The organism is Atopobium deltae, from assembly GCF_001552785.1.
Taxonomy (GTDB): Bacteria; Actinomycetota; Coriobacteriia; order Coriobacteriales; family Atopobiaceae; genus Atopobium; species Atopobium deltae.
In genome coordinates, this window is sequence record NZ_KQ959487.1 from 1 (window position 1) to 186,474 (window position 186,474).

At 52.6% G+C, this 186,474-nt stretch carries 139 protein-coding genes and 2 pseudogenes; 44 read left to right on the plus strand and 97 right to left on the minus strand.

Annotation, left to right across the window (positions count from 1 at the left end):
• Window positions 1-119: 119 nt before the first annotated feature.
• The 15 genes from HMPREF3192_RS01825 to HMPREF3192_RS07110 all read right to left on the minus strand — a co-directional run bounded on the left by HMPREF3192_RS01825 (window position 120) and on the right by HMPREF3192_RS07110 (window position 22,254).
• Complete coding sequence (locus HMPREF3192_RS01825; RefSeq protein WP_066304846.1) at window positions 120-323, minus strand: cold-shock protein; 204 nt, start codon at window positions 321-323, stop codon at window positions 120-122.
• Window positions 324-548: 225 nt separating this feature from the next.
• Window positions 549-959: a hypothetical protein gene (locus HMPREF3192_RS01830; protein ID WP_066304848.1), complete on the minus strand. Its 411-nt coding sequence runs from the start codon at window positions 957-959 to the stop codon at window positions 549-551.
• A gap of 166 nt (window positions 960-1,125) precedes the next feature.
• On the minus strand, window positions 1,126-2,184 hold the full coding sequence (gene ruvB, locus HMPREF3192_RS01835) for a Holliday junction branch migration DNA helicase RuvB (protein WP_066304851.1): 1,059 nt from the start codon (window positions 2,182-2,184) through the stop codon (window positions 1,126-1,128).
• The gene (ruvA, locus tag HMPREF3192_RS01840) at window positions 2,184-2,816 is read right to left on the minus strand and encodes a Holliday junction branch migration protein RuvA (protein ID WP_066304852.1); all 633 of its coding nucleotides are present in this window, start codon (window positions 2,814-2,816) and stop codon (window positions 2,184-2,186) included. Before ruvA ends, ruvB begins: the two co-directional genes overlap by 1 nt.
• Window positions 2,813-3,319 carry a crossover junction endodeoxyribonuclease RuvC gene (gene ruvC, locus HMPREF3192_RS01845; RefSeq protein WP_066304853.1) on the minus strand — a complete coding sequence of 169 codons (507 nt, stop codon included), beginning with the start codon at window positions 3,317-3,319 and terminating at the stop codon, window positions 2,813-2,815. The genes ruvA and ruvC overlap by 4 nt, the downstream gene beginning before the upstream one ends.
• A gap of 151 nt (window positions 3,320-3,470) precedes the next feature.
• Window positions 3,471-5,276 carry a hypothetical protein gene (locus HMPREF3192_RS01850; protein ID WP_066304854.1) on the minus strand — a complete coding sequence of 602 codons (1,806 nt, stop codon included), beginning with the start codon at window positions 5,274-5,276 and terminating at the stop codon, window positions 3,471-3,473.
• Between the two features lie 126 nt (window positions 5,277-5,402).
• Complete coding sequence (locus HMPREF3192_RS01855) at window positions 5,403-6,368, minus strand: DMT family transporter (protein WP_066304857.1); 966 nt, start codon at window positions 6,366-6,368, stop codon at window positions 5,403-5,405.
• Between the two features lie 79 nt (window positions 6,369-6,447).
• The gene (locus HMPREF3192_RS01860) at window positions 6,448-8,307 is read right to left on the minus strand and encodes a phosphotransferase (protein ID WP_066304859.1); all 1,860 of its coding nucleotides are present in this window, start codon (window positions 8,305-8,307) and stop codon (window positions 6,448-6,450) included.
• Between the two features lie 166 nt (window positions 8,308-8,473).
• On the minus strand, window positions 8,474-8,908 hold the full coding sequence (locus tag HMPREF3192_RS01865) for an FKBP-type peptidyl-prolyl cis-trans isomerase (RefSeq protein ID WP_066304860.1): 435 nt from the start codon (window positions 8,906-8,908) through the stop codon (window positions 8,474-8,476).
• Between the two features lie 97 nt (window positions 8,909-9,005).
• On the minus strand, window positions 9,006-12,899 hold the full coding sequence (dnaE, locus tag HMPREF3192_RS01870) for a DNA polymerase III subunit alpha (RefSeq protein ID WP_066304861.1): 3,894 nt from the start codon (window positions 12,897-12,899) through the stop codon (window positions 9,006-9,008).
• Between the two features lie 120 nt (window positions 12,900-13,019).
• Complete coding sequence (locus tag HMPREF3192_RS01875; protein WP_066304862.1) at window positions 13,020-16,763, minus strand: UvrD-helicase domain-containing protein; 3,744 nt, start codon at window positions 16,761-16,763, stop codon at window positions 13,020-13,022.
• A complete protein-coding gene (locus tag HMPREF3192_RS01880; RefSeq protein ID WP_197414538.1) occupies window positions 16,763-19,897 on the minus strand; it encodes a PD-(D/E)XK nuclease family protein in 3,135 nt (1,044 codons plus the stop codon). The genes HMPREF3192_RS01875 and HMPREF3192_RS01880 overlap by 1 nt, the downstream gene beginning before the upstream one ends.
• 88 nt (window positions 19,898-19,985) lie before the next feature.
• Window positions 19,986-20,198, minus strand: a complete 213-nt coding sequence (locus tag HMPREF3192_RS01885) for a type II toxin-antitoxin system RelB/DinJ family antitoxin (RefSeq protein ID WP_066304866.1) — start codon at window positions 20,196-20,198, stop codon at window positions 19,986-19,988.
• 202 nt (window positions 20,199-20,400) lie between these two features.
• Window positions 20,401-21,804 carry an asparagine--tRNA ligase gene (asnS, locus tag HMPREF3192_RS01890; protein ID WP_066304867.1) on the minus strand — a complete coding sequence of 468 codons (1,404 nt, stop codon included), beginning with the start codon at window positions 21,802-21,804 and terminating at the stop codon, window positions 20,401-20,403.
• 81 nt (window positions 21,805-21,885) lie between these two features.
• A complete protein-coding gene (locus tag HMPREF3192_RS07110) occupies window positions 21,886-22,254 on the minus strand; it encodes a histidine phosphatase family protein (protein ID WP_082715555.1) in 369 nt (122 codons plus the stop codon).
• Between the two features lie 95 nt (window positions 22,255-22,349).
• Here HMPREF3192_RS07110 and sufC point away from each other — a divergent pair, with 95 nt between their 5' ends.
• The 6 genes from sufC to HMPREF3192_RS01920 are packed head-to-tail and all read left to right on the plus strand — an operon-like array spanning window position 22,350 to window position 28,088.
• Window positions 22,350-23,132 carry a Fe-S cluster assembly ATPase SufC gene (sufC, locus tag HMPREF3192_RS01895; protein ID WP_066304868.1) on the plus strand — a complete coding sequence of 261 codons (783 nt, stop codon included), beginning with the start codon at window positions 22,350-22,352 and terminating at the stop codon, window positions 23,130-23,132.
• A complete protein-coding gene (gene sufB / locus HMPREF3192_RS01900) occupies window positions 23,132-24,535 on the plus strand; it encodes a Fe-S cluster assembly protein SufB (RefSeq protein WP_066304869.1) in 1,404 nt (467 codons plus the stop codon). Before sufC ends, sufB begins: the two co-directional genes overlap by 1 nt.
• A complete protein-coding gene (locus HMPREF3192_RS01905) occupies window positions 24,535-25,797 on the plus strand; it encodes a SufB/SufD family protein (RefSeq protein WP_066304870.1) in 1,263 nt (420 codons plus the stop codon). The genes sufB and HMPREF3192_RS01905 overlap by 1 nt, the downstream gene beginning before the upstream one ends.
• A gap of 38 nt (window positions 25,798-25,835) precedes the next feature.
• On the plus strand, window positions 25,836-27,098 hold the full coding sequence (locus HMPREF3192_RS01910) for an aminotransferase class V-fold PLP-dependent enzyme (RefSeq protein WP_082715556.1): 1,263 nt from the start codon (window positions 25,836-25,838) through the stop codon (window positions 27,096-27,098).
• Between the two features lie 40 nt (window positions 27,099-27,138).
• Window positions 27,139-27,633, plus strand: a complete 495-nt coding sequence (gene sufU / locus HMPREF3192_RS01915; protein ID WP_066305120.1) for a Fe-S cluster assembly sulfur transfer protein SufU — start codon at window positions 27,139-27,141, stop codon at window positions 27,631-27,633.
• Between the two features lie 5 nt (window positions 27,634-27,638).
• Entirely contained in the window at window positions 27,639-28,088 is a 450-nt protein-coding gene (locus HMPREF3192_RS01920; protein ID WP_066305121.1) for an RrF2 family transcriptional regulator, read from the plus strand.
• 149 nt (window positions 28,089-28,237) lie between these two features.
• Here HMPREF3192_RS01920 and HMPREF3192_RS01925 read toward each other — a convergent pair whose 3' ends face one another.
• Together HMPREF3192_RS01925 and fba are read right to left on the minus strand one after the other, a co-directional pair.
• Window positions 28,238-29,362 (minus strand): C40 family peptidase, encoded by a 1,125-nt coding sequence (locus tag HMPREF3192_RS01925; protein WP_066304873.1) that lies wholly within the window; start codon window positions 29,360-29,362, stop codon window positions 28,238-28,240.
• Window positions 29,363-29,640: 278 nt separating this feature from the next.
• Entirely contained in the window at window positions 29,641-30,513 is an 873-nt protein-coding gene (fba, locus tag HMPREF3192_RS01930; RefSeq protein ID WP_066304874.1) for a class II fructose-1,6-bisphosphate aldolase, read from the minus strand.
• A 438-nt stretch (window positions 30,514-30,951) separates the two neighbouring features.
• On the opposite strand from fba, the gene HMPREF3192_RS01935 reads away from it, so the two are divergent.
• A complete protein-coding gene (locus HMPREF3192_RS01935; protein WP_066304877.1) occupies window positions 30,952-34,779 on the plus strand; it encodes a phosphoribosylformylglycinamidine synthase in 3,828 nt (1,275 codons plus the stop codon).
• Here HMPREF3192_RS01935 and HMPREF3192_RS01940 read toward each other — a convergent pair.
• Window positions 34,776-37,505, minus strand: coding sequence for a phosphoenolpyruvate carboxylase (locus HMPREF3192_RS01940; RefSeq protein ID WP_082715586.1), 2,730 nt, complete (start codon window positions 37,503-37,505; stop codon window positions 34,776-34,778). The two genes, HMPREF3192_RS01935 and HMPREF3192_RS01940, sit on opposite strands and share 4 nt — an antisense overlap.
• Before the next feature lie 368 nt (window positions 37,506-37,873).
• Here HMPREF3192_RS01940 and HMPREF3192_RS01945 point away from each other — a divergent pair, with 368 nt between their 5' ends.
• Window positions 37,874-38,815, plus strand: coding sequence for a YaaA family protein (locus HMPREF3192_RS01945; protein ID WP_066304879.1), 942 nt, complete (start codon window positions 37,874-37,876; stop codon window positions 38,813-38,815).
• Window positions 38,816-38,865: 50 nt separating this feature from the next.
• Window positions 38,866-39,213: a NifB/NifX family molybdenum-iron cluster-binding protein gene (locus HMPREF3192_RS01950; RefSeq protein WP_066304880.1), complete on the plus strand. Its 348-nt coding sequence runs from the start codon at window positions 38,866-38,868 to the stop codon at window positions 39,211-39,213.
• 96 nt (window positions 39,214-39,309) lie between these two features.
• Here the strand turns inward: HMPREF3192_RS01950 and HMPREF3192_RS01955 are convergent, their stop codons facing one another.
• The gene (locus tag HMPREF3192_RS01955; protein WP_066304882.1) at window positions 39,310-39,564 is read right to left on the minus strand and encodes a helix-turn-helix domain-containing protein; all 255 of its coding nucleotides are present in this window, start codon (window positions 39,562-39,564) and stop codon (window positions 39,310-39,312) included.
• Between the two features lie 194 nt (window positions 39,565-39,758).
• Here HMPREF3192_RS01955 and HMPREF3192_RS01960 point away from each other — a divergent pair, with 194 nt between their 5' ends.
• Window positions 39,759-40,673: a LysR family transcriptional regulator gene (locus HMPREF3192_RS01960; RefSeq protein WP_066304883.1), complete on the plus strand. Its 915-nt coding sequence runs from the start codon at window positions 39,759-39,761 to the stop codon at window positions 40,671-40,673.
• 86 nt (window positions 40,674-40,759) lie between these two features.
• Here HMPREF3192_RS01960 and HMPREF3192_RS01965 read toward each other — a convergent pair whose 3' ends face one another.
• Both HMPREF3192_RS01965 and HMPREF3192_RS01970 read right to left on the minus strand, forming a co-directional pair.
• Window positions 40,760-41,620: a DegV family protein gene (locus HMPREF3192_RS01965; RefSeq protein WP_066304885.1), complete on the minus strand. Its 861-nt coding sequence runs from the start codon at window positions 41,618-41,620 to the stop codon at window positions 40,760-40,762.
• Between the two features lie 134 nt (window positions 41,621-41,754).
• The gene (locus tag HMPREF3192_RS01970; protein ID WP_082715559.1) at window positions 41,755-42,258 is read right to left on the minus strand and encodes a MarR family winged helix-turn-helix transcriptional regulator; all 504 of its coding nucleotides are present in this window, start codon (window positions 42,256-42,258) and stop codon (window positions 41,755-41,757) included.
• Between the two features lie 327 nt (window positions 42,259-42,585).
• Between HMPREF3192_RS01970 and HMPREF3192_RS01975 the strand changes: the two genes are divergently transcribed.
• Entirely contained in the window at window positions 42,586-43,548 is a 963-nt protein-coding gene (locus HMPREF3192_RS01975; protein WP_066305127.1) for a 3'-5' exonuclease family protein, read from the plus strand.
• A gap of 183 nt (window positions 43,549-43,731) precedes the next feature.
• Window positions 43,732-44,247 carry a nitroreductase family protein gene (locus HMPREF3192_RS01980; protein ID WP_066304888.1) on the plus strand — a complete coding sequence of 172 codons (516 nt, stop codon included), beginning with the start codon at window positions 43,732-43,734 and terminating at the stop codon, window positions 44,245-44,247.
• A gap of 7 nt (window positions 44,248-44,254) precedes the next feature.
• On the opposite strand, the gene pepI is transcribed toward HMPREF3192_RS01980, so the two are convergent.
• From pepI to nagA, 20 genes are all read right to left on the minus strand, one after another.
• On the minus strand, window positions 44,255-45,160 hold the full coding sequence (gene pepI / locus HMPREF3192_RS01985) for a proline iminopeptidase (protein ID WP_066304890.1): 906 nt from the start codon (window positions 45,158-45,160) through the stop codon (window positions 44,255-44,257).
• A gap of 65 nt (window positions 45,161-45,225) precedes the next feature.
• Window positions 45,226-47,424 (minus strand): NAD-dependent DNA ligase LigA, encoded by a 2,199-nt coding sequence (gene ligA / locus HMPREF3192_RS01990; protein ID WP_066304892.1) that lies wholly within the window; start codon window positions 47,422-47,424, stop codon window positions 45,226-45,228.
• A gap of 319 nt (window positions 47,425-47,743) precedes the next feature.
• Window positions 47,744-49,222 (minus strand): S1C family serine protease, encoded by a 1,479-nt coding sequence (locus HMPREF3192_RS01995; RefSeq protein ID WP_066304894.1) that lies wholly within the window; start codon window positions 49,220-49,222, stop codon window positions 47,744-47,746.
• A gap of 288 nt (window positions 49,223-49,510) precedes the next feature.
• A complete protein-coding gene (locus HMPREF3192_RS02000) occupies window positions 49,511-50,185 on the minus strand; it encodes a winged helix-turn-helix transcriptional regulator (protein ID WP_066304895.1) in 675 nt (224 codons plus the stop codon).
• A 94-nt stretch (window positions 50,186-50,279) separates the two neighbouring features.
• The gene (locus HMPREF3192_RS02005; RefSeq protein ID WP_066304897.1) at window positions 50,280-51,620 is read right to left on the minus strand and encodes a glutamine synthetase family protein; all 1,341 of its coding nucleotides are present in this window, start codon (window positions 51,618-51,620) and stop codon (window positions 50,280-50,282) included.
• 318 nt (window positions 51,621-51,938) lie between these two features.
• Window positions 51,939-52,163, minus strand: coding sequence for a hypothetical protein (locus HMPREF3192_RS02010; RefSeq protein WP_066304902.1), 225 nt, complete (start codon window positions 52,161-52,163; stop codon window positions 51,939-51,941).
• 214 nt (window positions 52,164-52,377) lie between these two features.
• Window positions 52,378-52,959, minus strand: coding sequence for a hypothetical protein (locus HMPREF3192_RS06745; RefSeq protein ID WP_156422829.1), 582 nt, complete (start codon window positions 52,957-52,959; stop codon window positions 52,378-52,380).
• A 130-nt stretch (window positions 52,960-53,089) separates the two neighbouring features.
• Window positions 53,090-53,617, minus strand: coding sequence for a TadE/TadG family type IV pilus assembly protein (locus tag HMPREF3192_RS02020; RefSeq protein ID WP_082715560.1), 528 nt, complete (start codon window positions 53,615-53,617; stop codon window positions 53,090-53,092).
• Window positions 53,614-55,815 carry a pilus assembly protein TadG-related protein gene (locus HMPREF3192_RS02025; RefSeq protein WP_331696486.1) on the minus strand — a complete coding sequence of 734 codons (2,202 nt, stop codon included), beginning with the start codon at window positions 55,813-55,815 and terminating at the stop codon, window positions 53,614-53,616. Before HMPREF3192_RS02025 ends, HMPREF3192_RS02020 begins: the two co-directional genes overlap by 4 nt.
• Complete coding sequence (locus tag HMPREF3192_RS02030) at window positions 55,709-56,239, minus strand: pilus assembly protein (protein WP_331696487.1); 531 nt, start codon at window positions 56,237-56,239, stop codon at window positions 55,709-55,711. Before HMPREF3192_RS02030 ends, HMPREF3192_RS02025 begins: the two co-directional genes overlap by 107 nt.
• A gap of 185 nt (window positions 56,240-56,424) precedes the next feature.
• Window positions 56,425-56,805, minus strand: coding sequence for a hypothetical protein (locus tag HMPREF3192_RS02035; RefSeq protein ID WP_156422831.1), 381 nt, complete (start codon window positions 56,803-56,805; stop codon window positions 56,425-56,427).
• A 155-nt stretch (window positions 56,806-56,960) separates the two neighbouring features.
• Entirely contained in the window at window positions 56,961-57,200 is a 240-nt protein-coding gene (locus HMPREF3192_RS02040; protein ID WP_066304911.1) for a class III signal peptide-containing protein, read from the minus strand.
• Between the two features lie 67 nt (window positions 57,201-57,267).
• Window positions 57,268-57,981 (minus strand): type II secretion system F family protein, encoded by a 714-nt coding sequence (locus HMPREF3192_RS06590; RefSeq protein ID WP_082715561.1) that lies wholly within the window; start codon window positions 57,979-57,981, stop codon window positions 57,268-57,270.
• The gene (locus HMPREF3192_RS02050; protein ID WP_197414539.1) at window positions 57,978-58,697 is read right to left on the minus strand and encodes a type II secretion system F family protein; all 720 of its coding nucleotides are present in this window, start codon (window positions 58,695-58,697) and stop codon (window positions 57,978-57,980) included. The genes HMPREF3192_RS06590 and HMPREF3192_RS02050 overlap by 4 nt, the downstream gene beginning before the upstream one ends.
• Before the next feature lie 203 nt (window positions 58,698-58,900).
• The gene (locus HMPREF3192_RS02055; RefSeq protein ID WP_082715563.1) at window positions 58,901-60,316 is read right to left on the minus strand and encodes a CpaF family protein; all 1,416 of its coding nucleotides are present in this window, start codon (window positions 60,314-60,316) and stop codon (window positions 58,901-58,903) included.
• Window positions 60,316-61,641, minus strand: a complete 1,326-nt coding sequence (locus HMPREF3192_RS02060; protein ID WP_066304914.1) for an AAA family ATPase — start codon at window positions 61,639-61,641, stop codon at window positions 60,316-60,318. The genes HMPREF3192_RS02055 and HMPREF3192_RS02060 overlap by 1 nt, the downstream gene beginning before the upstream one ends.
• Window positions 61,642-61,650: 9 nt before the next feature.
• A complete protein-coding gene (cpaB, locus tag HMPREF3192_RS02065; RefSeq protein WP_082715564.1) occupies window positions 61,651-62,490 on the minus strand; it encodes a Flp pilus assembly protein CpaB in 840 nt (279 codons plus the stop codon).
• 183 nt (window positions 62,491-62,673) lie between these two features.
• The gene (gene rsgA, locus HMPREF3192_RS02070) at window positions 62,674-64,077 is read right to left on the minus strand and encodes a ribosome small subunit-dependent GTPase A (protein WP_066304919.1); all 1,404 of its coding nucleotides are present in this window, start codon (window positions 64,075-64,077) and stop codon (window positions 62,674-62,676) included.
• Window positions 64,078-64,085: 8 nt separating this feature from the next.
• On the minus strand, window positions 64,086-66,806 hold the full coding sequence (locus HMPREF3192_RS02075) for a cation-translocating P-type ATPase (protein WP_066304920.1): 2,721 nt from the start codon (window positions 66,804-66,806) through the stop codon (window positions 64,086-64,088).
• Window positions 66,807-67,085: 279 nt separating this feature from the next.
• Entirely contained in the window at window positions 67,086-68,321 is a 1,236-nt protein-coding gene (gene nagA, locus HMPREF3192_RS02080) for an N-acetylglucosamine-6-phosphate deacetylase (protein WP_066304921.1), read from the minus strand.
• Between the two features lie 181 nt (window positions 68,322-68,502).
• Here nagA and HMPREF3192_RS02085 point away from each other — a divergent pair, with 181 nt between their 5' ends.
• Both HMPREF3192_RS02085 and pyk read left to right on the plus strand, forming a co-directional pair.
• The gene (locus HMPREF3192_RS02085) at window positions 68,503-69,507 is read left to right on the plus strand and encodes a 2-hydroxyacid dehydrogenase (RefSeq protein ID WP_066304925.1); all 1,005 of its coding nucleotides are present in this window, start codon (window positions 68,503-68,505) and stop codon (window positions 69,505-69,507) included.
• Window positions 69,508-69,625: 118 nt separating this feature from the next.
• On the plus strand, window positions 69,626-71,074 hold the full coding sequence (pyk, locus tag HMPREF3192_RS02090) for a pyruvate kinase (protein WP_231723329.1): 1,449 nt from the start codon (window positions 69,626-69,628) through the stop codon (window positions 71,072-71,074).
• Window positions 71,075-71,258: 184 nt separating this feature from the next.
• Here the strand turns inward: pyk and HMPREF3192_RS02095 are convergent, their stop codons facing one another.
• The 6 genes from HMPREF3192_RS02095 to HMPREF3192_RS02120 form a co-directional block, all read right to left on the minus strand.
• Window positions 71,259-71,606, minus strand: a complete 348-nt coding sequence (locus tag HMPREF3192_RS02095; protein ID WP_066304926.1) for a hypothetical protein — start codon at window positions 71,604-71,606, stop codon at window positions 71,259-71,261.
• Window positions 71,607-71,983: 377 nt separating this feature from the next.
• Window positions 71,984-72,298 (minus strand): PTS sugar transporter subunit IIB, encoded by a 315-nt coding sequence (locus tag HMPREF3192_RS02100; protein WP_066304927.1) that lies wholly within the window; start codon window positions 72,296-72,298, stop codon window positions 71,984-71,986.
• 61 nt (window positions 72,299-72,359) lie between these two features.
• Window positions 72,360-73,106, minus strand: coding sequence for a GntR family transcriptional regulator (locus HMPREF3192_RS02105; protein ID WP_066304929.1), 747 nt, complete (start codon window positions 73,104-73,106; stop codon window positions 72,360-72,362).
• 180 nt (window positions 73,107-73,286) lie between these two features.
• Window positions 73,287-75,758, minus strand: a complete 2,472-nt coding sequence (gene pheT, locus HMPREF3192_RS02110) for a phenylalanine--tRNA ligase subunit beta (protein ID WP_066304930.1) — start codon at window positions 75,756-75,758, stop codon at window positions 73,287-73,289.
• Window positions 75,759-75,798: 40 nt separating this feature from the next.
• Window positions 75,799-76,905, minus strand: a complete 1,107-nt coding sequence (gene pheS, locus HMPREF3192_RS02115; protein ID WP_066304933.1) for a phenylalanine--tRNA ligase subunit alpha — start codon at window positions 76,903-76,905, stop codon at window positions 75,799-75,801.
• Window positions 76,906-77,351: 446 nt separating this feature from the next.
• On the minus strand, window positions 77,352-78,263 hold the full coding sequence (locus tag HMPREF3192_RS02120) for an HAD-IIB family hydrolase (RefSeq protein WP_197414540.1): 912 nt from the start codon (window positions 78,261-78,263) through the stop codon (window positions 77,352-77,354).
• A 41-nt stretch (window positions 78,264-78,304) separates the two neighbouring features.
• On the opposite strand from HMPREF3192_RS02120, the gene HMPREF3192_RS02125 reads away from it, so the two are divergent.
• Window positions 78,305-79,855: a carboxypeptidase M32 gene (locus HMPREF3192_RS02125; protein WP_066304937.1), complete on the plus strand. Its 1,551-nt coding sequence runs from the start codon at window positions 78,305-78,307 to the stop codon at window positions 79,853-79,855.
• Between the two features lie 27 nt (window positions 79,856-79,882).
• Window positions 79,883-80,335, plus strand: coding sequence for a D-aminoacyl-tRNA deacylase (gene dtd, locus HMPREF3192_RS02130; RefSeq protein ID WP_066304938.1), 453 nt, complete (start codon window positions 79,883-79,885; stop codon window positions 80,333-80,335).
• A 146-nt stretch (window positions 80,336-80,481) separates the two neighbouring features.
• Here the strand turns inward: dtd and HMPREF3192_RS06595 are convergent, their stop codons facing one another.
• The 9 genes from HMPREF3192_RS06595 to HMPREF3192_RS02175 all read right to left on the minus strand — a co-directional run bounded on the left by HMPREF3192_RS06595 (window position 80,482) and on the right by HMPREF3192_RS02175 (window position 90,851).
• The gene (locus HMPREF3192_RS06595) at window positions 80,482-81,972 is read right to left on the minus strand and encodes a PSP1 domain-containing protein (protein WP_082715565.1); all 1,491 of its coding nucleotides are present in this window, start codon (window positions 81,970-81,972) and stop codon (window positions 80,482-80,484) included.
• Window positions 81,972-83,204 (minus strand): DNA polymerase III subunit, encoded by a 1,233-nt coding sequence (locus tag HMPREF3192_RS02140; RefSeq protein WP_082715566.1) that lies wholly within the window; start codon window positions 83,202-83,204, stop codon window positions 81,972-81,974. The genes HMPREF3192_RS06595 and HMPREF3192_RS02140 overlap by 1 nt, the downstream gene beginning before the upstream one ends.
• Window positions 83,197-83,829, minus strand: coding sequence for a dTMP kinase (gene tmk / locus HMPREF3192_RS02145; protein ID WP_066304940.1), 633 nt, complete (start codon window positions 83,827-83,829; stop codon window positions 83,197-83,199). Before tmk ends, HMPREF3192_RS02140 begins: the two co-directional genes overlap by 8 nt.
• Window positions 83,830-83,844: 15 nt before the next feature.
• Window positions 83,845-86,511 (minus strand): DNA topoisomerase I, encoded by a 2,667-nt coding sequence (locus tag HMPREF3192_RS02150; RefSeq protein WP_066304941.1) that lies wholly within the window; start codon window positions 86,509-86,511, stop codon window positions 83,845-83,847.
• Window positions 86,512-86,589: 78 nt separating this feature from the next.
• Entirely contained in the window at window positions 86,590-87,378 is a 789-nt protein-coding gene (gene tatC, locus HMPREF3192_RS02155) for a twin-arginine translocase subunit TatC (protein WP_066305135.1), read from the minus strand.
• Window positions 87,379-87,408: 30 nt separating this feature from the next.
• Window positions 87,409-88,161 carry a twin-arginine translocase TatA/TatE family subunit gene (locus tag HMPREF3192_RS02160; protein WP_066304943.1) on the minus strand — a complete coding sequence of 251 codons (753 nt, stop codon included), beginning with the start codon at window positions 88,159-88,161 and terminating at the stop codon, window positions 87,409-87,411.
• A gap of 9 nt (window positions 88,162-88,170) precedes the next feature.
• On the minus strand, window positions 88,171-88,491 hold the full coding sequence (locus HMPREF3192_RS02165) for an STAS domain-containing protein (protein WP_066304946.1): 321 nt from the start codon (window positions 88,489-88,491) through the stop codon (window positions 88,171-88,173).
• Between the two features lie 114 nt (window positions 88,492-88,605).
• Window positions 88,606-89,331: a tetratricopeptide repeat protein gene (locus HMPREF3192_RS02170; protein ID WP_066304947.1), complete on the minus strand. Its 726-nt coding sequence runs from the start codon at window positions 89,329-89,331 to the stop codon at window positions 88,606-88,608.
• Window positions 89,332-89,525: 194 nt separating this feature from the next.
• Window positions 89,526-90,851 (minus strand): aspartate aminotransferase type Ic, encoded by a 1,326-nt coding sequence (locus tag HMPREF3192_RS02175; protein WP_082715567.1) that lies wholly within the window; start codon window positions 90,849-90,851, stop codon window positions 89,526-89,528.
• 88 nt (window positions 90,852-90,939) lie between these two features.
• Here HMPREF3192_RS02175 and HMPREF3192_RS07065 point away from each other — a divergent pair, with 88 nt between their 5' ends.
• Entirely contained in the window at window positions 90,940-91,287 is a 348-nt protein-coding gene (locus HMPREF3192_RS07065; RefSeq protein WP_331696489.1) for a hypothetical protein, read from the plus strand.
• On the opposite strand, the gene nhaA is transcribed toward HMPREF3192_RS07065, so the two are convergent.
• Complete coding sequence (nhaA, locus tag HMPREF3192_RS02185) at window positions 91,244-92,662, minus strand: Na+/H+ antiporter NhaA (RefSeq protein WP_197414541.1); 1,419 nt, start codon at window positions 92,660-92,662, stop codon at window positions 91,244-91,246. The two genes, HMPREF3192_RS07065 and nhaA, sit on opposite strands and share 44 nt — an antisense overlap.
• 241 nt (window positions 92,663-92,903) lie before the next feature.
• On the opposite strand from nhaA, the gene HMPREF3192_RS02190 reads away from it, so the two are divergent.
• Window positions 92,904-93,770: a DegV family protein gene (locus HMPREF3192_RS02190; RefSeq protein WP_066304951.1), complete on the plus strand. Its 867-nt coding sequence runs from the start codon at window positions 92,904-92,906 to the stop codon at window positions 93,768-93,770.
• 30 nt (window positions 93,771-93,800) lie between these two features.
• Here the strand turns inward: HMPREF3192_RS02190 and HMPREF3192_RS02195 are convergent, their stop codons facing one another.
• Together HMPREF3192_RS02195 and HMPREF3192_RS02200 are read right to left on the minus strand one after the other, a co-directional pair.
• Window positions 93,801-94,517, minus strand: a complete 717-nt coding sequence (locus HMPREF3192_RS02195; RefSeq protein ID WP_066304953.1) for a 5'-methylthioadenosine/adenosylhomocysteine nucleosidase — start codon at window positions 94,515-94,517, stop codon at window positions 93,801-93,803.
• A 1-nt stretch (window position 94,518) separates the two neighbouring features.
• Window positions 94,519-96,990 (minus strand): ATP-dependent helicase, encoded by a 2,472-nt coding sequence (locus HMPREF3192_RS02200; protein ID WP_066304955.1) that lies wholly within the window; start codon window positions 96,988-96,990, stop codon window positions 94,519-94,521.
• Between the two features lie 256 nt (window positions 96,991-97,246).
• Here HMPREF3192_RS02200 and HMPREF3192_RS02205 point away from each other — a divergent pair, with 256 nt between their 5' ends.
• Window positions 97,247-98,479 (plus strand): cation diffusion facilitator family transporter, encoded by a 1,233-nt coding sequence (locus HMPREF3192_RS02205; protein ID WP_231723330.1) that lies wholly within the window; start codon window positions 97,247-97,249, stop codon window positions 98,477-98,479.
• Window positions 98,480-98,489: 10 nt separating this feature from the next.
• Window positions 98,490-100,310, plus strand: a complete 1,821-nt coding sequence (locus tag HMPREF3192_RS02210; protein ID WP_066304956.1) for an ABC transporter ATP-binding protein — start codon at window positions 98,490-98,492, stop codon at window positions 100,308-100,310.
• A gap of 31 nt (window positions 100,311-100,341) precedes the next feature.
• Here HMPREF3192_RS02210 and HMPREF3192_RS02215 read toward each other — a convergent pair whose 3' ends face one another.
• Complete coding sequence (locus HMPREF3192_RS02215; protein WP_066304957.1) at window positions 100,342-100,827, minus strand: deoxycytidylate deaminase; 486 nt, start codon at window positions 100,825-100,827, stop codon at window positions 100,342-100,344.
• 145 nt (window positions 100,828-100,972) lie between these two features.
• Here HMPREF3192_RS02215 and HMPREF3192_RS02220 point away from each other — a divergent pair, with 145 nt between their 5' ends.
• Window positions 100,973-101,440: a Fur family transcriptional regulator gene (locus HMPREF3192_RS02220; RefSeq protein ID WP_082715568.1), complete on the plus strand. Its 468-nt coding sequence runs from the start codon at window positions 100,973-100,975 to the stop codon at window positions 101,438-101,440.
• Window positions 101,441-101,448: 8 nt separating this feature from the next.
• Here HMPREF3192_RS02220 and HMPREF3192_RS02225 read toward each other — a convergent pair whose 3' ends face one another.
• From HMPREF3192_RS02225 to HMPREF3192_RS06890, 3 genes are all read right to left on the minus strand, one after another.
• A complete protein-coding gene (locus HMPREF3192_RS02225) occupies window positions 101,449-101,661 on the minus strand; it encodes a heavy-metal-associated domain-containing protein (RefSeq protein WP_066304959.1) in 213 nt (70 codons plus the stop codon).
• Window positions 101,662-102,064: 403 nt separating this feature from the next.
• The gene (locus HMPREF3192_RS02230) at window positions 102,065-104,575 is read right to left on the minus strand and encodes a heavy metal translocating P-type ATPase (protein WP_156422832.1); all 2,511 of its coding nucleotides are present in this window, start codon (window positions 104,573-104,575) and stop codon (window positions 102,065-102,067) included.
• A gap of 366 nt (window positions 104,576-104,941) precedes the next feature.
• The gene (locus HMPREF3192_RS06890) at window positions 104,942-105,121 is read right to left on the minus strand and encodes a hypothetical protein (protein WP_331696494.1); all 180 of its coding nucleotides are present in this window, start codon (window positions 105,119-105,121) and stop codon (window positions 104,942-104,944) included.
• On the opposite strand from HMPREF3192_RS06890, the gene HMPREF3192_RS06895 reads away from it, so the two are divergent.
• A complete protein-coding gene (locus HMPREF3192_RS06895; protein WP_197414552.1) occupies window positions 105,120-105,314 on the plus strand; it encodes a DeoR/GlpR family DNA-binding transcription regulator in 195 nt (64 codons plus the stop codon). The two genes, HMPREF3192_RS06890 and HMPREF3192_RS06895, sit on opposite strands and share 2 nt — an antisense overlap.
• Window positions 105,315-105,371: 57 nt before the next feature.
• On the opposite strand, the gene HMPREF3192_RS02240 is transcribed toward HMPREF3192_RS06895, so the two are convergent.
• A complete protein-coding gene (locus tag HMPREF3192_RS02240) occupies window positions 105,372-106,433 on the minus strand; it encodes an NAD(P)-dependent alcohol dehydrogenase (protein WP_066304965.1) in 1,062 nt (353 codons plus the stop codon).
• Window positions 106,434-106,762: 329 nt separating this feature from the next.
• On the opposite strand from HMPREF3192_RS02240, the gene HMPREF3192_RS02245 reads away from it, so the two are divergent.
• From HMPREF3192_RS02245 to HMPREF3192_RS02260, 4 genes are read left to right on the plus strand one after another with little or no spacing between them, the layout of a single operon-like run.
• A complete protein-coding gene (locus tag HMPREF3192_RS02245) occupies window positions 106,763-107,806 on the plus strand; it encodes a metal ABC transporter solute-binding protein, Zn/Mn family (protein ID WP_231723331.1) in 1,044 nt (347 codons plus the stop codon).
• Between the two features lie 41 nt (window positions 107,807-107,847).
• The gene (locus tag HMPREF3192_RS02250; protein WP_066304967.1) at window positions 107,848-108,534 is read left to right on the plus strand and encodes a metal ABC transporter ATP-binding protein; all 687 of its coding nucleotides are present in this window, start codon (window positions 107,848-107,850) and stop codon (window positions 108,532-108,534) included.
• Entirely contained in the window at window positions 108,534-109,340 is an 807-nt protein-coding gene (locus tag HMPREF3192_RS02255) for a metal ABC transporter permease (protein ID WP_066304971.1), read from the plus strand. The genes HMPREF3192_RS02250 and HMPREF3192_RS02255 overlap by 1 nt, the downstream gene beginning before the upstream one ends.
• Before the next feature lie 43 nt (window positions 109,341-109,383).
• On the plus strand, window positions 109,384-111,162 hold the full coding sequence (locus HMPREF3192_RS02260) for a hypothetical protein (protein ID WP_066304973.1): 1,779 nt from the start codon (window positions 109,384-109,386) through the stop codon (window positions 111,160-111,162).
• 210 nt (window positions 111,163-111,372) lie between these two features.
• On the opposite strand, the gene HMPREF3192_RS02265 is transcribed toward HMPREF3192_RS02260, so the two are convergent.
• The 4 genes from HMPREF3192_RS02265 to HMPREF3192_RS02280 form a co-directional block, all read right to left on the minus strand.
• Window positions 111,373-111,723 carry an arsenate reductase family protein gene (locus HMPREF3192_RS02265; protein ID WP_066304975.1) on the minus strand — a complete coding sequence of 117 codons (351 nt, stop codon included), beginning with the start codon at window positions 111,721-111,723 and terminating at the stop codon, window positions 111,373-111,375.
• A 173-nt stretch (window positions 111,724-111,896) separates the two neighbouring features.
• The gene (locus tag HMPREF3192_RS02270) at window positions 111,897-112,484 is read right to left on the minus strand and encodes a TetR/AcrR family transcriptional regulator (RefSeq protein ID WP_066304977.1); all 588 of its coding nucleotides are present in this window, start codon (window positions 112,482-112,484) and stop codon (window positions 111,897-111,899) included.
• A 113-nt stretch (window positions 112,485-112,597) separates the two neighbouring features.
• Window positions 112,598-114,385: an ABC transporter ATP-binding protein gene (locus HMPREF3192_RS02275; protein ID WP_066304979.1), complete on the minus strand. Its 1,788-nt coding sequence runs from the start codon at window positions 114,383-114,385 to the stop codon at window positions 112,598-112,600.
• 1 nt (window position 114,386) lies between these two features.
• The gene (locus HMPREF3192_RS02280) at window positions 114,387-116,273 is read right to left on the minus strand and encodes an ABC transporter ATP-binding protein (protein ID WP_082715569.1); all 1,887 of its coding nucleotides are present in this window, start codon (window positions 116,271-116,273) and stop codon (window positions 114,387-114,389) included.
• A gap of 595 nt (window positions 116,274-116,868) precedes the next feature.
• Here HMPREF3192_RS02280 and HMPREF3192_RS02285 point away from each other — a divergent pair.
• Window positions 116,869-117,975, plus strand: a complete 1,107-nt coding sequence (locus HMPREF3192_RS02285) for an aminoacetone oxidase family FAD-binding enzyme (RefSeq protein ID WP_231723339.1) — start codon at window positions 116,869-116,871, stop codon at window positions 117,973-117,975.
• Between the two features lie 68 nt (window positions 117,976-118,043).
• On the opposite strand, the gene HMPREF3192_RS02290 is transcribed toward HMPREF3192_RS02285, so the two are convergent.
• The 7 genes from HMPREF3192_RS02290 to HMPREF3192_RS02325 all read right to left on the minus strand — a co-directional run bounded on the left by HMPREF3192_RS02290 (window position 118,044) and on the right by HMPREF3192_RS02325 (window position 124,433).
• On the minus strand, window positions 118,044-118,589 hold the full coding sequence (locus tag HMPREF3192_RS02290; protein WP_066304981.1) for a hypothetical protein: 546 nt from the start codon (window positions 118,587-118,589) through the stop codon (window positions 118,044-118,046).
• A 110-nt stretch (window positions 118,590-118,699) separates the two neighbouring features.
• Window positions 118,700-119,137, minus strand: coding sequence for a LytTR family DNA-binding domain-containing protein (locus tag HMPREF3192_RS02295; RefSeq protein WP_066304983.1), 438 nt, complete (start codon window positions 119,135-119,137; stop codon window positions 118,700-118,702).
• 150 nt (window positions 119,138-119,287) lie between these two features.
• Window positions 119,288-120,112, minus strand: coding sequence for a metal ABC transporter permease (locus HMPREF3192_RS02300; RefSeq protein WP_231723332.1), 825 nt, complete (start codon window positions 120,110-120,112; stop codon window positions 119,288-119,290).
• Window positions 120,105-120,776 carry a metal ABC transporter ATP-binding protein gene (locus HMPREF3192_RS02305; protein WP_066304984.1) on the minus strand — a complete coding sequence of 224 codons (672 nt, stop codon included), beginning with the start codon at window positions 120,774-120,776 and terminating at the stop codon, window positions 120,105-120,107. The genes HMPREF3192_RS02300 and HMPREF3192_RS02305 overlap by 8 nt, the downstream gene beginning before the upstream one ends.
• 11 nt (window positions 120,777-120,787) lie before the next feature.
• Complete coding sequence (locus HMPREF3192_RS02310; RefSeq protein ID WP_066304985.1) at window positions 120,788-122,125, minus strand: metal ABC transporter solute-binding protein, Zn/Mn family; 1,338 nt, start codon at window positions 122,123-122,125, stop codon at window positions 120,788-120,790.
• Between the two features lie 204 nt (window positions 122,126-122,329).
• Window positions 122,330-122,971 (minus strand): ZinT/AdcA family metal-binding protein, encoded by a 642-nt coding sequence (locus tag HMPREF3192_RS02315; protein ID WP_066304988.1) that lies wholly within the window; start codon window positions 122,969-122,971, stop codon window positions 122,330-122,332.
• Window positions 122,972-124,232: 1,261 nt separating this feature from the next.
• Complete coding sequence (locus tag HMPREF3192_RS02325) at window positions 124,233-124,433, minus strand: hypothetical protein (RefSeq protein ID WP_156422834.1); 201 nt, start codon at window positions 124,431-124,433, stop codon at window positions 124,233-124,235.
• Window positions 124,434-124,530: 97 nt separating this feature from the next.
• Between HMPREF3192_RS02325 and HMPREF3192_RS02330 the strand changes: the two genes are divergently transcribed.
• A complete protein-coding gene (locus tag HMPREF3192_RS02330) occupies window positions 124,531-125,298 on the plus strand; it encodes a class I SAM-dependent methyltransferase (RefSeq protein WP_066304994.1) in 768 nt (255 codons plus the stop codon).
• 152 nt (window positions 125,299-125,450) lie between these two features.
• On the opposite strand, the gene HMPREF3192_RS02335 is transcribed toward HMPREF3192_RS02330, so the two are convergent.
• Together HMPREF3192_RS02335 and HMPREF3192_RS02340 are read right to left on the minus strand one after the other, a co-directional pair.
• Window positions 125,451-129,533: an InlB B-repeat-containing protein gene (locus HMPREF3192_RS02335; RefSeq protein WP_066304995.1), complete on the minus strand. Its 4,083-nt coding sequence runs from the start codon at window positions 129,531-129,533 to the stop codon at window positions 125,451-125,453.
• Between the two features lie 182 nt (window positions 129,534-129,715).
• Entirely contained in the window at window positions 129,716-133,492 is a 3,777-nt protein-coding gene (locus HMPREF3192_RS02340) for a Cna B-type domain-containing protein (RefSeq protein WP_066304997.1), read from the minus strand.
• A 681-nt stretch (window positions 133,493-134,173) separates the two neighbouring features.
• On the opposite strand from HMPREF3192_RS02340, the gene HMPREF3192_RS02345 reads away from it, so the two are divergent.
• Together HMPREF3192_RS02345 and HMPREF3192_RS02350 are read left to right on the plus strand one after the other, a co-directional pair.
• A complete protein-coding gene (locus tag HMPREF3192_RS02345; protein WP_066304998.1) occupies window positions 134,174-134,872 on the plus strand; it encodes a hypothetical protein in 699 nt (232 codons plus the stop codon).
• A gap of 81 nt (window positions 134,873-134,953) precedes the next feature.
• On the plus strand, window positions 134,954-135,703 hold the full coding sequence (locus HMPREF3192_RS02350) for a hypothetical protein (RefSeq protein WP_066304999.1): 750 nt from the start codon (window positions 134,954-134,956) through the stop codon (window positions 135,701-135,703).
• Between the two features lie 448 nt (window positions 135,704-136,151).
• On the opposite strand, the gene HMPREF3192_RS02355 is transcribed toward HMPREF3192_RS02350, so the two are convergent.
• From HMPREF3192_RS02355 to HMPREF3192_RS02375, 5 genes are all read right to left on the minus strand, one after another.
• A complete protein-coding gene (locus HMPREF3192_RS02355) occupies window positions 136,152-137,987 on the minus strand; it encodes an ABC transporter ATP-binding protein (protein WP_066305003.1) in 1,836 nt (611 codons plus the stop codon).
• 1 nt (window position 137,988) lies between these two features.
• Window positions 137,989-140,001: an ABC transporter ATP-binding protein gene (locus tag HMPREF3192_RS02360; protein ID WP_197414542.1), complete on the minus strand. Its 2,013-nt coding sequence runs from the start codon at window positions 139,999-140,001 to the stop codon at window positions 137,989-137,991.
• A 56-nt stretch (window positions 140,002-140,057) separates the two neighbouring features.
• Complete coding sequence (locus HMPREF3192_RS02365; RefSeq protein ID WP_066305004.1) at window positions 140,058-142,430, minus strand: ATP-binding cassette domain-containing protein; 2,373 nt, start codon at window positions 142,428-142,430, stop codon at window positions 140,058-140,060.
• Window positions 142,431-142,437: 7 nt separating this feature from the next.
• Complete coding sequence (locus tag HMPREF3192_RS02370) at window positions 142,438-142,947, minus strand: ECF transporter S component (RefSeq protein WP_082715572.1); 510 nt, start codon at window positions 142,945-142,947, stop codon at window positions 142,438-142,440.
• Window positions 142,948-143,247: 300 nt separating this feature from the next.
• Complete coding sequence (locus HMPREF3192_RS02375) at window positions 143,248-143,796, minus strand: helix-turn-helix transcriptional regulator (protein WP_066305005.1); 549 nt, start codon at window positions 143,794-143,796, stop codon at window positions 143,248-143,250.
• Between the two features lie 1,384 nt (window positions 143,797-145,180).
• On the opposite strand from HMPREF3192_RS02375, the gene HMPREF3192_RS02380 reads away from it, so the two are divergent.
• The 3 genes from HMPREF3192_RS02380 to HMPREF3192_RS02390 are packed head-to-tail and all read left to right on the plus strand — an operon-like array spanning window position 145,181 to window position 149,538.
• Complete coding sequence (locus tag HMPREF3192_RS02380) at window positions 145,181-146,422, plus strand: aldose epimerase family protein (RefSeq protein ID WP_066305006.1); 1,242 nt, start codon at window positions 145,181-145,183, stop codon at window positions 146,420-146,422.
• Window positions 146,423-146,464: 42 nt separating this feature from the next.
• Window positions 146,465-147,727 (plus strand): galactokinase, encoded by a 1,263-nt coding sequence (locus HMPREF3192_RS02385; protein WP_082715573.1) that lies wholly within the window; start codon window positions 146,465-146,467, stop codon window positions 147,725-147,727.
• Complete coding sequence (locus HMPREF3192_RS02390; RefSeq protein ID WP_066305008.1) at window positions 147,718-149,538, plus strand: UDP-glucose--hexose-1-phosphate uridylyltransferase; 1,821 nt, start codon at window positions 147,718-147,720, stop codon at window positions 149,536-149,538. The genes HMPREF3192_RS02385 and HMPREF3192_RS02390 overlap by 10 nt, the downstream gene beginning before the upstream one ends.
• Before the next feature lie 184 nt (window positions 149,539-149,722).
• On the opposite strand, the gene HMPREF3192_RS02395 is transcribed toward HMPREF3192_RS02390, so the two are convergent.
• The 13 genes and pseudogenes from HMPREF3192_RS02395 to HMPREF3192_RS02450 form a co-directional block, all read right to left on the minus strand.
• Window positions 149,723-152,266, minus strand: a complete 2,544-nt coding sequence (locus HMPREF3192_RS02395) for a M1 family metallopeptidase (RefSeq protein WP_066305009.1) — start codon at window positions 152,264-152,266, stop codon at window positions 149,723-149,725.
• 144 nt (window positions 152,267-152,410) lie between these two features.
• The gene (locus HMPREF3192_RS02400; protein WP_066305011.1) at window positions 152,411-154,069 is read right to left on the minus strand and encodes a galactose/methyl galactoside ABC transporter permease MglC; all 1,659 of its coding nucleotides are present in this window, start codon (window positions 154,067-154,069) and stop codon (window positions 152,411-152,413) included.
• 13 nt (window positions 154,070-154,082) lie between these two features.
• Window positions 154,083-155,591 carry a sugar ABC transporter ATP-binding protein gene (locus tag HMPREF3192_RS02405; protein WP_066305014.1) on the minus strand — a complete coding sequence of 503 codons (1,509 nt, stop codon included), beginning with the start codon at window positions 155,589-155,591 and terminating at the stop codon, window positions 154,083-154,085.
• 213 nt (window positions 155,592-155,804) lie between these two features.
• Window positions 155,805-157,082 (minus strand): substrate-binding domain-containing protein, encoded by a 1,278-nt coding sequence (locus tag HMPREF3192_RS02410; RefSeq protein ID WP_066305016.1) that lies wholly within the window; start codon window positions 157,080-157,082, stop codon window positions 155,805-155,807.
• Between the two features lie 415 nt (window positions 157,083-157,497).
• Complete coding sequence (locus HMPREF3192_RS02415; RefSeq protein WP_066305017.1) at window positions 157,498-158,949, minus strand: CpXC domain-containing protein; 1,452 nt, start codon at window positions 158,947-158,949, stop codon at window positions 157,498-157,500.
• A gap of 277 nt (window positions 158,950-159,226) precedes the next feature.
• Window positions 159,227-161,044, minus strand: coding sequence for a vWA domain-containing protein (locus HMPREF3192_RS02420; RefSeq protein WP_082715575.1), 1,818 nt, complete (start codon window positions 161,042-161,044; stop codon window positions 159,227-159,229).
• Between the two features lie 562 nt (window positions 161,045-161,606).
• On the minus strand, window positions 161,607-163,664 hold the full coding sequence (locus HMPREF3192_RS02425) for a prealbumin-like fold domain-containing protein (protein WP_066305023.1): 2,058 nt from the start codon (window positions 163,662-163,664) through the stop codon (window positions 161,607-161,609).
• Window positions 163,665-163,759: 95 nt separating this feature from the next.
• Window positions 163,760-166,771: a hypothetical protein gene (locus HMPREF3192_RS02430; RefSeq protein ID WP_066305024.1), complete on the minus strand. Its 3,012-nt coding sequence runs from the start codon at window positions 166,769-166,771 to the stop codon at window positions 163,760-163,762.
• 644 nt (window positions 166,772-167,415) lie between these two features.
• Window positions 167,416-167,769, minus strand: a pseudogene (locus HMPREF3192_RS06900) (DUF4230 domain-containing protein); the annotation flags it as partial.
• A 12-nt stretch (window positions 167,770-167,781) separates the two neighbouring features.
• Entirely contained in the window at window positions 167,782-168,000 is a 219-nt protein-coding gene (locus HMPREF3192_RS06905) for a hypothetical protein (RefSeq protein ID WP_197414543.1), read from the minus strand.
• Window positions 167,993-168,559: a DUF4230 domain-containing protein gene (locus tag HMPREF3192_RS02440; RefSeq protein ID WP_231723333.1), complete on the minus strand. Its 567-nt coding sequence runs from the start codon at window positions 168,557-168,559 to the stop codon at window positions 167,993-167,995. The genes HMPREF3192_RS06905 and HMPREF3192_RS02440 overlap by 8 nt, the downstream gene beginning before the upstream one ends.
• Window positions 168,547-168,933, minus strand: a complete 387-nt coding sequence (locus HMPREF3192_RS02445) for a ParA family protein (protein ID WP_269447681.1) — start codon at window positions 168,931-168,933, stop codon at window positions 168,547-168,549. Before HMPREF3192_RS02445 ends, HMPREF3192_RS02440 begins: the two co-directional genes overlap by 13 nt.
• 206 nt (window positions 168,934-169,139) lie before the next feature.
• A complete protein-coding gene (locus HMPREF3192_RS02450) occupies window positions 169,140-169,511 on the minus strand; it encodes a YraN family protein (RefSeq protein ID WP_066305025.1) in 372 nt (123 codons plus the stop codon).
• A 547-nt stretch (window positions 169,512-170,058) separates the two neighbouring features.
• On the opposite strand from HMPREF3192_RS02450, the gene HMPREF3192_RS02455 reads away from it, so the two are divergent.
• The 10 genes from HMPREF3192_RS02455 (at window position 170,059) to HMPREF3192_RS02500 (ending at window position 184,713) form a co-directional block, all read left to right on the plus strand.
• Entirely contained in the window at window positions 170,059-170,334 is a 276-nt protein-coding gene (locus tag HMPREF3192_RS02455) for a hypothetical protein (RefSeq protein WP_066305027.1), read from the plus strand.
• Between the two features lie 157 nt (window positions 170,335-170,491).
• A complete protein-coding gene (locus tag HMPREF3192_RS02460; protein ID WP_227561562.1) occupies window positions 170,492-170,704 on the plus strand; it encodes a YlcI/YnfO family protein in 213 nt (70 codons plus the stop codon).
• Between the two features lie 4 nt (window positions 170,705-170,708).
• Window positions 170,709-173,954 (plus strand): helicase-related protein, encoded by a 3,246-nt coding sequence (locus HMPREF3192_RS02465; RefSeq protein WP_066305029.1) that lies wholly within the window; start codon window positions 170,709-170,711, stop codon window positions 173,952-173,954.
• Entirely contained in the window at window positions 173,951-174,739 is a 789-nt protein-coding gene (locus HMPREF3192_RS02470) for a DUF4391 domain-containing protein (RefSeq protein ID WP_066305151.1), read from the plus strand. Before HMPREF3192_RS02465 ends, HMPREF3192_RS02470 begins: the two co-directional genes overlap by 4 nt.
• Complete coding sequence (locus HMPREF3192_RS02475) at window positions 174,732-175,526, plus strand: hypothetical protein (RefSeq protein ID WP_066305030.1); 795 nt, start codon at window positions 174,732-174,734, stop codon at window positions 175,524-175,526. Before HMPREF3192_RS02470 ends, HMPREF3192_RS02475 begins: the two co-directional genes overlap by 8 nt.
• 11 nt (window positions 175,527-175,537) lie before the next feature.
• Entirely contained in the window at window positions 175,538-177,538 is a 2,001-nt protein-coding gene (locus tag HMPREF3192_RS02480; RefSeq protein ID WP_066305033.1) for a site-specific DNA-methyltransferase, read from the plus strand.
• Window position 177,539: 1 nt separating this feature from the next.
• Window positions 177,540-180,602 (plus strand): restriction endonuclease, encoded by a 3,063-nt coding sequence (locus HMPREF3192_RS02485; RefSeq protein ID WP_066305034.1) that lies wholly within the window; start codon window positions 177,540-177,542, stop codon window positions 180,600-180,602.
• A gap of 1 nt (window position 180,603) precedes the next feature.
• Window positions 180,604-181,527: a DUF4238 domain-containing protein gene (locus tag HMPREF3192_RS02490; RefSeq protein WP_066305035.1), complete on the plus strand. Its 924-nt coding sequence runs from the start codon at window positions 180,604-180,606 to the stop codon at window positions 181,525-181,527.
• A 1-nt stretch (window position 181,528) separates the two neighbouring features.
• Complete coding sequence (locus HMPREF3192_RS02495; RefSeq protein ID WP_066305037.1) at window positions 181,529-183,253, plus strand: ATP-dependent nuclease; 1,725 nt, start codon at window positions 181,529-181,531, stop codon at window positions 183,251-183,253.
• Window positions 183,253-184,713: a UvrD-helicase domain-containing protein gene (locus tag HMPREF3192_RS02500; RefSeq protein ID WP_066305039.1), complete on the plus strand. Its 1,461-nt coding sequence runs from the start codon at window positions 183,253-183,255 to the stop codon at window positions 184,711-184,713. The genes HMPREF3192_RS02495 and HMPREF3192_RS02500 overlap by 1 nt, the downstream gene beginning before the upstream one ends.
• Before the next feature lie 145 nt (window positions 184,714-184,858).
• On the opposite strand, the gene HMPREF3192_RS02505 is transcribed toward HMPREF3192_RS02500, so the two are convergent.
• On the minus strand, window positions 184,859-185,284 hold the full coding sequence (locus HMPREF3192_RS02505; protein ID WP_066305040.1) for a plasmid mobilization protein: 426 nt from the start codon (window positions 185,282-185,284) through the stop codon (window positions 184,859-184,861).
• A gap of 5 nt (window positions 185,285-185,289) precedes the next feature.
• Window positions 185,290-185,757: pseudogene (locus HMPREF3192_RS02510) on the minus strand (site-specific integrase); the annotation flags it as partial.
• Between HMPREF3192_RS02510 and HMPREF3192_RS02515 the strand changes: the two are divergent.
• Window positions 185,668-186,012: an XRE family transcriptional regulator gene (locus tag HMPREF3192_RS02515; RefSeq protein ID WP_066305041.1), complete on the plus strand. Its 345-nt coding sequence runs from the start codon at window positions 185,668-185,670 to the stop codon at window positions 186,010-186,012. The pseudogene HMPREF3192_RS02510 and the gene HMPREF3192_RS02515 sit on opposite strands and share 90 nt — an antisense overlap.
• Window positions 186,013-186,474: the final 462 nt, after the last annotated feature.

The following is a 186,474-nucleotide window of genomic DNA, read 5'->3' on the forward strand; positions in this document are numbered from 1 at the left end:
AATTTGATCTAAATTCATATTTCAAACACATACAGAGAACCCTCAGACAAAAAAGAGAGCTATAGGACAAAAAAGAGCCCCTTGCGGGGCTCTTGGCATTGGTTTATGTATACCGTGCCTTATGCTTTGCGGACGTTAGAAGCCTGCAGCTTACCATTTTGACCAGTAGTGATGTCGAATTCGACAGCCTGGCCCTCATCAAGAGTTTTAAAACCATCCATATGAATCTCGGAGAAGTGTACGAACAAATCATCGCCATCTTCGCGAGAGATGAAACCATAACCCTTGTCTGGATTGAACCATTTAACCGTACCTTGAGCCATGACGTGCCTTTCTTTCTTTGCTCCTACGAGCATAACGGAGCGCTTGGTGCGCAATACAAAATAGTCATATGACTACTCGTCCTAGTGACTACCCATCATAGTTTACGCTATAGCGCTTAAAAAAAAGTATAAAAGCGCTCAACGGTCAAATGCATCGTTAAACGGAGTCTTATATTCGCTTAAAGAAGACTGTTAGATTCTCAAACGGCGATGTGCGCAAGGATGTTAGACTTCATCATCTACGGGTTTAAGGTCGCTGTCGAGAAGTTCAAGCCCCTGCGGAACATCCGAAGGACGCCAGTTAAAAGCAACACCAACGGCACGCGCTTGATCGTAACGAATCTTTGCAAGTTCAGGATTTTTCATGCGACAATACGAGTCACCTAGCTTATTAAGGGCATAGCACACATATCCAGCGGTAGCATCACCAATGCCCGAAAGCTGCATCATCGTTACCAGCGAGGCTGGCGATAAGAACAACGCCGAACGCACGTCCATTTCCATAAGCTCAGCTATAGCTTCTTCCGTTTGCTTCGCCTCGCTCACGCTGTGGCGTAAATAAGCCCCACGCAAGGTAAAAGATACCGTATCGATAAAATTACGAACAATCTCAACGATATAGTCGTGCTCAAGCATGTGTTCCTCGTATTCTCAAAAGCACCCGCACTATGCACGCCCGTATGGCGTGTCTGCATAGCATGCCCGTATACATCGTATATGTTATATCACGTTTATAGAGCGCAGGCGATCTGCTTTGGATGAGCGGCATCGAAGAGGGGTCTGGAACTAGCTTTTAAACGAGCTAGACCTCCCGCGGAGCTTGCAAGGACAGATGTTCAAAGGCAGCAAGGGTTGCCTTACGCCCCTGTGGAGTGCGCACTAATAATCCTCGTTGTAAGAGATACGGCTCATATACATCTTCAATGGTTGCAGCATCTTCCCCGACGGCGCTTGCAATGGCCGAAAGACCAACAGCACGACCTCTAAAGGTCTCGCAGAGCACGCTCAGGATTTTAAGATCCATCCAGTCAAGACCAAGTTCATCAATCTCGAAGAAACTCAAGGCCTGTGCAGCAACATCCCAGGTAATCGTCCCATTAGCACGTACTTGTGCATAATCGCGCACACGCTTCAAAAGGCGGTTTGCCAAACGTGGAGTACCTCGGCTGCGGCTTGCAATTTCCAAAGCAGCCTGCTCATCAATATCGACATCCAAAATTCCTGCCGAACGTCCCACAATATCAGCCAGCTCAGGCACCGTGTAGTAATCCAAGCGAAAACCAATGCCAAAGCGATCACGCAACGGACCTGTTAAAAGACCGGCGCGCGTGGTGGCACCTACAAGCGTAAATTTTGGAATCTCCAAGCGAATAGAACGAGCAGCGGGACCTTTCCCAATCACAATGTCGAGGAAAAAATCCTCCATGGCGGGATACAACACTTCCTCGACCATATGATTCAAACGATGAATCTCATCAATAAAGAGGACATCGTTTGCTTCTAAATTCGTTAAAATCGCAGCTAGATCACCTGTACGCTCGATGGCAGGGCCACTAGTTGTATGCAATTTTGAATTCATCTCATTCGCAAGAATGGTGGCCAAAGTTGTTTTACCTAAGCCTGGGGGTCCCGAGAAAAGTACGTGATCCAGAGGTTCTTCTCGAGATTTTGCTGCTTCAATTAAAACACGCAAATTATCACGCACGCGCTGCTGACCTACATATTGGTCAAGGGTTTTTGGGCGTAGAGTTCGATCTACCTCAAGATCTTCCTCGTGAAGCGTGCCCGAGACATTTCGAGAAGAGGTATGATTTTGCTCAGAGTCGGCAAAAATATCACCCAAGGCATCTGCTTCCCACATTAGGCTTTACCTCCCAAACGATGCAACGCATAGGACAACATATGCTCTGGCGTCGAAGACTCGTCTTGCGTATAACCCTCAAGGGCAAGACGGATTTCTTCGGAAGTAAATCCCATCGACAGAAGCGCCGTTTTGACATCATTTTGCATATCAGACACCTGGACAGGTCCCGCCTGAGCACCAGAAGAAGCATCAAGCGTGCCCACAAGACTACGAAGCTGTGTATCGGACGAGAAAACACTTTGCATCTCGACAAGTATACGATTAGCGGTCTTTTTACCAACACCTGGTACTGTTGCCATTCTTGGTGCATCTTGTGCTTGCACTACTGAGGCAAAAGCCTCGGGTGTAAAGGTCGATAAGATCGACAGTGCGACCGCAGGCCCAATGCCCGAAATAGCGATAAGGCGATCAAACAACGCACGTTCTGAACGAGAAGCAAAACCAAAAAGCGACAGAGCGGTTTCGCGAACACACATCCGAGTATAAATGCTTACTTTTGCAGCGTCCTTTTGTGAAAGTGCGGCACAAGTTATGGATGAGCAGCGCATTTCATATCCAACGCCGCCAACATCAAGCACCACAACACCAGGCTGTAAATCTATGATTGATCCAGTGAGTTGAACTATCACGAAATCGCCTCCTTACGCTTCGTACGCTGCATCGTGTGTACTGTGTGTACATGACAAATTGCAGCTGCAAGCGCATCTGCACAGTGATCAGGCTTGGGATCATGATCGAGCTTCAAAACATGACGGACCATATAGGTCACCTGGTTTTTATCGGCAGAACCCGTACCCACAACCGCTTGCTTAATTTGCATGGGGGTGTATTCACCCACAAAAATACCTGCGTAAGCGCATGCTGCAATGGCGGCCCCTCTTGCATGAGCAGTCCAAATAGCAGCACTGGTATTGACACCAAAATAAATAGACTCAATGGAGACGGCTTCGGGATTAAATTCGCGAATTGCAAAACCGATGCGATTAAAGATAAGACCCAGTCGATGATCCAGGCTATCCTTTGCGTCAGTGTGAATGCAGTCGTAGGCGCGAGCACGTATGAGCGAGCCTCGTGTTTCCACGATTGCCCACCCCGTATTCGCCAAACCAGGGTCAATGCCCAAAACAATCATCCACAAGCTCCTTACATCAGAACGTGTGTTCTAGTTTAGCACATTGCGGGTGGACGTGTACGAGAAGTTTGACTTGCTCGAGAAATTTTGGCTCACGCAAGAAGTTTAGGCGCGGCGAGAAGGTCATACGTGATGCTTGTACGTAAGAACGCTAATTGTTCGAGAAGAATCCTGAGGCCCAGTGTTTGTGCTCATCCAACTCTTCTGGAGCAGCACTCATCATGTCACGCAAAAGCTCAAATGCTTCGTTGATATTCTCGTCAGATGCTTTCTCGAGAGAAAGCTGCGAAAGCTTCGCGCTTACCTGCTGATAAAAGCGCTCGACCGCTTGGATATCTGCCACACTGCGCGGGCGATCTTCCCAAGCACTATCGATGGGGCGAGAAAATTCGCTCAGGCTGCACGACGAAATAACTGGGTAGGACGGCAACGCGCGACGGGCAATTTCGCCTTGCGCTAAACGGCCGATGAGCGCCTTGATGAGGTGGTAATCCTGTACGTTGCTGACGAGCTCGCCGATGGGCATGTCTTGCTCGATGTAGGAGTACAAAAAGTGGTCGATTTGCGTGAGTTGCGCCTGAGTCGGCTTTTGCGAAGACAGGCCGCCGAAGCCCGCAACGCGCATGTTCGAGAGCTCAAAGCGTGTGAGCACCGAGGCAGGCAACGATGACGATATGCTTGCGCGATAGCGGCCCAACCCCATTAACTGACTGCGATACACGTCTCCAAACGGCATCATGGAAGCCATGGATGCGGTCATGCGTCCCGTTTGCGGTAACTCAAGTGCGAGCGCGGTCTTATCGACAGGCGAAAGCACGAGTCCTCCGTGTTCAGAGGCCAAATTTTGCAGACGGATACCCACAAGCGCATCGATCACGTTGGTATCGTTCGCATCGAGCTGCAGGGCACGGGTGGCCATACGAACCTGTCGCCCGCTGAGCACGTCAGCCTTTAGATGCAGGTTGCGAGCCAGCTTTTTGGCATCACGAAACGCAGCAGCATCGCCCTTATCGACGATAAGAGCACGTGTGCGCGCGGGGCCAACCGCATCAATGGTCAGCGCCGCAAGGACGCTTGTTGCCATCGTGCCATCAAGGTTGAGCACCGCATCGTGCATGCGACCATCGAATTGCAAAAAATTGCGCGTTGCCATCACGAGGGCATCCCACATGAGCTGGGGCTCTACGTAGTCAGGCGGTTGTTGTGGATTCGCGACGGGGCCTTCGAAGGCGGGGTCTACCTCGACAATGCGAAAATCTTCCTCAAAGTTGGGAAACACTTCCGTGAGCTCGCCCCAAGGGGTCATCACAAAACTGCCTCCGGCATGTACCACGTCATCGTAGCCACCGACTCCGCCAATACCCACCAGCCAAGCGTTGAGCTCGGAAGCCTCTTTGGTAAAGAAACCGCGCGAGATGGCGGGCGCGAGCGTCGTTGATTCGTCGTGCGTCGTAAAGCGACCATTTTGCAAATACAGCACGACGTCGGCGTCGACCTGCGCTTTTGTGGCAGCTTTGAGCTGGTCTTGCGTGCAGACGACCATAAAATTGATGTCATCAAAGCAAAAACCAATGTTTTCGTGAGTAGCTGTCGTTATCCATGTGCGTGGATCTTGCTGCGCAAGCATCGACTGAAATGTATAACGTAGGGGTATTAATTCTTTATTTTTAATAAAGACAACCTCTTGAAAACTGCCAAACGGTGCGGGGAGCAGCAGCGGCACAAGGGCTGGAAGCGCGAGTTTTTGCGTCAGGCTTGCCTGCGCAAGCACAATATCAACGCCAAAGGAATCGGTTTTACCAATGCCGCCAAGGTCAGGACCCGTCAGCGCAGGAAAAGGGAAAATGATCAGCTCGGCACCCTGATCGCGAGCAAGCTGCGATTGCGCCACCATACGCGCAATGGTCGCCTCGTAATTGGCCGAACGTGTACACATTTGCGAAATAGCAAGCTTCATACCCTACTCCCGAACGTATGGCATTCGTGCGACGGTCACATGAGCAGACCACTTACGGCCGCAGGCACCAACGTAGACACCAACCGTGTCATAACGAATACCGCGCTTCGAATGCCGTGCTTGCTTCTATAATAACCGTTGTTGCTCGCCGCTATTCGTGCTGTGATGAGGCTTCGTAAAATCTAGCTCGCTCCAGTCGGGCGATGCCGAGAAGGTCGTGCCAACGATGATAAGCACACAGCACAGCAAAGCCCAAGGCGACGGCACCGCACGCATCACCAGTGCCGAGATAAGCACAGCCCAGGCAGCATACGAAATGTTGAGTGCCATACCGCGAGCAGCACCAATGCAATTAATGGCCTTGTAGTACGCCAAATACGAAGCTACACCCGCAAGCGCCGCGAGCGCCACCACGCCATTCTCGGGCGTAAACGCAATACGGATGCATGATGCCACCGAGCCCGTCAGAGGCACAACAATAAGCGCATACGTCAACGCTGATGTCGTCTCGCGGATCTGCAGGGCAATGTCGGGGTCGACGTCGGTGCCCTTCATGCCCCACGCGAGCAGTACAGCTTCCGATCCCCAGCCAACCACGCACAGACTTGCACACGCAATGCCGATGAGTGGGTTTCCCGAGGTGTCGAACGAGGTCGTAAGCCAGCCCATAAACACAATGGCAAACAGGGCCACAAGCAGCATCACTACCTGCTTTGGCTTCATTTTTTCTTTGAGAATCACGACCGCTAAAAACGCGCCCACCGCAGGATAAAAGGCCGAAATTGCCGCCGTATATCCCGCGCCAATATGCTCGATGGCTGCCAAGTAACCACTCATGCCAATCGGCCCACCGAGAAGGGCGCCGAGCATGACCATCTTGCCGTTAGGCGTTTTAATCGCACCCACGGTTTGCGCAAGGCGTCCACGCGCGGACATATATACGAGCAGAATAAGCGCCGCAAACACATCATGAAAGGTTGCCGAAACAAGCGCGGCATGCACATTGGTGGCATAGATACCCATCGACAAAGCAACACCCAAAATGACGGTATCGATGGCCCACAAAATGCCGCTCATCAAACCATATTTCATTGCTCTGGCCTCGCTTTAACTTTAGGATTCACGGAAACCGCTTCGGATAGCGTATACATCATGCTTTATCCTTTATGCACTATTTTGTTTCAGCCTGATCGTACCAACCCAAGACTTTATCGATATAGTCGACCGCATAGCGATAGTAAATAAAGAGCCACTCACCGACGCTAGCGCCTTCAGCCTCCTTAACCAGCGACCAGATGTACCAGCACCAACCAGCCATAACAACCAGGCCCCAGAAGTGACGGTGCTCTTCGGAGGTGGCGTGACGATCAAAATAAAAGTCCAGTGCCTTGTTGCCCTGTGCCTCATCATATTGTGAGCATACGACAAAGGTACCGAAGTCGTTTGCTACATCCGACATACCCGCATATTCCCAGTCGATAAGATCCATGTGGTGCTGCGCATCAACGAGGAAATTCAACGCGAAAAAGTCGTTGTGCGACACCACCTTGGGATAACCATCTTCGACAAGCAGCGCGTTGAGACGGAAAATTTTGTTACGCAATTCGTAGTACTGGGGCACTTCAATGGGGCCGTGCTCAAGCAAGAGCTTCTCGTAAAAAAGACCCATGTCGTAAAAATTAAAGTCGTACGTCAGTGTTGCCTTTGATTCGTGCAGCTTACGGCACATGCTCATAGCCTGCTTGACCTGCTCGTCATTGTTGATGTCGAGCGGATGCACATTGGGAACAAAGCGAGAGATTTTCCAACCGAACTGCGGATCAGCATAGATAAAGGTAGAATCAAGCCCAATCTTGGAAGCAAGTTGCATAGCGTTAAGCTCGCTCGCGCGATTGATCATTTTTTCGGTGCCGATGCCAGGGTGACGATACACATATTCCTTTGTGCCGTCGGCGTTCGTGACCGAAAAGTGGCACGAAAGATTCGTTAAGCCTTTCTTCAAAGGCCAGAACCCATGAATCTCTGACTTTTTACAATGCAAAATGGTAACAATGTTATCCAAAATCTTGGAGTCAACGTTTTCTATAAAGTACTGATCGAAGTTGCGCAGCTCATCAAGGGAGTCAAACTCATTAATGACGCCCTTCTCGTAAGGGCGAGCAACCATGGAAAGCTCATCAAGGTGGTCGATATAGATCGATTCCCAGAGCTTATCGACCGTCTCGTCGAGGTCATACTCCGCTTCCAGAATGTGCACAAAGCGCTCAGAGAAGGTCTTATCGAAATAAACATGTCCCAGCATAATAAGCGAATCTTGACCGCCCACCGTCACGTCAATAATGCGATTATTGGCACCCGTGGTAATGCACCACTCGTTTGTCGGGCCGTCGAACTTCTCGCACGCGTAATAGGCTTCATACACATGCGACTCAAAAGGATTGCTCGTAAAATAGTTGTCCGACGAGCAGATGTAGGTATTCGAAAGCCTGTCACGCACGCGCCACAGGGTGCCATTGTTGTTTCGGGTGGCGTACTCGATATTCACCACGATATCGACGCCATACTTTTCGCGCAGGTAGAAAAAGAGCTCCTTTTTGTAGCCAACCACCAGCGTGATGTTGGTAATGCCTACTTGATGTAACTGCTCTATTTGGCGCTCGATAAGCACTTCCCCACGAACGCAAAGCAGGCCCTTGGGACGCTCATACGAAATTGGCGCAAAACGAGAAGACAGACCTGCTGCCATAATAACGGCATTTGCAACTTTATAGGGTTCAAGCGCCTGAATTGCCTGGCGCGTAAGCTGCCCGTTTGCAAGATAGCCCTGTGTTTCGCAACTTTTGACGGTCTGGTTCACGGTGCCGAGTGCCAGCCCACAGCGCTTAGACAGGGCGCGCTGGCTGAGCGTTTTTGGTGCTTCCGAGGCGGGTTGTGCCTCTGCTGCGGATTGCGCTCCTGAGGCGGATTGCGCCTCATGCTGCACTTTGTAGAGTTCATACAATACCGAAAACTCGTTGCGAGTCAATGCCATGATGTCTCCTCATGTTCATTTTTATGAGTAAAGGTATTATAAATGAACATTATTCCGTTCACTTACAATACCTTTTTCTGCATAAGAACAACATATTGACGCGCAAACATAAAAACACAACATTCGAACAGAACTGCACCAAGAGGAACGAAACCCCAAGAAAAACTTACTGCGCGTCTTCGACTCCCATGAGCTCAATATCAAAAATAAGGTTTTTACCAGCAAGTTCGTGGTTCGCGTCAACTTGGATGGTCGTATCGCTTAGCTCGGTTACCTGCGCGGGAATGGGCATACCCTGTGCAGTCGAAAGCTGTACATGATCGCCGAGCTGTAATTTTTCGGCCCCTGGTACAAGCGAACGGTCAAACGAGAAGACCAATGCTTCGTTGCGCTCACCGTAGGCCTCATGCGGCTGCAAAATAACGCGTTTTTTCTCGTTAATTTGCATATCTTCGACGGCTTTATCGAAGCCCGAAATCATTTGTCCCGCACCGCAGACAAACGAAAGTGGCTCGTCGCGGTCGTAGGAACTATCAAACTGAGTACCATCTTCAAGCGTTCCGCGATAGTGAACCGAAAGTTTTTTACCTTTGTTGGACATACTGCTCCTTTTTGTAAGGGGTGACGAGCTATATGGCTTTGTTAGCGAGGTCTGCTACTAAAACCTTGCGCTGATAGCCTGTCAGGACTTCTTGATGTTACCCAATAACGACTTTGCCATACCCGTAGAGTAAGTCATTGAGTTCGGCTTGTAGTACTACGTTGTTTGCATCGACAAGCGTCGGTAGCTCGATGCGCATCATGTCACCCGAAGCAAGTTCCATGCGCATCTCGACCCGATCCATCCCCTCGTAGTTCGCCAAGGTTGCATTGAGGCGCTCCATAAACGCGCGAGAAAAAACGTCGCTACTCAATACAAGTTCGATGACCTGCGGTTTGTTGGCATCGCCCTGCAGATCGAGTGCTTCGAACTCCTGTGCAATAAGTTGCATGCCACGGTCGCTGCGCTCAAGTTTGCCCTTAATGCGCACAAACGCCTCACCCGAGGTTTGTCCTGTCACGGGATCAACCCGCGGCGCGAGCGCAGCGCCTGACTTTTTATAGAGCTTCGGGAAAACCACAACGCTGACTTCCCCGCCCATGTCCTCAACCGTGACTACGGCCATGGGGTCGCCCTTTTTCGTCGCTTTTCTCTGCACACTGGAGACCATGCCCGCAATCCAAATGGTGGCACCATCGGCAATTTGATACTGCGTCACCGTTGCGCCACTGATGGGATCAACCTCGTCAGTCGACTCTTCAAGTGCGTCCAAAGTGCAGGTACGGGCCTTTGCAAGCGCGTACTCGTACGGCGTCAAGGGATGGTCCGAAACGTAAATGCCCAGCACGTCCTTCTCGAGCGCAAGCTTCATCAGACGGTCCCACTCAATGCCCGTTGGCGCGGGCACTTCGCTCTTAAAGCCATCCATGTTGGAAAACATGTCAAACATGGAGATTTGCCCCGTCGCACGCTCCTTTTGGTGGCGCACGGCAGCGTCGACGATATTCTCGGGATTATTTTTATCGATAAATGACATGCACTGCATGCGTGTATAGCCCGTCGAATCATAAGCACCTGCTTTGACCAGCGCTTCAATAACGCGGCGGTTAGCTTGACTCGCATCAACGCGGTCGACAAAGTCGTGGATATTCTTAAAGGGGCCGCCCTGCGCGCGCTCGGCAATGATGCAGTCAGCTGCACCCTCACCCACGCCACGGATGCCCGCAAAGCCAAAGCGAATACCACCCTCGACAGCAGTAAACTCGCGACCCGACTCGTTGATGTCAGGCGGCAGTACCTGGATGCCCTCGCGGCGGCAGGCGTTAACATAGTGGACGATCTTATCGGTCTTACCTACGTGAGAGCTCAACACACTGGCCATGTATTCTTTGGGGAAATAGGCTTTTATCCAGGCTGTTTGCATAACCAGAATAGCGTAGCCCGCCGAGTGCGACTTGTTAAACGCGTAGGACGCAAACTCCAGAACGTCTTCCCAAATTTTTTGTGCGGTCTCTTTTTTGTAGCCATTCTCGATAGCACCGTTCATCCAGTGCTCGTAGGTGGTCTCTTCTTTACCGTTATCCCAGCGGAAACGCGTGGAAGTCAGCAGCTTGATCTTCTTTTTTGCCACTGGCTTACGAATGCGCGAGTCCGATTCGCCCGCCGAGAAGTTACTCATCTTAACGGAGATTTGCATAACCTGCTCTTGATACACAATCGTGCCATAGGTCTCATTGAGGATGTCGCCCAAGCGATCGTCGTAAAACACGATGGGTTCGCGGCCGTTCATACGGTTAATGTAGCTGGTAACCATGCCTGCACCGAGCGGACCTGGGCGGTACAAGGCGATAAGAGCGACGATTTGGCTATATTTTTTGGGCTGCATGTTTTTGATCGTCGCGGTCATGCCCGCCGACTCGACCTGAAATACGCCCGCCGTATGGCCCGAGCCGAGAAGTTCGTAAATCTTGGGATCCGAAAAATCAATCGCATCGACGTCGATTGCAACGCTTGTTGCCCCAGGTTTTAAGGCTTTTTTGACGCCAGCAGGCATACGGTCGATATCCTGCGGGTTTGGATAGGCTGCCTCGATATTGCGCAATGCTTTGTTGATAACAGTCAGCGTGCGCAGACCCAAAAAGTCCATCTTCAACAGGCCCATGTCGGCGACAGAGTGGCCTTCGTACTGGGTAATAGTGACGTTTCCCTTGGTATCGACCTTGGTGGGAACGTGATCGGTGACGGGTGTCGGCGTAATCAGGGTTGCGCAGGCATGCACGCCCTCACCACGTGTTAAGCCCTCGATCGAAAGCGCAGCGTCGATAATAGCGCGCGAGGTTTCGTCTTCTTTGTAGACCTTCTCGAAATCGGGCGAATACTGCTCGGGATGCTTGTCGTTGCGATGCAAGGCATACTCAAGCTGCAGTTTTGGATCTGCCGATAACATCTTCGAGAGGCGCTGACCCATAAACACAGGCTGTCCAAGAACGCGTGCAGCGTCGTTAATGGCTTGCTTTGCCTTAATGGTTGAGTAAGTAATGACCTTGCAGACGTGATCTTCTCCGTAGACTTTGCGAACGTGCGCCAATACGTCTTGGAGATGCTCATCCTCGAAGTCCATATCGATATCGGGCATCTCGGAGCGCTGTGGGGACAGAAAACGCTCGAACATAAGGCCATTCTCGAGTGGATCGAAGGTGGTAATGTTCATAGCGTAGGCGACAATAGCGCCTGCTGCCGAACCACGACCAGGGCCCACACCGATGCCATTATCTTTTGCCCACTGCACATAGTCCTGTACAATCAAAAAGTAGTTAGCAAAGCCCTTATCGCAAATAATTTTGTACTCGTACTCAAAGCGTTCCTGCACGTTAATGCCATTAATAACACGCGTGCGCCAATCGGCACCGTAACGCTTGGCCAGGCCTTTTTCGCACTCCTCACGGAAGCGCTCCTCGGCGCTTTCGCCCTCGCGCAGACCTGGGTACTGTGGCAAGTAAATATGGGACCAGTCGAGTTCGAAGTCGCATTTTTGCGCCACCTCGAGGGTATTCTCGATAGCTTCGGGGCACCAATCGAAGAGCTCGCGCATCTCAGCTTCGCTCTTAAAATAAAATTCCGAACCCTCGAGCTTCTTGCGGTTCGTATCATCGAGGTGGGCGCCACTACCGATGCAACTTAAGATGTCCTGTACCTGTGCATCGTCGCGGGTGAGGTAGTGCACGTCATTGGTTGCAACCACCTTAATGTCACAGCGCGCGGCAAGTTTGACCAGCTGTTCTGACAGCGTGCGATCGCTAAAACCATTCCAGTCGGCGGGCTGCAGACCGTGGTCTTCAATCTCGATGTAAAAGTCGTCGCCAAAAAGCTCCTTAAATTGGAGTGCCCACTGCTGTGCCTCGTCAAAGTTACCATTGCGAATGTGCCACGGGATAATACCTTGCGCGCAAGCGCTCAGGCAGATAAGACCTTCGTGGTAGGTCTTCAACATCTCCCAGGTAATGCGCGGTTTGTAATACATCATGGTGTGGCCTGCGGCAATGGACATGCATTTGAGCAGGTTAGCATAGCCAGTCGCATTTTTTGCAAGCAGTATGAGATGGAAGCGCAGCTGTTTGGCACCACGCTCGATGCAATCGTCTTTGATGAAGTAACCTTCGCAGCCAAAAATGGGCCTGATACGCACGGGTGGTTTATTTTGTTTTACCGCGTCAAGCGAGCCTGTTTGTTGCCATGACGCAAGATCGGCTTCCCACTGCGCATGGGCATGAGCATAGGCGGGCTCTGCGGGATTATCGGCAGGAGGCTCTTCGGGAAGTTCGTTATTTTTGAAGCAGTCAATGTTGTGCAGATGCTGCTTAGCTGCAGGAGTCTGGCTATTGTATTTGCGGCACTCCAGGTCGAAGGTAGGAATACCAAACAGATAGCCACGGTCGGTTAGGGCAACAGCGGGCATCTGGTCGTCAACCGCAGTTTTTACCAGATCGGCAATACGCGTTGAAGCGTCCAGAATCGAAAAATCGGAATGGTTATGTAAATGCACAAACGCCATTACGTTAACTCCCCTCGTTGGCTTTTTGGACCGTGCCTTGCGGTGGTGGCGTACTCGGTGGCGTGCGTCCTGCAGCCACATACGCAGCTTGTTGTAATCGCGTACCTTGAGCCGTACTCTTTAAGAAAAAGTATACTGTACTACGATCGGTTGACCCTGACCGTCGTCGCGTTCGACACAAACAAACGCACACTCAACGGATGTGAATCCTTGGCGCAACAAGACGTCAGCATAGAGCTTGGCCTGCAGTTCATGTGTGTCGTAGAGCTGCTGTGGCGTTTTTTGTGCATCACCCGTTTTATAGTCGATGACCAGCGCTTCTTTTTTGTTGTGTTCGTTACGTGAGGTGCACAGCAGGTCGATGGCACCCTCGATGTAACGACCAAAATCACTGAGACGCTCGCAGAAAAATGGTGCTTCAGCAATGACTCGATCGTACGAAAGCGCACGACGGCGAATGTCCGAGTTTGTCCAACGCTGCAGCGCTTCCTTCAGGCGCAGCGTTTGGCGCTTGGTACAATCCCAACTGCGAGCCAGACGCTCAATGGTTGGGTCGTCCACGGGTTTGCCTGTCTGAATCATCATTTGTGCAAGCTCGTGGAAGGCTGAACCTAGATTGGTAGCACACGGGTTTTCGTCATCGAGATCGTCATCATGGGTGGGTGTCACTTCCTCGCAAAACAGCGCATCGTCAGGCTTTGTTTGCATGTAGCTGTACTCATAGGTTTCTGGAATCTTGCCAGCGGGTGTCTTTTTGCGTGCCGATGCTTTGTTATGCGAGCTCGATCGCGAGTCTTCAGATGCGCCCTCACCTTGCGCGTCCAAGAGCGCATGCATGGATGAATAGCTGTAAATTCCCTGGTGAAGCCCATAAGGGAGTTGCGTGGGTTCGGGTGTACTTACAGGCTCGTAATGTGTAAAGTCAAAAGCTGCGCTGCGAGTTTGCGCTTGGTCATCTTGCGTTGCAGTGACTGGCTCTGGCGCGCGCGGGGGCGCAGTCGTGTCCTCTTGCCCGTCATCCGAAAGTGAATCAACCGGCAACAATGGCTGCAAAGCCTCCTCGACACCACAGTTTGCAGGATCGTCGATAAGGACGTTTACCAGTTTGTTATTCTTTTTTTCGCCCGCTAGCGCCACCGAACGAAGCACCACTGGTACCGAACCAAGCTCGAGTCTTATAGTGGGCATTCCTACCAGTTCCATCGGTGTGGGGTCCACGATGCGTGCGACCTTCTGGGCAAACTCGGGCGAAATGCCATCCTTTTTAATTTTAAAGGCGACCTGCAAGATAAGGGCTTCCTGAGCACGGGTAAGCGCGACATACAGCAAGCGGATTTTTTCTTCCATTTCTTGTTGATAATCCCGTTGCTCTATAAACGCTCGATACTCAGCAAGGCTTTTGCAGTCCTCAAACGCTTCGGGCGCCTCAAAACTGCCGGACGGTCTTGTACTTGATGGACGGAGAGCAGCGTATAAGTTGCCGGCTTCGTACATCGTCTTGATGCCTTGTTCTGCTGCTGTGTTGTGAGGATCAAGCACCGAATCGGCTACCGCGACCACAGGGAATTGCAGGCCTTTTGAAGCATGAATGGTCATGACCGATACGGCATTGAGTTTTTGTCCAATGAGCATGGCGGGCGGTGTTTTTGCCTGCGAAAGCCAGGTTTCGAACGCGGGAGCAATTTGGCTGATGCCCAGTTTTTGCTCGTCGGCAATCTCGCGAATATAGCGCACACAGGCCAAAAGATTGGCAGCTACAACCTCATTTGCAGCGGTTGTATGCTCGAGGCGCGCGAGCCATCCCGATTGATGAAATACCTGTTGTACCACACGATACACGGGTTCACGCACCATGTCTTGCCAGGCGCGGCGCAACACACGAAGCGCGTTTTGCAGGCGAGCCGACGGCATAAAGGAATCGTCGCCCGAGACGGCAGGGTTCTCGTTAAAGGCATCGTCCAGAAGGCCCATATGAATCGGATAGCGACACCACGCCTGCGTCTGCGGATCGCGCATGGTGCCGAGGAGCAACAAATCGTCAGCATCGAGCGCAAACAAATCGCTGGTCAAGACGTTAAACAGCCGTGTTGAATCGTGGGGGTTTGCGAGCACGCACAAAAGATCAGAGACGATACGAACCTCGAGCGCCTGTGCAAAACCCGAGCCTCCCGTGATCACGCTTTCGATGTGGCGTTTTTGCAAGGCATCAACAAAGAGCTGGCTATTCGTGAGCCGCCCCATGAGCAGGCAAATATCTGCAGGCGCGACGCCCTTCTTATGCACAAACCACGCAATGCGATCCGCAAGTTGCTCCGCGGCGGCGTGCTGCACCATGGAGTTGGTGACCGCATAATTATGTTTTACCAGTTCAACATATACGCGAGGCGATCCGTCCGCTTTAAAGGGATGCTCAGCGCGGATTTTTTCTTCGTCGCGGCTGGCGATAAGATCCATGAAGTTGTCGATCATACCGTCGGCACCGCAGACAGCCTTCACGAAGCGCAAGATGTCATCGTGACTGCGGAAATTATCGAACAAGACGGGCTTATGCTCGTCCGAAAGCTCCTGCTGACGGCGACGGAACACATCCACGTCAGCGCCTCTAAAACGATAGATCGATTGCTGCGCGTCGCCCACTGTCGTTAAGTGGCAAGCATCCTTACCTGCGAGCAACTTGATCATTTGTACCTGTTGCTCTGAGGTATCCTGAAACTCGTCGACCATCACAAGCTTGAACTTATCGGTATAACAGCGTGCAATTTCGGGATGCGTCTTGAGCGCATCGTAGGCCATCGTGAGCAAGTCATCGTTATCCAAGCAGCTCAAACGTGCCTTTTTGGCAGCATACACCTGCTGAATGCGCTGGGCAATCTCGACCAGCAAGGGGCTGAGTGAATGCTCTTGCGCCAAGGCGGCATCAAATGCAGCATCTTCGAGTGCGTGCTGCAACTCGCGGCACAAATCGCGGCAGGCCGCACCCGCCCACCTCGTGCCATTGGGACGCACAAGCGTCGATAAGAGCTCCAACAGCGCCTCGGGTGTTTGCTCGTGTGGCGCATGTTGCAAAGGCCACCGCGTCAGCGCCTCGATGCTCGGGGTGAGTTCGTCGATAAGATCGACGGGTTTATCGGCAGTTCTACCTGCCTCGGCAAGCTGGACATACGCGTTTAACAGCTCCTGACACCAGCCACTCGGATCCTTGCCCGCACGGCCAGGAAACAACAACTTATCAAACCCAACGGGCGAATTTGTGATGGCAACCAGCAAATCGCGCGCCATACCCGCCACCGACTGACCTGAATCATCTCGCACGGCCTGGCGAGAAGATCCCGCAACACCAGGCATCGCTCCAAACGATTGCTTGTCGCGCGCAGGATGGGCGGCAAACAGGGGGGCGAAATACTCTTTTTGCTGTTCGTCGGTCTCGATCGCTTTGAGGACTTCTTCGATGGCGGCGTCACGCAGCTGTACCTGCGGCAAATCGCCCAACATCGTAAAATCAGGATCAAGGCCCAGGGTCAACGCGTGGGTACGCAAAATACGAGCACACATGCCATGAATGGTCGAAATCCATGCACTGTCAACCGCATACGACGCCTGCACAAGGCCGTAGTTTGCAAGGGTGGAACGAACGCGCTCCTTAATTTCGGCAGCGGCGGCATTCGTAAAGGTTATGATAAGCACCTGGTCAAGCGAGTCCAAAAATGGCTTGCCATCCTTGCCCGAGCCCTCCATCAAAGCCCAGGCCACCCGCTGGGTAAGCGTAAAGGTTTTGCCCGAACCCGCGCCAGCAGCGACAAACAGGGTTTTATCCAAGGTGGTAATCGTCTGCTTTTGGCCTGGTTTAAATTTCGAGAAGTCCATTATGCGCGCCTTTCTCCACAAGCCAACGATTCACAAAATGCGCAGGAGGTATCGCCTGAGGCATGCGTATGGATGTCTCCCGCTTTGAGTGCCTCAATGCGCTCGGCGATGAGCTGCTCGCAAGTATCCAAGTACGCATAGAAGTCCTCAATGGTTTTACCTGCGGTAACGGCGCCAGGCGTACGCAGGGTGTGCGCACCCCATACACGATCGCACATCGAAGCGGGCACCGCGCCCGACAATTCGCATTCACGGCGAATGCCGAAGTAGACGGCTCCCGCCGCAACAAGATTTTGCTGTTCAAGATATTTACGCACCACTTGCGCATAAATCAGTGACTGCACGTGACGGGGCAAAACATGTAAATCAACCTGTTTTCCGCGCTCCGCAAGTTTGTATTCGCTAAAGAGATGGCTCTTGAGTTTATAGTCGATGATAAGTGCATGACCGGCCTCGTCCACATCTATGCGGTCAATGCTTCCCACAAAATTCACGCCCGCGTACTTCACAGGAATACCTGTCGACCCGCCAAAACGTAGCTCAAAAAAGCGCGGTTCAAAGCCCTCAAAGAGGTCCTTCTCGTACTCCAGAGCAGCAAAAACATCCTGCTTGAGCTGCTCAAGTTGCACGCGTTCGGAGGCCATGTGGGCGATAAGTGCCTGATCGCGGAAATTCTCGGCACGCTGCAATTGATGCGTATAATGCGCATCAAATTCGATCAGAGCCTGCTGCTGAACATACTCAAGATTTTCATCCGTGACGCGCGAGAGACGCAGGCGCGTTCGCGGATCGAGACCATCAAGCTCATGCTTGTCACCAAATGGATCAAGCCCTGCGGCTTCGCGCAGCAGTGCGCGGTGTACCACTTCAAGAACGCGGTGGGCAAAGCTGCCCTTCTCGAGATTCGAAAAACCAGCATCGATGCTTGACAATCCAAGACGGCGCTGCGTAAACCACTTGTAGGGGCACTCGAGGTACGTCTCGATTTGCGAGGCCGAAAGCGTGATGTCATCATCTGGTTTATGCCCTGGTCCACCTGCGCAAACAAGGGGCAAAAGTTCGTGGCTTACGGCTCCTACAGGTTTGAGCGTTTCGTGCGCGGCGGGCTTATCGGCCTGGCTTGTGGACGAAAGATTTTGCGTGACATCCTGCTCCCCGTGCGTGTAGGTCTTTTGGGGAAACTTTGGAACGGGCTGTGTTTGTTGTTCCTGCAAAAATTCATTCAGCAGTAACGCCGGGAAGCTTTCCTTTGCAGTCTCGTTATAGAGCACGCGCTGCAGACCAACCACCTGCCGCGTTGCCATAAGCGCTGCTACAAATTGGTGGCGCATGTGCTCAAGCGAAGTGCGGGGCTTGTAGATTCCCAGCTTTGTTTCGAGCGCGGCAAGTGCGCCATCATCGACGGGCACCGCCATCTGCTCGTTAGTCATATCCATGTAGATAAGACCGTCGATGCTGGCAGGTTCAAGCTGAGATGCTTGCTGCGCTGACATGATGTATACGACGGGTGTAGTCTTGTCGAGTCTGAAGGCTTTTTCGCGAGCGGCGACCTTCTCGACAGCGTTGGGTTTCTCGTTCTCAGTGGGCTTCTCGAGCTCGGCGACCTTCTCGACAGACGTGACGTGCACTCGCCCATTTGAGGCTTGTACCTGTAGCTGGATAGCAACGTTTTGCACCAGCGTATGCAAAATGCGCAGCGTCCTGATCAGTTTGTCGGAAACCTTTTGCCTTGAAAGCGCCCCTTCGATGGTGCGGGTAATCTGCACGAAGCGCTGCAACAAGCTCAGGCGTTTCTCGTACTCAAGAATATTTTCGTTGGTAGGCTTTTTGCGGGCGTAGGCCTTGGCAAACAAGTCAAACGCAAGCGACAGTTTTTGAGAACGCATGGCTCGAACGGCAGAAGCAACAGGCGTTGACGTCAGCGAGGCACGCGTGAGGTCGCGCAGCACTTTTTCGGGCGTTAAAATGCGATTCCCGCGCCATTTGCGATCCAGCCTCCAAGCTGCATCCACTTTGACGCCTGAGACGTCGCAGAGTAAAAAGTCGATAAGACCGCGCGGTGGCCACCACGCCATGGACCCGAGCTGAGGAGCTTCTCCCCATCGTGTTTCTTGCGGGGCAGGCCAAGTTTTTTCCAGTTGTATAAGGCGGATGACGTCTTCGCAAAACGTCATAAGGCTTACTAAAAGCGAATCGGAATCAAGCGAGGTGGTGACGTAGGCGCGCACCGCAAACTGCGAGCTTACGAGCTTGGGCATAAGCTCTTGCCACGCCTGGTAGCTATCAGATGTACACACCGCAAGCGCGTGCAATTTTTTATCTTCTACCTGCGCTTGTATATACTTTTGCACCAGTTCCCACTGCGCCAGGGGCCCGGCGGCCTGAAGCAAATCGTAGCTCGTTTGCGGAAGAAGCGCTTGCCCCGATGGAGGAAGCTCGTACTGAACGAGCACAGGTGAGATACGTGCTTGCAAAGCCTCAAGAAGCACATCGTCGGTTCGCGATGTCTGAGAAAACCCAACAAAACAGATCGTCTGTTCCAACACAGATTCGGGAAGACGAGCTATGATCTGCTGCAAGACATCGCAGTATTCAATATACCCCTGCTCAGAGATGAGCTCTTTATAGCGTCGCAAAATAGTAAGAGCTTCGTGCTCTCCAGCGCTGATGTCAGTTTTAGCACATGTAAGCTCGGCAAGCTGCTCGGAGCACACGACATCAAGGCCGTCTTTGGCAAGTTGTGCAAGAAGTTGCAGGGTTCCATCATTGGCGCGCAGCACCGATGCCTGCGGCGATGTTGGTTGCGCTTTCGGCGCGTCTTCTTTAAACGCTGCAGGATAGCAGAGCTCAAAGGCCTGATACAAAAAGGTCATGCGGGAAACCACGTCGATGATCTTTTGGCCTGTGCCGTACAGACGCCACAAATCACCAACCCATCCAGCAGGCGTCGCAACACTAACTCCCAGGCCAAGACCAATGTGGGAAGCGAGCTTTTTTTGGCAGGCAATTTGCTGCTCATAACTTGGCACGAGTATCGTCGCTGTGCCACAACGTTCAACGGAGGCCTGGCAAGCCTGCGCCACAGAGGTTGGAAGTATTTGATATGACGTACAAAGTGTTTGTATTACAGACATATTGATCCTGTCAGACTCACGATACCACTCACGCATAAAGCGCCCACGCAACCATCGCGCTTCCAAGCGCTTCTACAAAAAGCTATCTCTATGGTAACCGCTTGGCCTGACAGTTCTTATCCACAACTTGGCGGCTGGATACACCAATTTCAAAAGGAAAGGTCCCCGCTTTATTAAAAGCCGAGATAAACATACGAATTGCATTAGAGGGAGTAGTGCCAATTTGTTCGGTCGCTTCAAAAAATCTGTCTTTTTCAGAAGGCAAAATTTTAGCTACCACAGGTGTCATTTTTTCTTGCATGTGCGTCTCTACTTTGTTTTTTGTATTACTTAGTATGATTAAAGTATCCCTCTAGACACAAATAATAACACGGCTGGCGAGAAGACCAACCGTGTTTTTCAAATTCTTATAACGATTCGGTGAGCGGATAATCGGCAGGTAAACAGCAGCGAGCGGACGATTTTCTCGGCAGTCTGCAGTCAACTAGACACCAAGCGCTCATTTAAAAGTCGGCGTTACCCACTGTACGTGGATGCGGCAAGACATCGCGAATGTTATCGATACCCGTCAAATACATGACCAGGCGCTCGAAGCCAAGACCAAAGCCAGCATGGCGGCAGGTTCCGTAACGGCGCAGATCACAGTAGTAGCGATACTCCTCGGGATCCATGCTCAATTCTTTAATGCGCTTCTCGAGAAGCTCAAGGCGCTCTTCACGCTGCGAACCACCAATGATTTCACCGATGCCAGGGACGAGGCAGTCCGTTGCAGCAACCGTTTTTTTATCGTCGTTGAGACGCATGTAAAAGGCTTTGATCTCGACGGGATAATCGTACACGAAGGTTGGGCGCGCAAAATGCTGCTCGCAGAGGTAACGCTCGTGCTCCGTCTGCAGGTCAACGCCCCAACTCACGGGGTACTCAAAGCTGTGGCCAGCCTTGACAGCATCTTCCAAAATCTGGATGGCGTCGGTATAACTCACGCGTGCAAAATCGGAAGCAACCACGTGCTCGAGGCGCGCTTTGAGACCCTTATCGACAAAGCTGTTAAGCATGGCAAGCTCGTCAGGACATTTTTTCATAACCTGATCGATAGTATATTTAAGCATGGCCTCCGAACACTCCATGACATTGCCAAGGTCGGCAAAGGCCATCTCGGGCTCAAGCATCCAAAACTCCGCCGCGTGGCGACGCGTGTTGGAGTTCTCGGCACGAAACGTGGGACCAAAGGTGTACACATCACCAAAGCTCATCGCAAAGTTTTCGGCCTGCAACTGGCCCGAAACAGTCAGATTGGTAGGCTTGCCAAAAAAGTCCTGCGACCAGTCGATACTTCCGTCCTTCAGGCGTGGCGGATCTTGCAGGTCAAGCGTGGTGACGCGAAACATCTCGCCTGCGCCCTCGGCATCCGAGGCGGTAATAATGGGTGTGTTGACATAAACAAACCCGCGCTGCTGGAAAAACTCATGCAATGCAAAGGCAGCGACCGAGCGCACGCGAAAGACGGCGCGGAACAAGTTCGTGCGGCTGCGCAGGTGCTGCTGCGTACGGAGGAATTCGCGAGAAGCTCGTTTCTTTTGCATGGGATAGTCGGGTGACGACTCACCTTCCACCACAATTGAGGTTGCTTGCAGCTCAAAGGGCTGCGGGCGCTCGGGAGTAAGCACAAGCGTACCCGTGATGATAAGGGCGGCACCAACGCTTTGCGCAACAATATCGTCATAGCACGCAAGCGCATCGCGGTTCATAACAACCTGCAGATCCTTGAAGCAGCTGCCGTCATTGAGCATGACAAAACCAAAGTTTTTCATGTCACGCACCGAACGAATCCAGCCTGCTACCGCTACCTGTTGGTCACCGTAGTGCTGAGGGTCTTTATAAAGCGAAGCAATAGTTGTACGATCCACGCAAGCCTCCTGTCATTAAGCGTATGGGCGTCTTTAGGTAGCAGGCGTCCTTAAGCCGCGGGCGCGCCAGCGTCCTAGCGCCTAACGTAGCAGATAGTATATATCATCAAAGTTTTCTTCGAGAATTTCCGTCGCGCAAAAAACAGCACCATTGTACTCGTAATGAATAATCGATGCATTTGACGGCCACTCGTTGCGTGAGACATTCGCAGCTTCTGCATGTTGTGCCGACTCATAAAAAAGCATGCTTATCGCGCCATGACTGATGGCAAGCACCGTGTGGTGGTCGGGTTTTTGCATGATCTGTGTAAGGCAACTGCAAATGCGCTGTTGAGCGTCGCGGTCACGCTCTCCACCAAATGCAACGAGCGTATCACCAACAGACGCATATCGACTGTATAAGAGCTTCGAACTTAGGAATAATAATCCTAGTAGATTACTAGGTTTTATAGAATTTTTTCATCTACACCGCCTGGCTCAACTCGCTCTCTATAATACCTAAGTACTTAGAGCAAGTGCGAATCGGCGGGCGTGAGGAGTTTAGTATGGCACAGCCCTTATTACAAGTAAGAAACCTCGATGCAGGCACCGAGGAGAAGACCATCCTGCATAACATCGATCTTGATATATCCGCTGGACAAACCCATGTGTTGATGGGTCATAACGGCGCTGGTAAATCAACCCTTGGTCACGTGTTGATGGGCGATCCTGTGTACGAAGTGCAAGGCGGCTCCATCGTATTTGACGGCGAAGACATCACCGAGATGCCAACAGACAAGCGCTCGCTTGCGGGTATGTTCTTGTCGTTTCAGGCTCCCGTCGAAATCGAAGGTGTTCCTCTGAAGAGCTACTTGCGCACGATTGTCGATAAGCGCCCCGAGCTGCATATGAAAGCCAAAGAGTTCCGTGGACGCGTGGCTGAGCTTGCGAAGCAGCTCGACATGGATCTTTCCTACCTCGATCGTGAGCTCAACGTTGGTTTTTCGGGTGGCGAAAAGAAAAAGGTCGAAATGCTCCAGCTTTTGTTGCTTAGACCAAAGCTTGCTATTCTCGACGAAACTGACTCAGGCCTTGACGTTGACGCGCTGGGCGTTGTTTCGCGAGGTATTGAGGCTTATCGCGAGCAGTGCAATGGTGCGCTTTTGGTCATTACGCACAACACGCGTATTCTGGAGCGCTTGGATGTCGATACCACGCATGTCATGATTCGCGGTCACATGGTTGCTGAAGGCGACGCAAGTCTTATCGATAAGATCGATCATGAAGGCTTCGAGCAATTTGAGAAATATTTTGAGGAGCACGGTATCGACACGAAGGCAGCTAAATAATGGCAGAACAGGTTAACGACATCGATCGTAGCCTTTATGACTTTGTGAAATCTGAGGAAGGCTACGAGCGCTACGAAGATGGCTTAACGCCCGAAATTGTTGAGTCCATCTCAAAAAAGAAGAATGAACCCGCGTGGATGCTCGACTTGCGCTTAAAGTCACTGGAGCTATACCACCAGCTGGATATGCCCACTAACTGGGGTCCGTCGATTGATGGTTTGGATATGGATCACATTTCAACCTACGTGGCGCCAAAGACAAAGCAGGCAAGGACCTGGGAAGATGTGCCAGAAGAGGTGCGTGACACCTTCGAGCGCCTAGGTATTCCACAGGCAGAGCGCTCGTATCTTGCGGGCGTTGGTGCGCAATATGACTCTGAGCTGGTGTACCACAACATGCAAACGAGCGCTGCTCGCATGGGTGTTGTGTACTCGGGCATTGAAGAGGCGTTGCATGGCGAGTACGCCGATCTTATCCGTGAAAAATTTATGTCCCTCATACCCCCCAACGACCACAAGTTTGCAGCGTTACATGCTGCCGTTTGGTCGGGCGGGTCGTTTGTCTACGTTCCCGAAAATGTGGAAGTGCAATTTCCTTTGCAGAGCTACTTCCGCTTGAATGCAGCGGGTGCGGGACAATTTGAGCACACGCTTATTATTGTTGAGCCAGGCGCAAAGCTCCACTTCATTGAGGGCTGCTCCGCGCCGAAGTATAACGTGGCAAACCTGCACGCTGGTGCCGTTGAGCTCTTTGTTGGTAAGGGTGCCTCGCTGCGCTATTCGACCATCGAAAACTGGTCCAAAAACATGTACAACCTCAACACCAAGCGCGCGCTGGTTGAAGAAGACGCCAATATGGAATGGATCTCGGGTAGTTTTGGAAGCCACGTCGGCTTTTTGTACCCGACCACGATTCTTAAGGGTGACCGTTCAACCTGCGAATTTACAGGTATTTCCTTTGCGGGTGCGACGCAGGATCTCGACACGGGCTGCAAGGTCATTATGGCGGGATCTGACACCAACGCCTCGCTGACGACCAAATCGCTTTCGAAGGGTGGCGGCATTAACACCTTCCGCTCTTCCATTGAAGTAAAACCCAAAGCAGAGCGCGCAAAAGCTACCGTGAGCTGCGCCTCTCTGATGCTTGATGACATCAGCAGGTCCGACACCATCCCCGCGATGGATGTCCGTTGCGAAAGCGCCTCGGTTGGTCACGAAGCGACCATCGGACGCATTTCGGATGACACTATCATGTACTTGATGAGCCGCGGCATTGGCGAGGAAGAAGCGCGCACGATGGTGGTTAACGGCTTTGCCAATCCCATTTCGAAGGAGCTTCCTTTGGAGTATGCCGTCGAGATGAATAACCTCATTAAACTCGAGATGGAAGGAGCTATTGGATAATGAAAGCAACTTCCAAACAGCGTCTTGTGAAAGCAGACGCCAGCCACGTGGACGGTGGCGTTCACACGCTTCACGACGTCAATGTTCCTCCTTCACCAACGTGGAACTATTTGAATATCAACGGCTTGACGATCCAGATACAGGCGCCAGAGGACGCAATGACTGCTACGTCGGGCACGACCACCGAGACATCGCCCGCGGTGTTGGCGCAAGCTCGCGCACACGGACACATGTCTCCCGGTATGGTCGAGGCATTTAAGGGTGTCGAGCTTGGCTGCGGCGAAGATACCAGCAACTGGATTGACGCTCATGCAGACGCATACAAATTTATACATATCGATAAGGGTGCCACACAGACGCTTACCCTTGCCATTGATGACGAGAATCTCGTGGCGACGAGTAACGTTTACGTGGACGAGAGCGCAACTCTCGATCTATGCATCATCGAGTCGGTCGGCTTTAATGCCCAGGCACTGACAAACGCTGCGGTAGAGCCCACGGCTGGCCAAGCGACTGAGCCCACGAGGGCGTCCACCACTTTGGACAGCAAAAAATCCGCAGGTCACAACCTGCGCCTCATCATCGGCGCCGACGCAAAAGTAACACTTCGCGCCTTTATCACAGGAACTTCTCGCACGTATTTGCACAACACAGGCATCAAGCTGCTGGATGGCGCTAAACTTGAAGCGCACACCTACTTGTTATCGGGAGACATGACCTGCGTTGGCTGCGTTCCCGATTTGTATGGCACGCACTCCCAAGCAGAGCTCACAGCGCGCTATTTGGTCGGCGACAAGGAGCATCTCGACATGAACTATGTTGCTCGCATGCGCGGTCATAATTCGCAGTGCGACATGAGCTTCTCGGGCGTTTTGCAAGACGGTGGTGAGAAGACCTTGCGCGATACCATCGATTTGATCCACGGTGCTAAAGGTGCCGCGGGCATCGAGGACGAAACCGTTGTTCTTGCAGGAAAAAACCTGATTAACCGCAGCATGCCCGTCGTGTTGTGTAACGAAGATGACGTTGCTGGCAACCATGGCTCCACTATTGGTGCTATTTCGCCCGAACAGCTTGTCTACCTCACCACGCGCGGCCTGACCGAGGCTGACGCTATTGAGCTTGTCTCCCGTGCGGTCTGCGACGACGCATATCTGCATGCCAATCGCGAGCTTGCGCAGGAACAAGTATTGGCAACCACGCGCCGCGTTTTTGGCGAGAAGGCCGTCAATGACCTACTGCTGGACACCGCTGACGAATAGCTCATTACGAAGAGCAGCTAATCACGTAAGGTACTTTTATGACTCAGAGCACGACATCTTTAATGGAGCTTCTTACAGAAGACATTAGTCGCAACCCCTACAAGCAGGATTTTCCACTTCTTGCGAACAATCCGCAGTTGGCATTTTTGGACAGCGCCGCAACCGAGCAGCGCCCTGCCGCTGTCATTGAGGCTCAGAAACGTTTTTACGAAACGCTTAACGCCAATCCCCTACGTGGCTTGTATCGTCTGTCGGTGCAAGCAACACAGGCTATCGAGAAGGCCCGCGAGCACGTCGCTCGCTACATAGGAGCTGCGCGACCCGAAGAAATTATCTTCACGCGTAACGCCTCCGAATCCCTCAATTTGGTGGCCAAAACACTGGGCGAACAAGTGGTAGAAGCGGGTGACCAGGTGGTTGTTTCCATCATGGAGCACCACTCCAACATCATTCCGTGGCAGCAAGTATGCGCGCACAAAGGCGCCGAACTTATTTACCTGCGTCCTGATAAGGACGGTACGATCACCGACGAGCAAATAAAGGCTGCAATTGGCCCCAAGGCAAAAATCGTTTCGATCACACAGGTATCCAACGTTTTGGGCGTACAAACTCCCACAAAAAATATTGTCGAGCACGCGCACAAGATGGGCGCCTACACCATTGTTGACGGTGCACAAAGCGTGCCGCATGTGGCCGTTGATGTGCAGGATCTTGGTTGCGACTTGTTGGCCTTCTCGGCACACAAACTTGGCGGTCCCATGGGCATTGGCGTGCTGTGGGGTAAGTTCGATATCCTCAACGATATGCCCGTCTTTTTAACGGGCGGCGAGATGATCGATTCCGTCAGTGAGACAGGTGCCAAATGGGCGCCGCTGCCGTACAAATTTGAAGCTGGCACCCAAGATGCCGCCGGTATGTATGCCTTTGATGCGGCGCTGACCTATTTGGAAGGCGTGGGCATCAAGACGCTCGAAACTCGTGAACAAGCGTTGGCGAGCTATTTGTGCGAGCAGTTGCAGACGCTTGATTTTATCGATCTGTACGGACCCGCTGAGCCAAGCCGTCACGTAGGTGTGGCCTCCTTTAACGTGCATGGCGTGCACCCTCACGACGTGTCATCGGTACTCGATATGTCAAATGTCGCCATTCGCGCTGGTCATCACTGCGCGCAGCCGCTACTCACCTGGCTTGGTATTGATAGCTGCTGCCGCGCATCAATCGCTTTCTACAATGACAAACACGATATCGACGAACTTATCGCCGCGCTACAACAAGTAAGGACGCTTTTTAATGCTTCATAATGCCATGCCCCACGGTAGCGCGTCGTCCCAAGGTGGCGCCATGCCCCAAGGCAATATTTATTCGGAAGCGCTCATGGAGCATGTTACGCACCCCGACTACAACTATGTGCTCGACGATGCGACCTGCACTCACGAGGGCATTAACCCTTCCTGTGGCGATGATTTGACCTTACATGTACGTCTAGCTGCCGATAAGACCATCGATGAGACAAGCTGGACTGGTTCGGGCTGTGCAATTAGCCAAGCAAGTGCGGACATCATGAGCGAAGTTCTGGAAGGAAAAACCATTGCGGAGGCCCGTGATGCCTGTGCGCTGTTCGTGCGTATGATTCGCGGCGAAGAAACCGACACGGCTGCCTTGTCGCAGCTCGAAGATGCCAGCTGCTTTCAGAGCATCTCGTACATGCCCGCACGTGTGAAATGTGCTGAACTTGCCTGGCGAACCCTCGATGAAATGCTCAAACAACAACTTGCCGATAATAGCGCTGCTAAGAAGATCGACGAGGCTGCTGCTAACAGCCCCGCAGGTAGATGACGCACATGCACGGAATGTTTTCGACCAAAGGCCGCTATGCGCTGCGTGTTATGGCAGACTTGGCTACTCATGATGGTTGGGTTTCGTTGGGTGACGTATCCAAGCGTCAGGGCATTTCTCGCAAGTACTTAGAGCAGGTCACTGCCGTATTGGTAAAAGGTGATCTCGTCGAGAGCCAGCGCGGCAAAGGCGGCGGCTATAAGCTCAACCGCGATCCGCACAACTACACCTTAGGAGAAATTCTTCGCGTGGCAGAAGGTGGCAGCCTCGCTCCCGTGAACTGCCTTGATTGTAAAAAGGGCACGGTCTGCTCTCACATTAAGACCTGCACCACGCTGCCGATTTGGCGTGAATTAGGTATGATTACCAGCCAATTTTTGGATAGCAAGCACTTGAGTGATCTTATCGTTTCCAAAAATCCTGAGGCTGATATTGAAGCGCTCGCGTCAATTTAGAGCACTGTGATGATGCAAGGCGTCACCCTGCAAGGAGCATCTCGCGTAACGCGAGAAAAGCAATACAGATACAAATCAAAAAACAGACGCCCCACGCTCTGCGAGACGTCTGTTTTCATAATCCCTTGTAATAAACTACAGCTCAAGCTTTAAATAGGTGAACCTGCGCGAACGAAGCTGCTCAACGAACCATAGGTAATTCCCCTCGACGGATTCATGGCTTCAATCGTCGCACCATTGCCAATGTACAAACCAACATGACCAGGGCGCCACAAAATGTCGCCAGGAACAGCCTGCGATGCTGGCTTCGTACAGAACGATGCCTGCGACCACGAACTGTGAGGAATGTTTACCCCGATGGTACGGTACACATGCTGCGTCAAACCAGAACAGTCATAGGCACCTGGTCCCTCTGCACCCCATACGTAGGGCAAACCAATGCATCTGGTGGCTTCCGCAATAACGGCATTACGCCAGTTCGAAGGAGTCTTACCTGGCGCTGGCGGATTTACCGCAGGATCAGACGGACGCGAGGGTGTGTGGTTGCCGTTGTTGCCGGGACGATAGTAATTACCGTTGTTGCGCGCAGCCGCACGACGTGCAGCTTCTGCACGAGCGCGAGCGGCGGCCTCAGCAGCGCGACGCTCCTCTTCCATCTTATCTTTAACCTGCTGGTCAAGATTCTTGACGTAATCTTCCGCTTTTTTGGATTCATCGGCAAGCTTGGCCTGCTGATCTTTTTGCTGCGCCAAGAGCTGCTCTTGCTGTTGCTTTTTCTCGGTGAGGTGCGCATGCTTGGCATTTAAGTCAGCCTGCGCGCTTTTGACATCATGAATGGCCTTCTCGTCAGATTTACTGACTTTTTGCGCATAGTAGATGTTGTTTGCAAGCTCTTCAAAGTTGGAGGAGCTCAAAATAATCTCGAGTATGGAAGTTGAGCCACTCTTATAATTAGCGGCAACACGACCCGAAAGCACTTTTTGAGCTTTTGCAAGCTCTTGTTTCTTGGTGCCGATGTCCTTTTTTGTTTGCTCCATGTCGTTTTTGGTATTGGTGAGCTGTACCTCGGTCTCGTTAAGACGCTCGCCAATTTGCTCAGCCTTTGCATACAGCTGATTGAGCTCTTGCTTTGCGGTATCTAATTTTGCCTTGAGTTGCGCAGAAGTTGGGTCTGCCAGTGCTGGAGAAGGAGGGAGAATCAAACCAACCGTAGCAACTGACAACGACGTCGTCAAAACTGCAGCTACTACTTTTTGAGCTATCTTTCGCGTCATAATGGCCCTTCCTATTAGGGTACAGATATGCAGCGAGCCTATCGCCAAAAGAATACATACATCATACCCAGCACAAGCTTCCGTTACCACTCTTTTTTGATGCGTACATATCCGCAGGTAGATGGCAACAAAATTATGAAGTTCGCCCACAAGGCTAGGTCTAGACTTACTTGAGCTTCAGGGTTACTTTAAACAACGAAGACCTGCAGCTTACGGTCGCAGGTCTTCGTTTTGTATCGGCTATGTCTCGTGTAGGACGCGCCTACCAAAAAGATCGTCTAGTTCCAGCCCTTGCCGTCAGAACCGAATTGCTCGATCAGTTCCTTGGTGCGTGCCACAATAGCCTCGCGACCAGGCTTCAACAGTTTACGAGGATCGTAACCCTTGCCCTGCTGATCAAGGCCTGCCTCGATGTACTTACGAACAGCAGCAGCAAAAGCAACCTGCAAGTCGGTGTTCACGTTAATCTTCGAGATACCCATCTTGATGGCCTTTTGTACCTGCTCAACAGGAACACCCGTACCGCCGTGCAAAACCAAAGGCAGAGGACCAACCTCGGCCTTAATAGCGCTCAGCTGCTCGAAGGACAAGCTCTTCCAGTCCTTTGGATACAAACCATGAATGTTACCAATGCCGCAAGCCAAGAAGTCAACACCAATCTCGGCCATTTCCTTGCACTGCTTTGGATCAGCAAGCTCACCGTCGGAGGTTACGCCATCCTCGGTGCCGCCAATGCCACCGACCTCAGCCTCAACCGAAATACCCTTTTTGTGCGCAAGCTTTACAATCTCTTCGGTTCGCTTCAAATTGAGCTCATAGTTATTTTCCTGAGAACCGTCGTACATAACGGAAGTAAAACCGAGCTTAAGGCACTCAAGCGCCTGCTCGTAGGTGCCGTGGTCAAGGTGCAGTGCCACGGGAACTGTGATGTTCTTATCCTCCATAAGCTGATGAACCATCAGCGAAACAAGCTTGAAGCTTGTCTGCCACTTAGCTGCACCACCCGTGCATTGAATAATCATCGGCGATTGCGTTTGCTCTGCAGCATCCAAAATTGATGACGCCCACTCGAGGTTATTGGTGTTAAAGGCACCAATTCCATAGTGACCGCGCTCTGCACTTTGAAGCATTGCTTTTGCACTAACAAGCATGAAAGCCTCCATCTAAATAAGAGAAAAACCGACTCGTATAAATAGTACTGTAGTTGCGTTGAAATAGTACGCAAAAATATACATTCTATTGCAATTCTGTCGCATTTCTCGTCAGTTTTTGAGCATAAAAATAGAAATGACTTATATACTGAGCACTCAGCTGGCGAGAAGATCGTCCGTTTGCCGCCATCTGCCAACACGCTACCGAAAAAGAGCCTCCACAAAGCCGCCATCTCATGAATAACTCTTGAAAAACGCTCAGAAATCATTTATGCAGCTTTTAGATTAGCTCGTAGGCGTATGATAGATGTGGCGGAAAACCCCAAGCAAGCGGCTTAAAAGCAACCCCGAGGCGCGGCTGAGAAAAAGCCATACAGGCGGTCTCACGCAAGCCTTGCCACAGCTTACAAGCGGCTCAACCTCAGAAGGGCACTGAAGATGGTCTTACGTGTTTTTGTGGAAAAGCGTCCCGAATTTGCTGGAAAAGCCCATGCGCTCCTCGGCGAATTACAAACCATTCTTGGTATACACCAGCTCAAGGATCTACGCATCATTAATCGTTACGATGTCGAGGGCATTTCTCAAGAACTCTTTGAGCGCTGTATCCCGCTTGTCTTTAGTGAACCTCAGGTTGACGTAGCGACAACGGCGCTGCCCGCCACCGCACACGAAGCCGATGCCAGCTTTGTCGTCGAGTTTTTACCTGGTCAATTTGACCAACGTGCAGAGTCGGCCAGCGAGTGTATTCAGCTCATTAGCCAAGGTGAGCGCCCGTCCGTGCGCTCGGCAAAACTGTATTTACTCTTTGGCGACCTCACGGGCGAAGACATTCGCGCGATCAAACATTATGTCATTAACCCCGTTGAAGCACGCGAAGCTCCGCAACAGCTACCACACACACTACAAATGCAGGTCAAGCAGCCCCAACCGATCAAAGTGCTCGACGACTTTTGCGACCTCAACGCATCGCAGCTCGCCGATTTTCTCGACAGGCATGGACTTGCAATGGACCTAGCCGATCTCGAGTTTTGTCAAGCCTATTTCAAAGAAGAGCATCGAGCGCCGACCATCACCGAGATCAAGGTTATCGATACCTATTGGTCCGATCACTGCCGACACACCACTTTTAACACCCAGCTTGACGAGGTTGCCTGTGACGATCCGCGCGTGGAGGCGGCTTTCAAAAAGTATTTGGAGCTGCGCCGTGAGCTGGGGCGCGACAAAAAGCCCGTATCGCTCATGGACATGGGAACCATTGGCGCCAAGTATTTAAAACACACAGGGCAACTTCGCGGCCTCGACGAATCTGACGAGATCAACGCCTGTACCGTGAAGGTTCGCGTGGATGTGAACGGCCACGACGAGGACTGGCTTTTTCTCTTCAAAAACGAAACCCACAATCATCCGACCGAAATCGAGCCTTTTGGAGGCGCGGCGACCTGCATCGGAGGCGCCATTCGTGATCCATTGAGCGGGCGTAGCTACGTCTATCAGGCTATGCGCATCACAGGCGCGGGCGATCCCTTCACTCCTGTCGAGAAGACCTTGCCGGGCAAGCTTCCCCAACGAAAAATTGTCACCACTGCGGCGGCGGGCTACTCCTCCTACGGCAATCAAATCGGCCTTGCCACAGGAGAAGTGCATGAGCTGTATCACCCAGGGTATGTGGCCAAACACATGGAGCTCGGTGCAGTCGTAGGAGCCACACCCCAAGATCATGTTCGTCGAGAAGAGCCCGCGCCAGACGACTGCATCATTTTACTGGGCGGTCGCACGGGTCGCGACGGGATTGGCGGCGCGACGGGTTCCTCGAAGGCGCACACCCACGAGTCCTTGGAGGATTGTGGCGCTGAAGTGCAAAAGGGCAACGCTCCGATCGAACGCAAGCTACAGCGTCTATTTAGGCGCAAAGATGCCTGTCAGCTCATCAAGCGCTGCAACGACTTTGGCGCGGGCGGCGTAAGCGTAGCCATAGGCGAGCTGGCCTGTGGCCTTCTCGTCAACCTTGACGCCATCCCGAAAAAGTACGAGGGTCTCGATGGCACGGAGCTCGCTATCAGCGAGTCGCAGGAGCGCATGGCCGTGGCGCTGGATCCGCGCGACATCGACGAGTTTATGCACTATGCCCACGAAGAGAACCTCGAAGCCACCGTGGTGGCCAAGGTCACGCAGGAAAAACGCCTTGTCATGCAGTGGGCTGGCGAGAAGATCGTCGACATTAGCCGCGCCTTCTTGAACAGCAACGGTGCTCCCAAGCATCAAAACGTGCACGTGGCAGCGCAAAAAGCATATCGTCCAGCGTGGAGCGGTGCTGCAGACGCTGGCGAGGATACGTCCACCACTGGCAAGCGCTGCTTTGCTGAGCGCATGGAGGCACTCGTGCAGGATCTTAACGTGGCTTGCAACAAAGGCCTGGCGGAGCGCTTCGACTCCACCATTGGCGCCGCAACGGTCCTTATGCCTTATGGTGGCTCGCAGCAACTCACACCCGCCCTTGCCATGGTGGCAAAGCTGCCTGTCGACGGAATCACCAACAGCTGCTCGGGCATGAGCTGGGGCTTTAACCCGTATCTTTCTGAGGCTGATCAATATGCAGGCGCCTATTGTGCGGTTGCTGAATCGCTAAGCAAGCTTGTTGCCTCAGGTTTTAAGCGCGAGAACGCCTACTTGACCTTCCAGGAATACTTCGAGCGACTTGGCGAAGATCCTGCGCGCTGGGGCAAGCCTACGGCATCGGTACTTGGTGCGCTGATGGCGCAGCTCGATCTTGGTGTTGGTTCGATCGGCGGCAAGGACTCCATGTCGGGATCCTTCGAGGACCTCGACGTCCCTGCTACCCTTGTGTCGTTTGCGGTTGCGACGGGCAAGGTTGACCACGTCACCTCCCCCGAGTTTAAAGCTGCGGGACACCACGTCATCGCTGTTGTCCCCTCCTATCAGGCTGATGGCATTACTCCCGAAGGATCATCGCTGGTACAGGCACTTGACTTTGTGCAAAAACTTATCGAGAAGGGCGTGGCACGCAGCGTCTCGACCCCAGGCTATGGCGGTGTTGCAGAAGCGCTCTTCAAGATGTGCGTCGGCAATCGTGTGGGCATGAGCGTTGACGAGCACTACAGTGCGAACGCGTTACTGCATGCTGCCTACGGAAGCTTTTTGGTTGAACTCAGCGATGAAGCGATGGGCGCAGCTGGAGATGAAGTGGCGAGCACAGATGGACATGAGCTGAAACTTCCCGAAGCTGGCGAGAAGATCACAATCGCCAAGCTTGGTATGACGACGCAAAGCTATTGCCTTAAGGCCGCGGGCTCGAGCATCGACTTGGCACACCTGCAAGAACTGTGGGAAGGCGCGCTCGAGAATGTGTATCCGTACCGCAGCCAGACCCAAACGACCAAAATCATACGCTATAAAGCCGCAGCCACACCCAAAGCGGCACCCACACTCGCGCTTGGTGCCTTCACAAAACCGCGCGTCATTATTCCTGTTTTTCCAGGTACCAACTGCGAATATGACTCGGCACAAGCCTTTATACGTGCGGGAGCTGCCCCGCAGACCTTTGTGATTAATAACCTCACTCCGCAGGCGGTAGCCGCATCAAGCAAAGCCCTCGCACAACACATTCGTGAATCACAGATCATCATGCTTCCCGGTGGTTTTTCGGGCGGCGATGAACCCGACGGATCAGCAAAATTCATCACGGCCTTTTTCCGCGCACCCGAGGTGACCGAAGCCGTGCGCGAACTCTTGCAAAAGCGTGACGGTCTTATCCTCGGCATTTGCAACGGCTTCCAGGCGCTTATCAAACTCGGCTTGGTCCCGTATGGCGACATTATCGACATCACTAACGACTGCCCCACGCTGACCAATAACGTGATTGGTCGTCACCAATCGAGGCTGGTACACACGCGTATTTGTTCCACCAAATCCGTCTGGCTTTCGCGCTGTGCGCTTGATGAGGTGCACACCATTGCCATAAGTCACGGTGAGGGTCGCTTTGTTGCTTCAGATGAACTCGTGGCGCGCCTTGAATCCGCGGGGCAAATCGCAACACAGTATTGTGACGAGAAAGGCACTCCAGGCATGGGCCTTGACGTTAATCCCAACGGATCGGTCTTTGCTATTGAGGGCATTACCAGCCCTGATGGACGCATCTTGGGCAAGATGGGCCACAGCGAGCGCGCTGGTAAGGTCCTGTATAAAAATGTAACGGGTAATCGCTATCAACCACTGTTTGAGGGTGGCGTGAGTTACTTCAGCGATTAGCCCGTGTTTTGCAGACCCGCTGCGACACCCGACACGGTGCACAAAATCAAATAAATGAAGCGCTCGCGCTCCTCGGGCGTCAAGTGATCGGTCTTCTCGCGAAGTGCCTTTAAGGCATGTACCTGCGTAAGCGACAGCGCGTTCACGTATGGCAGACGCGTGCGAATGACAGGGCCCAAAACGCGACGATGCTGAAGCGGCCACGCATTGCCCGTAATGGCAAGCACCCACTTGCGTGTCAGGGCCATCTCGTTGAGAACGAGCTCGTTGAGGTCACTCCGGTCACCAAGATGTAAATACATGGTGGCAATGCTTTGGTCGGTCTTCGAGAGGCTCATCTCGATATTATCGATAAAGGTGGTAAAGACGGGCCACTCGGCATACGCGCGCTTGAACAGTACAAGGTCACCGATGCGCTGGCAGGCAGAGCCTAGGCCATACCATGCGGCCAGATTAATGCGCGCCTGCGACCACGAGAAGATCCACGGAATAGTGCGCAGGTCATCGAGGGATTTTGCACCAAGGCCGCGCTTTGCTGGACGCGAACCAATGGGCATCAGACCAATCTCGGTCAACGGCGTGACGCACGAGAACCACTCGGCAAAATCTTTTGTGTTGAGCAATGCGCAGTAGTGCTCGCGAGAATACTGATCGAGCTTGGAGGCCAAATCGGTGTAAAGCTGCGTGGTGGATGTGTTGATCTCTTCGATGGAAGGCGCTGACTGCAGCAGTGTTGCGCCAGCAACGGACTCAATGTGGCGGCGCGTAAGTGTAGGATCGCCGTAGCGTGCAAAAATAACTTCGCCCTGTTCGGTCAGCTTAAAGTGGCAGTTAACCGAGCCTTTTGGCTGTGCCAATACTGCACGGTTTGCAGGACCGCCGCCGCGACCAACAGCGCCACCGCGTCCGTGCATCAACACGAGGTCGAGGCGATTTTTTTCCGCCCACTGCGCAATGGCTTGCTGTGCCTGATGAAGCACCAAGGTTGCCGAGGTAGGGCCTGCATCTTTAGACGAGTCGGAGTAGCCGAGCATAACTTCAAGACGGCGATTTGTTTGCTGCAGACGGCGCTGGACCTCGGGAAGCGTGATCATCTTATCCAGAATAGGCACGGCATTGTTAAGGTCCTCTACCTGCTCAAATAGCGGAATGACATCCAGAACAGGAATATCTGATTCATGCGCAAAGGCCATGCGTGCAAGTTCGTACACGTCGGCCACATTTTGCGCACTCTGCGAAAACGAAATAATATAGCGGCGAGCAGCATTAATGCCATTGCGCCGCTGAATGCTGCCGATGGCGCGGAAAGTATCGAGCACTTCGCGTGTCATGGGCGCCAAGGCGCCGCGCTCTCCACGACGACCGTGCTCGTGAATATCGGCAAGCGCACGTGAATGCACGAGCGAGTGCTGACGAAATTCCATCTCGACCAAATTGAAACCAAAGGATTCAACCTGCCAAATTAACTTTTGGACGGGACCATAGGCTTCACGCACTGCACCAGCTTGTGCTAAGGATTCCTGCACAAGACGCAGTTCCGCCAAAAATTGCTCGGCTGAGGTATACATGTAGTCGGCCGTGCGATCAATCGTTGATTGCAAGCGATACGACATAACGATCATGACGGCGCGATGCAGCTCAGAAGCGCTTATTGTTTCGGCGCGAGCGGTCATCGCTTCGCTCATCTCAACCTGGTGATTCCACAGGTTTACCAGCGCCGCAGATGGCTTGGTATACTTCGCATCCAGCGTCAGGTTGCGACCCACATAATAGGTGCGCTGCTTTACGGCAGCCAACACGTGCACTCGGAACTTCTCGGCCACCTCACGGCTGACCTTCGCGGTCACATTAGGATTGCCATCGCGGTCGGAGCCGATCCACGAGCCGGGATGGAAAAATGCGGGACAGACGGGTGGCACGCAGCCGGCCTTCTCGCCCAGTTGCCAATCGTCGAAGCGGCGATACACCTCGGGCACCATGTCAAAGAGGGTGTTATCAAAAATATCAATAATAGTGTCGGCTTCCTCCACCGGCGTCGGCTTTTTGAGCGCGATGGGCGAAGTGCGGAACATCGCGTCGATTTCTTGCAGCATACGACGCTCATTTTCGAGTAGTGATGACCCTCCGAGCGAGGGGCGCTGCTTTAGGAGCTCGGCAATGCGCCTGATTTTGCCCTCGATACCGCGGCGACGTGCTTCGGTGGGGTGCGCGGTAAACACGGGATGAAATTCCAGTCGCGCCAGAAGACTTTGCGCCTTGGCTTGCCCGCACTCGTCCACCAAGCAATGGTAAGCACGGGTCAGGTCATTCGTGGGGTCAAAGCTTGCGCCAGGGGTGACCGATTGCTCGCGCTTGCGCAGCGCATGGACGCGGTAATTCTCTTCGCAAATGTTCGCAAGATGAAAATATGTGGTGAAGCCTCGCATCAAAAGGGTGGCTTGCTCCACAGGAAGGCTGGCGATAAGTTCGACGGCGGCGTCGAAGCTTTCGTGGGTGAAAAGGGCAGCGGGGGTTGCATCGGCTGCGTCGGTTACGTCGAGGTTGGTGGTCTTCTCGACAGCTTCATCGGGGTTCTCGTCGGTAACCTTGTCCGACTCGACGCTGCTTGGTGTTGTCGTTTGCTTTGCGTGCGCTAGGGTGTATGCCAGCAAATCATCGAAAGTTTGACACAGCTGCACATCGTATTCCGAAATGACCTTACGCACGAGGCGCAAAAAAAGCGCCATATTGCCGCGCAGCTCATCGGGGATGCCTGCTTTCGCAAAAAGCGCTTCATCCGCAGGAGATTCGTTGGTAATTGTGTTGTGTGCCGTCAATGAGCTCACGATGCCTCCTTTGGCAAGTCTATCTTTGGCAAATCTATACCACGCACGTAAATGCCGTATAAATCCACTCTCTACTTTAGTAGGATAAAACTTTTTTTGAGGGGCTCTGACTATTCACCACTTTTGCAGATATACGAAATACAATATCAACAATATCCGTATGCCAGCGCTTTTGTATCCTTCGCGGTGTCGCGATTGGGTGCTTCAGCAATCGTCGTGTGACGCGTCAGTCGTACGCCGCGGCACCCGTCGCATGTTAGGAGTTGTTTGTGAACCTTCGCTTTATTATTTCCCCTGCTAAAAAGATGCAGATTACCGATGATATTCCTCATGCAACTTCAGTGCCCGTTTATCTCGAGCGGGCGCTCGCGATGGCGAAAATTCTTAATGCGTGCGACACGAGCCAACTCAAAACGCTTTGGAAATGCTCTGACGCTCTCGCTCAGCAGAATGTTCAAAATTTACCTGCGCTGGTAGACAGTCTGCAAAAACTTGCTACGCAACTCGCCGAGAAGGGCACGGCTGCTGACGGGCAAATATCGCAGCGCGAGCTGCTTACCACCTGCGGCCTTAGCGTACAAAGCGCTGCTATTATCAGCTATAACGGCATTCAATACCAGCATATCGCCGCAAGTGTTATGCAAGCGCATGAGCTTGCGTGGCTGCAAGAACATCTGCGCATTTTATCGGGTTTGTATGGCATACTTCGGCCACTTGATACCGTGTTTCCGTATCGCCTTGAAATGCGGGCGCAATTTGGTCCAGCCCACATTTCGGTAACACGAGAGGCTACGATTGGACGAGAAGACAAACTGCTTCGTGAGCAACAAGCACGCGATCAAGGTCTGCAAGGGCAACAGCTGCGCGATGTCTACGAAGGGTGGGGCACTACCCTAGCCCAAGCGCTCACGAACGAAGCTAAAGACGTGCATATCATGAACCTCGCCTCGCAAGAATATGCAAAAGCGATCACGCCCTATGTAGCAGCCGAAGCAGTAACCACCTGCCTGTTTATGACTCACGATGCGCGGACGGGTCGTCTGGTGCAACGCTCGCCCGAAATTAAGGCTGCACGCGGGAGTTTTATCCGTTGGTGTGCAGAACAGGGCGTCAGCACGACTGAAGATTGTAAACATTTTGCCGACAGACAGTACTTTTTTGATAAGGTCTTATCGGACGAGAAAACCATGGTGTTTGTAAAGCGCGCGTAATGCACGACGCAGTGCGTTATGTCTTACAAACGCCTCAAGAAAGGATTCCTATGCTTCTTGCTATTCCTTACGAAAACAATGAACTCTACCAGCACTTTGGCAATACTCCAGAATTTAAGCTCTACCATATTGAAGATAAACAGATTACGAGTACGGAGCTTTTGCCGACCAATGGTCAAAGCCATGTGCAGCTTATTGGAATTTTGCTCGATGCGCATATTACTGCCTTAGCAGCAGGAGAAATTGGAAGTTTAGCGATTTGCCTGTTGAATGATCAAGATGTCAACGTCTACACGGGCCTTCACGGGAACCCCGATGACATTGCACAAACTATTGCAAAAGGTGAGTTGCAGCCCAACAATGAGCCAACACATCAGTGTGGCTGCCAGCACGCATAAGGTACAGCGGGTAGGGCGCAGCATGCGGCACAACGCACTACTGACGCGCGGCAAACGTAACGCGCAACCGACGTGGCGCGCTACCGACGTGGCGCGCTACTCGTCGTGATGCAGCGGCTTGCCTTTCACATCTTTGGATATAAGCGACACGAGTTTCTCGCCAGACATGCCCAGCGCATCAGCATACCAGTACACTTCGTACACGCGAAGCGCACGCTCTCCTATTTCGACCTTGCTCACAAAGGACTGCGGCGTATCGAGCCGCTGCGCGAGTTCGATCTGCGTAATGCCCTGCGCGAGTCTGATCGTCTTGAGATTCTTACCGATAACCTGATTGAGTCGTATATCCATAGAAAAATTGTTGACTATGTCTTGCTTTAACCCAAAACAGGATATAAGCTACTAGTACTTCCGATATGGAAGAACAACGTAAGTAATGGTCGCCTCGTGCGGCCATTACTTTTTTTGTTTGATGGGGCGCTGGGAGCAGCTACAATGAGTACAGCGAGTCGTATCCTAAAACTATAAAGGAAATTTGTACTCTTATGAATCTTCAACAACTCCGCTATGTTATCGCCATTGCCGAAAGCGGCTCCATGAACTCAGTTGCCAAAACGCGTTTCATATCGCAATCAAGCGTGTCGGTAGCGGTCAAAGAGCTCGAGCAGGAGCTGGGTATCACGATTTTTAAGCGCTCCCCCAAAGGCATTGGCGTCACGCGTGAGGGTGTTGAGTTTTTGGGCTACGCCAGACAGGTCATCGAGCAGGCCGATCTTCTCGCCGGCCGCTATACGGACCCAAAAAATGCCCATCAGCAGGGCTTATCGATAAGTTCGCAGCACTATGCCTTTGTCGTAAGGGCATTCACGAATTTTGTACGCACGCAGCACAACGAGTTTTTTAATTTTACCCTGCGCGAGACGCGCACCAATGACATTATTCAGGACGTTGCGCACTTCAGGGCCGATATTGGAATTTTGTTTACAAGCGCATACAACGAGCGGGCGCTACGGAGCCGCTTTGACGATAATAACCTCAAGTTTACCTCTCTGCATAAGGCAACGCCGCATGTGTTTGTACACAAGGATCATCCGCTCGCGAGCTTTAAGAGTATCAAAATTTCGCAGCTGCAAAATTGGCCGCGCTACACCTTTGAGCAAGGCACGCAGAGCTCGCTGTACTTGTCGGAAGAGCCCTTTGCCTACATTGCACACCCGCAAAATGTCGTCGTCAGTGACCGCGGCACGATGACGAGTTTGCTCGCCAACTATAATGGCTTTTTGATTTCGTCGGGTATTTTATCGGACGAGATGTCTACGTTGATAAAATCGATCCCGCTGCAAACCGATGAGCTCATGAACATTGGTTATATTACGCATGCGCAGCGCAAGCTTTCTGATGCAGCGCAGCTGTTTATCGAGAAGCTCAAGGAGCTGATCACGGAAGCTGAGCTAGCGTAGTTGTGCGCGCAGTGTAGCAAGACGCAACAAAACGGGCGAGCTGGCGTACGGAACGGTGCGCGGATCAGCGTTGTGCGCGCAGCGCCCTAGCCTTCCGAAGGATCCTTTGCAAAGAAACCGATAGCGATAGTACCAGGTCCCGCATGGGTTCCGATGGTTGGCCCCATTGAATGAAACACCACATCTTGCGTAGCCTGAGCATACAGATCGCGGCTCTCGTCCATATATTTTGTCGTAATGCTCATATCGAGACCCGTATAGCCAAGCGCAAAAGGCAGACTAAAGTCGATGCCGCCGCGCTTCTCGATCATTTGATTAAACACTTTGTTGGCATTTTTGGAGCCTCGTGCCTTGCCAATCAAACTCACGGCACCATTTTTTGCCGTGATGACTGGCTTAATCGAGAGCAAAGTACCCACCATAGCTGCGGCTTTAAGCAGACGACCGCCGCGCTTTAAAAATTCCAGAGTATCCAGTACCGCTACCACGCGCAGCTGCGATACGCGCTCGCGCAAAGCGGCAGCGACCTCGTCAAACAACATGCCCTTATCGATAAGCTGCAGACCATACTCAACCAAGACACGAATGCCGAGTGAAGCATTGAGGCTGTCGATAATAGCGATGTCGCTGTCATAGGGCTGCGCGGCGCTTATCGCGCTTTCGTACGTGCCCGACAGACGCGAAGAAATCGTAATAACGATGAGCTGCTCGCCAGCTTCGGTGGCCTGTTTGAACACCTGGTCAAACTGATAGGGCGTGACCTGCCCCGTCTTTGGCACAGCATTGGGATCGGTAAGCATCTCGAAGAAGCGCTTGTGATCAATCTGTATACCATCGTCAAGGTACACGTCATTACCAAATATAACCGATAAGGGCACCACGCTCAGTGCCTTGTGCTCAAGGTCGGCTACATCTGCTCCCGAATCACACACAATGCGAATTGCCATAGAGAACTCCTTTAGAAGCGTATAATACAAACATAATAATACAGCGCGGACTTTGGCGCTAGTTACAACGCTATTTGCGCCGCTCATCGCTGGTTGAAACGCCGCTTGCGCCGCCGTCCCGTCCACAACGCCAGCTACAGCGCTGTCAGATTTTCAAGAATTTGTGTAAGCACACGATACATTACTGCCACATCATCTTGTGCAAGATCACGATCTACCTTGTTTACCATCTTGGCGATAATACCATTCACTTGCGTCGCAAGTGCCTTGCCCTTCTCGGTAAGAAAGACGGGACGGCGGTAGGTACCTGTATCTTCGCGCTCGTCGCTTGCCACAAGCCCTGACGTGCGCAGGCTGTGAATCGAACGTGAGACAAGCGCGCGGTCAACCGAAATGGAGCGCGCAATATCTGCCGCAGGGATGCCCTCGGGATGTTTGCGCAGGCACACCAGACACATCACATCTGTGCCACGCAGGTCAAATTGCGCCATATGTTGCGCTTTGAGGCGCTGTATTTCTTTGTTGATCTGGGCGATAAGACCGACGAAGCGTTCGAATCTGCCGGATTGCTGCAGAGCGCGCTGATCGCGCGGCGCTGCTGCTTCGTTGTGTGACGTGGCGTCTTTGTTGTGTGGCATGGTCGCTTTCACCTCCTCGGTCTTCTCGACAGAAAACAACTCAAAGCTAGAAACTTGAAGTCACTACTATTCGATCTCGAGCTGCTGGACTCAAACCCAAACCTGTTGACCAAACAACAAGTTGTTGAGAAGTCATCATTTTACAAAAACCCGTACGAAAAGCAATGCTCACCCAACGCGCGACCCCGCGAACACCATAATCTTCATGATTTATGGACGCTGTCATGAGTTGTGTCTGCCTTGTTTGCTAGGCTATAGCTAATCTCTTGTGAGGAACTTTTGGAATCACAGCGAACAATCGCAACCGCAACCATCGAAGGTGTGCCCATGACTCTTACTGAAGCACTTGAACATGCGAATTCCCTCGCATTACCTGGATTTTTTGTTGATGACGCGACCCTGACGGCCGACCGAAATGCGCACGAAGATGCCCTCACGCAGCTGCTGAATGCCTGGAAGGGTGCTATAAAACAGGAGGATCCCTTCCCGTTTGAATGCGTGCGCCTACTTGCGGATCGCAATCGTGCAACCTGTGACAGCTTTGGCATCGAGCGCCTGCAGCGCTTAAGGACCGTAACCTTAGCTTCTAGGCTTTCGGATCAGGATTTGATTCGCGGTGTTGCAGCGTTGCAGCATCGTCGTCCAAACGTTGTCGCGAAAGAGGCTGGCCTCGACCTTTCGGAACTTGGTATTGCCTACTTAGCCGCCCCCGTTTCGGGCATGATCGTTGGCATCGATATCGAGACTACCACGCGCGATCCAGCGCGCGGCTATATCGTGAATGTCGGTCTTGAGTTTATGCAGCTCACCGCTGATGCTGTCCCACAAAATCCCTATGTTGCATATTGCGGCCTTCCCGATATGTATCGCACAAAAGGGGTTCCTCTGGCCGAAATTCACCACATTAGCTGGAGTGATATTGACGGTAAAACGCCCTTCCGTGCCGATAAGAACTTGCAAAAGGTGCTTCTCGAAACGCTCATGCGCTTCCCCTACATGGCTCACAATGCCGCGTTTGAAGATTCGTGGTTTATGCTGCATATTGATGGCTACGCCGAGGCGCGCAAAGCGGGAAAAATCATCCCCATTGATACCCGCGATATTTGTAGGCGTTGTGACCCCGAGACAAAAACCTTGCCACATGAGCAGCGTCCCGCAGCACTCGAAAGCTGGGCGCGTCGCCGTGGAACTCTGCTTGCGGGCGAAAAGGAAAAGCACCTCGGTCTTGAGGACGTTGATCTGATGTTTAAGACCGTACAGGCAGAATTTGCCCTCCGCAACATGTTCTAAACATGTTCTAACTATGCTCTCAGTGGTATCTTGTAGGTACGCAATTTTCGCGCTGCAGCACGAAGGGTTGTTGATGGCAACGCGGCGGAGGTTTTGGCGGTTTGTTGATGCCCGCGGCATCAGTGCGTTACTGCGATACGTGCCGTAAAAGCCCTGATGTTCCACCCGTGATAAGGAGGAACCATGTCTGAATTTCAAAAGCTTGCTCTCGAACGTTTTTCTTGTCGTAAGTTTTCTGATGCATCCGTCGATAATGCCCTTATCGAGAAGGTCCTCAAGATTGCACTTGCCGCGCCAACTGCCGTTAACAAGCAGCCCTTCCGCATTTGGGTGCTTTCTGGCGACGTAGCACAGCGTTTTGCTGAGCACAATCCCTACCATTTTGGTGTAAAAACGTTCATTTTGGTGGGCACGTCCGCAGAAGAAGCGTGGGTACGTCGCTACGATCAACAGAACTTTGCCAATGTCGACGGCGCCATTATCGCCACGCACATTATGCTTGCGCTTACCGATTGTGGTTTAAAAACCTGTTGGGTGGCCTCATTTGATGCGCCAGCCGTGCATGAAGCTCTGCCCGAAACCGCAGCGTATAACCTCATCGCCGCATTTCCCGTGGCATGGCCTGCCGAGGATGCACAGCCCAGCGCATCTCATACAAAGTCTCGTTCGTACGACGAGCTCGTACACCACTTGAGCTAAACGGCGTCTAGCTGTCGTGACGAGCCAGCCAATCGCTGACCAAGGCAAGGTAGCGGGGGTTATCGTCAGCAAAACACATGTGACGGCAGTTCGCGAAGAGCTCCCAGCGCGCGTTGGGAAGCGCGTCAAACATGGTTTTTGCGATAAGCGGCGTACACAAATCGTCGGTGCCACTGATGATCAACGACGGCGTCGCTATGTCAGGCAGCGCGTCAATATAATTCCACTGCTTCAGCGTGCCCTGCGGCATAAGCTCATTGGGGCCCCATGCCGTCTCGTATACCTCGTCGCCAAATTTCTTCTCGCGACGAAGGCACTCGGGGGCAGACTCGTCGTAGGTCACATCGCCGCAATGCAGCTCCATAAAGTGATCCACTGCCTGCAAATATGCTTCTGACGAGAAGCTCTGCGTTCTTTCGGCCTCTTTCAGTGCTTCCCACTCGTTGGCAGGAAGCATGCGTGCCATGCGGTGGCATTCGTCTCCCCACAAATACGACGCGGGCAAAGTGCTCGACAACACAAGCGAGCGCAAGCCGGCTGGCTTGTAGTCGGCTGCAAAATTAATCGCCAGCATACCGCCCCAGGATTGGCCCAGCAGATGATAATTCGAAATGCTCAAGTGCGAAAGCAATGCTTGTAGCTCTTCAAGCCAGGTTTGTGCCACCCACAACTCAGGGTGATTACCGACATAGGACTTACCGCAGCCCAGTTGGTCGTAGCTGATGACGCTGCGTTTATCGGCAGCTAAATCGTCCAATAGTTCCATATAATTGTGCGTGGAGCCTGGGCCTCCGTGCAGCAAGATCACGGGTGCCTTGTCATGCTGGTCGACCAAATACTGTGGATTGACAATGCGGTAGTACGTCTTATATTCCTTAAAAGGCATGTAGCCTTCGATGATTGAATCTTGCATAATATATCCTTTCTCGCTGCGCATTACGCGCTACGCATCACGCGTCACGCCTCTCGGCCTCGCACCTACTCGGGCAACTGCCCCGTTTGTAAAATGGTTTGTAACGCTTGCTCGTCCAACACGCGCACGCCAAGTTGTTGCGCTTTGGCAAGCTTCGAACCAGCGGCTGCACCCGCAACCACAAAGCCCGTTTTTTTCGAAACCGAACCTGCCACCCTTGCACCACGCGCGAGCAACGCTGCTTTTGCCTCGTCACGAGTCATGGTTTGCAAGGTTCCCGTCAGCACAAAGCTTACCCCCGTCAGCGTCTGCGCAAGGCTTGCTTGCTCGACGGTAGCTTGCGGCTGCTCAAGAAGCACACCCGCAGCTTGTAAACGATCAACGACCTGCATATTTTCGGCTACCGAGAAGAACTGCTTAACCGAGCTCGCGAGTTTCTCGCCAATGCCTTCAACCTGCATAATCTCGTCTTTTGACGCCGCACGCAGTGCCTGCAAAGAGCCAAACTCTTCCGTCAAGCTGCGCGCTGCTTGCTCGCCCACGAAGCGAATTCCCAGGCCAAACAGCACCCGCGCAAGACCGCGAGTCTTCGATTGCTCGAGCTGCTCCATGATTTTGGTCGCAATGGTATAACCCAGCACGATCGGGTCGCCCTTGTGATAGGCGCCAGCAGAATCATCCGATTTATAGCTGCGGCCCGTATCGAGCTTCGCAAGAATGTCCAGGGTCAGCGTGTCGTAAAAGTCTGCAACGTCATGCAGGGTTTGCTGCTCTACCAAGCGGGTGATAATCTCGGTGCCCAAACCGTCGACGTCAAGGGCTTTTCGGCTTGCCCAGTGAATGAGGCGCTCGGTTGCCTGCGCGGGACAATCGATCGAAATGCAACGATAGGCGACTTCCTCGTCCTCACGTATAACCGTACTCCCGCAGCTCGGGCACGCAGAAGGCATCTGCCAGATGGGGCGTCTGTGGTGAGACTCCAAAAAATCGCCCGCAAGCACGGGCCCCACGACCTCAGGAATCACGTCGCCCGCCTTATGCACCACAATGGTGTCGCCAATGCGAACATCTTTGCGGCGAATTTCGTCAAGATTATGTAAGGTGGCGCGCGCGATGGACGAACCCGCCACATTGACGGGGTCAAACTCTGCCACTGGCGTTAGCACACCCGTGCGGCCCACCTGCACACGAATATCACGCAACACAGTGGTTTTTTGCTCGGGCGGGAACTTAAACGCAATGGCCCAGCGCGGCGCACGTGCCGTAAAGCCGAGCTGATTTTGCAAAGCAAACTCATCAACTTTTACCACCACGCCATCGATATCGTAATCAAGCTCGTCGCGCATCTTGAGTGCATGAGCGCAATACTCATGCACCTCGTGGGCATTCTCGAGACGTCGCGCATTCGGGTTAACCGAAAAACCGCAGGATCTAAGCCACTGCAAAAACGCATGCTGAGAAGACACATCAAGCTGCGCATCGTCGGCGATGGCATAAATAAAGGTCTCCAGATCGCGTTTGGCGGTTATCTTCGGGTTTTTTTGTCGCAGGGAGCCAGCGGCAGCATTGCGCGGGTTTGCAAAAGGTGCGCAACCAGCCTCGTCATTTTGTTCATTGAGCTTGGCAAAACTGTGACGCGGCATGTACACTTCGCCACGCAACTCGACACTCGTGCCAAAACCATTGTGAGTAAGCTGTGCTAGGCCCTGCTTGTCTAAAGCTGCAGGTATATCGTGTATCGTTTTGGCATTGGCGCTGACGTCTTCGCCCGTTGTGCCATCACCGCGTGTCGCCGCTCGCACAAACTGCCCATCCTGATACGTCAGGGCAATGCCCAGGCCATCAATTTTAAGCTCGCAGGTATAGGCCACCTTACCTGGCATGTTGAGCGCCTGCTCCGTGCGCGCAAGCCACTCATCGAGCTCCTCCAGATTCATCGCATCGTCGATGGAGTACATGCGCTGCGCATGCTTCACAGGTTCGAATTGTTGCGACACGTAGCCACCGATGCGCTGCGTATAGCTTTCGGGGGTTACGAGCTCGGGATAGCGTGCCTCCAGCTGTTGTAATTCGACGAGAAGTTCGTCGAAGGCTGCGTCGGTCATCTCGGGTGCATCAAGTGCATAGTACTGATACGCAGCACGGCGCAAGAGATCATTGAGTTGCTGTGCGCGGGCGCGAGCCGTAGCAAGGTCAGTTACACCTACCTCGGCTGCTGCACCAACATCAGGTACTGCATCGAAGTTCGTTGTGGAATCTGTCATGTATGCTTCCTTATTTTACTGCTGGCTTAGCTACAGGTTTTAACTGCATTTTTCATACTCGTTCTTCTGATGCCGAGTTTTAATGTCATTCGTTTTCTATGCTCATGATACCCGCTTCAGCTTCACAAAAAGATGGAGGAACCTTATATCGCATGAGATACATAAATGATGTAATCCTAGAGACTTTCTAGCCTCAAGACACCGAACAATAAAGAAAGTGGCCGTTGACCTGCGTCAACAGCCACTTGTATACACACTTTTTGTCTTATAACGCTACAGTAGCATCGCTAAACTCCGTTGGGACTGTAACCACGCCTTACTATCTTCGACGAGGCATATCATCCGACTGATCGGGAATCTGATCGGACGGCTTACCTGTCGACTGTGCCTTTTGCAGCACCTCATCAGAACCGAGTGTCACTTCAACGGTCTTCTCGGCATCGCCACGTTGTACAGTAACTTTGATCTTATCGCCCACTTCGCGGCTGCGAATCGCCAAAATAAGCGCGTCGGCGGAAGAAATTGCCTCATCGTTAATCTTTGTTATGACATCGCCCTGCTTAATGCCGGCCTTATCGGCAGGACTACCTGGGGTGACCTTGGCAACGTAAGCGCCCTGGTTGACAGCAAGCTGGCTGTGCGCCGAATTTTCGGGCGTGACCGTTTGGAGCGCCAGGCCAATGTAGGCATGCAGCACAGGCTTGCCCGAAATGATGGTCTGGGCGACGCGTACCGCATAATTGGACGGAATGGCAAAACCAATACCAGCGTTTGCGCCCGACTTCGACTCGATAATGGAGTTGATGCCCACGAGCTTGCCCTGCGCATTGACCAAGGCGCCGCCCGAGTTGCCAGGGTTGATAGCGGCATCGGTTTGGATAAGATTTGCGTAAATGGTATTGCCCGCGGCAGAAGGAAGCATGGTCGAACGGTACAGCGACGACACGATGCCCGAAGAAACGGACTGGTCAAGGCCATAGGGGCTGCCAATGCTCATGACCCAATCGCCAACAACCAGCGAACTGGAGTCAGCAATCTCCATGGGCGTGAGGTCTTTTTCCTGCGCTTTAATCTTAATAACAGCCAGGTCGCTCGAAGGGTCGGAGCCCACGACTTTTGCCTCGTAACGCTTCTTGCCCAGGGTAACGCTTATCGACTGAGCGCGAGCGACCACGTGGTAGTTGGTCAGGATGTGGCCCTGCTTGTCCAGAAGCACGCCAGAGCCAACGTATCTGCCGTTGGCAGCGGTCACGTTAAGCGACGCAACCGAGGGCAAGCACTTCTTTGCGACGGCCTGTGCCACGTCTGCCTTGGTATTCCCCGCGTTGATGGTGATCGTTTTGCCAGCAGAGCTAAAGTTTGGCAATAGTGGTACGTCGAGAATACCAGCGAACTTGAGCGACAACACCACCAGTAAAGCGCCAATGGTAGCTCCCACAACGCTGCCAAGTATAACGAGCGTGTAGCGGGGTCGGTGTGCTGCTGGCTTTTTTGTTTTGGAGTCGGGCGAGTTGATTGTTCCCTCGGATGCGGCGGCTTCGGGCGCGGCATCACTGCTAGCTGGAATTGGTTCAACTGCTGCGGGCGGGGTTGGACCCGCAGCGTGCGCGGGAGCGGGATTGGCGGGCGCAGCGGGGCTTGTAGGCACAGCAGAGTTCGAAGTGCCCGGCTCGAGATAAGCTGCCTCGTTTTCTTGATGCTGCAGCTGATACTCCTGCTGCTCCTGATGATTTTCGGCAGGCACGGTCTTCTCGGTATCGGGGATGTTATTCTCGAAATCGTTCGTACAATCTGACATGAAACACCTTTTCTATGTGCTACGTCATATGGCGCGTTGTAGTGCTTTTTCACACGTCTGTGTCATCGCCAGCGCCACGCGCGTAGAAGCTTTCTCTTTGTATTGTGCACAAATAGAACTCATGTCAAACACTAACATACCGATTTTGCTAGGTGAACAGACAAGAAACATGCTTACAAAGCTAAGACTGCATGAAGGCTTTTAGAAAAAAGTTTGAAATTGTGGAATGCGTTGGCCGACAAGCTGGCGCACGAACAGCGAATAGGCAACGTGTTGCTGCGGCTTACATTAGAGCTTAAACAAGTAGCCAATGCCGCGGACGGTAACAATGTGCGCCGCAATTTGGGGGCCCACTTTTGAACGCACACGACGAATGTGCACATCAACGGTGCGAGTGCCGCCACAGTACTCAAAGCCCCATACACGGTGCAGCAAAATATCGCGCGAATAGGCACGCGATGGATGCGTTGCCAAAAACGAAAGTAGCGAGTATTCCATAAGCGTCAAATCGACGGGTTTATCGTCAACATATACTTGATACGTTGCCAGGTTAATGGTCATATTGTCGATACTCACGATGTCCGAAGCGGTGCTCTCTTCCCCAGACCACAGCATCTGAGAAATGCGAACTTCCATCTCGGCCTCGGAGCAATTCGAGACGAGAAAATCGGTCTTGAACTGCGTGGGCAGGTGAAGCTCGCCCAACGCCGACTGATCGACAATAAAAATAATAGGCATGGTGCCATTGGAAGAAAGGTATGCTTCGACAGAGCCGAGAAATTCCTTTGTGATTGCCGCTAAATCGAGGATAACCAAATCAAAATCATGATCGGAAGCGATGGCCTGCGTAAAGGTGTCGGGGGAAGCAATAAGCGCAGAGGCATCAATGGAGCGCGTGAGCGCCCTTAAGTGATCCCGGTGACGAGCTGTTTTTGATATGTATAAAATATTTCTGTGATGCACTGCTTCCACCTCTAGCCGGATGTGGGAAAATAATGCCTGGAGTTGAGGATACCACAGCACCAGGCATTATAGACGCTCAATAGGCGCTCACATATTAAAAGCCAGCATAGTAGCGCTTTTGTTCCCAATCGGTTACCGCAAGACGGTACTCTTCCCATTCACGTTTTTTCTCGTTGAGCAAGTAGGTAAAGATATGCTCGCCCAAGGCCTCACGCATAAGCGTGCTCTTCTCGAACCGCGCAAGTGCTTCGCCCAAGTCGCGAGGCAATGGATTGAAGCGCTTTGCGCGAAGTTGCTCCTCGCTCAACTTGATGTCCTCAATGGTTGCTTCATCGGGAAGCTCAAGGCCATTTTTGATGCCCCGCATACCCGCAGCTAACGTAACCGCAAACGCAAGATAAGGATTGCAGGTGGGGTCGGGACTTCTGAGTTCAATGCGCGTGGCCGAAGGTTTGTTGGGCTTATGTATGGGAATGCGCACCAAGGCTGCGCGGTTTTTGCGGCCCCAAGTGGTATAACAGGGTACCTCTCCGTGGGGAACCAGGCGCTTATAAGAGTTGACCGATGGATTCGTAATAAGCGAAAACTCGGGCGCATACTTCAAGATGCCTGCAATATAGTGCTTTGCCAAATCCGATAAGCCCACACCATTCGCGGAATTCTCTTCATAGAACAAGTTGTTGCCCTCATGATCCATCAGTGACTGATTCACGAAGAGCGCCGAGCCAGGGATGTCGGTAAAAGGCTTCGGCATAAATGACGCGTAATGCCCCTGATAATGCGCTGCTTCTTTGATAAGAAGACGAGCGGTCAAGATATTATCTGCACAGGTACAGGCCTCTGCATAACGCAACTGAATGCCATTTTGAGAAGGAGCCAGCGAGTGGAACGAATACTCCACGGGGATTGACATTTTCTCAAGTGCCAAGGTGGTGCTGCGTCGCAAGTCCTGTGCATAATCGAACGGCGTCAAATCAAAGTAACCAGCATGGTCAAGAAGCTGAGGAACGACGTTGTCCTTCAAATAAAAGTATTCGATACCAGCGCCGACATTGAGGATATAGCCGAGCTTCTCGGCATCGCGAAAGACCTTATCGAGACGCGAGCGAGAATCCCCTGCAAAGGGCTCGCCCGACGGCGTCTTAATGTCGCAAAACATGCGCGCCACGCTGCTTTCGTCCGCGCGCCACGGGAGGAGCTGGAAGGTTTCGGGATCGGGAAACGCAAGCATGTCAGACTCTTGCAATGGCACAAAGCCATCGACAGCAGAGCCGTCAAAACCAATGCCTTCCTCAAAGGCCTCTTCCAGATCTTCGGGAGAAATGGCAAGTGATTTAAGATTTCCGAGCACGTCGGTAAACCAAAGGCGAATAAAACGAATATCGCGCTCTTCTACCGTACGAAGGACAAAATCAATATTTTGTTCGTAGGACATGGTTCCTCCTGGCGGATAGCAAAACTGACCATGGTAAGATCTTATTTTCTTACTACATCATAAGCCTGACACAGTGTTGTTTCACCAGTATTTCGTAACTCTAAGAAAAAAGTGAACCGTCGTAAAAAAATCTGGCAGCGGTAGTGCGCTACGGTGCTTGATGACTATCGGCGCACTGCTCGATGCTTGACGACTATCGTCGCGCAATGCCCAGTGCTTGATGACTATCACGAGCAATGCTCGGTGCTTATTGCGGACTGCTTAATGCCTACTTGATGTCTACTTATCTAAAGAGCCTCTTGTTTGTATGAGAAACTCTTATTTATGTGAAGAAACCGCTTGCTTATGCGAGGGGAATTTTGCTTCCATACCTGCAACAACCGTTTGTGCAATGGGACACGAACACTCGGTGTCACCAGTTACACAACAATTGGAAGCGCTGGCGCACCCGCTACAATCACCTTTGGAATGTCTAAGTCGATAAATCGCACCAATAACTGCAGCAACCACGATCGCAGTAACGGCGACGTCCACGAAGGACATGTAAAGACCTCCTTGAGCCCAACAAATGTTATACATGTATAACTATACCCGTTTTTTGAAAAGATGACCCCCATAAACATACTTTAGCTGTATATAAAGCCATTCTTTTAATAAGGTCCTCTGTATCAAATCCTTCTAGCATTTGCTTGAGTGGGAATATTTATACACTATGGGCTTTGCTCATGAGCGCGGGTGATTGATTTTTGAAGCATCTTCACGAAATGAGAAAAGAAACTCCTCCCCACGAGACTTTTGTTCCCCGCGAAAGCTGGATGTCTGCTTCTTGCGCTATGGACGGACGCAGACCCAAAAGCGCTATACCCTGTGGCGTGCAGCGCAGCATAAGACTCCCCGCTTTTGTTTGTATCGTCAATTTTGGAGCCTGGACAGAAGTTCGCGGGTTGCATACTTGCGGCTCAGGCTCTTGCAGATAAGAGCTTTGCGGCGATGGCGGTGGCGGTTCTAATGTTTGTGCTCCAGAAACCTCCAACTCAGAAACTTGCAGCTCACGATCGTCCTTGTGTTCAAATGAAACTGAATCATACACATCAACGGGCACTTCTCCTACCAAAGCGTCTTCCACAACTCCCTTTGAAATTCCTTCTAAGATTCCTTCTAAAACTCCTTCTGAAACTTCCGCTGAGCAAAGCTGGTTTTGCGGAACTTTTTCTGATGAAAAATCATAGAGGCAGCCGTAACAAATATCCATATCGGCAAAAAGCGTTGCTCCGCAACAGGGGCATGTTTTGATTTCCGATTCTGGACTTACTGGTGGCTCTAAGCTCGGTATATGCATGTAACTCATCCTTTCGTAGTTCGCACGGTGTTCCCCATGCTATTGCTCACATTGTTGTTTTTGCTGTATTGCAACAGCAACTACGACTACCTTTGCTGTCGCTAGTTTTTGTGCTGTTCTGTTTGCTTTATCACAGCACCACCCCACAGCGATAAGGATCTACGACAAGTCGATACTCAAATCGTAAAAAAGCAGGTGGACTCAACGAAACTCCCGCTATGGCAAAATTTGATGGCCACGGACGTATTTGCATGGTGCATATGAACTCATCAAATTTTGGAAGCATGCTGAAGATGGCTTGCACTGCTGGCTGTGATGCCTCAAGTCTGTCAAGCTGCTGTATTTTCACGTCAACCGTGCCCTTATCGCCCAAATGCATAATTTCGCTCACCTGCTCTTGAACGGCATGCGTGCGCTCATGCGCATTTTGTTCATCAGAAGCAGTAATGCCAAGATTGACAATGGTGTGCGAGCAAGCCATAGAAAACTTCATCGCAAGACTTATATAACGTGCAAGATTAAAAACAAGCAGAATAACGATAAGCACCACGGGTAGCACCACCGCAAGCTCCACACTCATTTGACCAGCTTTTTCGTTATGTAAGCCTCGAAACACATCAAGCAAGGCCTTCCGGAACTGTGTTTTGCAAAGCATCATATGAGCCTCACTAATTTACGAATATCGATCGTCAGGGGGATGGTGACATCCGTTCCCGGTATGGGTAATGACGCGATCGTAAAGTTTGATTCTGGCAGGCTGTCGACAAGAACAGACCCAAACGCTTTAGCTATATCTGTTGGGGTAGGTTGTTCTGGTAGACCCTCTATTTTTTGTCTTACGCTGTCGGTATTTTGATAACCAGCTTTTGTAAGTATCTTTTGCGTATTGACCAGAACAGGCTTTTTAGCTCGTAAGTCAACAGGCGCAAATCCAGCCTCTTCTACTATCTTTACAAGTGCATCTTTAAGCATATGGGCAATGTGACTTCCCCCTATTTGATCAAAGCCATCAAAAAAACGAGAGCTTGCCTGACCAATCGATTCATAGGCTGTGTTATATGACATCAACAGCCTTCCCCATACTTGGCAAATTTGTTGAGGAATACCTGTAAGGAGACCCTGCTGACCCTGGCTTAACCCATCAAAAAGATGCGAGAGCACGTTGCTTTGTGCGTCGGCTTTGTCAAGTGCTAAAACTGCTCCCGAAACAGCGCAGCCCCCTGGCAGCGTTGGTTGTGCCAAACCAAAGGAAGTAGCCCCCGCCACCTGCGGTTCTGATTGATTTCTGAGGACAACGCCAATGCAACCCCAAGCTCCTGGAGGGCAAAGTTTTGGGCGATCAACCCTGAGCGCTTCCAATGCCCTTGCAAACACATCCTTCGAAGCATCAGCTGATGACTTCACGGCCTTCTCGGCTTCAATCAATTGGTTCTGGTATGTCTCGTATCGTGAGGCACAGTCCACAATTTTTGCCCACCAGTGTTCAAAGCCATTTTCAATCGACGTGGACGCTGCGGGAACTTTGCCAACGCTGCTCGTTTTAAAGCGACAGATAGGACATTCTTCAACACGCCCCGCATCTAAATCTGCAAGCGAGGCAAAGCCTTGTGCCTGCCCCTGCACATGGGGGCAAACCGGCGAGCAATGCAAAATCTTTTTATTTCCCTGCATAGTCATAGGCCATAAGGCTTGCGTATATAGCGAGGTCGTTTTAAGTTCCTCGGTATTCATTGGAAGCTTTGGAAGATCTACCCGCACGGTCTTATCGGCATTGACCTGCACACTTCCGCGACTCAGCGTCTCGTATGCATACTGATAAAACGCTTTGCGCGCAGCTGAATTGCAAAGTTCTTCTACCCCCTCATGAGCTGGCTTTTCTTGCGCAAGACGCCTTGCATAATAGGTTTGTGCACGGCGCAGAGGCACTTCAAAATTCCAGCCCTGCGCTGTATCAAACGCAGGATTGTCCTGCTCGGAAATATCCGACAACGTTTTGGCTCGCTGCCACAAACAATAGGGTCGAGCGCCGCAATCGAAAAACCAAGCTTCTTCAAGTGCTTTTTGAGCCTCTTGCTTTGCCTCATGGGCCTTATCGGATTGTTTACCAAGCGTAGTTGCACTCTCTTGAAGATCAGTTGTGTCGGGTAGTGTCTCATCCAGCGCAAATTTGCTTTGCGATTGTAGCGGGAAAGGTATGGTTGTGCCTGCATGCAATACCTGCTTTTGAGAGGCCTGACTTGCATTTTTCTTGATGGTGCTTGTGCCATTATGCGCAATGAGCACAGGGAGCGCTTGCTCAAATTTTGCCAAACCCTTATTTGCCGTTTTTGCAAACTTTGCACGCGCATCAAAAATTTTGTGTGCCGCATTAACCGTCTCGAGCCCTTGTGCAGAAAGACCAGGCACTATCGATAAGACCAATCCGACGCCGCCGACGAGAGCGCCTGTTATCCCCATGCTCAAAACGCACGAGTCTAGGGTTTGTGCTACTGTTGTGTATCCAGCAACAACATTTGCGCCTGCAAGCGCCGCTGCATCAGCCACGGTTTGTGTCTTATTTGAGTGCTGCACATACCACCCAACCAAACTCATACCAAAAAGCAGGCTCACGCTCACAACAAGAGAACACGCCACTGCAATTGAGGTATAACCTCCTGTTTCAGCCAGAAATAACCAGAGCGGCCCTTTTGAGCCTTTTGATGCCTTCGGATACTGCAGATGCTGCGATCTTCTTTTTGGTTTTGAAGAGCTATTGTTCCCACAGAGAAACCCATGTCTCATAATCACCCTCCAACCATTGCGGTCGAACCTTTGATGATGCTTTTTCTTTAAGCACGATGCCCTGCTCATCAGCATCTACAAACAAACGAAGAGCTCCATAAAACAGCGGCAGTGGCTTTGCATGTCCGCGAATCGTTATTTGGCACACATCAGCCTCTGGCTTTGCGCAATCCACAACCCAGTCTTGCGCTCCCCCATTATGGAAAAGACTCACCTCGGGGACCATCGCTAAACGGCGTTTTACAAATGCCTGCACCGCATTAATATCAGTAGTGGTTTGCAGCGCGCGGATGGCCTGCTGAGAAGTTGAGTACATAATCGCCTTGGTATAAAACAAGCACAGCGTTTGTAATAGGCACAGGAGGAGCACCGCACAGACAGGAATAATAAAAGCAGCTTCAACACTTGATTGAGCTTGTTTCTCAAAAAAGAAGTGCATCTTGCCACGCACCAATATGCTCGTGCCCCTGAAACGTATGCGTGCACCATGTGATGACATGTGCCAAAAAACTACCCTTTGTCATGGCATGCAGCAGAGCAATAAGACAGAGCATCAGTCCCGTGCATATCCCTAAGACAAGCGCATATTCCACCGTAGACTGCGCTAGGGCCTCTGATACAAAACCGCTGCAGACAGACAAGGCACACGTCTTCTTAGCATGCGTATTCTTAACACGCGTCTTCTTAGCCCTGATACGCCTTACGAACTGCATCTTTTGTAAGTCGCACCGTACTAATGCGACTTGTTTGCTTGCTATGACGTGATACAAAAACAATGCTTACTCCCTCCTTCGTTTGAAACGTGCAGCTCCATACATTTCCTTGTAAATCGAGATATCCGTAACGGACTACTATGCTGTCATTGAGGCGCTGGTAGTGCTTGAGCACTTGGGTAGCAGCCTGTGTAAGATCCCCAGAAACCTCTTTTGTTTCCTGCGAGAAGATCTGGCGAGCATTTTGTTTTTTCGGGCTTGCTGCATTGGTTTGCGCTTCTGCTTCTAGAGATACGCGCTTAGAAGATAACGATGCCTGCTGCGCTGATCTTCGTTGTGAATACGCCAACATAAAGGCTAGGGCAACTCCCAGTATGAGGACCAATGCAAGCAGACTGACCACACGAGTCATCCAGTGCGTCCTGCGCATGCGTTTTAAACGCCATAACCATCCGCGACGCTTGCACTCCGTACGTCTACCTGCTCTTTGCTGCGCTGCTCGAAAACTCATAAAGAATTAATGCCTTGCGCAATGGTGTCCCATAACTCACTTACCTTGTCCTTAAAGGAAATGATGGCCACAATGGCAATCACCACTAAGACGCCAACTAAAATCGCGTACTCCGTGGTACCTTGCGCGCGCTTCTCATCTTTGAGAAGTCTCAACAACTGCCTCAATTGTCTTTGAACTATGTTGCAACAGCGTTTTGCGTGGGTTGTTACAACATGAAGCGGAATAATATCCATAGCTGCCCTTTCTAACGTGGTCATTTGATAACGTGGTTGTTTGATTACTCATATAAAACAGCACCTACTACGAGAATTGCATTGCGGAGCTCAAAAGCGGGCCCAAAATAGCAAGAAGCATAGCGGGAACAATAAGTGTTCCGAGCGGTATAAGCATTTTGATAGGAACTTTTTCTATCTGCTGCTCAAGCAAGCTGTGCTGTTCAGCACGAATGGAGGCTGCCTGCACCGAAAGTGCTTGTGCAAGCGGCGTTCCAAAGAGGAGTGCTTCGTCCACCGCATGCGCAAAACAACGAAACGGCTGCTGTTGCAATTGTTCTGCCAGATCATACAATGCTTCATTTCGAGAGGTCACACCTATTTCCCAGCTCAATAAAGCAGCAGCAAGCTTTCGTGATAAGGCGTTATCGAAGCGTTCGCAATAGAGACGAAGCGATGCATCAAATGACATATTTGCCGAGAGACCCAAATTGAGAATGTCCAAAAACACGGGAAGTTCTCGCAAGCACTCCTGCTGCTCTTGTTTACGCTTCTTTTTCCCAGCAAAAAGTTTTGCTTCAAGCCCTTGAATACAAAGCTTTACAAGCAGGTTTTGCACAAGCTTGCCGCTCGAAGCTGCATGAACGAAGACGCTTCGCTCAAGCGTTTGTCTTTGCTTTTTTGTTGCCGAGAGGACCTTTGGTGATACTGATTTTGACGATGCTGATGCACTTATCACGAAGGCCCAAATAAATACCAAGCTACTAAGCAGGGCTCCATGAACGACAAACGCAATGTTCATAGCTTTATCACCGCCATCATGTGCCGAATGACCAGCAAGGCACAGCCATCAAGCATAAGCGCTATCCCCACGCACAGCATCCCTGGAAACGAACACACTGCCTGCCTAAAATCAAGAGAAAGCCCACTGAGCAGAAGTAGCATTATCACAGGTAAAGAGCAGACAATTTTTACCGACAGCCGCGCTTGCGCCGTTTTTGTGCGCAAACTTCGTACGAGCTGCTCGCGCTCTTCCAGCATGCGTGAAGAGGTTGCCAACATATCGCTTAAAGAACCACCTGTACGCTGGGAAATCTCCAAAGCCATACCCAACAACTCTGAGCCTGGCACGGCAAGCGTCTTATCGAGCGTACGCAATACTTCAGAAAGCCCCATACCGCAACGCAACGACAGTGCCGCGGTCAAAAATGTTGGAGCCAAACTATTGCTCGCATCGTTACCGATGTATTCAAACGCCTGAAAGAGCGTTTTGCCAGAACTCAAGGCTGTCGATAAGGAGCGCAAAATTTGTGGCATCTCCCGAATGTGCTGCTGAACTCTACGCGTACACGCTGCACGGCGAGCGGCACTTACCAGCGCCACACTTACTATCGAAGCAGCTATGAAACCCAGGCTAGGACCAAAAAGCAACACGCTCATGCCGCTGAAAGCAGTCCAGCAAACTACCACAAAGCCGCAGGCTTCCTGCGTGTTTACAACGACACCACGGTCTGCCAATATGCGAGCACTGGCGGCATATACGGTATTGAGGGAACTGCACTTTGCAAGCCATCGAATCCCACGCAAAGATGCCAAACTTCGTAGCAGAGCTTTTAGACCTCCCACCTGTGCTCCAAGGTTTTTATGTATCACCGCAGAGCTTTGTTTGTGCGCATTACCAGGTCCAACGAACACAAAAACAGCCCCGCCTGCGAAAAGCATTATGAGTATGAAAAAGTAGATTTCCATTGCTGCACCTCAGCTTGCGTAACAATTCCCTCATACAGAGCTCGATTCATAAAAGGTGGTGTACAACGCAGCCTCCAACGTCTTCCGCTCATATCGAAGGAGACCAATTCCTCAAGTTTTACCTGGCCATTGGTGGCTTGTTGCACGAGCGACGTTGTGGTAATTACCCTTGAACCGTCGGGCATACGCGCCGACATGACGATAAGATCGAGTGCTGTAGCAACTTGTTCTTCAATGACATCAACAGGCAAATTCATCCCAAAGCGAGCCATAAGCACGAGTCGTAAAATTGCCTCTCGTGCGCTACCCGCATGTAGGGTTGTCAACGAGCCGTCATGCCCCGTATTCATTGCCTGCAGCATGTCAATGCACTCTTCTCCACGAACTTCGCCGACAATAATACGATTCGGACGCATGCGCAAAGCATTTTTCATCAGGTCGCGAATACTGACTTCGCCTGTACCCTCGATCGACGACTCGCGCATTTCAAGGCGAACGACATGCGGGTGCGTATCAAAACGCAGCTCAGCAGAATCTTCGATGGTAATAATGCGTTCTTGAGGCGAGATTTCTGATGACAGCGCATTTAACAACGTCGTTTTACCTGATCCCGTACCTCCTGCTACCGCAATGTCTTCTCGGCATTTAACGGCCCACGACAATAATTGTGCATACCATGCTGGTAATGATTTGAGCTGCACTAATTGTGCAAGCGAAGCAATGCGGTCCGAAAACTTTCGAATCGTCAGAATGGGGCCATCAAGCGCTACGGGCGCATTAACCACATTAACGCGATAGCCGTTTGGCAGACGCGCATTCACAAGCGGATGCTGTTCATCAAGGCGTCGACCCAAGGGTGCTAAGATGCGATCCACCACCATAAGAATCTGCTCTTTTGACTCAAAAATACGGCTGCTCTGACACATCTTTCCAGCGCGCTCAAAAAAGAGTGACGATGTCCCGTTGACCATGATTTCGGTAACACTTGCATCATCAAGCAAAGGTTGCAAAGGTCCAAAACCCAATACTTCATCCAAAACCTCTTTGATGAGTTCGGGATGGTTTGCCTCGGAAAGGCCCTCGTAATGCGAGGTATTAAGGATAGTTTGGCAACTCACCGAAAGCTCATCGTACGCATTATGCAACGTGGCACTGTGGGCAATTCGTGCGATGGTATCAAGACCAAGTTCCTTTACTAAATCATGTTTCAAGCGAGAAGTATGCTGGTCATGCAAGCTTTGAACTTCATGGTTAAGCGGCTCGAACACTGCTGCATCACCAGAAGACCCTTGATCAGAAAAATCCCGCGCGGCAAGCGCCTGTGCAGAAAAGCCCTGCGCGTCCATACTTGCCTTTTGAACGCTTTTAACACGAGCGAGTAAACTCATCAGCTTACCTCTCTCATACGTGCAAAGAAGCCTTTTTGCTTCGTGGGAAATTTAGTATCAAGTGCTTTTTGCGCCTCGGGATGATCTGGCAAACACCCAAGTTCTGAAAGTATCTTTGCAATACAAATCTTTGTACTTGTCGAAAATGGATTATCCAACTCGATAAGTTCCTGTAGATGCCCCGAGTGTAGAAGCTCTCGCAGTTCAGCCCCACCATCAGCAGCACGCAACAAGCGCGCAGCTTCAAGACCCACGTCCGCGCGGTACACATATGCCTCATGAGGCTTTGCAACGTCATACTTGTTTGTTACACGAATGATCCTTGTACGTGCCACACCAAGACGCACTGCCAAAGCGGCGCAACGCGACAACGAGCCCACCTCAGCCGAAACATCATCCGCAACAAGGACCAAACGATCGCAGAGCTGCGCTGCAAGAGCAACCGACTCACTCCAAAAAGTAGAAGTATCAACAAGAACGAGATCATAGCCATTGGATAGGCTTATAAGCAGATCATTTGCCATCGGTGTAACCGTCTCGGCAAACTCGGGCTTCTCGCAAGGACCCCATAGCTGTATCTGATCAGAAATTTTAGTTGCTGCTTGCAGCACCGTCTCATCAAATGGCTGTTGAGAAAATCGAGCGAGGTCGCCACTTTTTACGCCAAATAAAGACGCGAGATTGCCTGTTCCTAAATCTAAATCCACAAGCGCGACGCGCATTCCCCATAACGAAGCATGGGTTGCCATTGCAGCTGTGAGAGAAGTTTTTCCAACACCACCACGTCCTGACGCCACCACAATAATAGGTGCACAATCTTTTTTACGAGTCACATGCATGGCGTTTTTAGACAGGTTCTCTAAGCTTGGTAATCCCTCCACTTTTGCCAACCCATCTGAGCTGGGTAATTCCCCTGGCCTAGACAATCCTTCTGGTTCGTCGAGATCCCCCAACTTGAGAGCAGATGACTTTTGAGCTGCACCCTGCGCAAAAGCCGTAAATGCTTCAAGAGTATGCACCCGAGAAATGCGCGCCCGCGCAGCTCTTGAACGCAGCGAACCCGAAGGGTTTGCAAGCACTAGCACCACTTCATCGGCATATCCATCCTGCACTAATGCAGAAGCAGCGTTAATAGGAGTCACTTCATCAAGTGAAGGGCCAATCAACACTGATGCACGATGTGGCTCATGCTCTTTAAGACAACTACGCACGCGCCCCGCATCAGGTTCTAAAATAAAAGTGGCTTCAGGATGTATCCCGCGCATGGAACGCACAAGCGCTTCACTATACTGCACATCTGAGCATATGTACCAAATATTAGCCATCGTATTCCCTCACTCTGTTGGGCTTGCATTGCTCGGTTGTATGTCATCAAAATTTTTAAGAGCCTTTTCGCTGGTATCGGCTCCTCTCGTCGGGCTTGCGTTATTGTTTTTTGACTTATTCGACTGCGGCGAGGTAGGCGTTACGCTGGACAGTGCATCAGGTTTTGTACTAGACGCCGCGCCAGGCTTACTTGCTGCATCAGACGATGTACCAGAATTGCGTGGTAAAGCCTCAGCGGGAACCACAAAACGCAATTCTCCTCGCGAACTCACCGCTAAAATCTTTTCAACCTCTGTTTCGGGAACGGCAAGCGTCAACATGCCATTGGCGAGTGTCTGTCCATCCGAAATGGCCAACACTAAAATCTCTGAGGTAATACGCTGTGTGGAATCGGCATTGCTTACATAAGCAGCCAGTTTTGTTCCCGCCTGCACATGGGGCGATAAGCCTAATTTCTCGCTCAAAGGAATGCTGATCGCGACCATCCCTTGCGGTACCGAAAGGCTCTGCCCTGCTTCACGAAAATTAAATTTCGAAAGTGGCGCGCCTGCACAAACAGGAACACTTACTGATTTGCCGATAATATCGTCAATACGCGTAATTGCCTGTTGCGGCGCGAGTTCGCTCACCCAATCGCGCAGCACAACATCAGCAGCCTCAATGGGTTTGCCTGCTTCAATCGTATGCGTTGCCACAGCGACGCGCACAATGTCACCGCCATATTTTGCAAGTAATTCCGAGCGCTGAGCCGCAAAACGAGCCTGCACTGATTGCGTATAGGATAAAAACACTACCCCCACCGCCAGCGCACACGCGCACGAAAAAATGATTCTGAACTTCCGTGACATCACCACTCCGTACCACGAACTTATCGGTACGTTTATTGTGAAAGGTACACAAGCGGGTAAGGGTCACAATATGAAGTTTTCGATTTTGAACTGTCAGCTTTCTAACAAAAATCTAACAGGTTTCTCTGCACATATGGTCTTCTCGACAGCAAGGACAAAAAGGCGCAGCAAGGACACATGAAGTTAGGGCAACATCGCGGGATCAATATCGGGCGCAAGCGAACGAGCGGCGCTTTCCATTTCCTGAGCAAGCGCTGCATACGCCGCAAGACGTTCAGGAGCAATGTGTTCGCTGCATATAGCTTGCATAACCTGGCAGCCTGGCTCGTGTGCGTGAGTGCAATCTCTAAATTTGCAGTCCTGCGCGGCATCAACAATGTCAGAAAAGACAAGCGAAAGCCCCTGCTCATGACCCATAAGCGCTAAATTGCGCAAGCCTGGGGCGTCGATAATAACGCCTCCGTGAGGAATTTTAACCATGCGGCGGGCGACGGTGGTATGTCTTCCCGCATCGTCGGATGCGCGTACCTCAGCGGTTTGCAGGGCCTCGTGACCCAATAAAGCGTTAAGCAAGCTTGATTTACCTGCGCCAGACTCACCGAGCACAAGAGTGCAGGTCTTCTCGACAGCATAGCTGCGCAGGGCTTCAAGGCCCCACTGCGCAAGGTCGGGCACTTCGGTTTGAGGCTTCGCTGAGAAGGGCGCGGAGGCCAACGGCGACACTTGCGTGGATGGCTGCCAGGTGGGAGAAGAGCTCGTAACTACGACGGGGATATCGGTACCGACAACGCGACGTAAAAGCAAAATTTGCTCGATGAGCTGGTCATGTTGGGTAATTCTGTCGGCCTTCGTAAGGACAATAACAGGGCGAGCGGAGCAGTCTCGCGCGATGACGAGTGAGCGTATAATACGATTAATATCCAGTGCTGGAGCCGAATTCTGCGCTGCGGGCAAATTCGTCGCCACCGAAGCAGCCGCATCCAACAGTGGCTGCGCAATAAAAACCACGTCAACATTAGCAGCCAACACCTGCTGAGTGCCTCGGCGAGAACCCCGCCAGCGAGCGAGTTGATTTTTTCGCTTGATCACGGCTTCTATAACACCCATATCATGCGCATGCGGACGACGCACAACAACCCAATCGCCCACCGCCACGCCTTCGTAGGCATCTTCTGCTCGAGAAGCGCACGCAGGAACTTTTTTCCCACTAGAGGGCTGACGAGAAGTTCGTAGCGCAGCATCGCGAGAAGCCCTAGCGGCACTTCGAGAAGATTTGTCAGAATCGCGAGCGACCTGCGCTGCATCGCGAGAAAACACAGGCGCATACTGCGCTCGAAGCGTGGCGTCCGCGCAACAAACCGCAGGAAATCCGCGGTCAAGACGCACAACACACCCGAGGTGATACTGTTGTGCGTCTACTCCTGTTTTTTTTGAAAGACGCTTGGTGAGCTGCTCATACTCACGATATTGCTCATCGCTTACAGCCAGCTGATCAAAGCGAGGTGCGGCGAGCAGTGCCGCACCCGCGGGCTGTGCGTCGAGCAACGTCGCATCTGTTAGAGCCGTATCCTCAGCACGAGCGTCCACAGCAATGCCTAGTTTTTATCGAGTGAGCGCATAAGCGCTTTTTCGGCCTCGACCAGCGGGATAATGAGCGCGGCCAAGAGCATCGCAATACCGTACTCCACCACATCAATCTCGGCAAAGCCAAATGCAGCGGACAGCGGTGTTTCGATAACCACAAAGGTCAGGATCAGTGCCATACCAAAGGCAGCCCAGATCCAGATGTTTTGCTTCTTCAGCACGAACAAGGACTGACGGCGGCTACGCATGTTGAGCGAATGGAACATCTCGACCATCGAAAGCGTCAGGAAGGCCATGGTCATGCCATCTTTACCAGCGGTCGGATCGATGAGCACCTGCGAAATGTCAAAGGTACCAAATTCGTACCAGTGTCCAATAAAGTAGCTAACCAGCGTCAACGCTGCGATAAGTACACCTTGCACGATGGTGTCAATGCTTAAGCCACCCGAAAAAATACCATCTTTTGCATCGCGCGGTCTTCTCGTCATGATATTGGGCTCAGCAGGCTCGGTTGCCATCGCAAGTGCAGGTAGCGAGTCGGTAATCAAATTGATCCACAACAGATGTGTAGGTTCCAAAATGGTAAAACCAACAAGCGACGCCACAAAGACCGAGATAACCTCAGCCAAGTTGGACGACAGCAAGAACTGAATGCACTTACGAATGTTGTCGTAAATGCGGCGTCCTTCTTCGACAGCACCAATGATCGTCGCAAAGTTGTCGTCGGCCAGCACCATATCGGCAACGTTTTTGGTGACGTCGGTTCCCGTGATGCCCATGCCAATACCAATGTCAGCGCGCTTGATAGAGGGCGCATCGTTCACGCCATCGCCAGTCATGCCCACGATTTTGTTTTGCTTTTGCCAAGCGTCAACAATACGAACCTTGTGCTCGGGTTGCACACGCGCATAGACGCCATAATCGGCGATGTGTGCGGCAAGCTCTTCATCCGAAAGTTTGTCGAGCTGGGTGCCCGAAATCGCCTGTGTGCGATCCTGAATAATGTCGAGTTCTTTTGCGATGGCTACAGCGGTATCGATGTGGTCACCTGTAATCATAACAACGCGAATACCAGCAGATTTTGCCTGAGCAACGGCCATTTTAACCTCGGGACGCACGGGGTCGATCATGCCCGAAAGGCCCACAAAGGTAAGGTCGTGCTCGAGCTCTGAAGGGGCAAAGCTTGCTGGTTGCGTGAGCCCCCAGCTGCGAGAGGCCGAAGCCATCACGCGCAGGGCCTTATCGGCAAGCTCTTTATTTTGTTGCATAATCGTGGCACGGATTTCGTCCGTCATGTCGATAACACCGTCGGCGGACAAATACTTTGTGCAGCGCGCAAGGACCACGTCGGGGCCACCCTTCGTGTACTGCATAAAGCCTTCCTGCGTGCGAACCACAACCGACATCATCTTACGGCCCGAATCAAAGGGCGCTTCGCCGACACGCGGATACTGCGTGCGCAACGCACTTGTGACAAAACCTTTCTTTGCAGCATCAGCTACTAGGGCTGCCTCTGTAGGCTCACCCACCGCCTCGTTTGCCTGATCATCCCAGACGGCGTCCGAGGCCAAAGCCATAGCACGAACGTGCTCATCAATGTCATTTGTAGCACACTCGACAACGGTCATTTTATTTTGTGTCAACGTGCCGGTCTTATCGGAACAAATAATTTGCGTGCTGCCAAGGGTTTCGACCGCCGAAAGCTTGCGGATAATAGCGCGCTGCTGGCTCATCTTCGTAACGCCCAGCGACAACACAATGGTCACAACTGCAACCAGTCCCTCAGGAATGGCAGCAACGGCCAGCGATACCGCAATCATAAAGGTATCGAGCACGTGATCGAAATTCGAAAGGAAGGCCAGGCCATACTTCAAAAAGCCTGTTAAGAAAATCGCAACCGAAATGCCCACGACCAAAATTGTCAGTACGTGGGAGAGCTCGGACAATTTGCGCTGCAGAGGGGTTTGTCCATCTTCTGCCTGCGTCAGAGCGTCGGCAATCTTACCCATTTCGGTATCCATGCCCGTGGCAACAACGACCGCACGACCGCGGCCAAAAACCACGGTTGAGCCCATATAACACATATTTTTACGATCGCCAAGCGGGATGTCGCTGGACGGCGCTCCAGAGGATTGCGCGTCTTGACCTTGCTCCGCTTGAGCTGTCTGCCCCAAATTAAGGGTGTCGACAAACTTGCTGACAGGCACCGACTCTCCCGTGAGCGCCGCTTCTTCAATCTTGAGCGAGGCACTCTCTAAAATACGACAGTCCGCAGGAACAGCGTCACCTGCCTCAAGCAGCACAATGTCGCCGACTACGAGCTCCGCCGAAGGCACCTGCAGCTGCTTGCCATCGCGAATAACTTTGCTAGCAGCAGCCGTCATTTCTTGCAGGGCAGCCAACGCCTCTTCGGCTTTTGCCTCCTGCACAACGCCAAGGACGGAATTCAGAATGACGACGAACATGATGATAATAACGTCGGCAAAGTCAGCAGACCCCTTATACAAACCCTCGATAGCAGAAATACACGCCGCAATAATCAGCATAATAATCATGGGGTCAGCCATCTGTGCAAAAAAGCGCTTGTACAGCGGGTCCTTCTCGGCTTGTTTTAATTTGTTGGGTCCATGCTCGGTGAGCCTTTGCTGAGCATCGGTCGATGTCAAGCCTTCTTGCGTAGAAGAATTAAGGCCATCCACAACGTCTTGTGCATCAGTCAAGTACTCTTTCATACACTCCTCCTTGAAACGATCGGGCTTCTGAGCAGCCTTTTTGTGCTTATGTGCAAGTCATAAAGGCCTACACGCGCCACATTGATGCCCGATCATAATTCCCCGCGCGAGCGCGGAGCAAGGGCTCACCAACGCTGGTGGCTTGTGTGTAAAAACGCAGCTGTAGTGCGCGCGGCTGACACGTTTAGCAACGCGCAGCTGGTACGTTCAGTACTATACCCTATTTCGCACGTTCTTTTATCTAGCGCAGCTATTTCACATGCGCTTTTATCTGTGTTTCTAGCACGCCTCGTTCGTAACCTTTTGTCCCCCAATATAGGTTGCCGCAAGGGTCAAGTCCTGCTTCAACACATTAAAATCTGCCTGGCGCCCAGGAAGTATAAAGCCGCAGGTCTTCTCGATACCCGCCGACACAGCCGCGACTTCGGTCGCCATACGAATAGCCTTATCGAATGTCACGACCTGCCACTTCACCAAATTGCGCACAGCCTGCTCGAGCGTGAGCACCGAACCCGCGATGCTCCCAAGCGTGCCCTCTGCAAGAATAAGGTGCGCGAGGTTGTCCTTCATACGAATGGGGAAATCGCCGAGCATGTAATCGCCCTCGGGCATGCCGCCGCAGCGCAGGCAATCCGTCACCAGGCAAATCCACTCCCAGCCACGCGTGGCCACAAGCGCTTTTATTGCCTCGGGAAGTACGTGCATGCCATCGCAGATAAGTTCGGGGTAGGTCTGCGAGGTTGTCATAGCGCAACCGACCAAGCCCGCATTTCGATGATTGAGACCGCTCATGCCGTTGTAGGTGTGGACAAAGGAGGTCGCGCCCGCAGCCACCGCTGCCATACCCTGCTCATAAGTCGCATCCGAATGGCCCAAGACGCTCACGACACCCATCTCGCGCAATGCGCTGCAATATGCAACCGAGCCGTCGCGTTCGGGCGCAAGCGCGCTTTTGCGAATGAGGCCATGCGCAGCTTTTTGCCAACGTTTTAGCAGTTCAACATCGGGATCGCACATAAACTCGGGGTTTTGCGCACCCTTGTGCCTCTCGGTAAAGAATGGTCCCTCAAGATAAATGCCTTCAATACGCGCGCCGAGAAAATCGTCCCCTCGCATCGCTTTTGCCTCATAGACGCTAGCGCATGCGCGTTCAATTTCGGAAGCACGCTGCGTGAGTGTGGTGGGAACCCACGAGGTAGTACCGTGTGTTGCCAAAGCGCGGCTCGCAAGGTTAACGCCCTCGGGGTCACAGTCCATAACATCGTGTCCCACAAAACCGTGAATATGCGTGTCAACGTAGCCTGGCGCCACAATGCAGCCGCTGTAATCCAACACTGGAGCGTCAGCGGTGTCGGCTGCATCGCCATACGGCAGATCAGGCGTCACATTACCAAAACACCCATTGTTGACCTGCAAAAATCCTGTCCCCAGCACTCCTCCTGGAAGCACAAAAGTGTCAGCTTTTACAAAATAGGTATCGGCGCCAAGCGACGCGTCGTTCACTGCATTACTCACGGTATTCTTTTCCTCTCAACGCTTATGCATGCACGTGTATAGAATTATAAGGCATGCTATAACCATACTACTCTTTTAAACCGTTAAATTTAAGCGTAAGTTCTTGACAAACTACCGCGACACGCTCCGTGTACGTCCTATAATGAACAGGTACTACCAGCACGAAACGAAAGGTTTGTTTATGCGTATATTGGTTTACGGAGCGAAGAGTTACGACGTCGACTCGTTTAAAGCAGAACAAACACACTATCCCTCACTGGAACTCGAATTTACCGAGACGGGACTCAATCCTTTTACCGCCTGTCTTGCTAATGGATACGACGCCGTATGCGCGTTTGTGAATGATAATCTTTCGGCCATGACCCTCGACATTCTTGCTGGTTGTGACATCAAACTCGTCCTCATGCGCTGCGCTGGGTATGACGCAGTCAACGTTGAGTATGCAAAAACGCTCGGCATAACCGTTCTGCGCGTCCCCGCCTATTCGCCCGAGGCAATCGCCGAGCATGCCATGGGCCTCGCGCTGTGCGCCAATCGCCGCATTCATCGCGGGTACAACCGCGTTCGCGATAATGACTACTCGCTGGTCGGTCTTGTTGGTGAGACCCTCCATGACAAAACCGCTGGTATTATCGGCACGGGCCGTATTGGTGCAGCGCTGTGCCGCATTTGCAAGGGCTTTGGCATGACGGTGTTGGGAGCCGACCCCTACCCCAATCAAAAGTTGGTGGACGAAGAGCACGTCGTCGACGCCTATGTTTCTAACGAGGAGCTTTACCAGCGCAGTGACCTCATTTCGCTGCACGCATTTCTCGACGATAAGAGCTACCACATGATTAACGATAAGACCATCCGTGCCATGAAGGATGGCGTTATTTTTGTTAATACGAGCCGCGGTGGCTTGGTTGATACACCAGCACTCGTACGCGGCATTTTGTCGGGCAAAATTGGTGCCGCGGGCCTCGACGTGTATGAGGAAGAGAACCCCAACGTGTATCGCGACCGTACCGACGAAATTTTTGACCCCCCCACTGCGCAGCTGTGCGCATTTCCAAACGTGGTTGTTACCAGTCACCAGGCATTCTTTACCCGAGAAGCCCTCGCACAGATTGCTCATACGACCATGACGAATGCGCAAGCTTTTGCGGATAATCAACCGTTTATTAAGCAAAGTGTTGTATGCTAACGATACAGCAAAATGCAACACGATTTGGAATGCCGCACACCGTTACTGCAGCACAATTTATATGCCGCACATCGTCAATGCAGCACAATTTGCAAACTTTGCAAAGAAAGGAAGCGCTGTGAGCAATAAGAAGACAAAAATTGTTTGTACTATGGGCCCCTCGACCGAGGATGAAAACGTCCTGCGCGAACTCATTCGCAATGGCATGAACGTTGCCCGTTTTAACTTCTCGCATGGATCGCATGAGTATCACCGTGCTGGCATCGAGCGCGTGCGCAGAATTGCTGCAGAACTTGGTGTTCCCGTTGCCATTATGCTTGACACCAAGGGTCCCGAGGTCCGCACTGGTGAGCTCAAAGATCACAAAAAAGTGACCCTGACCACGGGTGACGACGTTGTGATTACCACTGACGATAATGTCATCGGTGATGCACATCGCTTCTCGCTCGACTACAAAAACCTCCCCAACGAAGCCGTACCTGGATCCATCATTCTTATTGACGACGGGCTTATCGGTCTGGAGGTCACCAAGGTCGAGGGTACCAACATGTATTGCCACGTTAACAACGGTGGTGAGCTGGGCGAGAAGAAAGGCGTCAACCTGCCCAACATCAACATCGGACTTCCCGCTGTTACCGAGCAGGATCGCAAGGACATCATCTTTGGCTGTGAGCTGGGCATCGACGCTATTGCTGCTTCGTTTATTCGCGATGCCGCAGGCGTTCACGAGATTCGTAAGATTTGCGCAGAGCATGGCGCCGAGCGCGTATCGGTCTACCCCAAGATCGAGAGCGCCCAGGGTGTTGCCAACTTTGACGAGATCCTTGAGGCCTCCTCGGGCATCATGGTTGCCCGTGGTGACTTGGGCGTAGAGGTGCCTGCCGCCAAGGTTCCCCACATTCAAAAGACCATCATCAAGAAGTGCAATGCGGCGTATAAGCCCGTCATTACCGCAACACAAATGCTCGACTCCATGATTCGCAACCCCCGTCCGACGCGCGCCGAAGTCAACGACGTTGCAAACGCCATTTACGACGGCACCGACTGCGTTATGCTTTCGGGCGAGACTGCCGCTGGTAAATACCCTGTTGAGGCTGTTAAAACCATGGCTGCCATTGCCGAAGAGACCGAAGGCTATCTCAACGAGCGCGGCACTTACTTTGATCGCGGCGGCGTTAAGAATGTAAACGGCGCTATCGGTTTTGCGGCTGTTACTACCGCCAACCGCGTGGGCGCAAAATGCATTTTGGCTCCCACTTCGTCGGGTCGTACTGCACGCCTTATTTCGAACTTCCGTCCGAAGCTTCCCTTGTATGCCTTCACCTATTCCGAGAAGACCTATCGTAAGTGCTGCTTCTACTGGGGCGTCACCTGCTTCTTGGCACCCGAGAACGACAGCTTCCATGACACCATCCGCGGTGCGCTTGATGCTGCACAGCAACGTGATCTTGTCGAGAAGGACGATCTTGTGGTCGTTACCGCTGGTGATCCCAAAACCTCGCCTGTACAGGGTGACTACTCAACTTCGACCAACATGATTATGGTGTGCCAGGTTAACGACAAATAGTGGTTTGTTACACTGACCGCAATTGTAACGCTAAGCGCCAGCTGTAGCATTCGTCTGTAACGTTCGTTACAGTGCTGACATCGTAAACGAAACGAGCGGGACCGAAATGTTCGGCCCCGCTCTGCTATTAGGGCACACTGTTACGTAATGCTCTTTAGCGCAATTTACATCTCAAAGCCATCGTCTAGTGTCCTGGAAAAAGCACTGGACGAATAAAGAAGTGTCCCAGCAAAACAACTACGAGCATAGCTGCTATAAAAATTCCCAGCCATATAAGTGAACTACGCAGCTCTTTTTTGGTAAATCCAGGATGGGGCAAGGAGGTTAAAAGGACAAGCATCATTATTGCGGCAGAATAAACTTGATTGCTGGTAAAATATGCTGGCAGAGGAAAGCCTGTATATTTACATATGCTTCCGAGGAAAAATACCGCTAATCCCGCTATAAGCACCTTTGCTGCATACCATACATATTTATAGGTAGCACTCATGCCCCACGCTACACGCTCATCAAGACCTGTGTTTGCGTTCATATTAGTACCTCGTAACCTCAAGTAGCTGATCTGTCCTCATTTTAATAGACTTACCCCAACGCTTATAAGTCGTGGTTCTTTCTTTACATTTCAACTTAAAGCCGAGATTTGGATCATCGGGGATTGTGCCTCCTAAGAGATCTATGATACCCCCGATAGCGCCAGCAACGCCACCAACCGCTTATAAAAAGATTTTATAGCGCTCTATGCAATGGTCAAAATAGTGAAAGCGCAAAAGAAATCATGGGTCTTATAAAGAGTGTATAGTAAACCCGTCTTACTAGAGTATACGTTAGGAAAGCGGGCAGTTACAGAAATTCTGCCACAAACCCCTCACACCCATTGTTAAGGCGTGTTTATGCAGGCTCGCGCCTGAACTAATGCCTAAAACGCAACGAATAACGCCTGTTCACTTCGTCAATCACGGCGACAAGTTTTTTAAATTCTGCATCTTGCCCGATGCCCGTTAAAAAAGCCAGTCCGTTAAAGACGGGAACATGCCAATCGACATCTTCTTTTACGGTGGAGATGTAAATATCGGCGGTACGAATTTCTTGGCGAAGGTGCTTCATTTCTACCGCTTCGCATTCTGCGTCAATATTTTTTGCAGAAAGCAACCTTTGCACCTTAGAAGCAACCGTTTGCGATGTTGCCACGCCAGATCCACATGCAACAATAATACGAGCAGTCAAAGGTTCCTCCCTCACACGCCTTTATTACTCTCACCATAGCAGTTTATACCAAGCACGGTACCTACAATTGCCGTACACGATCTATTTCTGAACTTATCACACAACGGTTTGCAGGGAGCCAAACACTGCCCCACTCAACAGGTACCCCATTATCAAGACGCACAAGCTGATCGAGATCAAGCACAGGCGCATGCTCGTCACAACGCAGCCATTGAGCACGCTTTTTTCCTGCAGTGCGCGCGCTATAAATCATTTCTGACTTACCAATCTGATGCCCACTGAGGCGTTCAACCGCTTCAAAAAGTCCCTCTTCAGAAAAATCTGCTTTATCGAGGCCGGGCACCGCCGAAAGATTGAGGTGGCTTTCGATAAACATGACGGGCTCACCGAACACTTCTCGAACGCGCGCAAGATATAAATAGGATTCGCCACGACCGATGCCAAGGGCATCGGCACAAGCTTTGCCAGCAAGTTCAACGCGCTTCTCAACAACCGTTGTTTGATACGGAATACCTTGCTCGTTCATCGATTCGGCGAAGGAGAGTAACGAGTTGGATGAGGGGCGCGCCATAACAGGCTGCGTAACATAGGTGCCACGACCCCGCTGCTGCACCAAAAGCCCCTCGTCAACAAGGGTTTTAATGCCTTTTTGAACGGTGCCGCGCGAAAGGTCGAGCATCTGCATGAGCTCATGCTCCGAAGGAATGCGATCGTCTACTCCCCACTGCTTTGAGTAGATCTTTTCGCGTACAAAATCCGAAACCTGTACATATAACAGTTCATCTGCTGATTTTTCGAACTTTGTCATATCATCCCCTCGTCACGAGCCTCTTTGTTTATTCTAGCGTATTCCAATCGTCTTGTATGCGAACCCGTTTTTGGTTTGCTGGGCGGTAGGACGCTGTGGCGCTGGAGCGCAACCGACGCGCACGGCACCATTCGCGCAAGTGAGGCAGACTGCTTACGTGCGACGCAAGCATGACATACCTTACGCACGAAGCTGCGCGCCCAAACCCTTTTCGAGCTTCGCAAGCATCTTGTGGTGGATCTTCTCGACCTCCTCGGATGTCAAGCTTCGATCAGACGCACGATAGAGCAGCGATACAGCCATGGACTTTTTGTTCGCGCGCTTCAGATCATCGTCGCGGTAGACATCAAACAGCGTTGCCTTTGTCAGCAGCGGGCCAGCAGCAGAATGTATGCGTTGCATGAGCACCTGTGCGCTCACCGATTCATTGACGATAAGAGCGATGTCCATCTGCACTGCGGGATGCGTCGGAATTGCTTGATAAGGCAACTCGCGGACGGCGTGCTTGAGCAGCACGTCTTGTGCGAGCTCAAAGGCGATGACGGGAACGTCAATATCAAAGTTGTGCAAGGCTTGCGGGTGCAGAGCGCCGACCCAGCCGAGCTTCTCGCCAGCCACTTGGATAGTTGCCGCTTGCCCTGGTGCAAGCCAGTCATAAGCTTCGGGATCGGCAACCTCGAAGCGCGCCTTTTGGATACGCAGGGCTTTGAGCAGCGTCTCGATCGCACCCTTCGCATCGAAGAAGTTGTAGCTTGCAGGCTTATGATTCCACGCAGCCTCACCAGCTGCTCCGCACAGGACAGCCGACACAAAGCTGGGCTCGTCAGGCTGAGCTGCGTCTGCGCTTCCAAAGAAGCAACGACCCTGTTCGTACAGCGCAATATCGTCAACGCCGTGCGCAAGGTTGTACGCAACACAGCGCAAAAGACCCGGAATGATGCTGCGGCGCATCTCGGATTGATCGGAAACCAAGGGGTCAAGCAGCTCTACGGGAAGACCGCGTCCATCCTCCGACATCTGCAAACGCGCAAGATCGCTGTGATCAGCAAAGCAATAGGTCGTCGTTTGGTGCAGGCCACAGCTGCGCAGCGTTTGCCCGATGATGCGCACACGATTCTGATCCAGCGTAAGGCCACCAACATGGTTTTTTGCAGCTGGCAACGTCGGCGTGACGCGATCCATGCCCCAGAGGCGCAAAATTTCCTCAATCATGTCAGCTTCGCGCGTCAGATCGGGACGATTCGCAGGCGCTACAACCTTCCAGGGCAACTCTGTGCAGTCAAGCTTGCAGCCCAAACGACGCAAAAAGCGCTGCATATCAGCATCGGCAATATCGGCACCACAGAGCTGGCGAACGCGCCCGGGACGCAACGACATATGCGCATGCTCGTACGAGCGCGCCACGCAATCAATAGCACCCTGCGCTACCTGCGCACCGCAAATTTGTTCAAACAAGGCCGCCGCAATCGAAGCCGCGCGGTCGCATTGCGTGGGATCGACCTGGCGCTCGTAGCGAATCGACGCTTCACTCATCAGATCAAGATTGCGACTCGTGCGCGAAATATGTCCTGCCGAGAAGACCGCGCTCTCGAGCAAAATATCGGTGGTATCATCGTCGATTTCGGAGTTTTGCCCGCCCATAACGCCAGCAAGCGCGACGGGCTTCTCGCCATTATCGCTGATAAGAGCCATGTCGGGCGTGAGGGTGCGCGTTTGTCCATCGAGGGTAACAAGCTGCTCGCCTTCATGCGCGGCACGCACGACGATGTGGTACTTGCCGTCGTCAGCACGCATGAGTTTGTGCAGGTCAAAGGCATGCAAAGGCTGGCCCGTCAGATACATCACGTAGTTGGTAATATCTACGACATTGTTGACACTGCGTGTACCTGCGGCGTTAACGCGACGAGCAAGCCACTCGGGACTGGGACCAATTTTTACTCCATGCATTACGCGTGCGACGTAACGGCAGCAGAGCTCTGGATCATCGATACACACCTCAAGCTGATCTTTTGTTGCAGGGGTATGTTCGTTTTGAATCGTAGGGGTAATCGTGGGATCGTCGAGATGCACATCGGTATCGTAAATGGCGCCTACTTCGGTCGCAATACCGTACATCGACAAGCAGTCGGGACGATTAGGCGTAATTTCGGCATCGATGATGGTGTCAGCCAAGCCTACATACTGGGCAAATGATACGCCCACGGGAGCATCAGGCGGCAAAATCATAATGCCCACCGAATCTGGCGCCAGTCCCAACTCGCGCTCCGAGCAATTCATGCCGTACGACTCAACGCCGCGCAGCTTCGATTTTTTAATGGTGATGCCGCCTGGCAAATGAGCGCCGATAAGGGCGGTGACCACGTGATCGCCCTCGTTAAAGTTTTGAGCGCCGCAGACAATTTGTAGTGGTGCTGGATTGCCCTGCTCGTCGGTGCTAAACGAACCGACATCAATCTTGGTTACCCACAGGTGATCAGAATCGGGGTGCGCGGTCTTCTCGACCACTTTACCAGTGACGATATGGTCAAACGCTTCGCCAGTATTCTCGACAGTCTCGACCTCTGTGCCCGTACGAACAAATTCGCGACACAGATCCTGTGGGTCATCGGGGAGCTCGACCATAGTTTTGAGCCATTCATATGAGATACGCATAGGAAATGCCTTTCAGTTATCAATTAGAGTCGATTGTCGATTAGAATTGTTGCAAAAAGCGCATATCGCCTGTTATAAGCATGCGCAGGTCGGGCAGGTCATAACGAAGCGCCGCGACACGTTCGGCGCCGATACCAAACGCAAAGCCAGAGTACTTCTCGGGATCAATGTCAACATAACCAAAGACGTTGGGATCGACCATACCGCAGCCCAAAATCTCGAGCCAGCCCGTGTTCTTGCAAAAACGGCAACCGCTGCCGTGGCAAATGTTGCACGAAACGTCGACTTCGCAACTCGGCTCCGTAAAGGGGAAAAAGTGCGGTCGATAGCGCGTGGCACGGTCGGCACCAAACATGGCACGACAAAAATGGTCAAGGGTTCCCTTGAGGTCGCCAAAGGTAATGCCTTCGTCAACAACCAGGCCTTCGATCTGTGTAAATTGCGGCAGGTGGTTGGCATCAGCTGTATCGGGGCGAAAAACGGTGCCTGGGCAAATCATATAAATAGGTGGCTTTTGTTCCTCCATCGTGTGGATTTGCACGCCCGAAGTTTGGGTGCGCAACAATATGTCCGACTCGCCCTGGACGCGCGCGGGGTAGTTGCCGGCACTTGCGGGGCCAGCGGTGTCAGCGGCAGCGGTGCCTTGCGTACGATCGCGCAGATAAAAGGTATCGCGCGGCGAACGAGACGGATGATCTTCGGGAGCATTAAGCGCGGTGAAATTGTAATAGGTCGTCTCGACATAGGGGCCATCTTGTACGCTATAGCCCAGACCCACAAAAAATTCTTCGATCTCTTCCACAATCTGAGAAATGAGATGTTGCGTACCAAGCGTATGCGGGGTACCTGGCAAGGTTACGTCAACAGCCTCGGCCTTCATGCGCGCCTGCAGCGCTTGCTGCTGCAAATCCGCTTTGCGCTGGCCGAGGAGGGCCTCGAACTCGGTGCGCACTTCATTCGCCTTTTTTCCCACCAGGGGACGCTCGGCGGGATCTACCGTTCCCATCGAACGCAAAACAGCTGCAAGCGTGCCTTTTTTGCCCATCACGACGACACGGATGTGCTCAAGCTCGTCCAAGGTCGTAGCTGAAGCAAGCTCAGCTGTTGCCTGCTGTGCAATGCTTGTAAGCTTATCGATAAGCGACATCGAGTTTCCTTTCTCAAATGTTCCATAAAAAACGCCCTCAAGCTTCGTAAAGCTCAAGGGCGAAAATTTTTCCGCGGTACCACCTTGATTAATGTTTGCTGTTCGCGTACACGAGCGTGCGCAACGCTGTGCATGTGCGCGGGTTCGCGCGAATGCAAACGGGCAAACATCCCCTTATTGATTCTCGTATCGTGAGAAAAACGGATCACCTACTGATTGGAACACTCACGGCTGGCGCCTTACGTACCTCGCACGCGCGGTGGTCGCCTTACGAACTCTATGCGGCGAGCCCAATGCACCTCGCACCACTTATTCCAACGTTCAGGTCACGGCTGCTAGAGTGAACGCCCTTCTCGAATTGCATAGGTATTTCTCAACCTCGAATACCTTCTCTGTCTACAATTACGCCGAGAAGAACCCTCTCCGTCAACGCCTTGCAGCATAGCTTAGCACACCGACGATGAAAATGGGAATTTTCCTTGCGACAACGCACGAATATTATGAGCTACCGCATCGTCTTCCACTCTGCCCGTGCGCCAGTTTGCCACCGCAGCCGCCTCGGGAACAGCACCCGCAACGGCAACGGAATGCTTCACGTGCCTGAGCATGGCAACATCATTGCCACCATCGCCAAACACCATGACCTCATCAAGCGAAATCTCTAGCGCTTCTGCTAAAACATCAATGCCAGCAGCCTTGTTCCAGCCTTTTTTCATAACGTTGAGAAGACCAGGGTTAGGCACGTCAAAATCCCACTGCGGCAAAGCTTGCTGAAGCTCATCGCACAGCTCGTGGGTTTTTGCAAGATCGAGCTCGGTAAACACGTTGACCTTATCGATGCCCACAAGCGCCGCCAGATCGGCATCGAGCTCTTCGAGCGTATGCTGCCCGTCGTAGTCGTGCCCAACCGCGCCGCGCGCATACGCAGCAAAACTTTGTGCCAGCACCACGCGGTCGCCACACAAAATATGAGGAATGCCCTCAACAAAGCAATACACGCCCGTGTTTAGCCGACCAAAGCACGCCTCCAACAGTGGCAGCAGTTCAGCGACCGAAAATTCCGCTTGACGAAGGAGCTTTCCATTTAAATAAACCGATTGCCCATTGGCGGCAACGCAAGTCGCATACGTGCGCGCATCCTCTCGAAAAATGCTATGCAACCAGGGCTGTCCACGTCCCGTGCACGGAGCAAAATATAAACCCGCCTCCTGTGCCTCGTGAATAGCTTGCAGCATATTAGGCGAAATTTGCTTTTCGCCATACGGGAGTATCGTGCCGTCGATGTCGGAAAGTATGAGCTTAATCACAAGACCTCCAGAATTGTTCTCGCGCAGCGTGCCCGTGCGTATATCATGCATAATAGGTGCATATGTATTATATGCGCATAAGGAGGTCATCTATGAATGCAAATACCATCCCACAACATACACAGCTGCAAGAACAGCTGCAAGACGACCTTGCCGAACTCGATAGTATCGAGAAACGCCTGTTTGCGTTTCTCTATGCATCTACCAGCATTTACTTTAATGGCACCACGGTTGATCCCGTCAAGGCAGCAGCTGGACGCGGTGAAGCGCTGACCGTTTTTGATGAGGAGCAGCGCAAACTGCTGTGCAGCCCCGATACAGGCGAGCTCTTAGAGCGCTTGCGCCAAGCCGATAAGTGCGGCGAACTTGATGAAACCCGCTCGGCCCAAGTGCGCATCCTCTCGCGCGATCGCGCGCAGCAGGCCGACATCCCCTTTGACGTTGCCAGTGATTTTACGCGCCTGCGTGCCGAGGCGGGCGACGTATGGCATAAGGCAAAAATCAGTGGCGATTGGGCAAGCTTCGAGCCCCTTCTCGATAAGATCGTCAAAAGCATGAAGCATATTGCCAGCTATAAGGATGCCTCGAAGAGTCCTTATGATGTGTGGCTCAATGAGTTTGAGCCTGGTTGCGATCGAGCACTGTACGACAACTTCTTCGAGGCGGTTAAAAAGACGGTTGTGCCGCTGGTCAAAAGCATTGTCGCCCACAAGTATCAGCCAAGTCGCGCCTGCGTCGAGGGGGCGTTTGATCCAGGTCTGCAATGGGAGCTTGGCCGCGAACTCATCAAACTCGAGGGTGTCGACACCGATGCACTGGTCTTGGCCAAAAGTGAGCACCCCTTTACGGATTCATTGACCACGCAGCACGTCTTCGTGACCTCGCATGTGTATGAACATGACGTTTTATCCAATATCTTCTCAATCCTGCACGAAGGTGGCCATGCCCTATACGAACAAGGCGTAGACAGCCACTACAATTACACCTGCCTTAAAGGTGGCACGAGCATGGGCATGCACGAAACGCAGTCGCGCTTTTTCGAGAATATCGTGGGTCACAGCAAAGCATTTGCCCCTGTTTTGCTCGACCTCCTTACCAAGTACTTCCCCGAGCGCATGAGCGGCGTCAAGCTTGATGCATTTTATGCTGCCGAGAATCGCGTCACGCCGTCACTCATCCGCATGGATGCCGACGAACTCACCTATCCCCTGCATATTTTGATCCGCTACGAGATGGAGCAGGAGCTCTTCGCAGGTGACATCACAGCCCGCGATGTTCCGCGTGTATGGGCACAAAAATACAAGGATTATCTGGGTATTGACGTCCCCAACCACAGCGTGGGTGCACTGCAGGATATGCACTGGTCAGATGGCTGCATTGGCTACTTCCCCACCTATGCGTTGGGTAGCGCCTACGGAAACCAGCTTGCCGCCAAGATGATAGAAGAGGGCATGGACTTTGACGGCGTGATTGCATCGGGCGACCTTGAGCCCATTCGTGAGTGGCTGCACAGCCGCATTTGGCGCTATGGCCGCAGTAAAGATCCTTTGGTACTCTTCGAGCAGGCCGTCGGTGCAAAGTTTGATCCTCGTTTTTACACTGAGTATCTCGAGAAGAAATTCTCGGACATTTACCAGCTGTAAACCGGCTACACATCGTAAGGAGATCGCATGAGGGCTTGTATTCAACGCGTCACCCACGCACGGGTGTCCATAGATTCCGAGGTCGTGGGCAGCTGCCAAAAAGGCCTCATGATACTGCTCGGCGTCGCGGAAGATGATACCGCAAAGACCGCCCAGCAGCTTTGGAGCAAAATTTACAACCTTCGCATTTTTAATGACGAGAAGGGCAAAATGAACCTTTCGCTGGCTGATATTGAAGGCGACGCGCTGATCGTGAGCCAGTTTACATTGTATGCCGATGCTCGCCGTGGAAGGCGCCCGTCGTTTATTCAGGCTGCCTCTCCGCAGACAGGCTCTGCGCTGTACGAGAAGTTCTGCGAGTTTGCGCGCGGTGATATTCCAACACTTGATCAGGGTGTTTTTGGCGCCGATATGCAGATTGAACTCGTAAACGATGGTCCCGTGACCATTTGGCTTGATACTAAAGAACTAGGCTTTTAGCCACAAGCTTAGGCCCAACGCAGCTTCGAGCGCTCAAGCTTAGCCTTGCGCACTCGACGATCTTGCGAACATGCAACAAAAGCAGGTTGCCTTTGGGGCAGCCTGCTTTTTTGCACTTGGTTGTAGCTGTTATGTATCTTCAGCTATTACTCATTTTCATTCTGGGAGCGTCTACGACGGTGACGCACTGGTATCGTAACGGTGGGTTGAGACACGCCCTTATCGCCTGGACGGCGATGACGACTTGTCCCAGAACCGCCCGCATCACACGGGCTTGCGCTACGAGGATTCACACCACGACTACTCACACCACGCGCATCGATATGTGTCACCACATGTGTGCTCTTGTGGCGTGATGCCGCAGATGGTGCAGATGCAGATGACGCAGAGCTTGCCGAGAAGGCGTCCTCTTCATGTGAGGTATTATGACGACGGCGTTTACGCGGGGAAATAGCATTTTCGGTGCCATTCTCGGCGACGGGGCTATACGAAGCGCGCTGATCGCGTCGGTCGTCGCGTTGATCTTCTCGCCTAGCAGTGCGACCTTTGGAGGCACGTCCTTGTGAGGCTTGTGAGCCCTGCGAACTGCGGTTGCGCGAGCCCTGCCGCCCCTGTGAGCGGGTGTTTTTACGAACCGTATCGGTATCAAAATCAATAAATAGATGCATATCGTCGTCGGGCTCGGGAGGCAAAAAACCGTTTTTACGATCGAGCTCCGCGAGGGCCACCTGAATCTCGGGCGAGTTCAAGCGATCGAGCGCCGAACGAGAAACGCTATCGGGACGGCAGCCGCAGCCGTGCGCCTTGGCTTTTGCGCAAGCGGCAGGAGACGCGTCCATGTCAGCCAGAGGGATGCGAATCTGCTTACCGCTTTCGAGGCGCAGCGAAATCTCCTCTTTGGGCGTGTTGTACTCAATAATTTTTGCTGTACCTAGGGGTGTGTCGATGAGGGTATTGCGCTTTGGTGCACGAGACTTAAAGTCGCGATACGCCTCAAATTCATAGCGCAAGCAGCACATAAGCCTGCCGCAGGCGCCCGAAATCTTTGCCGAATTCAGGGGCAAATCCTGCTCTTTGGCCATGCGAATCGAAACAGGTTCAAAAGGACGACCAAATCTGCGACAGCATAATTCTTGTCCGCAGTGAGCAAAACCGCCCACGATGGCGGCTTCTTCGCGCACACCAATCTGACGCATGTCAATGCGCTTTTGCAGCGCATGCGACAAATCGCGCACGAGCTGACGAAAATCAACACGATCGTCTGCCACAAAATAACAGACGGCCTTCTCGTCATCAAACAGGTATTCGACGGCCACGGGCTTAATATCGAGCTCGCATTTTTTTGCCAGCTCACTAAAGATGGGAAGAGCGCGCTCGGACTGGATGGCAAGATCGTCGGCATGTGCAAGGTCTTCATCTGTGGCAATGCGCACGACGCTGGACAATGTGGCTTCGCCTAGGGTGTCGCCCAACTCTTCCGTGGGGACGTCAAAGGCGTCGCGGGTGGTCAGGCCTATTTCGCAGCCGCGCTCGGTGGTCACAATAACATGATCGCCCATCACGGCGCCGCAATCATTTGGATCAAACCACAGGTCATGAATACTATATGAAAATTTCACCGGTAAAACGGTGGGCATTACAGGGCCTCCTTGGCGGATAACAGCATGACCTCAAGGGCTAGCTGCGGTGATACATTTTGTTGGATATCTCGAATGGCAACGTCCGTGGCCTTGAGCGCCTCGAGCACTGCTTGGGAGTTTGTCGTGCGTGCCAAGCGCACAATTTTGTGCGCCACATCGGTATTCTCGACAGACTGCTCCATATGCTCGCAGCATAAAAGCGCATCACGAAGCACCCGCTGTATGACATTGAGTACTTCTATCATACCCAAACGATTCTGCGAGGTTCGCTCGCGCTTTTTTTGCGCCTCGATGGTCGACTGTGCTTTTTTGGACAGATACTGTTCTTGAATGGACGCCTCGTGGAGCTCCTCGTCGGTGGGCTCATCTGCGGAACTGCCGTCGATATCGCTAGCGGTGGACGCTTTTGCGGTCGACTTCATCGCCGTCTTCGTGGATGCAGGCATCACGAGCTCCGTTAACGCCTGCGCAGCCTGCAAAATTTCCCAGGCATTCATATGTGCGAGCCTGAAGAGAAGATCGAGCACTTGACGACGTGCCTCTTGCCGAAGCGGAGATGCCAAAAAAGCAATGGCATCAGCGGCGTTTCCCGTTAAGGCAAGCGCAATGGCAGCACGCTCGTCACAAATGCCCGACACGCTTTGCACAGCTGGCAGCGCATCGGCATCGCAGGTTTGCACCAGCGGAATAATCTGACAACGCGACACAATGGTGGGAAGCACGCTTTGCAACGAGCGCGCCAGAAGCACAAACACCGTCGTTGCAGGTGGCTCTTCAATGGTCTTGAGCAGGGCATTGGCGCTGCTATCAAAAAGCATATCGGCATCTTGCACAATATACAGCTTGTTGGCTGCGCGCACGGGAGCCATTGCGACATCGGCGATAAGATCGTGCACTTGGCTCACCAAATAACCAGCAACGCCTGCTGGAGCATACCAATGCACGTCAGGGTGGCTACGATGAGCAACGCGCAGGCATTCATGACAGGTCGTATCGCCCACTTGCGGACAGACGAGGCTTTGCGCAAGTGCTTGGGCAAGCTGTGCTCTTTCGACAGAAGTGGCACCGACAAACAAATATGCATGCGACAGTTTATGGCTACTCAGTGCGGCCTGCAAAAATGAGGTAGCACGAGGCTGTGTCGTCATATGCTGTAAAGCTTGTGAGGCGAGTTGCTCGACGGGTTTCGAGGCGGCTTGCGGGATGGCATGCGAGTTGACACTACTCATCGGCAAGCTCCACAAAGATGTCAGCAAGCTCACGCTTCACACGCGCTTCTACCTGCAGTATTGTTCCTGATGCATCAATGAGTTTCACACGATCAGATTCTTGTTGCGCAAGACCCATAAAGCGCTGCTGCACCCGTTTTTGAAACGCCAAGCCTGCCGCTTCAAGACGGTCGGGCGTCGTTTGTGTAGCGCGGGCATAGGCCTCTTCGGGATCCAAATCAAATACCAGTGTTCGTGTAGGGATCACGCCGCAGCAGCCAAGCGCATTGGCACGGCTCACGAGCTGCTCGTCGAGACCACGACCGCCCGCTTGATACGCCGTCGTTGAGTCAAAAAAGCGGTCGCACAAAACGATGCTGCCATCTTGCAAGGCAGGAAGAATAACCTGCTGCGTCAATTGTGCACGAGAGGCTTCATACAGAAGCAACTCACATTCGTCGCTCATGTCATGGTTGCGCACGTCAAGCAAAAGCTCGCGAATACGTTCCGAGATGGTAGTACCACCAGGTTCGCGAAGCTCCACCAACGAAAGCCCCGAGCTACGAAGCGTATGCGCTAAGCGTTTGATCTGCGTGGTTTTACCACAGCCATCAATGCCTTCAAATGTAATAAACATTCCTGCCATAGCTCTGCGTCACCACTATGAGGATTTCTCGTCGCTTGCGGTCTTGGTACTTGCGGTCGTCTTTTTCCCGCTCGTCGATTTTCTCGATGTGCTCGCCTTTTTGCTGGCACCAGCCTTAGTGGTCGCAGCCTTAGTGGTGCCAGCTTTTTTGCCAGAAGCGGCCTTGCTCGAGCGCCTACCGCGAGCAGACGCTTTTTCTTTGGAAGGACAGTCCAGATTGGGACAGAGCTTCCACGGACCGCGCGCAGTTTGCACGATAACCAGCGGTGCCTCGCAGTCGGGGCACTGCTCCTGTGTCGCCGTTAAGGCACCACGCGCAGGCAAGGGATAGCTCGTCTGACAGGTTTCGTAATTCGTGCAGCGAATAAAACGCTTACCCGTGCGCTCCGACTTGTGCGCCACAAGCTCGCCTGTCGCGCCCGTTTGTGCACACACATGGCAAACGCCAACCACGACATCAGGCTCCTGATTGGTCGAACACGCTGGATTCACGCACACTTCAAACGCCTTGCCCCTAAATGGCTTGCACTTAATGCGCGGAGCACCACACTCGCTACAGCAAGCCGCGGCGCCGTGGAGCGCCTCAATGCGCACGTTCGAGGGAACAGGATAGGTCACGTCACAATCGGGCCAGCCCATGCAGCCAATAAAATTGCCACGCGTCTTGGCCGAAGACTTAAGCACCAAATCTTTGCCGCAGACGGGGCAAGCGCCCACGCGCGCATCGGCGGTCACGGCATCGGAAATCGCGTCACCCAAATCTTGTGTATGGTCGATAAGACCATCCATCATGTCAGCCAACAGCGAACGCGAGTGCGTAACCACTTCATACTGAGTGTCACTACCCTGCGCAACGTTAGTCATATCCTCTTCGAGCTTACTGGTCATCTCGGGAGAGGTAATGTGCGGCGCATAGGTTTGCAAAGCGTCGATAATAGCCATACCCAGCTGACTTGGCTCAACGGGATCATTCTTCAAATATTTCACCGCGTACAGGCGCTCAATCATGGACGCACGAGTCGACTTGGTTCCCAGCCCCAGGCGCTCCATTTCTTGAATCAACTTGCCCTGGCTGTAGCGCGCAGGAGGCTCCGTTTGCTTTTGCGTCAACGTGGTGTCGTGCAAACTGACTTCGTCACCCTGCTGCAAAGCTGGAAGCTGCTCATCCTTTTTAAGACCGTAGTGATAAATGCTCCGAAAACCAGGGGCTTTAAGAACATCGCCCGATGCGGCAAAAAGCTCGCCAGCCACATCGATCTTCAGTTTTGTTTGCTCGATAAGAGCAGCGTCAAGCAAGGTTGCTAAAAAGCGACGCGCAATCAAGTTGTAGAGCTTCCACTCGGCAGGCGTCAATTTTTCGGGACTTACCGCCGCTGTGGGATAAATGGGCGGGTGATCCGTCGTCTGCTGCTTGCCGCGCGTGGGGTGCAATTTTGCTTGCGATAAAATCTGCTCGCAGGCTGCACGGTAGGCTGGAACCGCCTTAAGGGTTCCCACTACCGAGCGCAAATTAAGCGATGAGGGGTAGACGGTATTATCGACACGCGGGTAGCTGATAAGACCTTCCATGTATAAGGATTCCGCCAAACGCATGGTTCGTGCAGGCGAAAGTCCTTCGGCAGCAGCTGCCGCTTGCAGTGAGGTTGTATTAAACGGTGCTGGAGGTGCTTGTTTGCGCTGGCGGGTAGTGACTTCTACCACACGTCCTTGCTTCACGCCGTCGACCGCCGCAAACGCTGCCTGAGCTGCGTCAGCGTCAAAAAAGCGACCTTGTGTGTGGGAGATTTTAAAACTGTCGTCAGGCGCACCAGCCGCAGCCTGCGCGGTCTTCTCGGCTGGCGCAGCGGGCACACCAGCTGCAGAAGCCATGCTCGTTAAAAGCCAGTAGGTTTGCGGGACGAAGGCCATACGCTCGCGTTCGCGCTCAACAACCAGCGCTAGAGTCGGCGTTTGCACGCGGCCAGCAGAACGCGTATTGCCAAAGCCACTTTGCTTCGCCACAGTCAAATAGCGTGTCAACACGGCGCCCCAAATGAGGTCGATGTAGCGGCGCGAATCTCCAGCATCAGCCAAGTCTTGATCCAGGTCAACAAGGTTGCGAAAAGCATGATCAATCTCGGCTTTTGTAAAGGCAGAGTAGCGCGCGCGACTCACGGGAACGTCAGGTGCGACCTCGCGAATTTGCAGCAAGGCATCCGAACCAATGAGCTCACCTTCACGGTCAAAGTCGGTACCGATGATGATTTCGTCCGCTTTTTTCGCAAGATTTTTGAGAGCACGGACAATTTCTTTTTCTGCGGGGAGCTTCTCGACAGGGGCCCAGACCAAGTAGGGCAAGCTCGCCAGATTCCACGATTTAATGGAAATACCGTCGGCCATATAGGGGCGGCGTTTCGTAGCAAAAGGAGGTGTGGGAAGCGTCGAGGGCACATCACAGGAAAGCACTTCTCCCCGCTCGCTTATAGCAAACCACCCATCACGCTTTTTGTAGTGCAACTCCGCAGGAAAACTCGGTTCCAAAATGTGGCCACGCAAACCAATGCTGACCCACGCCTCCTGCTCGTGTTCGAAGCGATACACGGGCGTGTGGTAGACCTTATCGACCACCGGCTTTGCCGAGTCGCTCAAAAGGCGTGCAATTTGAAGAGCGGCATCATTTTTCTCTGCGACAACGAGTTTCACTCGCATACTCCTTTATCTATAAGCTTATGCAACTACTTGTGTATGTACCGCTAAGCTCATGCGTCTATACGGTTGGTCTTAGCCTTGGCCTTGGTCGCGATTCGCGTAATCCTCACGCGTCCATCGAAGAGCGGCTTTACCATCGCGCACGATAATGACCTGGCGAGCAATCATCAGCGAAAGCTCATACAAAGAAATGAGTGCGGCAAACATCAAAATCATGGTAACGGGCGAGGCATCGGGAGTAACCACTGCCGACAGGCCCATGAGCCCGACATACACATAGCGCCAGGCGCCACGAATGGTTGCATAGGGCAATACGTGCAACGCAGTCAGGTAAAAGACCACCAAAGGCAGCTCAAAGGCAATGCCAAAACCAATTTCGAGAAGCACGATCATATCGATATAATCTTCTGCCTGCGCAATGATGCGCGCAAAGTCGGCTGCCTGCTCATAGAGCCAACCAAAGGCTGCGGGCAGCGCTACAAAATAGCAAAAGATCATGCCCAAATAAAACAAGACGATAAGGGCGGCGACCGTAGGCACCACCCATTTTTGCTCATTGGGCTTGAGCGCAGGCAGGAAAAACGCAAGTACCTCCCACACGACAATGGGCGTGCAGACGATAAGCGATGCGTACATAGCAAGTTTAAAACGTATGGTAAAACCACCCAGAGCGGTCAGCACGGTTAGCTGTCCGTCGGGAATATATTCGCGAATGGGATCGATCAAAATGTCGATCAATACGGGCGTTGCCTCGTATAACACCACCGTTGCTATCAACAGGGCAACGACGATGATCGTAAGACGGCGGCGAAGCTCTCCCAAGTGGTCGAGCAGGGGCATGCGAGCTGGTCCAATAGGCATATGCAACGGGATGGGCATCGTGCGTATAAGCTACCTCGTCCCTCCCTCCTTTACTGAATCGCTTGCATCCTTAGGTTCTGGTTCTGAGGCGGGTGCTGACTGCGGGGCCGCTGCTTCAGTTGCTTCGGCTTGCGCTGGTTCGGCTGGTTCGACCGACATTGGCTGAGAAGTACTTTGTTTTTTGGAGGCCACCACGACCACGGGTTTTGCTGGCTCGTATAAACCATACAATGCCGAAGCTGATTTGGGATCAGCAGGTTCGGCTGGTTTGTCGGCAGCGGACTCTTCGGTTGTAGTTACCTCGGCAGGTTTGTTTGTAGGCTCGTCTACAGGTTTGTTTGTGGACTCCTTGGCTGGTTCGCCTGAGTCTTGCTCGCTGGTCTTCTCGTCCGTACCCTCGGAATCACTTGCAGTCTCTGTAGGTTTGTCGTCAATCTCATCAGAAGCTGCTTTGACCTCATCGGTCTTATCGGCAGCAGGAGATGAAGAATTTTCCTGCTCGGCGCTGGCCTTCTTTTGGGCAAACGTTTCCTTTTTTGAAGCACTGTCCTTATCGGCATCAAGCTCATCTTCGATCTTGGAGCTTGTGTTATCCTGGGCGCTCTCGTTCATGGGGTCGAAAAGCTCGGTTTGCAGCACTTTGGTGACGTTGTCCTGCGCGGCGCGCATTTGCCGAAGGGCTCGACCAACAGTCCTGCCTATACCAGGCAGCTTGTCGGGGCCAAAGAGCAAAAAGCCAAAAAGTAAAATGAGTGCGAGCTCGGTCTCGCCAATACCAAACACAAAGACCTCCTAGTCCTGTGTTACCACATGAAGCTCATCGGCAACACCTAAGAGTGTCAAAACACGAGCAACATTCTTTTGGGGGTTGACGCAGGTCAAGTGGCGCTGCGAGTCGGCGGCCTTGTGGGCGGCGCCAACAAGCACGCCAATACCTGTAGAGTCAATGTAGCTTACCTGTGCAAGGTCAACAACAATAGTTTTTGCATCGGGGTTCGCAAGCGTTTGGGTCAGCGCGTTGCGCAAGGTGTCGGCACACGAGACGTCGACCTCGCCGCTTACTACCATCGTAGTTGTATCTGCCGTATGTGTAAAAGAAACTGCAAGTTCCATACTCTTCCTTCCTCAGGCAGTCCCAATGCAGCATGTGGTGCTCATGTTCGGCGCTGCGTTATGGTGCTGCTTCATAGCGCACGTTGGTACTGCGCATGACACCCCTTTGTGGTGCTACTTTTGAGCTGGATTACCAAGGGCATCCTTCAAACCCTGTGCGCCAGAGCCTGATTTTTGCGGCTTGTTGAGCTCGTCGATATGCGACTGTGCGTAGTTCTTCACGTTTGCTTTATTATCGGGATCAGCAGCGACAGCCTTTGCATAAGCATCTTTTGCTGCATCAACCTTTTGATTTGCTTCGTACATCAAGCCCAGGTACAACCATGCCATCGCAAAGTCTTTACCTTCACCAGCGGTGTACTCTTCAAGCGCTTTGCGTGCCTCATCGGTTTTGCCCGCTAAAAATTGAGACATATACAAACGGGTGCGTACCTCGGGTGTCTCTTTTTGCTTCAAGTATTTTTCATACTGTGCAACAGCCTTGGTGTACAGATCTTGCACATGTGCTTTGGCAGTATCGTCCTTAATAAAGGAGCTTGCAGAACCCGCCCATGCCATATAGGTGTTGCCCAATTTAAAGATCTCGTCGATGTTCTTCTCGTCAGAAGAAACTTTAGCTTCTTGCTTGGTAACAGCATCTTTGTAGATGTTATCAACGTCCTTCATACTCGAAATTTTTTTCGTTTGCCGTGCGCCATTTTGCTGCGCTTGGCGAGCCATTAAGAAAGAAGAAAGCGACGGGAGCAAGACGGAAAGCACCATGAGCACGGCAAGAACGCCAACGATTACCACGGTTGCGCGCTTTTGCCTGTTGTTCTTCCGTTTTTTATGTTGATCCATATTCGTTCCTCACGATTAGGTGGTGCTTCGGTTTGAGTGCTGAGCGTTCTCTTTGCACTTACTATATATAAAGTGTCAAACAAGTATTACATAAAAAATGCGGCAGCGGAAATTCACAACACGAATGCTACAAATTTGAGAAGCGTGCGGTCTCGTTGCGCGGGACGAGAAGATCGGTCGAGCCGCACGGAGCGTCAGCGGGCATCAGCGTTGGCACCAGTGTCGGCGCGACGCTCTTGTTCGAGCTGCAGCGCCACATACTTCACGCATGTCACAAATACATCAAGAGCGGCATCGAGCTGTTCGAGCGTTGGGTAGCTTGGTGCAAGGCGAATATTCGAGTCTCGTGGGTCCTTCCCATAAGGCCAGCAAGCACCCGCTGCCGTAAGCTTGACGCCCAAACGCGCTGCAAGCGCACAAATGCGTTTTGCTGAGTTGTCGAGTCCTTCAAACGAAATAAAGTAACCACCTTTTGGATGCGACCAGCTAGCAATACCAAGGTCTGCAAGCTGCGCTTGCAGCTTGGTAAGCACCAACTCAAATCGCGGACGCAAAAACTGCGCGTGCTGACGCATGAGCTCGCGGATCTTCTCTTTTGATTGTAAAAATAACACGTGCTCAAGCTGCGACAGCTTATTGGGACACACGCGATGAATAGAAAAACCAGCCTTGAGCTCGGCAATGTCGTCAGGCGACGCCGCAACCCATGCCATACCCGAGCCAGGGAAGGTCATCTTAGAGGTTGAGGCAAATTCATACACCAAATTGCTTTTTCCGCACTCGTTCAGCGCCGTAAAGATATTGAGAAGTTCGTCGGCTGGCTCAAAAATATCGTGCATGCAATAGGCATTGTCCCAATAAATCCTAAAATCGGCGGCGGCGGGCTTAAGCGCTGCAAACGCACGAACTACCTCGTCGGAATAGGTAATGCCACTGGGATTGGCATACTTCGGGACACACCAAATGCCTTTGACGTGCTCGTCGTGTTCCACCCACTGACGAACCTGCTGCATATCGGGACCGTCTGGCGTCAACGACACAGGAACATTCATAAAACCAAACGCCTCGGTCAGCGCAAAGTGGCGATCGTAGCCAGGACACACACACAAAAAGATCAGTTCTTTTTGCCGTGCAAGCTGTTGTGCAAAAGGCGCACACCCCGCGATGCCGTGAATGTATGCGTGCTGCAGCGTGTCATACATGATGCTCAAACTCGAGGAGTCCCCTACCAGCACCTGTTCGGAGCTCACATCCAAAATCTCGGCGGCGAGCTTACGCGCTGAAGGCAGACCTTCGATGTAACCATAATTTGCAGCATCGACGGTATTATCGATAAGATCGCTGGCGTGATTGAGCACGTCAAGCATGGGGCGCGAAAGATTGACCTGCTCGGGATTTGGTTTGCCGCGAGCCATATCAAGACAAAACTTTTTATCTGCAATTGTTCGTATCAACTCTTCGAGCTTTGTAGCCTCTTGTGCAAGCTGAGTATCGCTTAATGATTGATAATAAGAAGACACGCTCACTCCAAACGTTATACGTCCTGGGTATGTCATATACTTTGCTATTGGGTAGTATAGCAATGTCCATACGACGAATTGAGACTTTATGACAACACAGGCACATAGAGCGCAAGCACACGGCTGGCGCGAAGCACACGCACACGCACGCGCAGCGCAGAAGCACGCCACAGGACTCACACAGCAACACACTGCAGCTCGAGCCGAAGGCTATGGTGAGCTGCAGCGTCTTATCGATAGCTTGTACAAAAACACCAAGCGGGTTTCTCATCTTGACTTAAGCATTCGAGCCGAGATGGAAGATCTTCCCGCCGATTTGCTTGAAGTGGTCGATCTGCTCCCCGCAGGAACCTATTCACGCAGTCGTATGTGCGATCAGCTTAATTCGATTATTACTGCTCACGGATGGGGCTACGTCTACGGAACCGTCTCATAAGCGACGAGTTGTAGAGGCGTACGGACACAATACCGAGACTGCCCGCGGCAACACTTCCCAGCAAAATAGCGCATTTAGCAGCTAAAACTTCTGCTGGATCGGGGAAGGCCATCGAGGCAATGAGGATGGACATCGTAAAGCCCATGCCGCCCATAATACCCACCGCCATAATCTGGCTCCAGCTGACATGCTTGGGCAGACGAGAAAATCCTACGCGCACTAGCGCCACCGTCACACCCACGATACCAATCGGCTTACCGATAACCGCACCGAAGAAGACACCCATCGCAATGGGATCAGTAATAAGCGCGCCAAAATCAGCACCTACGAGGCGCACCTGCGCATTCAAAAACGCGAAGAGCGGCAAGATAATAAAATGCACGGGCACGGAAATTTCGCGCTCAACGCGGACGAGCGGCGGTGTGACGTGATGTAACACGTGCTCGACCTTCTCGGCATTTTTAGTAAAACTGTGCTGACCCAAAATGTGGGTCTCGTCGTTGTACACATCATCCAATTTGCGCGCCTGTCCATTGAGCCAATCGCGCAGAGCACTCAGACGAATGTCGGATCGTGCGGGCAAGAAAAAGGCCAGGATAACGCCCGCGAGCGTAGCATGCACGCCAGATTTATACATACAAATCCATAAGAGAAGACCAACCACAAGGTACGGCTTGACCGTGTAGATGCGCGCCTTATTAAGACTCCAGAGCCCCAACATGGCAACGCCGCAGGCAGCGAGCCAAAAAACGGACGGAGTCTGCCCGTAAAATACCGCGATGACCACAATGGCCAAAATGTCGTCGGCGATGGCCAGCGTTTGGAAAAAGACTTTTGTCTCGGGTGTAATTTTGTTGCCCAAAAGCGACATAACGCCCAAGGCAAAGGCGATGTCGGTGGCAATGGGAATGGCCCAGCCGTGCGCTTGACCCGACGCGTTAAAAAAGATATACACGCAGGCAGGCACTACCACGCCGCCAACTGCCGCAAGCATGGGAAGCGCCGCTTGCCGCGGGCGACGCAGCTGTCCGACGGTCACTTCATATTTGAGTTCGATGCCCACGAGCAAGAAGAATATAGCCATGAGAAAATCGTTGACGAAGGCTTCGATACTCATGCTTATAGCAAAAGATCCTACCCCGATGCTCAGATCAGTCATAAAAAATTGATGGAGCGGTTCGTACATTGCCGAGTTGGCAACCATAACGGCCAGAAGCGCGGCAAATACCATTACCGCCGCCGAAACGGTGCCGTTCGACAAAAATTTACTTACTTTCGAACGTTTAACAAGGCGGTTTACCACCGATGTCTCGCGAATAATGGTCGAACGCTTTGGCAGTTCTTGCATCGCGGGCTTACCAGAACGTGGGGCCATAGTAACTCCTTCATCTCATACTATCTTCGTAGGTCTTCTCGACAGCATATGCTGTCTTGTGCGGGGCATACTGTTTCGCACGGCACATAGCGCTTCGTGCAGGGCGTAATGTTCTATACTGAAGTTATGCTGAAGCTAGACTAACACAGACAGGCTTTGGCGCAGGCGTACGCTCGCTTCAAAAAGCTTCAGACAATTTTGTTCTTCTTGTTCTGATTCTGTTCACAAAAGGAAGTTGCTTATGAACACTCAGCACATCGCTATCATTGCAGACTCTGGTACCGATCCAGGAATCTCGTTTATACAGGCGCATGATATTCGCATTATACCATTGCGCATTAACTATACCGACGGTTCGAGCTATCGATCCATGGTCGACATAAGTTCTGCTGAGGTCATACAGAGCTTCGAGAAAGAAATTCCAACGACCTCGCTCCCCTCGCCCGACGCCATCCAAAAAACCTTGGAACAGGCGCGCGCTGACGGCTATCAAAAAGCGATTATCGTCACGATTTCGAGTGGGCTTTCGTCAACGAATCAAACGGTCGGTCTTATCGCCCGCGACTATGCCGACTTTCCTGTGACCGTGCTCGATACCAAAAACATTGGCTTGGGGGCGGGACTTATTGTGCGGGCTGCAGCATTGCTGGCCGAAAAGGGTGTCGCGTACGAAGACATCATTCAAAAATGTACGCAGCTTACCGAGAATACCCGTCTTTGGTTTTCTACAAAAACCCTGTCGTACCTGCGCAAAGGTGGGCGCATTTCCGAAGCGACCTATCGTTTGGGCTCCATTTTAAACATCAAGCCTGTGATTACGTGCACACCCAAGGGCAAATATGCACCTGTGAAGAAGGCACGAGGGTTTCAGAAGGCGCTGCAAGAAGAGGTTAATTTTGTGGCGTGCTATGCGCAAAAGTTTTCCAGCGTTATTGTGGGGATTTGCTCGTCGAACTCTCAGGAGTGTGCGCGCGAGCTTGAACGCGCTATACGCGAGCGTCTAACCAACATTGCGCAGGTTATTCATACACAGGCGCCACCTGAGCTGCTTGTACATACAGGTCCCGATTTGGTGGGCATGTGTGTGCAGCCCAACATTTTTGAGTAGTCCGTATCGTGCTAGCTGGCTGCTACAGCGCTAGTGCTGCGCCGTGGTATTCGCTAAGTATTCTGCCAAAAACAATACAACCTGTGCGCTGGTATGCCCCGCTGTTTTCTCGAACACGGGGTATTCTACCTGCTGCGAATCGTCGGCCTTATCGGATATGGCACGAATAATCACAAAGGGAATGTTATTGAGCCAACAGGTTTGTGCAACCGAGGCGCCTTCCATCTCGCAGCACAACGCCTTAAAGTCGTGGGCGAGCTGCTGCTTTTTTTCGCGATCTGCAATAAATTGATCACCCGAAACAACGCGTCCCACAAAAACGTCAGCGGTACACTCGCTGCGCTTGCAGGCGTCGACGCAGGCCTGCTGCAGGGTTGTATCGGCAGGAAATGCGCGGGTGTGCAGGCCAGGCACCTCGCCTTGAGCGTAGCCAAAAATGCGTGCGTCAACATCGTGGTGCACCGCATCGGACGAAACCACAATGTCTCCAATGGCAATGCGATTATCGAGCGAGCCCGCCGCACCAGAATTGATAATGTGCGTAACGCCAAAGAGATCGATAAGAATTTGCGTACACACACTGGCATTAATTTTCCCAATCCCGCTGCGCACCACTACGACGGGGCATCCCTCAAGCGTGCCTTCCATAAACGTGGTGTGAGCGCGGTGGGTGGTAGTGGGCTGCTGCAAAACGTCACATAAAAGCTCCGCTTCGACATCCATGGCGCAGATAATACCCAGTTTCATGCTACTCGTCCTTTATTTTTGTGAGCGGTGCAAAACCCTTCATGAGTTTTTTCTTTTTGCCCGTACGGCTAAATACTATCTCAATAATATCGCCATCGACCGAAAGCACTATTCCCGTACCAAAGGTTTTATGCGCGACCTTATCGCCTACCGCAAAACTCTGATACGTGGGGTTGGCTTGCGCTTGCATGCGTGCCTGCTGTTTTTGTGTATCTGACTGGCGGTGCGCCGTGTTGGAGGAGCGGGTGGCGGAACCAAACACGCGGCCGCCATACATATCCGAACCCTGACCAGAACCAAAGGTACCGCGACGGTCACCGCGCTTTTCCCAACCAACACCCGAGAAGCCCGCCGAACCAACGCCTACCAGATGCACATGTTCATTAGGGATTTCGTTTACAAAACGGCTGCGAGGATTATTTTGCGTTGAGGTAAAGCTTCGGCGCATAACGGCGTAGGTCAAATACAGGCGACGACGGGCGCGGGTGATAGCCACGTAGGCAAGCCTGCGCTCCTCTTCGAGAAGGGCGGGATCGGCACCAAAGGTAGTATGCGGGAAAATACCATCTTCCATACCTGCGACAAAGACCACAGGAAATTCCAAACCTTTAGCGGCGTGCACGGTCATCATGGTTACTGCACTTGACGAACCCGCAAGGGTATCTAGGTCACTACGCAGGGCAAGCCATTCGACCAGTGCTTGCAATTTTTGTTCGGCAACAGCAGGACGACGCAACGGCGACGACGAGGGCTCTGCGGCTGTTGACACGGCTGCGGGCTGCGGCGCTGCGGGCTGCGTGGCAGCAACTGCCTCGGCGACTGACGCGCCACCCTGCACACTTTCGTCGGCCCCCAGCACGCCCGCCTCTTTGAGCTGCGCTAACGATTCGAGCAACTGGTCGGTATCCTGGTGCGTTTCGTCAAATTCGGCAACGACGCCAAAGAATTCCTGGATATTCTCAATACGACTGCGCGCGTCGACGGTGTTCTCAGCCTGGTAGGCTTGAATGAGCCCCGCTTTATCGACAATCGCTTGCGCCACGTCGGGCAGCTCGCCCGTCATATAGTGGCAAGCCTCGATAGCGCTCGTAAAGGTCGCCAGCGAATTGCGCGCCTTCGTGCTCAAGAGGCCCTCTTCGGCAATGCACGCCTGCGCTGCCGAGAAAAACGACAGCCCGTAACGCTGCGCAAACTCCGAAATTTTGGCAACCGACGTCGTACCAATGCCGCGACGAGGCACGTTGATGACGCGGCGCGCCGCAACGTCGTCGTCGGGGTTCACCACGAGCTTGATATAGGCCATGACATCGCGAATTTCCTGACGATCGAAGAAGCGCGTGCCACCCACGATTTTGTAGGGAACGCCCGCGCGCAAAAACATATCTTCCAAAATACGCGACTGCGCATTGGTGCGATAAAAGACTGCCACGTCATCGTAGCTGGTATTATTCTGATGCAAGGACTCGATTTCCGATGCAATCCAGCGCCCCTCATCGCGTTCGTCCGCCGCCTGATACAGCTGGACCTTATCGCCATACGAACGCGATGTAAATAGCTGCTTGGCCTTGCGATGAATATTGTGCGCCACCACGGCGTTGGCCGCCGCCAGAATATGACCTGTTGAACGATAGTTTTCCTCGAGTTTAACCACCACGGCATCTGGATAGTCCTTCTCGAAATCAAAAATATTTTGAATATCGGCGCCGCGCCACGAATAAATCGACTGATCATCGTCACCCACGACCATCAAATTTTTGGATCGCGCCGCCAAAAGATTCGTAATTTTGTATTGCACATGGTTCGTGTCCTGATACTCGTCCACCGAAATGTGCGAGAAGCGGTCCTGGTACTTTGCGAGCACCTCAGGAAAGCCGCTCAAAAGCATGTAAGCATAGACGAGAAGATCGTCGAAGTCCATCGCATTGGCCCGACGCAGGCGTTTTTGCAGCTCATCGTAGACATCGGCGCTTTTTCGCGCCATGGGGCTCTGGGCAGAGTCGGCCATTTCTTGTGGCATGATCAGCGCATTTTTTGCAGCCGAAATCTGCACGCGAATAGCATTGAGTGGGAACGATTTTTGCTCGATCTCCAAATCGTTCATGATAGCTTTGACCAGGCGTTTAGAGTCATCGTCATCGTAAATCGTAAAGTTGGGCCTAAAGCCGAGCAGCGCAGCATCGTCTCGCAAAATGCGCACGCATAGGGCGTGGAAGGTGCAAATCCACATGCCGCGCGTTTGTTCGGCAAGCAGTTGCTGCAGACGGTCGCGCATCTCGGCAGCAGCTTTGTTAGTAAAGGTGATCGCAAGTATTTGCCACGGACGCACGCCTTTGTCAGCAATAAGATGTGCGATGCGATAGGTCAACACGCGCGTTTTGCCCGAGCCAGCACCAGCCAACACCAACAAAGGGCCGTCGGTTGTTGCAACGGCTTTTGCCTGCGCGGGATTAAGACTCGAAAAATCAATTGCCATGACTACTCCAAAACGTACGTTCGTGCGTTGATCCAAATCTGCGTTGCTAGTATACGCTGTCAGCAAGACATCACTGTGTGCTGACCATATTGTGCCTTACTGTGTACCAGTCAAGTCTAACGGCAAACCTGTGTTGCGCGCTACTCAGATCACAATTCGTACGATAAGCAAAGATTATGTGGGTATATATCCTGCATCCACCCTGCATTTGTTTTGATTCACCTTTTGTATTTGCCCTACCTCTGGAGTGACCTGCGTGCTCGAACAATTTTTGCTCACATATCTTGACGCTCGCACTGGCGAGAATACCGACGGCGAAAAGCCCGCGAACCAGCCCAGCGAGCGTATCAGCGCCTCCCCTGCACTGGCGCGCCAGCGCTACGGCGTGGCGGTATGCATTGTGGGCATTGCGCTTAACGTGGGACTTTGCATTTTTAAAGGGCTTATCGGCCTGGCAGCGGGATCGCTGTCCATCTGTGCTGACGCGCTCAACAATCTGACCGATGCCATCTCAAACATTGTCGCTATTCTCGGCTTCCAGCTGGCCGCAAAACCTGCCGATAAGGGTCACCCCTATGGGCACGGACGCTACGAGTACGTGAGTGCGCTGATCGTTGCCGTGCTCGTGGCAGTGTTGGGCTTTGAACTGTTGCGTTCGGCGGTCGAGAAGATCATAAGCCCGACGCTCACAAACTACAGCATCGTTACCTACGTGGTGCTCGCTGTATCGGTTGCTATCAAATTTTGGATGGCAAACTTTAACAAATCCGCTGGTCAGCGCATTCAATCTGAAAGCTTATACGCCGCCGCGATCGACGCAAAAAATGACGGCATTGCCACTGCAGCAGTTCTTGTATGCGCTGTGCTCAGCACCATGAGCCCGTTTAATTATGATGGTTGGGTAAGTTTTGGGGTGGCCCTCTACATTATGTACAGCGCCTACGAACTTATCGTCACCACGATTGATCCGTTGCTCGGGCGTGCACCATCCGACGAATTTATCGCCCATATCCACGCCACCATTACGAAGCACCCCGAGGTGTTGGCGACGCATGATTTAATGGTGCATAACTATGGACCAGGCCGACTGTTTATGAGCGCGCATATCGAGATGCCTGCCGAGATGGATTCGTTGGCCGCGCACGCCGTGCTCGATGCCATTGAGCAGGAGTTTTTTGCTGAAGGCATTTCGTGTATTTTGCATTACGACCCCATTGTTACCGACGTATCGCATACGGCAACCTTGCATAGTTGGCTTGCGTGGCGTATTCGCTCCATCGATCCGCGCCTCACCATCCATGATGTGCGCTGCACGCACACGCATTCGCATCACCATATTGATCTGGATTGTGTGCGCCCCGACACGCTACCCATGAGCGATCAGGAGCTTCGCGAGGCTATCTGCACCATTATTCGCACGCGCTATGATGACGCGGTTTGCAACATTACCATTGACCACGACTTTTTAGAGATCGACACACAGAAATGAGTGATAAGCCATGTCCCAACGCGCAGCAACACAACTCGATAAAGCGGTCGTCGCACGCACGATACAACGTTTTTGGGATGTCACCAAAAAGGCACCTGGCATGGCGGCGCTGGCGGTCGTCACCTCCGTTGCGTACATCACACTTTTGACCTACATCAACACCTGGATCATGAGTTTGATTGTCGACCGCGTGCAGCAAGCCAATGTTGAGCACGACCAAGTATGGCAGGTGTTTGGCGTCTATATTGTGGCGCTGTTTGTGACCAATGCAGCAGGACAGATTTGCTCAAAGCTGCAGGACTATTCCGTCTATAAGCTCGGCATTCACGGAGACTACCACCTCTATCACCTGTGTTTTAACAGGCTTTCGCAGCAATCCATGACCTTTCATTCCAACCACTTTAGTGGGTCGCTCGTATCGCAAACCACCCGCTTCGTGGGCGCATATTCGGCGCTGGTCGACGTAGTGGTGTACTCGCTTATTCCGACCATTGCCTCCGTCGTGTGTACCATTATTGCTTTGGGCGCTGTCATTCCCGTTTTTGTGGTGGTGCTCAGCGCGATGCTCATTTTGTATTTGGTGGTTGCCACGCGCATGTATCAAAAAATCATGCCCTTATCGGTAAAAACTTCCGAAGCCCACAACCGCCTTTCGGGCATTGTGTCGGATACCATAACCAACATTTTGGCGGTGCGTACCTGCGGTCGAGAAGATTTCGAAACCGACCTCTTTAACAACGCTACCGAGAAGACCAAGCAAGCCGCCAGTCGCTCCATGCATGCCATGGTGCAACGTGGCTTTGCCACAAGCGCCCTTATCACCTTTATTATGGTGGTGACCTCGATTTTTGTAGTGGGAGGCAACGCGTGGTTTGGGATTTCGGCCGGTAGCCTGGTCATGATTTTTACCTACACCTACCAGCTGTCCATGCGTTTTAACTACATCAACTCCATGATGGCTCGCATCAATCGCGCTATTGGCGAGGCGGCCGAGATGACCAAAATTCTTGACGAGCACCAGCTTATACAGGATAGCCCCGACGCGACCGAGCTCAAGGTCACCCGTGGCTCCATTCGCTTTGATCATGTGAGTTTTGCGTATCGCGATCAGGATCAAAACGAAAAGGTCTTCGAAGACATCACGCTTGACATTGCCGCTGGTCAGCGCATTGGTATTGTTGGTCGCTCGGGTTCGGGAAAGACGACGCTTACCAAACTGTTGCTGCGCCTCTCCGATATTCAGGCTGGGTATATTTACATTGACGGACAAGACATCACGCACGTCACGCAAAAAAGTTTGCACCACAATATTGCGTATGTGCCACAAGAAGCACTGCTCTTTCATCGCTCTATTCGAGAAAACATTGCGTATGGTCGTCCCGATGCAACAGATGAGCAAATCTATGAGGCAGCGCGCCAAGCCAATGCGCTGGAATTTATCGAAGCTCTGCCGCATGGATTTGCAACGATGGTTGGTGAGCGAGGTATAAAACTCTCGGGCGGGCAGCGTCAGCGCATTGCATTGGCCCGCGCCATCCTTATTGATGCGCCCATTTTGGTGTTGGACGAAGCCACCTCGGCACTCGACTCCGAAAGCGAGGCGCTCATACAGGATGCGCTTGCAAAACTCATGTACGGACGCACTGCGCTCGTTATTGCACACCGCCTTTCGACGGTTGCAACCCTTGATCGTATTGTGGTGCTACACGATGGAAAAATTGCAGAGGATGGCACCCACGACCAGCTCATTAGTGCTGGTGGTGAGTACAGTAAGTTGTGGAGTCGCCAGACGGGTGCATTTTTGGATGATGCCTTGTACGAGCAGGAATAGCATCCTGTACGCAACACCTGTGCTCAGGGCCCTATTCGCTCAACTCAAACTCACTTAGCTCAATCTGCCGAAAACGAATGCCGCAGGTCATAAGCACGCGACGTGCAATCTGGCTGTCGACTCTGTCCTTATACTTATCAAAAAGGTATACCACTTCGCCAATGCCCGCCTGCGCAAGCGTTTTTGCGCACTCGTGGCATGGGAACAGCGTAACGTAGACGGTGGCGTGATGCATATCCTTCAGGCTGCCGCGATAGTTAAGAATGGCGTTGGCCTCGGCATGAATCACGTAGCTGTGCTTATCTTCCAGCGGATCATCCGAATCGCCCCAAGGGAAATCATCGTCCGAGATTGGCGACGGCGTCCCGTTGTACCCCACCGATAAAATGCGATTATGAACATCGGCAATACATGCACCGACCTGCGTTTTTGGATCTTTACTTCGCAACGAGGCAGCAATCGCTACACGCATAAAAAACTCGTCCCAAGAAATAACCTGACTGCGCTTATCTGGCATAGTGGATCCCTTCACTTTACCTATACAATCGCCCAACCATACAGCCGAAACGTTTTTAAAATGCCCTTGGTACCAGTATAATGAATGTTCATAAGTTCATGTTGTGGCAACAATGACGCGATACATCAGAAGAGGGGCATTTGTCATGAATTCTCGTGGTTCATATAAAACAAAGCAACGAGAAGATATTATCGCATACCTCAGTGATCACAAAGACCATTACTTCTCGGTCGATAGCATTTATGCAGCACTGCGCGAGTTAGGCAGCGAAATTGGTCGTACCACGGTGTATCGCAACCTCGAGCTTTTGGCGGCCGAACACATCGTCTTCAAGGCGTTCTCGCCTAAGGCAGAGGCGTTGTATCGTCTCGCCCCCGAAACCAATGCGGCGCAGCTGGTGTGTTTATCATGCGGCAAGGCTTTTGCGGTCGACTGCACCATGGTTGAGGATTTTACCTCGCATATTAAGGCTGAGCACGGATTTATCGTTAATGGCGAGAAGACCATCCTGTATGGCACCTGCCCTGAGTGCCTTCCCAAAGTCAAAGCGGAGCAAGCTGAACAGGCCACCGACGCCGCCTCAGAAGCCGACGAGCTCGACACAACGGACTAAGCTTCAGTCTAACGAATTTCCACCGCGGTATATCCTGCCTCTTGTACCGCGCGCTCAAGCTTGCCGTTAGAAACTAACAATCCCGCATCAACCTGCGCAGTTCCAGATTCGAGTGACACTTTTACATTTTTAACGCCTGGTACAGCTTCGAGTGCTTGTTGTACGTGCTGTTGGCAGTGCTGGCAGGTCATGCCCTCAATGCATATTGTTTTGTGTTTCATAGCTTTTCCTTCCTTCTTGCCACAGTAATCACCACAAAGACCGCTGAAGTTATCACCCGTCGGTTTTCTCGTATTTCTCAATATCTTTGAGCAGGGGTCTTATCGCCAACCACCGTCGCCTCGTTTCGGGCAAGTGAGCGGATAAGCAATTCTACCCGTCCCCGTGTGAAAAACCTTGTTGGGCTCGTTATGCAGCGTCAAGGCTGTTGAAGCTGTGAGAATGAACTTCCCTTTGTCGTGATCGACATCGCATTCGTGGCGCACCGCATCCCAAATGCTAGGAACCACTTGCTATTCATCGATAAGCTGCGGGCGCTTTTCATATGATTTACTATACACTTTTCAGACGATCTTCTCGATACGTACCCTGTTGTAAATGCTCAAGCAGTGCGGTTTTGGAGCCCTATGAAATGCGACAGGTATACAGCCGCAGCGCGTTAGTTACCACAAACACTGATGAGAAACTCATCGCGAGCGCCGCCATCATCGGGTTAAGACTTATGCCAAACGGCGTGAACAAACCCATCGCCACGGGAATGCATAGCGCATTATAAATAAAAGCCCAAAACAGATTTTGCTTCATCGTGCGCGTAATGGCATGCGAAAGACCAATCGCTTTGATCACGTCGGTTGGTGAGGAGTGCATCAGGACAATATCTGCCGACTGCATCGCAATATCGGTCCCCGCGCCAAGCGCAATGCCCACGTCCGCGCGCGCCAACGCTGGCGCATCATTAATGCCATCGCCCACCATGGCAACGTGCTTGTTTTGTTGTTGCAACTGTGCAACGACCTCTTGCTTTTGCGTGGGTAGTACCTCCGCTCGCATGTCGAGAAGACCGAGCGTTTGCATAACATGCTGAGCAGTTTTGGTTTGATCGCCCGTAAGGAGCATCGTGTGCAGACCCTGGGCATTGAGCTTCGCGATCGCGTGCGCGGCGTCTGGTTTTATCGTGTCCTGCAATGCCATAAAGCCGCACAGGCCATCCCCTATTGCACAAAATAGTACGGTCGCACCTGTGTTCATCTGCGCATATGCTTCTTGGAGCAGGGCGGTTTGGCGGGGATCGTCCTCGTGAAGCAAGCCTAAGCGATTCATCAGGCGCTGGTTGCCCATACAGACGCGCACGCCATCGACAGTCGCTTCAAGCCCTTCGCCAGGGATTTGTGCAAACTGCTCGACGGTTTCCTCGGTCTCGCTCGACTTATTGACAGGAGTGGACCCCACCCGATTAGACGACTCATCAATATAGTTCACGATGGCGCGCGCTAAGATGTGCTCGGATTTTTGCTCGAGCGCGTAGATGTACGCCAGCGTTTCGGCTTGGACGGGCGACGCAGCAGGCCCATCGGACAACGCGGCGGCTGACTCGTCCGACGTCTTGTCATCAAGCCACACAACCTTGCTCACCTGCGGCGTGCCCGTTGTGAGCGTGCCGGTCTTATCGAACACCACGGTGTCGATCGTGCCCGCGGTTTCGAGCGCTTGTGCGTTTTTAATCAGAATGCCCATGCGAGCGGCTCGACCCGTCCCCACCATGAGCGCCGTTGGCACCGCAAGGCCAAGCGCACAGGGGCACGAAATCACCAACACCGACACCGCATGCTTTAGAGCCGCAGAGAAGTTCTGCGGATCTGCAAAGCCGTACCAAGCCACAAAGGTGATAAGTGCGAGCGTCATGACAATTTGCACGAATACGGCGGCAATTTTGTCGGCGAGGCGTTGCATAGAAGCCTTGCTCATTGTGGCTGCATCGACCATGCGGACAATTTCGGCAAGCACGGTATCTTGCCCGACAGCCTCGGCGCGCATCATAAGCCAGCCCGATTGCACCAGCGTCGCAGCATTGAGCTTATCACTAGGATGCTTCGTCACAGGCAACGGCTCACCCGTCAGCGCCGATTCATCGATGCTCGCCTCTCCTTCGAGCAACACGCCATCGACCGCGAGCGACTCTCCTGTTTTTACAATAAGCGTATCTCCCACGACGACCTTCTCGACAGGAATGGTCAACTCCTGACCGTCGCGTACAACCGTTGCTGTGGATGGCACCAAATGCAGCAGCGATGAAAGGGCGCTGGTCGTTCTACCCTTGGCGCGCGCTTCAAAATATTTGCCCAGGGTAATGAAGGTCAAAATCATGCCCGCTGAATCAAAATAAAGGCCATGCACAGCATGCATCAGCTGCATCATATCGGCGCGCTGGTACGCCTGCCACGCGACCGCCAACATACCTAAACTATACAAATATGAAGCCGCTGATCCAAGCGCAATAAGCGCGTCCATCGTGGGCGCTCGCTGAACAAGTGACGAGAAGCCCGACGCAAAGTACGAACGATTGATCCACATGAGCGCAGTCGCAAAACAGAGCTGCAGTACTGCTTGCATGGCAAAGCCTTCGAGTATGGCCAGCATAGGTGGCATATACCATCCAAACATGGGACCCATGGCAAGATAAAAGAGTGGCACTGAGCAGATGAGCGAGGCTATGAGCTGCTTTTTCTTTTTGATAAAGGCGCGCTGGGCCGCCGTGGTAGGTGCTATGGTGTTGGGTGCTGCTGCGGTGGTTGATGTGCTGTTCGCTGCCTCATTTTGCCACGCTTTAGTGCCCTGCAAACTGGCGTCTTGCGCCTCTGAAGCTTGTTCAGCGGCTTGGCGCGATGTTGCTTTATATCCCGTTTTTTTAACTGCATCAATGATGCAAGTGCGCATCTCGGAGCTTCCATCAAACGAGACGTTCATCGTGTTGGTCAAGACGTTGACGGAAACATCATGCGTACCAGGCACTGCTTCGACTGCCTTTTGTACCCGATTTTGGCAGGCTGAGCAGGTCATCCCCTCCACATCGAAAGTTTCGGAAGCGAGTGCGCAGGGCTTATCAGTCTGTACTTTTGTCTGAGCTGTTCTAGACACAATAAATCATCCTCAAATAGTTGCTGCGGTATCCGTTACCGCGTTATCGCGCTACCGCGTGTTACCACATGCTGCGGCGTGTTGGTCGCACGCACATTGTTGCCACGCATATCGTTACATGTTTATGATCGGATATATATCTACTACCCATGCTCAAGACATTCTTTCGATTGAAAAGCGGCATTTTAAGCAAATGAAGCCGCACCAACAAAGGTAGGGCTCCATTACTTGCATTGTTATATTGCGCCGTTGTTATGACCCGCAACGTTACTCATGAGCGGCAACGTTACGCTACGCTTGCACTGGCACGCAGTCATGCCATAGTCGCACATCAAATGCTTGTTAATCGCGCGTTACACGCACAGTTTACTTGGTCTTCTCGGCAAGATACTGAGTACGCTTGAAGAGCACAAACAGGCTGCCGCCAATAATTTTGAGCAGCGCGGCGAAGCTATTATAGTCAGCCGCGGTCGAATCAAACGAGGTAAAACCCCACGAAAACGAAACAGCGGTCAACACACCACCAGCGACAACAAAGACCAGCATGTGGCTGACACCGTTCATGAACTGCGCAAAGATGGCCTGCATTCTGATGGATTCGAGTAAGGTGGGTGCAACGGGACTCATTCGCTTTGGATCACCCACCGCCGCACAGATTATCGTGAGTGAAACTGACCCCGCAGGACAGATTGCTCAGTCACTTGCAGGGTCAGAAACGCGTCTTATGATTGCGAACTAGTCACGCAAACGTGTTCGCGAAATAAGTTGCACAACGTAGCGCAACAAAGCGCAAAAATTAGTCGTCCAAAACGACAACGGCCTTGATAAGGTCAGCGGGCTTTTGCTTCATCAAAAGCAGGGCCTCTTCCACATGATCCCAACCATGGAAAATGTGCGTGATCTCGGGACGCAAGTCCAGGCGACCAGCCGAAACAAGGCTTGCGAGCTTCTCCATGCGCAGACGACCACCAGGCATAAGGCCGCCACGAATGTCCTTGTGACCCATACCAACACCCCAGTCGGTACGAGGAATGGTAACGAAGTCGCCCGAGCCAAGGTAGTTGACGTTGCCAATTTTTCCGCCAGGCTTCAAAGCCTTTACGGCCTGCTCAAAGGTGTGGACGTTACCGCCAGCAACGCATACACGATCGACGCCCTTGCCATCGGTCATAGCAAGCACCTGATCGGCAATAGGACCATCTTTGTACGAAATGAAGTCGGTAGCGCCATAGCCACGAGCAGCCTCAACACACGCAGGACGAGTGCCTACGGCAATAATGCGAGAAGCACCGCGAAGGCTAGCGCCAGCAACAGACATAAGACCAACGGGGCCAATGCCAATAACAAGAACAGTGTCACCAAACTGGACATCGGCAAGCTCAACAGCGTGGAAGCCCGTAGGAACCATGTCGGACAGAATGCAGGCGTCAGCAGAATCGATATTCTCGGGAAGGTGTGCAAGGTTGCCATCAGCATCGTTAACGTGGAAGAACTCAGCAAAAACGCCGTCTTTGAAGTTCGAGAATTTCCAACCAGCCAGCATGCCACCCGAGTGCATGGGGTAACCTGCCTGCGCCTCAAGCGAATTCCAGTCGGGGGTAATGGCGGGAACCAAAACGCGGTCACCAGGCTTAAAGTCGCGAACAAGCTCGCCGACCTCGACAACCTCGGCAGAGCACTCGTGACCCAAAATCATATCGTGGCGATCGCCAATGGCGCCTTCCCACAAGGTATGAACATCAGAGGTACAAATAGCAATAGCGAGTGGTTTACAAATGGCATCAAGAGGGCCACAGGTCGGGCGTGGTTTCTCAATCCAGCCAGACTCACCAATCTTCAGCATTGCATAACCTTTCATAAAACCCCTTTCTATGAAGTTCATTGGCGGACTCAAGCAGCCCGCATCTACAAGTGTGCTCCTGTAATCTGCATACAGATATAACTAGTTTGTATGCACGGAACCATATGGACCAGACGGTCCATACCATGTACCGTTCCCTCATAGAGACAAACTGATTCATATAGTTTTTACCAATCCGACAAGCGTTTTAAATTGACCGTTTATCGCGTTTCCTATGCAGAATTTGTGACTCACACGACCGCTCAAAAAACTAATTCGGTTTTCAATTTCATTTTAGAGAAAAAAGTTTTACAATAGCTTCGAGCAATACCGATGAAGGAGTTTCCATGCAATCGATACCACAAAACACCACATGCGCCGCACAAAACGCCTGCGCGGCCGCAATGCGCACCACATCCCGCAGAACACAGCTCGCAACAACGCTTCTAAGCTTTGTTCTTCTCACCTGCCTTGCGAGCTTTTTAGCCCTTAACCTGAGCGGCTGTGCTGGCAAATCACCTTCAAACACGGGATCGAATGCAACAAGCTCCTCCCCCAACGCCGCAGGAAAGCAAACGATTTACACCACGTTTTTCCCCGTCTACGACCTTACCAAGCGCATCGTTGGCGATAAAATGGACGTCAAAATGATCATCAAAGGCAACCAGGAGCCTCACGATTTTGAGCTGCAAGCTGCCGATATGGCTAACATTTCTAAGGCGCGCCTCATTGTATATAACGGTGCGGGTATGGAAAACTTCATCGATGATCTGAAAGCAAGCGCCAAGGATGACTCGAAGTTTTTGGATCTTTCGCAGGGGCTCACCCTTTTGCAAAGCAAGGATGCCAAAAAGGATGATCACTCGAGCGTGAATCCGCACACTTGGTTAAGCATCAAAAATGCCTTGGTTGGCCTCAATACCATTTACACCAAGCTCGCAAGTATCGACCCCGATAATGCCGACTACTACAAAGCGAATTACGAAAAAGCAAAGGCCGAATTTGAGGCGCTCGACAAAAAGTTTACGGACGCCCTCGCGCCAATTCCTGCCGAGAAGCGCTACTTTGTCGTTTCACACGCAGCCTTTAACTATCTGGCACAGGACTACGGCTTAAAACAGGTGGCTGTAACTGGTATTTCTCCAGAAGATGAGCCCTCAGCAGCCCAGCTTGCGACCATCGCCGACTTCGTCAAAAAGCACAAGATTTCAACCATTTTCTTTGAAGGCAAGGCCACGCCCAAGGTCGCCGATACCCTCGCAAAAAACACGGGCACAAAGACCGACACCATCTACACGATGGAAAGCCTCACAGAAGATGAGCAAAAGCAGGGTTACCTCGCCTTGATGGAGCATAACCTCAAGGTGCTCACCAGGGCACTGCAGGCTTAAGCTCGCGAGAAGATCAAGCTGACGAGAAGATCAGGTTTTACATGCACGACATTCTTGACATACACGACCTTCAGTTTTCGTACGAGACGCATCCTGACGCACAGCCCATCTTGGATGGCCTTGATCTGACGGTTGCACGTGGAAGCTTCACGGCCCTTATCGGCATCAACGGCGCTGGTAAATCAACTCTTATGAACCTTATTCTGGGTAATCTGAAGCCTGCGAGGGGCAGTATCAAGCTCTTTGGCGATGACCAAAGTCGCAACAATCACTATAAGGACCTCGCGTACGTATCGCAGAACTCCATTCTCGCGTACAAAAACTTCCCCACGACCCTGGAGGAGGTTGTGCGCATCCACTTGAAACACCTCAAAAAGCAGGCCGACGTCACCGAACTTCTCGACACCGTCGGTTTGACCGAACACTTTAACAAGAAGCTCTCCCAGCTTTCGGGCGGACAGCTGCAACGCGTTGGTCTTTTGCTGGCGCTCATCAAAGACGCGCAGCTCATTTTGCTTGACGAGCCGACCAGCGGCATCGATAAGGCTTTCTCGCGAGAGCTGTATCGCATCCTCAAGACACTGACACAACAAGGCAAAACGGTATTGCTCATTACCCATCATTTGTCAGACGCCCTTGAGTTTGTCGATAAGGTCGTTCAGCTTGCCGACGGGCGTTGCAAGCAGGTACAACCCGAAGCAGTTCGCTGCGATATGGGGGTGTGCTAATGGACGTCTCGTTGCTTGACATGCTGAACTACGACTTTATGCAGCGTGCGTTTATCGTCGGCACCATTTTGGCAGCGCTTTTGCCCTGCATTGGACTGCCCATTTTGCTGAAGCGCTTCTCGATGATGGGCGACACCTTGTCGCACGCCTCGCTTGCCGGTGTTGCAATTGGTTTGTGCTTTGGCTTTAATCCCCTGCTGGGATCAGTGGTGAGCTGCATTATTGCTGCTTTGAGCATTGAACTTATCAGCGCAAAACTCAAATCCTACCAGGAGATTTCCACCGTCATTGTGCTGGCCGCTTCCATTGGTCTGGCGGGTATTTTTACGAGTATGGCAGGCAATAGCAATTCCATTAGTTCATACCTCTTTGGATCGATCGTCACCATTGATGACGCTGAGCTGCTTTTTGTGATTGGCGTCGCAGCGGTGGTTGTCGTGAGCTATGCCCTTCTTTATAAGCGCCTGTACCTCGTCGTTTTTGACCCCGTATCGGCACCCTTGCTGGGCATTAACGTCAAAGCGCTGAGCTTTATCTTTTCGTTTTTGGTGGCCATCACCGTATCGATTGCTGCAAAAACGATTGGTTCGCTCATTGTTTCGTCGTTACTGGTCGTGCCCGTTATTAGCGCGATGCAGTGGAGCAAAAGCTATCGTTCAACCCTAGCGCTGTCCTGTGTGTTGTCGCTGCTTGCGGTGTATGTCGGACTAAGCGTGTCGTACGTAGCGAACTTACGCCCCGGTGCCGTCATCGTACTTATATCGGTCGGTATCCTGCTGGTTTCGCTCGTCTGCAAAAAGAAATAAAAAGAATTGACCTCAAAGATTTACGTAAGAAATTGGTGATTACATGATTGCTCAACGCTTTAACACTCGTACCAAAATCGCGATAAGTGCTGCCTTGTGCGCTGCCCTTATTGGAGGTGGGTATGCGCTCGCACAAAAAGGCCCCGCTGCCAAGCCTCAGTCTGCACCCGTTGCCTCCCATAAGGCGGCTGCCAAGATAACGACTGGTACGTTTAAGGAGAAGCCCCGCGCGTATGTTGGCGATAACACCACGCAGGTGCTCATCGACGCACCCAAAGTTTCGGCCGACCAGATTGTCAAAATCATTAAACATGGTGATCACTGGCATGTGTTCACCAAGGATGGCCGAGAAATCATCACGTATACCGACCCCACCAAAGCAAAGAATGCAGGACAGCTGCAAAGCACCAGCAAGGTGGTTTCGAAAAACGAACTGAAGAAGATTGATCCCAATACCGTGGTAAAGCTGCTCAAACACGGCGATCACTGGCACATTTTTACGGCTGGCGGCCAAGAGTATGTAAGCTACACCGATCCACGCCCGTTTTATCCGAATGCGTATGTCGGTACCTATGAGGGCAACCACGCCGCTCTGCCTGGGTCTTCGGGCGGCAACGGCGGCGCTGGTGGTGGCACGACGCACCAGACGAACCATCCAAGTGGCGGTAACGCAGGTGGCGCGGGCACGACCCCTTCCGTGCCAGGACTGAACTTCGTGCAGGTTGTGAGCTTGGAAGAGCTTGCTAAAAAGCCCATCGTAAAGATTCTGCAGCATGGGGATCACTACCACGCCTACACGGCCGACGGTACGGAGTACATCACTTACGGCGACCCTCGTTCGGTATTTCCTCATATCACGATAGGTACCTACGAGGGAAACCATGGCACAACACCTGCGCCTGGCGGCAACCCCGCGCCAGAGCCTGCACCCAGGCCCATCCCCGATAACCCTAACGATCCCAAGCGTGTCGTGCGCATCCAAAAGCACGGCGACCACTGGCACATTCACCACGCCGACGGCACCGAAAGCATCACGCACACCGACCCCGCCCCACTGTACCCCCACATCAAAATTGAGGAGTACGACGAGAACCACGGCCATCACTTTGAGCCGCTCAACCCCGACGAGAAGCTCAACTACGATGATGTCGAGGCAAAGCTTATTGTTCCTCTGGAGAAAATCACCTACGGCAATGTGATCCATACCTCGGGATTCGATCGCGAAAATCAGCGCTTCATCATCCCGCATTTTGATCACTACCACTATGTCTCGATAGAAACGATCATTCAATTCTGCAAGGTTAAGGATCCCAGCTTCGGCGGTTACTCGGCTCGCGATGTTGTGGCTACCCTGAAGTACTTAATCGAGCATCCCGAGGCACGTCCCGAGGGCCACAATGGTTGGGGCAATGCTGCCAAGCCTAAGCCAAAGCCAGCCCCTGCGCCCGGTGGTGGCACGGGCGGTACGGACGAAACGCCTGATGCTCCGAAGCCCGATAAGCCCAAAAAGCTCGTGCGCATTGTGCAAGAAAACAAAAAGTGCTGGGTTTTGTACTATGATAACGGCAGCACCTGGATCGTCTTTAAAAACCCTGCGCAAGATTACCCCAACGTTAAGATCGAGAAGTTCGACGATGTCCCCAACGCTGGCATGACGGCAGAAGAAATCACAAACACCTATGCCAAGAAATACGGGATGACAATCGATGAATTTGAGGACCGCATCATCAAGCTGCCCTACAGCGCGCTGCAAAACATCAAGTTTAACGATGACGGAACTGTCGTCATTCACGGAAAGACTTACGTGTTCAAGAAGCTGTAGCACGCAGCCTAAATGCATCGCAGCACTGCTAACGTTACAATAATCAACTTGATCGTCACCTCTTAAAAGCATCCCCTCTGTAGATACAACAATCTATAGAGGGGATCTTATTTAGTAGAGGAATACTACCGACTATTTGATGTCGGCCAATTCAAGATCATACGCTCAATATAGCGCAGCTTACTGCATCTTTTAAGATCCTAGATCCTGCTAGAGCAGTGCGTCTTCCCATTCTTCCTGTTTAAAACCAATCAAGATGGCATTGTCGAGAATGACAAGCGGGCGTTTTACCAACTTCCCATCGCTTGCCAAAAGCTCAATCTGCTGTTTTTCGGTCAGGGTAAGAAGCTTATCTTTAAGCCCTAACTCACGATACAGCACGCCACTTGTATTAAAGAAGCGCTTGAGCTCTTTGTCACTTTTTGTATACCAGTTTGTCAGTTCTTCAACCGTGGGATTATCTTTTGTGATGTCACGATCCTCATAGACCAAGCCGTGATCATCAAGCCATTTTTTGGCACGACGACAAGTTGAGCACCTTGGGTATTCCAAAAATAACACAATAGCCTCCCCTTATTTGAGCTACATACGAACTTCGTACGCAAGTAACGCATTAACCAAGATTTTTATACCCTGGTATGCGCAATTCAAGCACACTTTAAACGTCTCGCAAACATGAGCCACGCATGGGATCGGGCGCTGCTCTGAACGCAACCCAAATGCGGGTAGCAGCCTTAATCCAAAAAAGCAGCGTAACCGCTATGGAAGAACCTCATGACCGAAAGCATCTTTTGATATGCCTGCTCACGCCGCGGAGTCCTGCGTACGATGTCGGCAAAAATCAAAAAATACGAGCGCGCAAAAATCTGGCTCATTTCTTCAGACAGGACGGGCTTCTCGACAGGATGCTCGAGACGGTCTTGCTGCTGCTGATAGCGAGCCGTGCTTTGAAGCTCAATATTTACCAAACGATCGATAAAGCTGAGCCATGATGTGCCTTCGGATTTATCCAAGATGAGAAGGACCTCTTCTCGATGATCGTAGATGCACGTTAGAAACGCGCTCGTGAAGCCGAGCGAGAAATCATACATGACGTGCATATTTTGCTTGCTGGCTGGCTGCTCGAAAAAGGTGACGTTTGCTTTGATCATCAGATCAAGCAGCTCGTTGCCAACAGGAGAAACAAGTGCATCAAACAGGCCTTCTTTGCTCTCGAAGTAACCGTAGATGGCGCCCGTCGTCAGACCACTTTTTTTGGCTATGCGACGCAGCGAGGCTTTTTCGAAGCCCTTCTCGGCGAACTCTTGGAGGGCAAAATGCATATACGTTCGCGCGATTGGACACCTTTTTGGGTAAGCGGCGCGACAGGTACAGCGGGCACGGCCGTTATTTCGGGAATGGTCGTTGTCCTGTTTGATGCACTATTCATAAACGCTTAAACTTTCGCGAGTTTCCAGCCAGCGGCCTTTTGACGAGCCTGGATAAAGTCAGCATAGAGGCCCTTTTGCGCAACGAGCTCGCTGTGCGTGCCACGCTGCACAATGCGACCAGCATCGACGACCAAAATCTGATCGGCGTGCATAATCGTCTTGAGGCGATGAGCAATCATGATGACCGTCTTGTGTTTGGTGAGCTCGACGATTGCCTTTTGCAATTCTAACTCATTTTCGGGATCGACATTTGCGGTTGCCTCGTCGAGCACGACAATCGGCGCGTCACGAAGCATGGCACGCGCAATCGAAATGCGCTGGCGCTGTCCGCCCGAAAGCAGAGCGCCATTCTCGCCCAACTTGGTTTGATAGCCGTCGGGCAGTTGCTTGATGAATTCCTCACAACAGGCTCGACGAGCTGCAGCAACAACCTGTTCGTGCGTTGCTGCAGGCGTTCCAAACGCGATGTTATTCTCGATAGTATCGTCAAACAAAAAGACGGATTGGAAGACGGTTGAAAAGTTCAGCATGAGTGATTCGATCTGGTACTCGCGGATGTCGTGGCCACCGATCGTAATGCTTCCCGCGTCAACGTCCCAGAAACGCTGGAGCAGGCGCACGAGCGTCGTCTTGCCCGAGCCCGAAGGGCCCACCAACGCACAGGATGTACCTGCGGGAATGCTGAGGCTCACGTCATGCAGGATTTGGTGCGTGTCGTACGAGAAATTCACGTTGCGCACGGCAATGTCGAGTGCGTGCGGATTTGGGGTCGCAAGTGCTGCGGCAGAGGTGGCGGCGGAAACGCCAGCCTTGAGCATTTTGTCGCCCTCGGGCATAGCCTTGGTTGCCAGAGTCGCATTCACACGATCCATGATCGCATCCAGCGAGCGCAGCGCGGTAGAAAACATACCCGACATCTCCAAGCGACTAAAGAGCATGAAGGATGCGGCAATCAGCGTCAAACAAATCGCAGGGTCTGCAGCTTCAAACAGAAGCTTATAGCAGCTCAACAGGCACACGACCAGACTCGCTCCCTTCGCGATACAGGCTTGCAACAACGCAAAACGAATACCCGCATACTCAAGCTGCACGAGGGTCTTCTCGCACTCGTCAATAGCACAGGCCAGATGACTTTGCGCGTCGTCAACAAGCGAAAACGCGCGCACGACCGAAATACCCTGCACGTACTCGAGCACCGCGTTGACAATAGTGCGCTGCGCCTTGACCTGTCGCTGCGCAAAGCTACGCACATAGCCCTGCAACGCCTCGATGGTTATCGAGAAGAGCACGAGCGTGCCAAAACTCAAGGCGCCAAGACGCCAGTCGAGCACACACATCGACAAGCAAATGATCAGCGAAAATGACATGCCACCCAAAATCATCTGATAAGCAAGGCCACCCAGATTTTGCATGATGTCCAAATCGTTAGTGACAAGGGTAGTCACTTCGCCGAGGTTCTTATCGTTAAAGAATCCCATGGGGAGCTTGCGCAGATGATCGGCCACTTCGGCGCGCTTGTAGCCCGCCATAGAATAGTTGGCATGACAAAAATTCTGGCTCGACAGATGGGCCATAATGGCCGCGCCGCAAATGCTAAAGGCCATGATTGCGGCCGCCACTATCGCCGTCGTGGGCGACAGGGTTTTATGCACCAGAGCGCTCAGCACAATCCACAGCGCCGTTACCTGGAAGCCTTCGAAGAAGGAGCGCAAAAGGGTGAAGAGAAGACCGCGGCGCAGATACGGGGCAAACACCGCGCCAAAGGCAAAGTATTTCTTGAAGATGGAGAACATGCTACGCCTCCTTAGGTGTGTCGGTGTCGGTCATGTTTTTGGCGCCAATGTGCGCGCGATACATGTCGGCATATAGCTCGCAGCTTTGCATAAGCTGCCCGTGCGTGCCTGAAGCCTCAATGCGACCATCGTTGATCACCACAATGCAATCGGCATCTTTGACGGTCGAAAGCCTGTGCGCGATCACCACGAGGGTCTTATCTTCCACCAGTTTTGCAACCGCAGCCTGCACTTCGGCCTCCGATTCAGGGTCGGTGTAGGCGGTTGCCTCATCAAGCAACACAATGGGCGCGTCTTTGAGCATGGCACGCGCAATAGCAATGCGCTGGCGCTCGCCGCCCGAAAGATGCCCGCCCGAGCTGCCCACAACCGTTTGGTAGCCCTCGGCTAAGCTGCAAATAAACTCATGGCAGCCCGACGCCTTGGCACAGGCGATAACCTCGGCATCAGTCGCAGCAGGCCTACCCATGCGAATGTTATTCATGATCGTATCGTCAAACAAATACGTCTTTTGATCGACGTAAGCGATAAGACCAGCGAGCTGCTCGGCGGTCATCTGCGGCAGCCCCACGCCAGCAATAGAAACGCTTCCCTGTGTCGGGTCCCAAAAGCCCGCGATAAGGCGCGCCAGGGTCGACTTGCCTGAACCAGAAGGTCCCACCAGCGCCGTCACGCTTTGCGGCTCGATGTCCAGATTGATGTTATGCAGCACTTCTCGAGAACCGTCATAACTAAATGACACATTATGCAAGCTAATTGGCTTAGCGAGAAGATCGGCGGGGTTGACGCTCGTGCCCAAGGGCGCGTCGGAACCCATATCGGCGCTCGCACGCTGTTGCTCGGGCGCACTCAAAACCTTTTGAATCTCCCCCACCGTGATACCGATTTCGGCCAGAGCATCGCTGAAGCTCATGGCAGCATACAGCGGCGGAAAAATGCCGAGTGACAACACCGCTGCCAGCACAAACGTTTCGGGCGCAAGGGAGCCATCAAGCACAAACAAGCAGCCCAGCGGAAGCACGAGCAGCAAGGTCGCAGGGGCAACGCTGAGCGCGACATCGGACCAAATCTGGCAATGCGCCATCCAGTCGATAAAGGCGTGCGCCGAATCGTGCACCGCCTGCGAAAACTTTTTGTAGGAACTCGCCGACTGACCAAAGGCCTTAATAACCTCCATGCCCGAAATGAACTCGACGGAGGTATTGTTCATGATTTTGCCCGTACGCACGGTGTTACTAAACCATTTATCGTAATCGAGCATCATGCCCATCATACACACCATGCCCAACGCTATAGGCACAAAGGTCGAAAGTGCAAGCCGCCAATCGAGCACAAATAAATAGACGATAACGGCGCACGAAACAAGTAGATTAGAGCTGAGCTCGGGCACTGCGTGAGCCATGGTTGTTTCAATGCTGTCGACCTTCTCGACCATCAGGGCTTTGAGCGTGCCCGACGGCGTATCGAGCACGTAGCCCATGGGCACGCATGTCAACTTTTGCGCAAGCATGCGGCGGATGCGCGACACCGTGGCAAAGGTCGCCGCGTGCGACACGGCCGTGGAACTAAAATGGCCGATAAGATACACGAGGTAGCCCGCGGCGGCCCACGCAAGCCACTGCACAAAGCCGTGCCAATCTCGAGAGCCCTGCAGGATGTTGGCAATAATATTGCCAGCCGCGACGTAGGGAACCATGCTTCCCGCTACGCCGAGAATAGCAAGCGCGACCGAAAGCGCATAGTCTTTCTTTTTGTCCGACCATGCAAACAGTTGCGCTATGGGTGAAGGCTGCCGCGTGACCTCGTTTTGCTGCCCGGATGCAGCCGCCGCTGCAGGCGCAGCGGCTGCAGCGGGTGCAGAGCCAGCCTTAGTATCTTGGGTACTCATAACATTTCCTCTCATGAGCCTCTTGTGCGGTTTTTGTTAGCGGTATCTAACTATAGCCTTTTTGTCTTAATTTTGTAACAGTGTAATATTTTATTTTGTGGAAGGCTCGTAAAAATTTTCCGCCTCTCTGCGTGAGCTGCGAGTCGCCACACGGGCGTTGCCGCACGAACACTACGGTTATGCCGCGGACGTGCACGGCGGTTATACAAAGTGATTTTCCAGTAGCACTGGCGCGTAATGGTATAAGCAATTTATTTTTGCATGTGGTATGTTAGTTTCTATGAATATGCATCCTGACATAGCAAAGCCCGCACAAACGCAGGTAGGGCAAGCTACGCAAAAACAGGTAGCACGAACTGCGCAAACGCAAAAACACTCTAACGGCGCACCTCTGCGACTCGCTATTATTGGCGGAGGCGCCGCGGGGTTCTTTTTAGCACTAAACGCACACGAGCTCCACCAACGCTTGAGTCAGGAAGCCGCTCGCCAACAGCTGCAGCAACAGCACCCACAGCGCAAACAGCGGTCGGCGTGCCCACAGCACCCATACCCCCGCCCGCTCGAAATACATATCTTCGAGAAGAGCGCCCGAGTAATGAGCAAGCTTGCACTCACGGGTCATGGCCGCTGTAATTGCACGAATACCTTTGCTAAGGTCAAGCGCTTGGATGAAGTATATCCACGCGGGTCGCGACTGCTTAAAAAATTGTTTAAACAATTTGGCCCACGCGACACCTACCAATGGTTTGAGGAACACGGTGTAGCACTTATGACACAGGACGATCAACGCATCTTTCCTGCAGCGCAAACAAGCCAAACCATACTCGATATGTTCTTAGAGCATGCGCACAAATACAGAGTGCAGCTGCACCTCAAACAGCGCATAGACTCCCCCGAAAACCTGCTCATACAAAATGGCGGCTCCTTCGATTTTGTCGCCGTGACCACAGGTGGCGCTTCGACTGCCGTGACCACTGGTGGCTCCCCTACGAGTTCTGTTGCGGATACTGTATCTGCCTGCGTGCCAAGCCTGTTTGGTTTTTGCATTGCGGATCCGCAGTTGTGCGCACTCGCAGGATCTTCTCGGCAGGAGGCACGCCTCAGTATTCCTCACACGTCATTTTGTGCGAAAGGACCGTTGCTCATCACGCATCAGGGCGTAAGTGGACCAGCAGCGCTTAGCTTGTCAAGTTATGCGGCGCGGTGGCTTGCCGAGAAGGGCTATCAGCATGAGCTTTGCATTAACTGGACTGGTGCCCGCAATCAGGACGAAATCCGCCAGCAGCTTGCAGACCTGCTACAAAAAAATCCTCACAAGCGTCTTGCAAACGTGCAGCCGCATCAGTTGAGCCAGCGCTTATGGAACTACCTTATCGAGAAGAACGACCCAGCGCTGCGCAAGAAGCACTGCAGCGAGGTATCAAAAAAGCAGCTTAATAAGCTGGTGCTCACGCTTGCTAACGATACGTACGAAGTTTCTGGACGCAGCGCTCATAAAGAGGAGTTTGTGACCTGCGGAGGGGTTTCTTTGCGAAGCGTGAACTCGGCTACGTTGGAATCAAAGCGGCAAGCTGACCTGTACTACGCTGGAGAAGTTCTGGATATCGATGGCATTACTGGAGGCTTTAATCTGCAGGCTGCCTGGACGTGCGCCTGGGTGGTCGCACATGCGATCACATGCATAGCCACCCAGGTTGACTAATGCTTTACGTGTCGCCTAGAGCTGTTGCTTTCGACACCTCCAAAGGCGACATCATCATCTAAACACGCTTACTTATCTTGTACAGCACCCTGAGCCGTATCCTGAGTTCCACTTTGAGCCTTCTTCTGGAAGTATGCATCAAGTTTTTGCGCGTACAGCTGCTTTTCGTATTTTGTTTTAAGCGTAAACACCACCGAGAGCGCTGCAAAGATAACCAGGTAAATGATCGTAAAGGTTGCCCAAATGCCAAGGTTTTGCGCTGGAAACCACGAGAATACCGTCATAAACAAGACGCATAAAATAACGTACAACACAACACCAAACAGGGCAATTCTTGCAGGGTAGCTGAGCGCCTTAAACACATAGTGCGTAAAAAAGACTACTTGTAATCCGACGGCGATCGCACAGGCACCAAATAGCTGCCACGAAAGCAAAACGCCCTGCAGGGCTTCTCCTTCGGCAAATACGGTGCCCACAGCCAAAAAGATGAGCATAACCGTCGTAAAAGAGATGCACAGCGAGGTAGCTGCATACATCCAGGGGTTACCAAAAGCACCTTCGAGATTGCTTGATTCTTGATTCTTGTAATCACTTGTTTGCGTGAGCGTTTTCATAAAAGTCTCCTTGCATTTAGGCGTGCTGCAGACAGGCGTTTAGGCGTGCGTTGTAAGCGTGCACCTTTCGAGCGGGTACGGCGGCATACGGCCGCAAACGATTGACCAGCCTACATGTCGAGTTTTTTGCGGATAATCCCAGCGTATTGTCGCGAAACGATGAGTTTCTCGGCATTATCGAGCGTAATAATCAAACGCCCGTTAAACTCGGGTTCAATGCTCGCAATACGGTTAAAATTCACAAGACAAGCGCGTGCAATGCGCACAAAGTCGCAGGTTTCCAGGCGCGCTTTGGCTTCGTACAGCGGCATTCCCAAACGCAGCACGCTTGTGTCCGTATAGGCAAAGCAACGCTTATCGACCGATTCGATATAGAGCACCTGCGCGGTAGGAACTACGCAAAGCTTCTGACCGTCCATTCCCGAAAGGCGCTGTGCGTCGCTGCGCAAGTTTGTTACCAAACGCTGCAGTGTTTCCGTCTTTTGCGGATACCGGACAAGCACATATATGTCATTCAGCTGTTCATCCTGCACAAGCTCTACTTTCATTAATAAACCCCCTCTCATACAAGCTGCTTTAACCATAGAACATCAAACAACTTGCTTTGAGTGTAGGGGGTTTATCACACAAGTTCTCTGCGAAATGACTGAGTTGCAAAAATGCCTGCCTCAGTTGCAAAAGCGCGACCACACCAAACGCTATACCTTGATTGACGGAGGCACCACCTTCGTTTTTCTCGTCAGGCGTGCGTAAATCAAGAAGAGCACAATGCCGATGACCGCGCTTACTACGATGGAGCCACCAGGGCGCACGTCGTAATGGTACGAAAACGTCAAGCCGCTCAAAGTGTAAATCATGCCCAGAATCACGGACAAAATGCAGGTCTGCTTATAGCTGCGTGCGACGATAAGGGCCGTCGCGACGGGCAGCGTCACGAGCGACACTACCAACAGAGCGCCCACGACTTTGCAGGCAAGCGCAATCATAATGGCGGTAACCAGCGTAAAGATGCCGTTGACAAAGCCAACCTTCACGCCCGACAGACGGGCAATGGTGGTGTCCACAGCCAAATCCAACAAGGCCGCATAAAAGACAATACTGATGACCACGGTCAGCACAAACACAGCCGCCGTGCTGATAAGATCAACCACGGTCACCGACGAAATCGAGCCAAACAAATACGACTCAAAGGTGTTTCCACCAGGGGCGAGGTCGGCCAAAATAACGGACAGACCCAGGCCAGCGCTCATAATAACCGCCACCGACATATCGCCGAAGTGCGGCATCTTAGCACGAATGCCCTCGATGAAGAAGGCCGAAATCACGCAGCTAATCACGGCGCCAATAACGGGATTGAATCCCAAAATCAAACCGAAGCCAACACCCATAAGCGAAGCATGCGACAGAGCGTCGCTGACCATCGACGTTTTGCGGTTGATCATCACAATACCAATCAGGGGCAACGCAATCGCAAGCATGATGCCAGCAGCGAGCGTGCGGCGCATAAAGTCAAACTCAAGCACGATTCATCCTTCCTGCATCAATTTTGTACGTTGCATCAAAGCTCACATGCCTGCATACCAGCTCAAGCTCATGCGAGACGAGCAGCGTCGTAATGTCGCGCTCTTTGCGAATGCGCTCGAGGGTATCCAAGAAGCTAATTTTGCTGTCATTGTCGACACCAGCGGTAGGCTCGTCCAAAATCAACAGCTGCGGGTTGTTGATAAGCGCGCGGGTAATCATGACGCGCTGTTGCAAACCACCCGAAAGCTCATTAAAAGGAACGTTGATATAGGTGGACAGCCCCATTTGCTTTAGCGCCGTTGACGCCTTTTGAATATGCTTTTTACGAGGCACTTTAATAAAACCAAAGTCGTTATACAAACCTAAGCAGACCATCTCGCAACAGGTTGTGGGAAAGGCAACCTTGTCCATCACACTTGCCTGAGGAACATACCCAATACGCGTCAGGTCGGTAAGCTTGTCGATGGGCGTACCAAACAGCTCTACCTTGCCTTTGAAGCCTTTGAGCTCGCCCAGCAAGACCTTTAACAGCGTCGACTTGCCCGAGCCATTCTCGCCCGTAATACAACACGCCTCGCCCTTCTCGACGCAAAAATCAATGCCGCGTAGCACGGGGTCGGCCGTATATCCAAACGTAAGCTCGCTTACATCAATAATGTGCATAGCGTCTCCTACTACTTCAGCGACTCGTAAATCGCCTCGATATTTGCTCTCATAATTTCGACGTAGCCGTTCATCTTGCTGCCCTGCTCCTCGCTGACATACTCCATCGAGGCCAGCGGAATCGCCTTGCCGCCGATTTCTCCGGCTACGGTATCGGCACCCTTGGACGACGCACCAAGCTCGTAAAACACGGTGTTGACGTTATGACGTTTGCAAAAATCAACCGCCTTGCGCACCGTTTTGAGCGCGGGGGCCTCGGTGGACGTCAGTCCCTGCAAGGGAAAATGTTTAATGTTAAAGTCGCGGCATAAATACGAGTACGCGTTGTGCGTGACCACAAATTCGCGCCGCTCCAGCTTCGAGAACTTCTCGTTATACTCGGCCGTAATGTCGGTTAGCCGAGAAACCACGTTGAGCTTGTTCTTTTTAAAGCTGCGCGCCTCGTCGGGTGCCAGCTCGCATAAGCGATCCTGAATAGCGCTGCAATACTGCTTCGCGTTGACGAGCGACAGCCACGAGTGCGGGTCAAAGGTGATCTTATCGTGACCCGATGATGAGCCTTCCATCAGGGTTTTTGTTGGAATTTCGTCGTCATTCTCGCGCGTCACAAAGCGATACGACAGCAAGCTTTCGGAAGCGCGATCCGAAATAATGATCCAGTCGTCTCCGTCGGGAAGGGTAAAGCCAATGTAGCCGCTTTCGTGACCCATCTCCAGCGCGTAAACGTGGTCGGGCTCCACCGTAAACGTCGTGTGCTGCGTCACGACGGACCCCTTTTGATTCATAATGCTGCGACCGTGCTTAATGAGGTCGGCCTGACTCATCTGCTTTTTGTCTTTGAGAAATGCGACGCGCAGAATATCCTGGTGCGTGTGACCAAATTCAAAGCCGTAGGTCCCTGGCTTGACCTCAAGGCGGGCCATGAACTGGAACTCTCCCATGGCGGCGGCACCTTTATAGGTGATAAGTTCGATGCTGTCGGACAGCTTTAGCACGGGCAGGTCGGGCAGATTGTCGCGCACTTGGTCGAGCCAGTGCTCCATGTTGGCACCGTTTACGACCAGTAGGTGTGATTCTGACAAATTGCGCAGCGACCGAGGCGTGGGCTCCCACATGTGGGGATCCTTGTTCGATGGCATAAATGAATGCAGGTTAATGGCGTCGCCCGCCACCTCGCGCACCAAATCAAAGACGGGATAAAACGAGGCATACACGGTTGGTTTTTGCCCCTCTTGCAGGGCATGTTTATGACCAGAACGCCCAGCACACGCAGAAAGTGAGCCGAGCGCCAGAGAAGACAGCGATGCTGATGCACATAAGCCGAGAAATGCTCTTCTCGAGTAATCCATATAACACTCCTGTGGTGTAATGGTATCTATCGTACATATATGAAAAAACTTACATATGCCAAATCTTTCAGATAAGCACGTTATAAGAAAGCAGGCTGCCTGCGGCACGTGCCGCACTCAATCGTGCGTACGTGTGTCGCACGTGGGGCGTGTCGAGCACAGTATGTGCCATGCACAAGCAGCCTGCTTGCAAGCTACAAAGATTTATTCTTTGATCTCGCCCTTGATCTGATCAAGCGTGGTAGAAGGCTTCACGAAGGTGGGATACCAATCGGTCTTCTTCTCCATCTCCTCTACGCTTGCGCCAAAGCGAAGGTGGAAGTGAACGAGCTCTTCCTCACCGTGAACGCCCATGAGCATCATGTAAGGATACTTGGCATCCTTATCGGTAGCCTTGAAAATGTTCCACTCGAGCTCGGCGCCGCCGTGCTTAACCTTCTTGGCCTCGACAAACTCGTACTTGGACTTAGCAATCTCTTTGCCGTCCTTGTCCTTAAAACCATCAAGGAAGGTGATGCTGTCCTCGGTAACCTCGATGCCCTTGAACTCTGCGGCAGTCTTGGTCTTCATCTCGTTTTTAACATCTTCGGGCTTCTTGTTGTCGCGCTTGGCTACCTCTTCGTAGGTAGCGTCAAGCTCTTTTTCGTCGAGATAACCGTCGATGCTGTTCCAAACACCCTTCCAGTCAGCCAAAGAAGCAGCCTTCTTGGTGTCTTTTTGCGCAGACTCGGCTGGCTTTTCTTGCGACTTTGAGGTATCCTGAGCCTTCTGTCCGCCGCAGCCCACGAGCGTGAGCGCCAACACCATAGAGATGCCAGAAGCGGCAATACCGGTAAGCTTGTTCATTTCAAACCCTCCATTCGGATTGTAGCTATTAGTTAGCCTTGGTTAACATTAGCTTAAATTACTCTACCGTCGCGCTGATGTCAATAAAAAACATTCTTTTTTTGCGTCAGTCTTTACGGTATGTACACATGCTTTTACATGCGCATATGTACATATTTTTATAAAGCGTGGTCGCGGGGTTGGGGGGGTAGTGGTGGCGCGACTGGCGTGCGGCAACGCGGCTGTGTTGACGCGATTAGCGCGACTGGCACGGCGTTGTGTGCCGGTGTTGTGCGCGATCGCACCGTTGCAACGTTGTGGCGGCGCAGAAGATGTGTCCGAACTCTGATTTACACTTGGACAAGGTATTAGGCAAAGCTCTTACGTGAAGTATTTGCCAAAAGAACAACTATAACCCACACAGGTACTCATGAGGTATCTCATTATTTTTCTTACGGCTTTTGCCGCATCCACTCTCATCCACTACGCCAAAAGAAGATCCCCTGAGTAACCTGTAACCAAAATGTAGCAGCTCATGCCAAGCTCTTTATACAATTCTTCGTCCATGTAGGGACATTACAGTATTACGGGGTTATCGCGTCTGTGTAAAGGCTCTTGGGCAGAACGCGCGTTTTCGGGCAACTTTTTCCACATCGCCTTAAAAAGTGTTTTATCTCGTGCCTTATTAGATTCGCCTATATCTTGATTAGATTCGCCTATATCTTGAATGCTGTCACTTTCATCAAAACTAACTTCTAAACTGTCCATATAATTTTTGTCTATAAATATTAGTATCTGATTAAGTGGGATACACTCTTTAGGAAGTTCTGGTATGCATATTTTTAAGGGATTTCCTTAGATAAATTCACCGTAATTAAAAAATCCAACAGCAAATTGTCCTGTGGCCACAAGCTCACTAAAGGGACCCAGTAACCATACAACATCAATTCCTTGTTTTAAGTCATCCCAGTAAGTTAAACCGTATAAAAGTGTAATTTTTTTCCATAGCTTGCTCCAGATAAGCTATCTGTACTCTATAAGCGACCCTTACGAACAGCCTACATAAGCGGCACTCTGCAAAAAGGTGCAGGGTGCCTTACAATGATTGGCCCCCTTGGGCCCAAAGCATACGGTCTGCATAGTAAGTGCGCAAGCAGCTCTTCAGACGAGACATACAACGAAACGTTTCCTCGTGCTTCGATGTGCTGTGGGTCAATGCGTTGCGCCTTGAAGGCTCGCGTGTAACGTCATTCTAAAGGAACGCTTAGACACATCTTACGCACTACATGATAGACGTAACGTCTGCCACGATGAATTCGGAGAGATACCAGTTGCTAAAAGGACCGTTCTCCTCATCGGAATTATGAAAACACACGACCGCCACGGGGGTCACCACCTTTTTGAGCGCAACGCTGATATGTGCAGCGTTGATATGCGCTGTGTTGATATGCGCTGTGTTGATATGCGCTGTGTTGAGCGCCACAATGATCAAGCGCCTGATTGCATCGGATTACTCTTGATTGCGTACGATTTTGTATAAGCTACTTGCATTATACTAGAGCCGAAAGAAGGTGGTCAGCTTGAAAAAATCAACCTGGGATTTTTATGCTCCCGCCTACCGCTTTGCCATGCGGGGCGAGAAGACCACGTATCGCTGGCTATACGATCATATACAGCACCGAGTGCACGATAAGACCGTGCTTGAGCTCGCGTGCGGTCCTGGCATGTTAGCAAAGCATATAGCGCCCGTAACCAAACAAATGATAGCAACCGACTATTCGGAAGGTATGATTGCACAAGCAAATAAGCAGCAGGGCGGCGATGATGCTGGCGACGACTGCACTGTCAGTGTTGGCGATGCTAGCATCGCTAGCTACACTGACGACATTTGTGCTAGTGGCGCTGGCATCGCTGGCTACACTGATGCTGGTGGCGAGCACGATGAGCGCGCGAAACTTACATTTGAAGTTGCTGACGCAACCAAGCTTGCGTATGTTGACGATTCATTTGACGTTGTTATTATCGCCAATGCTTTACATACGATGCCACAACCCAACCTAGCCTTGCAAGAAATTAAGCGTGTGTTGCGTCCAGACGGGCTGCTTATTGCTCCAAATTTTGTTGTTGCGAGTAATTCTGGCTTTGTGGGTAAACTTTGGCTGCAGTTTCTAAAAATGGTGGGGCTAAGTTTTGACCACAGTTGGTCGTATCGAGCATATCTTAAATTCTTGGCGGTGCATGGCTGGGATTGCACCTATTCCAAGCTGCTCGAAGGTCGCGTGCCTCTTTGTTATGTTGAGTGTCGTCGCACCCATACGAGCAATTCTGATTTTACAAATCTGGTATGACGCGAGCTTGATGAGATGCTGTAGCAACTGGTTTAGCATACACGGCGCCCGCAGAAAACGTAATGTCTTCTACGGGCGTTTCGCTTTTTTTATATGCGCCTACGAGCACTGATAGACACGCTTGGCGCTTAGCGCTTGGCGCTTATGGACGCTTAGCGCTTGTCTGCCTTCTTGTTGCGCCTGTGTGCAACAAACCACGAGGCTGCAAGCATACCTGATCCCATGAGCGTTCCAACAAGGCTTGTCGAAATGTTGGTCAGATCACCCGTCTTTGGCACGGCGCGGGTTGCAGCGGCCTTGGGCGATGGCTTGGGCGTGGGCTTAGGCGCAGACGGCGGCACTGGGTGAGGATCGGCAGCCTTTGTAGGAACAACCGTCAACTGGATGGTCTTCTCGTCAGAAGCAGAAGAATCCTTGCCGTCGGGCCACTGTACCGCGTTCCACACAAACGAGAACAGCTTGCGCGTGCCCGCTTGTGACGTAGCCACGGCCGAGAAGTCTCCCACAACCGTACCGACAATCGTATGTGGCTTGCCAACGGTCGCCTCGTGGTCCAGCTCGACGGCAGGTACGGTCAGCTTCATCCAACCGTCGGCGGCGCCCGCAGCGTCAACCACAGCTTTAAGGTCGGCGTAAGTCTTGATCGCGGCGGGATTAGCCAGCGCAAAGCGCACGGTGACCGTTTTGCCGCTCACTGAAACGTCACTCACGACAAAGCCAGGGCCAAAGTCCAAGAGCTTAATGCTATCCTTCGTCAGGTTTTTGGGAAGGGTCATACCGTCGGGAACCGTCATCGTTGCCACAAACGAGAAACGCAACGACGAGAGTGCAATTTGATCATGCGCCGTTCCTGGGTAGCGTGCCTCAATGGCCTTCATCTGGTCGCGAATGGTCTGTGCCAGCAACGCGCCCGTCAAGTCAAAATGCTCGCCCTGTGCAAGCTTCAACGGCTCGGTGTGGGTGGTGTTGGTGCCCACGAGTATATCGCCTGGCAAGTCCGAAACCAGAGGCGTCGGCACAGCAACGGTGAACAAAATACCATCATCAACGGATGCGGCGGTAAAGTCCTTGCCTTCGGGCTTTTGCACGCCGTTCCACTCAAACGAGAAGAGCTTACGTGTGCCCGCGTCATTGGTGGCGCAAGCCTTAAAACTTCCGTCAAGCGTGCCTTTGACCGTGGCTTTTGTGCCAGCGGCAAGTGTGTTGCTGAGTTTGACACCAGGCAGGGTGAGCTTCATCGTGTCGGCGAGTTTATCGATAACTGCTGCTTGCAGATCCTTGTAGGTTGCAATGCCATCTTTCAGCGTAAGCGTAATGCTTACCGTCTTACCGTTAACCTCTACCTTACTGACGCTAAAGGTGTCCGCAAAGCCTTCAGTCTTAATGTCGGCAGCCGTGAGCGTGGAAGGAAACTCCATGCCCTCGGGAAGCGTAAAGATCGCCTTAAAGGACGAGCTCATGTCCGAAAGGGCCACTTTGCTGTAATCGGTGGTGTTGGGGAATTTCTTCTCGATACCGCGCATCTGAGCTTTGACGACCGAGGCCTCGATGGTGCCTGTAAAGTCGATGGTCTGTCCCGCCACAACGGGATAGATGCTCGTATGTTGCGTGTCGTTGCCCACCATAATGTCCGCGGGAAGCGCGAGTTTCTCGTGAATACGCTCGATCGCGGGGTCGGCAGCCCAGTTCAAATAGAAAGTGTAATCCTTGGTAAGCGTGATGTCGTCACCAATCTTGGCTTCTGTCGTCCCTTTTGCATCAACAAACCAGTAGTGGTAGGCCTCGCCCAGCGAAATGCCAAAAATGGAGCCGAGGGACACCTTTTTGCTTTGCAGCACGTAATAGGGGCGCGTTGCCAACTTGGTGTAGACGGCATCATTGGCCTGCTGCGTAGCACCCAAAATACCAGGTGTTTTATGCGTCAGCGAGCTATCCAGCGAGCTCAAAAGTGCACTGAGCTTGATCTGATCGGCCACCTTGGCCTGTTTTTTAACAACGGCCACTTCCCCACCGTTGGCATCATGCTGAATATCAAAGGCGGATGGGTGCGTCTTAAACACGCTGTCGGGCGCAAAGACGCCGCCGTTGGCCGAAAACTTCACGCTGACCTGCTGCTCTTCCCAAACGGCATACAGGTCGAGGGTTGTCACTCCAGGCTTTATGGTAACGGTGCTACCTTCGGCGACCTTGGTGCCCGCGCCCTGCGGCTGGGTGCTCCAACCCTTAAAAGTCTTTCCTTCGGGAATGAACTTTGGCGACGCCGTGGCGATTTCGTCTTTGGTCAACACCTTGGCAGAGCGGTCGGCCCTGCTTGATGAGGCAAGATAGGTCACCTCAGGATTTTGGTCGTTGTGGTACTTGATGGCATACGACGAGGCATCTGCCTGCCATTTTGCATACACCGTTGTGTCGGTCGTGACAGCTACATCTGCCGAGAAGGGCTTCTCGGCACCCGTCGCATCCTTATAGAACCAACCTACAAAGTTGTAGCCAGCCGCAAAGGGATTCGACGGAAGCGCGACACTGCCGCCGCCCACCGCCGTCGCATCCTTGAGCGCGTAGCCACGCATAGCAAGGGCGATCTGGTTGGCAGACGAGCCGTCGGCGTAGGACGCGTCAACCGTTTGTGCTGCGTCGGGCGCATTGAGTACAAACGTCAGTTTTGCCGCAGGTACCCATACATGTTTTTTGCTATCGCTCGAGGCTTTGTCCACGTGATACTCATAGGCAACGCCATTTTTATTCAGTGGCGTGAGCGTGGTGGGAGCAGCGTCGGCCAAGGTAAACAGCGAGAGTGGCTCGTTGCCATTGGCTGGTCCGTTGGTAGGAGTCGTGCTTCCGAGGCTACTGTTGTAGTCGGGAGCATATTTTACGAGGTGAGAACCGCCCAGCACGATGTAATTCTGTCTTGTCTCGCCAGCGCCCGAGTCGGAATCTTTTGCGGCAGGGCTTTCGACCAAGCAGTTGGGACCAAGCTCGATAGTACCCTTCGCTTGTGCGCCAAACAGCGCACCATACTGTTGTCCGTTGCCCTTGATCGTGGAATTTGTAAGCACAACGCGGCCCGTATTGACATTAAGGCCGCCCGTGCCAGCGTTGTTGAGCTCGAGCGTCGAATCGGTAACGACCACATCGCCCTTGCTCACACCCACGGAAATGCCCGCAGTACTGCCAGCGTTTGCCACGATGCGCGAGCTCACAATATTTGAGGCACCCTGGATGGCCAGACCCGTCGAGTGACGCCATCCGCGCTTATTAATGATAAATTCGCTGTCCAGCATCGTGAGCTTGTTGACGTAAAACGACATGCCAAAGCCCTCGACGGTAAGCGAAGCATTTTTGAGCGTCAGGTCGCGCGCATCAAACCAAGTGCGATTTTGCGAAACCACGTTGATAGTGCAGTTCTCGAACACCACACTGCTCTCGTAGAAGTTGGAGTTGCATATATCGTCGGCGGTAATGGTCAGCTTATTCTTACCAGCAGAGCCTTTGACCAAGCCACCAAGCGAAATGCCGCGTCCATCGCTGAAGCCGTTGCCTATAAACTTGTAGGTACCATCAGTGATGCTCGAGCCTTTTTCTGCAATAAGGGCGGTCTTGAAGCCTGACATGCTGAGCGTACCCGTACCCGAAAGCGCGGCACCAGACTTAAGCACAATACCGTTGATGGCATTTCCTGTGCCCGTGATGGTTGCGCCCGCGTCACCAATCCTGAGCATGACGCCCAAAGGAATGGTCTGCGTGGCACTCAGCGCATGCGTACCTGTCAGGTGAATGACGCTAATGCTGGGATTTGCTTTTTGCAGCTCCAACGCACGAGGAAGCGTCTTAAGCGCTTTTGCAGCGGAGCCGTCGTTGGTATCGCTTCCCGTTGAGCCATCAACCCACAGCTCAGTTGCCGTGCGAGAAGATCGTGCGGCTGTGCGCGTTTGCGGCGCTGGCGCGGGGGCTGGATCTGCTTGCGTAGAGGCTGGAGTCGAGGCTGACTTCGTTGGGGCCGCAGTTGGTTTCGAAGGTGTTGAAGCTGTCTTCGTTGCGCTTCTGCCCGCAGGCGTTGCGGGTTTCTCGGCAGCTCCCGCAGGCTGTGTCGCGGCACGAACCTGTGCTGCAATCTGTGCCAGTGACAGTGTTGGTATCATGCTTGTCACAATAAGCGCTGCAAACAGGCAGCTTGTCGTTATGCGAACTGTTTTTGAACGAAGCAGTTTCTTTGCTTTGGTTGTATGTGTCGACATGGTTCTTCCTATTCCAAAAACAACAGGTTCGATGACCCTAAAAAATAAATGCAGGAGGATAGAGTGTGCAAATGGACGTGGCGATGCTGGATCTCGCCGCAAACGCGCGGCAGGCATGCCAGATGCAGCCACAAACGGATACACCCCCTTCACAAGATGACCTCGTCAAGGGGCACGCATCCTTACACTGGTTCGAATTTTTTCTTTGACAGATACCATTTCCAGCCAGAGCCAGCGAGCACAAAACCTACCAATCCAGGAAGTGCTGCGGCAAAACTGATGGTGGCATCAGACGTACGTGGAAGCACCTTTTCCTTTTTGACTGACGCGGGAGTCGGCGGTAGTGTCGGTGCTGGCGGTGTGGGCAGCACGGGAGACTTGGGCTTCTCTTTATTGGTAATGATAAAGCCTGTTGCCATGTCACCGGTGTAGCTGACTTCAAATACCGTGCCTGCAAGCGTGACCTGCGCCTTGTCTTCGCCCACTTCTTTGACGCTGTACTCAAAGGATGTAGGATTCTGCGCTGACTCGTACACAGGAAGGCTCTTGAACTCGCCGGCCCAATTGTTGGCGGCGTTGAGCGTCAGGCGCGTACCCGTCGCAACACCGTTTTTGTATAACTCAACGTCGACGGAGGCCACAGGTCCTGCGATCTTCTCGCCAGCGTGATTGTGCCACGTCTTCGTAACTTTGACGGAGCGGAAAGGTGGCTCGAGCGGCGTCCAAGGCGCTGGCGGCGGCGTTGGCTTCGCATGCGTATTGGTAATCGTGCCTGCAATAACGTCTGCCTTTGTCGTTCCGCTGAAGCTGGTCTTATCGGCAGTGTACTTATCGATAGCCCCTTCCGTCAGGGTATAGGTAATAAGCTGATCTGGTGTTCCCGCGTATTTGGGAAGGCCCTTGTAGATTACCTTGTAAGTCCCATTTTGAAGATCGGTCACCTGCGGGACAAACAGGGTAGGATCGATGGCCTTATCGGCCGAAAGCGTCAGCTTTTGCACAAAGGCAGCCGTGTTGGGACGAAGCTGCTCTTCGTTGTTGTTATCGTTCCACACCTTGGTGAGCACGACATCGCTACTCGCGACGGTCATCGCGTTGGTTTGCAACGTAAGCTGCTTCTGGTTGCCTTCAATATCGTAGAAGAGCACCGTGCTAAAGACGCGGCGCTTGTTGTTATAGCTGCTGTCAACGTCGCCAGCAACACGATACGAAATATCAACGTAGCCGCCCTCGTCCATGGCAAGCGCGCGAGCCGCGACGCACATGATCATGTCAGCCTGCTTAATGTCAGAAACTTCCTGATACTCGTTCGGCTTGGGCGCATGGTTGGTGTCATAGCTCACGCCATCGTTGAGCTTGATGTACTTCACCTCAAAGTTCGCGGATGGTGTCGCCTTCACGACCTCAAACAACAGGTCCTGCGCATTTTCTGGCGAGAAGGACGGGCCAAAATTCTTTGCAGAGTTCAGAAGTGGGATAAAGAGCTTCGTCACGTTAGCAGCAACCTTTGCGTTGTTGCGAACCGTCATGCGTACCGTTGCGGTATCACCTTTTTGCATAACGGCAGTGGTTGCTTGCTTATTGTTGGGGTCGTAACTCAGCGTCTTAGTAGCTTTGGTAAAGCCATCGGTAACCGAGAAGGTCGACATCGCGGTAATTTCGGCTGCCTGGTTTATGGTAATGCCCTTGCCCTCGGCTAACGAAACCATGGGCTTGCCTGCGTTGACCTTATCGCCAAACAGATCTGCGTAATCTTTGCTGGTCTTCCAGTAGGGACCATCCCATTTTTCTTTTTTAATGGTGGCGTCGACCGCTTTGAAGTCTTTGGTGGTAAAGCCAACAAAATCGTTGATGTGGTATATACCCTTCTTTGCGAGCTTATTGGTGTTAACCGTCATGGACAGCTCCATGCTTTTTGCCGAGAAGTCCGGCTGATACTGACCGCGCGTCTGCTCGCCCACATTAAGGTCGTAACGCCATACCTTGATGTTCGTATTGTCCTTGCAGGTAAATTCGCCAACCAAGGTGGGCTTGCCAAGCGTGGCATTCGTGACCTTCAGATCACTGTACGAGAAGCCCTCGGGCATAAACAAGTACAGCACAGGCTCTTGCAGGGGATTCCAGTCCCAGTTCTCATCATTGATACGACCAGTAATTTTGAAGGAGCTGCCTCCGTTAATCTGCTGTTTATCGATAGAACCGACGCCATTACGGATGGCGGGTGCCTTCGACTTGGCTGTGGTTACAACCGTATCTTCTGCAGTGGGCGTCGTGCCCGTGGTATAGAACTTAATGGTTGTTTTAACAGGGGCTTCGGTGCCCTTCTTCCAGCAACCATAGACGCCGTTGCTTATATAGCTCCAACCATAAAACTCATCATAGATGTACTTATTGTTGGCATCGTAGGTTTCGAGCAGGTCAGCCTGTGGCGCAATGCCATCGTACTTGGCGGGAAGTGGTCCCAAATCAACCTTGATGGACGTAATGGAGTCGTTAATGTTAAGACCAAGCGCCGTGTTGGTGATAAGCGCCGAAACTTTACTCGACTTCTTCAGAATGCTCGGGTCAGCCGTGCCGCTTTTGCCACTGGCGCTGCTCCAGTGAATGGGACCATACTGCATGCTCTTCTCGTAAGGAATGGTAACACCACGGATGATCGCCGTATTGGTTTGGTCGATCTGCATTTCCAGCGTTTTGGGCTTGGTGGGAACCGAAAGTTCATTTTTAATGAGGTAGGCACCAAGGCGCACATTATACGTGTCGTACTTCTTGAGCGACCAATTCATAGCTGTGTCGACGAGCGTGTGCGCACGGATTTTTTCGGGGGTCTTGCCGTCAATAATGGTGACCTTTACCGTGGCAATCTGTTTGCCCGAGGTGCGGTCGGCGTTGGGAGTGTCATTCCAAATAGTCTTTTTAAAGTTCTTGAGCGCGACGAAAAAACTCGATCCATTCTCGCGCGGCGAATCCGCAGGTACCTTAATATGTGGCTTAAAGGCGCATCCACCAGAATAGGAACCAAGCTCATTCCACTCGACGGTAGAAACCTTGTTGTCGCCCTCGATCTCGGTCTTTACCACGGTGCCGTTCTTCTTGTACAGCGCCGTTTCTTCAAGGCCGACGAGCTCAAGATCCTTCGGATAGACGATTTGTATGCTTGTCTTGCTATTGGCCTCGGTTAACGAAGCACCGCTACCTGCGCTATCGATGTGTAGGGTAGTGGTCGTGTTACCCTTAGAAACAACTTCCGTGGGCTGCGCTGTGTAAAGGCTGTAGCGCAGCTCATCACACGGGTTGATCGCAAAGTCTTGCGTGTAGGCCGCGACCTCTGGCTTGGTGTCAAGTGCGAGCTTAATGGCGCCATTTATAACTTGCTTTGCGTCTTCGTTCACGTAGGCGTCATCAACGCGAAAATGAATTTCGGAGCGCGTATCAACGCGAGTAAGGCCATTTTTGGTCCGATAAATCAGTGAGCCATTACGCGCTCGCTCGCTGCCCGCGTTGGGATAGCCATAGGGCGACGTGCCCGTGCCCGTAGGCATGTGTACAAGTTGTTCAAAACTGGTGTTATCAATGGCGCCTTCGGTAAAGGTGGCGCCAGGAAGACCTGTTACATAAATGCCATTACCAAGCCAGACCTGCAAATATGTTGCTTTAAACTGCAGGGCCGAGGGGACTTTGTAGCCAACATTCAGAGCATAGGTAATGCCTTTTCTGAGCTTTGGTGTTTCGCCGGCAAGAAGATCGGCGATTTTCTCGTGCGTCTCGGCATCCTCGATCGTTATCGAGTCAAACTCAAGCCCGGATACCCTCCCCCTCGAGCTTCTCATGTGTGCGCCTGGCACATGGGGGCTTGCTCCGTAACTCACGCGCATGCTCATAAGCAAAACACCCAGGCACAAAGCAAAAATGCATGTCAATAAAAGCACACTATTCTTGCGCAGTTGCTGCATAGTCATAGTAGTGGTCCTCCATTGCATCGTCTGCCTTATTGGTAGCTGATACGAAGCGTATGCGACTTCTTGACGTTCTGTTTTTGTTTCTCGTACTTCTCGTGCTTCTTACTTGCTGTAGCTAGTGCTCCACCGCCTTGTCTTCAAGGCTGCTCATATCGATTTTATACATTATAAAGCCAAATTTTAGAAACGTATATCTTATCGCTAAAAAATTGTAATCGTCGTCCTATTTTTGGGTGAGCGGCAAGCCTAGAAAACCGTAGTGGATGCGGACAGAAATGTAACCCTCTCTGCACTCCAAAAACACGCCAAAAACGCTTACTAGGGGCGTTTACCAAAAAGCAAATATCATCTGCCTCATAATTGATTGCAAATGCAAGCAATTCTCCCTCAAGCGCAATACAAATTCTTTGCAGCCAAATTATCCTGCACAAGGGACTATCTTTTGATCTTCGCTTACCAACTCAAGCCCCCCCTTGTTTAGGAAATTTATCAAAAGAGCAGCTTGATACTGAGCTTAAAAAAGGATTTGACTCATTGGAGGCGGGAAAAGCTTACAGCGTTGGTGATGTCGATACTTACTTTGCATGATAGTTCTAAATGCACGTGTAAAACACTGAAAAAGAAGTGTCTGTGTGCTTGTGTAAGCTACCCATAAGTTGACCTATCGCGAAAGGAGTCCTTATGGCTTCTGATACAAACGCTACGCATGACGATAAGAGCACCAATACGCATGACAATACGCAGGGCGCCGACAGCAAATCCACCGAAGAGTTGCATGGGCTTCCCCATCCCCAGGATTACACAGGGCCTTACTTTAGTGTGCTTGAGTACGCAGCAGAAGAGTATGCCGATGGCAAAACGCTTGACGATAAGATCAGACTTCGTGGGGCAAAATATTTTGCCCAGCACGTTTCGCCCGAAGACTTTGACGAGAATGAAAATGAAAGCAATGGATCTGGTGGTTCGCAGATACAGAAAATTGGTTTTGCAGAACTGTGGGCTGATTCTACCTGGGAAAAGAACAGCCATGTGCTAGCACGTAACGTCAAGTTAGAACAGCTTGCAAATTCCGTCAAACAGAGTGATTGCCTTTGGGTGATACCTTCTGTAGACGAAAAAGGTTGGCTTGAGTATTCTTTTTACACCAACGCCGAAGAAGAACTTCCATATTGCCCGTATCATGATTTTGATGATGACTTCTTTCGAGATGCCTTTAGTACCCTTAAACCTCAGGAGGCTATCGTCTGCATCGTGCAAAATCTGAACTGCTTTGGCGGAGATGGTGTTGAGGCCGATCCCGATTTTTGTTGGCGAGTGTACGACTGCAAAGTTACCGTATATAAAATCGCTATTCCTACTTCGAAAGATGTCTTATACTGAGTATACATTGCGCATGTCAAGCTGCATGTATTCGTATGTGACAGCTATACACGTTAACCCCCACGTCTAAGAAGGTCGGCCATGAGCGCCACAGATACCGACGCGAGCACCAACCGCGACAGCAGTCCGAATGCCAACCACGGCAACAGCCCCGCGAGCTCGCGGTCTTCTCGGCAGCTGCAGGAATTTTCGTTTAGGGATATCGTGCACAACCTTTTTGTTATCGCATGGCCGCTGAATAAGATTGCGAATCAGGCTGAGCTTTCTCTGCCTGATGATGCGGATGCGACGCTCGCCTATGGCTTTATTCATCCGAAGCTGGGCTTGAGTTTTGCGGCGTTTGCCCCCGCACGCACAAGTGACCTGGGCATTTATGATGAGCTGCCACTCAATAAGACCACGCATCAGCTCATGATGGTTCCTGCCGAGGGGCTGCATCCGCAGACTGCCGTGTTTGACCTCAGCCATCGTCCAGATCTGTATGGTGCCTATGCCGACCACATGACGCTCGTCGACAAGCTTGCGCAAAACGATCCAGACCAACACGCCACACGCGCCGACCCGTGGATTGATTATTTGCGCAATCGCAATCACCCTGACATCGTTCGCGTCTTGCTTGTCGATAAGACCAAGCAGCTCTCACCTGAGTTTGTGCTCTTCGAGCTGTTGGGTTACGTCGATAAGGACAATTTCTACGGGCGGCTACTCAATGAGCCGACTGGCGAGTTTGGCGTGCATGAAGGCGAACTTATGGTGGTTGTTCGTCAAGAAGAGGAAATCGGCATTCTGCTTTTGACGCAGCAAGACCTGACGCTGGAAACGAACGATTGACGCTGCCGCGCACATAGTGAATAAGGGGCGTTGCCCGTGCATATGATTTATGGGCGCAGAATTTGAATGCAAGGTTTGATACTGGAGGAGTCATCTGTGCTTATGAACTCTTGACGGACGACTATAACGTAACAAAGAAATGTCTCTTAGAAGAATGCACTGAAGATGAATACTACATGCATCAGAATCTTGATATGGCTGTTCAAGCTTATTTAACGACTAATACATTGCATTCCTCTAGCAAAGAGAGTCAAAGCAACTGTACATTCAAACCTTTTTAACTCTAAAGTATTACTTACCATTGAGTGATTTTGCAACGTGTTGCAAAATCACTCAATGGTTTAAGAGGTACTGTGCGAAGCGAGAAGATGAAACTCGATGGTGGCTTGGATTCAGACAGAATCTATCAGGCTACCGAACAGCGTGCCAACGTGAGCTGCGCGAGACGCTACCCCGTCACTTTCCAGTGCATCGTTGCTTGCGAGGCTTCGATAAACGCTTTGAAGGGACCTTCTTGTTGAGCAAGATCCGCAGGTTTTCCTTCTTGCGCAATGTATGAACCCGCCAGTGACGGCTTTAAGACGTACAGATAGTCCGCGTTCTTAATGGTCGACAAGCGGTGTGCCACCACCACGACGGTCTTATCTGCAGACAGTTTTTGGATAACGCTCGTAATAGCCGCCTCGTTTTCGCCATCGAGGGCTGAGGTTATCTCGTCCAGCAGCAGAATGGGCGCGTCCTTCAAAAATGCGCGCGCAATGGCCACGCGTTGGCGCTCTCCGCCAGACAGGCTTTGCCCTGCAGGGCCGACGTTGGTGTCCCACCCTTGCGGAAGCGCCGCGACAAACTGCGTCAAATTCGCATCGTCGATAGCCTTTTGTATTTGGGTGTCGGTGGCGTCGGGTCGCGCGATACGAATGTTTTCCTTAATGCTCATGTTAAACAGGTACACGTCCTGAAATACCATGGAGCTGAGCTGCATGAGCTGTGTAGACGAAAGCGTGCGGATGTCTTTGCCCGCAATCGTGATGCTCCCCTGCGTCGTTTCCCAGAAACGCGCAATGAGGCGCAAAATCGTTGTTTTACCAGCGCCAGAAGGACCCACGATCGCCGTAATGGTATTGCGGTGCATGCGCATGCTCACCTTGTTGAGCACGTTTTTATTGCTGCCGTACGAGAAGATCACGTCGTTGAACGCGATTTCGGTGTTAGCGAGGTCGATGGCGGGCTCGCTGGGAGCGACGTCGGTACCGTCGGGCTTCTCGCCAGCGGACGCAGTACCGTCGGAGCCATCGAAGCCGTCAGCGGCAATGCCGTCAGCACCCAGCTGCAGCGCATCGTCGAGCGTCTTGGTTTGCAAAATGGCATCCACATTGGTGAGCGCCACAATAGCATTGTTCAGCTCGGAAGCCACAATAGCTGCCTGCATGAGCGGGGCCGTCATGCGCGCCACGAGGGTGACCACCAAAATGTAGTCGAGCGGATCCAGCGTCAGATCCAACACAAAGTTGAGACCCAGCAGGATGATAAGGGCAAAACAGAGCGTTGTAATAAAGAAAAATGACTGCGCGGGGCGGCCTTTTATGGCAAGACCGCGCAACACGGCATCGGAATCATCACGCAAGGCTTCACCGACAGGTTCCCACAGCTTGTCGTGCTTCGTAGCACGCAAAATGGGTTGCAAATATGCAAACTCCAACACACGTGCGGAAACCTGCTGTGCACTTTGGCTTTCGAGTTCGTTGGCCTGCGTGATTGTTTTTCTCATCCGTTTCCACATGAAAATCAGCGGGAGTATGGCAGCTGCCATCAGCAGGCTAAGACGCACGTCAATAATGATGCAGGCCACAAGAAGCACCAACGGGATGATAAAGGCGTTGCACAGCAAAGGAATAACAATGCTCGTGAGGTGCGATAAGGTGTTTACCTGCTTAGACAGCGCATTAACCACGGAGGCTTTATTCTTTTGATCAAACCAGCCTAAGGGAAGCGCCAACACGTGAGCAGCTACGCGGTCCATCATGGAAGCGCAGACCTCAAAGACGCTGACACGGTAGGACGAGAACATGGCAATCGTGTCGACAAGAATTGTTGCTGCAGCGCAAGCGCATGTTGCAACAAGCCATGATATAAACTGTGGACCCATCCCGCGATAAAAGAGCTCGCGGAGCAGCGGAATCATAAGCGCTAGGGTAATGCCTTGTAAGAACGCCGAGAGTATAAAGAGCGCTGTACTAAAGCGCAATGCTTTTTCGTTAACGGTCCGTGTCAGAAGTTTCCACATCTTATGCCTCCTGTTCGTCGGCGGTGGTGGGGGCGGTAGCGGTAGCGGTGTCGACCGTGGTGGCGGATGCGTCTCCCACGGCGTCGCTCACGTCGTTCACAAATTCAAGCTGTTGCACCTGCCACATATCGGCATACAAGCCCTTTTGTGCAAGGAGCTGCTCGTGGGTGCCCTTCTCGACAACGCGACCATCCTCAATGCACAAAATTTGATCCACGTCGCGAATGGAACTCAAGCGGTGCGCGATCATGATGACGGTCTTATCGCGAGCCAACTCAATCAGAGCCTTGTGCATCGCCTGCTCCTGCTCGGGGTCAATTTGCGCGGTTGCCTCGTCAAAAATCACAACGGGCGTGTTAAGCAAATACATGCGCGCAAGCGAAATGCGCTGGACCTCGCCGCCCGACAAAAAGCCGTCCTTCTCGCCCAGGCGCGTGTCATAACCCTGCGGCAGCGACAAAATCTTCTCGTGAATCTGTGCCGCCTTGGCCGCCTGCACCACCTCGTCGAGCGTGGCTTCAGGCTTACCGATCACGATGTTATTAAAGACCGTATCATTGCTGAGAATAGCGTCCTGCAGCACGATCGACACGTTGGAATACAGCGCCTTGAAGCTCAAATCACGCAGCTCAACGCCACCAAGCTTGATGCTTCCGCCATCGGGATCGTAGAAGCGCACTATGAGCTTTGCCAGCGTTGACTTCCCTGAACCAGACGGACCCACCACGGCGGTAACCGTTCCGGGCTCCACGCGCAGACTGACATGCTGAATGATGGGCTTATCTTTTTCGTAGCTAAACGAGACGTCAGTGAGCTCCAACGCGGGGTTTTTCTCGGCAAGCTCTTGGGTTCCCTGCGGCATGCGCGGCTTCGAAAGGAGCTGCAAATTGGATTGCGCCGCAAATGTAGACTGATAAATGTGCTGGCTTAAGCCCATCAGGGTGAGAAGACCCTCGGGAATGCCTGGGGCAATGAGCAAGAAGGGGATGCTCGCCGAAAACGAGATCCACGAGTTGGCAAGAAACACGACCACCAGCAGCACGACCGTCAAAAAAACGATAGAGGGCTTGAGCAGGGCACCTGTAAAACTAATAGCCTTACCTGATTCGGAAACCCAGGCATACGACAGCGCCGAAAACGCCTTGCGCTTCTCGTAAAAATCGGTTTTGGTGGCGTCGGCCATCTGGAAGTTTTTGATTTCTTTGATGCCATCGAGCATATCGACCGTCGTGGCAGAAACTTGTGTCTGCGCTTCGCCGAACTTTGCGGTAAGCTCGGCCATGTTTCTCATAAAGAAGAAGGAAATGCTGCCGACCACGATTACCCAAAATGCTACGAGCGAAAGACTTAGACGCCAGTCGACAAATACAAGCAGGAAAAATCCCGCAAGCAGGGTGACTACGGCATTGGTGACGTCGCCTGGCACGTGCGCAATAAGGGTGTGCACAGCAGTGGTATCGTCGCAGATAATTTGACGAATCGTACCGCGGGGCGTGCCGAGCACGTCGGCAAGGGGTAGATGCGCAAAAGCGTCGACAATCTGCTTGCGCAAATCGTATCGAAAGTGTGCTTCGGCTAAGTGGGACACACCCAGACCGCCCATGTAGAGGATTTGGCTTGCCACCAAACTTATCAGCGCGATGATGCCCCAAAGGTAGGGGTCGCTGATGCCAAACAGCGATTGCTGCTGCTCGCGCAAAATGAGCACCGCAATTTGCTGCAGCGCCACGAAGGGCACCAAGCGCACGATGGCCGAGATCGCCGTGAGGCAGCCCGACGCAATCATGGGGCCTGTGGCGGGTTTGAGCAGATCGCCCAAGGTCGCGGGTGCTGATGAGGTTGCGGCTGACACTGCGGGCGTTGGTGCGGTCGCAGCGGGTGGGGTGGACGCAGCGGCTGATGCGGTCGCGGACGCAGAACCAGACGCGACTGATGCTGCGTTGGGTGCGGACGTTGCCGCGGGTTCGCTGGTCTTCTCGCCAGGGAACGTATCGTCAAGTTTCTCGTTCGTCATACGAGCATCACTACCTTACAAACTACCATATAAAGCTAGCCTAAAAAGGACGAGCACTAAGTCAAAAAGAAGCAAAGGGCAGCTGTTGCGGCCCATACGCCGAGCATGCAAATCCAGTCACGGGCGCGCCAGGCATACGTGTAATATTCCGTGCGTGTGTCGAAGGCTCCGAAAGCGCGCGAATCCATAGACAGGCTCACGCGTTCGCCATGTTGAACCGCCAAAATGATGAGGGGCAAAATGGCGCTTACCCATCGATACCCGCCCGCAAAGATTCCATAGCGTTTGCCCACTTCACGCAGGGAGCGAGCCACGCGCAGTGTCTTAAAATCTTCCGTAAATCTGCTCACAAAGGCAATGGACGCCTGTCCCACGGAGGTAACACGATACGGAACCTTAAAGCAGGTGGTCATACTTGTAAGCATTGCCTCGGGGGTGGTGTAGCACGCAAGGGCAAACATGAGCGCCAGCAGCGCAGCCAAAACGGTTGCAGTGATATTGGCACCACCATAGGTATACAGGCGGATTTCGACATAATCGTGGTAGCTGGTATTAAACAGCCAGATCATCGCCGCGGTCGCAATACCCACGGCACTCGTCATCGCTAGTTTTTGTTTGATCGAGACTTTCGAGAAGAGCACACCTGCAACGCCCAACGCGATGATTGCGCTGTTCAACCACAGATGTCTTACGAAGAGCAGCGAAATGATCAGAGGCAGCGCTGCCAAGCTGAGCGTAAAGGGGTTGAGGCCCCATGGCTCTCGTGCTGCGGCCTTGCGGGATGTTGCGACCGTGGCGATCGCGCGGCGTGCTGATTCGGCAGCGTTGGCCTCGGCGGGTTTCTCGATAGACATGCCATTCGTACGCCAGGTCTGCGCTGCAGGAAGCGCAATGATATGCGTGCAGTACTGATACGCGAGCTCCAAATCGTGGATCGCCATAATGATGGTGCAGCCCTTTTTTTGTTGCTCGCCGATAAGATCGAGCAGCTCGAGAGTATTATTCCAGTCCTGACCGTACATCGGCTCATCGAGCATAATAAACTTGTGCTTGTTCGCCACGATGGTCGCGACCGACAGCCTTCTGAGCTGGCCTCCCGAAAGCGCAAGCGGGTGCACGTTAGCAAGATCCTGCAGATGGAAGTGCGATAAAATCCTGTCAACTTCCGCATCGTCCAAGCCTTCTATCGCAAGCTCTTGGCGCACCGAACTCGTAACCATCTGGTGCTCGGGATTTTGAAACACAAATCCCGCCAGGTGTTTTCCGCGCTTCAATGCTTTTTGCTCGATGTACGCATGGTCTGCCTTAAAAGGCATAAGGCCAGAAAGCGCTGTTAAAAAGCTCGTTTTGCCCGAGCCGTTAACGCCAACCAAGCCGATGCATTCTCCGCCTGTAAAGCGCATCGAAATTGCAGGTGCGCGGCCGGGTACCGAGAAGTTCTTGATGTCGATGGTCGCAGGCGTGGCATCGTCAGCCACGGGCGCAGCATCGTCGCCCGTGACGGACGTAGTGGTCGAGGCGCTTCCATCGTCACTTCCGACGCCATCGTCAAGCGCACGAACTTCTCGCCAGACGCCGTGCGCATCTTTGGCGAGGTACTTCACCGTGTTCTGCTGCAAAATGTCAAACTGAGGCGATGTGTAGGAAGGCACATTTCTAAATTCCTTGGGCAGCCACACGCCACAGGCTTTGAGTCGCTCAAGATGGTTGGCAAAAATCGTATTCGGGCTTTCGCATGCTATGACGCGGCCTTTCTCGTCAAGCGCAAGAATCTGGTCGCAGAGTTCCAAAATTGGATCGAGGTTGTGGTCGATAATCACGATACCGTAGCCCTGTTCCTTGAGTTCGCGCAGGATCGCGTAGATGTTTTCGCGAGCGGCAATGTCAATGGTGGAGGTCGGCTCGTCGAGAATGAGCATCTTCGTTTGCATGGCGATGGCGCAGGCAAACGACAAGCGCTGGCGCTGACCGCCCGAAAGGGTCCACGGGTCATCATAGATCTGTTCGCTTAAGCCTACCGCGGCAAGCGCCTCTTCAACGCGTTGCTGAATTTCCTGCTGAGAAAGGCAGAGGTTTTGCAGGGCAAACGCAACGTCATCAAATATAACGCGCGTGATGACCGATGCATCGGGGTTTTGCCCGACGTAACTCACGTGCTGTGCAAGATTTTTGACACTCATCTCGGCAATCTCGACGCCATCCAAGGTGACGCTCCCCGCATATTCCGACGGAATGGAATGCGGAATGAGACCACAAAGTGTGCGAATAAAGCTGGTTTTTCCGCAGCCCGAGGGGCCGATAATAGCGCTGACTTTTCCCAAACACTGCGTAAAGGAAACGTCGTCCAAGATCCAGTCTTTGCTGGTGATATAGTGAATGGAAAGCTTGTCTGCTATCAGTTCAAGCTTTTGCGTACGCGGCTCTTTCATAGTTGTGTTAGTTGTCTACAGACACACCCACGTTTGCTTTTTTGAGTGCATGAGCAATGGCAATCGCAAGAGCTGCACCAATGCAGGACGAGACTACTGCGGTGCCAACCATCATTGCCGTCATAGAGAAATCGAATGGGACCCTCACGTAGCCCACATAGCCAAATCCGTTAAAGGCACCGAAGGCAATGGCTGCAACAAAGTAGTTCCACCACTTGTATTTATAGAGGCAACAGGCTAAAGGCGCCTCAATCAACGCACCACCAATAACATGGCCAATGATCGCCATAGGGCCAACGGGAGTAGTAAAAACGCCAATAATGCCCATGATGGCGGAAGCGATGATGGCTGAGCCTGGCTTTCTTACTACGACTGACGGAAGCAAAAATGGCAACGACCACAGTCCCATAATCAAGCAACCAATCAAAATGGTTTGAGGTGACGCAAAAAGTGCAGGCCCCGCAAAGTTAAGCGGAATAATCAAAATCATGCCAACGACCGCTAGCGCGGTAACCATCAAGAGATTCCTCGTTCCTAAAACGCTATTTTCGAATTTCGAACGATTGGATGTTTTTACGGACGTTTTGATGTTTCGATTTGGGGTTTCCGATGTTTCCGAAGTCTGGCTCGTGCTCTGATCCGTGCTCACGGCATCTCCTTATATCTGTCGTATGTTCATACGCTCATATAGCGCAAGTTATAGAGTTAGCTTTGCTTAACTATAATTTAAACCAACTGCACAGAGATAGCAAGTTCGAAACCAATATGTAATATTCTCTTATATACATCGCGGCGGTACCACGCACGGGCTGATGCCCTAACGCTCTTGATTACGGTACATGCCGATAAGAGCTCCAATGGCAATAAAAGGGCTCAGGCGCACAAAAATCCATCCAAAGCCATGAGCTAAAACACCAACAACAGCTCTCTCAAAATCAAATTTTGAATAATCCCACGGTTCATAAACGCCTTCGATAACCCTAAAACCTATAAGCAGCACTCCCGTCATGAGAAGCGCAGCTAGACATAGGCGGAATCGCAACTTTCGTTTTTCTTTTGCTTGTTCCGCAAACTTTGCGTTAATAAGCTCGAGCTTCTCGGCAAGCTGCTGTGCGTCGGGTGCGTCAACGGAGCACTGCCTCGCTTCCGTAGACGCGTTGCCTGACAAGGAGCTGGTGTCTCCCAGCAAAGTACTAACCGAGGCATCGAGCGCCGCTGCAAGCGCAATGAGCATGTCGGCATCGGGCACCGAGAGGCCCTTCTCCCATTTAGAAATAGTCTGACGAACCACATTGATTTGGCAAGCGAGCTCTTCTTGCGACAAGCCCTTCGCTTTTCTAGCTCGTTGAATATTTTTGTTAAGCATTGTGTACCTCCTTTTTTGCGAAACTGCGAAAGCATCTAAAATCCGCGAGAAACCCCTCTAGAAACCCCTAAAAAGACTTTCTAAAAGGATTTCTGACGCAAATCATGCTAAGAAATCCCCCGCGTTGCCACAAGCAACGTGAAATAACATCTCCGCAAATAGAGGCTATGTCTTTCAAAAGATACAGAAATGTTCTTCTACTCTTCTACCTAAGCGGCTGGCTATATTTTAGCTTTTCAATTGAACTTATCTCTATTCAGTCGATCATACAGCACTGAAGATTGACAGAAGGCATTGGCTGAGCGTCTATGACAGGTTGTACTGTCTTATAAATATCTTTTTTTACAGCCTCTACATCAATTTTGTTCAAATCCATTGACAGAACTTCTCTGTTTCCATGAGAAATTAATTTAAAGGTGTTATCAAAAAGATAGTCCATATCATTACCATCAACATATAGGCATGCGTTATCAGATCCAGAAGTAAAAAAGCACTACTTGTTTTTTCGTAATTAGCATTATAAATTGTGCCTGGTCCATCAAAATAAATCCCATAATGAAAACTATGAGTGCTATTTTATACATGGTTTTTCTTACCCTCAAAGGCCTTTTAAGAAGTTTCCGATTGGTGCTATGAGCTTGTCACGTACGAAGTTTACTGCTGGCTGTACGTATTTGTTGTAGGCAGCTTTTGCAGCATTGACTACAGGTTTTATGACATGTCTGTAGATGGCTTTGACAAAAAGGTTTTACGACTTTGTCTACTACGTTTTTTACTATGTTTGTACGACCAGTTTGTCTCTTGTTAAAGAATTTTGCTGCAAGAAATTATCCTTTGGGCTCATCCCGAAATCATTAACAGCATTCTGAGCAAGGTCATGACCTAGTATCTGCTGGATTAGAAGAGCTGTCTTAAGAAGCAGTAGAAGGAATTGTTGCATTTCCAATAGGTGCGGAGTCTTGTGAGGTGGGGGCATCAGTTGGGGTGGCAAAAGCAACGGTTCCGAAAAGAGTGCATGCACAAAGACTTGAGACGAGCATTGCCGTTAGCTGGGAAACATGTTGTTTTTCAACTTGTCCTCCTTTATTCCACTATCAGAAAAAACTTTTCAACTTGAATTATAAATAAAACCAGTTTAATAACAACTAAAATTTCTATCAAAAAAAGGGGCAGATAAGTCTTACCATTTGCCGCAAGTAGCGTTTTTTATACAGAGAGTTTTACAATAAAAACCTAACTCCAAAATGTACCTGAATATTTGAATTTAGCACATTTAAAAAGTAAACCCCGTGAAGTGTTGCCTGAAGGGTGCCGAGAAGATACATCTCAAAAAAGAACTCAGGGCAAAGCTATTAGAAACTGCTATGTTGGAGGAGAGGCGTTCATGATCGAAACTGAAATTTTTGGCACACTACCGAATGGTCTTCTCGCCCATGCGTACACTCTTATCGAGAAGAACACGCGTGTTACCATCAGTGATTTTGGTGCTACCATCCTCTCGATTAAAACGCCAGACGTGCGCGGGGATGTCCAAGATATTGTTTTGGGGTTCGATACGCTCGCGGACTATGCGGGTGCTAACCCTGCCTGCTACGGGGCAACCATCGGCCCTGTCGCCAACAGAAGTGACAAAGCAGAAATTGTCTTGGAGGGCGTGGCGTATACGCTGCCAAAAAATGATGGGCCGTCGCAAGAAAATAACCTGCATACGAGCCTTACTGAAGGCTTGCACAAACGCCTTTGGAAAGCGGAAGTCGACCACGAGCACAACACTGTTACCCTTAGCTGCACGCTGCTAGATGGCGAGTATGGGCTTCCTGGTGATCGAAACTTTTCTGCCCGTTTTGAGCTCGTCTCGCGCGATGGTGGTGGTAGTGATAACCTTGCTGGTGTCACTTGCCTCGCTGGCGCCAGCACCTGCGGTAATGCTGATAGCATCACCGATCTTGATGGCGGCTGCCAACAATTGCGCGTAACATACATCTGCACCACAAGCAAGCCAACCTTCGTGAACATGACCAATCATAGCTACTTCAATTTAGCTGGTCACGCCTCTGGTTCGGTGCTTGATCATGAAGTGTGTATTCATGCTTGCTCGTATCTGCCCATCCGCAAAGATAACGTCTCGGAAGGCACAGTCGAGCCCGTCAAAAACACGCCATTTGATTTTAGAGAAGCAAAAGCGCTCGGCGAAAATATCCACGATGAAAATGAGCAGCTCAGGCGTGCCAATGGTTACGACCACTGTTTTGCCGTCGATGGGTATACCAGCCCCGATGCCAGCGATGTTGCAGGCGTCGCGCACACCGCAGCCGCCGAGACTGCCGAGAAAACCAATCAGCCACGCAGCGCCCTTCTCGCCCGCGATCCAAAAAGCGGAAGACGACTCCACATCACCATCAGCGCACCAGGCGCGCATCTGTATACAGGAAACTGGCTTAACGATACCAGTGCCAAAGACTGCGCTTCTTATGCACAGCGTGCGGGCTTTGCGTTTGAACCCGAGTTCTATCCCGATTGCTCACATCACCAAAGCTGGCCTCAGCCGCTGTGCACACCAGAGCATCCTTATATCGCCACAATTGTCTATACCTTCTCGCACGATAGTCATGTCCTGCAGCTATAAGATCTACTATACTTAATTTTGGCAATCGGGAAAGGACTTTGCATGAGCTCTACCTGCACATCTACCTGCTCTTCTGGACAAGTACAAGCGCAAAAATTATCGAGTGACCAAGCGGTTCGCATCACCCTCGAACTTTTCAAGGCTCATTTTAGTGCGACGGGCGCATCAGACGCGACCCTGCAAAAAATTTTGGTCAGCGCACCAGGACGCTCCGAAATCAGTGGCAACCACACCGACCACGAAGGCGGCCACGTCATCGCAGGAGCACTCAATGTCGCAATCACAGGAGTATGCGCCCCCAATGGCACCCAAACCATTCGCCTTGTTTCACAGGGCTTCGACCCCGTCGAGGTAGACCTCGCCTCCCTCGAGCCGCGCGAGGACGAAAAACTCACGACGCAAGCAATCGTTCGCGGCATGGCCTACAAACTTGCTTCCAACGGCTTTACACCCCAGGGCTTTGATATTGCGCTTACCAGCACCGTTCCTGGTGGCAGCGGCCTTTCTTCTTCTGCTGCGTGCGAGGCAGCGCTCGGACGCGCGATGGAAGCGCTGTGGAAAGGCGAGCCTATTTCTGCTATCGATCTGGCGCTTTACAGCCAATTTGCCGAGAATACCTATTTTGGCAAGCCCTGCGGTTTGATGGACCAGCTCTCCGTTTGCTTGGGCGGCCTAGCCTTCATGAACTTCGAAGATCCCGCGCACCCACAATACGAGCGCCTGAGCTTTAATTTTGAAGATAAGGGCTATGCCCTCGTACTGGTCAACGTGGGCAGCGATCATGTGCAATTTACCCACGAATATGCCGCTGTTCCTCAAGAGATGCAGGCAGTGGCACAGGCATTTGACAAAACCCGCCTGTGCGAAGTTTTGCAGGCAGACTTTAATGGCCGCGTGGTTGAGCTTCGCGAGAAACTCGGCGATCGCGCACTGCTTCGCGCTATTCATTACTGGTACGAGAACAACCTCGTCGATGAGCGCTGGCGCGCCCTTAACGAGAATAACATCGACACGTTTCTCGACCTCACCCGTAAGTCGGGCACGAGCTCGGGCATGTTCTTGCAGAATGTTTCGACCTCGGGATCGTATCAGCCAGCCATGCTTGCGCTCGGTCTTGCCGAGCAGCTACTGCAGGGCGCGGGTGCAATCCGCATCCACGGTGGCGGCTTCGGCGGATCCATTCAGTGCTTTGTGCCGCTGGATATGGTTGATGAGTTTATTGCCTCGATGAACAGCTGGTTTGGGGACGGCGCTGCCATGCGTTATGCCATTGCAAATAAAGGAGCATCAGCGCAATGCCTGTAGCAACACCTTCCGATCCGCTGGCGGGCGCCTCCGACGCGCTGGCGATACAAGCATCTATTGAGCGCCTGTGCGACTTTTGCATAGCAAACGAGCTTATTCAGCCGTCCGATTATATCTGGGCATATAACCGCGTTTGCGCATCTATTGGGCTTGATTCATTCCCACCATCTGAAGCGTGGATGTCTTCTCGCCAACAACTCAAATGCCCCGATCGCTCGTCCTTCAAGGACTACCCCATCGAAGCGGAGCTCATGAAACTTGCGGCCGTTGGAGCAGCGCATCATAAAGATGACGACACCGCATCTGGCAAAGATCGCATTGCTATGCATATTATTGGCGAGCTCATGCCACGACCCAGTGAGGTGCAAGAGCGATTTTTTGCCCTGCTGCGCGTGCAAGGCTCGCGAGCCGCCTGTGATTATCTTTACCAACTCTCATGCGCAAGTTGCTATGTGCGCAAGGAAGCCATCGAACGAAATCTCGAGTGGATCAGCGAGTGTGCTGGACAAGAGCTCGAGATGACCATTAACCTTTCAAAGCCCGAAAAGGACCCCAAAGAGATAGCTCTTGCGGGCAAAGCAAAAAAGACTGATTGCTACCCCGCCTGCCAGCTCTGCATACAAAATGAAGGATTCGCTGGTAGAAGCCCAAGTGCTAAACAAAGCGCCCATCCCGCGCGCACAAATTTACGCATTATGCCCCTGACGCTTGGAGGCGAAAGCTGGGGCTTCCAATACAGCCCATATGCCTATTTTTCCGAGCATGGCATTGTTATGAGCTGCAGCCACCGACCGATGCATATCGACCGCCAAGCGTTTTCGAATTTGCTCGAATTTGTCGATATGTTTCCCGACTACATGATCGGCTCCAACGCTGATTTGCCTATCGTGGGCGGCTCTATTTTGTCTCACGATCATTATCAGTGTGGCAAGCACGTCTTCCCCATCATGCACGCAAAGCTGCGCGCACGCTACACAATGGGCGCATATCCCCAGGTCGCCCTTGATGAGTTGATCTGGCCAGTGAGCTGCATCCGCTTGGTCAGCACTGATCGCAGCCAGCTTCTTGATGCTGCCACTTCCATCCTCGCGTCGTGGCGCAGCTATAGCGACGAGTCGCTTGGCATTGTGGCGCATACCACTGATGAACAGGGCAACGTTGTGCCTCACAACACTATTACGCCTATCGTGCGCAAGCTTGTGGACTCTGCCGCAGATACAAATGCAGGGAACTCCGCGAGCACAAACAATGCCGCCACTTACGAAATGTATCTGGCACTGCGCTGCAATATCTGCTCTGATAAACATCCCTTGGGCGTCTTTCATCCACACGAGCAGTACCATCACATTAAGAAGGAAAACATCGGAATCATCGAGGTCATGGGCCTCGCCATTTTGCCCGCACGTCTCAAGCGTGAGCTGCTCGCATTGACCTTGCTCTTCAAAACAGCCTACACCACGCAGATGACCGACGACGAGTTTTTCCAGCGCTGCTTTCGAGATCCCGAAATTAGCAAGCACGCTACCTGGGCAAAAAGCCTCAAACCGATGCTTGGGCAGCAGCTCCAACACCAGTCCGAAGACAAGGCGTCATGCACCGTTGCTGGCGAGAAGATCGCTGACGATAAACCCGGCGACGAGAAGAGCGACGCTCAGTTGGGACAACACATTCAAAAGTTCCTGCTCAACGAGACCGCACAGGTGTTTTGGCATGTCATGGAGTGTGCTGGCGTTTTCAAGCTCAACGATGAAGGCTTTGAACACTTTGACGACTTTATCAAAACGCTGGGAGTCACACGGCTGACAAAGTAACTGCGAACCTGTGGTCGCGTAACCATGGTCGCGAACCCATGGCGCACGTCTTATGCCTGCAAAACCCAGACTCAAATTTTTTCACCAAAAATGGCTGCTGACCTGTGTCAACAGCCATTTTTTACACACGTTTTGTCCTATAACCCACGTTATAAATAGCGCGTTAAATAGAGCGCTCGTGCGTTTACGCGTCGAGCGCGACGGCCTTCTCGAGAGTCTTATACACGTCACCCTTTTGCGCAGCAATGAGCTCGCATTTGCTGTGAATGAGCTTCGCATCCATCTCGATCTCGCGACCAAGGCCCGCAACTTCGCGCTTGGGCATGAAGAACGCGCGGAACTCTTCGAGGCGCTTTTCGGTATGGAACGCATGCCCGCAGACCTCGATGAAGGTCGTGAACTCCATGTCGCCGCCAACGGTTGCTTCGAGCCACTTCCAGTCGTCGCGCAGCCAGGTCCATGCAATCTCTTCGCCCGTGGGATTGCCCAAAACGGGCGCGAACCACATGCGCAAATCCTGCGGCTTAATCACATCGGCGCACTTAAAGTTCTTCAAAATCTCGTGAATCTGCGTGACATCACGCGTGGCGCACACAGCAGCGCGGGCATCATTCTTAAAGAGCGCGTCGGAGTTGTGCTGGTACGCGTCAATAAGGCCAGAGAAGAGCTCGCTGTTACCAAAGTGTTTCACTTCACACTTCAGCACGAGGCCGCGCAGATCCGCATCAAGCGACACGATGTCATCTTTGTGCTGCTCATAAATGCGGTGGAGCTCGGCAATCGTCTGTTTATTTTCGGCGTACAGCGACAGGGCAATGCAAATGGGGCGTGCGAGTTTATCGTCAATCGACTCGCCATCACGAGGTGCAAAACCAAGGCGCTCCACGTTGCTGACGCTGATGCGATCCGCGAGTACCTTGAGCAGACCTTCCTCGCGACTATCGGGATCGACAAACATGTCGAGCGTGTCGACGATCTCCCACAGTTTTGTCTGCACGATATGAGAAGTGCTGCCAGCCAGGCGCTCAATCAGCGGAATAATCTCGGCATAGGAAATGTAATGCGCCTTTGCAAGCAGCGACATATCTTGCAGCAGCTGCAGCTGGTCGATGCTGTCCAGGCGATCAAGGTGCTCAAGAATATCTGACAGGAGCGTTTCGTCATAGTGCACGATGAAGTGGGAATTGTTGCCCTGGTTCAAGCGAATGGGCAATCCCTGCTCGTCGCGAATTGCCTGGTAGTTGTCGATTTCAAGCGTTTTGGTGGTCATAAGCGAAGGAATCTTATCGCTCGTTGGAGCAAGAGGAATTTGCCACAGGCGGTTCTTCTCGGCATGCTCGCCAATGAAGAACTGTTGCTGGCTCAGCTTGAGGGTATTCTCGGCCAGGCACGCCTCGACCACGGGATAGCCAGGCTGTTCAAGCCAGGAATCCATAATGGTGCCCACGTTAAGGCCGCTCGCCTGCTCAAGGGCTGCCCACAAGTCAGATCCTTCGGCGTTGCCATACTTGTGCGTGTCGAAGTAGGCTTTGAGCCCACGGCGCATGTTGTCGTCGCCCAACAGCGCACGCACCATAACAAGCATGCGGGCACCCTTGGCGTACACGATAGCCGAGTCAAAAATGGCATCGATTTCGGCGGGGTCCTCGACCATCACATGCACCGACTGCACTCCATCGGTTGCGTCGCGACCCAGCGCCATGGGCGTGTCTGAGGTTTGGAAGACTTCCCAAATGTGCCAATCGGGCTCGATGGCGTCAATGGCGACATACTCCATCATGTTGGCAAAGGACTCATTGAGCCACAGGTTATCCCACCACTTCATCGTGACGAGGTCGCCAAACCACTGGTGTGCAAGCTCGTGCGCAATAACGGTTGCGACCCGCTGCTTGTTGGACAAAGAGCTATTGTCGGGGTCGAGCAGCATGTACGCTTCGCGGTAGGTTACCATGCCCCAGTTTTCCATAGCGCCTGCCGAGAAGTCCGGAAGCGCTACCTGGTAGGAATGCTCGAGCGGGTACGGCGTTTGATAATAGCGCTCGTAGAAGTCGATGCAGCGCGTGGCGATATCCAGCGCAAAGTCGAGCTCTTTAGCGGCATGTGCCTTGGTGCAGAAGGAGCCAATCTTAACGCCACTGGGCGTTGTGGCATATTTTGCTTGGAACTCGCCCAGCGCAAAGGCGAGCAGGTAGGTAGACATGCGCACGGTCTCTTTAAAGTAGTGCACACCGTCTTCGACGCGCTCTTCTGGCTGGTTAGAGATGACGATTTCGCTGGGTTTCTCGTCAAACTTAATGCCGAGGCTAAAGGTCGCTTTTGCGAGCGGCTCATCCACGCAGGGGAAGGCCTGGCGCGCGAACGTGGTTTCGAATTGGGTGCTGACCAGCTGTTTTTTAACGCCATCGTGCACATAATAGGAAGGATAAATGCCCATGAGCGAGTCAGTGAGCTTTGCCGAATAGCTGATCTCGAGCGTGAGCTCTCCTGTTTTGCCTGCAGCGACGGCCAGCGTTTCGCTCTGATCGCTCGCCTCAAACGGAACCTCGGCGCCGTCAACCAAAACGCGAGTAACCGTCAAGTACTTTTGATTGAGCTTGAAGTTTGCGTCTTTAGCCTCGCCTTTGATGCGCACGCGACCCGCAATCGTTTTATTGCTGCGGTTAATGTCGAGCACAATGTCATAATGCGAAGGCACAAACAGGTCGTACAAACGAGTTGAAACGCTCATAACTCACATCCTTTGTTCGAGAATTTTCTTGTCGAAATCATTGCAATACTTGTAAGTGTAACAAATGCGCCTCAACACAGAGCTGAGGCGCACGAAAGCTTGTCATACTACGCGGGTCTTCTCGCCAGAACGCGGACCAGCGCACTACTTCTTCTGGACATACTTCAAGCAGTCGAGGGTAACGGCCGCAAGAATAATGATGCCCGAGAACACAAACTGCAGGTTGGTGTCGATGCCCAAGATGGTCAACGAGTAGGTCAGCGCGGTGAAGATAAGAACGCCAATGGTGACGCCCGAAATCTTACCAATACCACCAGTAAAGGAGACACCGCCGACAACGCAGGCCGCAATAGCGTCCATATCCCAGCCCTGGCCGTAAGCAGCAGAACCAGAACCAACCATGCGGATGCACTCGAGCCAGGAGCCAAAGCCGTAGAGAATACCAGCCATAACAAAGGCGCCCATCATAACCCGAAAGACGTTGATGCCCGAAACGGCCGCGGCCTCGGGGTTGCCGCCGACAGCATAGAGGTTCTTACCAAAGGTGGTCTTGTTCCAGATAAACCAGACAATCACAATCGCGGCGATGGCCCACAGAATAATGGTGGGGAAGCCACCGACCTTGGGGATAACCATGGACGGAATGACGGGCTCGATGGCACCAAAGGAAACACCCTTTGTGGCATAGGTGATAATACCAAAGATAATGAGCATGTTTGCCATAGTCGAAATAAACGGATGCATCTTAAATTTGGCTGTAAAGAAGCCTGCAATAGAGGTAAATATGGTACTCAGCACGATGCAGGTAACGAGCGCCAAAAGAATGCGCACGGCGACGGGCATAGCCGTAAAGTCGAAGGCGATGCCGAAGACCTGACCTGTGTTAATGCCCTGGTGCATGATGATGGTTGAGGCGGTCATGCCCATACCCACCATACGACCAATGGAGAGGTCCGTACCAGTCAGCAAGATCAGCCCCGATACACCCAAGGCCAGGAACATACGAGGCGCTGCCTGCTGGAAAATGTTAATGACGTTGGTGTAGGTCAAAAGCTGCGTGCCGCCCTTAATGGCAGGTGTAAGAATGCACAACGCAATAAAGATGAGCATAATAACGATGTACAAACCGTTTTTTAGCAAGAACGAGCGCATGTTAAACGAGTAGCGGTAATTTTCCCACTTTTGCGCGTAGGTCTCGGCCAGCGTAAACTTAGACATGCGTAGCAGGTCAATGAGGTGATAGCGCCAGCTAAAAACATCGTGCTCATGATTTTTAATGTCCTGCAAGGTTTTTTGGTAGGTTACCTTTGCGTCGAACTGCTTGTTTTTATAGACGTACTTCTCGTCCTTAATCTCTTGCGCGTCCGTGAGCGTGGACATCACCTGAGCATGATCTTTTGCGAGTTGCGCAAGGCTTTTTTGGTAGTCTGCTTTGGCCTGGACTTTTTGCGCAGCGCACGAAAGCTTGACCTTGCTGAAGTAGTCCTTATCGAAATGCTGTGCCAAATAGCCTTCAGCATCTTTGATCAAGGCATCAATCTGAGCTTTGTGGTCCGCCTCGACACGCTTAGCTTCTTGCAGCTCGGTGGTGTACGAGCTCATGAGTTTTTGGCGCTCATCATGCGACATTGATTTGTCGCGCTTGGCCGACTCGATAGCGCTTTGCAACTCGATAACCTTAGTGGTGCCGTCAGCGCGCAGGTCATCAATTTTTTTCTGGATCGCGCCCACATACGATGCAATAGGTTCACGCAACTGTTTTTCGCCTGAAGGCTCAAGTATATTGGCTGTTGTTTGAGACATCTGCAACCTCTTCCTACAGATATTTTGCGCTCAGGCGCAAGAGTTCTTCTTGATCGGTTTGTTTGGTTTCGACAATACCTGCGAGCCTTCCTGCGGACATCACACCAATGCGATTGGTAATGCCTAAGATTTCGGGCATCTCGCTCGAAACGACAATAACAGTTGTTCCTTTTTTAGCCATGTCGATAATCAGCTCGTAAATTTCGTACTTTGCACCTACGTCAATGCCTCGGGTAGGTTCGTCCATCAAAAACACCTGCGGATAGCGCTCAAGCCACTTGCCAAAGATAACCTTTTGCTGGTTTCCACCAGATAAGCTGGAGATAAGATCGCTAGGGCCCATGGCTTTGGTATTCATAACCTTGAGTTCTTTTTGCGTGGCCTTAACCATCTTTTGATCAGAAAGCACCATCGCCGTTTTGTAATGATCGAGGTTGGCAATGGTGGTATTAAAGGTCAAGTCCCCTTTGAGGAACAGGCCATTTGCTTTTCGCTCTTCAGTAATCATGGCAAAGCCAGCATCCATTGCCTCCGCGGCACTGGAGAAGTTGCTTAGACGGCCACCAACGTACACGCGTCCCGCAGCACGGGTACGTACACCAAAAATGGTCTCGAGAAGCTCGGTTCTGCCTGCACCTACCAAACCATACAAGCCAAAAATCTCGCCCTTGCGCACCTCAAACGAAATGTCCTGCAGGTGGGGCTTGTACTTGGTAGAAAGATGCGTGATACGAACATAGGGATCACCTGGGTGGTTGTCGATCTCGGGAAAACGATTCTCGAGCGAACGACCCACCATGGCGCTGATAAGCTCGGCCATCGAGGTTTCGTTAGCGCGCTTGGTCATAACCAATTTACCGTCGCGCAACACGCTAATGTCATCACAAATCTGGAAAATCTCATCCATCTTGTGAGAGATGTACACTAAGGATATGCCCTGCTCTTTGAGCATGCGAATCATTTCGAAGAGTTTCTCGACCTCTTGCGCCATCAGCGATGAGGTAGGCTCATCCAAAACGATAATTCTTGCGTTGTACGAGATGGCTTTTGCAATCTCGACCATCTGGCGTTCGGATACGGACATGGTTTTCATGGGCTTGGTCAACTGCACCGTCATGCCCAAACGCCTAAAGAGTTCGTTAGCCTCTTTTTTCATGCGTGCTTCATCAACAGCACCAAATTTATTGAGCGGATAGCGCCCCAAAAACAAATTATCAACCACATTGCGCTCAAGACATTGGTTTAGCTCTTGATGAACCATAGCTACGCCGTTTTCCAGCGCGTCTTTAGGTCCGGAGAAGCTTACCTGCTTTCCATCCAGAATTATCGTGCCTTCATCTTTTTGATACGTTCCAAAAAGGCATTTCATCATTGTAGATTTACCAGCACCGTTTTCTCCCATAAGACCCATAACGGTGCCGCGACGAACATGAAGCGAAATATGATCGAGGACGCGGTTGCGGGCAAACGATTTGCTCATGCCTTCAATAGACAAAACAAAATCGTCAGTTGTCTGTTCCATTGCATCACTCCTCGTTATCAATAAACGCCGAGGGAGACAATTTCATCCCCCTCGGTTACGTGCGCTTATTTGATGTGCTTGGGACGTACATACACATCTAAGCTATAGGCTTTTGCAGCTTCGCCGCCTTTAAGCTGATGCAGCAACCTTACGCTGCCGTGGCTGCCTTAAGCTGCCTTACCAGCCGTGGCAGCAAAGCTGCAAGCATGGTACTTACTTCAACAGTGCTGTGTAGGAAGAACCGTTGTCGGTCTTCACCATGTTGATAGCAAATGCATCGTACTCGCTTGGGTTGCCAAGACGGTTGGTGATGTTGGACTCAGTCTGACCGTCGCCACCGATGTATTCAACCTTGAGGTTCAAAAGTTTGTCATACTTCTGAAGCAAGGGCTGATAGGTAGCACTCAGGAAGTTGTCTGCGGAGTTGTAGATGTTGAGCCAGACCTTCTTCTCGGGGTGCTTAGAAGCGTCAAGCTGCTTGGAAGCCTTCTCATATACAGCGGTTGCGTCGAGGAAGGTCTTGTAGTTGTCTGCAGTGACAGGCAAGTTCATGGCGTAGTAAGAACGCTGATCCTCTTTGTAGACGTAGTCCTTCTCTTCCAGAACGTTACCAGCGTCGTCAGCCTTGGAGATACCGGTGTTGATGTCTACGCCGTCCAAAGCATTGCGCAGCAAGCGCAGGGTGAGGTATGCCTGTACATCGGGGTGCTGAGAAATGGTTCCGCTGAAGCCCTCTGCAATAGCAGCCACAGCGTCGGAGTTGGCGTCATAACCAAAGGTCGGGATCTTCTCGCCCTTGGACCACTTATTGAACATGGACATGCCCATGCCGTCGTTGTTGGATACGACAATGTCAATCTGACCACCAAAGGAAGAGACCCATGCGGTAATGGCGTCGCCCGCGGTAGCGGCATCCCAGGTAGCGCCAGCGTTGTTCTTCATTTCCTTGGAAGCAAGCTCGCGAATGGTGTAGCTCTTGCCGTCAACGTCGACCTTACCGTCCTTTACGACGCTGCTCTTGCCGTCGGTGTTGACGCCAACGGGGTCAGAAACAACCTTGCCGTCCTTCTCGACAGCAGTGCCCAAGGCCTTACGAACGCCGCGAGTACGAGCAATGGAGTCGTTGTGGCCGATATCACCAATGGCAAGAACGTAACCAATAATGCCGTCCTTATTGCGGTCAAGCTCAGCAGCATGCTTCTTGATGTAGTCAAGAACCATTTGGCCCTGTGCATCGCCACCCTGGACAGCGTCAAAGCCGACGTAATAGGTATTCTTGTTGAACTTCAGGGTCGTCATGTCGAGCTCACCAGTGGTACTGTTGGACGGCTGACGGTTGTAGAATACGACGGGCTTCTCGTTATTAGCAACAGCTGCGCCACCCTTGGAGCCACCGCCGCTCTTATCGCCACAACCAACAAGGGAGGTGACTGCTACACTTGCTGCACCCATCGAGCACAACTTCATAAAACTGCGACGTGAAATAACCATAGGTTTTATCCTTTCCGCGCGCACAGATCACTGTGCAATCTTTGTTGTGCCGAAGCCTATTGTTGCGAATGGGCGTACCAATGGACACGCCAACAGGTGTGCCGACGGACGCATCAACGGACGTGTATGTACACCCACACAATAAGCCTCAGCGTATTCCGGAACCCATACCGGCCTTCTTTTGGAGACGATGCACGCATATATGCTCATATGTTGCAAACTTTTACATAAAGCCAGATAAAGGCGCATATCATCTCACACTTATATATGCTAATTGTATGTTCTCGTCTTGTGCGCGAGAATTTTAAGCTTTCGATGAGTGGTAGCTAGTTTTGGGAATTTGTACACTCACGACCGCTGTGGATAAAAAAACTCTTGACCATGTGGGAACTATGTGGATGTTCTTTCGCGCAGGCTACTCCTCGGGAAGCACATCCGATGCCGAGCGTGCCCAGCGCCTGCCAACAAGAAATGATTGCGCATCAGCCATCGGACTTCTCGACAGCAGATCCGCAAAGAAGCCGTACGCACCCTTGTCAATTTCGCAGTGCATAGGCCCATCGGGAGTGGCGCTACGCTGGATCTCGAACTGCAATGCGCCATCATGTTCGCCACAAAAGCATATGTAGTACTTATCGTCATCGATGCCGTCAGGCAAATGACCAGCGTTCATCGCTGAGCCAGCGATGCCTAGTTTTACAAGCTCGATGATCCTATCGTCGAGAGCCGCTTCACAGACGGCAACCTTATCGATAAACTCGTCGGGGGTTGTCACGATACGACGCGTGCTGCCGCCTGGACCCTCGCGATCGTCATCAGCATTGAGGTTCATAAACATCTTGCGCACGGCAGCCTTCATCTGATCGTTAGTGACAAAATAAATGCACCAACGCTGGTTAGGGCTTAAATATAGGCAGGGATGCAGCGTCCGTATTGAAGCACCGCAGGCTGCGCAAGTTTTTATAAAAAAGCTTTCGTCGAGAAGAGCACGGGTGAACTCAGGGTTTTCTTGCGCGTTCACGACGGACCAATAACTAAAGTCGCTCGATGAGCCGCATGCTGAGCAGATAAGTGTGTCCTGCTCGCTTTCGGAAGCAGCCCATGGATAGGGCTGTAGCATCATATAGTAGCTGCCTTTGGTTTTAGTGCTGATGTCCATGAAGTGTGCCCACTCAAAAAATTCGGCGTACCTGGCATCTGAAGCCGCAGGCTCCCAAGTGTCCACCGTATCGGCGTCGCCTGCGAGGGCACGCTCGGCCATATGGGTGGGGTCGGATACAATCTCCCAGTAGTCGGGATCACAGGGGTACAAATACGAGGTAAACTCATCGTCGTCAATAACGCCCTCGTACTCGGGATGCTCGGGCGAGCAAGGCCAATAGTAGCAGCGTCCTGGCGTTAAACCCTTAAATCCCACAGCCTGTTTACCGACGAATTTAACGATGGACCAATACTCTTTGCGATTGACGAGTTTCATGAACTCCGCGGCAATGGCAATCTCTTGTGATAGGTCGGGATCCTCGGACGCATACTGGTGTTGAAACTCGCGCAGGCGGGCGAAATACTGCATGTAGCTTTCATCGCGACGAGGCATGATGTAGGTCTCACGGCTGTCCAGCACGATGGGATAGTGTTCTGAGATGTGGGCGTCGGCCTCCACCAACTCTTCTGGCCATGCATACACTTCCGTTTTGTTCTTGCGAGCCCCTGGCAACAGACCATAGTGCTGGTGCTCGGGTGGAATGTACGGCTTGGCGGTGATTGCTTCCAGGTCGTCGGGAGCGGTGATTGGTTTTGCTGCGTTGTTTTGCTTGGGCTTGCCGTTCTTCTCGAAGTTTTTTGCAGATTGACTGGTCTTCTCGTTCATAGGACTTGCCTCCGTAGGCCGTTGTTTACGTGCGATGTTTGTTTTGAGCATCGGACACCGACGAACGCTGCGTCTTGCGTGCTTATATAAAGTATCTCATCACCCTTAGACACATCTGTTGTGCGGCGCGGCTGCGCGGGTGCTGAGCGCGGACAGACACATGCCTACAGCTGGCACTACGAATTTTTTCACAGAAAAGTGGCTGCTGACCTGCGTCAACAGCCACTTCTATACACACATTTTGTCCTATAACTCTAACTCGCGAGTCATCATGCGCTTAGTGCATTTGCTTCCTACCTACCTTGTTCAGACCCCACGCAGCTAGCATTACAGCAGCTACCGAGAAAATTCCCATTGCTGCGGCGGTGCTGTAATCCCCCGTTTTTGGAACGGTCGTCTTCTTTTTCGTCGTCGTTGGCACGGGATTTGGCTCTGGCTTTGGCGTTGGCGTTGGAGTCGGTGCTGGAGGGTTAGGTATTTCTACAACGTATTCCACCTGCGGAATTGGGAACGTGGAAGCATCTCCTGCTTTACCATTTGCGTCCACAGGATGCAGAGTTGCGCTTTCGTTTGTATTAAATACATGAGTGCCAGCTGCGGTTGGCACGTTGACGAGCTTTTCTTTGTAGTTTAACGTCACCGATGTTTTTGGATACACGGTTTCATTGATCTTCAATATCAGCTTTTCTTTGTTGCTATCTGCAGCATCCGTCTTCTTGTAGATCAGCTCGAAGCGATATGTATTGTCGGCCTTTTTACCAAATCCGTAATGAGCGTCATCAGCGCCAATGGTTGTATCTTCGATCTTCTCGGCACGTAATGTATCGTTTCCTGCCTTAAGGCTCATCTCTTTGCTGTCATTAACGAAGTCAAAGTCCTTGCCGATATAATCAACAACCGTCGAACCTGCGGCGACTTTCTCCAGCACTTCCTTTTCGAGCTTGGCAAAATCGGTATTAAGCTCTCCGTTATTAGAATTGCGGGCCAAATACTTCAAGAACAGCGAACCATTAAAGTCGGCTTTATTCTGGTAGTACACGTTCATCTGATAGCCAGTCTTGACCATCTCTTGAAACACATCATCAGCCTTTATGAACGCGATATCAATGTTTGCTGGGGCGTTGACATTAATGGGCGTGATTTTCTTCTCGCCACCCCAATATTTATATTCATATTGGCTCCAGTTTGCGGAAGTATCTTTCTCCTGCTGGCGGTAGTAATCGAGATATTCTCCCAGATATTGAATGCTTGGCTTAGGCTTATCTTTGTTGGCTGGATCTTCGAGTCTCCATGGCCATGCGCCTCCCATCGCATAAGAAAGAATGAAGTTTACATCAGTACCTGCGAACTTCTTCCAATTGTTTGCAAGATTGTATTCGCGGCTCTGATACTCCCAAATGCCGCCTTGCTTATCATTGCCATTTTTATACGGTTTATTGGTCGTAGGGTCGGTTTGCTTTGTAGGGTTACCGAAGGAACGTGAATATGGAATTTCGTATGCCTTTTTATCGCCTTCAGCTTTGTCATGGCAGTACAAGTATGTTGCACCATCGGTAATCAAGACAATGTGCTTATTTTTCGCGCTCACCGCTTTGTCATTATCGAGCATCTCTTTTGCGCAGAGAAGACCGGCGTGAAGATTCGTTCCTCTACCCCAAGAGCGGCCCAGCTTACTATTTATGGCATCATAACCAGTTACAATATCGGTCAATGGCTGCTTAGCATTTGCTCTTCCCGAGAACGAAACCACGCCAACTTTAATATTGAGTCCTTTTTCTGCTGCCTGGTTTTTTATTTCGCTTAGGAAGTTTTTAGCCATGGCAGAAATTCTCTCCTGATCACTCATGCCACTTTTATCCAGCACAAACACTACGTCATGTGCCAATACATCTTCCTTACCAGGAAACGAAAGGGACACCTTTGTGGTTAGCTTGTCATCCAGCTTTGTTGCTGTTTTATTATTCTTTTGCAACACTTCTTGCTGAGGGTCTTGTTTTGCTTCAGCTGCAAACGTCGGTATGGTTCCAAGCACCATTCCAAAAACGACTAAAAGAGCCGCTAGGAGTGCTATCCTCTTTTTTACTAATGCTTTCATCTTCTTACCTCTTTTACCTCTTCTGAATGAATGATTTCGGTCGAGTATTACCCCTATTGAGATATTTTTGAGAAAATTTGCACAAAAATAGGCACCGCCATACACCTAGCCATCAGGTATATAGCATTGCCTGTCGAGAAAAGCTCTGTTGTTATGAAAAGCTATGCAAAAAGAGACAGATTTACGCTGTCTGTCTGTCTGTCTGTCTGTCTGTCTGTCTGTCGAAAACAGCATGTTTCATCTCCATATAGACATCAACCCTAGTACATATCAGCACATATCGTTTTCAGACTATATTAAATATATTTAGTATATGATATCAGAGTGCAGTTGGGATGTAAACAGCAGCTCTAGCCGTTTTTAAGCGTTAGCACCATTTTTTACTGTTGAATACGAAAGTCTGGTCAGACGCATCTGTTGCGCAATACAGTGGTGCAGAGGCACATTCATGGTCGCAGCTGGCGTTGGATTTTTTAAAGAAAAGTGGCTGCTGACCCGCGCCAACAGCCACTTCTATACACACATTTTGTCCTATAACTCTAACTCGCGAGTCATCATGCGCTTAGTGCATTTGCTTCCTACCTACCTTGTTCAGACCCCACGCAGCTAGCATTACAGCAGCTACCGAGAAAATTCCCATTGCTGCGGCGGTGCTGTAATCCCCCGTTTTTGGAACGGTCGTCTTCTTTTTCGTCGTCGTTGGCACGGGATTTGGCTCTGGCTTTGGCTCTGGCTTCGGCTCTGGCTTCAACGTCGGAGCTGGTTCTGGTGTTGGGTTCGGCGCTGGCGGATTAGGAGCAGGCGGGTTTGGTGCTGGTGGTACTGGCGGCGTTGGCACCGCCTTGTTTTTGATCACCACGTCTTTGACGTCGGAACTAAGCGCCAGAAGCTGATCCTTCTCGGGCTTTACATAGCCGTCAGGAGTTTTGGTCTCACTGATCAGGTAATAGCCACGCTCCAAGGTCATATCCACTTTTGTTAGCTCACCAGTAGCGCTCTTTTGGCAAGGCTCGCCTTGTGCGTTGGTCACCAAGTCTTTGAGCTCAATGCCAGCTTTATTCTTGGCTATCGCGCCCTTTTTGCTATCGGCATTACTCTTGTAGAAGGTAAATTCTGCGCCCGCAAGTGGCGTACCCTTCTCGTCAACCTTTTTAAAGTTGATCGTCACATTCGTATCGGTTTGAGCACCGATGGTGGTTTCCTTTTTGACCGACTCAACAAGGTAGGTACCTTTTTGAGCATCTTCCATCTTCACTTTTTCGAACTCGATGGGCGTGCAGTTCTCGTCAATAGCGGGATCGCAGGTTGGAATGTCCTGGGCATAGTAGGTGGCCGCATTTTTGTAGATGGGGTTATTCTCTTTATCCAACAACGGAGAGGGCTTTACGACATCCATGTAGAAGTACAGCTGCAAAAAGCCACCTTTTGCATAGCCTTGTTGACGGAAGTTTTTGATTCGTAGCTTAAAACCTTTCGAAACCGTCGTATGAAGACCGCCAACGGCGTCAATTGTGGCCTTTTGCTCAGGCGTGAGCTCAGTGCCATGAAGCAGCTCAAACAAGATGTTTTTGGGCACAGTCGCCAGCTGATCGCTGGTATAGGTATCTTTGTGGCGAATAATGTCTTTGCGGTTGAACTCGAGATGCTTTTCCTCGTATTCCGCCATGCGCGGGTCACTGTCTTTAGCAGGGGTACCCGTCACAAAGTACACATCGTACAGCGTGGCTTCCATACGCTTATCTTCACTACCAGGTCCCACGTAGTTTGGATGACCTGATGTTAAGAATGCGGTCCCTAAGAAGGAATTCTCGGCATCGCTAAAGTACGCTTCAAAGCGTGTGCCATTAAAAGCGATGTTTGTGTCGGGCAGGTCGTAAATGACAAACTCATTCGAGTGGCTCAACTTAGTCGCAAGGCGCAAGTTGTATTTAAAAACGCTCTTGCCCTGCGTCGAGTCGGATGGCGTCATGAATTTTCCTTCGGTTTTAACGAATTTAACGACAACATCCGAACGCTTCGGCTTCAAAAACCTCAAGGTAAACGACTTGTTTTGCTTTTTGCCGTTGATGTACAGATCGTAGGTTTGCGTTATGTCGGTCTTATCGGGATTATTGAGAAAATAGTCACTCACATGAGAAGACTTATTCAGTGGCGTCTTAATATTCACCTGGAAGGAATACGTCGCCTGCTCGAAGGTTAGGGTACTCTTGAGCCCGTCAACCGCTAAGGTCGCCAGCTGCTTACCATGCTGATCGATAACCTTCGTGCCCGTGTTGTATTTGTTCAAATCGTGTTTGGCAAATCCAGCACCATCGCGAGGCTTGAGCTCAAACGACAAGGTATCGCCCTTTTGTACGGGTCCATACTTTGTGACATCGTAATCGATGCTCACCTGCATGGTTGTATTGTTATGAACATGTGCAGTAGCGTCTCCGCCTTCCTGCAATATGTTTTGATCCGCGTTAAGCACCTGCATCGAGATGATTTCCGCGGGAAGCTTCTTTGCTGCGGCGCGTGGCAGGTCTTGCGCATGCGCTTGGAACAAAAGCGCATTACTTATAAGACCGCCCACAAGCATGGCGCCAAGGAGGAGCAGCATCTTTTTAACGCGTTTGTTCATGTTACTCCAATCGCTCGTTTTCCATTGGTTTGTCGTTTACGTCACTATGTCGTTTACGTCACTATGTCGTTTACGTCACTACATCGTTTACGTGTCTAACGTACTTGCTTCTTAAAAGCCTTGCTCACACCCCACGCAGCTAGCACTACAGCAGCTACCGAGAAGATCGCCGGTGCTACAACCATACTATAATCGCCCGTTTTTGGCACAGGTAGCTTTGGCGACACCACGGGCTTCTCGACATTTTTAATGGTCTTGACCAGTGTCACGCCGTCATCGGCGGCCTTCAGTGGATCGTCGTTACCTGTGATAGTAAAGGCGCCCTTCACGCTTACTTCATTGCGCAGAACGTCAACCTCTTGGATCTCGTAGCTGTAGGCGTTGCTATCAGGGTCAGTAGCGGGCAGGTTCTTGATGCTATACACATCGTTTGCCACGCTTACCACGGGAGCTATATCCCGCTGCATGAGTTGACCCGAAACCAGCGCGGCGTACTTAAAGCTCAACACAGCGCCCGCTTCGTCGACCAAGCGGTTCGAGTTTCTCGTAAAGGTGAAGACCTTTTCTTGCTGAGTGGCCGTGTTCTTCATGATTAGTTTGAAGACGGGCGTGTACTCGTCAGCCGTCTTGCCCGCGGGAAGTTCCCACTGCTTAGTCACTTGCAGATTAACCAGCTTACCGAGGTAGGTGTTTTGCAAGCTAATATGACGCACGCCGTCTGCCTTCACTTCATCGCTTGTCACGGTACCTGCAAAATGCTCCGCCAAGGTTTGTGGCATGGTCTCTACGATTTCATAGCGCAATGCCACGCGCTTATCCTGCGGTTTTGCAAGTTCTTCGACCGTATACAGATCCAGACCCTCGAGCTTCAGGCTAAAGTTTTTATGCTCATCAACCTTGATGTCGCCTGGCTTCACGAGCTCAGAAAGCGGCTGTGTCTTAAGCTTCACAGAGCCCTGCCAGGTCACAAGACTTAAGTTCTGCAAAAAGGCGGGTACGTCCAGATCCTTCAGCAAAGAGGCTCCGCCGACCCATTGCTTACTCAGCGAAATCGACGTTTTGGGAACGATCTCGACCGTGCTGCCTGGAATGGTGTTAACCAGTGGCTTTTCGGTCGTGCCCAGTGCCTTGATTTTTACCTTAAAGCTCACTTCATAGCGTGACTCACCACGAAACGCGATCGCCTTATTAAAGTCAAACTCAGAAACCTTGTAGGGCGTGGCATCTTCCAGTGAAATCGTGCGTGTTGCGGTATCGTAGTTCGCGACAACATCCGTAGCAGGAGCGCCGTCGCGCGTAATTACAAAACTGTTGGGCACAAACTCAAAACGCTCGTCCAACACGTCGCTCACACGAATGGTTTGCGCTACACCGATGTCAGCATAGGTGGTAGAACTGCTTTGATATTTTGCGATAATGCGATAATCAACGGGTGTCGAACCCTTAAGTTTGAACTCGACCGTATCGCCCACTTTTGCAACCAGCTGCTGTGTTTCCTTATTGGTTGTAGGGTCAACAGCCACCTTGGTGATCGTGGCCTTTCGAGGCACCAGCAGATTGAACAAATATTTGTAACCTGTCAGCGCGATGGACTCTTTACTGTTATTAAAGCGAGTGGTATCGGTGCCGCCGCCAGGATTTGCCCATACCTCTTCCCCATTGCTTTGGCTCGTAGCGATTTTTATTTGCACCACACCATTGGTAAGCATGCGCAGCCTGTACTCTTTTTGCAGGTCCAAGCTCTGCTTATACTGCTCGGGCGCATCAAGAATTTTGATGCTGTACTCACCTGGCACAATCTTGGTAAAGCAGTTGGTCGGCAGGCCATAGGCATTGATTTCTTCGTGTGATTTTTCGACCAGCTTGCCCTGCGCATCATACAGCGCCAGTGAAAAACCATGTTTTGCATGCTTTTCGCCAAACTGCATATAGGTGACCTGCTCCATCGGGGAGATCAGCATGTACACTTTCTTACTCAGGGTGACGCGCAAAGTGTTGGTCTTCTCGTCAAACGTTTGTTTGGAGATGCCGTAATACATGTACTCTTTGGGAAGCGCACCAAGCCTGAGCTGGGCTTTTTCGTCCACATTGTTCGCGGTCACGTCAAAACTGATATCGCCTTTGGAAAACGGTGCCGTAATACGATGGGTGAGCTGCTGCTTTACCGCGCCCGTGACGGAAAACTTCCAGTCCGCGTCCAGATCGAGCATGTCAAAGGTGCGCTCGAGGACCACGTGAAAAACCTTGTTGGTGAGTTGCACTTTTTTGAGCGTCACCGTAATGCTTCCCTGCTTGAGCTCAGCGGCGTGAATGGTGTAAGGCACGTTGGTGCCCGCCTGGTTCATGGTGACAGACTTGTTGATGTTGTTTTGCGAAAGCACGATGTCGCTGCCGAGAAAATCGCCCTTCTCGTTATATTCCATGGGGGCGGACAGCTCATAGCCTGGCGTGGCTGGCGTACCTGGCGCGGAAGCGGACTTTTTAACCGTGCGCACAACGTCGTTACCTGTGGAATCACTGGTGAGAAGTTCGAGCGCTTTTGGCGTGCCCTCAACCGCGGCCCCTGTCGTATCCACAAAGCGCACGGGATAGCTTTTTTCTATGCGCTCCTTGAGGGTGACTTCGAAGCGGGCGTCGGCACCTGTGGTGGCTTTGGGCGCTGCCTTTACGGCGTCGCTTACGGGGGTACCCCCAAAAAATCCGCCCGGCTTGACGAGGCACACACGCTGAGGCGTGCCTATGGGCATATCGTCTGTATCCAGCCCAAACGCAACGACATACTTTTTGATGCCATTGTTGAGCGCCTCGGTCGAGACGATGTCGCTTGACGCGATTTTGTAGCTCCCTGCGTTCCAACCCTCGCCCACTTCAATCTCATACTTTGTCGCATCCTGTTTCGCGTAAATCGTAAAGTAGCACTCGACGGTACCACCTCGTGCGCCAGCAGCGGCACGGGCACCTAGACTGGTGGCGCTGCGCGTACTGCGACTAGCTGCGACATGGGCCGAACGACCAGCAGCAGCTTGCGCTGTCGAAAGCGTAAATACCGTAAAGCAGCATGTTACAAAGAGAAGACCTGCGAGAAATAGGTTGCGTTTTTTGTTCATGTGCGTACTTTCTCTTAAGGGGGCATGTCAAGGGCACGTCAAAGGCATCCCAGGGTCATACAGCATAAAGTGTAAGTGTTCTGCTAATAGCAGTCAACTTTTATACTATTTTCAGGTACGTACGGATCCGAGCAAATCGGTCGCTGACCTGCACGCGCGGAGCATGCAATCATAAAGTTGTAAAAAAATCCCTCCGCGTGTCTTCGCGTAGGCGTTTGGGACAAATCCTGGGACAAATTCGCAAACTATTGCGAAACCGCAAGCCCGCAGTTTCGTTTTTGTCCCGGGGACAAAAACGAGCAGGTTTTAATGCTAAGAACAGCCCGAAATGGATGCCAAAACGGGTGGCCCTCCTCTTTAGCACCTGTTTAGCGAGGTGGATCATAGCCAGCGGCTTTTCCGCCTCTCATTTCCGCAGGTCAGAATAGACATGTGAAGTCGAAGACTGAAAGAATCGTCGCGGGCGGCTTCGTTTTCGATCCCATGCACGGCCTCAAAGAATCTTAGAGGCCGAGCAGAAGGGTCCGAATTAGAGGGTGCCAATCGCCGCTTTGTTTCAAGCTGTCCGCAAATCAGTTGGCAACTGAACAAAGAAGGACTGCGTTCACGGTCCCTCTCAAGACCGACTTACCTATAAAGCCAACCTATTCGGCATCCCTGAACTGGACTTCGTACTTCGCCCCTTGCAGATCGCCGATCTTTGTGACGTATTGGCTCAGAAGGGTTTTCGCCCTTTCACGGGCGCCGTTCATCAGCGTCGAATTGGCCTCGGCGCTTTCCTTCATCTCTTTTTGCGCTTCTTCCAGCGCGATGGACTGGTCGACCGTCGTGATGGGGGTCAGCAGCCCGGTGTCGCTGTGGATATCGGAGAAGGTGCTCTCGTCGGCCTGGGGTTGGCCGATGACCTGCGCGTTGGGAACCGTGATGGTGACGACGTTGTTCGCATCCGGCCCCTCGATTCGAACCTTGGAGACATCGACGCCCAGCTGGACCGTTCCGTCGTACTCGAATCAAGCCTTCTTGTATCCCACGTTTATCCCGAACAGCATGTTCGTGCCGTCGTTATAGACTTCGGCGACGTTGTGGAACGTGCACTCGACGGTGGCGAGTTCCGCGATCTCGGTATAGCCCGAGAAATCAGGCGTTTCGCTGCTTTTGGCGCAACCGGAAAGCGCGGAGATCGACAGCGCTGCTGCGAGGGTGAGGCAGGCAAGCCATGGTTTACGCATTGGAATCGACCTCCCCGTTGTACTCGGAGATCGGCTTGAATTCGAGCTGGTATTCATCGCCGAGAAGCGGCAGGGTCAGCGCTTTGACGGTGTCCTTCAGGCTCTCTTCCGCCTGCTCTTTTATCTCTTCCTTGTCGACGTCGTTCGCGGCGTCTTCGCGGCAAAGCGCGATGACGTCCCTCATGTCCGCTGTTGCGCTCTCGGGGAGGTAGCCGAACTTGCTGTTGTCGAGCTGGGGGTCACCGATCTGCGCTTCGGGAAGATAGGCGGTGACGACCTTATCCTCCTCGTTGATCCCAAACTGGATGTCGCTCAGCGTGTAGGATGCGCGGATGTGAGCCTCGTATTTAACGCGATAGTCCACGCGATCCTGCCAGAGGAACTTACCGTGCTTCTCGGCGATGCCGTGATAGGTGTAGTCGATCGTGGAAAGGCTGTCGATGTCGACGGCCGATTTGAGGTCCGATGTCGCGAGATACTGCGTCTCGTGGTTGTCCGTCATCCAAGGGAGGGCGAAGCCGAAGAAGCCGACGGCAATCGTCGCAGCTACGGCAAGCACGGCGAGCTTGGCTTTGGGCGAGGGCTTTCCGAAGAGCCCGAGGCGTCGTCGAGGGCGAACTTGAGGCGCTGCTCGCGCAGGAGCATCTCGTTCTGGTCGACGAGGTCGATGGTCGAGGCCACCACGTCGAGGCTCTCCCCGGCGGCGTAGGCGACCTCCTCCACGGGCGCGCCGCCGTAGAGCAGCTCGACCGATGTGCGCCGCTCGGATGCGGCCCGGTCGTAGAGGCCGAAGAAGTCGGTGGCAGACACCTGCGGGTCGAGGTCGACGAGCAGGGTCCGAAGGCCCCGGGCGGCGAAGATCGCCGCCAGGTTCACGGCGGTCGTCGTCTTGCCGACGCCGCCCTTGTAGTTGGAAATGGCTATCGAGCGCATGGGTCGCGTCCTCTCTAGCGTGGGGCGCGCCTCGCCGCGATTGGTCCGGCGCGCCCCGAGTCTCGGAGCGTCGGGACAAAACCGTACGGATTTGTCCGACAAGCGGAGTGTACCACGAAAACGTACGGATATGTACGCTTTCGTGGTACAGGGGCCGGGTTTCGAGTGAAAGCCCGGCCCCGGGAGCCCGGGGCCGGGCGCGCCGCCTAGGAGAGCGGCTCCATCTCGCCGAAGCAGTTGACGTGGTGGCGCAGGAGCGCTCGGTTCTCCTTGACGACCATCATCGCCACCTCGTCGAAGCGGACCGGGGTGTCGGCGTAGTCGTCGCTGTTGCCGGCGAGCCACATCGCCGCCAGCGCCTCGCGCAGCCCGCGCGCCCTGTGGGCCTCGGGAAAGCCGTCCGTCCCGGTGCGGACCGTAGCATCGACGAACACCAGGGCCCCGTCCCCGTCCACCGCCACGAGGTCGATCCCGCCGATGCCCTCGGGCCCCTGCCAGGCCTCGTCGACGATCTCGTAGCCCTTGCGCTCGAGGAAGACCTTGACCGCGCCCATCGCCTTTTCCTTCATGCCGTTCATGTCTTGCTCCTTAGACTCTGAGGCCCGCCCCTGTGGCGTGCCTTGCGTCGCGTGAGTCGCATGCAGCGCGGGCGTGCCGGCAAGGGAGGAAGCGAAGTCGGGCGTGGAAACAGAAGCATCCCGACGGCAGTTTTTCGCGTTGTTCGCGCGCGGAGCGCATGGGGCGAAGAACCCGAAAAAGTGTCGCGGCCCTTGCTGGCCGCCTGCCGGCGTGCGGCCCTGCGCGTCCAAGGAGCGCCGGGGCGGGTATTCGGATCAAAGGGGCGCAGGCGTGCGGCATGGAATCGGGCATGGGCGCCGGGGCTTCCGGGCATGGGATGAGATCCGTCGGCGATTGCAGGGGCTCTCGCTGGGGTTGGCGGCGATATCGCGGCGGGGACGGCGGCGTGACCTCAGGTTGCAGTGCCGCAGCATGAATCGGGACGGACGGCTTTCCCGCGCCGCTTGCGGCCGATGTGCACACGGGATCGCTGGAGGCGAGATGGTTCTCCGCATGGAACGGCTACGGTGCTGCGCAACACGTCCGTTGGGAGAAGGAGACGAGTCGATGTTGGGCTACGAAGAGAAGTTGGAGCGCATCGAGCTCATCGATGCCGTGAGCGATGCCGGGAGGCTGGCGAGGGGCCTGGACCAACTGCTGGAATCCCTGGCGCACGCCGACCAGCTGGACCCGCTCGACGTCGAGGGGATCCTGGCCCTGAGGTCGATAAGCGAGAGGTGCGCCGAGCGCATCGGCGACGCCGCACGAATCTTGGAGGCTCAGAACGAGGTTCTCTACGCCGAGGAGCGGGCAAACGCCAAACCTCGCGAAAACGAGAGATGAGGACACAAACGAAAGTGACCATTCAAGCCCAATCAGGGCGTCCCTCGCCGTCGGCGCTCATATAAAGCCTGGCATCGGCTGTCCTCGCATTCCCAGTGCCGCCGCGTTATAATGCTGCAAACGCATTTGTATTGCATTTCGAGCGATGGGAGCGCAGATGCCCGACAGCTACAAGGAGCTCATCAAGAGCAATCCCGACGAGACCGAGATCAGGTCCTTCCTGGTGGACGGCGACCAGGTCTCCGTGACCCTGCGCATTCCCGACACCCTGCGCGACGCGGCGAAGGAGGAGGCGGCCCTGCGGGGCATGAGCTTCTCCGCCTTCGTGCGCACCTGCATGATCGAAGAGCTCGCGAAGAAGGGGGCGTAGAGGCGTGAAGTCGCTAAACAACGTCGGCGCCGAGCGCCTGGGAGACGCCCTCGGCGAATCCATCGACGACGGCGCGAAGCTGTCGATAATCAGCTCGTATTTCACCGTGTTCGCCTATGGGGAACTCAAGGAGGAGCTCTCTAAAATCGACGAGGTGCGGTTCCTGTTCAGCGAGCCCACCTTCATCAAGCGCATGGCCGACTCGAAGGAGCCGCGCGAGTTCGAGGTCGCCCGCCGCGCGCGCGAGGTCGGCGTCGGCGGCTCGGGGCTCGAGCTCACGCTGCGCAACAACCTCAACCAGCGCGCGCTCGCCCGCGAATGCGCCGAGTGGATCCGCGAGAAGGGCGTCTTCAAGTCCGCCAAGACGTCCGGTGCCATACAGCCGGGCGGCACATACGTGGTGGAGAACCCTTCCGGCGACGACCACGCCTTCATGGGCGCCGCCGCGAACTTCACGCAGGAGGGCCTCGGCTACGAGCGCCGCCCGGGAACCGTCACCTGCGTGAGCCATTTCGAGAATGCCACCGAGGCCGTCGGCCTCAAGATGATGTTCGAGTCGGTCTGGGACAACCCCGCCATGGTCGAGGAGGTCACCGCGCAGGTGGCCGCCCAGGTCGAGACGCTCTACCGCGAGAACCCGCCAGAGTTCATCTACTTCCTGACCCTGTACCACCTGTTCCGTGACTTCATGGAGGACGACGAGGACAACGGCATCCGCCCCGGCCTCAAGTTCGAGGAGTCCGTGGTCTGGAACAAGCTCTACGACTTCCAGAAGGACGCCGTCGTGGGCGCCATCCGCAAGCTGGAGAAGTACAAGGGCTGCATCATCGCCGACTCTGTGGGCCTGGGCAAGACCTACGAGGCCCTCGCCGTCATGAAGTACTACCAGGAGCGCAACGACCGCATCCTCGTGCTGTGCCCGAAGCGCCTGCGGGACAACTGGACCCTGTGGACCCAGGACAACGACGACCGCAACCCGCTGGCGGATGACCGTTTCAGCTACACGGTGCTCAACCACACCGACCTGTCGCGCTACCACGGCATGAGCGGCGAGGTGGACCTCGAGCACCTGCGCTGGGGGCACTTCGACCTTCTCGTCATCGACGAGAGCCATAACTTCAGGAACAAGAGCACCGACGCGGACAAGACCGACCGCTACACGCGCCTCATCGAGGACGTCATCAAATCGGGCCAGCGCACGAAGGTGCTCATGCTCTCTGCCACCCCGGTGAACAACCGCCTGCTCGACCTGCGAAACCAGATCGAGCTCATCACCGAGGGAGACGACGCATACCTCGCCGATACCGACGGCATCCCGTCGATCACGCACGTGACGCGCGTCGCCCAGCAGAGATTCAACGAGTGGAGCAAGCTCTCCGACTCCGAGCGCACGACGGAGAGCTTCGTGAACGCGGTGAACGCCGATTACTTCAAGCTGCTCGACGTACTGACCATCGCGCGAAGCCGCAAGCACATCACGAAGTACTACGGCGCCGCAAGCGGGACCTTCCCGGCGCGCCGGCCGCCCCTGTCGTTCCAGACGCCCATCGACCTGGAAGGCGAGCTGCCGCCGATCGCGGAGCTCAACGACATGATCGCCCAGCTCACGTTCGCCCAGTACCAGGTGCTCTCGTACGTGCGCGCCGACCAGCGGCGCAAGTACGAGGGCCGCTACGGGGACACGTGGGGCAAGGACTTCGAGAGCCAGGTCCACCGCACGACGGCTGTGGCCAACCTCATGCGCATCAACGTCCTCAAGCGCATGGAGTCCTCCGTGAACAGCTTCCGCATCACGCTGCGACGCATCCTCGACGGCTGCGTCGACCTGCGCGCGAGGCTCGACGCCGACGCGTCGGGGGTCGCCTACGGCACCGAGGGCCTCGAGGACGGCTTCGACGACGACGATGCCGAGGAGTTCGAGGCCGGCGGCAAGGTGCGCGTCGACCTGCGAGACGTCGACGCCCTGCGCCTGGGCCAGGACCTCGACTTCGACATACAGGTGCTCCGCGCCCTGCTCGCCTATGCCGACGCGGTGACGCCCGAGCGCGACGCCAAGCTCGTGAAGCTGCGCGGCTTCATCGCAGGCAAGGTCAGAGACCCGTACAACCCCGGCAACCGCAAGGTGCTGGTGTTCAGCGCGTTCGCCGACACGACGGCGTACCTCTTCGAGCAGCTGGCTCCCTGGCTGAAGCGCGAGCTCGGCATCGAGTGCGCCGAGGTTGCGGGCAGCTCCAACCGGACCTACTCGCTGAAGCTCCCCAGAACCACCTTCGAGAACATCCTCGCGAGGTTCTCTCTCGTCTCCAAGGAGCTGCCGGAGAGTCAGCGGGAGCTCGGCGAAATCGACGTCGTCTTCGCGACGGACTGCATCTCCGAAGGCCAGAACCTGCAGGACTGCGACTGCCTGGTGAACTACGACATCCATTGGAACCCCGTGCGCATCATCCAGCGCTTCGGGCGCATCGACCGCCTTGGCTCGAGAAACGAGCAGATCCAGCTGGTCAACTTCTGGCCGGACATCGCGCTCGACGAGTACATCCAGCTTGAGGGCCGCGTGAAGGGGCGCATGGCGCTGCTCGACGCGTCGGCCACCGGCGAGGAGAACGTGCTGGAAGCAAAGGGCAACGGCGAGATGAACGACCTCAAGTATCGCCGCCAGCAGCTCCAACAGCTCAAGAGCGAGGTGCTCGACCTCGAGGACATCTCGGGCGGCATCTCGATCACGGACTTCGCCTTCGACGACTTCCGCGTGGAGCTCCAACGCTACGCGAAGGAGCATCCCGGCGCGCTGGAGAACTCGCCGGCGGGCCTCCACGCCGTGACTCCCATCCCCGACGAGCTTCGCGGCGACGTGAAGCCGGGGGTGGTCTTCTGCCTCAAGCAGAACGACGAGGGCAATGACCCCAGGGACACGAACCCCGTCTTCCCGTACTACGTGGTGTACGTGTCGGGCGATGGCGAGCTCATGACCAAGCACACGCAGCCCAAGCCGGCGCTCGACATCATGCGCGCCGTCTGCTCGGGGCACCCCGAGCCCATCGCCGAGCTGTGCCGCGAGTTCAACCGCGAGACCCGCGACGGGACCAGGATGGACGCCTACACCGACCTGCTCGACGACGTGGTGGCGGCCATCACGGGGACGCAGCAGGACAAGGGGATCGAGAGTCTCTTCAGCCTGGGCGAGGTCGGCAGCGGCACCGTCATGGGGTTCAACGATTACTCGCTGGTATGTTTCGCGGTGCTGCGATGAACCGCCTCGACTGGAACGGGATCCTGCGCCTGCCCGATGCGGCGCTCGCGGGATGCCGCCGAATCCCCAAGACGGTGCTCGTCAAGCAGGCCATGCTCACCAAGACCGAGCAGAGAAGGCTCGACAAGGTCGCACGCCTCGAGCACTTTGCCACGGTCCAGAAATCCACGACGCGCATCCCGCCGTACGAGAACGACGAGCGCAACGTGCAGAGCATCGTCTTCCTTCGCTGCGAGATGGCAGCCGGGACTATGGCCGTGGCGGAGGTGGCGGAACTTGTGCACAAGTGCTTCCCGAACCCGACGGTGCTCCTGATCGAGGCGGGTGGCTGCGCATGTGTGTCGGTCGCCCTTACGCGGAAGAGCCAGGCCGAGCAGGGCGCGACGGTCGTCGAACGAATCGAGGCGACGGGCGCATTCGACCCGGGCCGTCCGGAATATACGGACTTCCTAGGCGCGCTCGAGTTCGCCAGGTTGCCGCAGGGCGATCTGCTGGCTTTCCTGCAGGGAATCGCCTGGGCCGTTCGACTCTCTCGCTCGATAACCTCACTCGGGTTCTATCCGTTGTGCGCCGATCGCGATCGGGAGCAGCTAGGCGAGCTTATCGCTCGGAGCGATGCTCTTGCTATGCAAATTGCCGACATACGACAGCGGCGACGTGACCGCGGACTTTCTTTGAACGAGTCTGCCAGGTTACGCGTGGAAGTTAAAAAGCTAGAAGCCGAGTTCGATTTGGTCATGGACTCGATAAAGTCTGTCTGTACGTTAGGAGACGCAATTGAGTGAGCTCGATAGTTACATCCGTCGCGCAAGCGAGACCTTACGTGGCGGAGACGGCTCGGCAATCGATGCCATCGCACGTGAAATCGTGTCGGCCTTCAATGCGGAGATACCGAACCTATCGCATTACAGAGGAGCAAGGATAACCGGCGGGGATAACCGCCACACCGCCGCCGATCTGCGAAAACTGATCGGAAAGCTCCGTGTGCTGCGAGATGGGAAAGACCGGGAGCTTTACGGGCCTTACGGGCTAGAGACAGTTACGAACCACATTCATCTGCTCGAGAGGACAGCGGAAGACGGGATCGAAGGCGAAGACCTAAGAGCGGTTTACGAGACGATCGATTGCATATATGTGAATCGCTATGGCTTTTACGTTGATGGCCTGTCAGGCTACGGCTATAGAGAGTATGAACTCTGCCCCCAGCAGACGGAGCTCAGGATAGAGAAGCTCAAGGTAATCCGCGATGAGGAATTCCGTAAACTTAAAATTGCGGAAGCGCAGGCCGCAAGCGTCAGCATGGTTCAAAATGCCTCAGCATCCGCGGAAGCCAACGTTCAAGTCACGGTTGAGACGACCTTTGAGCAGATTGATAAATTGCCGGAGACGACGCTTTCTGATGACGACAAGACGCTGCTCAAAGGAATGATCGGCGATCTCAACACGAAAGACGAAAGCAAACGGGACAGCAAGCTTAGCAAACTCCAGAGCTGGCTTGCCGACAAGGGCACCGACGTTTTTATTGCCGCCATGCCCTATATAGTGCAACTAATCAAATCTCAACTTTCCTAGGAGGAGACTTCGTGAGCGAGATACAGAAGATGAATCTTGAATCGGAAAACCTGATAGACGACCGCCTGAACAAGCTCAAAGAATTGATGCCCGAGGTGTTCTCCGAGAGCGGAATTGACTTCGACAAACTGAGGTTAGAGCTTGGCGACGAGGTCGACGCGGACCAAGAGCGTTATGCGTTCACGTGGCCCGGCAAGACCGATGCCATCCGCCAATCGCAGACCGTGAGCACCGCCACGCTTCGCCCGTGCCCCGAGAAGAGCCGCGGCCGCGATGGCGAGGACGGTTCCTTCGACTCCGATAACATCTACATCGAGGGCGACAACCTCGAAGCGCTGAAACTCTTGCAGCGCGGTTACCACGGCAAGGTCAAAATGGTCTATATCGACCCGCCATACAATACGGGCGGTGATTTCGTGTACAAGGACTCCTTTGGCCAAACCATCGCCGATTACCGCGAGCAAGCCGGACTGACCGGGCAATCGAATTCCAAGTCGGACGGGCGCTTTCACGCCAATTGGTGCTCCATGATCTACCCCCGCCTTAAACTGGCCCGTGAGCTTCTTAGGTCTGACGGAATACTCGTCGCCAGCATCGATGAAAACGAGAGGACGAACCTTCAGTCCTTGCTCAATGAGGTGTTTGGCGAGCAAAACTTCGCTGGCGAGATCGTATGGAAGAATAGCAGTAAAAACGACCAAGCGTACATTTCCATGCAGCATGAGTACATGCTGGTTTACGTGAAGGACAAAGGGGCAAATGCTGGCGAGTGGACCGAGCGCAAAGAGGGCTTGGAGGAAATCTACTCCGCGTTCGATAAGCTTCGCGAAAAGCATGGGGACGACTGGAAGGCAATTCATAAAGCCGCTCTCGATTGGTACAAGCAATTCCCACCATCAAATCCCATATTTGGCAGCAAGCACTATTCCTGGATGGACGAAAGGGGTGTTTATTTCCCCTCTGACATATCAGGTCCAAATGACGGACAGTATGTTTACGATGTCGTACATCCGATTACGAATAGAGTATGCAAAATGCCTTCGACCGGTTGGCGATATCCCAAAGACGAAATGGAGCGAAGAATATCGGAAGGGCTCGTTCATTTTGGCGATGATGAAACCACGGCTCCAAACAATAAGACCTATCTAAAGAGCACTGAGCTCCAAAGCTTGACTTCGATGCTGTATCAAGATGGACGAGCCGCATCCAAAAGACTTGAAACTCTGTTCGGCAGCAAGGTGTTTAGCAACCCTAAAGACGATAGGGTTCTTCAGCGCCTGATGAGTGCATTTGGGATTCAGAGTGAAGACATCGTTCTCGATTTCTTCTCTGGCTCCGGCACTACCGCTGAGGCAGTTGAGCGATTTAACATTGGTGGCTTCTGCGCAAAATGGATCATGGTCCAGCTTCCAGAGAACCTTGAAGACAATCTTCGCACGGCAAAGGGTTCAAATAAAAAGATAACTAAGAATGCCATCACCTATCTAAAGGGCAGGCAGCTTGACCCCGTGCTCACCAATCTGGCAGAAGAGCGTTTGCGCCTAACTGGCAACGCCATCAAAGCCGATCTCGTCGAATCCAATCGTCAGCTCGAACTTGGCGAAGAACCCAAACGCCTCCCTGATATCGGCTTCCGCATCTTCGAGCTTGATGACTCCGGAATTGAGAAGCCAGAACCCGGTCAACTCGTACTCGACGTAGTGAAGTCCGATCGTTCTGAACTTGATATCGTTTTCGAGATGATGCTCAAATGGGGCCTCGAGCTCACGTTGCCCGTGGAGAAGTCCGACGCCGCTGGCTATCCCATCTGGTCCGTCGCGTGCGACGAGCTCGTCTGCTGCATGTCCCTAGGCCTCACCATCGACGCCCTCGAGGCCATTGCCGACATGGAGCCCAGGCGCGTGCTTATCCTCGACTCCATCCTCGACGACACCCTCAAGCTCAACGCCGTGCAGATCTTCAAGCACGCTGGCGAGCGCGTGGGTTGCGAGATCGAACTGAGGACGGTCTAGCATGGCTGCACTCGAGTTCAAGTTCTCATCCGACCAGCAGCATCAGCTGGAGGCCATAGAGGCAACCTGCGACCTTTTCCGAGGTCAGCAATTTGTCAGCAGCGTTTTCTCCGCCGATTCCGGCCGCAAGGGCCAGACGGCGATCGGCGAGCTCATGGTTGGCCACGGCAACGAGCTCCGCGTGGCGCCGGGCCAGCTCCTCGACAACCTCCACTCCGTGCAGGAGGATAGCTGCCTCCCAGCGACCGATGTCCTCACCGACGGGCGCCTGCGCGACTTCACCATCGAGATGGAGACGGGCACCGGCAAGACCTACGTGTACATTCGCTCCATCTACGAGCTGAATCGCCGCTACGGCATCACCAAGTTCGTCATCGTCGTGCCGAGTGTGGCCATCCGCGAGGGCGTCCTCAAGAGCCTCCAGACCACGCGCAAGCACTTCGAGACGCTCTACGACCGAACGCCGCTCGACTACTTCGTGTACGACTCGAAGGACATGGGGCCGGTGGGCAACTTCGCCACGTCGAGCTCCATCCAGGTCATGGTCATCAACATCGACGCGTTCAACAAGGGCCTCGAGAAGGACGGTACCGCGAAGGAGGGCAACCTTTTCCACCGTCCCAGCGAAAAGCTCACCGGCGGCTTCAGCCCGCGCGAGCTCGTGAGCGCCTGCAAGCCCGTCGTCATCATCGACGAGCCTCAGAGCGTCGACAACACCAAGCAGGCCAAGGCAGCCATCAAGAGCCTGAGCCCGCTGTTCGTGCTGCGCTATTCGGCAACGCACAAGCAGGCCTACAACATGATCTACCGCCTCACGCCGGTCGACGCCTTCGAGCGCCACCTGGTGAAGGGCATCTGCGTCGACTCGATCAAGGCCGAGGCGAACCTCAATGGCGCGTACGTGAGGCTCGAGTCCGTCAAGTCCGACCCGTTCTCTGCCAAGGTGTCCATCGACGTGCGCCAGGCCGACGGCACGCAGAAGCGCAAGGCAGTCACCGTGAAGACCGGAAACGACCTCTACCAGAAGAGCGGCGAGAACAGCGACTACGAGAGCGGCTGGGTCGTCAACAACATCGGCGCCGTCGAGGGCGACGAGTTTATAGAGTTCCAGAACGGCGAAGTGCTCGAGTTGGGCGAGGCGCTGGGCGACGTCAACGAGGAAGTCGTCAAGCGCGCGCAGATCCGTCGCACCATCGAGGACCACCTTGCCCGCCAGTTCGAGCTGTGGCCGCGCGGCGTGAAGGTGCTCTCGCTCTTCTTCATCGACCGCGTCGACCGCTACCGCGTCTACGAGCCCGAGGTCCACGGCGGCCTGTACGCCCAGATATTTGAGGAGGAGTACGCCGGAACGTTGAGCTCGAAGGCTCCCAGGCGCATCGCCAAGGCAGCGGGTATCGGCAAGGGCACCTGGCTCGAGTGCTACGAGGCTGTCGGCGCCCCGCCGGTGCGCGACCCCCACGCCGTGCACCAGGGCTACTTCGCCAAGGACAAGAAGGGCAAGTTCAAGGACTCCAAGGGAGCCGCCGGCACCGCCGACGACGCCGGGGCCTTCGAACTCATCATGCAGAAGAAGGAGACGCTTATCTCCTTCCCGGACGGCAAGGATGCGGACAAGGACGTCTCGTTCGTCTTCAGCCACTCCGCGCTCAAGGAAGGCTGGGACAACCCCAACGTATTCCAGATTTGCACGCTCGTCGAGACCAAGGACAACCTGACAAAGCGCCAGAAGATCGGCCGCGGCCTGCGCCTGTGCGTGAACCAGGACGGCGAGCGCCTGTACGACCCCGAGGCGAACGTGCTCACCGTTATCGCCAACGAGAGCTACGACGACTTCGCCAACGGCCTTCAGAAGGAGCTTGAGGCGGAGGACTTCAAGTTCGGCGTCATCACCCCGGAGAGCTTCACGAAGGTCACGGTCAAGACTCCCGAGGGCGTCGAGGAGCGCCTGGGCTACGAAAAGTCGAAGCGGGTCTTCGACCACCTCGTCGCGACCGGCATGGTCGACGGCAAGGGCGCGGTGACGCCCGAGCTGAAGACGGCGGCCGAGGAGGGCAAGGTTGAGCTTCCCGCCGAACTCGAACCCGCGAAGGAGCAGGTCGAGGCGATCATCATCCACAAGTCCCAGAGGGTTCAAATCCGCGACAAGGCCAAGGAGGTCTCGGTCGAGCTGCAGAAGGACGTCACTCTCGACCCGGCGTTCCAGGCCCTGTGGGACCGCATTCGCCAGCGCACGCGCTTCCAGGTCGAAGTCGACTCCGGCAAGCTCATCCAGCATGCCGTCGAGGCTATCGACGGCATGCTCGCCGTGCGCCCGCCCCAGGTGACGAGCGAGCGCGCCTCGCTGGGCATCGACGACGCGGGCGTAAGCGCCGAGGGCACGGGCACCTCCGTGGTTTCCGTTTCGGGAAAGGTGAAATACGACCTTCCCGATCCGATCGCCGAGCTGCAGGACGCCGTCGGGCTCACCCGCGGCACCATCAAGGCGATCCTCGAGGGCTGCAGCCGCTTCGACGAGTTCGAGATCGACCCCGCGACCTTCCTCGCGCAGGTCGGCGACAAGATCAACCGCGTGAAGAACGACCTCATCGCTCAGGGCATCAAGTACGTGCGCCTTCCCGAGGATGAGTGGTATACCATGCACGACCTCGAGCTCGACAACTACACGGCATACCTCGGGCAGAACGCATGGAAGCCGGACATGGCGAGCAAGAGCCTATACAACTACGTGGTATACGACTCGGCAGGAGTCGAGCGCTCCTTTGCCGAGGCGCTCGACAAGCAGGAGGAGGTGCTCGTGTTCGCGAAGCTTCCCTCGGCGTTCAAGATCGACACGCCACTCGGCAGCTACAACCCCGACTGGGCGTATGTCGAGGAGGCGGATGGTGAGCGCCGCGTGTACTTCGTGACCGAAACCAAGGGCGGCAAGAACGGCGAGCCGGCCCTGCGTGACGCAGAGAAGATCAAGATCGGCTGCGCCAAGAAGCACTTCGAAGCGCTGGACCTTGGAAATGACTTCCACTACAACGTGCGAACGACCTACCAATACGAGGCGGTGAAGGCTTAGGATGTCGAAGCTGCCCGGAAAGATGACACGAAAGCAGCACTGGGTGCCGCAGTTCTACCTGCGCCATTTCGCGGATTCTTCCGGACAGCTGCATGCCTACAGCAGGCAGAAGAGCTCCTTCTTCCGCACGAATTGCGAGAACCTTTGCTGCATGCGCGATCTTTATGAAGTCGAGCATGCTGATACGGCAGGCGATGCGACAGACAGATTCTATGCGCAGAACCTCATCGAAGTTAAGCTATCCGAGTTCGAGAACCGCATCGCGCTGCTTTACGATCGCTTTTTGGAACGCCAGAAAGAAGGGCAGCGCGAAGGCGAAGGGTATTCTGATGGGAAAGCCGCCGTTTGCGAGTTGGCAGCAAACATCATCGTCCGCCATCCCGTCAGCATGCGTGCCGACAAGAAATGTTCACGCGAAGCTGCCGAAGAGCTGCTCAGAAACGTTCATCTGGCACCCCATGAAATCAACTTGCTCGATTGGTCAGGTTGGCGCGGAGATTCCCAAGCGGTGGTCGAGCTTTCTGCCGCTGCAACCATGCTCTTCTCAAACGACGTCAATGTGCCAGTCAACCGCATTCGCGAAGCTTTTCTCGCAAAGCGCTTTTCCATCCTTAAGGCATCCGTCGGCTCAGGGTTCGTTACGGCGTCGATGCCCATGTTTATCATCGGACCCGATGACGACTCGTATGATTTCCATCTCACGTATATGCCGTTGAGCAGTGAGTATGCTGCGCTCTTTTCGGATGGCCCTCTTTTTCCGCCGTTTGTGAGACTCGGTTTTTCGGGCACCGAATTCATGAACCGACTCCTTCTGCTCAACTGCGAGCATTGGGATGTCGCCATTTCGAGGGGAAGCGGCCCGCTCGAGCACGCGGTACGCGATTGTAACCAAGTGGCCAACGCCAAATCTATCGAAGGGGATTGATTTGATTATCCGCAACCTAAGGATCGACAATTTTCGAGGAATTAAAAAACTCAACTGGTCGATCCAGGCCGATAAAAAGCTTATATGCATTATAGGCGCGGGCGATTCAGGAAAGACGACTGTACTAGACGCACTCGATTGGCTTCTTGGAGACAGATGGAACCTTCCCATTTCGTTCAGCGATTACAGTGACGAATCTAAGCCGATCGTTATCACCGCGCTACTGACTGACCTTCCAGCTGATCTAATGACCATTGACTCTTGCGGGCTCTACTTACAGGGTATCTCTGAAGACGGGGAGGTTGTTCCCGAACCGTTTGACGGGTGTGAGCAGTGCCTCGTTGTCGAGCTCGAAATCAATATTGATTTCGAGCCAACGTGGTCGATTATTCGTTCCGATGGAACTCTTGCGGCATTTAAATCTTCCGCAAGAAGGAAACTTGGCGTATCCAAACTTGACGAACGAGTTGACGCCCATCTTCGTTGGTCGCGTAATTCAGCTCTAGGCAAGGTGTCACGGGGCACCGATGGAGCGGAAGCGGCCATGAAGGGCGCCACCCAGGCCGCTCGAGAAGCATTGGGCAACATTTCTATGCCAGATGATTTTGCCCACGTACTGGACGGCATCAGGGCCGGTGCGCAAGCTTTTGGCGCTGCGAGTTATTCCAATATGGTTCCAGGGCTCGATACATCGAGAGGCGACGGCTATGGTTCGCTCGCCCTATATTCGGGAAGCGTCCCTGTCCACCGTTATGGACTAGGTACTCGCCGGCTCACGAGTCTTGCGATACAGAAGCTTGGCGCCATCGATAGCTCAACACTTTTAGTCGACGAGGTGGAGAGTGGACTAGAACCACACCGCGTTATTGGGCTAATCGAAACCCTGAAAGCAGACGCGGCTATTTCACAGGTTTTCCTTACCACGCACTCGAGCAATGCGGTAGAAAGCTGCGCTGCTTCAGAAATCGCAATATTGTCAAATAGAGGCGGAGATTCCAGCTGCGTTTTTGTGCCGGAGGAGTTGGAGGGACTCCATAGATCGAACCCATCTCCTTTTTTGGCCCGTTCGATCGTCGTCGTGGAGGGTCAGACCGAAGAAGGGCTCTATCGAGCATTTGCGGCCTATCGCGATGAGAGGGCCCGCTCTCAAGGCAAGCCCACGTTAGCTGCCCTTGGAACTTGCTTATGCCAAGGAGGCGGAGGGTCCGACGCGGTTTCAAAGGCGCAGGAGTTTGCTGGCCTTGGATACAAAGTCGCTCTCCTTGTGGACTCAGACGATTCCACAACGAACGCCAAGCTCGAAGGCGCCGAGCAATCTGGCGTGCAGGTTTTTGCATGGCCCGACGGCTGGTCAACCGAAAACGCGTTATTCGAAGCGTTGGATAAGGAGCTGATATCCAAGTTGCTAGCCTTTTTAATCGATGAGGAGATAGTTCCTCGCGAACGCATTGATGACGATTTTGCCCGCAATGAACCTGGTCCCTTCGACCCTTTCTCGCCTGAAAAGCTATGGAGTGCTCAGCCGGAAGAAAATGTGAGAAAGGCTCTGGTTGTCTCATCTACAAGAAGAAGCGGAAAGCGAAAAGGCTGGTTCAAGAGTGTTCCTTCCAGTATTGCACTCGGTGAATGGCTGATTTCCTCAGCTTTAGAAAGCGAACGGTTCGTTCAATCTGCTTTGTATAAGACTTTTTCTGAGTTGCTAAATACGTTTCCAGCGGAGAAGTAATGGATGTTTTGGACAACACAACCAAAGAGCTAGCATCCGACATTCTCTCAGGAGCTCCCTGTTCCATCGAACTGCCAGCTGGAACGGGGAAGACCCAGCTGATTGCTGCAGTGGCGAGCCTTGCCGGCGATCTCGGGAAGAGAACGCTGATCCTAACCCATACCAATGCAGGAGTTACCGTCATCAAGAATCGTCTTCGTCGTTTTGGGGTTAATCAATCGGCATGCTCTGTAGCAACCATATGTTCTTGGGCGGAAAAGGTCTCACGTGCATATCCGCTTCTGTCGGGAATCAATATCCAAATCGAGCGCACTGCTCCTGATTATTACAGCCGATGTGTCATGGGAGCTGTAAAGCTATGCTCGTATGATGCGTTTGCGTCCGTCTTATCGGCCAGTTATTCCTTGATCCTCATAGATGAATATCAGGACTGTGATATGTCGCAGCATCGCCTTGCGATTGCCCTCCGCGACGTAATCGGATCAGTTGCCGTTTTCGGCGACAGGCTGCAGCGCATTTTCGATTTTCGACATCAGCAATTTCCCGATTGGCAGCTGGACGTTGAGCCCTCTTTCGCCCCGATTGGAATCGTTGACCCTAAGCCCTACCGTTGGGAAACGACCAATCCCGACTTAGGGAGGTGGTTGTTGGAATACGTAAGACCAGAATTGATGGCTGGAAGGGGCTTGGATTTCGAAACACTTGGTATTCCCAACGTGAGACATATCACATCGGGCCAATCCCAATCGGAGCTAATCCATAGCGCATACACAATGCGGAGCAAATGTGGAAGCGCCGCAGTACTGTGTCCCAACCTTCCGTTGGCTTATTCCGAAAACCTGTCGAAGCGCTTGGCCGGTTCGTTTGAGCTTGTTGAGGAAGTGGAAGGAAGGTTCGCAAGAGAGCAGTTGTCGTCTTTCCCTCTTCAGGGCGATTCAGGCGCGAAGGCGAAATGGTTTTCCGAGCTCACTCTTCATTGTCACTCGTCTCTTTCGAAAGTTCTTGATAAGCCAGTTCTCTCCGCGTTACAAGAAGGCAGACCGCTCGACCGATACATGTCCGCGAAAGCGCGCAAGGACTATGCTCCAATGCTTAAGAAACTGCAGTTTACGTCTCATGATTTCAGTGGAGAGAGGTTCAAGGAAGCCTGCGATTCCATCCGCATATGTTGCGGGTCTCATCTTGTCAGACGAGAGGCCTGGAATGACGTTGTGTTCGCCATTAGGACGCACTTGGCCACAGGAGAAGATCCAACGACCATTTTTGAACGTGTCAAGGCAAGCGACCGTTTTCGAGAGTCAAGCCCAATTGCGTTCAAAATCTCACGTGTGCTTCTGATTAAAGGCCTCGAGTTTGACAGCGCCGCTGTTGTCAAGGCTTCAGACCAGAAGGCCTACTCGAAAGAAAATCTCTATGTGGCACTGACAAGACCTACCCGCCAGCTCTTGCTATTCGATTAGTAACCCGAATAGTAAGAGAGACGGAGCGGCTCTTGAAAATGATGGAAGGCTGAAGCGATCTAAATCATTGACAATACGCAAGAGCTGCCGTGAATAAAATCGAGAAAAGAGCCTTTGGTTTCGCGTGGTGGTTTCAAATGTGCCGCTACCCGCGCCCTATCCCGAAGATGCTCGTGTCGCAATCGGCGCTGGTGGCGTCAGGCATCTTCGGCACAGCTGAGGGTGCCTTCGTTTGCGATTCTTCTTCCGCCGATGCTTCTACCGGCTCGCCGAGAGCCAGAAAGAACCCCATCACGAGCCCGAGCCTATGTTGCAGAGACTCGTTCAGCTCGCCGTAGGAGGCCGCAAAGTGAACCTCCTTAGCCAACTCCGCCATCGAGTCCTTCAGCGCCTTCTGAACGCTCACAGAGGGCTTCACCTCGACCTGGGTATCGGTGAGCTTAGCAATGATGTAGTCCTGCCTGTTCATGCCGCTCCAGGCGGCCATCTCGCATATGAGCTTGTGCTCTTCGGGTGTGCAGCGAAACGCCATCGTCTTGCTGCGCTTGCGAGCGCTGTTCTCGCACGGCATCTTTTTTACCTCTTCGCTCCGTCGAGCGCGGCGGCCATCTCGTCCTGCTTCGTCGGGAACAGGTGCGCGTAACGGTAGGTGATGTCAACCGCCTCGTGGCCCATGCGCTCGGCGATGGCCAGCGCGGAGAAGCCCATCTCAATCAGCAGGCTCACATGGCTGTGGCGAATGTCGTGTACGCGGATGCGCTTCACGCCAGACGCCTTGCACCCGCGCTCCATCTCGTGGGCAAGGAAGTGCTTGGTCACAGCGAACAGACGCTCGTCGGGGGCAACATCGTCGCGCATCTCGATGAAGTCCGCCATCTCGTCGCGCAGGAAGGCGGGGATGACGATCGTGCGCACTGACTTGGGCGTCTTGGGGTCGGTCACGGTGTCCACGCCGTGGAGGCTCTGGTACGACTTGTTGATGCGCAGCCGGGAGCTCTCCAGCATGAAGTCGGACGGCGTGAGCGCCAGAAGCTCGACGCAGCGCTCGGCGTGTCCGTCAACGCCCTCAAGGATTACGGCGTCGAGACCGCGGGCGACTTCATGTCGCTGCTCGTGCGGCTCGAGGACTCCTTCGGCATCGTTCCCTCAGCCGACGGCTCGGGCCTCTCCCTGAACCCCAAGGCGCCTCACGCGCCCAAAGCCGCGGCGGCGATCGAGCTGTGGGCAGAGAAGCGCGCGCAGCTAGAGAACGACGAGATAGACGCCGACGAATACGAGGACTGGAAAGCCTCGCTGTAGCGGCTCTCTGCATTTCGCAATCAACGCAATCGAATCAGGACGCCAAGCTAGGCGGTGAGCTCCGCTCGCACCTGAGTATGCTGAGTTTTTACTCCCCATTGCATGCAAAGGCATTTTCGGCGCACCTGGGGAAGCGCCGTACGGAGACCGCAAAAATGCCCATTGAGTTCGACTTGAGTTTCACGGGCCCCGAAACGGCCCCGTTTCGCTCTCGGGGACAAAAACCGCGTGTCTACTCACTTGGGATGAATCCTTACTCCCATTCCTCCGAATACCGCCCTGTACTTTGCCGTCTTGGAATACGGGGAGTAAATGGCGAAATCGCAGGTGAAAGGGAGTAAAAGACCAAAAAAAGCCTCCGTCCCAGCACGGGAACGGAGGCTAGATTATCGCATTTACTCACCATTGTCGCTGGTGGCTTTGCCGTAACTCTCGTACGAAACGAAACTCAGCGGCACAGTG

Excerpts from the sequence above, each read along its gene's own strand:
- HMPREF3192_RS01825 (WP_066304846.1), bottom strand. The coding sequence starts at position 323 with ATGGCTCAAGGTACGGTTAAATGGTTCAATCCAGACAAGGGTTATGGT.
- HMPREF3192_RS01830 (WP_066304848.1), bottom strand. The coding sequence starts at position 959 with ATGCTTGAGCACGACTATATCGTTGAGATTGTTCGTAATTTTATCGAT.
- ruvB (WP_066304851.1), bottom strand. The coding sequence starts at position 2,184 with ATGTGGGAAGCAGATGCCTTGGGTGATATTTTTGCCGACTCTGAGCAA.
- ruvC (WP_066304853.1), bottom strand. The coding sequence starts at position 3,319 with ATGATTGTTTTGGGCATTGACCCTGGTTTGGCGAATACGGGGTGGGCA.
- HMPREF3192_RS01850 (WP_066304854.1), bottom strand. The coding sequence starts at position 5,276 with ATGAAGCTTGCTATTTCGCAAATGTGTACACGTTCGGCCAATTACGAG.
- HMPREF3192_RS01855 (WP_066304857.1), bottom strand. The coding sequence starts at position 6,368 with ATGAAATATGGTTTGATGAGCGGCATTTTGTGGGCCATCGATACCGTC.
- HMPREF3192_RS01860 (WP_066304859.1), bottom strand. The coding sequence starts at position 8,307 with ATGGCATTGACTCGCAACGAGTTTTCGGTATTGTATGAACTCTACAAA.
- HMPREF3192_RS01865 (WP_066304860.1), bottom strand. The coding sequence starts at position 8,908 with ATGTCCAACAAAGGTAAAAAACTTTCGGTTCACTATCGCGGAACGCTT.
- dnaE (WP_066304861.1), bottom strand. The coding sequence starts at position 12,899 with ATGGCGTTTGTGCATTTACATAACCATTCCGATTTTTCGATTCTGGAC.
- HMPREF3192_RS01875 (WP_066304862.1), bottom strand. The coding sequence starts at position 16,763 with ATGGACTTCTCGAAATTTAAACCAGGCCAAAAGCAGACGATTACCACC.
- HMPREF3192_RS01880 (WP_197414538.1), bottom strand. The coding sequence starts at position 19,897 with ATGTCTGTAATACAAACACTTTGTACGTCATATCAAATACTTCCAACC.
- HMPREF3192_RS01885 (WP_066304866.1), bottom strand. The coding sequence starts at position 20,198 with ATGCAAGAAAAAATGACACCTGTGGTAGCTAAAATTTTGCCTTCTGAA.
- sufC (WP_066304868.1), top strand. The coding sequence starts at position 22,350 with ATGGCACAGCCCTTATTACAAGTAAGAAACCTCGATGCAGGCACCGAG.
- sufB (WP_066304869.1), top strand. The coding sequence starts at position 23,132 with ATGGCAGAACAGGTTAACGACATCGATCGTAGCCTTTATGACTTTGTG.
- HMPREF3192_RS01905 (WP_066304870.1), top strand. The coding sequence starts at position 24,535 with ATGAAAGCAACTTCCAAACAGCGTCTTGTGAAAGCAGACGCCAGCCAC.
- HMPREF3192_RS01910 (WP_082715556.1), top strand. The coding sequence starts at position 25,836 with ATGACTCAGAGCACGACATCTTTAATGGAGCTTCTTACAGAAGACATT.
- sufU (WP_066305120.1), top strand. The coding sequence starts at position 27,139 with ATGCCCCAAGGCAATATTTATTCGGAAGCGCTCATGGAGCATGTTACG.
- HMPREF3192_RS01920 (WP_066305121.1), top strand. The coding sequence starts at position 27,639 with ATGCACGGAATGTTTTCGACCAAAGGCCGCTATGCGCTGCGTGTTATG.
- HMPREF3192_RS01925 (WP_066304873.1), bottom strand. The coding sequence starts at position 29,362 with ATGACGCGAAAGATAGCTCAAAAAGTAGTAGCTGCAGTTTTGACGACG.
- fba (WP_066304874.1), bottom strand. The coding sequence starts at position 30,513 with ATGCTTGTTAGTGCAAAAGCAATGCTTCAAAGTGCAGAGCGCGGTCAC.
- HMPREF3192_RS01935 (WP_066304877.1), top strand. The coding sequence starts at position 30,952 with ATGGTCTTACGTGTTTTTGTGGAAAAGCGTCCCGAATTTGCTGGAAAA.
- HMPREF3192_RS01940 (WP_082715586.1), bottom strand. The coding sequence starts at position 37,505 with ATGGCGCTTTTTTTGCGCCTCGTGCGTAAGGTCATTTCGGAATACGAT.
- HMPREF3192_RS01950 (WP_066304880.1), top strand. The coding sequence starts at position 38,866 with ATGCTTCTTGCTATTCCTTACGAAAACAATGAACTCTACCAGCACTTT.
- HMPREF3192_RS01955 (WP_066304882.1), bottom strand. The coding sequence starts at position 39,564 with ATGGATATACGACTCAATCAGGTTATCGGTAAGAATCTCAAGACGATC.
- HMPREF3192_RS01960 (WP_066304883.1), top strand. The coding sequence starts at position 39,759 with ATGAATCTTCAACAACTCCGCTATGTTATCGCCATTGCCGAAAGCGGC.
- HMPREF3192_RS01965 (WP_066304885.1), bottom strand. The coding sequence starts at position 41,620 with ATGGCAATTCGCATTGTGTGTGATTCGGGAGCAGATGTAGCCGACCTT.
- HMPREF3192_RS01970 (WP_082715559.1), bottom strand. The coding sequence starts at position 42,258 with ATGCCACACAACAAAGACGCCACGTCACACAACGAAGCAGCAGCGCCG.
- HMPREF3192_RS01975 (WP_066305127.1), top strand. The coding sequence starts at position 42,586 with ATGACTCTTACTGAAGCACTTGAACATGCGAATTCCCTCGCATTACCT.
- HMPREF3192_RS01980 (WP_066304888.1), top strand. The coding sequence starts at position 43,732 with ATGTCTGAATTTCAAAAGCTTGCTCTCGAACGTTTTTCTTGTCGTAAG.
- pepI (WP_066304890.1), bottom strand. The coding sequence starts at position 45,160 with ATGCAAGATTCAATCATCGAAGGCTACATGCCTTTTAAGGAATATAAG.
- ligA (WP_066304892.1), bottom strand. The coding sequence starts at position 47,424 with ATGACAGATTCCACAACGAACTTCGATGCAGTACCTGATGTTGGTGCA.
- HMPREF3192_RS01995 (WP_066304894.1), bottom strand. The coding sequence starts at position 49,222 with ATGTCAGATTGTACGAACGATTTCGAGAATAACATCCCCGATACCGAG.
- HMPREF3192_RS02005 (WP_066304897.1), bottom strand. The coding sequence starts at position 51,620 with ATGTCCTACGAACAAAATATTGATTTTGTCCTTCGTACGGTAGAAGAG.
- HMPREF3192_RS02010 (WP_066304902.1), bottom strand. The coding sequence starts at position 52,163 with ATGTCCTTCGTGGACGTCGCCGTTACTGCGATCGTGGTTGCTGCAGTT.
- HMPREF3192_RS06745 (WP_156422829.1), bottom strand. The coding sequence starts at position 52,959 with ATGCATATACCGAGCTTAGAGCCACCAGTAAGTCCAGAATCGGAAATC.
- HMPREF3192_RS02020 (WP_082715560.1), bottom strand. The coding sequence starts at position 53,617 with ATGATGCTTTGCAAAACACAGTTCCGGAAGGCCTTGCTTGATGTGTTT.
- HMPREF3192_RS02025 (WP_331696486.1), bottom strand. The coding sequence starts at position 55,815 with ATGCTGATGAGCAGGGCATCGTGCTTAAAGAAAAAGCATCATCAAAGG.
- HMPREF3192_RS02030 (WP_331696487.1), bottom strand. The coding sequence starts at position 56,239 with ATGTCATCACATGGTGCACGCATACGTTTCAGGGGCACGAGCATATTG.
- HMPREF3192_RS02035 (WP_156422831.1), bottom strand. The coding sequence starts at position 56,805 with ATGTTGGCGTATTCACAACGAAGATCAGCGCAGCAGGCATCGTTATCT.
- HMPREF3192_RS02040 (WP_066304911.1), bottom strand. The coding sequence starts at position 57,200 with ATGGATATTATTCCGCTTCATGTTGTAACAACCCACGCAAAACGCTGT.
- HMPREF3192_RS06590 (WP_082715561.1), bottom strand. The coding sequence starts at position 57,981 with ATGAACATTGCGTTTGTCGTTCATGGAGCCCTGCTTAGTAGCTTGGTA.
- HMPREF3192_RS02055 (WP_082715563.1), bottom strand. The coding sequence starts at position 60,316 with ATGAGTTTACTCGCTCGTGTTAAAAGCGTTCAAAAGGCAAGTATGGAC.
- HMPREF3192_RS02060 (WP_066304914.1), bottom strand. The coding sequence starts at position 61,641 with ATGGCTAATATTTGGTACATATGCTCAGATGTGCAGTATAGTGAAGCG.
- cpaB (WP_082715564.1), bottom strand. The coding sequence starts at position 62,490 with ATGTCACGGAAGTTCAGAATCATTTTTTCGTGCGCGTGTGCGCTGGCG.
- HMPREF3192_RS02075 (WP_066304920.1), bottom strand. The coding sequence starts at position 66,806 with ATGAAAGAGTACTTGACTGATGCACAAGACGTTGTGGATGGCCTTAAT.
- HMPREF3192_RS02085 (WP_066304925.1), top strand. The coding sequence starts at position 68,503 with ATGCGTATATTGGTTTACGGAGCGAAGAGTTACGACGTCGACTCGTTT.
- HMPREF3192_RS02095 (WP_066304926.1), bottom strand. The coding sequence starts at position 71,606 with ATGAACGCAAACACAGGTCTTGATGAGCGTGTAGCGTGGGGCATGAGT.
- HMPREF3192_RS02105 (WP_066304929.1), bottom strand. The coding sequence starts at position 73,106 with ATGACAAAGTTCGAAAAATCAGCAGATGAACTGTTATATGTACAGGTT.
- pheT (WP_066304930.1), bottom strand. The coding sequence starts at position 75,758 with ATGCGTATCTCATATGAATGGCTCAAAACTATGGTCGAGCTCCCCGAT.
- pheS (WP_066304933.1), bottom strand. The coding sequence starts at position 76,905 with ATGTCGCTTATCGATAAGCTTACAAGCATTGCACAGCAGGCAACAGCT.
- HMPREF3192_RS02120 (WP_197414540.1), bottom strand. The coding sequence starts at position 78,263 with ATGCATGATATACGCACGGGCACGCTGCGCGAGAACAATTCTGGAGGT.
- HMPREF3192_RS02125 (WP_066304937.1), top strand. The coding sequence starts at position 78,305 with ATGAATGCAAATACCATCCCACAACATACACAGCTGCAAGAACAGCTG.
- dtd (WP_066304938.1), top strand. The coding sequence starts at position 79,883 with ATGAGGGCTTGTATTCAACGCGTCACCCACGCACGGGTGTCCATAGAT.
- HMPREF3192_RS06595 (WP_082715565.1), bottom strand. The coding sequence starts at position 81,972 with ATGCCCACCGTTTTACCGGTGAAATTTTCATATAGTATTCATGACCTG.
- HMPREF3192_RS02140 (WP_082715566.1), bottom strand. The coding sequence starts at position 83,204 with ATGAGTAGTGTCAACTCGCATGCCATCCCGCAAGCCGCCTCGAAACCC.
- tmk (WP_066304940.1), bottom strand. The coding sequence starts at position 83,829 with ATGGCAGGAATGTTTATTACATTTGAAGGCATTGATGGCTGTGGTAAA.
- tatC (WP_066305135.1), bottom strand. The coding sequence starts at position 87,378 with ATGCCTATTGGACCAGCTCGCATGCCCCTGCTCGACCACTTGGGAGAG.
- HMPREF3192_RS02165 (WP_066304946.1), bottom strand. The coding sequence starts at position 88,491 with ATGGAACTTGCAGTTTCTTTTACACATACGGCAGATACAACTACGATG.
- HMPREF3192_RS02170 (WP_066304947.1), bottom strand. The coding sequence starts at position 89,331 with ATGGATCAACATAAAAAACGGAAGAACAACAGGCAAAAGCGCGCAACC.
- HMPREF3192_RS07065 (WP_331696489.1), top strand. The coding sequence starts at position 90,940 with ATGACAACACAGGCACATAGAGCGCAAGCACACGGCTGGCGCGAAGCA.
- nhaA (WP_197414541.1), bottom strand. The coding sequence starts at position 92,662 with ATGGCCCCACGTTCTGGTAAGCCCGCGATGCAAGAACTGCCAAAGCGT.
- HMPREF3192_RS02190 (WP_066304951.1), top strand. The coding sequence starts at position 92,904 with ATGAACACTCAGCACATCGCTATCATTGCAGACTCTGGTACCGATCCA.
- HMPREF3192_RS02195 (WP_066304953.1), bottom strand. The coding sequence starts at position 94,517 with ATGAAACTGGGTATTATCTGCGCCATGGATGTCGAAGCGGAGCTTTTA.
- HMPREF3192_RS02200 (WP_066304955.1), bottom strand. The coding sequence starts at position 96,990 with ATGGCAATTGATTTTTCGAGTCTTAATCCCGCGCAGGCAAAAGCCGTT.
- HMPREF3192_RS02210 (WP_066304956.1), top strand. The coding sequence starts at position 98,490 with ATGTCCCAACGCGCAGCAACACAACTCGATAAAGCGGTCGTCGCACGC.
- HMPREF3192_RS02215 (WP_066304957.1), bottom strand. The coding sequence starts at position 100,827 with ATGCCAGATAAGCGCAGTCAGGTTATTTCTTGGGACGAGTTTTTTATG.
- HMPREF3192_RS02220 (WP_082715568.1), top strand. The coding sequence starts at position 100,973 with ATGAATTCTCGTGGTTCATATAAAACAAAGCAACGAGAAGATATTATC.
- HMPREF3192_RS02225 (WP_066304959.1), bottom strand. The coding sequence starts at position 101,661 with ATGAAACACAAAACAATATGCATTGAGGGCATGACCTGCCAGCACTGC.
- HMPREF3192_RS06895 (WP_197414552.1), top strand. The coding sequence starts at position 105,120 with ATGTGGCTGACACCGTTCATGAACTGCGCAAAGATGGCCTGCATTCTG.
- HMPREF3192_RS06890 (WP_331696494.1), bottom strand. The coding sequence starts at position 105,121 with ATGCTGGTCTTTGTTGTCGCTGGTGGTGTGTTGACCGCTGTTTCGTTT.
- HMPREF3192_RS02240 (WP_066304965.1), bottom strand. The coding sequence starts at position 106,433 with ATGAAAGGTTATGCAATGCTGAAGATTGGTGAGTCTGGCTGGATTGAG.
- HMPREF3192_RS02245 (WP_231723331.1), top strand. The coding sequence starts at position 106,763 with ATGCAATCGATACCACAAAACACCACATGCGCCGCACAAAACGCCTGC.
- HMPREF3192_RS02250 (WP_066304967.1), top strand. The coding sequence starts at position 107,848 with ATGCACGACATTCTTGACATACACGACCTTCAGTTTTCGTACGAGACG.
- HMPREF3192_RS02255 (WP_066304971.1), top strand. The coding sequence starts at position 108,534 with ATGGACGTCTCGTTGCTTGACATGCTGAACTACGACTTTATGCAGCGT.
- HMPREF3192_RS02260 (WP_066304973.1), top strand. The coding sequence starts at position 109,384 with ATGATTGCTCAACGCTTTAACACTCGTACCAAAATCGCGATAAGTGCT.
- HMPREF3192_RS02270 (WP_066304977.1), bottom strand. The coding sequence starts at position 112,484 with ATGCATTTTGCCCTCCAAGAGTTCGCCGAGAAGGGCTTCGAAAAAGCC.
- HMPREF3192_RS02275 (WP_066304979.1), bottom strand. The coding sequence starts at position 114,385 with ATGTTCTCCATCTTCAAGAAATACTTTGCCTTTGGCGCGGTGTTTGCC.
- HMPREF3192_RS02280 (WP_082715569.1), bottom strand. The coding sequence starts at position 116,273 with ATGAGTACCCAAGATACTAAGGCTGGCTCTGCACCCGCTGCAGCCGCT.
- HMPREF3192_RS02285 (WP_231723339.1), top strand. The coding sequence starts at position 116,869 with ATGAGCAAGCTTGCACTCACGGGTCATGGCCGCTGTAATTGCACGAAT.
- HMPREF3192_RS02290 (WP_066304981.1), bottom strand. The coding sequence starts at position 118,589 with ATGAAAACGCTCACGCAAACAAGTGATTACAAGAATCAAGAATCAAGC.
- HMPREF3192_RS02295 (WP_066304983.1), bottom strand. The coding sequence starts at position 119,137 with ATGAAAGTAGAGCTTGTGCAGGATGAACAGCTGAATGACATATATGTG.
- HMPREF3192_RS02305 (WP_066304984.1), bottom strand. The coding sequence starts at position 120,776 with ATGCACATTATTGATGTAAGCGAGCTTACGTTTGGATATACGGCCGAC.
- HMPREF3192_RS02310 (WP_066304985.1), bottom strand. The coding sequence starts at position 122,125 with ATGGATTACTCGAGAAGAGCATTTCTCGGCTTATGTGCATCAGCATCG.
- HMPREF3192_RS02315 (WP_066304988.1), bottom strand. The coding sequence starts at position 122,971 with ATGAACAAGCTTACCGGTATTGCCGCTTCTGGCATCTCTATGGTGTTG.
- HMPREF3192_RS02335 (WP_066304995.1), bottom strand. The coding sequence starts at position 129,533 with ATGTCGACACATACAACCAAAGCAAAGAAACTGCTTCGTTCAAAAACA.
- HMPREF3192_RS02340 (WP_066304997.1), bottom strand. The coding sequence starts at position 133,492 with ATGACTATGCAGCAACTGCGCAAGAATAGTGTGCTTTTATTGACATGC.
- HMPREF3192_RS02345 (WP_066304998.1), top strand. The coding sequence starts at position 134,174 with ATGGCTTCTGATACAAACGCTACGCATGACGATAAGAGCACCAATACG.
- HMPREF3192_RS02350 (WP_066304999.1), top strand. The coding sequence starts at position 134,954 with ATGAGCGCCACAGATACCGACGCGAGCACCAACCGCGACAGCAGTCCG.
- HMPREF3192_RS02355 (WP_066305003.1), bottom strand. The coding sequence starts at position 137,987 with ATGTGGAAACTTCTGACACGGACCGTTAACGAAAAAGCATTGCGCTTT.
- HMPREF3192_RS02360 (WP_197414542.1), bottom strand. The coding sequence starts at position 140,001 with ATGACGAACGAGAAACTTGACGATACGTTCCCTGGCGAGAAGACCAGC.
- HMPREF3192_RS02365 (WP_066305004.1), bottom strand. The coding sequence starts at position 142,430 with ATGAAAGAGCCGCGTACGCAAAAGCTTGAACTGATAGCAGACAAGCTT.
- HMPREF3192_RS02370 (WP_082715572.1), bottom strand. The coding sequence starts at position 142,947 with ATGGTTACCGCGCTAGCGGTCGTTGGCATGATTTTGATTATTCCGCTT.
- HMPREF3192_RS02375 (WP_066305005.1), bottom strand. The coding sequence starts at position 143,796 with ATGCTTAACAAAAATATTCAACGAGCTAGAAAAGCGAAGGGCTTGTCG.
- HMPREF3192_RS02380 (WP_066305006.1), top strand. The coding sequence starts at position 145,181 with ATGATCGAAACTGAAATTTTTGGCACACTACCGAATGGTCTTCTCGCC.
- HMPREF3192_RS02385 (WP_082715573.1), top strand. The coding sequence starts at position 146,465 with ATGAGCTCTACCTGCACATCTACCTGCTCTTCTGGACAAGTACAAGCG.
- HMPREF3192_RS02390 (WP_066305008.1), top strand. The coding sequence starts at position 147,718 with ATGCCTGTAGCAACACCTTCCGATCCGCTGGCGGGCGCCTCCGACGCG.
- HMPREF3192_RS02395 (WP_066305009.1), bottom strand. The coding sequence starts at position 152,266 with ATGAGCGTTTCAACTCGTTTGTACGACCTGTTTGTGCCTTCGCATTAT.
- HMPREF3192_RS02400 (WP_066305011.1), bottom strand. The coding sequence starts at position 154,069 with ATGTCTCAAACAACAGCCAATATACTTGAGCCTTCAGGCGAAAAACAG.
- HMPREF3192_RS02405 (WP_066305014.1), bottom strand. The coding sequence starts at position 155,591 with ATGGAACAGACAACTGACGATTTTGTTTTGTCTATTGAAGGCATGAGC.
- HMPREF3192_RS02410 (WP_066305016.1), bottom strand. The coding sequence starts at position 157,082 with ATGGTTATTTCACGTCGCAGTTTTATGAAGTTGTGCTCGATGGGTGCA.
- HMPREF3192_RS02415 (WP_066305017.1), bottom strand. The coding sequence starts at position 158,949 with ATGAACGAGAAGACCAGTCAATCTGCAAAAAACTTCGAGAAGAACGGC.
- HMPREF3192_RS02420 (WP_082715575.1), bottom strand. The coding sequence starts at position 161,044 with ATGAAAGCATTAGTAAAAAAGAGGATAGCACTCCTAGCGGCTCTTTTA.
- HMPREF3192_RS02425 (WP_066305023.1), bottom strand. The coding sequence starts at position 163,664 with ATGAACAAACGCGTTAAAAAGATGCTGCTCCTCCTTGGCGCCATGCTT.
- HMPREF3192_RS02430 (WP_066305024.1), bottom strand. The coding sequence starts at position 166,771 with ATGAACAAAAAACGCAACCTATTTCTCGCAGGTCTTCTCTTTGTAACA.
- HMPREF3192_RS06905 (WP_197414543.1), bottom strand. The coding sequence starts at position 168,000 with ATGCGTAAACCATGGCTTGCCTGCCTCACCCTCGCAGCAGCGCTGTCG.
- HMPREF3192_RS02445 (WP_269447681.1), bottom strand. The coding sequence starts at position 168,933 with ATGCGCTCGATAGCCATTTCCAACTACAAGGGCGGCGTCGGCAAGACG.
- HMPREF3192_RS02450 (WP_066305025.1), bottom strand. The coding sequence starts at position 169,511 with ATGAACGGCATGAAGGAAAAGGCGATGGGCGCGGTCAAGGTCTTCCTC.
- HMPREF3192_RS02455 (WP_066305027.1), top strand. The coding sequence starts at position 170,059 with ATGTTGGGCTACGAAGAGAAGTTGGAGCGCATCGAGCTCATCGATGCC.
- HMPREF3192_RS02460 (WP_227561562.1), top strand. The coding sequence starts at position 170,492 with ATGCCCGACAGCTACAAGGAGCTCATCAAGAGCAATCCCGACGAGACC.
- HMPREF3192_RS02470 (WP_066305151.1), top strand. The coding sequence starts at position 173,951 with ATGAACCGCCTCGACTGGAACGGGATCCTGCGCCTGCCCGATGCGGCG.
- HMPREF3192_RS02485 (WP_066305034.1), top strand. The coding sequence starts at position 177,540 with ATGGCTGCACTCGAGTTCAAGTTCTCATCCGACCAGCAGCATCAGCTG.
- HMPREF3192_RS02490 (WP_066305035.1), top strand. The coding sequence starts at position 180,604 with ATGTCGAAGCTGCCCGGAAAGATGACACGAAAGCAGCACTGGGTGCCG.
- HMPREF3192_RS02500 (WP_066305039.1), top strand. The coding sequence starts at position 183,253 with ATGGATGTTTTGGACAACACAACCAAAGAGCTAGCATCCGACATTCTC.
- HMPREF3192_RS02505 (WP_066305040.1), bottom strand. The coding sequence starts at position 185,284 with ATGCCGTGCGAGAACAGCGCTCGCAAGCGCAGCAAGACGATGGCGTTT.